151 protein-coding genes, 2 tRNA genes, 5 pseudogenes and 1 riboswitch are annotated in these 170,954 nt (G+C 60.2%); of the genes and pseudogenes, 61 read left to right on the forward strand and 97 right to left on the reverse strand.

All coding sequences use genetic code 11. The annotated features are described in order from the left end of the window. Positions 1-155 precede the first annotated feature (155 nt). Complete coding sequence (locus tag TRP66_RS16670) at positions 156-545, forward strand: hypothetical protein (protein ID WP_333404745.1); 390 nt, start codon at positions 156-158, stop codon at positions 543-545. Next, complete coding sequence (locus tag TRP66_RS16675; protein WP_333404747.1) at positions 529-717, forward strand: DUF1289 domain-containing protein; 189 nt, start codon at positions 529-531, stop codon at positions 715-717. Before TRP66_RS16670 ends, TRP66_RS16675 begins: the two co-directional genes overlap by 17 nt. 69 nt (positions 718-786) lie before the next feature. Here TRP66_RS16675 and mksF read toward each other — a convergent pair whose 3' ends face one another. Genes mksF through mksB form a run of 3 tightly spaced genes read right to left on the reverse strand, consistent with a single transcriptional unit; the run spans position 787 to position 5,595 of the window. Then, positions 787-3,621 carry an Mks condensin complex protein MksF gene (gene mksF, locus TRP66_RS16680; protein WP_333404749.1) on the reverse strand — a complete coding sequence of 945 codons (2,835 nt, stop codon included), beginning with the start codon at positions 3,619-3,621 and terminating at the stop codon, positions 787-789. Further along, positions 3,618-4,328, reverse strand: coding sequence for an Mks condensin complex protein MksE (mksE, locus tag TRP66_RS16685; RefSeq protein ID WP_333404752.1), 711 nt, complete (start codon positions 4,326-4,328; stop codon positions 3,618-3,620). Before mksE ends, mksF begins: the two co-directional genes overlap by 4 nt. After that, positions 4,318-5,595 carry an Mks condensin complex protein MksB gene (mksB, locus tag TRP66_RS16690; RefSeq protein WP_333404754.1) on the reverse strand — a complete coding sequence of 426 codons (1,278 nt, stop codon included), beginning with the start codon at positions 5,593-5,595 and terminating at the stop codon, positions 4,318-4,320. The genes mksE and mksB overlap by 11 nt, the downstream gene beginning before the upstream one ends. A 193-nt stretch (positions 5,596-5,788) precedes the next feature. Between mksB and TRP66_RS16695 the strand changes: the two genes are divergently transcribed. Beyond that, the gene (locus TRP66_RS16695; RefSeq protein ID WP_333404756.1) at positions 5,789-6,598 is read left to right on the forward strand and encodes an energy transducer TonB; all 810 of its coding nucleotides are present in this window, start codon (positions 5,789-5,791) and stop codon (positions 6,596-6,598) included. After that, positions 6,591-7,043, forward strand: coding sequence for a ribosomal protein S18-alanine N-acetyltransferase (gene rimI / locus TRP66_RS16700; protein WP_333404758.1), 453 nt, complete (start codon positions 6,591-6,593; stop codon positions 7,041-7,043). The genes TRP66_RS16695 and rimI overlap by 8 nt, the downstream gene beginning before the upstream one ends. A 14-nt stretch (positions 7,044-7,057) precedes the next feature. On the opposite strand, the gene TRP66_RS16705 is transcribed toward rimI, so the two are convergent. Then, complete coding sequence (locus TRP66_RS16705) at positions 7,058-7,468, reverse strand: serine kinase/phosphatase (RefSeq protein WP_333404761.1); 411 nt, start codon at positions 7,466-7,468, stop codon at positions 7,058-7,060. 162 nt (positions 7,469-7,630) lie between these two features. Here TRP66_RS16705 and can point away from each other — a divergent pair, with 162 nt between their 5' ends. Further along, positions 7,631-8,269 carry a carbonate dehydratase gene (gene can / locus TRP66_RS16710; RefSeq protein WP_333404763.1) on the forward strand — a complete coding sequence of 213 codons (639 nt, stop codon included), beginning with the start codon at positions 7,631-7,633 and terminating at the stop codon, positions 8,267-8,269. Positions 8,270-8,784: 515 nt separating this feature from the next. Here can and TRP66_RS23635 read toward each other — a convergent pair. The 8 genes and pseudogenes from TRP66_RS23635 to TRP66_RS16745 form a co-directional block, all read right to left on the reverse strand. Continuing rightward, on the reverse strand, positions 8,785-9,660 hold the full coding sequence (locus TRP66_RS23635) for a methyl-accepting chemotaxis protein (RefSeq protein WP_442965215.1): 876 nt from the start codon (positions 9,658-9,660) through the stop codon (positions 8,785-8,787). Then, positions 9,643-10,458, reverse strand: a pseudogene (locus tag TRP66_RS23640) (MCP four helix bundle domain-containing protein); the annotation flags it as partial. The gene TRP66_RS23635 and the pseudogene TRP66_RS23640, both read right to left, overlap by 18 nt. Positions 10,459-10,582: 124 nt before the next feature. Beyond that, a complete protein-coding gene (locus TRP66_RS16720) occupies positions 10,583-11,239 on the reverse strand; it encodes an HD domain-containing protein (protein WP_333404767.1) in 657 nt (218 codons plus the stop codon). A 50-nt stretch (positions 11,240-11,289) separates the two neighbouring features. Next, positions 11,290-13,311 (reverse strand): acyltransferase family protein, encoded by a 2,022-nt coding sequence (locus tag TRP66_RS16725; RefSeq protein WP_333404770.1) that lies wholly within the window; start codon positions 13,309-13,311, stop codon positions 11,290-11,292. 201 nt (positions 13,312-13,512) lie between these two features. Then, positions 13,513-14,400 (reverse strand): alpha/beta hydrolase, encoded by an 888-nt coding sequence (locus TRP66_RS16730; protein ID WP_333404772.1) that lies wholly within the window; start codon positions 14,398-14,400, stop codon positions 13,513-13,515. Between the two features lie 26 nt (positions 14,401-14,426). Then, positions 14,427-16,676 carry a TonB-dependent siderophore receptor gene (locus TRP66_RS16735; protein ID WP_333404774.1) on the reverse strand — a complete coding sequence of 750 codons (2,250 nt, stop codon included), beginning with the start codon at positions 16,674-16,676 and terminating at the stop codon, positions 14,427-14,429. Positions 16,677-16,774: 98 nt separating this feature from the next. After that, complete coding sequence (locus tag TRP66_RS16740) at positions 16,775-18,118, reverse strand: HAMP domain-containing sensor histidine kinase (protein ID WP_333404776.1); 1,344 nt, start codon at positions 18,116-18,118, stop codon at positions 16,775-16,777. After that, complete coding sequence (locus TRP66_RS16745; protein WP_333404778.1) at positions 18,118-18,852, reverse strand: response regulator transcription factor; 735 nt, start codon at positions 18,850-18,852, stop codon at positions 18,118-18,120. The genes TRP66_RS16740 and TRP66_RS16745 overlap by 1 nt, the downstream gene beginning before the upstream one ends. Positions 18,853-19,023: 171 nt before the next feature. On the opposite strand from TRP66_RS16745, the gene TRP66_RS16750 reads away from it, so the two are divergent. The 3 genes from TRP66_RS16750 to TRP66_RS16760 all read left to right on the forward strand — a co-directional run bounded on the left by TRP66_RS16750 (position 19,024) and on the right by TRP66_RS16760 (position 20,898). Then, on the forward strand, positions 19,024-19,935 hold the full coding sequence (locus TRP66_RS16750; protein ID WP_333404780.1) for a DUF4431 domain-containing protein: 912 nt from the start codon (positions 19,024-19,026) through the stop codon (positions 19,933-19,935). Between the two features lie 45 nt (positions 19,936-19,980). Then, complete coding sequence (locus TRP66_RS16755; protein ID WP_333404783.1) at positions 19,981-20,352, forward strand: zinc ribbon domain-containing protein YjdM; 372 nt, start codon at positions 19,981-19,983, stop codon at positions 20,350-20,352. A gap of 105 nt (positions 20,353-20,457) precedes the next feature. Beyond that, complete coding sequence (locus TRP66_RS16760) at positions 20,458-20,898, forward strand: thiol-disulfide oxidoreductase DCC family protein (protein ID WP_333404785.1); 441 nt, start codon at positions 20,458-20,460, stop codon at positions 20,896-20,898. Positions 20,899-21,150: 252 nt separating this feature from the next. Here the strand turns inward: TRP66_RS16760 and TRP66_RS16765 are convergent, their stop codons facing one another. Beyond that, on the reverse strand, positions 21,151-21,597 hold the full coding sequence (locus TRP66_RS16765) for a universal stress protein (RefSeq protein ID WP_333404787.1): 447 nt from the start codon (positions 21,595-21,597) through the stop codon (positions 21,151-21,153). Between the two features lie 342 nt (positions 21,598-21,939). Here TRP66_RS16765 and TRP66_RS16770 point away from each other — a divergent pair, with 342 nt between their 5' ends. Continuing rightward, positions 21,940-23,151, forward strand: coding sequence for a sugar transporter (locus TRP66_RS16770; RefSeq protein ID WP_333405039.1), 1,212 nt, complete (start codon positions 21,940-21,942; stop codon positions 23,149-23,151). A 51-nt stretch (positions 23,152-23,202) separates the two neighbouring features. Here the strand turns inward: TRP66_RS16770 and pcsA are convergent, their stop codons facing one another. Continuing rightward, positions 23,203-23,922: a phosphatidylcholine synthase gene (gene pcsA, locus TRP66_RS16775; RefSeq protein WP_333404788.1), complete on the reverse strand. Its 720-nt coding sequence runs from the start codon at positions 23,920-23,922 to the stop codon at positions 23,203-23,205. Positions 23,923-24,033: 111 nt separating this feature from the next. Beyond that, on the reverse strand, positions 24,034-26,034 hold the full coding sequence (locus tag TRP66_RS16780) for an alkaline phosphatase D family protein (protein ID WP_333405041.1): 2,001 nt from the start codon (positions 26,032-26,034) through the stop codon (positions 24,034-24,036). Between the two features lie 305 nt (positions 26,035-26,339). Here TRP66_RS16780 and TRP66_RS23645 point away from each other — a divergent pair. Next, positions 26,340-27,122 (forward strand): annotated as a pseudogene (locus tag TRP66_RS23645) (MCP four helix bundle domain-containing protein); the annotation flags it as partial. Further along, the gene (locus tag TRP66_RS23650) at positions 27,117-27,980 is read left to right on the forward strand and encodes a methyl-accepting chemotaxis protein (RefSeq protein ID WP_442965216.1); all 864 of its coding nucleotides are present in this window, start codon (positions 27,117-27,119) and stop codon (positions 27,978-27,980) included. The pseudogene TRP66_RS23645 and the gene TRP66_RS23650, both read left to right, overlap by 6 nt. A gap of 286 nt (positions 27,981-28,266) precedes the next feature. Here the strand turns inward: TRP66_RS23650 and TRP66_RS16790 are convergent, their stop codons facing one another. The 4 genes from TRP66_RS16790 to TRP66_RS16805 all read right to left on the reverse strand — a co-directional run bounded on the left by TRP66_RS16790 (position 28,267) and on the right by TRP66_RS16805 (position 32,832). Beyond that, positions 28,267-29,643, reverse strand: coding sequence for a c-type cytochrome (locus TRP66_RS16790; RefSeq protein WP_333404792.1), 1,377 nt, complete (start codon positions 29,641-29,643; stop codon positions 28,267-28,269). Positions 29,644-29,654: 11 nt separating this feature from the next. Continuing rightward, positions 29,655-31,424, reverse strand: coding sequence for a GMC family oxidoreductase (locus TRP66_RS16795; RefSeq protein WP_333404795.1), 1,770 nt, complete (start codon positions 31,422-31,424; stop codon positions 29,655-29,657). 34 nt (positions 31,425-31,458) lie between these two features. Continuing rightward, entirely contained in the window at positions 31,459-32,178 is a 720-nt protein-coding gene (locus TRP66_RS16800) for a gluconate 2-dehydrogenase subunit 3 family protein (RefSeq protein ID WP_333404797.1), read from the reverse strand. A gap of 577 nt (positions 32,179-32,755) precedes the next feature. Continuing rightward, a tRNA-Met gene (locus TRP66_RS16805) sits at positions 32,756-32,832 on the reverse strand. 378 nt (positions 32,833-33,210) lie between these two features. Here TRP66_RS16805 and TRP66_RS16810 point away from each other — a divergent pair. From TRP66_RS16810 to TRP66_RS16820, 3 genes are all read left to right on the forward strand, one after another. Continuing rightward, entirely contained in the window at positions 33,211-35,268 is a 2,058-nt protein-coding gene (locus tag TRP66_RS16810; protein ID WP_333404799.1) for a methyl-accepting chemotaxis protein, read from the forward strand. A 245-nt stretch (positions 35,269-35,513) separates the two neighbouring features. After that, complete coding sequence (locus TRP66_RS16815) at positions 35,514-36,521, forward strand: glycosyltransferase family 2 protein (protein ID WP_333404801.1); 1,008 nt, start codon at positions 35,514-35,516, stop codon at positions 36,519-36,521. 415 nt (positions 36,522-36,936) lie between these two features. Then, positions 36,937-38,988 (forward strand): glycosyltransferase family 2 protein, encoded by a 2,052-nt coding sequence (locus tag TRP66_RS16820; protein ID WP_333404803.1) that lies wholly within the window; start codon positions 36,937-36,939, stop codon positions 38,986-38,988. 1,311 nt (positions 38,989-40,299) lie between these two features. On the opposite strand, the gene TRP66_RS16825 is transcribed toward TRP66_RS16820, so the two are convergent. The 22 genes from TRP66_RS16825 to TRP66_RS16930 all read right to left on the reverse strand — a co-directional run bounded on the left by TRP66_RS16825 (position 40,300) and on the right by TRP66_RS16930 (position 66,996). Beyond that, positions 40,300-42,459 carry a glucosyltransferase domain-containing protein gene (locus tag TRP66_RS16825; RefSeq protein ID WP_333404805.1) on the reverse strand — a complete coding sequence of 720 codons (2,160 nt, stop codon included), beginning with the start codon at positions 42,457-42,459 and terminating at the stop codon, positions 40,300-40,302. 273 nt (positions 42,460-42,732) lie between these two features. Next, positions 42,733-43,134 (reverse strand): GtrA family protein, encoded by a 402-nt coding sequence (locus tag TRP66_RS16830; protein WP_333404807.1) that lies wholly within the window; start codon positions 43,132-43,134, stop codon positions 42,733-42,735. Positions 43,135-43,140: 6 nt separating this feature from the next. Next, a complete protein-coding gene (locus TRP66_RS16835) occupies positions 43,141-44,088 on the reverse strand; it encodes a WxcM-like domain-containing protein (RefSeq protein WP_333404809.1) in 948 nt (315 codons plus the stop codon). Continuing rightward, positions 44,075-45,025, reverse strand: a complete 951-nt coding sequence (locus TRP66_RS16840; RefSeq protein ID WP_333404811.1) for a glycosyltransferase family 2 protein — start codon at positions 45,023-45,025, stop codon at positions 44,075-44,077. The genes TRP66_RS16835 and TRP66_RS16840 overlap by 14 nt, the downstream gene beginning before the upstream one ends. After that, positions 45,022-46,125: a DegT/DnrJ/EryC1/StrS family aminotransferase gene (locus tag TRP66_RS16845; protein ID WP_333404813.1), complete on the reverse strand. Its 1,104-nt coding sequence runs from the start codon at positions 46,123-46,125 to the stop codon at positions 45,022-45,024. Before TRP66_RS16845 ends, TRP66_RS16840 begins: the two co-directional genes overlap by 4 nt. A gap of 14 nt (positions 46,126-46,139) precedes the next feature. Further along, a complete protein-coding gene (locus tag TRP66_RS16850; protein ID WP_333404815.1) occupies positions 46,140-48,017 on the reverse strand; it encodes a glycosyltransferase family 39 protein in 1,878 nt (625 codons plus the stop codon). A gap of 60 nt (positions 48,018-48,077) precedes the next feature. Next, a complete protein-coding gene (locus TRP66_RS16855) occupies positions 48,078-52,667 on the reverse strand; it encodes a glycosyltransferase (protein ID WP_333404817.1) in 4,590 nt (1,529 codons plus the stop codon). After that, positions 52,660-54,024, reverse strand: coding sequence for an ABC transporter ATP-binding protein (locus tag TRP66_RS16860; protein ID WP_333404819.1), 1,365 nt, complete (start codon positions 54,022-54,024; stop codon positions 52,660-52,662). The genes TRP66_RS16855 and TRP66_RS16860 overlap by 8 nt, the downstream gene beginning before the upstream one ends. After that, positions 54,014-54,841: an ABC transporter permease gene (locus tag TRP66_RS16865; protein WP_333404821.1), complete on the reverse strand. Its 828-nt coding sequence runs from the start codon at positions 54,839-54,841 to the stop codon at positions 54,014-54,016. The genes TRP66_RS16860 and TRP66_RS16865 overlap by 11 nt, the downstream gene beginning before the upstream one ends. Further along, positions 54,841-55,386 carry a dTDP-4-dehydrorhamnose 3,5-epimerase gene (gene rfbC, locus TRP66_RS16870; RefSeq protein WP_333404823.1) on the reverse strand — a complete coding sequence of 182 codons (546 nt, stop codon included), beginning with the start codon at positions 55,384-55,386 and terminating at the stop codon, positions 54,841-54,843. The genes TRP66_RS16865 and rfbC overlap by 1 nt, the downstream gene beginning before the upstream one ends. A gap of 412 nt (positions 55,387-55,798) precedes the next feature. Continuing rightward, positions 55,799-56,728 carry a glycosyltransferase gene (locus tag TRP66_RS16875; RefSeq protein WP_333405043.1) on the reverse strand — a complete coding sequence of 310 codons (930 nt, stop codon included), beginning with the start codon at positions 56,726-56,728 and terminating at the stop codon, positions 55,799-55,801. 13 nt (positions 56,729-56,741) lie between these two features. Continuing rightward, positions 56,742-57,632 carry a glucose-1-phosphate thymidylyltransferase RfbA gene (gene rfbA / locus TRP66_RS16880; protein WP_333404826.1) on the reverse strand — a complete coding sequence of 297 codons (891 nt, stop codon included), beginning with the start codon at positions 57,630-57,632 and terminating at the stop codon, positions 56,742-56,744. Next, on the reverse strand, positions 57,629-58,534 hold the full coding sequence (rfbD, locus tag TRP66_RS16885) for a dTDP-4-dehydrorhamnose reductase (RefSeq protein ID WP_333404828.1): 906 nt from the start codon (positions 58,532-58,534) through the stop codon (positions 57,629-57,631). The genes rfbA and rfbD overlap by 4 nt, the downstream gene beginning before the upstream one ends. Beyond that, complete coding sequence (gene rfbB, locus TRP66_RS16890) at positions 58,534-59,607, reverse strand: dTDP-glucose 4,6-dehydratase (RefSeq protein WP_333404830.1); 1,074 nt, start codon at positions 59,605-59,607, stop codon at positions 58,534-58,536. The genes rfbD and rfbB overlap by 1 nt, the downstream gene beginning before the upstream one ends. A 439-nt stretch (positions 59,608-60,046) precedes the next feature. Beyond that, positions 60,047-61,147 (reverse strand): redox-regulated ATPase YchF, encoded by a 1,101-nt coding sequence (gene ychF, locus TRP66_RS16895; RefSeq protein ID WP_333404832.1) that lies wholly within the window; start codon positions 61,145-61,147, stop codon positions 60,047-60,049. Between the two features lie 21 nt (positions 61,148-61,168). Then, positions 61,169-61,753, reverse strand: coding sequence for an aminoacyl-tRNA hydrolase (gene pth / locus TRP66_RS16900; RefSeq protein ID WP_333404834.1), 585 nt, complete (start codon positions 61,751-61,753; stop codon positions 61,169-61,171). A gap of 199 nt (positions 61,754-61,952) precedes the next feature. Next, complete coding sequence (locus TRP66_RS16905) at positions 61,953-62,558, reverse strand: 50S ribosomal protein L25/general stress protein Ctc (protein WP_333404836.1); 606 nt, start codon at positions 62,556-62,558, stop codon at positions 61,953-61,955. A 138-nt stretch (positions 62,559-62,696) separates the two neighbouring features. Next, entirely contained in the window at positions 62,697-63,638 is a 942-nt protein-coding gene (locus tag TRP66_RS16910) for a ribose-phosphate pyrophosphokinase (protein WP_333404839.1), read from the reverse strand. 45 nt (positions 63,639-63,683) lie between these two features. After that, positions 63,684-63,758, reverse strand: a tRNA-Gln gene (locus TRP66_RS16915). 37 nt (positions 63,759-63,795) lie between these two features. Further along, positions 63,796-64,644: a 4-(cytidine 5'-diphospho)-2-C-methyl-D-erythritol kinase gene (gene ispE / locus TRP66_RS16920; protein WP_333404841.1), complete on the reverse strand. Its 849-nt coding sequence runs from the start codon at positions 64,642-64,644 to the stop codon at positions 63,796-63,798. Between the two features lie 2 nt (positions 64,645-64,646). Further along, on the reverse strand, positions 64,647-65,264 hold the full coding sequence (gene lolB / locus TRP66_RS16925; protein ID WP_333404843.1) for a lipoprotein insertase outer membrane protein LolB: 618 nt from the start codon (positions 65,262-65,264) through the stop codon (positions 64,647-64,649). A 4-nt stretch (positions 65,265-65,268) separates the two neighbouring features. Then, entirely contained in the window at positions 65,269-66,996 is a 1,728-nt protein-coding gene (locus TRP66_RS16930) for a tetratricopeptide repeat protein (protein WP_333404845.1), read from the reverse strand. A 223-nt stretch (positions 66,997-67,219) separates the two neighbouring features. On the opposite strand from TRP66_RS16930, the gene hemA reads away from it, so the two are divergent. The 6 genes from hemA to TRP66_RS16960 all read left to right on the forward strand — a co-directional run bounded on the left by hemA (position 67,220) and on the right by TRP66_RS16960 (position 72,618). Further along, positions 67,220-68,497: a glutamyl-tRNA reductase gene (gene hemA, locus TRP66_RS16935; protein WP_333404847.1), complete on the forward strand. Its 1,278-nt coding sequence runs from the start codon at positions 67,220-67,222 to the stop codon at positions 68,495-68,497. Next, the gene (gene prfA / locus TRP66_RS16940) at positions 68,494-69,576 is read left to right on the forward strand and encodes a peptide chain release factor 1 (protein WP_333404849.1); all 1,083 of its coding nucleotides are present in this window, start codon (positions 68,494-68,496) and stop codon (positions 69,574-69,576) included. The genes hemA and prfA overlap by 4 nt, the downstream gene beginning before the upstream one ends. Beyond that, positions 69,577-70,410, forward strand: coding sequence for a peptide chain release factor N(5)-glutamine methyltransferase (gene prmC, locus TRP66_RS16945; RefSeq protein ID WP_333404851.1), 834 nt, complete (start codon positions 69,577-69,579; stop codon positions 70,408-70,410). Next, entirely contained in the window at positions 70,404-71,165 is a 762-nt protein-coding gene (locus TRP66_RS16950) for a molybdopterin-synthase adenylyltransferase MoeB (protein WP_333404853.1), read from the forward strand. The genes prmC and TRP66_RS16950 overlap by 7 nt, the downstream gene beginning before the upstream one ends. A 17-nt stretch (positions 71,166-71,182) precedes the next feature. Beyond that, a complete protein-coding gene (gene murI, locus TRP66_RS16955; protein ID WP_333405045.1) occupies positions 71,183-71,983 on the forward strand; it encodes a glutamate racemase in 801 nt (266 codons plus the stop codon). A 116-nt stretch (positions 71,984-72,099) separates the two neighbouring features. Then, positions 72,100-72,618, forward strand: coding sequence for an acyloxyacyl hydrolase (locus TRP66_RS16960; RefSeq protein ID WP_333404855.1), 519 nt, complete (start codon positions 72,100-72,102; stop codon positions 72,616-72,618). An 80-nt stretch (positions 72,619-72,698) separates the two neighbouring features. On the opposite strand, the gene TRP66_RS16965 is transcribed toward TRP66_RS16960, so the two are convergent. From TRP66_RS16965 to TRP66_RS16990, 6 genes are all read right to left on the reverse strand, one after another. Beyond that, complete coding sequence (locus tag TRP66_RS16965; protein WP_333405047.1) at positions 72,699-72,995, reverse strand: YkgJ family cysteine cluster protein; 297 nt, start codon at positions 72,993-72,995, stop codon at positions 72,699-72,701. 139 nt (positions 72,996-73,134) lie between these two features. Further along, positions 73,135-74,583, reverse strand: a complete 1,449-nt coding sequence (phrB, locus tag TRP66_RS16970; RefSeq protein WP_333404857.1) for a deoxyribodipyrimidine photo-lyase — start codon at positions 74,581-74,583, stop codon at positions 73,135-73,137. Between the two features lie 9 nt (positions 74,584-74,592). Continuing rightward, positions 74,593-75,516, reverse strand: coding sequence for a MerR family transcriptional regulator (locus tag TRP66_RS16975; protein WP_333404860.1), 924 nt, complete (start codon positions 75,514-75,516; stop codon positions 74,593-74,595). Between the two features lie 3 nt (positions 75,517-75,519). Further along, a complete protein-coding gene (locus TRP66_RS16980) occupies positions 75,520-76,476 on the reverse strand; it encodes a YbgA family protein (protein ID WP_333405049.1) in 957 nt (318 codons plus the stop codon). Between the two features lie 127 nt (positions 76,477-76,603). Beyond that, a complete protein-coding gene (locus TRP66_RS16985; protein ID WP_333404862.1) occupies positions 76,604-76,819 on the reverse strand; it encodes a TIGR02450 family Trp-rich protein in 216 nt (71 codons plus the stop codon). After that, the gene (locus tag TRP66_RS16990) at positions 76,816-77,802 is read right to left on the reverse strand and encodes an NAD(P)/FAD-dependent oxidoreductase (protein WP_333404864.1); all 987 of its coding nucleotides are present in this window, start codon (positions 77,800-77,802) and stop codon (positions 76,816-76,818) included. Before TRP66_RS16990 ends, TRP66_RS16985 begins: the two co-directional genes overlap by 4 nt. Before the next feature lie 295 nt (positions 77,803-78,097). Here TRP66_RS16990 and TRP66_RS16995 point away from each other — a divergent pair, with 295 nt between their 5' ends. Together TRP66_RS16995 and hemH are read left to right on the forward strand one after the other, a co-directional pair. After that, on the forward strand, positions 78,098-79,000 hold the full coding sequence (locus TRP66_RS16995) for a TIGR01777 family oxidoreductase (protein WP_333404866.1): 903 nt from the start codon (positions 78,098-78,100) through the stop codon (positions 78,998-79,000). Positions 79,001-79,027: 27 nt separating this feature from the next. Continuing rightward, positions 79,028-80,050, forward strand: a complete 1,023-nt coding sequence (gene hemH, locus TRP66_RS17000; RefSeq protein ID WP_333404868.1) for a ferrochelatase — start codon at positions 79,028-79,030, stop codon at positions 80,048-80,050. Between the two features lie 118 nt (positions 80,051-80,168). On the opposite strand, the gene TRP66_RS17005 is transcribed toward hemH, so the two are convergent. After that, complete coding sequence (locus TRP66_RS17005) at positions 80,169-81,446, reverse strand: uracil-xanthine permease family protein (protein WP_333404870.1); 1,278 nt, start codon at positions 81,444-81,446, stop codon at positions 80,169-80,171. Between the two features lie 4 nt (positions 81,447-81,450). Next, the gene (gene upp / locus TRP66_RS17010) at positions 81,451-82,089 is read right to left on the reverse strand and encodes a uracil phosphoribosyltransferase (protein WP_333404872.1); all 639 of its coding nucleotides are present in this window, start codon (positions 82,087-82,089) and stop codon (positions 81,451-81,453) included. Between the two features lie 212 nt (positions 82,090-82,301). On the opposite strand from upp, the gene TRP66_RS17015 reads away from it, so the two are divergent. The 3 genes from TRP66_RS17015 (at position 82,302) to TRP66_RS17025 (ending at position 83,781) form a co-directional block, all read left to right on the forward strand. Next, positions 82,302-82,859, forward strand: a complete 558-nt coding sequence (locus TRP66_RS17015; RefSeq protein WP_333404874.1) for a hypoxanthine-guanine phosphoribosyltransferase — start codon at positions 82,302-82,304, stop codon at positions 82,857-82,859. Between the two features lie 82 nt (positions 82,860-82,941). Beyond that, positions 82,942-83,427, forward strand: coding sequence for a hypothetical protein (locus TRP66_RS17020; protein WP_333404876.1), 486 nt, complete (start codon positions 82,942-82,944; stop codon positions 83,425-83,427). Between the two features lie 66 nt (positions 83,428-83,493). Next, positions 83,494-83,781, forward strand: a complete 288-nt coding sequence (locus TRP66_RS17025; protein ID WP_333404878.1) for a PA4642 family protein — start codon at positions 83,494-83,496, stop codon at positions 83,779-83,781. A gap of 200 nt (positions 83,782-83,981) precedes the next feature. Here the strand turns inward: TRP66_RS17025 and mqo are convergent, their stop codons facing one another. After that, a complete protein-coding gene (gene mqo / locus TRP66_RS17030; RefSeq protein ID WP_333404880.1) occupies positions 83,982-85,490 on the reverse strand; it encodes a malate dehydrogenase (quinone) in 1,509 nt (502 codons plus the stop codon). A 745-nt stretch (positions 85,491-86,235) separates the two neighbouring features. After that, on the reverse strand, positions 86,236-86,469 hold the full coding sequence (locus tag TRP66_RS17035) for a hypothetical protein (protein WP_333404882.1): 234 nt from the start codon (positions 86,467-86,469) through the stop codon (positions 86,236-86,238). A 180-nt stretch (positions 86,470-86,649) separates the two neighbouring features. Here TRP66_RS17035 and TRP66_RS17040 point away from each other — a divergent pair, with 180 nt between their 5' ends. Further along, positions 86,650-87,234, forward strand: coding sequence for a YajG family lipoprotein (locus tag TRP66_RS17040; protein WP_333404884.1), 585 nt, complete (start codon positions 86,650-86,652; stop codon positions 87,232-87,234). A gap of 61 nt (positions 87,235-87,295) precedes the next feature. Here the strand turns inward: TRP66_RS17040 and TRP66_RS17045 are convergent, their stop codons facing one another. Further along, on the reverse strand, positions 87,296-87,502 hold the full coding sequence (locus TRP66_RS17045) for a hypothetical protein (protein WP_333404886.1): 207 nt from the start codon (positions 87,500-87,502) through the stop codon (positions 87,296-87,298). Positions 87,503-87,741: 239 nt separating this feature from the next. Then, on the reverse strand, positions 87,742-88,905 hold the full coding sequence (locus TRP66_RS17050) for a 1-acyl-sn-glycerol-3-phosphate acyltransferase (RefSeq protein WP_333404888.1): 1,164 nt from the start codon (positions 88,903-88,905) through the stop codon (positions 87,742-87,744). 167 nt (positions 88,906-89,072) lie between these two features. Between TRP66_RS17050 and TRP66_RS17055 the strand changes: the two genes are divergently transcribed. From TRP66_RS17055 to TRP66_RS17070, 4 genes are all read left to right on the forward strand, one after another. After that, positions 89,073-89,255 carry a CPXCG motif-containing cysteine-rich protein gene (locus tag TRP66_RS17055; RefSeq protein WP_333404890.1) on the forward strand — a complete coding sequence of 61 codons (183 nt, stop codon included), beginning with the start codon at positions 89,073-89,075 and terminating at the stop codon, positions 89,253-89,255. Beyond that, the gene (locus TRP66_RS17060) at positions 89,255-89,515 is read left to right on the forward strand and encodes a putative signal transducing protein (protein ID WP_333405051.1); all 261 of its coding nucleotides are present in this window, start codon (positions 89,255-89,257) and stop codon (positions 89,513-89,515) included. The genes TRP66_RS17055 and TRP66_RS17060 overlap by 1 nt, the downstream gene beginning before the upstream one ends. 28 nt (positions 89,516-89,543) lie before the next feature. Further along, positions 89,544-90,173: an SOS response-associated peptidase gene (locus TRP66_RS17065; RefSeq protein ID WP_333404892.1), complete on the forward strand. Its 630-nt coding sequence runs from the start codon at positions 89,544-89,546 to the stop codon at positions 90,171-90,173. A gap of 180 nt (positions 90,174-90,353) precedes the next feature. After that, on the forward strand, positions 90,354-91,184 hold the full coding sequence (locus TRP66_RS17070) for a M48 family metallopeptidase (RefSeq protein ID WP_333404894.1): 831 nt from the start codon (positions 90,354-90,356) through the stop codon (positions 91,182-91,184). A gap of 51 nt (positions 91,185-91,235) precedes the next feature. On the opposite strand, the gene TRP66_RS17075 is transcribed toward TRP66_RS17070, so the two are convergent. From TRP66_RS17075 to TRP66_RS17085, 3 genes are all read right to left on the reverse strand, one after another. Then, the gene (locus tag TRP66_RS17075; RefSeq protein WP_333404896.1) at positions 91,236-91,820 is read right to left on the reverse strand and encodes a TMEM165/GDT1 family protein; all 585 of its coding nucleotides are present in this window, start codon (positions 91,818-91,820) and stop codon (positions 91,236-91,238) included. A 71-nt stretch (positions 91,821-91,891) separates the two neighbouring features. After that, positions 91,892-92,031: riboswitch (yybP-ykoY riboswitch) on the reverse strand. Positions 92,032-92,068: 37 nt separating this feature from the next. Next, positions 92,069-93,067 (reverse strand): methyltransferase, encoded by a 999-nt coding sequence (locus TRP66_RS17080; protein WP_333404898.1) that lies wholly within the window; start codon positions 93,065-93,067, stop codon positions 92,069-92,071. Between the two features lie 227 nt (positions 93,068-93,294). Beyond that, positions 93,295-94,260: a 2-hydroxyacid dehydrogenase gene (locus TRP66_RS17085; protein WP_333404901.1), complete on the reverse strand. Its 966-nt coding sequence runs from the start codon at positions 94,258-94,260 to the stop codon at positions 93,295-93,297. 175 nt (positions 94,261-94,435) lie between these two features. Between TRP66_RS17085 and TRP66_RS17090 the strand changes: the two genes are divergently transcribed. The 5 genes from TRP66_RS17090 to TRP66_RS17110 all read left to right on the forward strand — a co-directional run bounded on the left by TRP66_RS17090 (position 94,436) and on the right by TRP66_RS17110 (position 102,368). Continuing rightward, the gene (locus tag TRP66_RS17090) at positions 94,436-95,065 is read left to right on the forward strand and encodes a LysE family translocator (RefSeq protein ID WP_333404903.1); all 630 of its coding nucleotides are present in this window, start codon (positions 94,436-94,438) and stop codon (positions 95,063-95,065) included. A gap of 115 nt (positions 95,066-95,180) precedes the next feature. Beyond that, complete coding sequence (locus TRP66_RS17095; RefSeq protein ID WP_333404905.1) at positions 95,181-96,863, forward strand: fatty acid--CoA ligase; 1,683 nt, start codon at positions 95,181-95,183, stop codon at positions 96,861-96,863. A 409-nt stretch (positions 96,864-97,272) separates the two neighbouring features. Then, on the forward strand, positions 97,273-99,210 hold the full coding sequence (locus TRP66_RS17100) for a DUF1302 domain-containing protein (protein ID WP_333404907.1): 1,938 nt from the start codon (positions 97,273-97,275) through the stop codon (positions 99,208-99,210). A 27-nt stretch (positions 99,211-99,237) separates the two neighbouring features. Beyond that, on the forward strand, positions 99,238-100,602 hold the full coding sequence (locus tag TRP66_RS17105; protein WP_333404909.1) for a DUF1329 domain-containing protein: 1,365 nt from the start codon (positions 99,238-99,240) through the stop codon (positions 100,600-100,602). A 254-nt stretch (positions 100,603-100,856) separates the two neighbouring features. Continuing rightward, complete coding sequence (locus tag TRP66_RS17110) at positions 100,857-102,368, forward strand: helix-turn-helix transcriptional regulator (protein ID WP_333404911.1); 1,512 nt, start codon at positions 100,857-100,859, stop codon at positions 102,366-102,368. Positions 102,369-102,545: 177 nt separating this feature from the next. On the opposite strand, the gene TRP66_RS17115 is transcribed toward TRP66_RS17110, so the two are convergent. Next, positions 102,546-103,730, reverse strand: coding sequence for an HD-GYP domain-containing protein (locus TRP66_RS17115; RefSeq protein ID WP_333404913.1), 1,185 nt, complete (start codon positions 103,728-103,730; stop codon positions 102,546-102,548). A gap of 446 nt (positions 103,731-104,176) precedes the next feature. Here TRP66_RS17115 and TRP66_RS17120 point away from each other — a divergent pair, with 446 nt between their 5' ends. Further along, the gene (locus TRP66_RS17120; RefSeq protein ID WP_333404915.1) at positions 104,177-104,875 is read left to right on the forward strand and encodes an OmpA family protein; all 699 of its coding nucleotides are present in this window, start codon (positions 104,177-104,179) and stop codon (positions 104,873-104,875) included. A gap of 93 nt (positions 104,876-104,968) precedes the next feature. Here TRP66_RS17120 and TRP66_RS17125 read toward each other — a convergent pair whose 3' ends face one another. The 3 genes and pseudogenes from TRP66_RS17125 to TRP66_RS17135 form a co-directional block, all read right to left on the reverse strand. Further along, positions 104,969-105,862, reverse strand: a complete 894-nt coding sequence (locus TRP66_RS17125; protein WP_333404918.1) for an acyltransferase — start codon at positions 105,860-105,862, stop codon at positions 104,969-104,971. A gap of 66 nt (positions 105,863-105,928) precedes the next feature. Continuing rightward, on the reverse strand, positions 105,929-108,019 hold the full coding sequence (gene pta, locus TRP66_RS17130) for a phosphate acetyltransferase (protein ID WP_333404920.1): 2,091 nt from the start codon (positions 108,017-108,019) through the stop codon (positions 105,929-105,931). 53 nt (positions 108,020-108,072) lie between these two features. Continuing rightward, positions 108,073-108,421: pseudogene (locus tag TRP66_RS17135) on the reverse strand (DUF3565 domain-containing protein). On the opposite strand from TRP66_RS17135, the gene TRP66_RS17140 reads away from it, so the two are divergent. Beyond that, entirely contained in the window at positions 108,390-108,875 is a 486-nt protein-coding gene (locus TRP66_RS17140; RefSeq protein ID WP_333404922.1) for an FKBP-type peptidyl-prolyl cis-trans isomerase, read from the forward strand. The pseudogene TRP66_RS17135 and the gene TRP66_RS17140 sit on opposite strands and share 32 nt — an antisense overlap. Before the next feature lie 130 nt (positions 108,876-109,005). Further along, entirely contained in the window at positions 109,006-109,494 is a 489-nt protein-coding gene (locus TRP66_RS17145; protein WP_333404924.1) for a glutathione peroxidase, read from the forward strand. A 1-nt stretch (position 109,495) separates the two neighbouring features. On the opposite strand, the gene TRP66_RS17150 is transcribed toward TRP66_RS17145, so the two are convergent. The 3 genes from TRP66_RS17150 to cysZ form a co-directional block, all read right to left on the reverse strand. Next, a complete protein-coding gene (locus tag TRP66_RS17150; RefSeq protein WP_333404926.1) occupies positions 109,496-110,701 on the reverse strand; it encodes a glycosyltransferase family 4 protein in 1,206 nt (401 codons plus the stop codon). 79 nt (positions 110,702-110,780) lie between these two features. Continuing rightward, entirely contained in the window at positions 110,781-111,107 is a 327-nt protein-coding gene (locus TRP66_RS17155) for a hypothetical protein (protein WP_333404928.1), read from the reverse strand. A gap of 316 nt (positions 111,108-111,423) precedes the next feature. Next, on the reverse strand, positions 111,424-112,185 hold the full coding sequence (gene cysZ, locus TRP66_RS17160; protein ID WP_333404930.1) for a sulfate transporter CysZ: 762 nt from the start codon (positions 112,183-112,185) through the stop codon (positions 111,424-111,426). 409 nt (positions 112,186-112,594) lie between these two features. Between cysZ and trxB the strand changes: the two genes are divergently transcribed. Continuing rightward, a complete protein-coding gene (trxB, locus tag TRP66_RS17165) occupies positions 112,595-113,557 on the forward strand; it encodes a thioredoxin-disulfide reductase (protein WP_333404932.1) in 963 nt (320 codons plus the stop codon). 281 nt (positions 113,558-113,838) lie between these two features. Here the strand turns inward: trxB and TRP66_RS17170 are convergent, their stop codons facing one another. The 5 genes from TRP66_RS17170 to TRP66_RS17190 form a co-directional block, all read right to left on the reverse strand. Further along, positions 113,839-114,183 carry a HopJ type III effector protein gene (locus TRP66_RS17170; RefSeq protein ID WP_333404934.1) on the reverse strand — a complete coding sequence of 115 codons (345 nt, stop codon included), beginning with the start codon at positions 114,181-114,183 and terminating at the stop codon, positions 113,839-113,841. After that, positions 114,176-114,472 carry a DUF1244 domain-containing protein gene (locus tag TRP66_RS17175; RefSeq protein ID WP_333404936.1) on the reverse strand — a complete coding sequence of 99 codons (297 nt, stop codon included), beginning with the start codon at positions 114,470-114,472 and terminating at the stop codon, positions 114,176-114,178. Before TRP66_RS17175 ends, TRP66_RS17170 begins: the two co-directional genes overlap by 8 nt. A gap of 43 nt (positions 114,473-114,515) precedes the next feature. Next, complete coding sequence (gene folX, locus TRP66_RS17180) at positions 114,516-114,887, reverse strand: dihydroneopterin triphosphate 2'-epimerase (protein ID WP_333404938.1); 372 nt, start codon at positions 114,885-114,887, stop codon at positions 114,516-114,518. A 121-nt stretch (positions 114,888-115,008) separates the two neighbouring features. Next, positions 115,009-115,719 carry a dihydromonapterin reductase gene (gene folM / locus TRP66_RS17185; RefSeq protein ID WP_333404940.1) on the reverse strand — a complete coding sequence of 237 codons (711 nt, stop codon included), beginning with the start codon at positions 115,717-115,719 and terminating at the stop codon, positions 115,009-115,011. A 108-nt stretch (positions 115,720-115,827) separates the two neighbouring features. Further along, on the reverse strand, positions 115,828-116,400 hold the full coding sequence (locus TRP66_RS17190) for an antibiotic biosynthesis monooxygenase (RefSeq protein WP_333404942.1): 573 nt from the start codon (positions 116,398-116,400) through the stop codon (positions 115,828-115,830). Between the two features lie 215 nt (positions 116,401-116,615). On the opposite strand from TRP66_RS17190, the gene TRP66_RS17195 reads away from it, so the two are divergent. Further along, a complete protein-coding gene (locus TRP66_RS17195) occupies positions 116,616-117,578 on the forward strand; it encodes a MerR family transcriptional regulator (RefSeq protein ID WP_333404944.1) in 963 nt (320 codons plus the stop codon). Here the strand turns inward: TRP66_RS17195 and TRP66_RS17200 are convergent, their stop codons facing one another. Continuing rightward, positions 117,579-118,196, reverse strand: coding sequence for a hypothetical protein (locus TRP66_RS17200; protein WP_333404946.1), 618 nt, complete (start codon positions 118,194-118,196; stop codon positions 117,579-117,581). A gap of 69 nt (positions 118,197-118,265) precedes the next feature. Beyond that, complete coding sequence (locus TRP66_RS17205; RefSeq protein ID WP_333404948.1) at positions 118,266-118,712, reverse strand: PAS domain S-box protein; 447 nt, start codon at positions 118,710-118,712, stop codon at positions 118,266-118,268. A 90-nt stretch (positions 118,713-118,802) separates the two neighbouring features. Here TRP66_RS17205 and TRP66_RS17210 point away from each other — a divergent pair, with 90 nt between their 5' ends. Both TRP66_RS17210 and TRP66_RS17215 read left to right on the forward strand, forming a co-directional pair. Then, the gene (locus TRP66_RS17210) at positions 118,803-119,255 is read left to right on the forward strand and encodes a flavodoxin (RefSeq protein WP_333404950.1); all 453 of its coding nucleotides are present in this window, start codon (positions 118,803-118,805) and stop codon (positions 119,253-119,255) included. A 209-nt stretch (positions 119,256-119,464) separates the two neighbouring features. Next, positions 119,465-120,022 carry a hypothetical protein gene (locus tag TRP66_RS17215; RefSeq protein ID WP_333404952.1) on the forward strand — a complete coding sequence of 186 codons (558 nt, stop codon included), beginning with the start codon at positions 119,465-119,467 and terminating at the stop codon, positions 120,020-120,022. Positions 120,023-120,280: 258 nt separating this feature from the next. Here the strand turns inward: TRP66_RS17215 and TRP66_RS17220 are convergent, their stop codons facing one another. Continuing rightward, positions 120,281-121,084, reverse strand: a complete 804-nt coding sequence (locus tag TRP66_RS17220) for a SirB1 family protein (RefSeq protein WP_333404953.1) — start codon at positions 121,082-121,084, stop codon at positions 120,281-120,283. Between the two features lie 161 nt (positions 121,085-121,245). Between TRP66_RS17220 and TRP66_RS17225 the strand changes: the two genes are divergently transcribed. Continuing rightward, the gene (locus TRP66_RS17225) at positions 121,246-122,280 is read left to right on the forward strand and encodes a Glu/Leu/Phe/Val dehydrogenase family protein (protein ID WP_333404955.1); all 1,035 of its coding nucleotides are present in this window, start codon (positions 121,246-121,248) and stop codon (positions 122,278-122,280) included. A gap of 18 nt (positions 122,281-122,298) precedes the next feature. On the opposite strand, the gene TRP66_RS17230 is transcribed toward TRP66_RS17225, so the two are convergent. Continuing rightward, positions 122,299-122,559: a YebG family protein gene (locus tag TRP66_RS17230; protein WP_333404956.1), complete on the reverse strand. Its 261-nt coding sequence runs from the start codon at positions 122,557-122,559 to the stop codon at positions 122,299-122,301. Between the two features lie 272 nt (positions 122,560-122,831). Here TRP66_RS17230 and TRP66_RS17235 point away from each other — a divergent pair, with 272 nt between their 5' ends. Continuing rightward, on the forward strand, positions 122,832-123,320 hold the full coding sequence (locus tag TRP66_RS17235; RefSeq protein ID WP_333404958.1) for a phosphate-starvation-inducible protein PsiE: 489 nt from the start codon (positions 122,832-122,834) through the stop codon (positions 123,318-123,320). Between the two features lie 36 nt (positions 123,321-123,356). On the opposite strand, the gene TRP66_RS17240 is transcribed toward TRP66_RS17235, so the two are convergent. From TRP66_RS17240 to TRP66_RS17260, 5 genes are all read right to left on the reverse strand, one after another. Next, positions 123,357-123,686 carry a DUF3509 domain-containing protein gene (locus tag TRP66_RS17240; protein ID WP_333404960.1) on the reverse strand — a complete coding sequence of 110 codons (330 nt, stop codon included), beginning with the start codon at positions 123,684-123,686 and terminating at the stop codon, positions 123,357-123,359. 313 nt (positions 123,687-123,999) lie between these two features. After that, positions 124,000-124,425 (reverse strand): HPF/RaiA family ribosome-associated protein, encoded by a 426-nt coding sequence (locus tag TRP66_RS17245; protein ID WP_333404962.1) that lies wholly within the window; start codon positions 124,423-124,425, stop codon positions 124,000-124,002. 216 nt (positions 124,426-124,641) lie between these two features. Next, positions 124,642-126,984, reverse strand: a complete 2,343-nt coding sequence (gene fecA / locus TRP66_RS17250; protein ID WP_333404964.1) for a TonB-dependent Fe(3+) dicitrate receptor FecA — start codon at positions 126,982-126,984, stop codon at positions 124,642-124,644. Between the two features lie 160 nt (positions 126,985-127,144). Continuing rightward, positions 127,145-128,122, reverse strand: a complete 978-nt coding sequence (locus TRP66_RS17255; protein ID WP_442965214.1) for a FecR domain-containing protein — start codon at positions 128,120-128,122, stop codon at positions 127,145-127,147. Between the two features lie 2 nt (positions 128,123-128,124). Continuing rightward, positions 128,125-128,628, reverse strand: coding sequence for a sigma-70 family RNA polymerase sigma factor (locus TRP66_RS17260; RefSeq protein ID WP_333404966.1), 504 nt, complete (start codon positions 128,626-128,628; stop codon positions 128,125-128,127). 160 nt (positions 128,629-128,788) lie between these two features. Here TRP66_RS17260 and TRP66_RS17265 point away from each other — a divergent pair, with 160 nt between their 5' ends. The 3 genes from TRP66_RS17265 to TRP66_RS17275 are packed head-to-tail and all read left to right on the forward strand — an operon-like array spanning position 128,789 to position 131,039. Then, complete coding sequence (locus TRP66_RS17265) at positions 128,789-129,133, forward strand: DUF3649 domain-containing protein (protein WP_333404968.1); 345 nt, start codon at positions 128,789-128,791, stop codon at positions 129,131-129,133. Positions 129,134-129,153: 20 nt separating this feature from the next. Continuing rightward, on the forward strand, positions 129,154-130,707 hold the full coding sequence (locus TRP66_RS17270; RefSeq protein WP_333405055.1) for a PepSY-associated TM helix domain-containing protein: 1,554 nt from the start codon (positions 129,154-129,156) through the stop codon (positions 130,705-130,707). After that, the gene (locus TRP66_RS17275; RefSeq protein WP_333404970.1) at positions 130,707-131,039 is read left to right on the forward strand and encodes a DUF3325 domain-containing protein; all 333 of its coding nucleotides are present in this window, start codon (positions 130,707-130,709) and stop codon (positions 131,037-131,039) included. Before TRP66_RS17270 ends, TRP66_RS17275 begins: the two co-directional genes overlap by 1 nt. Here TRP66_RS17275 and TRP66_RS17280 read toward each other — a convergent pair. Next, positions 131,002-131,913 (reverse strand): AraC family transcriptional regulator, encoded by a 912-nt coding sequence (locus TRP66_RS17280; RefSeq protein WP_333404972.1) that lies wholly within the window; start codon positions 131,911-131,913, stop codon positions 131,002-131,004. The two genes, TRP66_RS17275 and TRP66_RS17280, sit on opposite strands and share 38 nt — an antisense overlap. 135 nt (positions 131,914-132,048) lie before the next feature. On the opposite strand from TRP66_RS17280, the gene TRP66_RS17285 reads away from it, so the two are divergent. After that, positions 132,049-132,948: a DMT family transporter gene (locus TRP66_RS17285; RefSeq protein WP_333404974.1), complete on the forward strand. Its 900-nt coding sequence runs from the start codon at positions 132,049-132,051 to the stop codon at positions 132,946-132,948. A 413-nt stretch (positions 132,949-133,361) separates the two neighbouring features. Here the strand turns inward: TRP66_RS17285 and TRP66_RS17290 are convergent, their stop codons facing one another. Both TRP66_RS17290 and TRP66_RS17295 read right to left on the reverse strand, forming a co-directional pair. Next, positions 133,362-134,336 (reverse strand): 2-hydroxyacid dehydrogenase, encoded by a 975-nt coding sequence (locus TRP66_RS17290; RefSeq protein WP_333404976.1) that lies wholly within the window; start codon positions 134,334-134,336, stop codon positions 133,362-133,364. A 92-nt stretch (positions 134,337-134,428) separates the two neighbouring features. Next, on the reverse strand, positions 134,429-135,370 hold the full coding sequence (locus TRP66_RS17295) for a LysR family transcriptional regulator (protein WP_333404978.1): 942 nt from the start codon (positions 135,368-135,370) through the stop codon (positions 134,429-134,431). Positions 135,371-135,554: 184 nt separating this feature from the next. Between TRP66_RS17295 and TRP66_RS17300 the strand changes: the two genes are divergently transcribed. The 4 genes from TRP66_RS17300 to TRP66_RS17315 are packed head-to-tail and all read left to right on the forward strand — an operon-like array spanning position 135,555 to position 140,306. Then, positions 135,555-137,057 (forward strand): efflux transporter outer membrane subunit, encoded by a 1,503-nt coding sequence (locus TRP66_RS17300; protein WP_333404980.1) that lies wholly within the window; start codon positions 135,555-135,557, stop codon positions 137,055-137,057. Beyond that, on the forward strand, positions 137,054-139,240 hold the full coding sequence (locus tag TRP66_RS17305; RefSeq protein ID WP_333404982.1) for an FUSC family protein: 2,187 nt from the start codon (positions 137,054-137,056) through the stop codon (positions 139,238-139,240). The genes TRP66_RS17300 and TRP66_RS17305 overlap by 4 nt, the downstream gene beginning before the upstream one ends. Further along, positions 139,230-139,430, forward strand: a complete 201-nt coding sequence (locus tag TRP66_RS17310) for a DUF1656 domain-containing protein (RefSeq protein WP_333404984.1) — start codon at positions 139,230-139,232, stop codon at positions 139,428-139,430. The genes TRP66_RS17305 and TRP66_RS17310 overlap by 11 nt, the downstream gene beginning before the upstream one ends. Positions 139,431-139,448: 18 nt before the next feature. Beyond that, a complete protein-coding gene (locus tag TRP66_RS17315) occupies positions 139,449-140,306 on the forward strand; it encodes an HlyD family secretion protein (protein WP_333404987.1) in 858 nt (285 codons plus the stop codon). A gap of 119 nt (positions 140,307-140,425) precedes the next feature. Here TRP66_RS17315 and TRP66_RS17320 read toward each other — a convergent pair whose 3' ends face one another. The 15 genes from TRP66_RS17320 to yaaA all read right to left on the reverse strand — a co-directional run bounded on the left by TRP66_RS17320 (position 140,426) and on the right by yaaA (position 159,952). Continuing rightward, a complete protein-coding gene (locus TRP66_RS17320) occupies positions 140,426-141,244 on the reverse strand; it encodes an SDR family oxidoreductase (protein WP_333404989.1) in 819 nt (272 codons plus the stop codon). A 17-nt stretch (positions 141,245-141,261) separates the two neighbouring features. Continuing rightward, on the reverse strand, positions 141,262-141,726 hold the full coding sequence (locus tag TRP66_RS17325; protein WP_333404991.1) for a multidrug transporter: 465 nt from the start codon (positions 141,724-141,726) through the stop codon (positions 141,262-141,264). Positions 141,727-141,933: 207 nt separating this feature from the next. Further along, positions 141,934-143,385 carry a mannose-1-phosphate guanylyltransferase/mannose-6-phosphate isomerase gene (locus tag TRP66_RS17330; RefSeq protein ID WP_333404993.1) on the reverse strand — a complete coding sequence of 484 codons (1,452 nt, stop codon included), beginning with the start codon at positions 143,383-143,385 and terminating at the stop codon, positions 141,934-141,936. Between the two features lie 114 nt (positions 143,386-143,499). Beyond that, on the reverse strand, positions 143,500-144,168 hold the full coding sequence (locus tag TRP66_RS17335; protein ID WP_333404995.1) for an alginate O-acetyltransferase AlgF: 669 nt from the start codon (positions 144,166-144,168) through the stop codon (positions 143,500-143,502). A 13-nt stretch (positions 144,169-144,181) separates the two neighbouring features. Next, on the reverse strand, positions 144,182-145,357 hold the full coding sequence (locus tag TRP66_RS17340; protein ID WP_333404997.1) for an alginate O-acetyltransferase: 1,176 nt from the start codon (positions 145,355-145,357) through the stop codon (positions 144,182-144,184). A 10-nt stretch (positions 145,358-145,367) separates the two neighbouring features. Beyond that, positions 145,368-146,918, reverse strand: coding sequence for an MBOAT family O-acyltransferase (locus tag TRP66_RS17345; RefSeq protein ID WP_333404999.1), 1,551 nt, complete (start codon positions 146,916-146,918; stop codon positions 145,368-145,370). 198 nt (positions 146,919-147,116) lie between these two features. After that, positions 147,117-148,250 (reverse strand): mannuronate-specific alginate lyase, encoded by a 1,134-nt coding sequence (locus TRP66_RS17350; protein WP_333405001.1) that lies wholly within the window; start codon positions 148,248-148,250, stop codon positions 147,117-147,119. An 8-nt stretch (positions 148,251-148,258) separates the two neighbouring features. Continuing rightward, positions 148,259-149,701, reverse strand: a complete 1,443-nt coding sequence (locus tag TRP66_RS17355; protein ID WP_333405003.1) for an alginate O-acetyltransferase AlgX-related protein — start codon at positions 149,699-149,701, stop codon at positions 148,259-148,261. 14 nt (positions 149,702-149,715) lie between these two features. Next, positions 149,716-151,317, reverse strand: a complete 1,602-nt coding sequence (gene algG / locus TRP66_RS17360) for a mannuronan 5-epimerase AlgG (protein ID WP_333405005.1) — start codon at positions 151,315-151,317, stop codon at positions 149,716-149,718. A 26-nt stretch (positions 151,318-151,343) separates the two neighbouring features. Next, complete coding sequence (locus tag TRP66_RS17365) at positions 151,344-152,837, reverse strand: alginate export family protein (RefSeq protein WP_333405007.1); 1,494 nt, start codon at positions 152,835-152,837, stop codon at positions 151,344-151,346. Further along, positions 152,834-154,246 carry an alginate biosynthesis TPR repeat lipoprotein AlgK gene (gene algK, locus TRP66_RS17370; RefSeq protein WP_333405009.1) on the reverse strand — a complete coding sequence of 471 codons (1,413 nt, stop codon included), beginning with the start codon at positions 154,244-154,246 and terminating at the stop codon, positions 152,834-152,836. The genes TRP66_RS17365 and algK overlap by 4 nt, the downstream gene beginning before the upstream one ends. Positions 154,247-154,248: 2 nt before the next feature. Beyond that, positions 154,249-155,421: an alginate biosynthesis protein Alg44 gene (locus tag TRP66_RS17375; protein WP_333405011.1), complete on the reverse strand. Its 1,173-nt coding sequence runs from the start codon at positions 155,419-155,421 to the stop codon at positions 154,249-154,251. A gap of 42 nt (positions 155,422-155,463) precedes the next feature. Further along, positions 155,464-156,945 carry a mannuronan synthase gene (alg8, locus tag TRP66_RS17380; RefSeq protein WP_333405013.1) on the reverse strand — a complete coding sequence of 494 codons (1,482 nt, stop codon included), beginning with the start codon at positions 156,943-156,945 and terminating at the stop codon, positions 155,464-155,466. A 102-nt stretch (positions 156,946-157,047) separates the two neighbouring features. Then, entirely contained in the window at positions 157,048-158,364 is a 1,317-nt protein-coding gene (locus TRP66_RS17385; protein ID WP_333405015.1) for a nucleotide sugar dehydrogenase, read from the reverse strand. An 805-nt stretch (positions 158,365-159,169) separates the two neighbouring features. Further along, the gene (gene yaaA, locus TRP66_RS17390) at positions 159,170-159,952 is read right to left on the reverse strand and encodes a peroxide stress protein YaaA (RefSeq protein ID WP_333405017.1); all 783 of its coding nucleotides are present in this window, start codon (positions 159,950-159,952) and stop codon (positions 159,170-159,172) included. A 167-nt stretch (positions 159,953-160,119) separates the two neighbouring features. Between yaaA and TRP66_RS17395 the strand changes: the two are divergent. The 5 genes and pseudogenes from TRP66_RS17395 to moaE all read left to right on the forward strand — a co-directional run. Then, positions 160,120-161,292: pseudogene (locus TRP66_RS17395) on the forward strand (polysaccharide deacetylase family protein); the annotation flags it as partial. A 501-nt stretch (positions 161,293-161,793) separates the two neighbouring features. Next, on the forward strand, positions 161,794-163,188 hold the full coding sequence (locus TRP66_RS17400; RefSeq protein WP_333405019.1) for a PhoH family protein: 1,395 nt from the start codon (positions 161,794-161,796) through the stop codon (positions 163,186-163,188). Positions 163,189-163,351: 163 nt separating this feature from the next. Continuing rightward, the gene (moaC, locus tag TRP66_RS17405; protein WP_333405021.1) at positions 163,352-163,837 is read left to right on the forward strand and encodes a cyclic pyranopterin monophosphate synthase MoaC; all 486 of its coding nucleotides are present in this window, start codon (positions 163,352-163,354) and stop codon (positions 163,835-163,837) included. Next, the gene (locus TRP66_RS17410) at positions 163,834-164,079 is read left to right on the forward strand and encodes a MoaD/ThiS family protein (RefSeq protein WP_333405023.1); all 246 of its coding nucleotides are present in this window, start codon (positions 163,834-163,836) and stop codon (positions 164,077-164,079) included. The genes moaC and TRP66_RS17410 overlap by 4 nt, the downstream gene beginning before the upstream one ends. Before the next feature lie 2 nt (positions 164,080-164,081). Continuing rightward, the gene (gene moaE, locus TRP66_RS17415) at positions 164,082-164,528 is read left to right on the forward strand and encodes a molybdopterin synthase catalytic subunit MoaE (protein ID WP_333405025.1); all 447 of its coding nucleotides are present in this window, start codon (positions 164,082-164,084) and stop codon (positions 164,526-164,528) included. A 90-nt stretch (positions 164,529-164,618) separates the two neighbouring features. Here moaE and rhlB read toward each other — a convergent pair. Further along, positions 164,619-165,929, reverse strand: a pseudogene (rhlB, locus tag TRP66_RS17420) (ATP-dependent RNA helicase RhlB); the annotation flags it as partial. 241 nt (positions 165,930-166,170) lie between these two features. Continuing rightward, positions 166,171-166,830, reverse strand: coding sequence for an alpha/beta hydrolase (locus tag TRP66_RS17425; RefSeq protein WP_333405029.1), 660 nt, complete (start codon positions 166,828-166,830; stop codon positions 166,171-166,173). A 478-nt stretch (positions 166,831-167,308) separates the two neighbouring features. Here TRP66_RS17425 and TRP66_RS17430 point away from each other — a divergent pair, with 478 nt between their 5' ends. The 4 genes from TRP66_RS17430 to TRP66_RS17445 all read left to right on the forward strand — a co-directional run. Continuing rightward, positions 167,309-168,337 carry an amino acid ABC transporter substrate-binding protein gene (locus TRP66_RS17430; RefSeq protein ID WP_333405031.1) on the forward strand — a complete coding sequence of 343 codons (1,029 nt, stop codon included), beginning with the start codon at positions 167,309-167,311 and terminating at the stop codon, positions 168,335-168,337. A 70-nt stretch (positions 168,338-168,407) separates the two neighbouring features. After that, the gene (locus TRP66_RS17435) at positions 168,408-169,589 is read left to right on the forward strand and encodes an amino acid ABC transporter permease (protein ID WP_333405033.1); all 1,182 of its coding nucleotides are present in this window, start codon (positions 168,408-168,410) and stop codon (positions 169,587-169,589) included. A gap of 10 nt (positions 169,590-169,599) precedes the next feature. Next, positions 169,600-170,697 (forward strand): amino acid ABC transporter permease, encoded by a 1,098-nt coding sequence (locus TRP66_RS17440; RefSeq protein WP_333405035.1) that lies wholly within the window; start codon positions 169,600-169,602, stop codon positions 170,695-170,697. Positions 170,698-170,707: 10 nt separating this feature from the next. Then, a partial coding sequence (locus TRP66_RS17445; RefSeq protein WP_333405037.1) for an ATP-binding cassette domain-containing protein occupies positions 170,708-170,954 on the forward strand: 247 nt, incomplete at its 3' end.

Raw genomic sequence — 170,954 nt, forward strand, 5'->3', positions numbered from 1 at the left:
CAGCAGTGAAACGATGCATCGCCGATGGTAGTGTGGGGTTTCCCCATGTGAGAGTAGGTCATCGTCAAGATTCATTCCGAAACCCCTGATTGCATAAGCAGTCAGGGGTTTTGTCTTTCTGGAATCTTCCACCCAACGCTCGGGAGTCGTTTTTGATGGCCTCATCGAAACGTAAGCATGCGAACATGGAGCGGGAACTGGCACGCTCGCTGACTACCGCATGCGAATTGGCGAAAAGCGAATTCCCAGGTTTCGAGTGGCTGACGCATCGCGTCGACTACGACCATTTCCCGCAAAGCCTTGTCGTCACCTGGGTATTTAATAAGGACGTCGAGATGCACCAAGCCAGTTCGAGCAAAGACCGCGCGAGAATTGCCGAACTCACCCAAACGGCGCTTGAGGACATAGGCATCTCTATCTCCAACATCGAGACTCACCTGGAGTTCGATTCCGAAGAGCGCTGCGCATCGGCCAACGGCGGTGACTGGGCGGCACGGCTTAACCTGCGGCAGCGATCAGGTGGCAAGCATGGCCAAAGACATTGAGAACCCCTGCGTCTCGCTCTGTCAGTTGAACAGTGAGATGTGCGTCAGCTGCGGTCGTACCCGCGAAGAGATCCGCAAGTGGCGGGGCATGAAACGGCCCGAGAAAATGGCCACCGTGCAAAAGGCCGCGACCCGCATGAAAGCCATCACCAAAAAGAAGAACAAAGGCTAGCGACACCGCAGAACGAGCTATAAAAAAGGCCGCATTCTCATGCGGCCTTCGTTCACGTCTCAACGAGGGTTATCCAGCAACGGCTTCCTCTTCGACCGCTTCAAGCTTCGGCTGCGCTTCATCGCGGCGCTGAATGTACTTCCAGTCCGCTTCGTCGATATAGATGCCGTTGGGCCCGCTGCCGCCTTCGAGGTCGATGGCAACGTGCGCTGAGACCTGCGGTTTAACACTCGCCAGGATCGGCACGAAGCCCAACTGCAAGCTGGTTTCCAGCAGAGCCGACTGGTTCTTCTCGTCGATGTCTGCTGCCTCGTCGAGGTAGTAGGGCAGGCGTACACGTCCAGCCAGATCGCGGTCCATCAGGTGCAACAACAGATACATGTTGGTAAGCGCCTTGATGGTCATGGTCGTGCCGTTGGATGCGGCCCCATCGATATCGGTGTGAATGATCGGCTGACCATTGACCTTGGTGATCTCGAAGGCCAGCTCGAACAAGTCCTTGAGGCCCAACTGGTTGTGGTTGGCTGCGACCAGACGCGCCAGGTACTCCTTGGCTTCCTCGTTCTTGTTGTCCTGCTCGGCGCTCTGGCTCAGGTCGAAGACCGACAGCGTCTCGCCTTCCTCGTACTGACCGGCACTGTGAATGATCTGATCGATATGCTTCAGCGCTTCCTTGTTGGGCGCCAGAACGATACGGAAACTGGCGAGGTTGGAGACCTGGCGCTTGTTGATCTCGCGGTTGAACAGCGCGAGCTGATGTTCGAGGCTGTCATAGTCGCTGCGGATGTTGCGCAGGGTACGCGCGATGTCGGTGACCGCCGCGCGCCGTGCCTTGCCAAGCGTCAGCGCTTCGTCGGTGCGATGCGCGTAAGCGTTGATCAACAGTTGCAGACGACGCTCCACGTCATCTTCGCTGTCGAACTTGGCAACGCCCTTGAGCCGTACCTGCGCATAGAGCGCGTCGATCTGCCCGTCGCTGCGCAGCAGCGCCTGCCAGCTGTCCTGGTAGTCATTGAGCAGCGGCAGCAGGTTTTCCATCGAGTCGTCGACCGGCTCCATGAACGGCGTACCGAATGGCATGTCTGCCGGCAGCAACTGACGACGGCGCAGCGCGTCATCCAGCGTTCGCTGTTTCGATTCCAGATCGCCGATCTGCCGCGCGACCAGTTGCAGCTTGGCCGACAGCTGCTGGACCCGCTCGGTGAACGCATCACTGGAGCGCTTCAGTTCATCCTGGGCGGCCTCCATTTGCGCAAGCTCCTCGAGCTTGCCTGACTCCTCGGCGCTCAGCGTCTGGCAACGACGGAAGTCTTCCAGCGCCTTCTGCGCATCCAGCACCTGCTGGTACAAGGCCTCGGTCTGGTTCTTGCCGGCCACGCGGTCGGCGGCCACGGCCTGTTGGGTCTTGAGCTGCTTGAGCTCTTTTTCCAGGCGTTCTTTCTGATCGCGCAATGCGGCCCGGTCGGCCAGCGCCTGCAAGGCAGGGGGTTCGATGCTCGACAGGTTGATCGACAGACCCGGCACCTGGAATTGCTCGCCCTTGAAACCGTCCAGAATCGCTTCCAGAGATTTGACCCAGGCGTCGCCATCGTCCAGCGCGATGCCTTGCTCGCCCAGCGGCAGGCTGAACAGTGCACCGTTGAACAGGCGCATGAGGCGCTCGACGTCCGGTTGGGAAAACTCTTCGCGTAACCGGGCGTAGCTGTTGTTATCGGCGTGATCCAGTTGCTGTTTCACCGATTTCAAACGCTTTTCCAGATCGCGCAAACGCTCATCGAGATCCTCGGCACTGAACTGACGCGACTGGGCCAGCGCACCGGCCAGTTCGTCGTGCGCATCCTTGGCGGCCAGTAACTGCTGTTCCAGCACCCGGACGTCGTCCACCAGCGCGAAGCGGTTCTTGAGCACCGACAGCTCGCCCAGCCAGCGCTGAACGCTGCTGATTTCCCGCTCCAGACGCATCAGCTCCTGAGTGCTGTTTCGCTGATCGTTCTGCAGGACGTCCTGTTGCGCCCGGTAATGTTCCGCCTGGATGACCAGCTCTTCCTTGCGTGCTCCGGAATAGTCGGACCAGGTGCCCAGCAGCGAGTCCAGCAGCGGCGACAACCGGTGCAGCTTGCCGCGCAGAATGTCGCGCTGCCTGACGCCGGCGGCCAATGCTTCGACCAGCGGGCCGGCCAGGACCAGCGAGTTGTAATCCTGCTCCATGCGGCGCACATCGCGGAAGGCTTCTTCACAGGCGGCAATGTAGTCGACGCTGCCGGAGCGCAGGCTGTGTTCGAACGCGTCGAGGAACAACTGCTTGAGCTTGGCGGCGGTAATCTCGCGCATGTGCAGCAGGTTGATGAACAGTGCGCGGAAGGTCTTGAGGCTCTGTTCACTGGTCGAACGCAGCGGGATGAGGGTCAGGTCGAGCGGAATCGAAGTGTGTCCGCCCACCAGCAACCGACGCAACTCATCGGGCTTGAGTTCATAGGCTTTCAGCCCATGGCTTTCCAGGTTGTTGAACAGCTCTTTCTGACGCAGACAGGTATCGTCTTTCTGATAATGCGCCAGGTCCAGTTCGCCCGCGTAGGCGAAGAACTGGTGGCCGAAACCGCCGCCGGGTCCGCGCCCGACCACGCCGATCACATGCGGACCGTGTGGCAGCGACACCTCGACCAGGATGTAACTGGTGTCGGAAGCGAAGTAGAAACGGCGCGACTGTTCGAGGCTGTACTTGCCGAAGCTCATGTCGGACATGCGGGCCAGGATCGGGAACTGCAATGCGTTGATCGACGCACTCTTGCCCAGGTTATTCGCGCCGTAGACCGACAACGGGTTTTCCAGCGGGAACAGCCCGAGGCTGTAGCCGGCGGTATTCAACAGCGCGAAGCGGCGAATGCCATAGCGTTCCTGGCTCATGCGTTCATCTCCTGTTCCTCGGCAACGGCGCGGGCCAGCGCCTGCTCTTCGGTTTCCTCGTCTGCCTGATCGAATTCATCCAGATCCAGAGGATCGTCGGTCTGCAACAGTTTCTCGTCGCTGTCATCGTCGATGAGGATCGGCGTGGGCAGCGGCAGGGCGCTGTGCAGACTGGCGGCCAGGTCCCGGTCCTGCTGGACCGACAGGCAGACGTCGAGAAAGCGGTGCATGGGCGGCAGGAAACGGTAGACGCCCACTTCCTCGCCGGCAAAGCCGAGCTGGGTCATGCGGCGCAGGATTTTCTCTTCCAGTTCATCCTGGGTCTGCACTTCGGCTTGCAGGAACAGGTCGCGGTATTTCTCCAGCATCGAGGGCAGTTCGTCCCGGCCCAGGCTGCCGCCGTCCAGTACGGCGATGGGATCACGGCCCTGATCGGCAAGGCGTTCGACCAGGATGAAGGTGAACAGCGCCAGACGCTGCGCGGTCTTGTTGACCTGCGCCGCCGCCAGTTCAGGCACGAAGTAATAGAAACCACGGGTATCGCACACCAGTTCGAAGCCCAGCGCCTTGAACAAGGTGCGGTACTGGTCCTGGAAGTTGGAAAGCTGAGCGTACAGCTCTGGATCGCGGCGGCTGATGTGGTAGCCCTTGAACAGCTCGCGGAAGATCGGCGCCAGCTGGGACATTTCGGATAGATCAAGATGCATGAACAGTGCTCTCGGAATGCTCTGGCTGCTCGTCGGAACCGGCGAGCAGCGCGAAGGAGCGCAGGCTGACGCGGTGCTCCCGGGTAAGGTATTCGCGTCGCTCCAGGCGATCGCGGGCAAAGCGCTTGTCCCGCGAGAGGCGCGAGAACCAGTACAACAATTCTTCCGTTTCGCCCTCGGGCTCCTGCTCCAGCAGCCAGAGCATCAGGTCCGGCATTGGCAGGGCCTGTTCGCAGCGCTCGAGCATTTCCTTGACCGTGCGCGGCGCGCGCGGCGGCTCGCCCTTGCGGGTGCTGCTGGCCTTGGGGAATTTCGCGGGTTTGGGTTCGAACCGGGCCAGCGCGTAGACGTAGGCTTCGACCTGGCTGGCATTGCCAAGGAACGTGCTCTGCGGGCGGGTGAACAAAGGCATTGCCGCCTGTGGCACAGCGTCGAGACCCTTGCGCCGGATCGCGGACAACGCCAGCGCGGCGCCGCGGGTAACGGCATTGTGGCGACGGGCTTCTTCACGCAGCGGCAGCAGCAGCTCGCGCGCATGACGCAAGGTGAGCTGAGCGCTGGTCTGCATCTCCAGAATCCGCGCATGGGTGCGCAGCAACATGTCGTCATCTACCAGATGCCCCAGCCGCTGCTGCTCGGTCAGCAGGCGCAACAGGACCTTTTCGACCTTGCGTACGCCCTGCTCAAAGGCACCGTCGGCGTTGACCAGCTGGATCATCGGCTCGACGTACTCATCCCAGGTCGCCAGCACTTCGGCGTAGCGCTGGCGCAGCGGAATCTGCCGGTCGCTGGTCTTGGCACGCTCGGCCACGGCGACCAGTGCCTGCTCGTCGTTGGCGAGTTTCTTGAGAACGTCGCGCACGCGCATGTCCAGCAGACGCAACTGACGCGCCAGATCGTTGGCATCACGAATGTCAAACGCGTCCTGGATATAGCCGGCCAGTCGCTCCAGGTGACGCAGATAGGCTTCGATCTCCAGGCACAGCCCGAGTCGATGCTCGCGGCGCAGATAGGAGAGGAAGTCGTGGATCTGGGCATTGAGTTCGAAACGGTTCGGACTCTTGGCGACCGGGACCAGAATGTCCAGGCGTATCCAGACGTCCAGCAAATGGGTGATGTCTTGCGGGGTGCTTTCCTGCTGCCGTGTCGCCAGTTGCTGACGCAACTCGCTCAGGCTCAGGGTGCCCTGGTCGAAGTGTTCGCACAAAGGCTCGAGTAACGCCCAGTGTTCGGCAAGGGCGCGCAGGACGCGCTTGGGTTCGATCATTGGATGGCCGGCTGTTGGCAAATGAAAGTCGGCGATTGTACTGCATCATCCCGGCAAGATTTCACCTCCCGGCGGCATCAGCGCACGAAAGCTTGTAACAGTCCGAGGCGGCCGGCACATGTCGGATCCTGGCTCGACGATTACCGGCCAAGCGCCTAGAATTGCGCGCTGAACTTATCCCCTGGTGGTTTCCTTGCTCAACGAGTCCCGTCGCCGCGCCTATCTGACTTCGATGCAAGTGGTCAGCTGGCTGCCGCGTACCGAACTGCCTTTCGCCGCGCCGTCGCGCCCGGAGCTGCTGGCGTGGTTGCCGACGCCGGTGGAACCACCGTCCGGCCCCGCGCCGGCCGCACAGGCGTCAGGCGAGCCGGTGGAGTCGAGCGTTGCCGTGGCGGCGCCCCCGGCGCGACCGGCCGAGCGTCCCCGAATCGAGGTGCCACGCCCTTCGTCCGCGGCGCGGACGCCGGCTCCGGTCGCGAGCGAAAGTGTCGAGCCTGCGCAGGTCAAACCTGTCGCTGTACCACCGCCGCGTTTCGCATTGCAGCTGCTGCGCGCCGGAGGCTGTCTGCTGTTGGTCGAGTTGTCCACTGGCCAGCCGTTCCAGAGTCGCGATCCTTCCTACCTGCTGCTCAAGGACATGCTGCGCGCCGCGGGCCTGCCGGACAGCCCGCAGATCATCGGCGAGCCGGTGCGCTGGCCCTTGCTGGTGCGCGGCAATCTGGATCAGGGGCCGGAAGCGGCGCGCGATTTCGTACAAGGCTTCATTGCCGCGCGCTTCGAGGAAGAACCCTGCAAATGCCTGTGGCTGATCGGACTGCCCGCGCTGCGTTTCGCCGCCGAGGCGGATGCCGAGGCCTATAACCAGGAAGTGCAGGTCGATGGGCTGGGCACGGCATGGGCCTTGCCAAGCCTGGAATTGTTGATGGACGAGCCGGAGCGCAAGGCCGGCGTCTGGCAAGCCATGCGTCGGCTGATGGCGCGCTGGAAACCCCATGATGAGTGAGTCAATCAGTTTTCGCCCGATGACCGAGGCGGACCTCGACGCTGTGCTGAAGATCGAATACGCAGCGTTCAGCCACCCCTGGACCCGCGGGATTTTTCTCGACGGGCTCAAATCCTATGAAATCTGGCTGATGTTCGAAGGCTCGCAACAGGTGGGCCACGGCGTCATTCAGGTCATCATCGACGAAGCGCATCTGCTCAATATCACCGTCAAGCCGGAAAGCCAGGGGCGCGGACTGGGCTACCGCCTGCTCGACCACCTCATGAAGCGCGCCTATCAACTCGACGCTCGCGAATGCTTCCTAGAGCTGCGCGACAGCAACCGCCCGGCCTACCGGCTGTACGAGAACTACGGCTTCAACGAGATCGGTCGACGCCGGGACTATTACCCGGCAGTGGGCGGGCGGGAAGACGCGGTCGTCATGGCCTGCACACTGCTGGAGTAGTCACCGGCTGTTGATCAGGGACGGTCCGGGCGGCCGTCCAGCGGATCGACGATCGCCATTTCTTCTTCATCCAGACCGTTACCGCCGCCGATGTCGTCTTCGTCGACGATGGTCACTTCCAGATCTGCCGGGCCGTCCTCGCCCTGTTCGTCGGGAGAGCGCGCGCCGTCTTCGCGAATCAGGGTTTCCGGCGACAGGTCATCGTCGGTCTGGTGATGATCGGCGGTGGACGCGCCAGTCAGCCCTGCTTCGGCTTCACGGGAGTCGGGCAACACATGCTCCAGTTCGTCCTCGGGCATCTCGTCGCCGATCCGGGCGGTGTCATCGTCATCGAAGCGCAGCTCGCGCATCGAACCCATGCGGTCTTCGTTGTCGTCGATGGGCTCGGGCTGCGGCGCATCGTACGGACGGCGTGAATCGTTCATGGCAAATCCTCGTTGAGTAGGGCCTGTAAGGTGGACCGGCCGCGACTTTGAAGATTCCGTGTTTCGTCATCCACTGGACAGGCAGCGCTGCTCGTCCGCCACGCGTGACTTGAACCGACGCGCGCCAGTCATACCTGAGCATCATTACCGAGGCGTCATAGCATGAACGATCTACAAGACCTGATCGATAACAACGAGCGTTGGGCCGCGGCGATCAAGCAGGAGGATCCCGAGTTCTTCGCCAAGCTGGCGCGCCAGCAGACCCCCGAATACCTCTGGATCGGTTGCTCGGACGCTCGCGTCCCCGCCAACGAAATCGTCGGCATGCTGCCGGGCGATCTGTTCGTGCATCGCAACGTAGCGAACGTCGTGCTCCACACCGACCTGAACTGCCTGTCGGTCATCCAGTACGCGGTGGACGTACTCAAGGTGAAACACATTCTGGTGACCGGGCATTACGGCTGCGGCGGCGTGCGTGCCTCGATGCAAGACCGCCAGTTGGGCCTGATCGACGGCTGGATTCGCTCGATCCGCGACCTGTACTACGAAAATCGCGCAGACCTGGCGAAATTGCCGACCGAGGAAGAGCGCGTCGATCGCCTGTGCGAGCTGAACGTCATCCAGCAGGTGGCGAACGTCGGTCACACCACCATCGTCCAGAACGCCTGGCATCGCGGCCAGAGCCTGTCGGTGCACGGCTGCATCTACGGCATCAAGGACGGTCGCTGGAAGAGTCTCGACGTGACCATCAGCGGCCTGGATCAACTGCCGCCGCAGTACCGGTTGCGTCCGCAGGATTGATTGGACTCGTAGGAGCCAGCTTGCTGGCGATTGGCAAGACCTGACACACCGCGCAGTCTGATCTTGCTGCCGCTGCGCGGCAGATCGCTGGCAAGCCAGCTCCTACACGGATGCGGCAGTTCAAGCAGATGTATCGCACCTACCCGGTAGGAGCCAGCTTGCTGGCGATTGGCAAGACCTGACACACCGCGCCGTCTGATCTTGCTGCCGCTGCGCGGCAGATCGCTGGCAAGCCAGCTCCTACACGGATGCGGCAGTTCAAGCAGATGTATCGCACCTACCCGGTGGGAGCCAGCTTGCTGGCGAATGGCGAGACCTGACACAACGCGCCTCTGGTCTTGCTGCCGCTGCGCGGCAGATCGCTGGCAAGCCAGCTCCCACACAGGTGTGACCTGCGCCGCTTGGCATGTCGTAGGAGCGGATTCATCCGCGAGGCGCCGTTATAGACGATGCATCAGTGGCGCCTGATGTGTTTTTTCGCGGATGAATCCGCTCCTACGGATCCGCGTTGATCTTTAGAGCACGAAGCGCTGCACCATGGTGTTCAGGTCGGTGGCCAGCATCGACAGGGCATTGCTTGCCACTGTCGTCTGTTGCGCACCTGAGGCGGTCTGGCTCGACAGGTCGCGAATGCTGCTCAGGTTGCGGTCCACTTCGCCGGCCACTTGCGCCTGTTGCTCGGCGGCGCTGGCGATCAGCAGGTTGCGGTCGTTGATGGTGTTGGTCGAGCTGATGATGACGGTCAGCGCCTCGCCGGTCGCCGCGGCCTGCTCCAGCGTCAGGTTGGCCTGGGTCGCCGTGTGACGCAGTGATTCGGCGGTTTCCTGGGTGCTCTGCTGCACGCCATTGATCAAGGTTTCGATCTCGGTTGTCGACGCGCTGGTGCGCTGCGCCAGTGAGCGTACTTCGTCGGCGACCACCGCGAATCCGCGACCGGCCTCACCGGCGCGCGCGGCCTCGATGGCAGCGTTGAGTGCCAGCAAATTGGTCTGGTTGGCGATGGAGCGGATCACGTCGAGAATGCTGCTGATGCTCTGGGTGCGTTCGGCCAGCCCCTCGGCCTGTTGCGACGAGTCCAGCACGTTGTCGGTCAGTTCCTTGATTGAACTGATGGTCGCCGACAGCCGGACCTGCCCCTGAGCAGCGGCCTGGGTCGAGGCCTGAGACTCGGTCACGGTATTGCTGGCGTTGCCCGCGACTTCCACCGCGGCCTGGCTCATCTGGTTCACGGCCACGGCGGCCTGCTCGATCTCATCGTTCTGCAATTGCAGGTTGACTGCGCTGGCTTCGGCGATGCTGCCCATTTCCTGGACTGACTGCGAGAGCTGGCTGGCGGCGGCGTAGATCTGGTCGATGGTGCTGTGCAGGTTGCCGCGCATGCGTCCCAGCATGATCAGCAGTTGCGCGGTCTCGTCCTTGCCCTGGGGTATTTCATGCTCGGAAAGGTCCCCGTCGGCGATGGTGCTGGCGATATGCAGGGCGTGGCGCACGGGGTGGATGATGCTCACGCTCAGGCGCCACGCGAGCAGCAGAGTCAGCGCCAGCGCGACGCCAATCGCGCTCAGGGCGATGATCCGTGTCCGCGTGTAGCTGGCGCTGGCCGCCTCGACGGCCGCAGCGGCGCTCTGGGTATTGAGTTCGCGCAACAACTGAACCTGCATGTCCATCAGATCGCCGTGCATGGACAGCATGGTGTTGGACAGCATGCGCGCTTCATCGAGCTTGCGCTGTTCGATCAGCGCGATCTCGTCCTGCAAGCCCGGCATGAATGCCTTGTAGGCATCCTGCAAGGCGAGGATCGAATCGCGCTCGGTGCCGTTGCCGACCCGCGCCAGGTAATCGGCGAAACCTTTCTCCACTTCGTTTCTGAGCTGCTCGACATTGATCTTGCTGTTGATCACCGCGCCGGGGTCATCGGCATTGGCGATCAAGCGGGTGGTCTCGCTGCGCAGCTTCACCAGCGCGATGGCGATAGCGTCGGCCATGGCAATGCTCGGCATCGCACCGCTTTCCACCGCCGCACCCTGATTGCGGAGGTCCTGCATCTGCAACAGGCTGAATACGCCCAGCGCGACCATCAGCAGCGCCGTAATGCCGAAACACAGCACCAGTCGCTGAGCGATCCTGAAGCGGCGCAGCACTGACGTCCTCGACCGGGGGCGCAAGAAGCGAGACAGGAATTTTTTCACGGTGCATGACCCTATAAACAAGCATCTTCGAAGACGCGTTTATAAGGCAGTCGTGTGATGTCTTTATGACATTGCGACGTGAGTCACGGTTTTTGCCGTCAACACAGCGTTCGGAGCATTCCGGTCAATCCGGTGCGCCGACTTCTTCCATCAGCTCGGCCAGAAAACGCTGCAAACGCTCATGCCGCATGCCTGCGATACGCGCGCCTGTGGCCGTCTGGAATCCCTCGGCCAGGTGCAGCAGCTTGGTATGGAAATGATCGACGGCGAAGCGCTTGTCATCGTAGGGCCGATGATCGGCGCCGGGGTCCTGAGGATCGTAGAGCGAACTGCCCATGCGCCCGGACACATAGAAAAGCCGCGCCACGCCGACCATGCCCAGCGCATCCAGACGGTCGGCATCCTGAAGAATCTTCGCTTCCAGAGACAGAGGAGCAATGTCCGCGGAAAAACTGTGCGCCTCGATCGCATGAGCGACCGAGGCGATGCGTTCTTCGTCCCAGCCCATTTCGTTGAGCAGTTCACCGGCCTTGGCCGCCGCGAGCCGGGATGCGCTGGCGCGGAACGGAGAGTTCTTCTCCACGGCGACGCAGTCATGCAACAGGGTGGCGGCCACCAGCACTTCGGCATCACCGCCTTCGCGGTCACGGATCGCACAGACATTGCGCCACACCCGCTGCAAATGCGAGATATCGTGCGAGCCGTCGATCTTTTCCGCATGGGTATGGGGAATCAGGCGGCGGGCCAAATCCTGAAAAGGGGCGAAACTGGCGTAGGTCATCGACGACCTCCTGAGCGACCGGGCACAGCGACACAGTGTAGACCGACAGGTCACTGGGCAAGCAACTCGCTGATGTGTCCGGCGAGCAGTCGTGCGCCGTTGTCGTTCAGGTGGTTGAAATCCTTGTACCAGGAATCGGCGTCGCCGATCAGGCACTGCTGGCGGCGGCAGAAGACGTCATCCAGAGTGACCAGTCGCGCATGGTTCAAGCGCCGCTCCTGCTCGAAGGTCTCGCGGCTGAAGCGTTGCAACTGATCGTGAAGGTCCATCGGTACCGAGAGAGTGCTTACCAAACGCATTTTTTCTTCCGGGGTGTCGGCGGCATCCCGCGCCAGTCGGTAATACAGGTTCTTGGGGTTGATGATTTGCTGCGGGACCTGGGCCACGATGAAGACCTCGGCGCCCAGCTCGCGGTAGGCCCGCACGGTTTCGTGCAGAGCCTTGCGAAATACCTTTCGCGACGCTTGTTTGCTGCGTTCCTGGCTGTCGCTCGTGACCAGAAAATAGTTGGTCTTTTCCCGCTCGTGATAGTTGCCGTCGGTGTACAGCGTCCAGCGCGCGACCAGCACGACCTTGCGGATGGCGTGCTGCTTCACGTATTCGAGCTGCCGGGCTGCCAGCGTCTCGCACACGCCTGGCGCATAATTGCCGTGGGCGACATCGACGCCGAGCAACGGCAGGCAGCCGCCCAGGCCAATATGCGCCAGCGTTTCACCCTGTTCCCGGGCTGCCGCGTCGAAGGTCGACAGTAGTGCTTCGGAATGACTGTCGCCAAACACCGCGACGCTTGGCGTCGCACCGGCGTTCGCCAGGCCGAACAGACAGAAGTCCACATTCCAGCCCGTGCCGTCGTGGCTCTGGTCGCACTGTTCGCGTACCTGGGGATCGGTGAATGCTTGATAGATTGCCGGGTCGACGTTGAAGCGCTGGGCGAATCCGTTGTGGCTGTATCCCGCCAGTCCCACTGCCATGAACATGACCGAAGCGGTCGCCGTGAAACCGAATACCTGGCGGCGCTCGAATCGATTTTTGTTGCGAAACGGCTGTTCGATGAAGCGCCAGCTCAGCCACGCCAGCGCCAGTGACGCCACCACCAGCCCCAGCATCACCGCCAGCGGCGGCTCCACCAGTGTGCTGTGCCGGGCGAAGGCGAACAGCGGTTGATGCCAGAGGTAGGCGCTGTAACTGATCATGCCGATTCCTACCATGACCCTGTTGCTCAGAGCGCGCCCGACCAGCGTCCGCGCGTCGGCGAAAAGGATGACGAGGGCGGCGCCCATGACCGGCAGCAGGGCATTGATTCCGGGAAACGGCGTGCTTTTGTCGAACCGCAGCACGGCGTAACCGATCAGTACCAGCCCCAGCAGGCTGGCGAGCTGACTGAGGCCATGATGGGGCTGCAGACTGCGCGGACGCCAGGAGAAATAGAACGCGATAAAAGACCCGACCAGCAGCTCCCAGGCACGGGCGTGCAGCAGATAGAAGGTGCTGGTGGCGTCTTCTCGGGCGCCCGTTTCAGCGATGACGAAACTGGCCGCCGCGGCCACGGCCAGGATCGCGACCAGGCGCTTGCGACCCAGCCCCCACGCCGCCATCAGAAAAAGCGGAAAGAACAGGTAGTACTGTTCTTCGACGGCCAACGTCCAGGTGTGCAACAGCGGTTTCAGGTCGGCACTGGCATCGAAGTAGCCGCTCTCCAGCCAGAACAGCAGGTTCGATGAAAAGAGCGGCACGGCCACCAGACTTTTCGCAAAGTACTTGAAGTCCTCCGGGTCCAGCAGCACCCAGGCCGCTGGCACGCACAGCGACATCATCGCGAACAGTGCGGGCAGGATGCGTCGCGCGCGTCGTTCGTAGAAAGTCACCAGCGAAAAGCGCCCGGCAAGCATTTCGGCGAGGATGATGGAGGTGATCAGGTAACCGGAGATCACGAAGAACACGTCGACGCCGACATAGCCGCCGGGAAACCAGTTCAGGCCGCAGTGATAAAGAATGACGGGAAGCACTGCGACCGCGCGCAGGCCATCGACTTCCGGGCGATAGCCCAGCGCCGGGTTATGAGAAGTACCCATGGTTCTGCTCTTGAGGTGACCGGGCATGAGCGGTTACTGCGGGCCGGAATGGCTACCGCCAACGCATGACGTTGAGGGGAAGGGCCGCGGCTGGACAGCGCGGCCGGGGATGCCTGATTTATGTAGATCAGTGCCGTTGCGCTGTCCAGCCTCCATGCTCGACGAGACGACGACCGTGAAGACCGGATATCGGGCAGCGCGTCAGGGCTGCCGATTCAGCCAGAGCAGCGTGTAGCGCAGTGAAGCGGCCAGCATCGGGCCATGATTGAGGTCCGGGAATACCCGGTAATAGGCGTCCAGATTTGTAACGCCTTGAAATGATTTGTACAGCGAACGAGACGCCTGATCGGCCGCCTGGGGCGCCAGCTTCATCCGGGGTGGCGCGGCGGGTTCCTGGCCGCCGCGCATCAGCAGCACGGTGGCTGGGTGACCGGCCAGACGTCGCGCCAGACCCTGGCGTTCATCGAGCACGGCGCCCTGTCCCCACCACAAGGAGGGGCTGGCCGCTGCAAAGGTCTGGAAGCTCTGCGGCCGGGTAAACAAGGCATGCAGCACCAGCAGACCGCCGTAGGAGTGACCCCACAGCGTCTGGCGCCGAGCGTCCAGCGGCACGTGCCCGGCAACGGCCGGTCTGATGCGCGTTTCCAGCACATCGAGGAACGCGTCGGCGCCCCCGCTCGGCAGACCGGTCAAAGGGTCTTGCTGGTCTGGCGCATGGCCGAGTCGCGGCGTGTAGTCCAGGGTACGGCCCGCGCGGTCGATACGGTCATGAGTCGGCGAACCGACCGCAACCAGCACCGGGGCCGCGCCTTGCGCCAACTGCTGCAACAAATCGGCGTTCAGCGCGCCCAGCGCGGCGTTGCCGTCGAGCAGCCAGGCCACCGGGAATCCCTGCTCAGGGGCAGGGCGGCGGGGCATTGCGATCCACAACCGGTAATGCCGCTGACCGTCGGCGGAGTCGACGTCCTGAGTCGTGAACCGGTAAGCCAGATCCTGGCGATGCAGGATACGATCGTCCATTGGCTGATCGGGCGCCGGACGGGCCTGGGCAACCGCGCTCGACAACAGCAAGGCGGCCACGACAGCCATCCGACCTTTTGCCCGCAAAGCTGCCATCAGAACGACGCCGTGAGGCTGGTGAACAGCGTACGGCCAGGCTCGTTGTAGGTGGCCGCCCCGGCGCCTTCGATGTTATTCACACCCTGGGCATTGCCCGCCCGCCACTGACGTTTGTCGAACAGGTTCTCCACGCCCGCGGTCAGGCTCAGGTTCTTGGTCAGTTCATAGGTGCCACTCAGGCCGGCCACCGCATAAGGCGCGACCTGATTGCGCGCCGAGCCGGTCACCCGGTCGCCGTGATAATCGTACTTCTTGGGCGTCTGCTTGCCATACCAGACCACGTTGAACTGCAACGACAGATCGTCGCGGGCCTGCCAGTCGAGCATCGAGTTGACCGTGTATTCCGGCGTGACCGACAGCACGTCTCCGGTTTCCTTGTTCTCCGAACGCAGCATCCAGGTGAAATTGTTGGTCCAGGTCAGGTCATCGGCCAGCGGCAGGGTCAGGTTGCCTTCCAGCCCTTCGACCACGGCCTTGGGCACGTTTTCCCAGGTGAAAATGGTCGCGTTCGCGGTGCTGCCGGTACCGCCCACCGCTGTGCCGACCGGGGTCATACCCGATTCGATCTTGTTCTTGTAGTCATTGCGGAAGTAGGTCAGTCCGGCAATCAGGCCATCGTTTTTGTACTCGATGCCCAGTTCCTTGTTGACGCTGGTTTCCGCTTCGAGGTTGGCATTGCCTTGCAGATAGCAACTGGTGGTCTGCCCATAGCAGCCCTGGCCGTTGCTATAGAGCAGGTAATCCTCGTCCAGTTGGTAAAGATTCGGCGCCTTGTAGGCGCGGGCGATACCGGCCTTGAGCGTGACGGTATCGGTCAGCTCATGGGACAGGTTCAGCGACGGGCTCCAGTTGAGCCCGACGATGTTGTGATCATCCAGCCGCAGGCCAGGTGTCACGGTGGTTCCCGGCAGCACCTGGATATTGTCCTCGATGAACAACGAAGCGATGCTTGCCGACATGCTACTGCTGCGGTCGGTGCTGGACAGGCCGGACACCGCGCCGCCGGCGGTGGTGGTCTGGGTGTTGGAGCTCGGATCGTCGAGTTTCTGTTCGACCCACTCGGTGCCCAGCGTCAGGGTCTGGTCGAATCCGAGGTGCAGCGGCAGATTGACTTCACCATGGGCCGTCAGATCCCGCAGCACCGAGGTGTTGAAATCGGTGCTGGAGAAAATTCCTTCGGTGCCGCCCGCCAGTCCTTCGCTGATGCGACTGTTACGGGTCTTTTCATACTGCACATAGGCCAGCGAGGTGCCCCAGTCCCAATCGCCACGATCGGTGACCGAATACGTCTCGCGAAACGTGCGATTGGTCTCGTGGCCAATGAGGTTTTTGACGGTGCTGTTGCTGTTGGTGTTCTGGGTGTCGCCCGAATAGATGTTGCCTTGGCGGCTGTAGCCGGCTTCGAAATCGAGGGTGTGTTGCGGAGACAGCTTCCAGCTCAGCAGACCGTTGACGTCTTTGTTGCGCACGCCCTCACGGCCGGCCGGCAAGGTGCCGACCTGATTGCCGGTGCGGGTCGATTCATGGCCGCTGTTGATGTCGGCATCGTCGGAGTCGGTTTTGGCAATGTTGCCGTAGACGCGGTAATGCAGGTTTTCGGTCAGTGGGCCGCTCAGGCTGAAGTTGGTACGCCGGGTGCCGCCTTCCTCGCTGTGCTCGGGGAACGAGGTGTAGACAGTGGCCGAACCATGGGTTTCGTCGGTCGGCTTCTTGGTGATGATGTTCACCACGCCACCTGCCGCGCCATTGCCATAGCGGGCCGCCGCCGGCCCGCGCAGGACTTCGATGCGTTCCACCAGCTCGGCGGGCACCCAGTTGCTGTCGCCACGGGTGTCGCGCTCGCCACGCCAGCCATAACGGACTGAATTGCGACTGCTGACCGGTTTGCTGTCCACCAGAATCAGGGTGTTTTCCGGTCCCATCCCACGAATGTCGATCTGCCGGTTGTTGCCGCGCTGACCACTGCTGGAGTTGCCGGTCAGGTTCACCCCCGGCATGGTGCGGATAATTTGCGACAGGTCATTGGCGGGCGGCCGCTTCTTGATGTCTTCGGCGGTGATAATGGACACGCCCGGCGCCTGCTTGACCTCTTCCTCGGCCGTCGCGACCACGTTCTGCGCTTCGAGCTCGATCGGCGCGGGCGCCGCTTTCGCTGCCGGCTCGGCGGCCAGAACCGTACAGGGCATCAAGTTGCAGGCGCTTAACAGGACAGCAAAAAAGGGCAGGGGCGGCAGGCGCAGATACATCGGGATCTCCTGGAACGGCGGGTCAGGCTACTGGCATCGAGCCTTTAGAGATCGCAGATGATAGTCAGATGCAAATGCGAGTAAAGCGCATTAACTTTCTAAACATTTGCGGCTCGCAGACGAATGTTCATCCGTAGGCCCTTGTCGCCCTGGGAAGCCCATAGCGCGCCGTTCTGCAGTTCGATGGCGCGGCGTGCGATGCTCAGGCCCAGGCCGAAACCTTTGCCGGGCGCGCCGTCCAGACGCAGGAAAGGTTCGAAGATCTTCTGACGCTCCGCTTCTGGCACACCGGAGCCTTGATCCTCAATGCACAGTTCCCAGCAGTCTCCCACTCGCACGCCCGACAGTCGCACGACGCCGTGTTCCGGCGAATGCCGGATCGCGTTGCGCAGCAGGTTTTCCAGTGCCTGCGCGAAGCTGTCCAGGTGTGCCAGCACCCGGCAGTCAGGACCGAGCTCGCAGGGCAGGCGTGACGCCGGCCAGCCGCTTTCGAAACCGGCATCGGCACTCAATGCCTCCCAGACCGACAGCACCACCACTTCCTCCATCGGCAACTGCGAGCGGGTGGCATCCAGCCAGGCCAGGTCCAGCGAATCGTCCACCAGCCGCTGCATATCGTCGACCTCGCGCGCCACGCGCTGTTGCAGATCAGGCTGCGATAGGCCGCTTTCGCTGGCGATGCGCAGGCGTGCCAGCGGCGTGCGGATTTCATGGGACAAGGTGCGTAGCAGCTGCCGTTGCTGCTTGAGGCTTTGCCGCAAGCGTTCGGCCATGTGCTCGAAAGCCAGCGCCAGCTCGCCCAGTTCGTCGCGACGCTGAGCCACCGAGCAGTCGATTGTGCTTTCAAGGTCATCGGCGCGCAGTGCGTTGGCGCGCTCACGCAGATCGGTGAGCGGCACGATAAGCTGGCGATAGACCAGCAGGCCCAGCGCGAACGCCAGCAAGGCCGGGACGATCCAGTGGGTGAACAGATGCGTCCAGGGCGTGAGCCCGGCGGGCAACAGCCGTTCAGGGAGCTGCATGACCAGACGCCCGCTGCCCGGATGCTCGGGGAAGGCGATGCTGACGTAAGGCAACTCGTCCTGCAGACGCCGGCTCATCGGCCAGTCCGGTTTGCGCATGAAGGTCAGGTGGGCGCTTTCATCTGCGCTCAGCGTGTGGGTGCCCAGACTCTGCAAATGCTCGCCGATCACTGCGACCCAGGTCTTTTCCTGGTGCTGCAAAGCCAGGCGCCAGCGCTCCACGTCTTCGGCACTGCCGGTCTGCCAGACCCGCTCGGCCTGACGGGCATAGTCAGCCAGTTTCTGTTGATCGGCCGGCGCCAGAAAGTAGGTGCTGCGCTCGACTTCCAGGCTCCAGCTCCAGATGGCCCACACCAGCAGCAGGCAGAAACCGACCTGGGTCAGGGCGAGCTTCCAGAGTAGCGAATGACGTCGGCGCATCAGTCCGCTGGCGCCCTGACCAGCACGTAACCCTGGTTGCGCACCGCCTGAATGGTCAGCTCGCGAAAGTTGATCGCTGTCAGCTTGCGTCGCAGGTTGCATACGTGCACATCCAGGCCACGGTCGAGCCGGGTGTAGCCACGATGCAGGACATGCTGATAGAGGAAAGCCTTGCTCAGCGGCTCGTCCGGATGTTCCAGCAAGGTCACCAGCAAGCGATATTCGGACTGGGTCAGGCCCGCGGCGCAGCCTTTGTAAGACACGTCCTGAGCGGCTGTGTCTCGTTGTAGCGAAACCGACGCCGACGTTTCCGGAGGCGGTGACTGCCGGTCAAGCCGTACCCGACGCAGCAAGGCATCCACCCGCGCGTCCAGTTCAGCGAGGCTGAATGGCTTGGGCAAATAATCGTCCGCCCCTTGGGTGAAACCACTGATCCGGTCCTGCTCCGCGCCTAGCGCGGACATCAGCATCACCGGCACGCCTTGCGCGCGGCGCAGGTTCGCCAGCACCTCGAGCCCGCTCATGCCGGGAAGCATGACGTCCAGCAGCACCAGATCGAAAGACTGCGCGCAGGCCATTTCCAGCCCGGCGCTGCCATGCCCGCTGGCGGACAGCGCAAAGCCGCGGCGCAGAAAATGCGCGCTCAGGTGCTCGCGCAAGTGCGGATCGTCTTCGATCAACAGTACGTGCGCGGGCGGCTGACAAGGATGAGTGTGCAGATGAGAGTTATTCACGGCTGCGAATAATGTCAGCTGCGTCTACGGGCGGCAATCGCCAATTGCGATGACCTTGAATTGTGCGGACTGTGATGCAGCTCCCGACCCGTGCCGATGCAGCTGACGGGCGGCAGGCTTTGCTCTAACCTCCCGGCCGCGTCGCTCCGACGTTTCCGGGATGTAGCACATATGGACTTCACTTTGCGTTTGCGTATTTTGTTCTGTCTGGTCTTCGGCGTGATGCCCCTGACTCAGGCACGGGCCGTGGAGCCGTGCCTGAGCTTCGAACCGGACGTGGTTTCCATTCAAGGCATGCTGGAGCGTCGCGTGTTTCCGGGTGTGCCCGGATTCGAAGACCTGACCACGGGTGACGAGCCTGAGGTCGGCTTTTATCTGGCGCTGGACTCGCCCTTGTGCATGGCTGGCAACGACGATGAAGAGGCGCTGAGCGTCGATGACGATGTGCGCCTGATCCAGTTGGTGCTCGATCAGCCGGGGTACGACGCGTTGCGTCCCTTGCTGGGTGAGACTGTGACGCTCAAGGGCAGCTTGTTCGGCGCGGTGTCCGGTCATCATCATACGGAAGTGCTGCTGCAGCAGGTTGAGAAGCTGGAAGGCGAGGCTTCGGAGCCGATTGACTGCGAAGTGCTCGACGAAAACATCCGGCTGGACAACGGCGGTTACCGTCCTTTGCTGCAAGGCACAATCATCGGGAGCCGCCGCGCTTACTTTCACGATGCGCCCCATGCCTCCTGCTCGGCGCAGAAAGCCTACGTCGTCGCCGGCGACACCGTGCAGGTATCGATGGGCACCGACAGTGCCTGGATCTACGGCACCTACACGGCGAAAAACGGCAAGCAATATGCGGGCTGGCTGGATCAGGCGCAGGTGGTGCTCAATTCCTGCCCGTCCTGCGAGCAACCCGCCGATACCCTCGACAGCGATGTGCGCGAATACCTTGATGTGGTGGAACTGTGCACCGCGACACCCGAATCGGAGGTCTGCAGGGATCTGGAAGTGATGTGGCACCCCTTGCGGGAGAAATACCGTAACAACCAGCCGGTGCTGAAGCTGCTGGGGGACACCTGGCCGCAGCAGTGAAACCCGGCCTCGCTCGCATCGAAAGCTAAAAGCCCTTTATAATTCATGGTCTTTAACCTTCGATGCGAGATTCCAGTGAGCTTACCGTCCTGCCCCAAATGCAATTCCGAGTACACCTACGAAGACGGCACCATGCTCGTTTGCCCGGAATGTGCTCATGAGTGGTCTGCCGCGGGCGAGGCCGCCGACGCTTCGGACGACGTGAAAGTGATCAAGGATTCCACCGGCAACGTGCTGCAGGACGGCGACAGTGTGACGGTGATCAAGGACCTGAAAGTCAAAGGATCCTCACTGGTGGTCAAGGTCGGAACCAAGGTCAAGAACATCCGCCTGGTGGACGGCGATCACGACATCGATTGCAAGATCGACGGGATCGGCGCCATGAAGCTCAAATCCGAGTTCGTGCGAAAGGTTTGATTCAAGCGCCTGACGCATTAGTCTGCACGCCTCGCGGTCCACCCCGGATCGCGGGGCGTTTGCGTTTCAGCGCATGCGGCGGACATCCAGTTCAGGAGCAACGTCATGCCAGCCAGCCCCGCGCCTTACCTGAAACCCGATGAATGTGTCGTGCTGTTCGACGGCGTCTGCAAGTTATGCAACGGCGTCGTGAAATTCCTGATCCGCCATGACCGGCATCGGCGGCTGCGTCTGGCCGCCGTACAGTCGCCGGAAGGCCAGGCACTGTTGAGGTGGGCCGGCCTGCCGCTCGACGAATTTCATACCATTGCATTGATCGTCAACGATCGGGTCTACCTGCGCTCGGACGCCTTTCTGTACATCATGCGGCTGCTGCCTTCGCCGTGGCCGTTGCTCGGTATCCTGCGCATCTTCCCACGCCCATTGCGGGACTGGGCCTACAACCGCATCGCGCTCAATCGCTATCGGTTGTTCGGGCGTTATGACCATTGCCTGCTGCCGCACGCGGATCACGAACGGCGCTTCCTCGGCGGTTCGCATTCGTAGGAGCGGATTTATCCGCGATCTGCCGCAAAGCGGCAGCAAACCGGACAGCGCGTTTTTTCAGATAGACCGCGTAATCGTTTTATCGCCAGCAAGCTGGCTCCCACGAACAGGTGTGCACGATTCGTAGGAGCGGATTTATCCGCGATCTGCCGCAAAGCGGCAGCAATGCCGGTTCATGCGGTGAATCAGGGAAACCGCGTCAGCGTTTATCGCGGATGAATCCGCTCCTACGGTCCTGCTGGGGCGGGCGGGCTAGCGCACTTCCACCAGCACCGGGCAGGGCGCCGCGTCCAGGATACGCTGACCCACCGAAGGATCTAGCAGGCGCCCCATGAACGACAGGTGTCGATGGCCGATCACGATAAGATCGCTTTCGATGCGGCGAGCCTCATCGCAAATCGCCTGCGCCGGGCTGTTGCCGCGCAGCGTGCTGGCCGAACACTGCATGCCCCGTTCGCGAAGCTGCCCTAAGGCGCGGTCGATCAGGACTTCGGCATGATGCTGCTCATTGGCCGCGGCGGGAAACTCCTGACGCGTCCCGGCCGTTTCGCAATCCTTCACGGCGTAGGCCGGGTCCACCACGCAGACCAGATGCAGACGGGCCGGCCCCGTACCTGAATCCGCCATGCGACGTGCGAGTTCCAGAACCTTGTCGCTTTGTTCATTGCCGTCGACGGCTACCAGAATGGTCGTGAACATATGACACCTCCTTGGACGACCAGTGTGCGGCGGTATTTGCGCGTCGGTAAATGCCGCGGTGCGCAACTATGTAGTGTGTCTCGCGCAATCGACGGGTGGTTATCCCACACGAGGCGTCACCGGCGTTGTGTTGTGGTCCAACAGCGCGAGACGTAGAATCCGCGGCATCCGGCTGTATTCCAATACTCACAAGAAAATCCACATCGCTCGCGACACTCGGTGCAAACCTTGAGTGGCGGTTTTCGCGTTGCCGTGTGGCTGCTTTGCATGCCTGATTTTGCTGTCCAGGTGCCACGTGCAGGAAGCGCGTGGTGAACGACCTTTCTTTGAGCGCTGCCCCTCCTGATGAATACGCCCCCCAATGAACATACCGGAAGCTGGCTAGGCGTGATCGCGCTGGCGCTGGCGGCCTTCATTTTCAATACCACCGAGTTCGTGCCGATTGGCCTTCTGACCAATATCGGTGCCAGTTTCGACATGACCACCGCGCAGGTAGGGCTGATGCTCACCATTTACGCCTGGGTCGTGTCGCTGATGTCGTTGCCGATGATGCTGATCACGCGCAACATCGAGCGGCGCAAGCTGCTGATGGGGGTTTTCGCCGTGTTCGTGGTCAGCCATGTAGTCTCGGCGGCCTCCAACAGCTTCGCCCTGTTGCTGGTCAGCCGGGTCGGCATTGCCTTTGCGCACGCGGTGTTCTGGTCGGTGACCGCCTCGCTGGCGGTGCGCATCGCCCCGCCGGGCAAACAGGTTCAGGCGCTGGGACTGCTGGCGACCGGCACTTCACTGGCCATGGTGCTGGGCATTCCCTTGGGCCGGATGCTGGGCGAGGCGCTGGGCTGGCGGACCACGTTCCTGAGCATCGCCGCGGTGGCGGCGGTCGTGGTGGTGCTGCTCAGCCGGGCATTGCCGGTGCTGCCAAGCCAGAACTCCGGCTCGCTGCAAAGTCTGCCAATGCTTTTCAAGCGTTCGCGCCTGATGGCGGTCTATCTGTTGACGGTCATCGTGGTGACCGCGCATTTCACCGCCTACAGCTACATCGAACCCTTCACGCAGAACGTCGCCGTGCTGAGCGGCGAAATGACCACATTCCTGCTGTTGCTGTTCGGCGGCGCGGGGGTGATCGGATCGGTGCTGTTCAGCCTGCTGAGCAGCCGCTTTCCCAATGGCATGCTGATCGGCGCCATTTCGGTGATCGCATTGTGTCTGCTGATGCTGCTGCCGCTTTCCGGCCATATCCAGGCGCTGGGTACGCTGACGGTCATCTGGGGCGTGGCGATCATGTGCTTCGGCCTGTTGCTGCAAGCGCGTGTACTGTCGCTGGCGCCGGATGCTACCGATGTCGCGATGGCGCTGTTCTCGGGCATCTTCAATATCGGGATTGGCGGCGGAGCACTGCTTGGCAGCGTGGTCAGCAGTCAGCTGGGGGTCGCCAACGTCGGCATCGTGGGCGGCTTGCTGGCGGCGGCGGGGCTGTCGCTGTGCTGCTTCAGCACCTGGTATTTCGGCAAGACCCCGGTGGTCATGCAGGCAGACGCGGACGCGAAGTCCTGATCGGGAGAAGGATGCGCCGGCCGGAAACGCATTCCGGCCGGGCGGGGTTGGTCAGGCCTTGAGCCGGCCGATCCATTCCAGCGACGTGCGCCAGATGCAGATGCCGAGAAAGTAGGCCGACATAGTCAGCCACAGGCCCATGACCACGGGACCGTTGTGTGGGTGATTGATGATCAGCAACGCACTGCTCAACAGCCATACGGTCGTCACGGCAATGTTGATCGGCATGAAGCGACGTACCCGAAACGGGTGCAGGAACTTCATGCGGGTCAGGGTCAGCAGGGCGAGAGCGATGATGGTGATGAAGGTCAGCCATGGCTCCGGCGACAGGATGTACAGACAGAGCGCGACCACATTCCAGGCCGCCGGAAAACCCTGGAAGTAATTGTCCTTGCTCTTCATGTCGACGTTGCAGAAGCAGAACAGCGACGACACCAGAATCACCGAAACGCTCAGCAGCAAGGTGTAGTCAGGAACCGGGATGTATCGATAGATGAACAGCGCCGGTATGAAGACATAGGTCAGGTAGTCGATCACCAGATCCAGCACCGAACCGTCGAAATGCGGCAGGACCGACGTGGTATTGACCTTGCGCGCCAGCGAGCCATCCAGACCGTCAACGATGAGCGCGGCGCCCAGCCACAGGAGGCAGGCCTTGGGCTCGTTGTTGAACAGCGCGATGGTGGCGAGAAACGCCAGGACGACGCCGGTGGCGGTAAAGCCATGCGCCCCCCAGGCGTTGAGTCTGGCTATGCGTTGGTTGGTTATCACGGGGCGCTCTCCACGGAAAAATACTGTCAGGGTTCAGAGGGTGCTTCAGACACCTTCCTGGCCGTAAACCCGACCGGTAACCACTATCGACCCGGTAACCGGCGAGAAGGTTCAGCGATGACTATCGCTGGTTTCCCGTTCATTTTCCATAAAACGGGGCTGCGCGTCGGTCCGCTCGTCTTGCGGCTGCTCGACCTCGACGAAACAGGTAGGCGGCGTGCCGTTGGCGTTGAGCTGATTGATCAGCACCGGCTGCCCGGTTTCATTGAGGAAAACCTGGCCGACGCCCGCCGAATTCCATAGCCGCTCGCCGGCCTTGCTGTGCTCGGGAATACGCGGCACGACTTTCATCAGGCGACGTTTGGTAAACCAGTTCAGCGGCGAGCGGGGAGAGTACAGCCAACGGTTGAGCCGGTCGAATGTATCCAGCAGCCTGCGGGGAAATTCGTTCTTGATGCCGCTGCTGGTGATCTGCCAGATGCGCGGCCCGCCGCTGCGGTGGCGGATCAGGATTTCGTAGACGAACGAATAATGCACGTCGCCCGAAAGGATCACGTAGTTACCCGGGGTCCGCGAGTGCCGGAAGATATTCAGGATCACCTGCGCCGCGCCCCGGTGCGCCATCCAGTTTTCCGCGTCCACCAGCAGAGGGTAGCCACACCAGCTGAATACCCGCTGGATGGCCTCGATCAACTTGACCCCGAAGACTGGCGCCGGAGAAACGATGATTGCGGACTTGTGGTCGAGCAATTCATGTTGCAGTTCGCTGAGCGCTTCCCAGTCCAGCAGGCCGGAGGGGTGATTGAAATTCGATTCGCTGCGCCAGCGCCGGGTACGAGTGTCGAGCACCACCAAGGCTGGCTCGCTTGGCAATACGTAATGCCATTGCTGGAACGCGAGCAGACGGGTGATCAACACATCCTGGCTCTCGGTCTGCCAGTCCTGTCCCGCGCATGCCGCCTCGGCACTCAGCTCCTGAGTCTGACGGACCAGTTCCGGAAACACATCCGGATTGTTGCCCCAGCCCTGACACAGCAGATAGGCGATCAAGGCATTACCGATGATGCGCCGTGAAAAAGGATGGTTGTAGGCGGTGTCCTCCCAGTTCGCCGACAGATTCCAGTCGTCGGTGATGTCGTGATCGTCGAAGATCATCATGCAGGGCAGGTGCGCCATGGCCCGTGCCACGCCGTTCAGGCCTTTCCGGAACGCCTCGACCTGCAGGTGCTCACGTTCCCAGCGCTCACGCTCGCCGGGTTCGAAGCGCGGCGGGGTTACCTCGATGAGAGCCCACGGTGTGGGCGACCAGACCAGCAGGTACATGGCCATCACTTCGGCGAAAGTGACCAGATGATTGTCCGCCGTGCTGCTGGTGAACACCGGCTTGCTGGCGCCGCCGAAAAAACGCTCGCGCAGCGTGTCGTTGCTTTTGAGGGCGGGCAGCAGGTCGGCGCGCTGATAGTAGCTGGCCGGGTGCTGGTACAGCTCGTCACTGTGACTGACCACCGCACCTTCCAGGGTTTCGCCGAACAGACCGAGACGTTGGATCAGCGCGTGAATCGCCCGCAACATGGGGCCGGCCACATCGTCGGCGTAAATCTGATCGCCGCTCATCATCAACAGAGCCGGACGATCCTTCGGCGCCTGTTGACCGGCCAGCAGGCGGTCAACGCACAGAAGACCCTCGGCCGAGCCGTGATGAGGCTTGCGGCAGGATCCGTGCAGCAATTGATCGATCCGGCTACGGACAACGAAATTGGGCAGGTCGTTACCGGCGTACAACAGATGCGGTGCCCACTGAGCGACTCCGCCGGATTCGCCGTCGATCAGCAGGTCATAGTCGATCAGCGTGTCATGGGGCAATGCTTCACCGAGACGCACATCGATCAAGTGCACGAACGCATGACGGCCCACGGCGACGACCTGACACTTCTCCGCGTCCAGAACGTAGTCCGTGAATCCCTGGCCTTGCGCACGCAACCGCAGCGTCAACCGCAATGGACGCGACCCCACCAGCCACATCACTACGCGCTCCGATTCCTGACGACGCAGCACAGGGCCGGCAAGCACAGCGGGAAGAGGGGACGACTGATCGGGAATGGACGCAGGTATCACGGCTCACAGGCTCTGGCTGACGAATAACCGCCGATGGTAGCCCAAGGACTGTGAAAAAATCCTGATCCAGTGCTCTGCAGGAGCCAGCGGGCGGCGATCCGTCTTGCTGGCGATCCAAGTTCAATCGCCAGCGAGCTGGCTCCTACAGGCGCACGTCAAGCTAGGAAAATATGTAACCAAACGCCGATGAACTGCCTACAGCCGTTGCCAGACAAGCCGATAGCAGGTTTGACGCCACTTGATTGCGCGTTTCCCTCCCGCACGTTTGCTCAGCCCTTTCGGCTGTTCCATAGGTAATTCGGATGAACTGGTTCTACAACGCCAAGCTTTCGACCAAGCTTTTCATTGCATTTGCGCTGTGCGCGCTCATTACGGTTGCGGTCGGTGTGATCGGCGGCCGGGGCGTCGAGGCGATATCCGCCAACATGAAGTCGGTTTTCGACAACAACCTGGTATCGATTTCCAAGACCAGCGTGGCTAAAAGCAATTTCATTTCTCAGAACCGCGATCTCTACCGTTACCTGTCAGCGGTGGCAGCCAATGCACCGCAGACGCTGAAAGACGAGATTCTTGCCAGCATGCGGGAAAACCGCGCTGCCACCGAGAAATCCTACAAGGAATATCGGGCTACTCCGCTGGCCGATGACGAGCGTGCTGCGGGTGATCAGATGGATCGCGACTGGCCGGCCTATCAGGCGCTGCTCGACCGGATCATGACGCTGATCAACGCAGGCGATATCCCGGGTGCCAGAGCACTCATCGCCAGTGACATGCACCAGAGCTATCGCCAAGTGATGGAAGAGTTCAACGTCATGGTGAAGTCCAACGCCCGCCAGGCCGAAGAGGCTTCCGTGGCAGCGACTGAGACCGAAGCTTCCGCTCGTCTCAACCTATACGTTGGCGTGGGCCTGGCATTCCTGGCCGCCTTTATCCTGGGCATGTTCATCAGCCGCGCCATCAGCCGTCCGATTGCCGAAGCCGTGGTCAGCGCTCAACGCGTCGCCAGCGGTGATCTGACTCAGCCTATCGTCAGTACGCGTCGCGACGAAGCGGGTCAATTGCTGTCGGCGCTGGGTGATATGCAGACCAGCCTGAAGAACACCATCCAGCAGATCGCCAGCGCAGCCGACCAACTGGCCTCGGCGGCGGAAGAGCTGAACGCCGTCACTGAAGAGAGCAGCCGGGGCCTGAATCGCCAGAACGATGAAATCCAGCAGGCCGCTACCGCAGTCACCGAAATGACCGCGGCCGTGGAAGAAGTGGCGCGCAATGCCATGTCCACATCCGATGCATCGAAGCTGACCAGCAACGAGGCCGCGACCGGCCGCGACCAGGCGCGCGAAGCCGTCAAGGCAATCAACACGGTTAGCGCCGAAATCAGCTCATCCACCACCATGGTCGAAGAACTGGCCGGTCAGGTTCGCGATATCGGCCAGGTGCTGGACGTGATTCGCGGTATTGCCGAACAGACCAACCTGCTGGCGCTCAACGCAGCCATCGAGGCAGCCCGCGCCGGTGAACAGGGTCGTGGTTTCGCCGTGGTCGCCGACGAAGTTCGCGCCTTGGCCGCCCGTACCCAGGCATCCACGGGCGAAATCGAGAACATGATCGGCACTGTGCAGAACAGCGCCGATCAGGCCGTGCGCGCCATGGGCAACAGCCGGACCCTGGCCAGCAACACCCAGTCGCTGGCCCAGGCCACCGGTCAGTCGCTGGAGCGTATCGCTCAGAGCATCGCGGAAATCAACGACCGCAACATGGTCATTGCCACCGCCTCCGAAGAGCAGTCCCACGTGGCCCGTGAAGTGGATCGCAACCTGATCAACATCCAGGACCTGTCGACCCAGACCGCCGCAGGCGCACACCAGACCAGCGCCTCTAGCCAGGAACTGTCGCGTCTGGCGGTGTCGTTCAACAGCCTGGTGGGCAAGTTCAGTATCTGATCTGGCAGTTAACAAAAAGGGCGGCCCTGTGCGAGCGGAGCCGCCCCATCGCCTGTAGGAGCGGATTCATCCGCGAAAAATGTATCAGACGCAGTCAATGTGTCGTCCTTCGTGAGCTTTCGCGGATAAATCCGCTCCTACGGAAATCGCGTGTTTACTCTCAGTGGGAGCCAGCTTGCTGGCGATGAGAATGACGCGGTCTGAGGGCGGAACAGTGCGCGATTGGACGTACGACGCTCACCCACAAAAAAGCCCGCACATGGCGGGCTTCTCTGTTTACGGTCGGTTACCGCTCGTTACTGGCTTCCAGCTTTTTCTCGGCCACAGGGTGGCCTTTTTCCAATGCTGAACGCACTTCCTTCACCTGCTTCTCGCTCACGGCAGAGGCCTTGTTCGACCAGCCCTGGCGCAGGAAGGACGCCAGCTCGGCAACCTCGCTGTCACTCAGGCGCTTGGCGAAACCTGGCATCGGCAGCACCGCGGGGGCACGCTCGGTGGACGGTGTCTGCGCGCCGGCGAGGATCACATGGATCAGCGCTGTCGGGTTTTCGGCGTTGATCACCGAAGCGCCGTCCAGACGCGGGAAGACCCGCGAAGCGCCTTCGCCTTTGACGAAGTGACAGGCGTTGCAGTTATCCAGGTACAGACGCTCGCCCAGGGTGAGGTCCTTGGCAGCGGTCAGCTTGGCCGCGGTGGCGTCGCTGCGCTGCGGCTCATGCTGGTAAACCGCTTTGCCGTCGGACGCCAGGGACTTCAGGTAGGCAGCCATGGCGTGCAGGTCCTCGTCGGACATGTGCGAGGTGCTGTTGGCGATGACGTCGGTCATCTCGCCGGCAACCGCAGCCTTGCCGTTACGGCCGGTACCCAAGTAGTCGACCAGCTCTTCCTGCGACCAGTGCTTCACGCCGCGCAGTGCCGGCACTGCCCAGTCGTTGAGCACAGCGCCAGTCAGGTAGTCGGCGTCTTTATCTTCGAGGCCTTTTTCCTGCATGGTCAGCGCGCGTGGTGTATGGCAGGAGCCGCAATGGCCCAGGCCTTGTACCAGATACGCACCACGGGCGATCTTCGCTTCGCTGTCGGACTTGGCGGCAGCGAGTGGAACGGCGACCGACTCAGGGCTTGGCGAGAACAACGTGCGCCAGTACGCCAGCGGCCAGCGGATCGACAGAGGCCACGGAATGTCGTTGGCCTTGTTCGCCTGCTTGACCGGCTCGACGCCCTTCATGAAGTAGGCATACAGCGCCTGGGTGTCTTCGTCGGTCACGCGGGCGTAGGACGGGAAGGGCATCGCCGGATACAGCGCGCTGCCATCATGGCCGACGCCACGGCGGACCGCGCGCTCGAAGTCGCCGTACGTCCAGTCGCCAATACCGGTTTCCTTGTCAGGCGTGATGTTGGTGGCATAGATGGTGCCGATCGGCGAGGCGATACCGTGACCGCCCGCGAAAGGTTTGCCATCGTGGCTGGTGTGGCAGGCCACGCAGTCGCCGGCGCGTGCCAGGTATTCGCCTTTCTTGATGAGTTCAGGCGTCACTTCCTGAGTCATCTGCGCCGAGGCATCGCCCGAGCGGTTCAAAAAGACGCTGACCAGCCAGCCCAGCAGCGCGATCACCACCGCGGCAACGATCAGTCCCAGCAACAAAGAGCGGGATTTGGATTTCATGGTCTCGCTCCTTATGCCTGAACCAGCGGGCCAGGGTTTTTCAGGTACTGATCCTTGATGGCCTGGGCCGAGAACAGCGTGAGGGCGCCAATGAGCGCGGTCGGGTTCGCCTGGAAGTTCTGCGGGAAGGCGTTGCCGCCTGGAACGAAGACGTTATGCACGTCCCAGCTCTGCAGGTAGCGGTTGAGCGCGCTGGTCTTGGGCGAATCGCCCATGATTGCGCCGCCCACGTTGTGCGTCGAAACGTACTTGGTGATATCCCAGTGCGAATCCATGCCCAGGAAGCTTTCGCTGTAGCTGTCCGGGTTCAGTTCCTTGGTGATGTCCAGCACGATCTTGCGCAGGTACTGCTGCAGCTTGAGTTCGTTCTGTTTCCAGTCGAAGGTGATGCGCAGCAGCGGCAGGCCCCACGGGTCCTTGTAGGTCGGGTCCAGGTCCACGTAGTGACCGCGATACGACATGCAGCCGGTGGAGATGCTGACCTTCATCGAATGGCCGTACCAGTCCTGCATGCCGTCTTTCCAGCCCTGACCCCAGGCCGGAGTGCCGGCGGGCAGCGAGGTGCCGATCGGCGTACCGGTGGCTTGCGAACTGTGGATCTTGGCGCCGCCGATGAAGCCCAGGGAAGGACCGTCGAAGTTGCCGGGCGAGACGTCGTTGAACATCTGGCCAGTGGCGCCGGCGGTAGCGAACGGGTTGAACTCCTTGTCCTTGAAGAACAGGGTCGAACCGCCGTTGCTGAGGAACGCGTAGTTGCGGCCCACGGTGCCCGTCTCGGTGATCGGATCGTAGGGCTTGCCGATACCGGACAGCAGCATCAGGCGCACGTTGACGAACTGGAAACCTGCAAGCACGACGATGCCGGCCGGCTGGAACACGATATTGCCGTCCTGGTCGGCGTAGGTTACGCCACGCGCGGTCTTGCCGTCCTGATGCAGTTCGACTTTAAGCACGTTGGCGTTGCACTTGTAATCGAAGTTCTTCATGCGCTTGAGCGAATCCATCACCGCGGTCTGCGGCGAAGCCTTCGAGTAGTTCAGGCATGGGTACTTGCTGCAATAGCCGCAGTAGTTGCACGGCGCGATCTGGTTGCCGTACGGGTTGGTCCAGGCACGTGACACGTTTGCCGAAGGGTTCGGGAACGGGTGGTAGCCCAGCTTGCGCGCGGCGTCGGCGAACATCTTGTTGTTCAGCGTGTCTTCCAGTGCGGGCAGCGGGTACGGGTTCGAGCGCCGGCCTTCGAACGGGTCACCGCCTTCCATGATCTTGCCGTTCAGGTTGCCGGTGTTGCCGGACAGGCCACAGATCTTGTCGAACTTGTCCAGGTACGGTTCGATCTCGTCCCAGGTGAAGGGGTAGTCGCCGATGCGCATGTCGTCCTGCAGAATGCCGGGCTTGTAGGCCTGGTCCGCATACGTCTTGAGCTTGATGTCGGTTTCGGTCGGCCGGATCAGTACGCCGGTCCAGTGCAGACCCGAACCGCCCACGCCGGTGCCGGGCACGAACGCGCCCCACTTGCGGGTCGGCAATGCGACGCTTTTTTCGTTGTGGCGAACGGTCAGTGCGCCGTCTTTCGGGGTGACCATGATCTTGTTGCGCACGCCATAAGCGTACTGATCGGCTGGCTTGGGATACGTAAAGTCGGCGTTGGAGCGATCTTCACCGCGTTCCAGGGCACGTACTTTCAGGCCTGCCTGAGCCAGCTCGATGCTCATCAGAGAGCCGGCCCAACCCAGGCCGACGACGACGACATCTACTTCGTCATTGGTAATGTTTGCCATAAAAAACCTTTGCTGAATGCTTGGCGAATAGGGATCAGCCGCGATCGCCGCTGAGACTGACGGGCCCGAGCGGGTACTTGACGTTGTGCTGTGTCACCCATTCCAGGTAGCTGGCGCGCGCACCCGGGAAACCGATGGCGATCCAGGCCTTCATGCCCTTGTTGCCACCGTAGATCGGGTCGGAGAGATAGCCCTGCTGGGCATGAGCCAGCATTTCGCCAAAGAACAGCTTGGACTTGAGGATGTCTTCGCCGTAAGCCTTGAAGTTCACTTCGCCGGACTGCAGCTTCTTCAGCACACTGTCCTGGGTCGCCGCGTCGAGCTGGGCAAAGCTCTTGCCATGCTGCTCCTGACACCAGGCGTCAGCCGCCTTGATGCCATTGCGGTAAATCTGCTGAGGGGTGTACGGAATCTGATAGCCCAGATCAGGCGATGCATCGATCTGGAAGGGGCCTTCGAGGTAGATTTCGCTGCCCAGATCGCTTGCCAGTTGCTGGTCTACGAATACCGGAACGTTGGTTTCCAGTGCGCCAGGACCACGGCCGCCGGCCGGAATCATGCGATCGCATGCCGCCATGACGAATGCCCATTCGGCAGGGGTGAAGAAGGTCGGACGGTACTCTTCAAGCTTGGGAGCCACCATTTCAGCGGCTTCAGCGGCGCTCAGGCCTTTGACGGCGACGCCTATCGCAGGCAACGCGATCAGCGAGGAAAGCAGAAACTTCCTTCGTGACGTAGGTTTATTCAACAGCATGTACGGCCCCTATGACTGCTCACAAGAAAAACCCCGGGGCGATGCAAGAAGCCTGTAACGCTGTGCGAACCTTGAGCAACGTAAATAGCGGGCAGCCGAAAGCACCCTGGCTTGAGGGGCGTGTGCGGCGGCTTGTCAGGTTCCAGAGTTTTTCGAAGAACGCGGGCGGGAGTCTTCCAACCGGCTACCGCGTTCGAGCGCTTTGCGCTATCCGGAACAGGGCTGGCAGACCTCGAGGACTGCTCTAATTGTGGTCGTTTGCAAAAGGCGGCTGAAGAACAGCATTCGTCAGCACAGCATTGAGGTGCGGTACTTGAGTACCGTCTGCTCATCACGGGGCTTTGATGCTAACAGGTTTGAAAATAGTGCGACAAATTATTTCTTTGTGACTGTCAACGCGATCGGTTGTCGCAGGCGGGAAGGTGCGGGTGTGGCTTTTTCGCGGGACGCAGATTCCGGTATTCCGGAAGAGATCATCATAAAGGAGGGCAAAAGTTCGAACGCCAAAAACAAGAAAGCCCGCACGAGGCGGGCTTCTTGATCGCTACGAGACACCATGCATCTCGTAGCAGGTACTTGGTGGCTACACAGGGACTTGAACCCCGGACCCCAGCATTATGAATGCTATGCTCTAACCAACTGAGCTATGTAGCCAAGTGGCGCGCATTATTCGTGGATAACGGCAGAGTGTCAAGCATTGTTCTGAAAAATATTTGCGTGTGATCAATTGGTTAGCTCGGAAGGCCGGTTTCCCGGCATTCGACCGTGACGAAAAGCCCGACTCGTGTTTCCTCCGGTGACGATTTTGCCGGCGTGCGTATTGGCAGTCCTCCCGGGCGCCAGCTTCCCTCATCGCTGGCATTCTCTCTGCGTCGGGCTTCTGGCGCCATATCCTGCACGATTTTCGGTGGTGACCGTACTAAAGGTCCGGTTTTTGCTTTGTCAGAAGTAGGAATGGCAATTTGCCTTCAGCTTTTGGATCTAGCGTCGTTTGCATCAGGTGGTCCTGTGCAGCGTTTTACAGGGGAAATCATGAACAGTCTTTTGTCGCCGGGTATGCGCCTGATGGGGCGCTTTCAGTTCGCCCGCAAGTTCCAGATGCTGTTTCTGCTGTTCATGTTGCCTTTACTCGGCAGTATCTGGGTCATCGCCGAAGACTACCGCGACAAGCTGGCGGTCATTTCGGGCGAGCGCTCGGGTACTCGTCAGCTTCGGGCGCTGGATGACCTGGACACTCAATTGTCGATGCAGCGGGACCTTGCCGCGCGCTGGAAGGCGGCCGATATCCTGCGTGAGCCGACCCCCGAAGCGCGCGCGGCTATTGCATTGGTCGATGCGGGCAGCCCCAGAATCGTGCAGGCAGTCGAACAACTTGGCACCGTATTGGCGCACGAAGGCGCCAGCCGGGATGCGATGGCCCGTTATGATGTCGTAAAAGCTTCGACCGGCGGCATGGATACAGCGTCGCTGAGAACCGTTGGCTGGTGGCCGGATGGTTATGACCGGTTCACCCGGGCATTGAGCGAAGTCCAGGCGCTGCGCGAGCAGATCGGCATGGACAGCGGCCTGATGCTCGATCCAAGGCTTGAAACCTACTTGCTCATGCAGCTTGCCACCCAGCAGATCCCTGATCTGGTCGAGCGCATCGGCCGGATGGCCAGCATCGGGCAGACATCCGTGGTATCCGGACAGTTCAGCCTGCAAAGCCGCTTGCAGATGCGCGACTTGCGCAGTCGCATCGACGACGCCCGTGAGCAGATGCACAAGGCAGGGGCGCTGTTGATCTCCCGGCTTCCGCCCGAACTCGCGGGATGGGCCGACCATTACCAGACGACCCTGACCACGCTTGACGCTGAACTCAAGGTGCTCGACGACGGTGTCTTCGGCGGGACCATCAAACTCCAGCCCAGCGCCTTCGAGCGCAGTATCGATACCATGCTTGGGGCGATGGCGGAGCTGCGCAAGCAGTCGCTGACTTCGCTGGACGATCGTCTGGACTACTACCGACAAAAGGCGACTGTGGCATTCATTCCCCTGGCTGCTGCATTTACCGTACTTTTACTGGCCGCGCTCTATCTGTTCGCCTGTCTGCAGGCGTCGATCCGTCGTAGCGCGAGCGGGATCACCACGCTGGCCGAATCGCTCAGAGACGGCAATCTGTGTGTCGAGGTATCGGTTCAGGGACGCGACGAGCTGGCGTCCATCAGCAAGGCGCTCAACGTGGCGGTCGTGCAACTGCGGGCGAGTCTGCTGGGAGTCAATCAGGAAACGCGGCGGGTCGGGGAGGCCGTAGACACGCTCAGCGCTCAGTCCAGCGGCACGCTCAATGAAGTGGAAGACCAGCAACAGCAGATCAGCCAGATCGCGGCCGCGGCGACCGAGCTGGCTGCTACATCCCAGGGTGTGGCGAAAAGCTGTGAGGAGGCTTCGGATAGCGCGCGTCAGACCCGTCAGATCGCCGAAGAAAGCAGCCGTGACAGCCAGCGGACGACCCACAGCATTCAACAGCTCAATCGGCGCTTGACCGACACCGCCGCTGCGTTGAGTCGCGTCAGCGAGCAAGGGCAACAGATCCAGTCGGTGGTGGATGCCATCCGTGGTATTGCCGAGCAGACCAACCTGCTGGCCCTCAACGCTGCCATCGAGGCCGCGCGAGCCGGCGAGCAGGGCCGCGGTTTCGCCGTGGTCGCCGACGAGGTGCGCAGTCTTTCGCAACGCACCCAGGCCTCCACCGCGCAGATCGCTGGCACGGTCGACAGCCTGCGCTCGACCGTGACCCAGGCCGTGGACCTGATGGAAGCCGCCTGCGGACAAGCCATCACAGACGCGCAGTCTGTTACCGGCCTGGGCGCGCGCCTGGGTGAAATCGCGTCGGCCGTGCAGGGCGTGACCGATACCCTGGCGCAGATCTCGACGGCAGTCGAGGAACAAGCCGCGACCGCCGACGAAGTCAGCGGCAGTATCCAGCAGGTAGATCAGGCAGCAGGGCGCCTGCTCGAAGGTGCGCGCGCGGTTAACCGGGCAGCGGATACCTTGAGTGAGGGGAGTCGGGCGCTGAATGACAATACGGCGCGGTTCAGGTTGGGGTGAGGCATCGCCGAAGATTTTGGCACGATGGGCTAATCTTAAAGCGGCCCGCGCTGATTATGGCGTCCGCTAGCACGTACTTGCGCCCCCACTTTTTAGTTTGCTTTATAACTACGTAGGAAAGTTCCGTTAGATTTGTAGGTAGTAGGAATAATTTTTCCAAGTAGCTGAATTTGCGTCACATCTACTGACGGACGAGTGGGTAACGGGTAGACTCGCAAACTTTGCGCCTAAAGGCATCGTCAGGAATGCGGCAAACAGTCAAGGGTATCATCAGGGGGGCGGGCACGAGCTTAGAGCCATGCCCTATCGGCATCACGGGTTCCCATAGCGTTACCGGGCGTGTAGCCATTTTGATGTGTACGTTCAATGGCGCCGCCTATCTGAAGGAGCAGCTGGAATCATTTGCGGCACAGACCTTTTCTGACTGGGTCCTTTACGTCTCTGATGATGCATCCACCGATGACACCTGTCGTATTTTGAGCGAATACCAGGCGCGCTGGGGCGCTGAGCGCCTGGTTATCCTCAAGGGGCCTTGCCAAGGATTTGCGAGCAATTTCATTTCGCTCGTTCAACGCCGCGACATAATCGGAGATTACTTTGCGTTCAGTGATCAAGATGATGTGTGGTTCAGCGACAAGCTGGCGCGCAGCCTTTCCTGTCTTTCCAGAGTCGGCGAAACCACACCCGCCCTGTACTGTGCAAGAACCTGTCTGGTAGATGCAGACAATAATATTATCGGCAAGTCGCCTCTGTTCGCCAGACCACCATCGTTTCAGAATGCCCTTGTCCAGAGCCTTGCCGGCGCCAACACAATGCTTATTAACCGAGCTGCACGGGACCTGCTGCTTGAACTGCCTGACGATTCCCCAATCGTCGCGCATGACTGGCTGACATATCTTCTAGTGACAGGGTGTGGTGGAGAGGTCATATATGACGCGCAGCCTGGTCTGTACTACAGGCAGCACGGGGGAAACCTGATTGGAGCCAACGCTACGTTTATGGATCGGCTTGCGCGCTTGCGCGGAATGTTGTCAGGCAGATTCATAAAGTGGAATGACGCTAATCTTCAGGTTCTGTTCGGGATGATAACCAGGCTATCGGAATCAAATAAAAGAGTGCTGGGGGAGTTTGCTGGCGGCCGGCAAGCTCGGTTGTTTAAACGTCTATCTGCTTTACGCCGCGCTGGCGTGTATCGGCAAACTCTGCAAGGGAATCTGAGTTTGTGGTTGGCAATTCTCTTAGGCCGCTTATAAGTTCTTACGGCCCTCTCAGCAAAATACCACGCGAGCTTGATTCATTCGAGCAACGAGTGGTGACGATCATCGGCAGACGACATCTGGACAAGGTCTATACGCTAAAGTAGATCCGAGATGCGCTGAGCCTTGATCTGGCGTCACCTTTCTGCCAAGACTGGATGAGTGCTGCCCGATGGGGTTCTGTCTGCTTTGAGCAAGTCGATTCCTGCACGGTAAGCGCTGATCGGGCTGAGGTGAGCCAGTAGCGCCAGGGCGGTTTGGCCTGCAAGCTATGAAAACGCCATCATATCACCCAACCTTCATACACATTTGGTGTAATATGCCGGCGCTGATTGGATGCGGGTAGCCGTTTTGCTGGGTTGCAAAGGGGCTAGCCGATAAGGAATTCGTTTCATTAAGAGGTCACCGAGTCATGCTTAAGCGTCTCCGCCACGAGAGCTCTCTTCAGAAAAAGCAATCCGCTGCAGCGTTAGAGGCATTGCAGCAGGAGTTAACCAGAAGAGAAGCGGCTCACAGGCAGGCCTTGATCGAGCGTGATACGCATATTCATAACTTGAATCTCACCATCAGAGAGCTTCAAGGCTCAACCAGCTGGAAAGTAACGTCGCCAATCAGAAAACTGGTCAGTGCCATCAGGCGTACGCTGGGTGGACAACATGCTCAACAGGACCTGGTTGCCGATGCACCAGGCCATGAACGGATCGCCGCTCCTGTGATGGCAGTCAATGACGCCATGGCCGTAGCTGAAGAGCCGCACTCGTACGCTCAGTGGGTCGAGCAGTTCGACACCGTGACGGACATTGATCGTCTCTGCATGTATGAAGAAATCGGCGCTTGGGAGCAGAAGCCGCTCTTGTCGATAATAATGCCCGTCTACAATCCTCCAATTGATATGCTTAAAGAAGCGATCGAAAGCATCCGACACCAGGTGTATTTCAATTGGGAACTGTGTATCGCAGACGATGCGTCTACCGATCATAGAGTCAAACTTTTTCTTGATCAGAGTGCGAAGTCGGATCATAGAATCAAAGTGTGCTATCGCGAAGAAAACGGACATATATGCAAAGCGACCAATTCGGCGCTTGATATGGCAACCGGAGAGTTTATTGTACTGATGGATAATGACGACATTATTCCAGAGCATGCTCTTTTCTGGGTTGCGAAGACTGTCAACCAGAATCCGGATGTGGCAGTGATGTATTCGGATGAGGACAAGATCGACGAGCAGGGAGCAAGATCTGCGCCTTACTTCAAAACTGACTGGAATCCTTACCTGTTCCGCTCACACAACATGATCAGCCACCTGGGCGTTTATCGTAGAGCGCTGGTTGAGAAGGTCGGCAGGTTTAGAACAGGTTTTGAGGGATCTCAGGACTATGACCTTGCGTTGCGTTGCGTTGAGCAGGTCGAAGCGAGTCAGATCAAACATATTCCGCGCGTTCTCTACCACTGGCGCATCCACGCTGGCAGCACAGCGATGTCCGGCGACGAGAAGCCGTATGCACAGCACGCCGGGCAAAGGGCTTTGGACGAACATCTCAAGCGGTCCGGGATAGCGGGACACGCTGAGTTGCTGGACTTTGGGATGTATAGGGTTCACTACGACCTGCCTGTGGCGAAGCCGCTGGTCAGCCTTATCATTCCGACCCGGAACGCGTACGAACTCGTCAAGCAATGTATCGAAAGTATCCGCCAGAAAACCACTTACCCCAACTATGAGATCATCCTGGTCGACAACGGATCAGACGACCCCCAGTCACTTCAATATTTTGAATTCCTGTCCAGACTGGACAACGTCAGCGTGATCCGTGATGAGGGTGAGTTCAACTACTCTGCCATCAACAACAACGCTGTCGAGCATGCAAAAGGCGAGCTGATCGGCCTGATCAACAATGATATCGAGGTCATCAATCCCGATTGGCTTGATGAAATGGTGTCACTGGCACTGCAGCCAAATGCTGGCGCGATCGGTGCCAGGCTTTGGTACCCCGACGACAGACTGCAGCACGGTGGCGTGATCATGGGGCCGCTGACCTTGGCCGGACATGCTCACAAGATGCTGCCCCGAGGGCATCACGGATATTTTGGAAGGGCGTCCTTGATACAAGGGATGGCGGCTGTCACCGCCGCGTGCCTGATCGTCAAGAAATCGATCTTCGAAGAGGTGGGTGGTCTGAACGCAAAAGAACTTAAAATTGCGTTCAACGATGTGGATCTGTGTCTGAAGATAATGGCCGCAGGGTACGAGAATATCTGGACGCCCAATGCGGATTTGTATCACCACGAGTCCGCAACACGGGGTTTTGAGGACACACCCGAAAAGATCAAGCGCTTCATCAGCGAAGTCGAATATATGCAGAGCAAGTGGAAGAAAATCATCGCTAATGATCCCTTCTACAACCCGAATCTGACGATTCTGGCGGAAGACTTTAGTGTCGCCTTTCCACCCCGTATCGCCAGCTAGTAAAAAGATCTGATTTATAGAAAATGAGGTGGCGCGTAAAGTTGATCTGATATCTTGTCCTGCGTCATGCGATGTCGGTGTGAGAATATCCCGCGCTACCTCTTTCTTTGTCATCTATTATCAGAAGTGCGATCCGGATACCAAATATATTGCTGGGCCTCTCATCGTGAACAATTTAAAACCTCCGTTCGGATTTCCGGCTTTACGACTAATGTAATCGCCGTCGTACGCCTTTTTCTTTTTTGCTATTTGCTATTTGCTATTTGCTTCGCCATAGGGTGTAGAGATTTGGCAAGTTATCGGTAAAAATCGCTAGAATTCCAGCGAAAAAACGGACCACATTAGCCGACTTGAAGCAGGGGCAGGGTTGACGTGGCGTCTGTTACCGTCGTAGGGCAGCTGCCTGGTCACAGGCTGACTCCTGCATCCTCGGCTGAGGCTAAGGTATCCGCATATTTGCGGCGCACACCTTAGCCTCTAAGTAAATAGCCAGAAACTTGGGCTCCAGTGGATCAAAGTTTTGGCCCCATAATGGTTGCCAGATGACTGTTGATACCCCACACCGCGCCTACTACGGTCGCCTGGATATATATAGTATCTAGAAAGTTCTTGCCGCAAAACGCTTGAGATCGGCCATAGCTTCCGGATCAATAGCTATGTACAAAGCTCATCTCGCTACAGCACGAATCAACATGCGTCCCAGGAACATGTGGCCTGCCAAGCTGACCGGCGGACTGAAGTGGCGCTTCTGTATTGGTGTGAAACGTTACCACCATGCCCCTCGAATGAATCTCCGCAGTCCGAAACCGTGCGCGCTAACTCTGTAACCGCGCTGGCGCTAGTCGTGACTATGTTTAGTCTGACGAGGCCATATTGTGCTTGTATGCTCATCAGTCGTTACGGCAGTTGCGGGAACGTTTTGAGGCGCAATACTAGCTGAGCCCGTACGACTCAGGAATCAAGTCAAAATGCAAAGGGATTAACGCGTTGCTACTCGATAATTTTGGTAAGGCACAAATGCCGCCAGAGCTACCGCTCTCGCGAATGTCACTGCGCTGCCGCGGGAATAAAAGTTTAACGGCATGGTCGTTCTGCGTAAACGAACGAGAAATATAATGTGGATTTACTGGGTATTGCCGCCTATTGGCTCGTAGAAAATCTAACGGCTTGCTATGGTCACTGCTGTCCACTCTATCAGCGAATCTGCCCATTGATGTTAGACTTTTCTAAGCTCTAAGCACTGTTGGGCAGATGTGACGCCGACAAATTTAGGTGCGCTTCATTTACATATCAGCAAAACGAAGCAGCAGATCAGGGCTGGTACGTTGCATGAACCGGATCTGGCTCCTTGCTAAGCCTAACAAGATAGCGTTCACCAACTTTTTTTACAGACCCAGCAGCTGGCCAGATAGGCATTTCTTTGAAGTTAGGTGTTAGAGCTATTCGTTCATCGGCAGATGGCGTAGATATATTTTCATAGCCCATTATCCTCATGAAGATGCTCATGCGTTCAATGTTACCATTGTCCCATGAGAAGAAAGAACCTTGCATTGTCGAAGACCAGCCATCCGCGTACAGATTGTTAACTGGCTTTTTACCATATATGTCTACCTCTACAGGAGTTGTCCGGTCAAAAGTGTCATCGAGCTCCCCTATCCGCCGGTAGATGTCGGCAGCGAGCATTCTATCGTGTGCTTGAGTGATGGTCGACGAAGCAATATATTGCGAGTTGGCACTAAGGAGCTGGATCTCATAAGCTGCTATCACTAGGCCAAAAATTAATACCGCGAGCGGGCGTTTGTAAGAGGCCGTAAGCAGGCATGCTAGCCAACTTACGTAAGCTACTCCAAGCATAGTGCGTAGTGGCAAGGGCAGGCCGCCCGATGCGAAATTGAGGCCGAAGGGGGTTATTAGTACCCCAGCCCATAAAGTAAGAAGGAGTACGCTTTTGCCTAGTTGTTTTGATGCCAGGCTAAGTGTAGCTATTATCATAATGAAATATGAAAGGCCGATGCTAGCGCCATAGCGCGTTGCGTTGCCGGTATATATGAGTTGCATCTCGGCTATCACCCCTGACAGTACTTCGGAGGGGCTGTTTAGCAGCGCATTAATATTTATAAAGTTTCCTAGGTATCCACTGTCGGCGGCGAGAGTTATCTGCGCTATTTTGTTTAGTGCGCTGTATAAGACAAAAGAAGCAATAACTAGAGCGAAGTTCTTAAAGAGGATTGCTAGTGTGCTCTTTGCAAGAGTGATGCTGTTTTGTTCAGAACGCTGCAGCTTTACGATGAGTGCCCCGCATACTAGGCTTGCATAGAGCAGTAACAGAGACTGATAAGCGCCAATGGCGCAAGCAAGCAAAATGCATATCAGAAAATTTTTAAGAATAGCATTCCTGAGCGAGTGGGAGAAAAGGTTATTTTTGAAGCTAAGATATATGCTGGAGCTTACAAATAGCGCGCCAAAAGCTAACGCAGGAATATTCGAATAAAACTCCGATATAAACCACCACGTTGGATAGGCGCAGAATATAGGATAAAGTAAATAACTCTTCCAGTCAGGTCTGCGGTCGTGCGCACGAAGAATTAGCGCATAAGAGAGCGCAAGAGATATAACCAGAAATATATAGGGAGCAAAAGGAATCGCCGACTGAGGAAACAGAAATTTCTCAACAAGGTAGACGAACCAGCGCCCTTGAGATACCCAAGCTGCAGGGTCTCGACGTACGGCAGCCATTTCATCATCAATAGACAGCGAGAGACTGGAAATGAAGTAGATGTACAGCAGTGAGCCGATCGCTGTTAGCACAGCGATTTCTTTGAAACTGAAGCTGTCGTTTCGTAGTGCGGATAAAATGTGGTGTATCCCTGCATCTGCATCCGCGAACTTTTTAAAAATAGGCTCTCTGAAAAAGAATGAGATTATAAAGAAGAGGGCTAAAATGAACCCTATAAAGGCACTGACGATGATTCTTTGTTTTCGTAGCCCGTCGAAGTCAAGCGATACGTTAATTTGAGGGTCGTTAGCAGCGGCGTCGGTGACAATGAGCGTTGCGTTATGTATTCGTTCGAACCGGGCAATTTGGTGCGCAGGGGTTAGAGTTAGACGATCTATTTCCAGCCGCTGGCCAAGTATGGATATATACGCATCCTTAAGTTCGATAGTACCTGCGCCGTATAATGGGTCCCATCTAAGATATGCATAGGAGCCTCTTAAGGGAAATGTGAGTTCGTTCGCTCCTGGACTGATGTGCTGCCAGGCGCTATTTTTTTGCTCGTAAGCGGGCGTCTCTCCAAAGAAGAGTTGCGACTCTCCTGAAGCTTTAGAGCTGACGTCAAGTACGAGCGACGCCCTGCTAATTGGTAAGTAAAAGCACAAGAGGCTGAAAATCAAACCTATAATTAGAAATGCACCGGTCCAAGCCGATAAAGAGTATGCCTTTGATGGGTTTTTATAGTGGGGTATGGTCACGTGCTGAGCCTGTAAATGCATCGGTGAGAGTCATGCGGCCGAATATCGTCAGTTAAATCCAAGCTTCTCAGTCTGATATGGTCGACGTTACTAAGCTTGATCTTAAATCTTTGAGCCACGCTGTGAATGTGATGGGTTCAAAGCGCGTTCAACATTCTTTAGGGAAGCACGCCTCAGGCAGGACTACGAATCTTCTAGTGGAGCAAATTCGGTTAAGCTCAAAGTATATTAGGCTGGACAAGTTTGAAGTCGGAGAAACGCTGTGTGTCAAGGTCATTTATGCAAAGCCCTATTTGAAAATGCCAGTTTTGAAAGCGCGAAGGTTATCGGAAGCGTTATCGCTATTGCCACTAGCGGAGCGATCTGGGGACTGAGGTTCAATTTATCAATCCAGATCCATATAAGAAATAGCCCTACGCAATATTGAGCTCCATAAATAACCGGAAGAGACAGTACGGACTTGATTCCTTTATGGCTTTTGAATACAAAGTACCTGTTCAGAAGGTACGCTAATAAAATTCCAAAGACATAGGATATGGTATAACTCAATTTGTAGTCTAATACTAATATCAGTAGCAGATATATTCCATATGTCAGGCCGGTATTGAACCCGCCTGACAGCAGGAATCGGGCAATATCCTGTTTAAGTGTTCTAGATATGACCGAAAATTTCATGCGAGCTTAGTCTGTCTCTTTAATCAAGGATTTGAACTCGTCATAGTTTCGAATGTAGTCTTGAGCGTCGTAATAGTGAGAGGCAAAGACTAGCAACACAGCGTCTGATGAGTAGCGATACTGGATGCCCCATGTCATAGGAGGCAGATGTACGCCGAGGTTGGGCTTGTCCAGAACGAACTCTTCGCGGTTCCTCCCGTCGTCTGCTACGACATGCACCGAACCTTTTACCGCGACCAGGAACTGATGGCAGAGACGATGCGCATGCTCGCCTCGCGTTTCGGCTGTGGGTACGTCATAGACGAGGAAGTAACGCTCGCATTTGAAAGGAACAGAGCGCTCGAATTCACCGGCCGACAGGCTGCCACGGATGTCCGTCACTTCGTTCATCGTGTGCAGCGTGACGTTCTTGACGGACGTTGGTATCACGCCGGGCGCGGTCTGCTGTCCGGACTCGGCAGTTCCTGCAACAGGTTTGGCATCAACGTAACCGATAATCTTTGCAGGGTTGCCCACTACGATCGCATTGGGCGGAACAGAGCGGGTTACCACTGCCCCAGCACCCACCATCGCATTGATGCCGATAGTGATCCCAGGCAGGATCGTGCAGTTCGCGCCCAAGGAGGCGCCTTTGCGAATGATCGTGCGTGCAAAGGTTTGCGGATATACCTTGCTGCGAGGGAACAGGTCGTTAGTGAAGGTTGCGTTCGGTCCGATGAAAACATCGTCTTCAATGGTGATGCCATCCCAGACCTGTACGCCGCATTTCAGCGTTACACGGTCACCAATGACGACATCATTTTCGATAAAAACGTTGTCGCAGACATTGCACTCGGTGCCCAGGCGCGCGCCAGGCAATACATGTGCAAAGGCCCAGACCCTCGAATCCTTACCAATGTTCTCAGACTCGCATAGGGCGTGGCTATGAACAAAGAAATCCTTACCGCTGCTCATTTTTTTCTCCAAACCCTTCTACCCGCATTGGGATCGCCAAGGGTCGATTCTTAGTGTTTTCATAAGTGCGCCACGCATAGGAACCAACGATCCCCAAGCCCAAAAGATTCAGGGACCCGAGGAAAGTGATGGTCAGCATGATCATCGCATAGCCGGGTACGTCGATCATCCCCTCGATCTTGGCGACCAAGGTAAACACACCGAAGATCGCCGCCAATACCGATCCGAACGCCCCCACACGGGTCAGGAGCCGGATCGGCATGTCTGTGAACGAGAACACGCTGTCCATCAGATAATTGATCTTCTTGCGAAGGGTCCACGCAGAGGTTCCATGCACGCGCTCCTGACGCGTATAGGTAACTATCTCGCGACGGTAACCCATCCAGAAAATCTGGGCGATCAGAGAACTGTGCCGCTCCTCAAGCGTCAGCAGCGTATCGCGAAAGGCTTTGTTGCAGGCGAACATGTCCACACCGCCCGGAGGAAGCTCCGGTATCACGTATCGACGGTAAAAGCCCCAGAAGAGTCTGGAAGCAGTGCGCGTCGCCCATGGGTCTCGACGCGCCTCGCGCACGCCGACAACCACGTCGGCGTTACCGCGGGTCAAAACCCTGTTCATTTCGAGGACCAGCTCAGGCGGTTCCTGCAGATCCGCAGCCATGACGGCGAACCGATCACCGGTTCCGTGCTGGAGGCCTGTACGAATCGCCATGAACGAACCGAAGTTTCGCGACAGCAAAATCAGCTTTGAGCGGAATGTCTGGAGAGGCAGCTGTTCCCTGAGTACTTCGTAACAGCGGTCAGGACTGCCGTCTACCACGAACACCACTTCAAGAGCACTTTCCAGCTCTGTGTCCAGAGCGGTGACCGCCTTTAGCAGGTCTGGAAGATTACTTTCGTTGCGATAGACAGGAATGACCAACGTCAGCAAAGTCATATCTCCTCGGAAAAATAGGCCGTGACAGCGGCAATGACGCGATCCACCTCATCATCGCCCAGACCCGGGAAGCAAGGCAGCGATATGACGGTTTCGCATGCTTGTTCAGTGACTGCCAGGGTTAATGCTGAGGCTTGAGGGTAGCCAGGCTGCTTATGGTCAGCGATAGGGTAGTGGATATCAGTGCTGACTGCCCGGTTCTTGAGCGCGGCGGCAAACGCTGCCCTGTCTTTGACGCGTACCACATAAAGATGGGCTACGTAATCTTCTGCCACGGAGCATGGCAATTGCATGTCAAAGCCGGCAAAAGCCGCACTGTAACGCTGAGCGATTGAACGACGTTGTTCATTCCAGCTATCAAGCAAGGGCAATTTGATACGGAGAATCGCCGCCTGCATTTCGTCCAGGCGGCTGTTACGGCCACCAGGTACAGCGATGCGGTACTTCTGATCCCATCCGTATTGTCGCAATTGGCGGATACGCGCGGCTAAAGCATCGTCATTAGTGACTACTGCTCCGCCATCACCCAGAGCGCCAAGATTCTTCGTTGGGTAAAAGCTGAAACAGGCGATCGTTCCGAAGCTGCCAGCTTGTTTGCCATTGCGACGCGCACCATGGGACTGGGCGCAGTCTTCAAGAACCGGAATGCCTGCAGAGGAGGCGACTTTAACGATTTCCTCGATGTTCGCCAGCTGGCCGTATAGGTGCGTGACGATAACTACCGAAGGCTTCGATTCGGCTATTACTGCTGCCAGCGATTTTGGGCAGAGCGTCAGTGTATCCGGATCGACTTCCGCATACACCGGGTCTGCGCCGACTGCATGAATGGCGGTGCTCCCGTAGAAACCAGCATTGGCAACCGCCACGACACGACTGGCCACCCCGACACCCAGCCCCTTGAGCGCCAACTCAAGCGCATCCGAGCCATTCGCAACGCTCACGCAGTTGGACACGCCTACATAAGCGGCAAATTCCTCTTCGAACGCCTTGACTTCGCTCCCCAGAACGTACCAGTGGCTGTCCAGGACTGCCTTCAAAGGCGACAGGAAGTCTAGACCGGCATTGGCTTTGACGGCCGAAAAAAGCGGGATGTTTTCCATTGAGATACCCATGATCAGTGAGCCGAATGCCCGATGGATTCACATACATCAGGCATTGCGAAAATTTTAAAGGTCGAGCTGACGGCATACAGTTTCAGACTGCATTCTTCAGACGTAGCGGCGAGAGGGATAGTACCATTGAAGCCGGTACGGAGCGCTGGGCTGAATCCAACGGCTTTGGCAACATCCGGCCGGCTTACGTCCACAGCAACTGCTCCGGCAATCTTTCCTGCCTCTATGGCAATCACATACGAAGGAGCACCGTTCGATTGATCTATGTATGTCCATCCGCGCAAAAGCAGGCCGTCGGCAGTTATAGCGAGCGCATCGTAATATCCGATGACCGATGCCTGCCCCGAAGGCACGCTTAACATAAGTTTATCGTTGACGAACTGCAGTCGCTCCACGAGATGTTTGGCGTCTATCGTTCTCGGAATAAGCTCGCGTGCTGCATCGCTTGCCAGGACAGCACTGGCAACAGGGCGGCCGATGGCCGATTTCTGAATGTTGGCGGGAGAGAGCGTGTTTAGAGACCAGGCCAACAGGTTCGTCCAAGCCATCCAGCAGGCAACGATGGTCAGCAACACGATATGAAGTTTCGCAGTTTTCGGAGTGCAAGCAGTGAGGATAGCGCTTTTGTAGCGGACCTGATAGGTAAGCGCAATAGCTGCAAGAATCATCATGAACGGAATCGTGACGAAGAGGTAGCGACCTTGCGGCTGTGGCAATGATTTTTGAGAGGCTATCAGGCTTAATATTATGATGGACGGGAACAGACCGAGCGTCATTAGCAACGGCAGCAGGTTACGTAGCAAAAAGTCGCTGGTGTTCTGGTAGAAATAGCTGCGCACCGTGTTGCCTATGGCGCCGAGTGTAAAAGCTATCAGAATTATTGCCGCGCCTATGTAATAAGGTGCCGGAATATAAACGTTCATCCACCCAGTAACCGAGAAGTAGCTATGTAGCGCCACACTTAGCCAAGGCTGAATGGTTTCTATATTGAAGAAATGCTCGGGGCACGCAAAATAACAAGTACCGAAATTGATAGCCGGATTGGCTTTGTGTATTGCTACGAAAGCCATTTGACCAGAAATACCAGATATTTCTCCAAATTTTAGGTAGGTAATTATCAGCATTGGTGCGCAGATAATCATACAGGCAATCAACATCGTGGGGGTTAGAGCTGCCAGATTCCTGTTGCGGATCCAGTAATGCGCTAACAGCATCACGAGAATGAAAACCACGGCAGGCAACATGTACAACTTGGCCATGAATAGAAGGCCTAACGACGCACCCAGATGCATGGCGGTAATTTTATTTGAATTTTTCAGAAAGCCGAAGAGCGTGCTCAAGCTCAGGGCGATGCTCATGAGGCCATATGCATCACTGTTGAAGTAGGAGAATACGAACGAGACTTGAGGGATGAGGGATATGATGGCTGCCGTCAGAGCGGCTGCCTGTTTCGGTAGGCCTGCGTGTATTCCGATACGAAACAAGGCGCAGACAAACACTGCCCCCATCAGCCAATTGCAGCTTCGTGCGGCAAGATAGCCAAATTCGGTTGGCATTATCCAACCGAATCCATATGAAGTGCCGAGTGCAGCGAGTACGTGTGGAAATGGCAGTCCGTGATACCAGAAGTCACCCGGATGCCATGTGTAGCCCGAAATGCTTCCGGTGAACGCGTGTACAGGTTCCGCGACGTCGGGCAATGAGTGGTAGGTTTTCAGATACTCCAGCAGAAAAAAATGGGTCGACTCATCAGGGGCTCCGTGAAACACGATGCCTACTGACCAGAACGCTACAATCAGAAAGTACGCGACCCCTAGTACGGCTTGATACCGCCCTATAGTCCAACCCGTCTCCATATCTTCGGGTTTACGCTCAGACACGAATACGCCCTCGACCATTAATGTGTGCGGCAGTGAAAGCCATTGAATGGATGGGGGGGCTCATATCTTGCTCCTTGATGGCCAAGCCAGGCTGAAATCTTCTCGGTCCAGGGTTAGATTTGGACTATATGCGTAATCGTCCAGAATATTCGGCCACCGCGACTTCATATACTGGATTTCCTCTGCGAAACGGGCCTGTTTTTCTGCTGTGTCCTCGACACCGCGAGTTGCCGATTCGTGATGGTACAACTCTGCATAAGGTGTCCAGACGTTCACATAACCGGCTTCCTGAACTTTAAGGCAAAAGTCTACGTCATTGAATGCGATCTTGAGATGATTTTCGTTGAGGCCGTCAACTTCCTCGAAGACCGATTTCTTGACGATCAGGCAGGCTGCCGTGACCGCCGAGAATTCCTGGATCAGCTCTCCCCTGCAAAAGTACCCTGGTGCGCCTTTGGGAAGGTATTTATGGGAATGCCCGGCGACGCCGCCTAATCCGACGATGATGCCGCCGTGCTGCAGACGGTCGTCTGGATACCACAGCCTGGCACCCACGGCGCCTACCTGCGGTTGCAGTGCGATAGAGACCATCTCATCCAGCCAGCCCGGGCTGATCACCTCGATATCGTTATTGATCAGACCGATCAACTCACCCTGGGCCATCTGAACGGCGCGGTTGTTGAGCGCTGAGTAGTTGAACGGCCCGTCGTCGCGAAGCACGCGAATCCGTTCTTCCTGGTTCAGTAGGGCAAAATACTCCAGCGAATCAGGATCGTCAGAGCCGTTGTCGATCAGAATGATTTCGTAGTGCGGGTAAGTAGTCAGGTTCCTGATACTGTCTACGCATTGCTTGACCAAACCATGGGCGTTCCGCGTCGGTATGACTAGGCTGACCAAGGGCAGGACGTTTGGCAGAGTATATCGGACCCTGTACATGCCCAGCGGTAACAGCTCGGCGGTGCCGATACCACCTTTGCGTTGCAGATGATCGTCTAGCGCTCTTACGCCTGCCAGAGCGGCATAGGGCTTTTCATCGCCTCCTAACGCGGTACTACCAGCATGTATGCGCCAGTGATAGAGCACGTGGGGAATATGTACGATCTGGCGGCGATCCAGTGCGTCAGCGCAGCGCAGTGCTAGGTCATAATCCTGTGCGCCCTCATACCCTTCCCTGAACTGGCCCACCTGCTCAACAAGGGTTCGCCGGTACGCAGCAAGATGGCAAATCACATTCTGGGATCTGAACAGAAACTCGTTCCAGTCCGGTTTGAAGTAGGGAGCGCTGCGCACCCCATTGATATCGACTTTGTCTTCGTCTGAGTAGATCAAGCCCGCGTCCGGGTTCTCACGAATGGCTCTCGCGACGCAATAAAGCGCGTGACTGGCAAGCAGATCATCGTTGTCCATTAACGCAATGTACTGACCCTGGGCCAGCGCCAGGGCGGAATTGCTCGCCTGCACAATGTGACCGTTTGACTCGCGGAAAACCACTTTCACCCGGTTTTCCTGGACTGTCAGGTCTCGCAGATAATTTTTGACTTCCGGGTCGCTGGAAGCGTCATCCGCTATACACAATTCCCAATGTGGATAAAGCTGAGCCCGAACGCTTTCAACGGCTTCCATCAGCAGATCTATAGGAGGATTGTAAACGGGCATGATGACCGATATAAGCGGCGCGTCATCCCACGACGCTACGTCGTTTTTGATTCCCTCAATACGAGCGTCGTCGAGGGTGTCGTAATTCTTGATCCATAGGCCATAGTCATGGCGATCCGGAACCTCAGGCGTTCCAGCGGGCATGTTATGAACCCATCGAGCTTGCGCAATGACCCCTGAGATACCCTGAGATCGCCAGACTTCCAGAGCCTTCCTTGTTGTGCTGACAACGCCACCCCCGCGTCGAATTATGCTGCGCAATGACGCTGCGATTCGTTTTGCTCGATATGCGGCTCTCGCGAGGCGTCTAAGCGGGGCGGTAATCTTCCAGCTGTAAGATGACTGCAGGGCACTGAGACCGAGGTTCAGCTCGTCGATCTGCGTGTCTTTGTGGGCTAGATTACGATGCTCGCGATCTTGCGAATACAGCCTTTCCACCTGCAGCTCGGCGATCTCCTGCCGGTGCCTTTCCCTGAGTTCCAGATTTTCCGCTTCAATATCTGCCAAGGCCGTACGATGTCGTTCTTGCTGTGCCAGGTATTCGGACCTGAGTTCGGTGAGCGCCATCCGATGATTTTCTAAAACGATCGAATGTTCGGCCTGAATGGCCGCGAGCTCAGAACTATGGCGGTCTTCGACGTCCATCAGATCACGGCGGTCATTCTCTTTGATTGCCTGCGTTTCGGCTTGAAGCTCTGCGAGCGTTCTCCGATGACTTTCATGCGCAGATCGGTTTGTAGCTTCCAGTTCTGCGATCGCAAGACGGTGGCTCTCGAGTGCCGCTTCGTTGGCCATTTTTATTGCTTGAAGGGCTTGCAGGCCGTTCGAGCCCGCGTCAGAGGTAGACTCCAGAGCAAGCTTGAGTTCTTCTTCCTGTCGATGCAGCCTTTCGGCGACGTCGCTTTCTGATAACAAGGTGAACGATATCTGTACCTTGAATGACTGGCTATTGGCCAAAGAGCGAATATCAAGAGGAAGAACGAAATGAGGATCCTCGTTCAGCGCCATGTATAAAGTGCCACCGGCGCCGCTGCAGAATGCAGTCGTTCCGGCGGGGGCCAACGGTGCTTCGGATCGGGCATCCCAAGCCCATACCGCAGTATTATCGATGTGGATTTTTATCGTCTCGACCGAAAACGATTGTCGAGTGTTTGTCGGGTCGAATCTCAGTGCACCACACTTCGCTGTCGCAGGAACCGAAAATATAAGCGTCTGATGGCCGTCATGCACCTGCTGACTTTTGGTACGCTGCTCTGAGAAAGCCCCGTCTGCATCGCCATAATAAAGAGTCGCAAGTTTTGGCTCTTCGTCCGTCATTGAACCGAGCTTTGGAATAGTTGCTTCAGGCGACCAGTCAACAAAGGTAATGGCTGGCCGCCCTGTAACCTTCTCCTGGAACGTTGCTTCGATGACCGCGTAGCGGTTCAGCTCCTCTTCGGTTACGACAAGCCCAGCGCTCTGCATAAGCTGGATGATAAAATCGCGCCGACAGATCATGGTGCCAGTCGCATAAAACGGTGACGCGCTTGCGATGAGCAACAATAGCGCCCGCGTGAGCAAATGTCCGAGCTCAATGCCTCCCACCATCTCCCACTCGATATCTATGAGGTTCGGTTTCCCTTGCTCGTCGATCACGATGTTATGAGGGACTGCGTCAATATAATGGGCCGGTAGCAGAGCTTCGATCCGGTCGAGAACTGCAGAATGTCCTTCTAAAGCTAGTAAATAGCTCAAATGACTCAGGTAGTTTGAAAGAAATGGCGTAAATGTTTCGACATTCCAGTCTCGGGTCGTGGAGGCTTCCAGGAAAGCCGAACTAAAAAGCGTGCCCTTGGCGTATCCATGTGATTCGGGGAGGATGAATCGGAAACCGCTCTCGTCAGTTTTTGCACCCGAGCCTCCCCCAATCCGCTGGTACTGAACTTCTATCCCGGCAGCAGTCTGGACAAATATCGACGCTTTGCAAAATGCGGCGGTTCGGCTCGTACTATAGTGGTAGCCTAACACGTCCTTCGGGACGACCTCTTCTCGCGTGCGTGACGCAACGACAAGAAATGAGTTGGCCAGATGCATGCCCAGATCGTTGTCGATAACTACGGGCCAAGCCTTTTCAAGATTGAAGGTTGTATTGGCCGGCAGTTGAGGGTCTTTTCGCGTGTTCTGAGAGGCCAGGGCGGCCGCATCGAAGTCGGGAGAAGTGAAGCCGCTTTCGGTGATAAGCGAATTTGGTATTTTGTAATCGGGATACGGTGATAGGAAGCTTGATGAAGCAAATCCTGCGCGACTTACCAGTGCTTCAAGCTCTCGCTTTCCAAAAGTCTTTGGCTGGCGATCTACATAACGACCTTCGATGCCGTACATGGATATGCCCAGATGATCTTCAGGGGCGCCTGCAAAGTACTTGAGACCGAGCTGGTTTTCGATGGCAATAAAAAGCCGGCCGTCAGGTTTAAGTAAGCCCAAGATCCGCTTCAGCATGCCGTATGCCGGATCAGCATCGGCGCTAAACATGCTTGCATACTCTAGCACCCCGATCAGGGTGACGACGTCAAACTGGTGCTCAGTTTCGAAATCATCAAATCTTTCCGCCAGAACGGTGACATTGGCCAGGTCACGGGTTCTGCTTGCGGCGATCGCCGCACGGCGCGGGCTTCCTTCCAAGGACAGTACATTGGCCCCGACTTCGCCCAAGTACCGGCTGATCGCTCCGCATCCTGCGCCAATTTCCAGAACACTTTTACCGTCAAGCAAATTCTCAAATGGTCGGAAGATGTTACCGCGGCTCGACGACAGGTGGTACAACTTGGGCCAATCAGTACAGTACTGAGTGAGCTCGCTGGAAAAGACTGAAACATCACCTGCGTCGCGGACGATCCTCGCCAGCTCGTTTTCAGACGCGTCTCCGTCGCTGTATGCGATACCTTCATAGTCGGCGCGGACCCAGACCCCTGAGGTTGTATCGTAAATATATCCGCACTTATCCAGTTCAAACATCAACGGTTACCGGTTCAATGTCTATAGAGGCGCCGAGGTCGATCAGGCCGAGCAATTTTGGCGTCGGCTCTACAACAAAGTGTATTGAGTCATAACGCCGATCGTGGGGCACGATGTCCTCTCCCTGGCGAGAGGCGATTCCGATAGAGATGAAGTAATCCCCGGTCGCCAGTGCGTTTTTAAATGTCAGGCAAGCTTTCGCTCTGGAACCCGGAGAGCCGACCGAGCCGGTTTCGCTGCATCCGAGCATGTAGGAGTTAGTGCCATAAACCGTCACGCCCTCCTTGGTTTTGATAGTAAATCCGATGATTGGGTTGACAACCATTTGATGGAACGTCATCGCCACCTGGAGAGTGACCAGTTCCCCGGATTCCATACTTGGAGGATACTCGCGACCCGATGCCGTCATATGAAAATCAAGAAGGGCTGCAGCTCCATCCCCCCAGCGATATTCGTGAGGATTGTAACCGGGGCGTTCAGCGTAAGTGTCCACGTCGAAGCGCAGCACTTCTTGGTCAGGCACTGAAGGTAGACCCTCGACGCGTTCGGCTTCTGCGAGGTCAAGACTTTTTTCAGTAACAGGGCTTTTGTCTCTTCCGAACAGCAGGTCGGTATAGCGGTTGATCACTGGCCGTGACTCACCAATCATCTCGATTTTACTTTTTTCGAGAAGGAGGGCGCGGGTGCAGTGGGTTACCACCTGTTCGCTGGAGTGGGTCACCAACAGGATGCTGGTACCATTTTCCTTCAAATGCCTAAGGCGCTCGAAACACTTTGCCTGAAATCGAGCGTCACCGACCGAGAGCGCTTCATCTACCACGAGGATTTCAGGATCGACTTGAGCTTGTACAGCAAACGCCAGGCGCACAGCCATACCGCTGGAATATGCCTTTACCGGCTGGTCGAGAAACTCGCCAATATCGGCAAACCCAGCAATCGCGTCGAATCGCTCGTCCACCTCGTCGCGACTCAGTCCTAACACTGCGGCGTTCAGGTACACGTTCTCACGGCCAGTAAATTCCGGGTTAAAGCCTGATCCGAGCTCAAGCAACGCGGCAACACGACCACGCGTTTCGATCTGGCCCAGCGTCGGACTAAGAGTGCCGCAAATAATCTGGAGCAGCGTGGACTTGCCTGATCCGTTGCGCCCGACGATGCCGACAGTTTCTCCTTTGTTGACATCGAAACTGATGTCACGCAGCGCCCAGAACTCTTTCCCATAGGTTGTTTGATCTTGTCCCGACCAGCGCTGGAGGCGCGGCACGATTGCCTGCTTGAGACGATCGCGTGGCTTGTCATAGGTGTAGAAGCACTTCGAGACGTTCTTGACGCTGATAACAGGTTGGTCAGATGACATCAGCGAATCCCTTACGCGTCTTTTGGAAGAACCAGAAACCCATTACAGCCATGACGAGGCTGATTAGCAGCGCTACTCCCCAATCCGACCAGTCAGGCATGCCGCCAAACAGCAGCACATTACGGCTTTCTTCGATGATGTAAGTCAAAGGGTTCAGCTGTAACCAAGGGCGATACGCTTCAGGGAGCGCAGCCATGGGGTAGAGAACGGGAGAGAGGAACAGAAGAACAGTGGTCAGGACTGTGATGACCTGACCCACGTCTCGCAGGTACACCCCCAATGAGGCGAGTAACCAGCAGACCCCCAGGGTTCCAAGGATGAGCGGCAGCAAGACCAGCGGAAAGAGCAAAGAGGTCCAGTAAAGCGTGTTCAGGATCAATAGCTGCGCCGCGACAAGCACCAATAGACTCACGCAGCTGTGAAACAACGCTGATCCAAGCGTAATGACCGGAAGAATTTCCAGCGGGAAAACGACCTTCTTTACGTAGTTGCTATTGGCCATTACTAGGGAGGGTGCCCGATTGGCGCATTCGGCAAAGAGGCCATGCACGATCATTCCGACGAATAGCAAAATGGCAAAGCCGCCTTTGCCAGTGTCCACACCTACCCATCGCGCGCTGAAAATTTCCGAGAACACGAACGTATAAACCGCAAGCATCAAAACCGGGTTAAAGAAAGACCAGGTCAAGCCCATCACAGAGCCACGGTAGCGCCCGATGACTTCACGCTTCGTCATCTGTGCAATGAGTGACCGGTTCGTCCATAGGCTGGATGCCAGCGTTACGGGACCAGCAGATGGCGTTGAGTGAGGATTCACTAAGCAAACACCTCTGCATTTTCAAAAGTCACCGCTTTCTGATCTTTACCAGACAGTGTCGGCTCGTCGTCTATCGGCCAGTCAATACCGATAGTCGGGTCGTTCCATGCCAGGCTCCGCTCATGCTCGGGCGCCCAGTAATCGGTAGTCTTGTAAAGAAACTCAGCGCTCTCCGACAGCACGATAAAGCCATGAGCGAAGCCTTCGGGGATCCAGAGCTGCTTCTTGTTTTCAGCAGTGAGGTGAACACCGACCCATTTACCGAAGGTCGACGAACTCTTTCGCAGATCGACCGCCACATCGAACACCTCTCCCTGGGTCACTCTGACGAGCTTTCCCTGAGCCTGCTGGATCTGATAATGCAAACCTCGCAGGACGCCTCGTACCGAGCGAGAGTGGTTATCCTGGACAAAGCGCACCGAGTGGCCGACTGCCTCCTCGAATATCCGCTCATTGAAGCTCTCGAAAAAGAATCCGCGATCATCGCCGAATACCTTAGGTTCGAACACGATGACGTCCGGGATGGCGAGGCGTGTAGCATTCATATGTACGTATCTCCGAAATGCTGATCCAGGTGGCCATATCTGACCTAAACCCGCACAGGCCTTTCCCCATGGTGAGGCCTGCTTATGTAACCGGCGGCTTTCGCCAAAATGCTTCGGGATCGCTGATCCGTCTCTTGTAAAAGAGCGGAACGCGCCGCAAAGGCTGCAGCTCGATTCTCCGACCAAAAAATCTGACTCAAGCAGGGCCGGGGTTCTGCGCAAGTAACCGTTTTACGTCTCTAACAGCTTGCTGTGTAACGACTTCATGTGAGACAGGCAAAAGCCGCACAGTAACATAAGCCGCCTCTCAGTAACATTGAGCACCTTGTAGGAAAGTACTGATATTAGAGGGTCGGACCTTTGGATTCTTTGCTACGACAAAACGCAGAGGGAGGGATTCAACCGCCAGCGATTATTTTGGTCTGGAAATGCTGGCAAGGAGGCATGCCATGACAAACAAAACCTTGTCCCGTCTTCTTCGTCGGCACGCCTTCGCTTTGAAGATCAGCTTGAGGAAAAGCAGGCGGGTTGACTGGCCAGGCTTTCGTGGCAGCAGGTGATTCCCGTCCGTCAGTTGGCTGATCAGTAGCACCTGAGCGGGCCACCAACCGTTGGTTATCGTCCTCAGGCGTGCAGTAAACGACGCGATTCCAGTGTTAGCCCCCACCTGATTGTCCGCGTGCTGCCGGTACTCCATCGTAGCGGTTGGATCGATGAACCATCGGAAACCGTGATTCCGTGCGAACGCGTAGCAGTACCAGTCATGAAGAGTGACCTGCTGTGCATGATCCCAGTGGTTGAGCAGCGACGCTTTGAACGCATCCGCCAAGCGGCGGTTGAGCACATAAGTACAGCCTGGACCCGCCGCCTCGAAGAGATGATCGCAACGAACCTGAGGCTGGGCCTTGTCGAGCTCAAGCCGCTTGCCGTTGGGCCAGAACGCTGTGACGTTGCTGGAATACGCATCGAAATCATCCGTCTTCAATCTTGCAACGGCGAGCTCAAGCTTGTCCCGGTGCCAGACGTCATCCTGATCAGAAAAGGCCACGTAATCGAAGACGGAGTAATCGACATCCCGGACCAGCCTGAAGAAATTACGTGCAGCACCGCCAAAGCGACCTGACGGCGGCAGCAGCGTGACATTTGCATGCCGCTCTGCGTAAGACTCACAGAAGGCTTCCGTCCAATCGGACGATGTATCTACACTAATGAACACACTGACATCGACATTCGTCTGCGTCAGTATGGAGTCGAGCTGTTCCTCTATCCACAAGACGCCGTTGAAGGCCGCCAACAATACGGCGACCCTTGGTAGCCCACACGGTTGACAGCCAGACGGCATGATCTCGCTCAAATCAGAACGAACCGAGGTCGAGCAGCTTCTGCAGATACTGGCCGTAGCCGGTCTTTTTCAGTTTCTCTGCTTGCGCACCCAATTGCTCAGGAGTGATCCACCCATTGGTGTAGGCAATTTCTTCAAGGCAGGCGACTTTCCAGCCCTGGCGCTGCTCGATGGTATGCACGAAATGGCTCGCTTCCAGCAGCGACTCGTGAGTACCGGTGTCCAGCCAGGCAAAACCGCGCCCCAGCATTTCCACGCTCAGGCTCTGCTTTTCCAGGTAAACGCGGTTGACGTCGGTGATTTCCAGTTCGCCACGCGCGGACGGCTTGATGTTCTTCGCAATCTCGACGACCTGGTTGTCGTAGAAATACAGGCCCGTCACGGCATAGCTCGACTTGGGCTTGGCCGGTTTTTCCTCGATGCTCAGCGCGCGGCCGGCTTCATCGAACTCCACCACGCCGAAGCGCTCCGGATCGGAAACGTGATAGCCGAACACTGTTGCACCGTTGGTCTGCTGACTGGCGGAGCGCAGATTCTCGGAGAAGTGCTGGCCGTAGAAGATGTTATCGCCCAGGATCAGACAGCAAGGATCGTTGCCGATGAACTCTTCACCAATGATGAACGCCTGCGCCAGCCCATCAGGGCTTGGCTGCTCGGCGTAGCTCAGTTCGATGCCGTACTGGCTGCCGTCACCCAGCAGTTTCTGGAAGCTTGGCAGATCGTCAGGGGTGGAGATGATCAGGATTTCCCGCATGCCCGCGAGCATGAGTACCGAAAGCGGGTAGAAAATCATCGGTTTGTCGTAGATCGGCAGCATCTGTTTGGAAACGCCGAGGGTCAACGGGTGCAGACGAGTGCCTGAGCCGCCGGCCAGAATGATGCCTTTACGATTGATCGTAGTCATTTGTTCAGTACTTCCATGAGCATGCGGGTTACACCACTTCGCCAGTCCGGCAAGTGCAAAGAAAAAGTCTGGCGCAGTTTGTCTGTATTCAAGCGCGAATTCAGTGGTCGCTGAGCCGGAGTCGGGTATTGCGTTGTGGGGATAGCATTGATCGTTTCCACTGCTAACAGTTCACCTTGCTCGCGTGCAAAGTCGATCACGAATTGCGCGTATTCATGCCAGGAAACTTCCCCGGCCGGCGCCAGATGGTAAATGCCACATGATTCGGGGCGAGCCAGTGTCTGCTGAAGCGCCGCGGTCGCGATATCGGCCAGCAGTTCGGCGCCGGTCGGGGCGCCGATCTGGTCGGCAATGACATTCAGCGTCGTGCGGTCTTTGGCCAGACGCAGCATGGTCTTGGCAAAATTGTTGCCGCGTGCCGCGTAGACCCAGCTGGTGCGCAGGATCAGATGCTTGCAGCCGGACGCGACGATGAGCTGCTCGCCTTCCAGCTTGGTCGCGCCGTACCAGTTGACTGGGGAAACCTCATCGGTCTCCTTCCAGGCACGGGTTCCCGTACCGGCGAACACGTAGTCCGTCGAGTAGTGGACCAGCAGGGCATCCAGTTGCAGGGCTTCTTCTGCCAGGACCTGGCTGGCGAGCGCGTTGACTGTGCGGGCCAGCTCACGGTCTGTCTCTGCCTTGTCGACCGCGGTGTAGGCCGCGGCATTGACGATGACCTGAGGCTGAATGCGGCGGATCGTGTCTCTCAGCCCCTCCAGATCGGACAGGTCGCCGTGAACCGGGCCGTAGGGCGATGCCACCTGATGGCGATCCAGCGCAACCACCTCACCGAGCACGGCGAGCGAGCGTTGCAGTTCCCAGCCGACCTGGCCGTTCTTGCCCAGCAGAAGAATTTTCATTACTTACCGTCGCGCGTTGTGTAGTTCTTGTCGATCCATTGCTGGTAGCTACCGCTCTTCACGTGCGCGACCCACTCAGGATTGCTCAGATACCATTCGACAGTCTTGCGGATACCGGACTCGAAGCTCTCTTTCGGCACCCAGCCCAGCTCGCGCTGGATCTTGCTGGCGTCGATCGCGTAACGCAGGTCGTGGCCGGGACGGTCCTGTACGTACGTGATCAGGTCGGCGTGTGGGCGATGGGCCGAATCCGGACGCAGTTCGTCGAGCAGCGCGCATACTGTATGCACGACTTCGATGTTCTGCTTCTCGTTGTGACCGCCAATGTTGTAAGTCTCGCCGATCTCGCCCTCGGTCACGACCTTGTACAGCGCGCGGGCGTGGTCTTCGACGTACAGCCAGTCGCGAACCTGGTCGCCTTTGCCGTAGATAGGGAGCGGCTTGCCTTCCAGTGCGTTGAGGATGATCAACGGGATCAGCTTCTCGGGGAAGTGGCACGGGCCATAGTTGTTCGAGCAGTTGGTCACCAGCGTAGGCAGGCCGTATGTCCGACTCCAGGCGCGAACCAGGTGGTCCGAGCTGGCCTTGCTGGCCGAGTAGGGCGAGCTTGGCTGATAAGGCGTCGTCTCGGTGAACAGGTCTTCCGGGCCTTCGAGATCGCCGTACACTTCGTCGGTTGAAATGTGATGGAAACGGAACGCGGCCTTGCGCGATTCGTCCAGCTGATTCCAGTAACCGCGCGCGGCCTCGAGCAGCGTGTAGGTCCCGATGATGTTGGTCTGAATGAACTCGGACGGCCCACTGATAGAGCGATCGACATGGGACTCGGCTGCCAGATGCATGACCGCATCGGGCTGATGCTCGGCAAAGACGCGATCGATGGCCGCGCGATCGCAGATGTCGACGTGAGCAAACGCATAGCGCTCGCTCTGATCCACCGACTGCAGCGACTCCAGGTTGCCCGCGTAAGTCAGTTTGTCGACGTTGATGACCGCATCATCAGTATTGGAAATGATGTGACGGATCACCGCTGAGCCGATGAAGCCGGCACCACCTGTTACTAAGATCTTCAAAAGAGTATTCCCTGGCTTATGACAAGGCTCGGCCTGGCCCGTTGAAGCAATGGCTGCCCATTACCACGTGTGATTGCCCGTGCAGAACATGCGCCTGCATGACCTGCCGAACGTCGGCGGTCAGGTCGATATTTTACATAGAAGAGCGGCCGTGCCCATTATTAATTACATGTTGCGGTGCGCCCGCGAAACGCTGCTTGAGTGCACCGGCTACAGACAAAACAATGTTATTCGCAGTTCAACCGCGAGAGCCGTTGGTAGAAACTTTTAGTCATAGGCGTTATTACAGAACGGCAACATGGTGCGCCATCTGGACTCCTCGGCAACTCCCGGCCGCCAACTGCTACGTGGTTTTTTACAAGGCGCATGAAAAAGCCCCTGCATCGCTGTCGATGCAGGGGCTTCTGGTCAGGCCCGGGCGTGGCGCCCACGCAAGTTGTCAGACGTTAAACCGGAAGTGCAACACATCACCATCCTTGACCACGTAGTCCTTGCCTTCCAGACGCCACTTACCGGCTTCCTTGGCTCCGGCTTCGCCCTTGTACTGGATGAAGTCGTCATACGAAACGCACTCGGCGCGGATGAAGCCTTTTTCAAAGTCGGTGTGGATCACGCCCGCTGCCTGGGGAGCGGTAGCGCCGACGCGTACAGTCCAAGCGCGTACTTCTTCGACACCCGCAGTGAAGTAGGTCTGCAACTGAAGCATTTCGTAACCGGCACGGATCACGCGGTTCAGGCCGGGTTCTTCGAGACCCAGGGCTTCGAGGAACATGTCTTTTTCCTCGCCGTCATCCAGCTCGGCGATTTCTGCTTCGATCTTGTTGCACACCGGGACCAGCATCGCGCCTTCTTCTTCAGCGATGGCGCGCACGACGTCCAGGAACGGGTTGTTCTCGAAACCGTCTTCGGCGACGTTGGCGATGTACATGACCGGCTTGGTAGTCAGCAGGTGGAAGCCGCGAATGACCGCTTTTTCCTCGGCGCTCATGTTCTTCATCAGGCTGCGCGCAGGCTTGCCTTCGGTGAAGTGGGCGATGAGTTGCTCCAGCAGGCCTTTCTGGACGACTGCGTCCTTGTCGCCACCCTTGGCGTTGCGGGCGACTTTCTGCAACTGCTTCTCGCAGCTGTCGAGGTCGGCGAAGATCAGTTCCAGGTCGATGATCTCGATGTCGCGCTTGGGGTCGACGCTGTTGGAAACGTGGATCACATTCTCGTCTTCGAAGCAGCGGACAACGTGCGCGATGGCATCGGTCTCGCGGATGTTGGCCAGGAACTTGTTGCCCAGGCCTTCGCCTTTCGACGCGCCGGCTACCAGTCCGGCGATATCCACGAATTCCATGGTCGTCGGCAGGATGCGCTTGGGGTTCACGATGGCCGCCAGCGCCGCCAGGCGAGGGTCGGGCATGGCCACGATGCCGCTATTGGGCTCGATGGTGCAGAAGGGAAAGTTCTCTGCCGCGATCCCGGACTTGGTCAGGGCATTGAACAGGGTGGACTTGCCGACGTTGGGCAGGCCGACGATGCCGCAGTTGAATCCCATGGTGTATCCCCTCGAGTGGTGTCAGGCCTTCTGGCTGTGCAGGTTTTTCATCGCACGGTTCCATTCACCGGCGAAGATCTCCGGCAGCACGCCGAGGGCAAAATCGATACTGGCATCCAGCTTTTCCTGTTCCGCACGTGGCGCTCGACCCAGGACAAAACCGGATACCTTGCTGGCATCGCCCGGGTGGCCGATGCCAAGCCGCAAGCGATGAAAGGTGTTCTGGTTACCCAGCTGCGCAATGATGTCGCGCAGCCCGTTGTGACCGCCATGCCCGCCGCCGACCTTGAGTTTGGCGACGCCGGGAGGCAGATCGAGTTCGTCGTGAGCCACCAGGATTGCATCGACCGGAATGCGATAGAAACCGGCGAGCGCCGCCACGGCCTGGCCGCTGCGGTTCATGTAGGTGGTGGGAATCAGCAGACGAACGTCCTGACCCTGGTGCGAGAAACGCCCGGTCAGGCCGAAGAATTTGCGCTCGGGAACGAGGTTGACTCGTTGCGCCGCAGCAATACGCTCAACGAAAAGGGCCCCTGCGTTATGCCGGGTCTGTTCGTACTCTGCGCCTGGATTTCCCAGGCCAACGATCAGTTGAATGGCGGTCACGACAGGGGCCCTTCTCTGGAGTTGTGGATAACACCGCTTGCGACAGCGGCAAAACTGAACGAAAACTGCTCATTTACCATGACGTAAACGTCGCGATCCCGCCCGCTTTGCCTGCCAGGTCTGTACGAAAACTGGTTTCTCGCACAGAACCTGAGGCTCGCGATGTTTCCTGAGCAACTCCGACTCTACCAAGTAATGATTACTCGGCAGCGCCTTCTTCTTTGGTGTCTTCTGCTACAACGCGTGGAGCGTGGACGTTGGCGATTGCCAGGTCGGTGCCGTGCGCCAGTGCAACGAACTCAACGCCTTTAGGCGCCTTGAGGTCGGACAGGTGAACGTTGGAACCGATTTCCAGAGCGCCCAGATCGACTTCGATGAACTCAGGCAGATCTTTCGGCAGGCAGGAAACTTCCAGCTCGGTAACGGTGTGGGAGATTTCGCCGCCTTTCTTGACCGGAGCTTCTTCGTTCAGGAAGTGAACCGGAACGATTGCAGTCAGCTTCTGACCGGCAACGACGCGGACGAAGTCAGCGTGCATCACGTGGCCTTTGGCTGGGTGACGCTGCAGAGCCTTGATCAGGACGTTCTGCTTCTGGCCACCAACGTTCAGCTCGATGACGTGGCTGAAAGCTGCTTCGTTTTCCAGCAGCTTGGCGATTTCCTTGGCCAGCATGCTGATGGACTCAGGGGCTTTGTCGCCACCGTAGACAACAGCAGGAACCAGGCTTGCGATACGACGCAGGCGGCGGCTCGCACCTTTCCCCAGGTCGGAACGCTGTTCGGCATTCAGAGTAAATTCATTCATGTTGTTTCTCCAAAATATCCACATCCACCTGGCGTTTGCGACCAGCGCCAGAGCGGTATGGGCAAAAAAGCCCCGCCAAGACCGAATGTCAGGGCGGGGCGCTTTTCGTCGACGGGATGCAGGCTTCGGGTCAGACCCTTAGCGGAACATCGCGCTGATCGATTCTTCGTTGCTGATACGGCGAACCGCTTCTGCAACTACCGGCGCGATATCCAGTTGACGGATACGGCTACAGGCTTGTGCTGCGGCGGACAGCGGGATGGTGTTGGTCACCACCAGCTCGTCCAGCACGGAATTTTCAATGTTCTCGATCGCCCGACCGGACAGAACAGGGTGCGTGCAGTAGGCAAATACCTTGGCTGCGCCGTGTTCTTTCAGGGCCTTGGCCGCGTGGCACAGGGTGCCGGCGGTATCGACCATGTCGTCGACCAGAATACAGGTACGTCCTTCGACGTCGCCGATGATATGCATCACTTCGGAGTGATTGGCTTTCTCGCGGCGTTTGTCGATGATCCCGAGATCGACGCCCAGGGATTTGGCAACGGCACGTGCACGCACAACGCCGCCAATGTCCGGGGAAACGATCATCAGGTTTTCGAAGCGCTGATCTTCGATATCGTCCACCAGAACAGGGGAGCCGTAGATGTTATCTACAGGGATATCGAAGAAACCTTGAATCTGGTCAGCATGCAGGTCAACCGTGAGTACACGGTCGATGCCGACCACGGTCAGCATGTCCGCAACGACTTTCGCGCTGATGGCGACACGTGCGGAACGCGGACGGCGGTCCTGGCGGGCATAACCAAAGTAAGGAATTACAGCGGTAATCCGGGACGCTGAGGAACGGCGAAAGGCATCAGCCAGTACGACGAGTTCCATCAGGTTATCGTTGGTCGGAGCGCAGGTAGGCTGAATCAGAAAGACGTCTTTACCGCGGACGTTTTCGTTAATCTCAGTGCTGATTTCACCGTCGGAGAATTTACCGACAGAGACATCACCCAGTGGGATATGCAGCTGACGTACCACACGCCGAGCCAGATCGGGGTTAGCATTCCCCGTAAAGACCATCATCTTGGACACGCGCAGTACCTAGAGGCTGTGAGTAACCTGGATGAGTATAGAAAATGGCAGGGGCGGCTGGATTCGAACCAACGCATGGCAGGATCAAAACCTGCTGCCTTACCGCTTGGCGACGCCCCTGTAGTGATCAATCCGAGTGCCTGGCACTCGTTTCCTGTTACAGAATTTGCAGCTTGCGATGCAACATCGAAACGTTGCTTCCTTTTGCTACGAACCCTGTAAGGGTCTCTGTAAGAAGGGCCGAGACTTTAACAGCTTCAGCTTCGTTTGGGAAGGCCCCAAACACACAACTTCCAGTTCCGGTTAATTTTGCTTCGGTAAATTTACCTAGCAAATTCAAAGCGTTACGTACATCTGGGTAACGCCTCTCTACAACCGCTCTACAGTCGTTTCGACTGTTTCCCTTGGGAACGGGGCGCACTTTAATGGGAGGAGAGTCGCGTGTCAACAACGGATCTGAAAAAATTTCTGCTGTACTTACAGATACTTGCGGGACGAGTACCAGATACCAGGGTTCTTCGGGGTAAACCGGGGTCAGGATTTCGCCCACGCCTTCCGCGAATGCAGCCCGGCCACGCACGAAAACCGGGACATCGGCGCCCAGCGTGAGGCCCAGCGTCGCCAGGCGATCCTCGTTCCAGTCGAGCTTCCACAAATGGTTCAGGGCAACGAGCGTGGTCGCGGCATCCGAACTGCCGCCGCCGATTCCGCCGCCCATGGGCAGACGTTTTTCCAGCCAGATGTCCATGCCGAGCCTGCAACCGGATTTCTGTTGCAAGGCGCGGGCGGCTTTCACGATCAGGTTGCTGTCGTGAGGGACGCCCGGAACATCGGTTTGCAGGCGAATCTCGCCGTCCTCGCGAACGGCGAAGCTCAACTCGTCGCCGTAATCGAGAAACTGAAAGATCGTCTGCAGCTCGTGATAGCCATCGGGGCGGCGCCCGAGAATATGCAGCATCAGGTTGAGCTTGGCCGGGGCGGGCAGCGTCAGGCGGGGCGCAGTCATGTTCATTGCCCCAGCTTGCGGGGCTGCCAGTCCTTGATGACCAGCGTGACATCGAGATCCTGGCCATGCAATTTCACCCGCTCGGGCAACCAGTAGCCGTTCTGTTCGACATAGCTCAGGTATTTCACTTCCCAGCCGTCCTGTTCGAGACTCGCCAGACGGCTGTCGCCGTCCAGCGTGACGCGACTCTTGCTGTCGGGCGCGGGCAGCCCACGAACCCACCAGACCAGATGTGACACGGGAAGCTTCCAGCCAAGCTGTTCTTCAAGCAGGGTTTCCGGAGTCGCCGCTTCATAGCGACCCTGATTGGCGACTTCCAGCGAGACACCGCCGGGGCGGCCGGTCAGACGCGCGGCGCCGCGGCCCAGCGGACCGGACAGGCGAATATCGTAGTAGTCCTGCCGCTGGAGCCAGAACAGTGTGCCGCTGCCCGAGTCCTTCGGCGCGCGGATACCGACCTTGCCGTTGATCTGCCAGCCGTCGAGGGCGGTCAGCTCCTGTTTGTGTTCGCGCCATTGCGCGGGATCACCCTGTCCCTGGACGGCTTCGCGAGAGGTGAGGCCCGCGCAACCGGCGAGCAAGGCGATGAAACTGAATACAACTGCGTGGCGCAAAAACATAACGTCAAAGAGTCTCTGATCCGGTCAAGCGCCGCAATGTGCTGCGCAGAATAGGGCTGTCGGGTTGTTGTTCCAGGGCCTGGCCCCAGATTTTTCGTGCTTCGCTCTGCTTGCCCTGGGCCCACAATACTTCGCCCAGGTGAGCGGCGACTTCGTGATCGGGAAAGCGCTCCAGAGCCTTGCGCAACAGGCGTTCGGCCTCAGCGAGATTGCCCATGCGGTAATTGACCCAACCAAGGCTGTCGAGCACGGCCGGATCGTCGGGATTCAATCGGTGGGCTTTCTCGATCAGCGCCTTGGCTTCCGCATAGCGCGTGGTCCGGTCGGAAAGGGTGTAGCCCAGCGCGTTCAGGGCCATGGCGTTTTCCGGCTCGCGCTTGATAATGCTGCGCAAGTCCTTCTCCATCTGCGCCAGATCATCGCGTTTTTCGGCAAGCATGGCCCGGGTATAGAGCAGGTTGACGTCGTCCGGATACTGCTTGAGTGCCTGATTGAGCACCTGCCAGCCACGGTCCGGCTGGTTGTTGCCGGACAGCGTCTCAGCCTCGATCAAGTAGAGCTGTACGGCGTATTCCGGCTGCTCGTCGCGGGCTTCGGACAGTCGCTTGGCCGCTTCGGCCCAGTTGCCGTTGCTGATCAAAATATCGCTCTGGCGCAATTGCGCGGGCAGGAAATCCGGTCCGGGCCCGACCTGAGCGTACTCGGCCAACGCGCTTTGCGGGTCGCCGCGCTCTTCCTGGATGCGACCCAGGTTCAGGTGCGCCGAATCCACATGGGCGCCACGGGCGACAAGTTCCTCCAGATAGCCTGCGGCCTCGTCCCAGGCCTTCGCTTCGAGGCAGACAAGAGCAAGGGAAAAGCGCAACTCGTCGTCATCCGGATATTGCTGCAGCAGACTGGCGAACTGCACCTTGGCATCGTCCATGCGGTTCTGCTCCACCAGCATGCGGGCATAGGTCAGGCGCAGGCGTTTGTCTTCGGGGTACTTGCGGATACTCTTTTCCAGAATCGGCAGGGCCTCATCGCCCCGGTCCATGCTTGCCAGCAGGCGGGTGTGTAGCAGGATGGGCGCGATCTCGCCTTCCTTGGGCGGATTGTCCTCCAGCAGGCGCAAGGCTTGTTCGGAGTCACCGTTCTGTTGCAGCAACAGCGCCTTGCCGAAGATCAACTGACCGTTGTTGGGATATTTGCCCAGCAACCGGTCGAAGCTCTGCAGTAACCCATTGCGCGTGTCGGTGTCGGTTTCGGCGGCGGACAGCGCAAGAAAATCGAAGTGAGTGTCGCCTTGGCCCTGGAGCACGCGCTCCATGTATTGCATGGAGTCGTCGTAACGCCCCGAGCGCGCCAGCTGGATCGCGGCGGCGCGTTGCGCTTCGAGATTAGTCGAGTCGTTTCTGGCCCAGATCAGCGAAGTGTCCAGCGCGGCCTGATCGGCACCCAGGTATTCGGCAATACGGTAGGCACGTTCGGAAACCGCCGGGTCCTGTGTCGTGATCGCCTGACTGACGTAATTGTCCAGGGCGATGTCGAAACGATTACGCTGCCCGGCCAGCTCGGCGCTCAGCAGGCTGACCAGCGTTTCCTGGGTGAACGAGCCGTACACCACGGGCTTGGCTTCGGTCGCGGGCGGCGGGTCCGGTTGAACAGGCGTGACAGCCGAGGGTTCGGAAGTCATCGACTGGCAGCCGCCGAGAACAGCGAGGGCGAGGAACAGCGCGGAGGATCTAGTCATATATAAGAGGGGCGGCTTACCTGCGGTGGGAGCATCATGACACAAGGCCGGGGTCAAACCCACAGCCGACGAAAAATCTGACAGCAAGGCGGCAAAGGCTGGTTCTGGGGCCTTGCGCGGCCGGCCATTGCGCGATTCTATTGGGACAATAAAGCGCGGTGGTTGTTCTGAGCCTATCGAAGTAGGACAATTACCGGCTTCACGTCACCACCTGCGACCCTGAATGGCCTTCCTTGCACTTGGTATTAACCATAAGACTGCCTCGGTAGACGTGCGCGAGCGCGTGGCCTTTACGCCAGAACAGCTGGTTGAGGCGCTGCAGCAGCTCTGCCACCTCACCCACAGCCGCGAAGCCGCGATTCTCTCGACGTGCAACCGTAGCGAGCTTTATCTCGAACACGACCACCCCGCCGCCGAGAACGTGCTCCGCTGGCTGGCCGATTATCATCATCTGAGCCTCGAAGAGCTGCGCGCCAGCGCCTATATCCATGAAGACGACGCGGCAGTTCGTCACATGATGCGTGTGGCCTCCGGTCTCGACTCCCTGGTGCTGGGCGAGCCGCAGATTCTCGGTCAGATGAAATCGGCCTATGCCGTCGCGCGCGAAGCCGGAACGGTCGGCCCGCTGTTGGGGCGTCTGTTTCAGGCCACTTTCAGCGCCGCCAAGCAGGTCAGAACCGATACCGCGATCGGCGAGAACCCGGTGTCGGTCGCGTTCGCCGCGGTCAGCCTGGCGAAACAGATCTTCAGCGACCTGCAACGCAGCCAGGCCTTGCTGATCGGCGCCGGTGAAACCATCACGCTGGTAGCCCGGCATCTGCATGACCTGGGCGTCAAACGTATCGTGGTCGCCAACCGCACGCTGGAACGCGCCAATACCCTGGCCGCGGAGTTCGGCGCGCATGCGGTGCTGCTTTCGGACATTCCGGCAGAGCTGGTCAACAGCGACATCGTGATCAGCTCCACGGCGAGCCAGTTGCCGATCCTGGGCAAGGGCGCGGTGGAAAGCGCGCTGAAATTGCGCAAGCACAAGCCGATTTTCATGGTCGACATCGCCGTCCCGCGCGACATCGAGCCGGAAGTCGGCGAGCTGGACGACGTATACCTCTATAGCGTCGATGACCTGCACGAAGTCGTCGCCGAGAACCTCAAGAGCCGGCAAGGCGCTGCGCTCGCGGCCGAAGAACTGGTCAATGCCGGCGCCGACGAATTCATGTCGCGGTTGCGCGAGCTGGCGGCAGTCGATGTACTTCGCGCCTATCGTCAACAAAGCGAGCGGCTGCGAGACGAAGAGCTGCAGAAAGCCCAGCGCGCGCTCGCCAACGGCGGCAATGCCGAGGACGTTCTGGTCCAGTTGGCGCGTGGCCTGACCAACAAGCTGTTGCACGCGCCCAGCGTCCAGCTCAAGAAGCTGTCTGCCGAGGGCCGCGTCGATGCGCTGGCCATGGCCCAGGAACTATTCGCCCTCGGTGAGGGCTCGACGGATAAAAGCCCGCAATGAAAGCTTCGCTGCTCAATAAGCTGGATGTACTCAGCGACCGTTTCGAGGAACTGACCGCGCTGCTCGGCGACGCGGAAGTGATCAGTGACCAGACAAAATTCCGTGCCTACTCGCGTGAATACGCCGAGGTCGAGCCGGTGATCCAGCTCTATCAGCAGCGCGTCAAAGTGCTTGCCGACCTGGAAGGCGCTCAGGCGCTGCTCAAGGACAGCGATCCGGACATGCGCGAGATGGCGGTCGAGGAAGTGCGCGAGGGCAAACAGCAACTCGCCGACCTGGAAGAGCAGTTGCAGCGCATGCTGTTGCCCAAGGACCCCAACGACGGGCGCAACGTATTCCTGGAAATTCGCGCAGGCACCGGCGGCGACGAGGCGGCGATTTTCTCCGGCGACCTGTTTCGCATGTATTCGCGCTATGCCGAAAGGCGCGGCTGGCGGGTCGAGATCCTGTCCGAAAGCGAAGGCGAGCATGGCGGCTATAAAGAAGTCATCGCCCGCGTCGAAGGCGAGAACGTCTATGGCAAGCTGAAGTTCGAGTCCGGGGCGCATCGCGTGCAGCGGGTGCCGGAAACCGAATCCCAGGGGCGCATTCACACCTCGGCGTGCACCGTGGCGGTCTTGCCGGAACCGGACGAGCAGCAGGCCATCGAGATCAACCCCGCCGACCTGCGCGTCGATACCTACCGGGCGTCGGGCGCAGGCGGTCAGCACGTCAACAAGACCGACTCGGCGATTCGCATCACGCACTTGCCCACCGGCATCGTCGTGGAGTGTCAGGAAGAACGTTCGCAGCACAAGAACCGGGCGCGGGCGATGTCCTGGCTGTCCGCCAAACTGAATGACCAGCAGACCAGCGCGGCGGCCAACGCCATCGCGTCGGAGCGCAAGCTGCTGGTGGGTTCGGGCGACCGCTCCGAGCGGATACGTACCTACAACTTTCCACAGGGTCGCGTGACCGATCATCGTGTCAACCTGACTCTGTACTCTCTGGATGAAGTCATGGCCGGTGGCGTCGATGCGGTGATAGAACCGCTGCTTGCCGAATACCAGGCGGATCAACTCGCGGCACTGGGTGACTGAATGACGATTATCGCCAGCCTGTTAAGAAGCGCTGAACTGCCTGACTCACCGACCGCGCGGCTCGATGCCGAGCTGTTGCTGGCCGCCGCGCTGCGCAAGCCGCGCAGTTTTCTGCACACCTGGCCGGAGCGCATTGTCGACACGGAGGCCGCGCTCAAGTTTGCCGAGTATCTGGACAGGCGCCGCGCGGGTGAGCCGGTTGCGTATATCCTGGGCCAGCAGGGTTTCTGGAAGCTGGATCTGGAGGTGGCGCCCCATACGCTGATCCCGCGACCGGAAACCGAGATGCTGGTGGAAGCCGCGCTCGAGCTGGCGCCGACGTTCGCGCCGGTGGAGGTGCTCGATCTGGGTACGGGAACCGGCGCGATTGCCCTGGCGCTCGCCAACGAGCGTCAGCAATGGAAAGTCACCGCTGTTGACCGCGTAGACGAAGCAGTCGCCCTGGCCGAACGCAACCGCCTGCGGCTGCATCTGAACAACGCTGAAGTGCTGAGCAGTCACTGGTTCGACGCGCTGTCAGGCCGGCGCTTCGACCTGATTGTCAGCAATCCCCCCTATATCGCCGACGCCGACCCGCATCTCAGTGCCGGCGACGTACGCTTCGAACCAAGCAGTGCGCTGACATCCGGCAGCGACGGCCTGGACGATCTGCGTACGATCATCGCCCAGGCGCCTACGCATCTGAAAGAGGGCGGCTGGCTGTTGCTCGAACACGGTTACGACCAGGGCGCCGCGGTACGCGATCTGTTGACCGGGCACGGCTTCGAGCGCATTCAGACCCGGCGGGATCTCGGCGAACACGAACGCATTACATTCGGCTGCCTGCCATGCTGACCGATCAGGAATTGCTGCGTTACAGCCGGCAGATCCTGTTGCAGCACTTTGATGTCGAGGGGCAACTGCGGCTGCGCAAGAGTCGCGCGCTGATCGTCGGGCTCGGCGGTCTTGGCTCCCCGGTCGCGTTGTATCTGGCCGCGGCGGGCGTCGGCGAGCTGCATCTTGCCGATTTCGACAGTGTCGATCTGACCAATCTGCAACGCCAGATCCTTCATGACACGTCGAGCGTCGGACTGACCAAGGTCGACTCGGCCATGACGCGTCTTGCGGCAATCAACCCGAGCGTCAAACCGGTCGCTCACCGCCATGCCATGGACGCCGACTCGCTGGACGCCGCGGTCCGCGCCGTGGACGTGGTGCTGGATTGTTCGGATAACTTCCTGACCCGCGAGCAAGTCAATGCCGTCTGCGTGGCCGCCGGGGTGCCTCTGGTAAGCGGCGCGGCCATTCGCCTGGATGGACAACTGTCGGTGTTCGACCCGCGTCGTGCCGACAGCCCGTGCTATCACTGCCTGTACGGGCACGGCAGCGAAACCGAACTGACCTGCAGCGAAGCGGGCGTACTGGGGCCGCTGGTAGGTCTGGTGGGCAGCATGCAGGCTCTTGAAGCGCTCAAACTGCTGGCGGGTTTTGGCGAACCGCTGGTGGGCCGCTTGCTGTTGATCGATGCATTGACCAGTCGCTTTCGGGAACTGAAAGTCAAACGCGACCCAGCCTGCGCGGTGTGCGGCGCGGCGCAGAGGCAGGGCTGATCGTGTCCGGCGTGCAGATGAGTTTCGGCGTGGACGCGCCCATAGGCGTGTTCGATTCCGGCGTAGGCGGCCTGACGGTACTGCGCGAGATCAATGAGCTGTTGCCCAACGAGTCACTGCTGTTTCTAGGCGACTGCGGGCATATTCCCTACGGGGAGAAAACACCGGAATTCATTGCCAGGCGCTGCCTGACGATTGCCGATTTCTTTCGGGAGCAGGGCGCCAAGGCGCTAGTGGTTGCCTGCAATACTGCCACCGCGGCGGGTGTGGCGCAGATTCGCGACCGGTATCCGGACTGGCCGGTGGTCGGCATGGAGCCTGCTGTGAAGCCGGCAGCCTGCGCGACACGCAGCGGCGTGGTGGGCGTGCTGGCAACGACGGGTACGCTGCAGAGCGCGCGGTTCGCGGCGTTGCTCGACCGCTTCGCGGCGGATGTGCGGGTCGTCACGCAACCTTGCCCGGGTCTTGTCGAGCTGATCGAGACCGGCGATCTGCTCAGTCCGGCCATTCGTCAATTGCTGTGGAGTTATGTAGAGCCGTTGCTTGACGAGGGCTGCGACACCATCATCCTTGGCTGCACTCACTATCCGTTTCTCAAACCGCTGTTGAAACAGATGATCCCTGACTCGATCAGTCTGATCGACACAGGCGCCGCAGTAGCACGGCAGTTGCAACGACTGCTGGGTGATCGGCAGGCGCTGGCATCGGGCCCCGCCCGTGAAACCCTGTTCTGGACCAGTGACGATCCAGTGAAGTTCGGAAAAATCCTACCTTGTCTTTGGAAAAAGACTGACAGTGTGCGAAGCTTCAGTTTGTAAAAAAAACGTGAAAAAAGACATTTGTAGCTGAACTTAACGGCTTGTACAGATTTCTATACCGCGTCTGGTGGTTTCCAACACTTCTAACAACTGCTCTATAGAACAGGACGTTTCTCATGAAGAGACTCTTTTGCATGGCTGTGCTCTCGGCATTGTTCGCCGGGCAAAGCACCTTGGCGCAAGCCGATGGCGTCGAATTTTCGGTAGGTCACACCGGTGAATCCACCATGGCTTATCGCCTGGGTGTGCAGTTCGACTGGGACAAGAGCTGGCTGCAAAGCGACATCGGTCGTCTGACCGGCTACTGGGACGCTGCCTACACCTTCTGGGATGGCAAGGACTACTCCGATAACCACAGCCTGTCGTTCTCGCCTGTATTCGTTTACGAGTTCGGCAATGGCAACGTGAAGCCTTACATCGAAGCAGGGGTCGGTGTGTCGGTGTTCTCCAACACTTACGTTGAAAGCCGCGAATTCGGTTCGGCCTTCAACTTCGAAGACCGCATCGGTCTGGGTCTGCGCTTCGCCGGCGGTCATGAAGTCGGCATTCGTGCCACTCACTACTCCAACGCCGGCATCAAGCAACCGAACGACGGCGTCGAGTCCTACGCCTTGCACTACAAAATGCCGTTCTGATTTGCGAGTTATCGCCAGCAAGCTGGCTCCTACGCGGATTCCCGTAGGAGCCAGCTTGCTGGCGATAAAAATATGTCCCGTCACAAATAAGCCGTCGCAATACCCTTTCTTTCGTTCAGGCACTCTTCAGCCCCTGCTTCGAACTCCCGGCAGATCAACGGCCGGTTCTCATAGATGGTGCAGAGCATGGTGTCGCGGTCCAGCGCGGCGCACCAGCCATCGTCCAGCCGCAACATGACTTCCCCACCCCATTCATCGACGTCGATATACCGCGAGGGCACGCCCGTGTCGGTGATGAGCATCACCTCCAGCTGACAGCAGCAGGCGGCACATGTCGAGCAGGTCACCGGCTCGCCTGGCAATTGGGTATGTTCGATGAGTGCGGCTTTCAGTGGGTACTCCCGCGCAGCAGTGGCGCTCGATCAGTCGTCGCATAGTCAATGTGATCGGCATGGTACGCAGTTGGCCGATGGCGCGTACAAGGCGATTGGCTCGCCCCGATAAGCGGAAGGCCTGTCAATCATGCTCCGCAGATAACGCGGACTGTCGGCGGGGCAGGGCTTTGAACGCGGCCAGCGCCCGTGCGCGGCTGGACCCCAGATTAACGATAGGCGCGGGGTAATCGGCGGCAGCGAACAGACCACCGGCAGCGGCGGGATTATGCACCTGCTTTTTGTCCAGGCCGGCTAGTTCAGGCAACCAGTGCTTGATGAACACCCCTTGCGGGTCGAATTTCTCGGACTGGGCAATCGGGTTGAAGATCCGGAAATAAGGCGCCGAATCCGTACCCGTGGATGAGCTCCATTGCCATCCACCATTGTTGGCCGCCAGATCGCCGTCGATGAGGTGACGCATGAAGAACCGCTCACCTTCCTGCCAGTTGATCAGCAGGTTCTTGGTGAGAAACATGGCCACGACCATGCGCAGGCGATTGTGCATCCAGCCGGTTTCCAGCATCTGACGCATGGCCGCGTCGATGATGGGCAGACCGGTGCGGGCCTGTTGCCACGCCGCCAGATCATCCGGAGCGTCGCGCCATTGCAACGCTTCGGTCTCGGGGCGAAACGCACGGTTGCGCGAAACACGCGGGAAGCCTACCAGCGTGTGCTTGTAGAATTCGCGCCAGAGCAATTCGTTGATCCAGGTGACGGCACCGATGTCGCCCGTCTCGAACTCGCCATGATTGCTCATCAGCGCGGCATGCAGGCATTGACGAGGCGATATCGCGCCTGCCGCCAGATAAGCTGACAACTGACTGGTCCCCGGCTTGGCGGGAAAGTCCCGCTCGCTCAAGTAATAGCTGATCTGCCCGTCGGCGAAAGTCTCCAGACGCTTGCGGGCTTCGTGTTCGCCGGCCGGCCAGAGCTTGCGCAAAGCGTCGGAAGGAGGCGTGAAGCCGTCCACCTGACGCGGGATCTCATCGCTGCGGATCGCCAGCGGGCTCTGTGGCTTCGGCGCGGGAAGCGGGCCGGGCATGGGAGTGTGCAGGCGGTTGTAACAGACTTTGCGGAACTGGCTGTAGACCTGAAAGTAGTTGCCGGTCCGGGTCAGAATGCTGCCGGGGGCGAACAACAGTTGGTCAAGGTGACTGTGGAAGTGCACGCCCGCGTCCTGAAGCGCACGCTCGACCGCCCGATCGCGGCTGCTTTCATTCGCGCCATATTCTTCGTTGGCGTGTACGGCCTCGATCTGATGTTCGGCACAGAGCGCCGTGAGCACCTTCGGTGCTTCGTCCCACAGGTCGGCGTGACGAATCAGCAATGGTACATTGAGTTTCTTCAAATCCTTTTCCAGCTCGACCAGCGTGCGCAGCCAGAAATCCACCTTACAGGCCGCATCGTCGTGGCGCTGCCACTGGCCCGGGCTGATCAGGTACACGGCCAGCGCCGGACCGCGCTCCATGGCAGCGGCCAGCGCCGTGTTGTCATGCACGCGCAGGTCGGTGCGCAACCAGAACAATTGCATAAAAGGTCCTTAGATGAGGCCGAGACGGCTCAGCTCGCTCTGGGTATCGAGCGGATCATGGGCGAGTGTGAGGTTGGAAGACGGTCCTGAGCCTGCCTGCAATTCAGCTTCGTGAATCCGCACGGCGGGGCCGCTCAGTACGACGGGGCACGACACGGCGGCGACCAGCCTGGGCAACGGCGTCAGGCTGAGGGAATGGCTGGAGTACAGCACGATGCCTCGCGGTTTCAGGATGTCACCGGCCATCGCCAGCTCCTCCACGGGCAACGGCCAGTCGAATACCTCGACCGGACAATCGGCGCTGCTGACCAGCCAGGCCGTAAGCCACAAGTGAGGTTCGAAAGGCAGATCGGACTGGTTGATCAGCACCAGCGGCGGGCCGTTGAGCTGCCGATTGTTGTGGTAGATCCGCGCGCCCAGCTTGCTGCGCAGCCAGGAGTAGAAGAAGGTGCGCTCCAGTCGTGCGCCGAAGCGGCCTTGCCAGCGCTGTTCAAGCTCGGCCAGCAGGGGCGACATGAGTTGCGCGCAGAGCGTACGCGGCGGATACAGCGACATGGCCTGATTGAAGACATCGTCGACCTTGCGTTCGGCCAACTGACCGATGGCTGTCTGCAGCCTGTTCCGCAGCGCGCTCCAGTCATCGTCCAGACTGTCGGTTTCAGGCTGTTCGCTGTCGATCAGGCTCTTGATGCGACTGACCGACACGCCCCGGTTCAGCCAGGTCAGGATCGTCATGACTCGCTGGACGTGTTCCTGGGAATACAGCCGGTGGCCCTTCGCGGTGCGATGCGGGACGATCAGGCCATAACGCCGCTCCCAGGCACGCAGAGTAACGGCGTTGACGCCGGTCTGGCGCGCCACTTCGCGAATCGGCAACCAGTCGCCGGACGACTGCGCGTCGCTGTCCAGGGTGGGTTGATCAGGCAGGTTCATGGTTCAGATCGCATTGCGCAGGCTCAGGTTTTCCGGGTGCGGCTGCATGTAAACCTGCAATGCCACATACGGATCGGGATGCTGGCGGAAGTGGTGCTTGAGCAGGGTGAGCGGCACGATCAGCGGCACGATGCCCTGATGGTACTGGCCGATCACCTCCTGTATCTCGCGCTTGTCGTCGGCGGTGATGGTCTGCTTCAGATAGCCACTGAGGTGCTGCAATACATTGGTATGCGTCCTGCGGGTCGCGCACTTTTTCAATGCCGCCATTAGCTGGCTGAAATAGCGCGGCGCTACCTCGTTCGGATCGCTTCGTCCCATGCTGCCCAACAAGTTGCCCAGCACCTTGTATTGCACCGGGTTATTGGCCATCAGCTGGTACTTGTAGCGCGAGTGAAATTCGGTCAGCGAGCGCCGGGACACGCCGCCGCGCAGCAGTTCCTGCCAGGCCGCGTAGGCGAACACCCGGGTGATGAAGTTTTCACGCAACACGGCGTCGTTCAGGCGCCCGTCTTCTTCGACCGGCAGGTTTGGATGCTGTTCGCAGAAAGCTCTGGCGTAGATACCGCGTCCGCCGGCGTCGAATGGCGCGCCGTTGTCGCGATAGACCTTGACCCGCTCCAGGCCGCACGAGGGGGATTTCTGCATGAAGATGTAGCCGCAGATATCATCGACCTCAGCCGCCATGCGCGCTCCGTAGCCGGCCAGCGCATCGGTGACATTCAGGTCGCGGTTGACGGTGCCCACTGCCTGCGGAGCGTCAGGGTCGCCCACCAGCCTGATGGGCTCCCGGGGAATACCCATGCCGATGGCAACTTCGGGACACAAGGGTACAAACTCGAAATACTCGTTCAACGCTCGGGTGCACAGGTGCGATTCCTTGTGCCCGCCGTTGTAGCGAACTTCAGCGCCCAGCAGGCAAGCGCTGATTCCCAGTTTAGGTTTCACAGTAGTGGGCAAGGACATCATGAACCTCTCGAACGTCTTGTACAGCAGACACACGCTGTACAACCGGGGTTCATCATAAATTCATGCTTGTACAAGCACAAACGATTTGTACAAGAGTCAGGGAGGCCAGCGGACGGTATTATTTCCAGCCCATTCGCCAGGCGTCGGCGTCACGCAGGGCTTGCCAGGGAAGACGCGTGCTGCGGCGGGTCAGCACGGCCTGCAATTCGATTTCCTGTACGACGCCTTCTTCGTCTTCGAACAGTTCGGTCACCATGAAGTGCTTTTCCCGGTTCACCGGGGCTGCCGCCGTCCATTTCGACAGCAGCAGCTTGCGCGGATTGATCGTGTTCATCGGGAGTGCTCGAGCAGGCGACGCGCGGCTTCCTGGCCGCTGAGCCATGCCCCTTCGACCCGGCCGGAAAGACACCAGTCGCCGCAGGCATAGATGCCCAGCGCCGGGTCGGACAAGGCGCCCCATTCATGGGCCGCGGCAGGGCGGGCGTACAACCAGCGGTGGGCGAGAGTGAAGTCGGGTTCGGGCATGGCGCAGTCGATCAGTTCGGCAAACGCACCGTGCAGGTGATCCACGATCTGCTCTTTGGGCAGATCCAGATGTTGCCGGCTCCAGGCGCTGGTGGCGTGCAGAATCCAGGTGTCGTGGGAATCGCCGCGGCCGGGTTTGCTGCGGTTGCGCGCCAGCCAGTCGAGCGGGCTGTCCTGTACGAAACAGCCTTGCATCGGGGTTTGCAGCGGGGCGCGAAACGCCAGTGCCACGGCCCAGGTCGGGTCCATTTTCACGCTGGCTGCAACGCTCGCCAGCTTGGGCGCCGCCGCCAGCAGTGGCGTTGCCTGAGGCGCGGGTGTGGCGACCACGACATGGCTGAAGGGGCCGTGGGTTTCGCCATCGGTGTCCAGCAGGCTCCAGTGATGTTCGCCGCGGAACACCTCGGTGATACGGCATGCAAAGGAAACCGGCATGTCGCCGAGCATGGTCCGGGTGATGGCGCTCATGCCCGGCTGGCCGACCCAGCGGCTTTGCTCGTCAGGGGAAGGGCTGAGTCGTCCGCCATGGAAGTTGTAGAGCGACGGCGCCCATTCGGCGACGCAGCCCAGGGCCTGCCATTGATTGACGGCCGCCATGAAGCGGCGGTCTCGGGCGGTGAAGTATTGCGCGCCCAGGTCCAGCGAGCCGACCTCGGTGCGTTTACTGGCCATGCGACCGCCGCTGCCATGGCTCTTGTCGAAAAGATGTACATGGAGCCCGGCCGCGCGTAGAGCCTGGGCCGCCGAGAGTCCGGCGATGCCGGTACCGATGATTGCGATAGGTACAGTCATGGGGGGCCTCTTTACCTTGTCTGCACAGACTACGCCGTCGTTAAAACCTGTACAATCCTGTTTTTTGGTATAAGTTGCACAGGTTCTCGATTTCGCTGTTAAGAACGCTACCGCGTTCGCATACGGTCGGTCTGTTGCTCTTCGACGATGGGGCTGACTGGTCGAACGGGTAGTCAGCCGTCAGTTCGTTCAGGTTTGGCCTATGGTTCAGCAAACAGTTTCGTCGTTTGCAAAAGCACAACCTGTGAAAAATAGACTACTCGACAGTCACGAACGCCACGCGAGGTAAGCTGCCATGCACATATTGCTGACCGGCGGTACTGGTCTGATAGGACGAGCGCTCTGTGAGTCATGGTCCGGACAGGGGCACCAATTGACCGTCTGGAGCCGTCGTCCCGGCGAAGTCGCCCGATTGTGCGGCGCTTCTGTGCGGGCCATCGGACAGCTGGATGAGCTGGGCGAGCAGCCGGTCGATGCGATTGTCAATCTGGCGGGCGCGCCCATCGCCGATCGCCCCTGGACCCGCAAGCGCCGCTTGCAGCTCTGGGAAAGCCGCATCGGTCTGACCGAGCAGTTGCTCACATGGCTCAAAGGCCGTACACAACGTCCGCGAGTGCTGATTTCCGGGTCGGCTACCGGCTGGTATGGCGACAGCGGCGAGCGTGAACTGGACGAAGATTCCGCGCCCGCCAGAGAGGATTTCGCCAGCCAGTTGTGCATTGCCTGGGAAGAAACCGCGCAGCGCGCCGAAGCCCTCGGTCTGCGGGTAGTCATCGTGCGCACCGGCCTTGTGTTGTCCGATCGGGGTGGCTTGCTGCAACGCCTGATCACGCCTTTCCGGATGGGGCTGGGAGGCCCGATCGGCAACGGCCGGCAATGGATGCCGTGGGTGCATGTGCAAGATCAAATCGGGGCGATTGATTTCTTGTTGAATCAATCCGACGCCAGCGGTCCATATAATGTCTGCGCGCCAGCACCGGTACGCAACCGTGATTTCGCCAAGGCCCTCGCAGCAGTCCTGCATCGGCCGGCGTTCATGCCAATGCCTGCGCTGGCGCTGAAAATCCTCCTGGGAGAATTATCGATCCTGTTACTGGGCGGTCAGCGGGCAACGCCTGCCCGGTTGCGGGAAGCCGGATTCGAATTCCGTTTCAACGATCTGCAGGCCGCGCTGGATGACCTGCTGGGTCGCCATTAGAAGCTATTGAAATAGGATGTGTGTTGCATGACCGATCATGCGCTGTTGCTGGTCAATCTGGGTTCGCCCGCCTCAACTGAAGTCGCCGATGTGCGTCGCTACCTCAACCAGTTCCTGATGGATCCTTACGTCATCGACCTGCCGTGGCCCGTGCGACGGTTGCTGGTCTCGCTGATTCTGATCAAGCGACCCGAGCAGTCGGCCCACGCCTACGCGTCCATCTGGTGGGATGAAGGCTCGCCGCTTGTGGTACTGAGCAAGCGCCTGCAGGAGGCGATGAAAAAGGAATGGACGCACGGACCGGTCGAGCTGGCCATGCGCTACGGCGAGCCGTCGCTGGAAACCGTGCTGACCCGCCTGGCGAGCCAGGGCATCCGCAAGGTGACGCTGGCGCCGCTGTACCCGCAGTTTGCCGACAGCACCGTCACTACGGTCATCGAGGAGGCCAAGCGTGTGGTGAAAAGCCACTCGCTGGGCATCAAGTTCTCGGTGTTGCAGCCCTTCTACGACCAGCCGGAATACCTCGATGCGCTGGTCGAAAATGTCCGGCCGCACCTGCAACAGTCCTACGATCACCTGTTGCTCAGTTTCCACGGCTTGCCTGAGCGCCATCTGCACAAACTCGATCCGACCGGCAAACATTGCTTCAAGGAAGACTGCTGCATGCAGGCGCCGCCAGAAGTGCTTGCCACCTGCTACCGAGCGCAGTGCCTGCAATCGGCGGCGGCCTTCGCCAGGCTCATGGGCATTCCGGACGGCAAATGGTCGGTGTCCTTCCAGTCCCGTCTGGGACGTGCGAAGTGGATCGAACCCTACACCGAAGCGCGTCTCGACGAACTGGCCGCCCAAGGTGTGAAAAAGCTGCTGGTGATGTGCCCGGCGTTCGTCGCCGACTGTATCGAGACGCTTGAAGAGATCGGCGACCGGGGCGCCGAGCAATTCAAGGAAGCGGGGGGAGAGGAGCTGGTGCTGATTCCATGCCTGAACGATGACCCGAACTGGGCCAGGGCATTGAACCGGCTGTGCGAGCGCGCGCCGGTGATGTTGTAGGAAATCGTGCATGGCCCTGTAGGAGCGGATTCATCCGCGATAAATGGCGCAGACGGAACAGATTTATCGTCTGATCGTTTGCTTCGCGGATAAATCCGCTCCTACAGGCGTGCGCCCGTTACGGCAACTGATCATCCATGTGCTTGTTCTTCCAGCTGTCGTTGCCCGGCAACAGCAGGTTCAAGGCGATGGCGGTCACGGCGCACAGGGCGATGCCCTTGAGGCCGAAGTCGTCCGGGCCGTCGCCGGTGCCGATCAGCACGCCGCCGATGCCGAACACCAGAGTGACCGAAACGATCACCAGGTTGCGGGCTTCGCCCAGATCGATCTTGTGGCGGATCAGGGTGTTCATGCCCACCGCCGCGATGGACCCGAACAGCAGGCAGAGAATCCCGCCCATCACCGGCACCGGGATGCTTTGCAGCAGCGCGCCGAACTTGCCGATGAACGCCAGGGCAATCGCGAAAATCGCCGCCCAGGTCATGATCTTCGGGTTGTAGTTCTTGGTCAGCATGACCGCGCCGGTCACTTCCGCGTAAGTCGTGTTGGGCGGCCCGCCAAACAGACCAGCCGCCGTGGTCGCGATGCCGTCACCGAACAGAGTGCGATGCAGGCCCGGCTTCTTCAGATAGTCCCGACCGGTCACGCTGCCCACGGCGATCACACCGCCGATGTGCTCGATGGCCGGAGCCAGGGCCACCGGCACGATGAACAGAATCGCCTGCCAGTTGAACTCCGGCGCGGTGAAGTGCGGCAGTGCCAGCCAAGGTGCGGTCGCGATCTTCGCGGTATCGACTACGCCAAAGTAGAACGACAGCGCGAAGCCGACCAGCACGCCGGAAATGATCGGCACCAGGCGGAAAATGCCCTTGCCGAACACGGCCACGATCAGTGTGGTCAGCAGCGCCGGCATGGAGATCATCATCGCGGTCTGATAATGAATCAGCTCCGTGCCGTCGCCGGCCTTGCCCATTGCCATGTTGGCGGCAATCGGTGCCATCGCCAGACCGATAGAGATGATCACCGGGCCGATCACCACGGGTGGCAGCAGACGGTCGATGAAACCGGTGCCCTTGATCTTCACCGCCAGGCCCAGGAAGGTGTAGACGAAGCCGGCCGCCATCACGCCGCCCATGGTCGCGGCCAGACCGAACTGGCCCTTGGCGAGGATGATCGGCGTGATGAAGGCGAAGCTGGAGGCCAGAAACACCGGCACCTGACGTCCCGTCACCAACTGGAACAGCAAGGTGCCCAGGCCCGCGGTGAACAGCGCAACGTTGGGGTCGAGTCCGGTGATCAGCGGCATCAACACCAGCGCGCCAAAAGCCACGAACAGCATCTGCGCACCGGATAACACGGTGCGCCAAAGTGGATCATTGAACTCGTGCTGCGTCATCGCGTTACGCGTCCTTCTGCTTGGTGCCGAAGATCTTGTCACCGGCATCGCCCAGGCCCGGGATGATATAGCCGTGCTCGTTCAAACGCTCGTCGACCGAAGCGGTGTAGATCATCACGTCCGGGTGAGCTTTCTCGACGGTCTCGATGCCTTCGGGCGCCGCGACCAGCACCATGGCGCGGATTTCCTTGCAGCCGGCCTTCTTGAGCAGGTCGATGGTGGCGACCATGGAGCTGCCGGTCGCCAGCATCGGGTCGACGATCATCGCCAGGCGCTCGTCGATCTCGGGCACCAGTTTTTCCAGGTAAGTGTGCGCCTGCAGTGTTTCTTCGTTGCGGGCAACGCCGACGGCGCTGACCTTGGCGCCGGGAATCAGGCTGAGCACGCCGTCCAGCATGCCGATGCCGGCACGCAGGATCGGTACGATGGTGATCTTCTTGCCGGCGATCTTCTCGACCGGCACAGGACCGGCCCAGCCCTCGATTTCATAGGTTTCCAGAGCGAGGTCCGCGGTGGCTTCATAAGTAAGCAATGCACCGACTTCCTGGGCCAGCTCACGGAAATTCTTGGTGCTGATATCGGCGCGGCGCATCAGGCCGAGCTTGTGGCGGATCAGCGGATGACGGATTTCACGAATGGGCATAGGGGAAAGGCTCCAGCGGGGGCAAAAAAACGGCCTAGATTAATCTATTCAGCAGTTACTGTCTTACCGCGCGTGCAGTATTGTCTTACGGATCGCACAGACTTCATTTTCAGGAGGTCATGCGCAACGTTAGTCCAGAATCGCTTGCCCTGATTCGTCGGGATGCGTACCTTTGCCCGCTTTTCTTACAACTGCCCCATCTGGAGAGCGTCATGTCCGCTGATCTCGAGCATATCCGTCTAGTCATGAGCGAGGCTGATTGCCTGTATACGGAGGCTGAAGTCGACGCTGCCATCGCCCGTGTCGGCGAGCAGATCAATGCTGAGCTGGCGGACCGCAACCCGGTGGTCTTCTGCGTGATGAACGGCGGCCTGATCTTTTCCGGCAAACTGCTTACGCATCTGAAGTTCCCGCTGGAAGCGTCCTACCTGCACGCGACCCGTTACCGCAATGAAACATCGGGTGGCGATCTGTTCTGGAAAGCCAAGCCGGAAGTGTCGTTCATCGACCGCGACGTGCTGATCATCGATGACATCCTCGACGAAGGGCATACCCTCAGCGCGATCGTCGACTTCTGCAAGCATGCCGGCGCGCGTGCCGTGCACACCGCCGTGCTGATCGACAAGGATCACGACCGCAAGGCGCGTCCTGATCTCAAGGCCGACTTCGTGGGCTTGCCGTGCGTGGATCGCTACATCTTCGGGTTCGGCATGGATTACAAGGGATACTGGCGCAACGCTGCTGGGATCTACGCCGTCAAGGGTATGTAAGTACTTTCTGAGAGGCGGGCGCTTGACGCGCCAGCCTCGACCGGCTGTAGTGCGCGTCGATGGATTCTCAGAGACGTTACCCATGAAGCGATTTCCTGCCGGCGTCCTGACGCTTGCACTCCTGCTGCCAGCGGCCGGTCTCCTGGCCGAACCCATGCACGGCCAGTACCTGCCCCCCGACGATCTGAACCTGCGAGAAGGCGTGCCGGAGCAACAGCAGTTGCTGCGGGTGACCGAGTATTCGGTAGTGGCCGGCAATCAGCGCCAGTCCAGCCAGCAGCCCATTCCGGTGACATCACCTTTGTCGCTGCGTCTCAAGGGCAAGTCGCTCAACAAGGGCGCGACCATTTCCCAGGTCGTCGTGCATTTTGATTCCGGCGAGAGCAAAAGTCTGAAGAAGCCGAACTACGACGATGCTTCCCGTACCCTGACTCTGTATTACCCCCTCGCGCAGTACCGGATACTGATGGACCTGCTGCGCAACGAGAAGGTGTATTGCCAGTTCCTCAGTTATGCCAACGGTCATGTCTGGGCGGATCTGCACACCACGGCTTCGCGGGCGCGTTGAGTCTCGCGCACGGCGAGGGGTACACTGCCGGCCCGTGAAAATGTCCGCGACACGTTGGAGTCTGGAATGCGTAAAGACAAGAAGCAGGTGATTGGCGATGAGATCAGCGACGAGCAGGTCAAGAGTTTTCTCGGTTTCGAACCCTGTGACGCCACCTCGCCATCACTGCACAAACTGATCAAGGCCTACCGCGGGCTGCGTATCGACGATTTCGAGCGGTTTCTGACCTTCTTCAAGGAAGCCGGCTACGACCTGAACGGCCAGGATGAACACGGCAACGACTTCATCGCCCTGATCAAGGATCAGCGCAATGCCGAGGAGTACATCGAGCTGGTCGAAAAAGCGCGGGGCTGATCCGTTCCGCATCGCCAGCAAGGCGGAACGCCGCCCCGGTGGCTCCTACCTGTAGTAGCCAGCTTGCTGGCGATGAAGGCAACGCGGTGCATCAACCAGACCGCGTTAACCCCGGTCGCGAGCAAGCTCCCTCCCACAGGGTCCGAATATGAAAAAACCCGTGGCTCACGCTCACGGGTTTTTCATGACCACATCTGCCGTCAGGCGATGCTCTGCTCCTGACGAATTCCTTCGGTCAGCCCAAGGCCTTCATCGTTCTGCGCGCTGATGCGTTGATACAACTGCGCATCGCTCGCCAACGCCTGTTCCCGAGCCGGGAAGATTTCATTGAGCTTGGCGGCCCATTCCGTGCGGGCTTTTTCCGGGAAGCAGCGTTCGATCAGTTCCAGCATGATCGAGACCGTTACCGAAGCGCCCGGCGATGCACCCAGCAGGGCGGCCAGCGAACCGTCCTTGGCCGACACCAGCTCGGTGCCGAATTGCAGCACGCCGCCTTTCTTCGCATCCTTCTTGATGATCTGCACCCGCTGACCGGCCACTTCCAGACGCCAGTCTTCGGCGCGCGCCTGTGGGTAGAAACGGCGCAGCGATTCCAGGCGCTGGTCCATCGACTGCATCACTTCGCTGATCAGATACTTGGTCAGGTCCATGTTGTCGCGAGCGACCGCCAGCATCGGCTTGATGTTGGCCGCGCGCACCGACAGCGGCAGGTCAAGGAGCGAGCCGTGCTTGAGGAACTTGGTGGTGAAGCCGGCATAAGGTCCGAACAGCAATGATTTCTTGCCGTCGACTACACGGGTGTCGAGGTGCGGAACCGACATGGGCGGCGACCCGACTGCGGCCTGGCTGTACACCTTGGCCTGGTGATGCTTGACCACCTCGGGGTTGTCACAGCGCAGCCACTGGCCGCTCACCGGGAAGCCGCCGAAGCCCTTGCTTTCCTCGATGCCGGACAATTGCAGCAGCGGCAGGGCGGCTCCGCCGGCGCCGAGGAAGACGAATCTGGCGTCGATCTTGCGGGTGCTGCCGCTGTTGACGTCCTTGACCGTGACCGTCCAGCCGTCGCCCTTGCGGGACAGGTCGGTCACGCGCTTGCAGTACTTGACCTGGGCATCCGGCGAACTTGCCAGATGCGTGAGCAACTGGTTGGTCAGGGCGCCGAAGTTGACGTCCGTACCGTTGAGCATGCGGGTTGCGGCGATTTTCTCGTCGGCTGCACGGCCCGGCATCATCAGCGGCATCCACTCGGCCAGCTTGGCCTTGTCCTCGGTGTATTCCATCGAGGCGAAAGCGTGATGCTTGCTCATGGCTTCGAAACGGGTCTTGAGGAAGGAAATGCCGCTGTCGCCCTGAACGAAGCTCAGGTGAGGGACAGGGTTGATGAAGGATCTTGCCGAACCGAACGTACCCTTGCGCGCCAGGTACGCCCAGAACTGCCTGGACACTTCGAACTGGGTGTTGATGTGTACGGCTTTCTTGATGTCGACGGAACCGTCGGCAGCCGGCGGCGTGTAGTTCAGTTCGCAAAGCCCGGCATGGCCGGTACCCGCGTTGTTCCAGGGGTTGGAACTCTCGGCGGCTCCGGAATCCATGAGCTCAACGACTTCCAGCTTGAGGCCGGGGTCGAGCTCCTTGAGCAGCACGGCCAGGGTGGCACTCATGATGCCCGCTCCTACCAGTACCACGTCGACTGTTTCGTTATGCGCCATTAACGCGTCTCCAAAATCTGCAGCACCAAATTGACGGCACGGGATCCTGAGGCTGGATGCCGGGGCAGCGGGGTATTGAGCATGGTTGAGCCCCCTCTGCCACGGCCAGGATTGCCTGTCCGATTCTTCGCAATTTTTCGCATCTTAAAGCGCAGGTCCCGGTCAGGCTTGGTGAGGTGTCCATCAAGGTTACATGAACTCATGTTCAAGCCCGCTCGGCCATTCGACCATGGTCAGGGCGCGATCTTCGAGGACGAGTGTCCTGCGATGACCAGGCCGGTCCAGGATCTCAGGCTCCGGTAATGGAGGCGCAGTCGCGGTCAGTCCTGTTCAAGGGGGCCGGTTGAGACGCTAATGGTGCTCTTACAAACGCGTACGTATTCATTTGCTCGCCACACTCTTGTGAAGTAGTGAAACCCGTTTTTCACGTCCTTATGGAAACGTGAACCAAACCTCGAATAGGGGGCTGCGCAAACAGCTCCGACAAGCCGGATGCATACTGAGTGAGGCGTTGACACTGGCGAAAGGTTCGATACGAATCGAGCCGTTTCTGACCGTCCATCCAGCACATCGGTACGCGATCGACCTGTGTGGGCGGCTCTCTGTGGGCGATATATGAAGGTGCCGGTGCGGTGACTGGCGATGCTGCGGGCCCGATCAGGAGACGTCCTTATAATCGGGGGGAGATTATAGCGATGAAACGACGGAAATTGATCGCATTAAATGACTTTTATTCGGCGTCCGGTCAGGCAGTGAGCAACGGCTGTGTCCGTGAGCGCGAGGGCTGGCGGCTGATCCGGGCGCTGGCCGGCAGCGGCTGGTCGAGCCAGGCGAGCCTCTGTTCGGTGACTTCCACCCAGTCGCTTCCGGCTGGCCGCTCGGCGCAATGTTTCAGGGCGCGGCAGATGCCGGACTGATCGACGCGGGCAAAGTGACGCAGGTGTGGACGGGTGGTGAACAGCGACCAGAAAAGGTTCATGGCGCGACTCCTGGCAAAGGTGCCTGATGAGTGATGGGAGTCATGGTGCCGTTCCCTCGTGACATGGTTGTGACATCGAACCATTGCACATGACCGCCAGTCCCATTTTCAGCTAGTGAGGCGGCACTGCGCGCCGCTATACTTCGGCACATTCAGTGCCTGGCCCATGGAGAAATGAGCATGCTGCGTCGCGTTTTGTTCGGTTTGCTGGCTGTAACCAGTCTGACTTTGCTGGGCTGTGCCCATAGCCCACAACAGTTGAGCCCCCAACCCAAGCTCAATGCGCAACTGGCGCCGGTCGGTCACGGCCAGCCTGTCGTGGTTCGCGTCGTGGATGGCCGGCCTGGGCCGACCCTGGGTACCCGCGGCGGCATGTATCCGGAAACCAGTTCGATCAGCGTCAGCAGCAACGATATCGTGCCCAAGCTTCAGGCCCAGGCCGAAGCCGCGGTGCGTCTGCTGGGCTTCACACCGACTACCAGTGGCGGCAATGCTCCGCAGTTGACCGTGACCCTGGCCGATCTGAAGTATCAGTCGCCCAAGGAAGGCCTGTACGTGACCGAGGCGACCATCAGCTCGACGTTCCGCGCCGATGTTCGCAATAACGGCCGTAACTACAGCGGTCGCTACGCCGCTTCGCTGGACCAGCGTTTCGGCATGGCGCCCAACCAGGAAACCAACACCAAACTGGTCGGCGATGTATTGAGCGACGCGCTGACCCGCGTGTTCCAGGACGCCACCATTGGCGCGACCCTGGCTCAGTAACGCCCCGGCAAAAGAAAGCCCGGCACCTTGTACAAGGGCCGGGCTTTTTCACGCCCTGAATTCAGGCGGCCTGCTGATAGAACTCCAGAAAGCTCAAACCTGTGTCGTGGTCCAGGTCCGGCCAATCGTGATGCGCGTGTCCGCCGAGAGCGCAGTACACCAGCCAGTGACGGTCCTGAACGTTGAACGCCAGACTGTCGATCAGCTCCTGCTGTTCATCGCTTTGCGCGACCAGATACAGGCGATCCTGATTTTTTGCATGCAGCATGTGAAGCTCCGGAAAAGGGAGGTCGTCCTTTGGGGAGCCATACAATGCCGAGTCTGGATTACCGTCTAATGACACCCGCTATCGCCGGGTAGGAGCCAGCTTGCTGGCGATAAGGGACGACGCATTACATCCGTCACACCGCATTATCCCAAGTCGCGAGCAAGACGGATCGCCGCCCGCTCCCTCCCACAGGATTACGCTGTGGGAGCCAGCTTGCTGGCGATAAGGCAAACCCGATTTCAGAGCGGCAAACCCGCCTTCACGCGGTACTGATTACGCACCGGCGTCGCATATTGCTGCACCAGATAAGGCCGATGCTCAACGGGAACCGACTCCAGGCGACGATTCCATTCTTCCTGGGCCTGCGCCAGCTCGTCGGCAGGGAACAGCTCGGCGGCCTTGGGCACATCGAGGGCAGGGTCGGCATCGCTCCACTGTGCATATGCCAGGTAATGAACGGGGAACAGCCGATAACCTGCCAGTATCTGGCGATCCAGTTCCGCGGCCAGTTGCTTGGTGTCTTCATGCAGCTCGGTGACCGGCGGCGCGAAGTTCACATGCACGCGGCCCTTGTAGCCGGTGATGCCCAGCGCGATGCTCACGTCATCTTCGCCCGGCGTCTTTACGTAGCTGCCTGCGGTGGCGCGGATGAACAGCTCGCGGGCCTTGGCCTGATCGCAAGGGTCGTACTCGTAGCTGATGGACACCGGGATCACATTGAGCGAGCGGATGACCTCGCCAAACGGCTCGTCCTTGCGACTCATGTGGAACATCTTGAGGATCGCCGACTCGGTGCGGTCGTCGCCGTCCTTGGCCCGGCCTTCGGCTTGGGCGATCCAGATCGATGCGCCATCTTGGGTGATGGAGTGATTGATGTAAGCCGACAGCAGCTGATACGCCGCCATCTTTTCGCGTCGACCGGCGATCGAGCGGTGCACGATGAAACTCTTGTTCAGGCGCATCAGATCGCTGACGAACGGCTTCTGCAGCAGGTTGTCGCCGATGGCGATGCGCGGCGTCGGCAGACCGGCGTGATAGACCGCGTAGTTGACGAACGCCGGGTCCATCACGATATCCCGGTGATTGGCGAGAAACAGATAGGCCGTGCCGGACTTCAACTGCTCGACGCCGGTATAGGTCACGCCATCGGTGGCGCGCTCGATGGTGTGGTCGACGTAGTACTCGACTTTGTCCTGCAGGCTGGCGACCGAATCGATGCCGGCAAACTCTCGGCGCAGCTTGCGAGCCAGAGTAGGTTGCAGGAACCAGCCGAACGTGCTCGCCAGCCGGGGAAAGCGGAACCGGGTCAGGATGGCGAGGAAGGCTTTGTCGCTCAGCAGACGCGCCAGTACGGCGGGGACTTCTGCGTCGTTGTACGGTCGGATGGCATCGAATTCGCCCATCATGCTCTCTTGTTTGAATCGAATAGGGTAAAAGAAGGTGGCACCTGGCCAAACAGCCTTCGGGACAATGGGCGCAATTATACGCACAACTGCTGCGCGGGGCCGCGGTACAGCAACTATCCCTATAAGAAACGGCCATACCAGAAGCCACAACGCAGGAAACGACCATGCAGGAATTACAGAGCTACGACTGTCCATACTGTGGTGAACCGGTAGAGGCGGTGCTGGATCTGTCGGGCGGGGATCAGCAATACATAGAAGATTGTCCGGTCTGCTGTCGGCCAATCGTCTTCGACCTTCGGACTGACGGGCAGGACTGGAGTCTGGACGTGCGCAGCGAGAACGAATGATGCAACGGATATACGAGCCTGAAAACCTGATGGAAGGCGAGCTGCTCCAGGCGATGCTCGCCAGCGAGGGCATTGATGCGCACCTTACGGGCCGCGATCTGCTGGGCGGCATGGGCGAGCTGCCGGGGTTGGGTTTGCTGGCGATCGTGGTGGCGCAGGATCAGGTCGAGCGGGCGCGGGCGCTGATCAGCGCGTACAATGCCGCTTTGCCGTTGTCCGGCGACGAACCGGACAGTATCCCCGACGTACTGGTGTGCTGAGCACCTGCCAAAGAGCGCTGCTACCCTCATGTGTGGACGTTATGCCCTGTTCCGATGGACGCCCGCCTTCGCGGCCTTGCCCGGCTTTCCGGCCGACCAGCAGGCGCAGTGGAACATCTCGCCGGCCGATAGGGTGCTGATGATGCGCGCCGCCAAGCAAGAGGGCGAACTGGAGCTGGCACGCGCTCGCTGGGGCCTGACGCCTGCCTGGCTGACCGACCTGACCCGCACTCCGGCGCACGCCCGCGCCGAGACGCTGGCCGACCAGCCGATGTTTCGCGAAGCTTTCCGTCAACGCCGCTGCCTGCTGCCCGCCAATGGTTTCTATGAGTGGCGGGGCGGCGTGCGCAAGCGACCGTTCTGGCTGACGCCCGGCGAGGGCTCGGCGCTATTCTTCGCCGCCGTATGGGAGGCTTACCCCGTGCAGGGCCACGACTGGCTGAGCGTCGCGGTAGTGACTCAGGCGGCCGCCAATCAGCGCCGGCCGCTGATTCTCGATGCCCAGGGCCAGAAGGACTGGCTCACAGCCGATACGCCATTGCCCAGACTCCATGCGCTGCTCGCCGGACCGCAGATGACGCTGCGTGAGCGCCCGCTGGCCAATCTGGTCAACGACCCGAAATTGAACGCGCCGGAGTGTCTGACTCCGCTGTCTTGAACCACGGCTTGCACGGCCTGCGGCCCGGCTGTTTAATCCTCTCGATACACGTCCGACACAACCTCGATACACGGCCGGGAACCATCCACCGGATCGGCGGACCAATGTGGCGATCCACCGGCCGGGCGCAGAGTGGCTGCGCGAGTCCGGGTCATCGCTTCGTCAACAAGGAGAATCATCATGCGTCAGTCATTTGCCCGGTGTGCTTCAAGCTGTGCGTTAGGCGCGGCGTTACTGCTCGGCGGGTGCCAGGCGGTCAATACCACCTCGGGTGATTCGGTTGGCGTCGAGCGCAAGCAGTACATGTTCAGCATGCTCTCCACCGATGAAGTCAACAAAATGTACGCCCAGTCGTACCAGCAGACTGTGGGCGAGGCGAGCACCCAGGGCGTGCTCGATACCACCAGCACCAATGCCAAGCGCGTTCATGCCATCGCCGACCGCCTGATCGCCCAGGCACCCAAACTGCGTCCTGATGCCGCGCAATGGGACTGGGAAGTCAATCTGATCAAGAGCGACGACCTCAACGCCAACTGCGGCCCGGGCGGCAAGATCATTTTCTATACCGGCCTGATCGACACATTGAAACTGACCGATGACGAGATCGCGGCGGTCATGGGCCATGAGATCGCCCATGCCCTGCGCGAGCATGGTCGCGAAGCGATGTCCAAGGCGTACGGCGTGCAGATGGCGCGTCAGGGCGCAGGTGCGTTGCTGGGGCTGGGCCAGGACAGCCTGGCGCTGGCCGACACCGTCGTGAACTACAGCCTGACGCTGCCTAACAGCCGCAGCAACGAAAACGAAGCGGACCTCCTGGGCCTGGAACTGGCCGCTCGCGCCGGCTACAACCCGAACGCCGCGATCACCTTGTGGCAGAAGATGACTCAGAACGCCGGCGCTTCCCAGCCTGAATTCATGAGCACCCACCCGGCCTCGTCCAATCGCATCGCCGCGTTGCAGGCGGCCATTCCCAAGGTCATGCCGCTTTATCAGCAGGCGCCGAAGTCCTGAGGTGATTGGCGGGATATGTCCGCGAAGCAGGCTTCGCGGACAATTTCCGGATCAGACCCAGCCACTGACCTGCATCGCCTTGTAAACGGCCACCAGTGCCAGCACGAAGAACGCACTGGCCGCCAGACGCCGGATCAGGGTGAGCGGCAGTTTCTCTGCGGCGAAGTTGCCGGCCAGCACGACGGGTACGTTGGCGATCAACATGCCCACGGTCGTACCGATGATCACCAGCCACAGGTAGGAATACTGCGCCGCCAGCATGACGGTCGCGATTTGCGTCTTGTCGCCGATTTCGGCGATGAAGAAGGTGATCAGCGTGGTCATGAACGGGCCGAATTTGCGGGCCGTGCTGGCCTCGTCCTCGTCCATCTTGTCGGGCACCAGCGTCCACAATGCGGTGGCGGTGAAGCTGGCGGCCAGGATCCAGTGCAGGACTGCGTCAGAGAAGAAGTTGCTGAACCATGCACCTACAGCACCTGCCGCTGCGTGGTTGGCCAGGGTGGCGGCGACGATGCCGGCAATGATCGGCCAGGGTTTGCGAAAGCGTGCAGCGAGGATGAGCGCGAGCAATTGGGTCTTGTCGCCGATTTCAGCGAGGGCCACGACTGCGGTAGGGATTAACAGTGATTCCAGCATCAGGTTTCCTGAAGGGGCGGGGTCGACACGGCTATGACACGTACGACCTCCCCGCCCCGGGTAAGGTGTGCGTGTCATAGGTCTTGTCAAACCACCGATCCGTCTGATGCGGATTCCGGGTCGCGCGCACCATGGTCTGAGGACCAAGTATGTTGATGCGCGCCAGACGAGCAGGGCGCTCGTGGGAGACTACTCCCCTAGGACGGAGCGGATTCTGCCTTCGCGCACTCCATTCGGCAAGCGCTTATTCAAGCGCGCCTGGCGCTGTAGATGCGGAAGCCATCGCCCTGAGCCCGAATTTCGCAGGGGCCGACGTGCTCCTCGATCAACGGCTGGTAGCGCAGGAAACTGTTAGCAACCAGACGAAGTTCTCCTCCAGATCGAAGGTGTTGGCTGGCTTTTCTCAGCAACGTTTCCGAGGCGACGTAATTGGTGTGAACGCCGGTGTGGAACGGCGGGTTGCTCAGAATCGTCGTCAGGCCTACGGGCGCGGCGTCGATGCCGTCTCCGGTCAGAACCTGCGCCTGGAGTCCGTTCGCCGCCAGGGTCAGTCGCGAACTGGCAGCGGCAAAGGCGTCGACATCCAGCAGCGTCACCTCGTTTGCCGAGTAGCGACGTTTCACCGCGGCGCCGAGGACGCCAGCACCGCAACCGAAGTCCAGCAGATGCCCTTGGGGCAGCATGTCGAGGTGGTCCAGCAACAAGGCGGTGCCCCGGTCCAGACGGCCATGGCTGAAAACGCCGGGCAGGCTGACAACGGTTAACGGGCCGTCCTCCAGTTCGATCTGATAAGGCTTGGCGAGACTTTCCAGCGCCACCGCCTGGGGCGGGGTCTCAACCGTGACCTGCCAGAGCTGGCAGTGTCTGGCGCTGTCGAGCTTGCGGGCACGCCCGAAGGGGCTCAGCTGCCTGGCGGCTGCTTCGATCCCGCCGCGTTTTTCACCGACCAGAAACAGCTCACGCCCGGCCAGGCGCGAGGCGAGGGCATTGAGCAGGTAGTCGGTGAGGTCGCGGGCCTTGGGTAGAAACAGAACGGCGGCTTCGAAATCCTCGGCGGGTGCTTCCACGCCGAAATGGATACGCCCGGGAAAGCGAGCATCGAGCGCCGCATGGTCGCCCGCATGCCAGCACCAGCCGCGGGCATCGGGCAGTTTGCCCGGCAGATCGTCCGCCGGCAGCCCGGCCAGCAGCACCGATCCTTCGAACAACTCCGCCTGACGGAGTAACACTTCACTGCGCGGGTCCATGGGCGGGCTCCTGAAAAAACGCGCAGTTTAACACCGATGCGCCGTCTTACCCTGTAGGAGCCGCCACGTCGGGCTCGGCGGCGTTTGCACGATCGACGCATTACGCTGTAGGAGCGGCTTCAGCCGCGAAACAATCGATCAGACGATAAACATTTTGCGCCTGTGCAATCAATCGCGGCTAAAGCCCGCTCCTACAGGATCGTGTGAGACCGGGAACGCGCCGGGTTTCAACTCACCACCCGCACCGGCGCGCCGGCGAAGAACGCTTGGGCATTCTCGGCAACCTGGGCGACGATCCGCTGGCGTGCTTCCTGGGCGCCCCATGCGCTGTGCGGAGTGACGATCAGGCGCGGGATGTCGCCGGCCAGCAGCGGATTGCCGTTGACCGGCGGCTCGACGCTCAGTACATCCGACGCAGCGCCGCCCAGATGCCCGTTGCGCAAGGCGTCGGCCAGTGCCTGCTCGTCGATCAGTCCGCCTCGCGCGGTATTGACGATGAACGCATGGGGCTTGAGCAGGCTCAGCTCGTGGGCGCCGAGCATGTTGCGGGTATGCTCGTTGAGTGGGCAGTGCAGGGTCAGCGCGTCGACCTGCGGCAACAGCTCTTGCAGGGCGATTCGGTCTGGACGCTCCGGGCGGCCGGGGATCTGGCCCAGCAACACGCGCATGCCGAAGGCCTCGGCAAGTCTTGCCACCGCGCTCCCCAGCTCGCCATGGCCGAGTATGCCAAGCGTCTTGCCTTCCAGCTCCACGATGGGGAAATCCAGCAGGCAGAACTGTGACGATTTCTGCCACAGCCCTTGCTGCACGGCTTTCTGGTAATCGGGCAAACGAGTCGCCAGCGCCAGCAGCAACAGCAGCGTGTGCTGAGCGACCGACGGCGTGCCGTAGCCCTGGCAGTTGCAGACCGTGACGCCATGTTCGCGGGCCGAAACCAGGTCGACATTGTTGGTGCCCGTGGCCGTCACCAATACCAGTTTCAGGTCGGGGCAGGATGCAAATGTGTGGGCATCAATCGCGACCTTGTTGGTGATGGCTACCTGTGCACCGTTGAGCCGTGGCGCAACCTGATCCGGCGCGGTGCTGGTATGCAGCTGCAGGTCGGTGAAGCATTCGTGCAGCACGCCGAGATCCAGATCACCCAGATCCAGCGAGGTATGGTCGAGGAAGACTGCTCTGCCGGTATTGCTCATAGCTGTACCTTTTGTGCGGAGGGTGGGAAGAGTAAGGTATCCAGCCTATCAGAGGGCGTTACAAAATGGCTGCGCTCGGCAATACGGCGTTGAAATCGGTCTTGCCTTGCCTTTGTTCGCCTATTTTGTAAACACCCTCCAAGAGCCGTGGCTCGTCAACATTCAAGGAGTAGCGATGTACTGGGCGGAATTTCTCACCGTGGCTTTGATCCATCTGCTGGCCGTCGCGAGCCCCGGACCGGACTTCGCCGTGGTGGTGCGCGAAAGCGTGACCCACGGGCGCAAGGCCGGCACCTGGGCAGCGCTAGGCGTCGGGTCGGCGATCTTCGTGCACGTAGGCTATTCGCTGCTGGGCATCGGCATCATCGTGTCGCAGTCCATCGTGCTGTTCAACGCGCTGAAATGGGCCGCTGCGGCTTATCTGCTGTACATCGGCTACAAGGCCTTGCGCGCGCAGCCAGCCAAGGCTTCGGACGAACCGCTCAAGGTCGGCGTGGCCGAGCGCAGCGCCAAGGGTGCCTATGTCAGCGGTTTCGTGACCAACGGCCTGAACCCCAAGGCGACTCTGTTCTTCCTGTCGCTGTTCACCGTGGTCATCAACCCGCACACGCCACTGCTGGTGCAGGGCGGCTACGGGGTCTATCTGGCGGTGGCGACCGCGGTCTGGTTCTGCATGGTGGCGCGACTGTTCAGTCAGGAGCGGGTTCGTGCCGGGTTCGCGCGCATGGGCCACTGGTTCGATCGGGCCATGGGCGGCGTACTGGTCGCGCTGGGTCTCAAGCTGGCCTTTACCGAGGTGCGTTGAGACGCCGTTTGCAGACACGTTCGTCAGCTGATCGGCTGTTCGGTCGTTCCGACTGGCGAGGGTGGGTTCCAGCGTCCATATTTCGAACTTCGCATGGACTTCGAAAGGAACTCATATGTTGCAGACTCGCGTTCTGGCGCCCGCCGATGGCGCTTACCAGTACCCACTGCTGATCAAACGGCTGCTGATGTCCGGCAGCCGTTATGAGAAAACGCGCGAAATCGTCTATCGCGATTCTGTCCGCTACACCTACCCGACCCTCAATGAACGGGTGCGCCGTCTGGCCAATGCCTTGACCAGCGCGGGGGTCAAGGCGGGCGATACCGTGGCCGTCATGGACTGGGACAGCCACCGTTATCTGGAATGCATGTTTGCCATCCCCATGATTGGCGCGGTCATTCACACCGTCAACGTGCGTCTGTCGCCCGAGCAGATCGTCTACACCATGAACCATGCCGACGACCGGGTCGTGCTGGTCAACAGCGAGTTCCTCGGCCTCTACCAGGCCATCCAGGGGCACCTGACCACGGTCGAAAAAACCATCCTGCTCACCGACCTGCCGGACAAGAACGCAGATCTGCCCGACCTGCTGGGCGAATATGAAGATCTGCTGGCAGCGGCCAGCCCCGACTACGAATTCGAGGATTTCGACGAGAACTCGGTGGCGACCACCTTCTACACCACCGGCACCACGGGCAATCCCAAGGGCGTGTATTTCACCCACCGGCAGCTGGTGCTGCACACCCTGGGCGTGGCGACCATCATGGGCAGCATCGACAGCGTCCGGCTGCTGGGCACCGACGACGTCTATATGCCCATCACGCCGATGTTCCATGTGCATGCCTGGGGCGTGCCCTATGCCGCGACCATGCTCGGTCTCAAACAGGTCTATCCCGGCCGTTACGACCCTGAGTTGCTGGTGCAATTGTGGCGCACGGAAAAGGTGACTTTTTCTCACTGCGTGCCGACCATCATGCAAATGCTGCTCAATGCCAAGGCTGCCCAGGACACGGACTTTGGCGGCTGGAAGATCATCATCGGTGGCAGCTCGCTGAACCGCAGCCTGTACGACGCCGCCAAGGCCAAGGGCATCCAGTTGACCGCCGCCTACGGCATGTCCGAAACCGGGCCGCTGATTTCCGTGGCGCACCTGAATGAAGAACTGCTGGCCGGAACCGAAGAGCAGCAGATCGACTACCGGATCAAGGCGGGGGTGCCGGGCATGCTGGTCGACGCCGCGATCGTCGATGAGAACGGCAACTTCCTGCCGGCGGACGGCCAGACCCAGGGCGAACTGGTGCTGCGCGCACCCTGGCTGACCCAGAGCTACTACCGCGAGCCGCAGAAGGGCGCCGAGCTGTGGGCCGATGGCTGGCTGCATACCGGAGACGTCGCGACTCTGGACGACATGGGCTTCATCGACATTCGCGACCGGATCAAGGACGTCATCAAGACCGGCGGCGAATGGATCTCGTCCCTGGAGCTCGAAGATTTGTGCAGTCGTCACCCGGCGGTTCGCGAGGTGGCGGTGGTGGGCGTGGCCGATGCCCAGTGGGGGGAGCGACCTTTTGCGCTGCTGGTGGTGCGCGACGGCCACAGCATCGATGCACAGGCGCTCAAGCATCACCTGAGCCCGTTCGTCGAACAGGGCCATATCAACAAGTGGGCGATCCCCAACCAGATCGCATTGGTCAGCGAGATCCCCAAGACCAGCGTCGGCAAGCTCGACAAGAAGCGCATGCGTCAGGACATTGTCGAGTGGCAGAACAGCGACAGCGCCTGCATTTCGAGGCTTTAGGTGTCTGCCGGGCCGCTACCTGCCCCGTTATCGCCAGCCAGCTGGCTCCTACAGACAGTGCTGGCCGTAGGAGCCAGCTGGCTGGCGATCCGTCCTGCTGGCGAACGTGTTTCAACGGCGGCTTGCCAAATTCTGAAATTCCGCCATCCTGCGGTGCGCTCCGCCGCCCCCTCGGAAACCGGCGGGCCAGAGGCCTCTGATGCAAATCACACTTTAGAGTGATCAAGTGCGCAGGCTCGCTGGATATAGTCGGCACAGGGAATGAGCAAGCGCCTGAACACCCGGCCTGTGTCCTGGTCTATTCGGACTGCCCGAACGAGCCGTATCCGTCAGTTTTCCGATTTCGATGGCTGGTCCGCTTTTTGAAGTTCCCACTGCCATAACAATAAAAGCACACGGAGTAGCGTCGATGACTACAACAAACCCCTTCTGGCGCCGGGCGAGACTTCCCTTGGCGGTGAGTCTGGCCTCTTCGCTGGCCAGCCCGGCCTTCGCTATCACGTTCAACATCGGCGAAATCGAAGGCAGTTTCGATTCTTCGCTTTCGGTGGGCGCCAGCTGGTCGACCGAGAGCCCCAACAAGAACCTGATCGGCGCGAACAACGGCGGGAGAGGCCTGTCGCAGACATCCGACGATGGTCACCTCAATTTCAAGCGCGGCGAGACCTTTTCCAAGATCTTCAAGGGCATTCACGACCTCGAACTAAAGTACGGCGACACCGGCGTCTTTCTGCGCGGCAAGTACTGGTATGACTTCGAGCTCAAGGACGAAGGCCGCGAGTTCAAGGACATCAGCGACTCCAACCGCAAGGAGGGCGCCAGGTCTTCGGGGTTCCAGCTGCTCGACGCCTTCGTTTACCACAACTACGCCATTGCCGATCAGCCGGGCGCGGTGCGCTTCGGCAAACAGGTCATCAGCTGGGGCGAGAGCACCTTCATCGGCGGCGGCATCAACAGCGTCAACCCCATCGATGTCTCCGCTTTCCGCCGGCCTGGCTCGGAAATCAAGGAAGGCTTGATTCCGGTCAACATGTTCTATCTGCAACAGAGCTTGACCGACAATCTGTCGGCCGAAGGTTTCTATCAGCTGGAATGGGACCAGACGGTTGTCGACAACTGCGGCACCTTCTTCTCCCAGCCCGACGTGATCGCCGATGGCTGCGACAACAACCTGGCCGTGCTGCGCAGCCGCAGCGGACTGAACAGCTCATTGACGGCTGCCGGCCTGCCTGCGGCGGCTCGTGGCGCCATCTTCAATTCGCTGACCCAACAGGGCGTCGCCTTCGGCAATCCGGACGAGGGCGCCATCGTTCGACGCGGTCCGGACCGCGATGCCCGCGACGGCGGCCAGTTCGGCTTTGCACTGCGCTACAACTATGAGCCGCTGGACACCGAATTCGGCGCCTACATGATGAATTACCACAGCCGCGCGCCGATCTTCAGCGGTCGCGGCGGTTCAGCGGCCTCGTTCAGCGCGTCGGGGCTGGTCGGTTCGCTGGTGCGCAACGGCATCCCGCTGTCGGTCGCGACCGGCCTGGCGCCGACCCTGCTGCCGCTGGTGGTCGCCGGCAACTCCAGCTACTACGTCGAATATCCGGAAGATATCCGCCTGTACGGCCTGAGCTTCTCCACTACGCTGCCCACCGGGACCGCATGGAGCGGGGAGATCAGTTATCGCCCCAACGCACCGGTGCAGGTCAACACCACCGACATCCTGTACTCGGGTATTTCTCCGCTCAACCCCAACGTGTCGCTGCTGGCGGGACGGCCCGAGACCGACCAGCCGGGCTATCGCCGCAAGGAAATCACCCAGCTGCAGACGACGCTGACTCACTTTTTCGACCAGGTCATGGGCGCCGACCGCCTGACCGTGGTGGGCGAGGTGGGCTGGACTCACGTGGGCGGGCTGGAAAGCACCTCGGAAATCCGTTACGGCCGGGATCCTGTCTACGGCCCCGGCCCGCTTCCCGGCGGTCAGTGCGCGACCCTCAACGCCGGAACGCTGACCGGCGCGGCGCAGAACAACCTCAGCCGCTATTGCGAGAACGATGGCTTCACCACCTCCAACTCCTGGGGCTACCGCGCCCGGGCCATCTGGGACTACAACAACATCTTTGCCGGTGTGAACCTGCGGCCGAGCGTTGCCTGGTCCCATGACGTCAAGGGCTATTCGCCGGGTCCCGGCGGCAACTTCGAGGAAGGCCGCAAGGCGGTCAGTCTGGGGCTGGATGCCGAGTACCAGAACACCTATACCGCGAGCCTGTCCTACACCAACTTCTTCGATGGCAAGTACACCACGGTCGACGATCGGGATTTCGTGGCGCTCAGTTTCGGCATGAACTTCTAAGAGCACGGTATCGGGATGACTATGAAAATGAGAATAAAAAAAGGTCTTGTGTACGCCGGCATGTTGAGTGCTTCGTTGCTGGCGAGCGGTGTGATGGCGGCCGTGTCCGAATCGGAGGCGGCGAAACTGGGCACGACGCTGACGCCCATGGGCGCGGAGAAAGCTGGTAACGCGGCTAACACCATTCCGGCCTGGACGCCGATGCCGACAAATGCCGGCGCAGTCGATGCCAAGGGCTTTCTGGCCAATCCCTATGCCAGCGAAAAGCCGCTGTTCACCATCACGGCGGCGAACGTGGAGCAGTACAAGGATAAGCTGGCGCCTGGTCAGTACGCCCTGTTCAAGCGTTATCCGGAAAGCTATCGCATTCCGGTCTACCCGACCCATCGCGGTGCAACCGTGCCGGATGCCGTATTCAGCGCAATCCGCAAGAACGCGACCAGCACCCGGCTGGTCGGTAACGGCAGCGGACTGGAAAACTTCGACACGGCTATCCCGTTCCCGATTCCGGCCAATGGGATGGAAGTGATCTGGAACCACATCACCCGTTATCGCGGCGGCAGCGTGCGCCGTTTCGTCACCCAGGCCACGCCGCAGGCCAATGGTTCGTACAACCTGGTGTATTTCAGCGATCAGTTCGTGTTCCGTGACCGGATGAAGGATTTCAACCCCAGCAATCCCGGCAACATCCTGTTCTATTTCAAACAGGAAGTGACAGCGCCGGCGCGTCTGGCGGGTGGCGTTCTACTGGTCCACGAAACCCTCGACCAGGTCAAGGAACCTCGCTCGGCCTGGCTGTACAACGCCGGCCAGCGTCGGGTACGTCGCGCGCCGCAGGTTTCCTATGACGGGCCGGGCACCGCGGCGGATGGGCTGCGCACCTCCGACAACCTCGACATGTACAACGGCGCGCCGGACCGCTACGACTGGAAACTGATCGGCAAGCAGGAGATGTACATTGCCTCCAATAGTCACAAGCTCGACGATCCGAAGCTCAAGTACGCCGATGTCGTCAAGGCCGGCCATATCAATCAGGACCTGACCCGATACGAGCTGCGCCGTGTCTGGCACGTCACCGCGACGCTCAAGGAAGGGCAACGCCACATTTATGCCAAGCGCGATTTCTTCTTTGATGAAGATACCTGGCAGGCGGCGGTGATCGATCACTACGACGGTCGCGGGCAACTGTGGCGCGTGGCCGAGGCTCATGCCCAGAACTACTACGACAAGCAGGTGCCCTGGTATGCCGTCGAGACGCTCTACGACCTGCAATCGGGGCGTTATGTGGCGCTGGGCATGAAGAACGAGGAGAAGAGCGCCTACCAGTTCGGCTTCACGGCCAGCACCAGCGAGTTCTCGCCCAATGCGCTGCGGCAGGAGGGTGTGCGCTGACCGCACCACGTAGGAGCGCGCTTGCCCGCGATGGCCGCTACTCGGTCTAAACGGCTTGAACCGAGTAACGCCGGTCGCGGGCAAGCGCGCTCCTACGAAATACGCTCCCCCATCGGTCAATGACGCACCATTCGTGCGGCCAATTGTAGGAATTTTGTTACAGACTGACCGCGCATCGCCTTCATAAGCGCGTGATTCCCCGCTAGGCTCTGGACAGCCGTTACGCCGAATAATGACTCCAAGACGAGCCGGCCATGACAGATCTGTCCCGAATGCAGGGATTTGCAGACAGCGCGACCCGCGCGCTGGAAGGGCGATACTTCCGACCACCACTGCCTGATGGGCATGTGTCGCGTCCGCGTTTGTGCGAACGCCTCGCAGCCGGGCTCTCGTCGCGCCTGCTGCTGGTGTGCGCGCCGGCCGGGTTTGGCAAAAGCTCGCTGGCCGTGGAGTTCTGTCAGCAGTTGCCTGCGGCCTGGCGCAGTCTGTGGCTGGGGCTGGGCCCGCGAGACCGCGATCCCGGCAGATTCCTCGAGCGACTGCTCGGTGGACTGCAGCAATACTTTCCGCAGTTGAACAGTCAGGCCATGGGCTTGCTGAAAAAGCGCCAGACCAGCGACGGTTTTGCCTGCGACGAGTGGCTGGACGGGCTGCTCGACGAGCTCGCCATGCACCTGATGCTGAGCCGGCCGCTTTTGCTGGTCATCGATGACTATCATTTGGCCCAAGGGCCGGTCGTCGACCGATGTCTGCAGATGCTGCTCGATCATTCACCGGCAGGGCTGGTGGTGCTGGTCACCAGTCGACGGCGTCCGGACTGGCATCTGGCGCGCCTGCGCCTGGCGCGGCAACTGGTGGAAATCAACGAGCAGGACCTGCGCCTGACCGATGCGGAGTCATTCGCACTTCTCGACCTTCATACCGCGGCCATGCCTGGCGATGCGCTGAGCGATATCGTCCGCCGCAGCGAAGGCTGGGTCGCCGGTTTGCGCTTCTGGTCGCTGGCGCTCGGCGGCGCCCGGGGCGGAGCGCCGGTGCTTCATGACGGCGAAGAGCTGATACGCGATTACCTGCTTGAAGAAGTCCTCGATTCCCTGCCATCGTCCGTCCAGGCGTTTCTCTATGACACCGCCTGCCTGGAACGTTTTTGCAGCGAGTTGTGCAATGCCGCGCGGGAGACCTCCGATAGCGCCGAGATGCTTGGCTATCTGCTCGCCCACCAGGTGTTTCTGGTGGCATTGGACAAGGACGGTCGCTGGTTCCGCTATCACCATCTGTTCTTGGATCTGCTGCGAAGCCGTAGCCCCGGGCCGGCGCGGGTCGCTCGTCTGCACCTCAACGCCGGCCAATGGTTCAGCCGACAGGGCGAGTCGATCGGCGACAACGCTGCGGGGCTCTTTCACCGCAGCCTGCGAGCCGCCGCGCAAGGCATCCTGTCGCCTTTCGAGACGCTGCTCGAACACCATCCAGACTGGTGTCGCGAGCAATTGCGGGAACTGGCGCCCTGTCCGGTTCGAGACCTGCTGTTGGAGCGGTTACCGCTGCCGGCTACCTCCCCGACGACGCTGGGCAACGACACGCTGAGCGCGCGGGAACTGGGCGTACTGCGACTCATCGCCCAGGGCTGTTCGAACCAGGAAATCAGCGAGCAACTGTTCATCTCGCTGCACACCGTCAAGTCCCACGCCAGTCACATCAACAGCAAGCTGGGCGTCGAGCGGCGCACCCAGGCCGTGGCGAAGGCCAAGACGTTAGGGTTGCTGTAGGGGCGGGGAGGGGGAGGCCGCGTTCGGTCGCGGAACGCGATTCCTGTGGGAGGAACCTTGGTCGCGACGGGGTCGACGGGATTCAGCAGGCTGGTCCAATCGCCAGCAAGCTGGCTCCCACGGTGCATTGCAGCAAGACGGATCGCCGCCCGCTGGCTCCTACGGCAGAACGATGCGTTATCGCGCATCGCCATTCGGATCGCACCAGAGTCGATCCACGTCGCTCAATCCCCAGTCTTCCGGCAGCTCGATGCCGACGATCGAATCCTGTTCGGCCTCGCTGGCCAGATTCACTACAGAGGGCGGGAAGCGCCTGCCGGTGCGGGCGGACATGAAGACTTTTACCTTGGGCGACAGCAGATTCTGATCATGCTGCTCGACCACCACCGCAAGTCGGCCACTGTCCAGGCGCACCAGCGCGCCGACCGGATAGATGCCCACGGTCTTGACGAAGCTTTGAAAAACCACGGGGTCGAAATGCCCTTTCCACGATGCCATCTCCCGGATCGATTGAGCCGCGCCCCAACCTTTCTTGTAGGGACGGTCCGAAGTTATCGCGTCGTAGACATCACAGACTGCGCCCATCCTGGCGAAAAGGCTGATCTGCTCGCCGACCAGGCCATGGGGATAACCACTGCCGTCCACTTTTTCGTGATGGTGCAGGCAGACGTCGCGCACGATGGCGTTGACTGGCAGGCTGGCATCGAGAATTTTCAGCCCGGCTTCCGGGTGATACTTCATAGCCTCGAATTCTTGAGGCGTCAGGCGCCCGGGTTTGTTGAGGATTTCCGGATCGATCATCATCTTGCCGACGTCATGCATCAGCCCGGCCACACCGGCCTCCCGAACCTGCTCCTCGGGCATCCCTAGGCGGCGTGCCAGCGCGACCATCAAGGCGCATACCGCCACCGAATGCATATAGGTGTATTCGTCCGACGTCCTGAGGCGCGACAGGCTGATGAGTGCATGGGGGTGACGCTGTATGGAGTTGGTAATCTCCTCCACCAGCAGGTCAACGTCCTCGACTTTCATCGAACGTCCCATTCGAGCGTCGCTGAACATGCTCATGACGGCACCCTTGGCCCGTCCACAGATCTCCTGGGCGCGCTGCACCTCTTTTTGCAGGCTCGACGGAGCGACCTCTTCCGCGCTATCGGGTGCCGCAGGCGCCGGCGCCTTGCCACGACGAATGTCGATCCAGACTTCCTGAGTATCGGACTGCTGGATACGTCTGAGCACCTCGGGATCGCATAGCACGGCTTCCACCTGATCGATCCAGAATGGATCGTCGAGGGCGGGCCGGCAGAACGTGTGGATATGCATCCCCAGCGTCAGTTCGGAAACCAGAATTTTCTTGAGCATTACCCATCCCTGACGACTCATTACAAGGAATGAACGTAAGCGTAGCCATGAATCCGACCTCTGAACTCCGTTCAACGTTCGGTTGAGTGACGATCCGATATGATCCTTTCGCACAGGGGGCGACACCCTCATACGACCCGATGGTCTGAATGATTCCGAAGTGCCAGTATACGGGGCGAATCTGCAAAAAATCACGACTATTTTGCATGCCTGAAAACGCCCTTTATGACATTTGTTTTTTGAATCAATAGGTTGGAAGCTGGCTTATAAATTCTGAAAACTTCCGCAACGATTGAGTCGCAGCCGGCCTTCGATTCAGCGTGCAACGCTCGCCCTCGAACGGATGGCGTCATCACCGCTTGTAGGGTGGCACGGCCGCCAAGGAATTATTGTGCGCCATCACGCTCTAACCGGGTCATTAGCGTCCGCAAAATCAGGAGTAATTCATGTTGACCTCGCGCCGTATGATTCTGGCTGCCACTGCTGTAGCCATGCTGTCGGGATGTGCATCCAACAACCCGTATGACAATCAGGGACAAGGCCAGACGGGAGTGAGCAAGACGGCCAAATATGGCGGTCTGGGCGCTCTGGCGGGCGCGGTGGCCGGTGCGGCCATCGATCACAACAACCGTGGCAAGGGCGCATTGATCGGTGCGGCAGTGGTCGGCGCGGCCTCGGCCGGTTACGGTTACTACGCGGACAAGCAAGAGGCCGCGCTGCGCGCCAGCATGGCCAATACCGGGGTGGAAGTGCAGCGTCAGGGCGACCAGATCAAGCTGATCATGCCGGGCAACATTACCTTCGCGACCGACTCTTCGGCCATCGCCAGCAGTTTCTACACGCCTCTCAATAACCTGGCCGGCTCGCTGCGTCAGTACAACCAGAACAACATTGAAATCGTGGGCTACACCGATAGCACTGGCAGCCGTCAGCACAACATGGACCTGTCGTTGCAGCGCGCCCAGAGTGTTGCCACCTACCTGACGTCCCAGGGCGTAGACCAGACCCACCTCTCCGTGCGTGGCGCGGGCCCCGACCAGCCGGTCGCTAGCAACGCCGACGTCAACGGCCGCGCCCAGAACCGTCGCGTCGAGGTCAACCTCAAGCCGATTCCGGGTCAGCAGTACGATCAGTATCAGCAATAAATGTTTATCGCCAGCAAGCTGGCTCCTACAGATTTAATGCGCCTGTAGGAGCCAGCGGGCGGCGATCCGTCTTGCTGGCGATCATCCAATAACCTACCGGCCCTGTTTCATCTTTTCCAGCAACTCGTCTTTCTCTTCCCACAGCGTATTGATCCACAGCTGGAACGCCAGCTTGTAGTCCTGATCCTGATCGTAGTTCTTTCCGATGAACTGCTTCGGAATCGGTACTTCCTCGAAATGCGCGATGACCTCACGCACATTGCCGCATAGCAGATCCCAGAACCCTGGTCGCCCGGCAGGGTAGTGGATGGTCACGTTGACGATCGACTGCAACTGATCGCCCATCGCATCCAGCACGAAGGCGATGCCGCCTGCCTTGGGTTTGAGCAGATGGCGATAGGGCGAACTCTGCGCGGCGTGCTTGGCCGGCGTGAACCGCGTGCCTTCAGCGAAGTTGAAGATACCGACCGGGTTATGGCGAAAACGCGCGCAGGTGCGACGGGTGGTTTCCAGATCCTTGCCCTGTTTCTCCGGATGTTTCGCCAGGTATGCCTTGGAATACCGCTTCATGAAGGGAAAGCCCAGCGCCCACCAGGCCAGACCGATGACCGGCACCCAGATCAACTCTTGCTTGAGAAAGAACTTCAGGGGCCGGATACGCCGGTTCAGGACGTACTGCAGCACCATGATGTCGACCCAGCTCTGATGATTGCTGGTGACCAGATAGGAATGACGGTAATCGAGCCCTTCCAGGCCGCTGAGCTGCCAGCGCGCACGGCCCAGCAGGCGGATCCATGCGTTGTTGTTGGCGATCCATGTTTCGTGAATATGGCTCATCAGCCAGTCGGTGAAGCGTTGCGCCGCCTTGAACGGCAGGCACACTTTGAAAAACGTCACTACAAACAACACCGAGCAGCAGGCGACGGTATTGAGCGCCAACAGCAGCGAGGCGATGACGCCGCGCAATGGGGCAGGCAGGTACTGCATGAATGACCAGACTCCAGGAGTAATGTCAGGATGCCGCGGATTCGATGCGTGGCGTCCGTATGTCTATCAGGAAAGTGTGGCCGCTTGAATGGCCGTCAACGCAATGGTGTAGACAATGTCGTCCACCTGAGCACCACGGGGCAGATCGTTGACCGGCTTGCGCAACCCTTGAAGCATAGGGCCGAGACTCACGCAGTCGGCGCTGCGCTGGACGGCCTTGTACGTCGTGTTGCCGGTATTGAGGTCCGGAAACACGAAAACGTTGGCGCGCCCGGCGACCTGACTGTCCGGTGCCAGTTGCCTGGCGACGTTCTCGTTGGCCGCGGCATCGTACTGCAAGGGGCCGTCGATCAGCAGGTCCCGCTGGGTCTCGCGAGCCAGCAGGGTGGCTTCGCGGACTTTCTCCACTTCCTCCCCGCTCGCCGAATTGCCGCTTGAGTAACTGATCATCGCGACCCGGGGCGCAATGCCGAAGGCCACCGCTGAGCCTGCGCTCTGTAGCGCGATTTCCGCCAGGTCGCCGGCGCTCGGATGAGGGTTCATGATGCAGTCGCCGTAGACCAGCACCTGCTCGGGAAACAGCATGAAAAACACCGACGACACCAGCGAGCAGCCTGGCGCGGTCTTGATCAGTTGCAGGGCGGGGCGGATGGTGTTCGCCGTCGAATGAACCAGGCCCGATACCAGACCGTCGACCTCGTCGAGCGCCAGCATCATGGTGCCGATCACCACAGGGTCTTCCAGTTGCTGCTCGGCCATCGGCTCGTTCAGCCCCTTGTTCCTGCGCAGTTCGGTCATCGGCGTCACATAACGTCCGCGCACCAGGTCTGGATCGATGATCTCAAGGTCCGGCGGCAACTCGATGCCCTGGGCCCTGGCCGTGGCATGCACGTCCTCGGGTCGGCCCAGCAGAACGCAACGGGCGATGCCACGAGCCTGGCAGGTCGCGGCGGCCTGGATGATCAGCGGCTCGTTGCCCTCGGGCAGGACGATCCGCTTGTTGGCGCTTTGCGCTCGTTGAATCAATTGATAGCGGAACACCGCCGGCGACAGGCGCAGCTCGCGTGGCGTGCCGCAGCGCTGGTGCAGCCAGGCGGCGTCCAGATGCCCGGCGACGAAATCGGTGATGATCTCGGCGCGCTCGCGGTCGTCGACGGGAATTTCCTTGTTCAGCTGGTTGAGCTGGTTGGCGGTGTCGTATGAGCCGGTGCTGACCGACAACACCGGCAGGCCCGCCTGCAACGCGCCGCGGCACAATTCCATGATGCGCGGGTCGGGCACCGTGTCGCTGGTCAGCAGCAGGCCGGCCAGGGGCACGCCGTTCATGGCGGCCAGACTCACGGCCAGAATGATGTCGTCGCGGTCGCCGGGGGTTACCACCAGCACGCCGGGCTTGAGCAACGGCACAGTATTGAGCACGGTGCGCGCGCAGATGATGATGCGCGACATGCGTCGCTGATCGTAATCGCCCGCATTGAGCACCTGGGCGCCCAGCAATTCGGCGACGTCCCGGGTGCGCGGCGCGTTGAGCTCGGCCTGGTAGGGAATGCAGCCCAACAGCCGGAAATCGCCGCTGCGCAGCAGCGGGGAGTGCTCCTTCAAACGTGCCGCGAAACTTTCCATGCTCTCATCGGTGCGCACCTTGTTGAGGATGACGCCCAACACCTTGGGGTCTTTCGGGCCGCCGAACAGTTGGGCCTGCAATTCGACCCGCCCAGACAGCTCGGTGAGCACTTCGTTTTCCGGCGCCGATACCAGAATCACCTCGGCATCCAGGCTCTTGGCCAGATGCAGGTTGACCCGCGCGGCATAGCTGGCGCTGCGGGTCGGCACCATGCCTTCGACGATCAGTACGTCCTTGCCGATCGCCGCCTGCTGATAGAGCGTAATGATTTCTTCGAGCAGTTCATCCAGCTGGCCGTCGCCCAGCATGCGTTCGACATGGGCCAGCCCCAGCGGCTTGGGGGGCTTGAGGCCATGGGTGCGAGCCACCAGCTCCGTCGAACGTTCGGGGCCGAGGTCGCCCGGATGCGGCTGGGCGATGGGCTTGAAGAAACCGACTTTCAGACCCGCGCGTTCCAGGGTCCGCACCAGCCCCAGGCTGATGGAGGTCAGCCCGACGCCGAAATCGGTCGGAGCGATGAAAAAGGTTTGCATACTGGTTTCTCGATTGGGCAGTGCAAGGGTCGACCGGAACAGCAGGGCGCCCTCTAGCGCGACGCCTCGGTGCCAAGACTATCGTTATCCGCCGCGTTCGCACACCAGCCACAGTGAAAGCCGCTGCCGACTTTTTGCTGGCGCTGGTCGGGATCGAGCACCCAGAGGCGCGACTGCCAGGGCGGCTGATGGCGCAAGTGCTGGGTGTGGCCGCAGGAGAGCAGTGCGATCCAGTGGCCGTCCTCATCCTGGCGGAAGCCGATCAGAACTGAATTTTCCATACGGGCCGTCTGTCATAGTTGCGGTCGCTTTCGAGCGACTGCTTGGTTAAACTTGGTCGTTCTCAATTCCAAAGCAAAGGTCCTGCCCCATGCCGATCGCCGCCAACAAGGCTGTCTCCATTGACTATACCCTGACCAACGACGCTGGTGAGGTCATCGACAGCTCTACCGGCGGCGCGCCGCTGGTGTATCTGCAAGGTGCCGGCAACATCATCCCGGGCCTTGAAAAAGCACTGGAAGGCAAAGACGTCGGCGACGAGCTGAATGTCTCCATCGAGCCGGAAGACGCCTATGGCGAATACTCCGCCGAACTGGTCAGCACCCTGAGCCGCAGCATGTTCGAGGGTGTCGACGAGCTGGAAGTCGGCATGCAGTTCCACGCCTCCGGTCCCGACGGCAGCATGCAGATCGTGACCATCCGCGATCTGGACGGCGACGATGTCACCGTCGATGGCAACCATCCGCTGGCCGGCCAGCGTCTGAACTTCCAGGTCAAGGTCGTGAACGTTCGTGACGCCAGCGCAGAAGAAGTCGCTCATGGTCATATCCATGGCGAAGGTGGTCATCACCACTGATTTGTCCTGCTAAGCTCAGGTCGCTGACAGGGCGCTCTGGCTGGCCCGCGATGAGACTGTCATCGCGAGGTCCGTCACGGCGCCTTTTCTGACTCTGGCTTCCGGGATTCGAGTTGCAAGGGGGTGTTCCATGAGTGCTTTTCACGACATCACATTGAAGACGCTGGACGGGCAGGATCTGCCGCTGGCGCCGTTCAAGAGCAAAGTAGTACTGGTTGTGAACGTCGCGTCCAAATGCGGGCTTACCCCGCAGTACGCAGCGCTTGAAAACCTCTACGAACAATACAAGGACCGAGGCCTGAGCATCCTCGGATTGCCGTGCAACCAGTTCGCGGGTCAGGAGCCGGGGTCGGAGCACGAGATCCAGTCATTCTGCCAGCTCAACTACGGCGTGACCTTCCCGATGGGCGAGAAGCTGGAAGTCAACGGCGCGCACCGGCATCCTCTGTACCGTCTGCTTGCGGGAGAGGGCGCGGAGTTTCCCGGCGACATCACCTGGAACTTCGAGAAATTCCTGGTGGGCAGGAACGGCGCTGTCATTGCGCGTTTTTCTCCACGCACGGCTCCCGACGACCCCGCGGTCATCCAGGCCATCGAAAAGGCCCTGAATCAGCCCTGATTCATTCCTGCGGCGCCGACGGACCGGGTCGGATCTGCGCCGGCGCTGCGGCGGCATACACCTCCGGGGTCGGGCAGGCATTGAGCAACTGGCGTTCGAACTGCTCGACGATCGCCGGCCAGCCCTGACGACTGGCATGCTGACGCGCGTTGAGCCTGACCCGACGCAGCGTCTCGCTGTCTTCCAGCAGCCAGCGCGCGGCGTCGATGAAGGCGTCTTCGTCGCCCGGCATTGCCAGCGCGCCGTTGTGGCCATGGCGGATATGCTGGCCTGCGGCCGCTTCGTCATACGCCACCACACCCAGCCCGGACGCCAGCGCTTCGAGCACCACGTTGCCGAAGGTTTCCGTCAGGCTCGGAAACAGGAAGACGTCCCCGGAGGCGTAATGCGTGGCGAGTTCTTCTCCACGCCGGGCGCCACAGAAGATCGCGTGCGGCATCTGTCGTTGCATCGCCTCTCGTTGCGGCCCGTCGCCCACGATGATCAATTTCAGATTGAGGTGCGGATAGCCCGCCTGCAACGCTTCGAAACTGGTTTGCAACAGCGGCAGGTTCTTCTCCTGAGCCAGCCGTCCCACGTGCAATACCGCAATGTCCTCGGCGCCAAGCCCCCAGCTGTCACGTAGCGCCTGTGAACGTCTGGCCGGGTGAAACTGCTGACTGTCGACACCCCGGGACAGCAGTTCGATCCGCTCGAAACCGCGCCGCTCCAGCTCGATTTTCTGACTCGCGCTCGGTACCAGCGTCACCGTGGACCGATTGTGAAACCAGCGCAGGTAATGCGTCACCAGACGGGTGATGAAGCCCATCCCATATTGCTGCGTGTACTGCGGGAAGTTGGTGTGAAAGCCACTGATCACGGCAATGCCCAGACGCCTGGCGGCACGCAACGCCGACAGCCCCAGCGGGCCCTCGGTGGCGATGTACAGCACATCCGGGCGCTTGCGCTGCCAGCGCCGTAGAAGCTTGTGCATCGACACCTCACCCCATTGCAATCCGGGATAACCGGGAATGGGCCAGCCACGACACAACAGCAAATCATCCGCCGTCCCTCCGCCCACCTCACGCCCCTGACGCGGCCGCACCAGCTCCACACGATGTCCGCGCAGACGCAGCCCCTCGCACAGCCGGCCCAGTGTGTTGGCAACGCCGTTGATCTCGGGAGAGAAAGTTTCGGTGATGAGAGTGACATTCAGAAATTGGCTCATGACCGCAGTCTGCGCGCCAGGCGTTGCGGTCATGTGGCAGCGGGGTGATGGATTTGTGACGGGCATAGATTGCCTTGGGCTACTTATTCAGTCCCGGCTGGGTAAGTACACGCTCCAGAGATCCTCGTGATCGTTCAAGAGCAGCAGGCTGTGGCGTGAAATCTTCTTTTTCGACCTCAGAACGGCGCTGCTCCAGTGGCATGTTTTCCATGAAGATCATCGAACGGGCATTGCGCACCTGAGAACTCAATGTTGCGGAGGCAGGGGTGATGAGCGTGGTCTGTGTGGGTTTAGTGACATTCTTGAATATCTGCGCGAAAGGGGCAGCTTCGGCAGATGGGGTCGCCGGTGAAGCCTTGCGGGTCAAGCGGGGCAGGGCCGATGCAGAAGTGGCATTGATTTCCATACAAATGTTGCTCCTGTTGTTTTCAGGTACAAGAGCAAACTGGATGCCGCATTTGAATAAAACTGTTCGGTCCTACAGGAATCAGCAAGTAGATGCTGTGTTAAATAATTTGGTCCTACAGCAACTTCCTACATATCATCCAATTACATGGTCGGCAGGTTTTTGCCAAACTTGGCAATCATTTGCCAGTGCGCTGCAGACGGGTAGGAGCCAGCTTGCTGGCGATAAGCGATAACGCGGGTTGTCTGATGCCCGCGTTATCGTTCATCGCCAGCAAGACGGATCGCCGCCCGCTGGCTCCTACAGGTGGGCTGGATCACGCGGACGCGCGCTGCATGGCCAGCGCGTCGGTACCGCGCTCTCTGACCCAGAACAGGGTCGCGCCCGCCACGGCTGCCGGCATCATGAGCAGGTTGACGCCGGGGATCAGCAGCGCGGCATAGACGATCCCGCCGAAGCTGAGGCTGCGCAGGCGCTTGCTCTTGAGCCAGGCGAGCATTTCGTTCCAGCCCAGTTTGTGGTTATCGGCCGGGTAATCGATGTACTGGATCGCCATCATCCAGACGCCGAACAGCAACCACAGCGGCGCGGCAATCAGGTTGACTACCGGAATGAAAGACAGGATGAACAGCCCCAGCATGCGCGGCAGCATGTAGCCAAGCTTGCGGGCTTCGCGGGCAAAGGTTCGCGGCACCATTGCGACCAGTTCCGTCCAGCTGAAGGGCGGTGATTCATCCACGCCGCGAATCACGGCTTCGACTTTCTCTGACAGGAAGCCGTTGAAGGGTGCGGCGATGATGTTGGCAATCATGGTGAACGTGAAAAACACGATCAGCACTACCAGGGCCACGAACAGCGGCCAAAGGATGTAACTCAGGAAACTCAGCCACTCGGGCAGGGTCGGCATGAAGGTGTCGACCCAGAGTTCGAACTGATGAACCGCCAGCCAGATCAGGCCGCAGAACAGAATCAGGTTAATACTCAGCGGCAGCAGAACGAACAGACGCAGCCCCGGGCTCAGGACCAGTTTCAAGCCTTCTTGCAGATATTGCGGGCCGGACAGGGCGGGCACTGGCATAGCGACCTCCGATAAGGGGAAACGCCCGACCTTACCGGCTTTGTCGAACGCGCGGAAGAGCGAGCCAGACGCCTGACTCTGCGGCATTGATGCATCCTGATCTCCGGCGACCGATAATCGACGTCCGGCCATCTAGCGCGGATCGCATAGAGATGCCCTATAAGGTGGATTGTGAATCGATATTTCCTTAATCTCTGCCGCCTGAGTAGCCTTTGCGGCAATCCATGAACAGGTGGTCCCTGTGAAGCAATGCCTTCTGGCATTCGCGGCAGGCCAGGACCCAGCGCAGCGGCAACGCCAGATGCGTCAGAACTTTCAGGATTGCCGGGCTGTATCGCGCTTCCCCAAGCGTCTCGGCGATCCTTTTTTTTCCAGCCCGGAGCGAAAGCCCGGTCCATAGGAGTGTGTCATGTCCGACGTACGTCATTCCCGAGTGATCATTCTCGGCTCCGGTCCTGCCGGCTACAGTGCAGCGGTCTATGCCGCGCGCGCCAACCTCAAGCCCCTGCTGATCACAGGCATGCAGGCCGGCGGCCAGTTGACCACCACCACTGAAGTCGACAACTGGCCCGGCGATCCCCATGGCCTGACCGGCCCGGGACTGATGGAGCGGATGCGTGAACACGCCGAGCGCTTCGAAACCGAAATCGTTTTCGACCATATCAACTCGGTCGATCTGGCCGGCAAACCGTTCAGCCTGAAGGGCGACAGCGGTACTTACACCTGCGATGCGCTGATCATCGCGACCGGCGCCAGCGCCCGTTATCTCGGCTTGCCTTCCGAAGAAGCATTCATGGGCAAGGGCGTGTCGGCCTGCGCGACTTGCGACGGCTTCTTCTACCGTAACCGCGAAGTGGCGGTTGTCGGTGGCGGCAACACGGCTGTGGAAGAGGCGCTGTACCTGGCGAACATCGCCAGCAAGGTCACTCTGATCCACCGCCGCGAGACCTTCCGCGCCGAGAAGATCCTCATCGACAAACTGCATGAGCGGGTGGCCGAAGGCAAGATCGAACTCAAGCTCAACGCCACGCTGGACGAAGTGCTGGGCGACAACATGGGCGTGACCGGTGCGCGTCTGAAGAACAACGACGGCACCTTCAGCGAGCTGAAAGTGGATGGCGTGTTCATTGCGATCGGCCACACCCCGAACACCTCGCTGTTTGAAGGCCAGCTGGCGCTGAAGGACGGCTACATGGTCGTGCAGGGCGGTCGCGAAGGCAACGCCACCGCGACCAGCGTCGAAGGCGTGTTTGCTGCCGGTGACGTGGCTGACCACGTTTATCGTCAGGCCATCACCTCTGCGGGTGCCGGTTGCATGGCGGCCCTGGACGTCGAGCGCTACTTGGACGGCCTGGCCAACGCCTCGTTCTGATTGCGTTTCGCGCAATAAAAAAACCGGCTCTTGAGCCGGTTTTTTTATTGCGGACAATTTGCCGAACTTGTAGGAGCGGATTCATCCGCGAAAAAATGCATCAGACGCAGCCGGTGCGTCGGTCGTTATGGCCCTTCGCGGATAAATCCGCTCCTACAGATTCTGCGCGTAAATAGGCCCGTAGGAGCGGATTCATCCGCGAAAATTGCATCAGACGCAGCCGATGTGCCGATCGTTGCGGCCCCTTCGCGGATAAATCCGCTCCCACAGGTACAGGGGGATTATTCGCCTGCGCGCTTGAGCGGCTGCTCGTCGAACTTCACGCCGGCCAGGCCGTGGGCGATCAGCGCGCGGATATTGGCGTGGTCGCTGCCCTCGGGCGTGGCTTGCACCGAGCGGTAGTGTTCGCCGAACGCCAGCAAGGCTTCCTTGTCAGTCAGTCCTTCCAGCAAGGCCAGCCCCAGGGTCTTGCACGATCCCTCGTTCTGGCCCGCCGCATTGTGCACGTCGCCGTTTGTGAAGGCCCGAGGCGTGTAGGCGTAGCCCTCCTCGATGAAAGCCAGGGTGTCGGCGAAAGCGTGCTCGCCGCTGCGCAGGCTGACGCGCAGGGTATTCAGATCAGTCATGCTGGGGTTCCTTGGCAAACGCGGCTTGTTGCTCGGCGCTGGCTTCTTTCTGGTACAGGGATTTCCATTCGGCATACGGCATGCCGTAGACCGCTTCGCGGGCGTCATCCAGGCTGATGTCGATCTGCTTTTCGTCCGCGGCCGCCTTGTACCATTTGGACAGGCAGTTGCGGCAGAAGCCGGAAAGGTTCATCAGGTCGATGTTCTGGACATCCTTGCGGCTGTCCAGGTGGGCGACCAGCCGGCGAAAGGCGGCGGCTTCGAGTTCGAGGCGTTCTTGCTCGGTCATGGGAGGCTCTGTTCAGGCGGATAGTGCGGCCATGATAAGAGGTTCAGCGGTGACCCGCGAGCGTGATCGAAACCGACTCGGCGAAACGCAGCGCATGCGGCTTGTCCACCTCCACTTCGGCGTAGCTGACGGCCTGATGGCTCATGACCAGGTCGAGGACCTCCTGAGTCAGGCGTTCGAGCAGGGCGAACCGGTTGCCTTCCACATGCTGGATGACGGCCTTGGTGATGGTGCGATAGTTCAGCGCGTGCTCGATATCGTTATCACGCACGGCGTCGTGGGCCGGGTAAAGAATGGTCAGGTTGATCAGCACGTCCTGCTTGTTGACGATTTCGTCTTCATTGATGCCGATGAAAGTACGCAGGCGCAGGTCCTTGACGCGTATGCGTGCGGTTCCCGGTTCAAGTCTTGCCATGTGAGTGCTCCGTCCGATCAGTTGCGTTGATTCCCGGTGTGGCATGGCCGACTCGTGGAACGCGCCAAGCATAGCGGAGCAAGGCGGGCAAGAGTACTTGTGCCGCAAAAGATGCAGGAGGTTACTTCAGGTGCCGCCCTCCGTTGAGGGTCAACGTGGTGCCGGTCACGTAAGGATTATCCAGCAGATAGCGCAGGCTCTGGTAGAACACCGCCGGGCCCGGCTCGATCCCCAAAGCCGACTTGGCCAGGGTCTTGTCGCGATACTCGGCATCGTCCTGGGGCTGGAACATCAGCATGGCCGGCGCGATCCCGTTGACTTTGATATGCGGAGCGAACCGGGCGGCGAAGGACAGTGTGAGGCTGTCGAGTCCGGCCTTGCTCGCGCAATAAGCCAGATGCTTGCTGCTGCCTTTGCGCGTCACGTCGTCACTGACATGCACGATGTCGGCGGTTTCGCTGACGCGCAGCAGGTCGGCGCAGCGCAGATTGATCAGGTACGGCGCCAGCATGTGTACGCTGAACATCCGCGTGAAATCCTCGGCTTCGGTTCCCGGCGCCTCAGCCAGCCATTCCGATGCGTTGTGGACGATGGCACGCAAGCGGTCCGTATGGTTTCGCAGCGTGTCGATAAAGGCCTGAATGCCGGCTTCGGTGGCAAAGTCGCCCTGGATCGCCACAGCGCCAGCCTGCCTCAATGCATCCACCGCCGGACGTTCGGTGCGGTAGCTGACGATGACCGGCTGACCCTCGGCCAACAGGCGTTGCGCGCAATACAGACCGACACGCTGACCGGCGCCGGTAATCAGAATGGGGGCGGTGGAGACGGTCATCGGCAACTCGTGGGGCTGGCGGGAAAAGGGCAGCGCAGGCATTGCGCCACGCTGCCCCGGAACTTAAACCAGCGCGGCGGGTTGCACAACCGCGCAGATCGAGCCGTATCAGCGCGACGATGCCGGCTCGGACCGTCGGCGCGACGGCTTGGCGGGCGAGCTCTGCAGCCAGGGCGCGAGCAGGCGCGTGGACAACGGAATGAACAGGTAGACCATCAAAGGCGTCAGCACCAGGGTGCTGATCATGATCCGCGGCAGCAGCTCCAGGTGATTGAGCAACGGGCCTAGCAAAAAGTTGAAGATCAGTGACACCGGAAAGAACGCCAGCCAGATCGCGGTGGCCTGCTTCCAGCGGGGCGGACGTTGATCGGCCGCGCCGAACCAGCCGTCTATGCCGCTGACCCGGTGCTCGGAAGGTTGGGCGAAAAGATCGCTGCCACGCACCAACCAGGAGCGTCGCGACGCGGAATGCTCCCACGCGTGCATGGTTTGCTCGTCGGCGAACCGGAAAATGATCTGGAATTCATCGCCGCCGGGCGGTGGCGCGAGTACCCCGGAACCCAGGTAACCGGGAAAGTCGGTAGCCAGTTGTTCGCCCTCATGTAGCCAGGCGAGCATTTCCTGATAACGGCCGCGGGCCACGCGGCGGGCAACCATCAAGGTAACGGGTGAGGTAGACATTGTGTATCTCCGAAAGACCGCGAGCTCCAGGGTAAGGAGTTCGCATGGCGCGGCGCCGGGGTGGTGGGGCCGCGTCAGTTAAAGCAAGCAAGGATTATTCCTGAATACCGAGTCAAGACACAGTCACTTGACGCACGGTTCGTCGGCTTTGTCTTTGTGACATCTGATAACTGGACAGTACAATGTCCATCTTGACTCAGAAGTGACAGCCGCCCATGACTGAATACGCGCAAGACCCGATTCTGGGCGCCCAACTGATTTCATCTGTCAGCCAGAAAGAGCTTTTCCCGATCAGAGAAGTGGCACGGATCACTGGCATCAACCCGGTCACTCTCCGGGCGTGGGAGCGCCGCTACGGGCTTATCCAGCCCACGCGAACCGACAGCGGCCATCGTCTGTACTCTCAGGAACACATCGATGCCGTTCGCAGCATTCTGAGCTGGATCGAGCGCGGCGTTCCAGTCAGCAAGGTCGGCCAGATTCTGGCCCGCGCCAGTGTTTCGCAGGATCAACCTTCGAACCTGGAAAGCCCTGTCGCCCGGGAAGACTGGGCACAGTGGCAGGCCCAGATGCGGCGGGCCGTTGGCGCGTTCGACGAGCGCCGACTCGAACAGGTCTACGGGCAGATATTTTCCAGCTATACGCTGGCCGTAGTCTTCGAAGAAATCCTGATGCCGGTATGGCGCGAGTTACTGGTACGTCAGGATGAATTCGGCGTCACCAGCGAGTGGTTGTTTCTGGATGCTTTTCTGCGCGCCCGGACGTTGCAGCGTCTGCAGCTGGCAAGCGATGCCGGCAGTGAGCGCGTACTGCTTGCCGGAATACCCGGTCAGTGCCGCGAACTGGAACTCTGGGTGGCGGGTCTGTCGATGGGCAGCGCCGATGTGGGTGTCCAGGTTCTGGCTCTGGGGCAACCGCTGGAGGAGTTGACGCTGGTCTGCGACAGGGTCCAGCCGCAGGCGCTGGTGCTGTATTCCAATTATCCACCGACTCCGGACATGCCGCGCCGCCTGACCCGGCTGGCCCTGGCGCTTGACTGCCCGGTGCTGCTCGCGGGGGAAGCGTCGCATCTGATCGAGAGCGGCCTCAACGGTACGCCTGTAGCGTGCCTGGGTAGCGACGGCCGGTCGATGCAACGTTTGCTGCAACAGTTTCTGCTCGGGCGAATGGATACCTGATCAGGCTTCCGATTCACGATGCAGCGCGGGATGCATGCGTTGATGCTGCTGCAGGATGTACTGACGCAGCCGCTCGGCGTCATCCTTGTTGTGCTGGCTGAGGCGATAGGCGCCCAGGCCTTTTTCGGTCAATCGTTCCAGCCGGCCGCGCATGGAGATCGGTGCCGTGCCCGCCGGATTGAACCACGCGGAAAAGTGCTTGGGAAACTTGCCCGGCTTGCGCAGCTCCAGCAGTACGCCCTTGAAGGAGATCTCGTGCGCCCAGAGCGCGGTCAGCGACCCCTTCTCGGTTTCGAGCGGGATGGGTTCCGGCAGGACCAGGCGCCAAGGCCTGATTTGCGGACCTTCCTCATAAATGCTGGGGGCGCCGAGCTCAAGATGCAGGGCGTGAAACTCGTCCTCGACCAGATGCAGCGGAAAATTCATCTGCTGATTCTTGAACTGCGCGTGAATCGTGACCTGTTCGTGAGCCGCCAGGCGGGTCAGCAGATCCTGTACCTGAACACCGCCGTTCACCAGCATGCTGCGCGTACTGTCGCGTACGTTCAGCCTGGGGTTGTGCTGCATGCTCTGGATGAAATCCAGTTCAGCCTGTGTCAGCAGAGAATCGGGGTACATGAGGTCACTCAAGCGAGTCGGCGGGTGAGGACAATGACCGCATAAAAGTGGTCCGGTTCCGTCGGAATATCATTTGCTCAACTCGGCGATCGTCGCCCGGGCTGCGGCCAGCTCGGCTTCCAGTTCGCGGATGCGCTCCTCATTGCGCACCTGAGCGGTCACGTCCTTCTGAATACCAATGTAGTACATCAGCTTGCTGGCTTCGTTGCGCACCGGAGTGATCGACAACTCATTCCAGAAAAGGCTGCCATCCTTGCGGTAGTTGCGCAGCACCTGTCGGCTGTGCGCGCCTTCGGCGATCGCCTGGCGGATGTCCTTCAGCGCGGTCTGTTCACGATCCTTGCCTTGCAGAAAACGACAGTCGCGATACAGGATATCTTCATTGGCATAGCCGGTCAGCCGGGAAAACGCAGCGTTGGCGTAGATCAGAATGTTGTCGTCGCCTTCCTGCTCAGCGACCACGATTCCATCGCTCGAAGCGTCTACCACAAGCTGCAACAGCTTTGCGTTGATCATCTGCCCAGCGGCCCCTGAAAAAAATGCGAAGTGTGCATTCTAGCCTATAGGGCATACTGTCGCGCTGTTTAAAACTGCCAAGGGGTTGTCATGAAAGTCGCCATCATTTGCGGTTCGGTCTACGGCGCGGCCGAGGAAGTCTCCCGTCACGTTGCAGCCCTCCTGCGCGCGGCAGGGCATGAGGTTCTGTTCAATTCCCGCCTTGCACTGGATGGACTGCTGGCGTTCGAGCCGCAAGCCCTGTTAGGCGTGACGTCCACCACCGGCATGGGCGAGCTGCCCGACAACATCATGCCGTTGTACTCCGAACTGCGTGACCGACTGCCGAGTGCCTTGCGTGGATTGCCGGGCGGGGTGATCGCCTTGGGCGACGCGGCTTACGGGGACACTTTTTGCGGTGGCGGCGAGCAGCTGCGCGAGCTGTTCGCCGAACTGGGTGTTCAGGAGGTGCAAGACATGCTGCGTCTGGACGGCAGTGAAAGCGTGACACCTGAAACCGATGCCGAGCCCTGGGTCGCCGAGTTCATCAAGGCGCTGGGTTGAACGGACCGATTCTGGACGTTCTCTGCCGGTTGAGCATCAAGGTCAGGCGTGCCGGCAGAAACGACGCCTGGTTCAGTCAGTTAATCGTGGGAATGATGTAAGCCCAATGTAGGAGTGTTCTGGATTTTCCCTGCGGTGGCCGCCGGCTATAAAACCGGCCGTGCTGGTTCCGATAGCACCTTTGAATCAGTCAAAGTCAGGGACAGAACATGCCGAAACTCATATGGGGCGATTTGCCGCCTACGCGCATCAAGATGACCGCCAAGCTGGTCGAGCCGCAAAAGCCCACTGTTCACGCGTCGCAGATACTGAGCGAAATCGGCGAAAACGCCATCGCCCTCAACTCCGTCGAGATGGAAAAGCGGCGCATGAAACCGCTGTTCCATGGCTTCAATCCCGAGCAGATCAGTCCCAAGGAACTGGGACGGGCCGGGGCGCTGCTGTTCAAGAGCGGTTTCATCGACAACCTCACCGCACAGCTGATGAGCAGCGCCGGAGAAGAGTTCGACAAGGAAGGCAATGTGGTAGACGCGGAAAAGAAACTGAACGCACTCGAATTCTTCGCCGGACGAATCGCCCGCATCCAGGAAAAGACTTTGATGGGTGATCCCTATGCGAAAGCACTGCTGCCGGATTATATCCGGACCGTGCACGTCATCCAGAATCTCTTCACCTTCGTCAATTCCGGCGACAGTCCTGAAATGCTGAAGATGATCAAGCAGGAAAACGAAGGGAAGATCCGTAGAGGCCGCCCGATGCGCGAGTAATGGGCGTAGGCATAAAAAAAGCCGCTGCAATCGCAGCGGCCGAATGAAGACGCGAATCCAGGAGCGTGAAATCAACGTCACTGAATCGATCAGGGTTAACAACGATTCAGAGCCTGAATTCTAGAAGCCGGGTGGCACTCGAAACATCCCGTTGAAAGATAATCTCTATTGCCCCGTTGGTAACAATAGTCAATACAGATCGAGCGGGTTGCCGCCATGGGACATTAGTCGGACGCGCAGCCGCGATCGGCAAGCGTTTCAATGCACGCTGGCCGGCGCCGGCAGCTCACCGAGTCGCTCGCTCAACTGCAAACGCTGAACCGGATCGTCGCTCAGCAACAGCGCGCGCTCCAGATCGAAACGCTCGGCCTGCGGGCATGACAGCGTGTGGTACAAGTCAGCCCGGGCAACGTGATCGTTGCTCGTCGCTTCGCCCAGTTCGATGATGCGGTTGGCATCCTTCAAGGCCGAAATCAGGTCGTTGTTGAGCCTGTGCAGATGCCTGAGATTACGAGACATGCGTTGCAGCATGCCGGTGGGCGTCGCGCTCAACAGATGTTCGGCATGCAGCGCCATGGCGGGGCCGTACTGACGCACCAGCAGTTCATGGCAGTCCTTGGGATAAAGCCTGCGCCCGCCGCAAGGGTCCAGCAGGTGATCGGCGCCGGGCACGCGCAGCAGAAAATGTCCGGGAAAGTTCACGCCTTCCAGGGCAAACCCCATGCGCCTGGCCAGCTCCATCGCAATCAGAGCGATCCCCAATGGCTGACCACGGCGTCGTTGTACGATGTGGTGAAGCAGCGCCGATTCGGGCTTGGGCGGGTTCCAGTCATCCTGCTGAAAGCCGAGCGCGTTGAGATGGCGGAGCATCAATTGCGCCAGCTCGTGTGTCGGAGAGGCGGGAAGCGCCTTATGCAGCTCTCGCCGGAGACGATCCATCTCGTCCATCACCGACACCGGCGCGAAGTCAGGATCATGTTCCGCGCAGATGCACAACGCGGCCTCGAACACTGACGCGGGTGTGCGTTTCAGATACTCCTGATACTGGCTGGATCGGGTCATCGATGCCTCCGCATGGCTTCGACTGGTGCATGAGCGTGACCTATCTGGTTTTAGCCCTGACTGTCGATTTCGTCTAGCAAAGCACGCAAACGCCTGAGCGGTCAGGCGGTTTTCGAGGCAGCTCCTATACTCCGGCTGACAAGAACTACGGGAGCACCATCATGTTCGCTCTCATGCAAGGTTCACGCGCCGAATCGCTGCATCTGGTCTGCGATTCGGAAACCGGTTTGAAAGCCGTCGTCGCCATCCATAGCACTCGCATGGGGCCGGCTTTGGGGGGATGTCGTTTTCTGGCCTATCCGGACGAAGACAGTGCAGTGGAAGACGCTCTGCAACTGGCCAGAAACATGAGCTACAAGGCCGTGCTGGCGGGGCTGTCGCTTGGCGGCGGCAAGGCCGTGATCATGCGCCCCGCACAAATCCGGGACCGCCCCGCGCTGTTCGAGGCATTCGGCCGTTTCGTCGAAACCCTGGCAGGCCGCTATATCACGGCGGTCGACAGCGGCACTTCGAGCGAAGACATGGACAGCATCGCGCTGCACACGCGCAACGTGACCAGCACCAGCGAAGAAGGCGATCCGTCGCTGTTCACGGCAATGGGTGTATTCGCGGGTATCCGTACCACGGCGCTGGCGCGACTGGGCAGCGATAATCTCGAAGGTTTGCGGGTGGCGATCCAGGGCCTGGGCCATGTGGGGCTTCCCCTGGCGGAGCGGCTGCATGCGGCAGGCGCCGATCTGCTGGTCAGCGATCTCGACAGCGCCAAGGTGCAACACGCCATGGACGCTTTCGGGGCACACCCCATTGCCTGCGAGGCGCTGTTGAGCACGCCCTGCGATATCCTCGCGCCTTGCGCGCTGGGCCGAGTGCTGAACGGGCAGAGCGTGCCGCAGCTACGTTGCGCAGCGGTCGCCGGTGCCGCCAACAACCAGTTGAGCAGCCTGCAGATCGCTGACCAGCTGGAAGGCCGCGGCATCCTGTATGCCCCGGATTACGTCATCAACTCGGGAGGGTTGATCAACGTCGCCCTGCGCCATTGCGGAGAAGACCTGACCACGGTCACCGCCCATCTGTCCCGTATAGGCCAGCGATTGACCGAAGTCTATGCCCATTCGCAGGCGGAAAACCGTTCTCCGGCCCGGGTCGCCGATGCGCTCGCCGAACGCTTGCTGCACGCGGATCAGGCAGAGCGTTGACAGCGCAGACCAGCGGAATCACTCGGCAGCGTCGGTCAGCAACTCGTTCAGGGCGTCCGGTTGATTCTTGAACGCCCGGGCGAAGACGTCACGGTTCTTGGCCATGTAGATGCCGGCCTCTTCGACTTGCGCTTCGCTCAGCGACGGCACTGCCTTGTTCAACACGGTTGCAAGCAACTCGGCGAGTTCCAGCATCTTGTCATGACGATCAGCTTCGGCTTTATCCATGAACAGGCGCTCCAGATCTCGGCTGCTGCGGTATACCACTTCGACGGCCATTCACCACCTCACATCCCTTAACGATAATTTCGCGGTAACTGTATTTATATACAGTGCTTAGCATAAGCCATCGACGCCCGAATGCCTAGTGGCAATGCTGGGCCTTTTTCGATGCAGTCGTCTGCAGCGCGGGCTTGCGACAACCTGTCGCGCACTCAACCATAGCCGATGGTCCCGTTTCTGCTTTACAAAGCATGCGCGCGAAGCGCCACGATCGTTCGGCATCGGCCGTGACGAGGTGTCAGAAGTTCAGAGGCTTGAGGGTCAAGGTCATGGGAAACAAATGGGCGGAAAAGATGCGCCAGCGGGTGCATTCGCAGGCCGAGTCGCTGGGCAACCTTTGTGTGGAGAGTTTCCACTTTCTGGCGCTGTTCGCCATCGGCGCCATTACGGCCTGGGCGTCAGTGGTCGCGTTTCTGGGAATGGTAGAGAAAGGCAATGTCACGGTCGATGACATTCTGCTGCTGTTCATCTATCTCGAACTGGGGGCGATGACGGGGATCTACTTCAAGACCAATCACATGCCGGTGCGCTTCCTGATCTATGTCGCGATCACCGCGCTGACCCGGCTGCTGATTTCGGACGTCTCGCACCACAACGCGCCGGACATGGGCATCATCTATCTATGCGGTGGGATTCTGCTGCTGGCGGTGGCGATCCTGGTGGTGCGCTATGCGTCGTTCAAGTATCCGTCGGCCAAGATTCCCGATCCGTCCAGCAACGTCAAAGGCGCTGTGACTGAGGAGAAGGGCGAGGTATGAACGGGTGAAAGCGGCGCTGCGTTGTAAGCGCCGCTTTCAGATCCCGACCGCCAGGTTGGAGCGACCCTGCATCCAGTCACGGGATGGGGCGGGCAGGGATTTGGGCGAGACCTTGTCGGTCATGGCGGCCAGGACCTTGATGGCGCTGTCGCCTTGCTCGATGGCGATCCCGAACTGGATGCTTTCGATCAGGCGTTTGAGCTTTTTCGGATCATTGCGCTGAGCCGCGCTGATCAGGCGCTTGGCGACGATGCCGCTGTCGTTGGACAAGGTCAGCATGATGCTGCCGTCCAGACCCTGAATGCTCAGGTTGACGCGGTACTCGGGGTGAAACGTGTCCGTGATCATTTGAAAAGGGTTGTCCATTTCATTCACCTGCTCAATGGTTCTGCATAAGTGGACCGGGCTTGACTTCCTTTAGTTCTGAACCGCTCATCGGCGGTGGGCTCGGGTCAGCCAGGTCTACTCCAGACAGCCAGCGTCCTCTTGCATCGCTTGAGTCATTGCATGGTTCGGGCCAGCCTTGCTTTGCTCGTTTTTGTCCAACAATCGCCGCAGGCGACGGGGTCGCGTCCGACTTGAAGTGATCCTTTCTGGTGCACAACGCCCGAAGCAGAAGCGGGCGGACACAAAAAAAGGCGACTCCTTTCGGAATCGCCTTCGGGCCGTCGGCGTGTCGTTACGCCAGTCGACCGGCCTCTTTGGCTTGCTCTTTCTCCAGGAATTCCTCTTCGAGCAACGCGTCCGCGCTCTCGGTAATCGCATCGTCGTCGATCCGGGCTGGCGCCGCGCGCTTGTCGCGCAGCTTGCCGATCAGGTGCTCCAGCGCGTGGTCGAGCTTGACGGCGGCGCCGTCCACGGCCTGGTTGAGGGTGTCGGCCTTGTGGGAAACGGAAATTGGTTGATGACCTTTCGGACGGGCTTCCATCTGGCACTTGATATCGTCGGGGCCCGACTTGTCGCCGTTTTCGTCGCGAATATGCACTTCCACGCGGGTCAGGTATTCATCGTAATGCTCGAGCGCGGTTTCAACGGTTGCACGAACCCACTCTTCCAGTCGAACGCTGCTTTCAATGTGATTGTTGCTATTGACCTGGATTTGCATAGTTGATCCTTTTTGGGATAGCTCGCCTGATATCCGGCTGGGGTAAGCCGGGTTTCGCTTGTGCTCGCTTACAGTGTTGGCGGCTAGCGTTGGACAATTCAACCCCCGATATGTAAGAAATATTTCGCACGCTATCGGCTGCAACTATTGGCCTGCGGCGGAGTCTCGCCATTTTTCTGATGGGCGATGGCCCCGCTTGAACGGTGTTGCGCTACGTCAGAACGCGACCGACGTCTGCACATACAGCGTGCGCGGTTCGCCCGCGTATTTGCCTTTGTTGTTGTCGTCGAACGAGCGGGTGTAGTACTCACGGTTGAGCAGGTTCTTGATGCCGACCGCGACGTTGAGATCGGACATGCGCGGGCCGAAGTCGTAGGCGGCACGTGTGCTGAACAGCATGTAGCCCGGAATCTTTCCGGTGCTGCCGTCGGCGCTTTCCGCACGGGTATTGGCGTTGTCGGCGAACTGGTCGCTCTGGAACGAGCTGTCCAGGTTCAGCTTCCACGGGCCGTCGGTCCAGGTCACGCCGGCGGTGCCTTTGTGCCGGGACGAGAAGGGCACGCGGTTGCCTTTGTTCGCCCCGTCTTCGCGGATGGTGGCGTCCACGAAGGCGTAACTGGCGTAGACGTCGAAGCCCGCCAGCGCCGGACTCAGGCCGTCCAGCGCATAGCTGACGCTGGTCTCGATGCCTTGATGGCGGGTCTCGCCACGGGCGATCACGGTGTCGTTGGTCTGGTTGCTCTCATACTGGTTATCGAAGTTGATCAGAAAGGCGCCGATTTCCGCCTTCAAACGTCCGTCGTCGTAACGTGTACCCAGCTCCCAGGTCCGTGCTTTCTCGGGCTTGACCTGCCCGCCGCTGACCCGGTTGGGCATCTGGCTGTACTGCACGCTGCCGAACGAGCCTTCGGTGTTGGCGTAGAGATTCCAGGTGTCGGTCAGGTGGTAAAGCACGTTCAGGGCCGGCAGCGCGGTGTGGTAGTCGCCCTGGTATCTGACGTTCGTCAGGTTGTTGTTCTGCGCGGTATCGATGCCTTCGTAGCGGACGCCGGGTGTGATGGTCCATTTGCCGATATCGATGCGATCATCGATGTAGAACGCGTTGGCTTCCGTCGCCCCACGGGTGTCGCGGTCGTTGCGGCTGGCGGTCGTGGGCAGGTCGCCGGTCACCGGCTCGCGGAAGCGCAATTCATGTCCTGCTTCGTTGACATAGCGATAGCCGACACCGACCTCGTGCCAGGTTTCACCCAGGGCAAAGCCTTGCGAGAAGCGGGTCTCCACACCGCGTACCCAGTATTCCCGAGGCGACAGCGACACGAAGCTGCCCTGATCCAGATAGCCGCTGCGCAGGGTCTTGGTGAAAAAGGTGTTGGCGGTGAAGACGCGGGCGTCCTGCTCGTAGCGATAGCCCAGATTGACCAGGGTGCGACGTCCCCAGAACTTGTCTTTCAGGCGCGTGGACTGATAACGGTCCGCGTCGTACGCGGCCACGCTCAGGCCACCCGGCATCTGCGCCTCACCCTCATAGTACTGGGCCATTGCATTGAGGCTGTTGGCGTCGTCGATCTGGTATTTGCCCTTGAGGATCAGGTCGTCGATCTGCGTGTCGCTGTGCTCGCGCCAGTCTCCGCCACGCACGCCGGAATACAGAATCGCGCCACCCAGACCGTTATCGGCCGTGCCGCCGGCCAACAGGTTGCCGGTGGTCTTGAAGCCGTCGTGGCTCGAAGAAGGACTGGTCTGAGTCTGAATGCCGCCCTTGAGCGTCGGTTCATCGGGGATGGCGCGGGTCACGAAGTTGACGATGCCACCCACGTTCTGCGGCCCGTAGCGGACCGCGCCGCCGCCACGCACTACATCCACGGCATCCATGTTGCCCATGCTAACGGGCGCGAACGACAACTGCGGCTGACCGTAGGGCGCGAAGGGTACCGGAATGCCGTCCATCAGTACCGTGGAGCGCGACGCCAGACGCGGATTCAGGCCGCGGATGCCAAAGTTCAGCGCCATGTCGTGGCTGCCGGTGCCATTGTTTTCCGGAGCGTTGACGCCCGGAATGCGATTCAGCACTTCCCGGGCCGAGGTGGCGCCAACGCGCTCGAACTCTTCACGGCGGATCACGTCCCGTGCGCCGGGGTGTTCGAAGACGTCGGTCTGTTGCGCATCGCCCAGCCAGTCGCCGACGACGGTGGAAGCGCCCAGTTCGATCGGGCCGCTCGCCGCGGTGCTAACCGGCTCCAGGGTAAAACTGTTGCTGCCATCGGCGCGAGCCTGCAAGCCAGTGCCGTCCAGCAGCGCGTCCAGGCCTTGTTCGACGCTGTACTGTCCGTCCAGTCCACGGCTTTTCAGGCCATCGGTAACGTGGGAGCCGTAGGAAATCAGCACGCCCGACTCCCGGCCGAACTGAGTCAGGGCCGCTTCCAGTTCGCTGGAGGCGATGTGATAAACCTGGGGGGCAGCCTGCGCCGCCGGCAAGCCAGCGAGACAGAGCCCCGCGCCGAATGTCAGATGACGCAGGGCGCGAACCAGCGGAGAAAGTGGAGTGGGGCAGGCTGACATGCGTAAGTCCTTTGGCCGGGAATTGAAATGCTTTCCCTGTCTGTCACGCGAGATGTCGAAAACGGCTCATTTATTTTCGAAGCTGCATGACTGTGGGAGGGAGCTTGCTCGCGACGAACCCAGCGCGGATCTCCACCTGATCGCAAGCCTGCGTCGGCCCCTACACCGAACCCGTGCGTGCCTGGACACTCACCCAATACCGCGTGAAGCGCTGCACTTTTACCGGCAAGGCCCGCTCCAGCATGTCGAGGATGCGTTCGCTGTCAGCCAGCGGATAACTGCCGGAAATCAACAGCTCGGCGACGTCGGCGTCGCATTGCAAGCGTCCTCGGCGATAGCGGCCCAGTTCGTCGAGAAAGTCCGCCAGCCGCATGCGCGAGGCGACCAGCATGCCGTCCGCCCAGGCGCCGCTGCCTGCATCCAGCGCAGCGATGCCGCCCCAGTCTTTGCGGTCGAACGCGACTTGCTGACTGGCCCGCAGCAGCAGGCCTGATCCTTTCCGGTCGTGGGGAGAGAGTCGCAGGCTGCCACTGAACACCGCCAGCTGCGTGCGGCCCTCACGTTGACGCAGGTTGAAACGGCTGGCGCCGGGCTCGGCCTGAATCAGACCCTCGGCGGTCGTGAGCCGCAGCGGCCGGAGATCGTCGGCCGCGGTAACGAGGATTTCCCCTCGCAACAGCCGGATCAACCGCTGTCCGGCATCGAAACGCACGTCCACGGCGCTCGCGGTATTGAGATGCAGCCCGCTGCCATCGTCCAGCGCCCAGCGGCGTCGCTCTCCGACGCCGCTGTCGAAGTCGGCGAACAACGGCTGCAGGTCAACATGCTCGCGCAGACTCCAGCCGGCCACCGAACCCATGCCCAGCAGCAGCAACAGTTTGAGCGCCTGTCGACGACTCGACCGCGGGGCGTTCAGCGCCGCATGGGCCAGAGGCGAGGACAGACCGCTCAAACGCTGATTGACGCGCTGGATCTGCGCCCAGGCGCGCTGGTGTTCGGCATTGCCGTTGAGCCATTGCTGCCAGGCCACCTGACGTTGCCCTTGCAACGGGCCTTCCTGGATTTCCAGCAGCCAGTCGACGGCCTGTCTGGCGACAGCCTGGGAAACGTCGGTCTTGTTGAGCGATTCGCCGGTCATGTTCAGATATCGAAATAGCAGCGCAGGGCCGCCTTGTTCAGGTGCCGTTTGACGGTGGCGATGGAAATCCCCAGTTGCTCGCCGATGGCGGCGTAGGTCAGGCCATCGACCTGGCACATCAGAAAGGCTCGCTTGACCACTGGCGGAAGGCCGTCCAGACGCTGGTCCAGTTCCACCAGCGTTTCCAGGATGATGGCGCGCTCTTCCTCGCTCGGCGCGTACTCCAGCGGCATTTCCGCCAGCGCCTGAAAGTAGGCGCGTTCCAGATCCTGGCGCCGGAAGTGATTGCACAGCACGCGCCAGGCAACGGTGGCGAGAAAGGCGCGTGGCTCATTGAGCACAGGCGTATCGCGCGCCAGCAGCACTTTGATGAAGGTGTCCTGCGCCAGGTCCGCCGCGCTGTGCGGACAGCCGAGTCTTCGCCGCAACCAGCCGGTCAGCCACAGATTGTGGGCACGATACAGGTCGTCGACGACGGGATTGCGGACGGAATCGGCGATGGGCATCACGTAGAACGATCCACGAAGACTCGAAGGGCGCAGATTCTGGCAGAGTCTTTTGCGTATGAGAATATTTATCATTAATATTGCGCGGTGTTTCGCGGTTTTCGGGAAACGCCTGACGCCTCTCTGCAAGATCGCTCACCTGAACGGTAAAGGCTTATCGATGGACGCCACTTCCGCATCCGACTCTCCGGTCGACAAGCGCCGCAGCAGACCCAAGGCCAAGGGGCCGACGGTCGCCTATCGTCTCGCGGTCGCATCCCGCGCCATCGCTGCGATCTTCGCCGGGTATCTGTTGGCCTCGCTGGCTAGCGTCTGCCTGGCCCACTGGTTGCCGCTGGCGCGCGCCGAAGCGGTGGTCATGTCGATGATGCTGTCGTTTCTGGTCTACCTGGGCGCTGTGCTCTGGTGTTTTGCCTGCCGTTCGGCCTGGCGCGCCTGGGCGGGTCTGTCGATTCCGTGCGCGGTGCTGGGCGCGCTCTGGTGCTGTGAGCGGTGGCTGTCATGAAAGAGGGTTTCCGCCAGGCGATGGCCTGGCTGCACACCTGGATCGGACTGTTGTTCGGCTGGCTGTTGTTCGCGATCTTCCTGACCGGCACGCTTTCCTACTTCAAGAACGAAATCACCCAATGGATGCAGCCGGAGATTCCGGTGCACGCTGTCGATGGCCCGGCCAGCATCCGGGTGGCTCAGGAATACCTGCAACGCAACGCTGCCGGCGCCTCGCGCTGGTTCGTGTCCATGCCGGACGAGCGGACTCCCGCGCTGTCGGTCGGCTGGCTGCCCGCCGGTAAACCAGGCGAGCGGGGCAGTTTCAAGCGTGCGCTGCTAGATCCGCTGACCGGTCAGGAAGTCCAGGCGCGCGACACGCGGGGCGGCGAATTCTTCTTCCGGTTCCACTTCCAGCTGCAGATGCCGCATCCGTGGGGGCGCTGGCTGGCGTCGGCGGCAGCGATGGTGATGTTGATCACGCTGATCACCGGCATCATCGTGCACAAGAAGATCTTCAAGGAGTTCTTCACCTTTCGCCCGCGCAAGGGCCAGCGTTCCTGGCTGGACGGGCACAATGCGGTGGGCGTGCTGGCCCTGCCGTTCCATCTGATGATCACCTACAGCAGCCTGGTGATCTTCATGTACATGGTGATGCCGGCCAGCATTCTCTCCACCTACGGCAACGCGCAGGCGTTCTACAACGAAGTCTTTCCGTCGGGCCGGATCGTGAAGGCCGAGGGCACGCCGGCGCCGCTGCCCCCGCTCGCTCCACTGTTCAAGATTGCCGACCAACGCTGGAAAGGGGATCGGGTGGGTCGGGTATTCATCAACAATCCCGGGGACGTCACCGCCTCGATCACCTTGTCCAGGGACGATCGCGGCAGCATCGTGCCGGACCGTGGCGGCGCGCTGACCTTCAACGGTGCTACCGGCGAGCTGGACAGCGAAGTCCCGCCCCGGCCATTGCCCATGCTGATTGCCAGTGCGATGTACGGCCTGCACGTCGGGCATTTCGCCGGCCCGACGCTGCGCTGGCTGTACTTCGTGTTCGGTATCGCCGGCACGGCCATGATCGGCACCGGTCTGGTCATGTGGCTGGGCAAGCGTCAGCTCAAGCATGCCAAGAGCGGCGTGCTGCCGTTCGAGTTGCGACTGGTGGAGGTCCTCAACATCGCCAGCATGGCCGGTCTGATGCTGGCGGTCGGTGCGTTTTTCTGGGCCAACAGGCTGTTGCCGGTCGGCATGGCCGGGCGCGCCGTCTGGGAGATCAACGTGTTTTTCGCCGTCTGGGGGCTGACACTCGTGCATGCGCTGTTGCGCACCGGCCGCCAGGGCTGGCGTGAGCAACTGGGGCTGGGCGCGCTGCTGTTCATCGGCGTGCCGCTGCTCGATGTACTGACTGGCAACGCCCGGTATCTGCTGAACGCCATCACTCAGGGACACTGGGCGCTGCCGGCGTTCGACCTGACCGCGCTTGGCGCCGGCCTGTTCCTCGGCTGGGCGGCCATGAAATTCAAGCTGGTGAAGTCCGACAAGCCGCTGCGAGCGACCCGGGTGGCTGCCGCGCCCGGTCCAGGGGAGCCGGGCTGATGCTGTTGGCTGCGATGTGGTGCTACGCGGGCTTCACGGCGCTGTGCTTGTCGATGGCTCGTCATTACGCCGATCTGATGGGTGGGAGGCTGGCACTGGGACACGGGCGCAGGCTCAAGGTCGGTGGCTGGCTGTTGCTGGTGTTGTCCAGTTGGGCAGCGGTGAGCGCCGACGGCTGGGGGTTCGGCCTTGTACAATGGTTCGCGGTGTTGATGGCCAGCGTCCTGCTGCTGGTATTTCTGATGCCTTTTCGCCCGCGCTGGGTCGTATTGCTGGGGCTTGCCTGCGTAGCGCTCAGTCCGCTGGCGCTCTGGAGGCTGCTGGCGGCCTGACGTCGTTCAGCGCCAGACGGTAGGCACCCGGTGTGGCCTGCATGACCTGGCGGAAACGATTGCTGAAATGGCTGGCACTGCTGAAGCCGCAGGCCAGCGCGATGTCGCCGAAGGCGTGATCGGTCGAGCGCAATAATAGCCGCGCCCGTTCCATGCGACGTGCCAGCAGATACTGATGAGGCGGCACGCCGAAGCTGGTTTTGAACATCCGCGCGAAGTGGTACTCCGAGAGCGCGCAAAGTCCGGCCAGTTGTCCCAGGCTCAAGGGCTCGGCGAGATGGGTTTCGATGTAATCCACCAGTCGCCGACGCTGATGCGCGGCCAGTCCCCCTTTGAGATGCAGACCGTCGCGCTTGCCTGCCTGAGCGAGCAATGCGTGGCTGAGCATTTCGTGCGCCAGGCTGCTGGCCAGCAAACGTTCCGCCGGTTCGTTCCAGTCCATGCCGATCAGCTGCCGGAAGCGTTCGGCCTGTCGCGCATCTTCCAGAAAGGTGTTTTCGCGCAGCTGCATTTCCCTGGGTTCACGATCCAGCAGCGTCACGCAGCCCAGCGCGAACTGTTCCGGACTGAAGTACAAATGCGCCAGACGAATCTCGCCATTGATGACCCAGGCCGACTCGTGACCGGCCGGCAAGATGCACAGTTTGCCCGGCGCGCCTTTCTGAGCCGGACGGTCGCGGCGAAAGGTGCCGGTGCCATCGGCGATGTAGCACGACAGCGTATGGTGGGTCGGCGCGCGGTATTCGCGGGCGTCATGACGATTGTTCCACAGCGCCGCCATCAGCCCGTCGCCCAGCGCCGCGCTCTGTTCGAGGCAAGCGTGGGGCGAGTTGCTCAGCGACTGGAAAACCTGAATCGATTCGATGTGCGACATGACGTTCTCTCCGGAACCTGCATCCTACGCGTCGCACGGCCGCTTGCCAGCAGGGGGCGGGAGAAATGCGCAAGATTATGCAAACGGCCCGATCGGCTCGCAGCGCAGACTGCTGGCCTGAACAGGAGCCGCATCATGAACCTTTCGCTTTACCTGCTGACCGTGCTGATCTGGGGCACCACATGGATCGCCTTGAAACTGCAACTGGGCGAAGTCGCGATACCCGTGTCGATCTTCTACCGATTCGCCCTGGCGGCGCTGGTGCTGTTTGCCATTCTGCTGATCGGCCGGCGCTTGCAGGCGGTCAACCGGCGCGGCCAGTTGATATGTTTCGCGCAAGGGGTCTGTCTGTTCTGCGTCAACTTCATCTGTTTCTACACTGCCAGCCGCTGGATTCCGAGCGGGCTGATCGCCGTGGTGTTTTCCACCGCGACGCTGTGGAACGCGCTGAACGCACGGGTGTTCTTCGGTCAGCGGGTGGCCAGCAATGTGCTGGCCGGCGGCGCGCTGGGTCTGTCGGGGCTGGGTTGTCTGTTCTGGCCGGAGCTGTCCGGACACGAAGCCAGCCACGAGACGCTGCTCGGACTGGGCCTGGCGCTGTTGGGAACGCTCTGTTTCTCGGCGGGCAACATGCTGTCGAGCCTGCAACAGAAAGCCGGGTTGCGTCCGCTGACCACCAACGCCTGGGGCATGTTCTACGGCGCGTCGATCCTGGGGCTGTACTGCGTGCTCAGTGGCACGCCGTTCAGCTTCGACTGGAGTTCTCGATACGTCGGCTCGCTGCTGTACCTGGTGGTGCCGGGTTCGGTCATCGCCTTCACCGCCTACCTGACGCTGGTCGGTCGCATGGGGCCGGAACGCGCCGCGTACTGCACGGTGCTGTTCCCGGTGGTGGCGCTGAACATCTCGGCCTGGGTCGAAGGCTATCAATGGACCCCGGCGGCGCTGCTGGGGCTGGGACTGGTCATGGCGGGGAACGTGCTGGTGTTCAGAAAGCCCAGGACAGCACCCGCGCAGGCAGCGCGTCTGGCCTGATCGGCGGGGCGGAATGTACCGGCGCTTCGCGGCTAAAGCCGCTCCTACAGGGTTTACGATTCGTAGGAGGGGCTTTAGCCGCGATCTGCCGCGAAGCGGCAGCAAACCGGACGGCGCGGTTTTTCAGATACACCGCGTATCGTTCATCGCCAGCAAGCTGGCTCCCACAGCACCTGTAGGAGTGAGCTTGCTCGCGATCTGCCGCGAAGCGGCAGCAAACGGACAGCGCGTTTTTTCAGATACACCGCGTATCGTTCATCGCCAGCAACCTGGCTCCCACGGCACCTGTAGGAGTGAGCTTGCTCGCGATCTGCCGCGAAGCGGCAGCAAACCGGACGGCGCGGTTTTTGAGATATACCGCGTAAACGCTTTATCGCCAGCAAGCTGGCTCCTACGGTCCCTGCAGCGGGTTTTCAGCCTTTCCACACCTGCGGGTTCACCAGGTCTCGCGGTCTGTCGCCCAGCAGCGCGGCGCGCAGGTTGTCGAAGGCGCGCTCGGCCATGGCTTCACGGGTTTCCGAGGTCGCCGATCCGATGTGGGGCAGGGTGAGGGCGTTCTTGAGCTGGAACAGCGGCGATTCGCTCAGCGGCTCTTTCTCGTAGACGTCCAGGCCCGCGCCGCGAATGGTGCCGTTCTGCAAGGCTTCGATCAGCGCCGGCTCGTCGACGATCGGACCGCGGGCGATGTTCACCAGGATCGCGCTGGGCTTCATCAACGACAGCTCGCGACGGCCGATCAGGTGCCGGGTCTTCTCGCTGAGCGGCACCACGAGGCAGACGAAATCCGCTTCGGCCAGCAATTGATCGAGGCTGCGGAACTGCGCGCCCAGTTCTTTTTCCAGTTCAGGCTTGTGGCTGTTGCCGCTGTACAGAATCGGCATGTTGAACCCCAGGCGGCCGCGTCGGGCGATGGCCGCGCCGATGTTGCCCATGCCCACGATTCCCAGCGTCTTGCCATGCACGTCGGTGCCGAAATGCGGCGCCTCGACACTGCGCTTCCACTCACCAGCCTTGGTCCAGGCGTCCAGCTCCGCGACCCGGCGGGCGCTGCTCATGATCAGCGAGAAGCCCAGGTCGGCGGTGCTTTCGGTCAGCACATCAGGGGTATTGGTGAGCATGATGCCGCGCTCGCTCAGATAGCCGACGTCGTAATTGTCGTAGCCCACGGAAATGCTGGAAACCACTTCCAGATTCTTCGCGCCGTCTAGCTGTTCGGCGCCCAGCTTGCGGCCGGAGCCGATCAGGCCGTGGGCCTGGGGCAGGGCCTCGTTGAACTGCGCGTTGATATCTCCGCGCTTGGGGTCCGGGACGACGACATTGAAATCCTGTGACAGACGTTCGGCCATCTCAGGGGACACACGGCTGAAGGCGAGTACGGTTTTTTTCATTGGGCAGTCACTCTCGAGCGGTTGATGAGTAGCACGCTATCATTCCTGCCCGGTGTTTGGCAGCCGAATTTCAATAGTTGTACGACGACACGTCAGATCTTCAGCACATGAAGGTGCAGATCGGCTTCGTCCGCCGCGAGGATTTCCGGCAGCGAGCCGCGCAGGTATTCCACCCAGGTCTTGATCTTGGCATCCAGGTACTGGCGGGACGGGTAGATAGCGTACAGGTTCAGTTCCTGCGACCGATACTCGGGCAGGACTCGCACCAGTGTGCCGTTGCGCAGGCCGTCGATAGCCGAGTAGATCGGCAGGATGCCGACACCCATGCCGCTGGAGATCGCGGTCTGCATGGCGTCCGCGGAATTGACCAGCAGTGGCGAGCTGGTGATGGTGACCATTTCCGGGCCTTCGGGCCCGTCGAACGCCCATTTCTCCAGAGGGAACACCGGGCTTACCAATCGCAGGCAGGCATGATTGAGCAACTCGGCGGGCTTTTGCGGCATGCCGAAGGTTTTCACGTACTCGGGCGAGGCACAGACGATGCTGTAGGTGATGCCCAGTCGCTGGGACACGAAGCCCGAATCCGGCAGCTCGCTGGCCAGCACGATGGAGACGTCATAACCCTCTTCGAGCAGGTCCGGTACCCGGTTGGTCATGGTCAGGTCGAAGGATACGTCCGGATGATTGCGCCGGTAACGGGCAATGGCATCGATTACGTAATGCTGGGCAACGCCGGGCATCGAGTGCACTTTGAGCTGGCCGGCGGGGCGAGCATGAGCGTCACTGGCTTCGGCTTCAGCTTCCTCGACCGCCGTCAGGATCTGCTCGCATCGCAACAGGTAACGCTTGCCGGCCTCGGTCAGGGCGATGCGGCGCGTGGTGCGGTTGAGGAGGCGGGTTTGCAAGTGGGCTTCAAGGTTCGAGACGGCGCGCGAGACGTTGGCGGTGGTGGTATCGAGTTGTGCGGCGGCTGCGGTGAAGCTGCCCGCTTGCGCCACGCAACTGAAGGCGCGCATGTTTTGCAGGGTGTCCATGGATATTTCTCTAGGGAGATATCAAATTGTGACATGAAGTTACTGATCCATGTCAGTCTACCCGTCGGATTATCACCGATCCTGTAATAAAGAATCACATTTATCCCCGCTTATCGCCGTGCAGGCCGCCCCCTAGAATCGCGCCATCCAAAGGTGCTCCATCTCCATTCGGGAACTTGCAGCTGTGCCGCGTCGCATCATCGCAGGGATCAGATCCCTCAGTGTTCTGGCTTTATCGTTTGTCATCAGCGGCTGTATCGGAACCCACGGAATTCAACCTCAAGGCAGCACATTGCCCGCGGACAGTCTGGCCGTGGACGAGGCCATCGCGCGCGCTGACGGGGATGCGGGCTGGCCGTCCGGTCAATGGTGGCGTGCCTACGCCGACCCTCAACTGGATCGTCTGATCGCGCTCGCCCTGCAAGGCAGCCCGAGTCTGGCCATTGCAGCGGCCCGTGTTCGCCAAGCGAAATCCCTGGCCGGCCTGGCCGAGTCGGCCGAGTCTGTTCAGGTCCAGGGAAGTGCCAGCCTGATGCGCCATGACTGGCCAACCGATCAATTCTACGGTCCGGGCGCGCTCGCCAATAGTCACACCTGGGACAACAATGCGGCCCTCGGCCTGAGCTACCCGCTGGATTTCTGGGATCAGGATCGTAACGCCACTGAACGCGCGCTTGACAGGGCGCATGCCAGCGCGGCCCAAGAACGGCAGGCGCAGCTGGAATTGCAGGAAAACATCGTCCGCGCTTATATCCAGCTGTCACTCGACTACGCGCAACGCGATATCGCCCAGGCCACGCTTGCTCAACAGACGCAACTGCTGGAGCTGGCCGAACGGCGCCTGAAAGGCGGCCTGGGAACGCACCTGGAGGTCAGTCAGGCCCAGAGTCTGTTGCCGGAAACCCATCGGCAGATTGATGCACTCGACGAGGCCATTGCGCTGGGTCGCAACCAGCTGGCGGCGCTCGCCGGCAAAGGGCCGGGCGAAGCCGTCGCGGCGCAGCGACCGACATTGTCACTGGAGGCTAAAATCGGCCTGCCTTCGAGATTGCCTGCGCAACTGCTGGGGCAACGGCCCGATGTAGTTGCCAGCCGCTGGGAAGTCGCCGCGCAGGCTCGCGGCATCGACGTCGCCCATGCCGGTTTCTATCCCAACGTTGACCTGACCGGCAGCCTGGGCTACATGGCCACCGGTGGCGGCATGCTGGAATTTCTCACCGGCAAGAAGCTGACCTACAAAGTCGGGCCGGCCATCAGCCTGCCGATTTTCGATGGCGGTCGGCTGCGCGCTGAACTGGGCGAGGCTTCGGCGGGCTATGACCTGGCGGTCGCGCAGTACAACCAGACGCTGGTCATGGCCCTCAAGAATGTTTCTGACCAGTTGATCCGTCGCGAGTCGATTGAAAAACAGCAGCAATTCGCGGCGCAGTCTGTCGCCGCAGCGCAGAAGACCTATGACATCGCGATGGTCGCTTATCGTCGTGGCCTGACCGATTACCTCAACGTGCTCAATGCCCAGACCCTGCTGTTTCGCCAGCAGCAGGTTCAGCAGCAGGTCGAAGCCGTGCGCCTGAGCGTCTACGCAGGTCTGGTCGTGGCGCTCGGCGGCGGCCTGGCGGCGGGCGACGACACGCCCGCGCCTGCGCAGATGCAGGCACCGAAAACCCCGGCGGTGCTGGACCGATGATGTCCGTCGTTCAACGCTTCATTGCCTTGCCCTGGCGACGTGAGTTCAACGGTTGGGCGCGCAGCGACGGCGTCACCTGGATCTATATCTTCAAGGTCCTGGTGGCGGCGTTCCTGACTTACTGGCTGGCGCTGCGCCTGGAGTTGCCGCAACCGCATACCGCGGTCATCACCGTGTTCATCGTGATGCAGCCGCAGAGCGGGCATGTGTTCGCCAAGAGCTTCTATCGCCTGCTCGGCACCCTGGCCGGGTCGGTGATGATGGTGACGCTCATGGCGCTGTTCGCACAGAACTCCGTGCCTTTTCTAGGCTGTCTCGCGCTATGGGTAGGCTTGTGTTCGGCCGGCGCTGCACGTTATCGCAACTTTCGCGCCTACGGCTTCGTGCTGGCCGGCTACACTGCGGCCATGACCGGTCTGCCGGCGCTCGCCCATCCGGAAGGCTCGTTCATGGCGGCGGTCTGGCGAGTGCTGGAGATTGCCCTGGGCATCATTTGCTCCACGGCCGTCACCGCGGCGATCCTGCCGCAGAGTTCGTCCGCCTCGATGCGCAATGCCCTATATCAGCGTTTTGGCGTGTTCGCCCGATTCGTCGTCGACGGACTGAATGGGCGTCATGATCAGACCGCGTTCGAAACCGGCAACGTGCGCTTCGTGGCCGAGGCCATCGGTCTGGAAGGGCTGCGCAGCGTCACGGTCTTCGAAGACCCACACATGCGCCGGCGCAACGGCCGCCTGAACCGCCTCAACAGCGAGTTCATGGCGATCACCACGCGCTTCAACGCGCTGCATCAGCTCCTCGACCGGCTGCGTGCCGAACGGGCCGACGCGTTGATCGAACGTATCGCACCGGGTATCGACGCTATCACCGAGCTGCTGGAAGCCTTCGCCGACCGCGCACTGACCGACCGGGACGCGCTGGCGCTGGTGAACCGGCTCGAAGCATTCAGGGCCGGCTTTCCGGCGACCGTGCGCAGCGCCCGGACCGAACTGGAGCGCAGCGGCCCCAGCGAGGCACAACTGCTGGACTTCCACACCGCCTATGAATTGCTCTACCGCTTCGTCGGCGATCTGCTCAGTTATGCGGAAACCCATGCCTCGCTTGCCGAGCACAACCATGTCCGGGAGATGTGGCGAGAATCTTTCGTGCCCCGTACCCACTGGCTGACCGCGCTGGCCGCCGGGGTTCGAGCGAGCTGCGTGGTCGGTCTGATGAGTGCTTACTGGGTGCTGACGGCCTGGCCCAGCGGCGCGACCATGACCCTGGCGTCCGCCGCGACGGTGGCACTGTCATCGACCACGCACAACCCGCGACGCCTTTCCTTTCAGATGGCATGCGGCACCTTGCTGGGCGCCATCGCCGGCTTCGTCGAAACCTTTTTTCTCTTTCCGCAAATCGACGGCTTTCCGCTGCTGTGCCTGCTGCTGACGCCGGTGTTCATGGTCGGCGCCTTTCTCGGCTCGCGCCCGCAGTGGTCGGGGTACGGACTGGGGCTGCTGATCTTTTTCAGCATCGGTTCGGTACCGGACAACCTGACGGTCTATAACCCGTATACCTTCATCAATGATTACATCGCCATGGTCATCGGCATGCTGCTGTGCGCGGCGGCCGGAGCGATCATTCTGCCGCCCAACAGCCGCTGGATGTGGCAGCGCATGGAAGACGAGCTGCGTCGTCAGGTGGTCTTCGCCATCAGCGCGCCGTTGAAGCGCCTGGGTTCCAGTTTCGAAAGTCAGACCCGCGACCTCATGCATCAGGCGTATGGCCTGGCGGTGGGTAAACCCTTGGTGCAGCGCCAGTTGCTGCGGTGGATGTTCGTGGTGCTGGAAATCGGTCACGCGGTGATCGAGCTGCGCAAGGAGCAGGCGGTGCTGCCAGTGCACCCCAGTTATGCGGAATACCGCTCGTGGCGCATTTCGATCCGGGTCATGGGGCGTGCGCTGATACGTCTGTTCATCCAGCCCGATGCCAGCAACCTGGAACGCTGCCTGAACGCCGTCGACAACGCCATCGAGCGTGTTCAGCGCACCGACGAACCCTTCGCTTCGCACTTCGACACCTCGGTACTGAGACGCGTGAAAAGTTACCTGCACTTCATCCGCAGTTCGCTGCTGGACCCGCAATCACCGCTGGCGGCCTGCGCCCCCGAGCGTTTTTCGAAAGGAGGCGCCGATGCCGCGTGAAATCGCTTTCCACGGCCTGTACATGCCCAGCATGACGCTGATGTTCCTGGTTGCCGGCGTACTGGCGTGGGCACTGGACCGACTGCTGTCAGGGCTGGACCTGTATCGCTTCTTCTGGCATCCGGCGCTGCTGCGTCTGAGCCTGTTCGTCTGTCTGTTCGGCGCGCTGGCGCTGCCCCTCTATCGTTGACCCGGTTCGAGACCCTCGATGAAGAAGCTGTTCAGTTTCATAGCCACCCTGTTGGTCCTGGCCGTCGCCATCTTGATCGGCAGGGCCTTGTGGGTGCACTACATGGATACGCCCTGGACCCGTGACGGGCGGGTGCGCGCCGATATCGTCAACGTCGCTGCGGACGTGTCGGGCACTGTCGTGGATGTGCCGGTGCGGGATAACCAGCGAGTGAAGAGGGGCGATCTGCTGATGCAGATCGATCCGGAGCACTATCAACTGGCGGTCAAGCAGGCCCAGGCGCTGGTAGCGTCGCGCAAGGCCACCTGGGAGATGCGCAAGCTCAACGCCCGGCGCCGCGCTGACATGGACGAACTGGTCATTTCGGCGGAAAACCGGGACGACGCCAGCAACATCGCTTCATCGGCGCTGGCCGACTACCAGCTCGCCCAGGCGCAACTGCAAGCAGCCGAGCTGAAACTGGCGCGCACTCGTGTGCTGGCGTCGGTCGACGGCTATGTCACCAACCTCAATGTGCACCGTGGCGACTACGCGAGGATCGGCGAGGCGAAAATGGCGGTGGTCGACATGAACTCCTTCTGGGTCTACGGCTTTTTCGAAGAGACCAAACTGCCCCACGTGCACGTCGGCGACGCGGCGCAGATGCAGCTGATGAGCGGCGAGGTGCTGACCGGTCAGGTCGAAAGCATCGCTCGCGGCATCTACGACCGCGACAACCCCGAGAGCCGCGAACTGGTCGCCGACGTCAACCCGACCTTCAACTGGGTACGCCTGGCCCAACGCGTGCCGGTCCGCATCCACCTCGACCCGGTACCCGACGGCGTGCTGCTGGCGGCGGGGATTACCTGCACCGTGATCGTCCAGCCGGCAGATTGATCGCCAGCCAAATCGCGTTGTTTTCGTCGCGAGCAAGCTCCCTCCCACAAAGCGCGCACGACCCGTGGGAGGGAGCTTGCTCGCGACAGGTACGATGTGGTCTGTGCGAGCGATGCAGGTCACAACGACGCATTCAACCCGAACCGCTTGCTCAGCCCCTTGTCCAACAACCCCTTGGGCAACCACCTTGCCAAGAACGGCATAATCCGCGAACCATTGCCCAGGCGCAGCAGGCGAGGCGGGTTGGCCTGTTGCGCAGCCTTCAACAGATCGCGGGCGAAATCGCTGGCCGGCGTCGGCTTGTCCTGGGAGGCCCTGGCCCGCGCACGAATGCCTTCCCGTACCGGCCACCAGGGGCTTTGCTCGCTGATCAGATGTTCGGCCTGTTGAGTCGCATGTTTCGCGAAGCTCGACGCAATGGCGCCCGGCTGGACTTCCATCAGCTGGATGCCAAAGGGCGCCAGCTCCAGACGCAGCGCATCGCTCAAGGCATGAACAGCGGCCTTGGAGGCGCAATAGGCACCCGCGAACGGCGTGACCAAAACGCCCGACACGCTGCCGATATTGATCACCAGCCCCTTGTTGCGACGCAGCGACGGAAACAGCGCGCGGGTGACGCCGACGATCGAAAACACATTGGTTTCGAACTGACGCTGCATCGCCTCGACGCCGCCATCGAGCAACGGCCCCATCGCGCCGTAACCCGCGTTGTTGATGAGCACGTCCAGGCCGCCATGTTCCAGCGCGGCGGCCAGTTGTTCGAGGGCGTCGGCGTCGTTCACATCCAGCTGAACCGCGATGAAGCCGGCCGCGCTCAGGTCTGCCACGTCTTCGGCGCGGCGAGCCGTGGCCCAGACTTCATAACCGGTGGCTTTGAACGCATCGGCCAGGGCGCGGCCGATGCCGCTGGAACATCCGGTGATAAGCGCGATGGGCATGGGAAAAGTCCTTGGAGTCAGTCGGAAAAATTGCCTTGCAAATGTTCGGCACGGAATTCCAGCGTCTCCGGGCGGTAGCCGCTGCGCAGCGCGGGCAGGGGAATGCAGTCCTGCCATTGCGCCTGCGCCTGGAGGGCGCCGGGTCCGCGATAGCGAGCGGAAGTGTAGGTGTTGTCGGCCAGATTCACCGTGTCGCCCGGCGCATAGGCCGCGATTCGCCAACGCAGGTCGTGCAGTGGCACCGAATTGGTATTGGTGATCTGCACCCGCAACGGCCGATCGGCCGGGCATTGTTGCGGCGCATGGCTCAAGACGATATCGAGCCGCTCCAGTTGACGCGCTTCACGGCTGTCCTGCCAGACCACCACGGCCGCGACGATACCCAGGCCGACAACCGCCGCCAGCGACACCGGCAAGGCTTTGGCCGGATAGCGCAGCAGCAGAATCAGCCAGGTCAGGATAAGCAGCACGCCGATGATCATGAGTTGCTTCCCGTCGAAAAGAGCGACCATCGTACCGAAAAGGCAGGGCGGCTTGCCAACGACCCTGCCTTTCTGAGCATTGTCGAAAGGGTCGGGTGTCCATCATGAGGCTGCAAATAAAAAACCTCGCCCCCTTTTTGCGGATGGGGTACGCAAAAAGGGGGCGAGGTTGCCTTGCTGCTGTCGCGGGTGGAGTCAGACCGGCGATCAGCGTGCGATGGTTTGCGTCTTCACGCCCACGTCCACGTTGTCGGAACGGCCGTAGATATCTTCGAAACGCTCGATATCGTCTTCGCCCAGGTAGCTGCCGGACTGCACTTCGATGATTTCCAGCGGGATCTTGCCTGGGTTCTTCAGACGGTGCACCGAGGCGATCGGGATGTAGGTCGACTGGTTTTCAGTCAGCAGGAACACGTTCTCGTCGCAGGTGACCTGGGCTGTGCCGGATACCACGATCCAGTGTTCGGCGCGGTGGTGATGCATTTGCAGCGACAGGCAGGCGCCCGGCTTGACCGAAATGCGCTTGACCTGGAAGCGGCCACCCATGTCGACCGAGTCGTAGGAACCCCATGGACGATAGACTTCAAGGTGGTTCTGGGTTTCAGTACGGCCTTGCTCGTTGAGCGTGTTGACCATCTGCTTGACGCCCTGAACCTTGTCCTTGTGGGCGATCATCATGGCGTCCTTGGTTTCGACCACAACGATGTTGTCCAGACCGATCACCGACACCAGCTTGCCGTTGCCGTGGATCATGCAGTTGCGGCTGTCCTGAACGACCACGTCGCCCTTGGTGACGTTGCCGTTGGCGTCCTTCTCGTGGACGTCCCACAGCGACGACCAGCAGCCGACATCGCTCCAGCCGGCCGACAGCGGCACGACGCAGGCGCGCTGGGTCTTTTCCATCACCGCGTAGTCGATGGAGTTGTCCGGGCACTGAGCGAAGGTGGCGGCGTCGATTTCGATGGCATCGCCATCTTCAACGCTGCGTTCCAGGGTCAGCATGCAGGTGTCGTAGATGTCCGGATCGTGTTTTTTCAGCTCTTCCAGGAAGCGGCTGGCACGGAACAGGAACATGCCGCTGTTCCAGAAGTAGCCACCGGCCTCGACGAATTCCGCAGCGCGAACTTCATCGGGTTTTTCGACGAATTGCGACACGCGGCTGACGCCTTCGGGCAGCAGTGCGTCGGCGGTGGATTTGATGTAGCCATAACCGGTTTCCGGCTTGCTGGCCGGAACGCCGAACAGCACCATCTCGCCGCGCTCGGCGGCCACGGTCGCCAGGGCGAGGGCACGTTGCAGGGCTTTCTGGTCTTCGATCACGTGGTCGGCCGGCATGACCAGCATCAGACCGTCATTGCCGTCGTTGACCAGTTTCATGGCGGTCAGGGCCACGGCCGGCGCAGTGTTGCGACCGAACGGCTCCATCAGGATCGCCTGGGTTTCCAGCTTGAGCGCCGCCAGCTGTTCGCTGACGATGAAGCGGTGTTCCTTGTTGCAGACCACGATCGGCTGCTGCATGCCCTCAAAGACCAGACGTTCGAGGGTCTGCTGGAAGAGGGTGTGTTCGCCGGTCAGTGCCAGGAACTGTTTAGGGAATTGTTTGCGGGAAAGCGGCCAGAGTCGCGAGCCGCTACCGCCTGACAGGATTACTGGGATCATTGCATTTCTCCGATAGCGTTCAATAAGGGCTGTACGTCGTTCTGTCGTTTCTTTCTCTTTCTTGTCCTGCATCGGCCGGCCCGTGGCGACTGCCCGGGCCGGCCGATTCAATCCTTAGCGCGTCTCGACCGGTGGCTTGACCCACACTGGCGACAGGCTGCTGCCGCTGCCGGTGACATAGAGCACCGCGGCTTCACCGCGCTCCAGCGCGACCGGCTTGACGTCGGTGACCTTCTTGTCGCCGTCGAACAGCGCCAGGCTCACCTTGACCGGGTTGATTTCACGCTCGCCGGTGCCTTTGGCGGCCACGGCCTTGACCACGTCGGTCTTGCCGTCGGCGGTCTTCAGGGTCAGCGATTTGTCGGTCAGGTTCTGTACGCGAACCAGAGACTTCTGCTTGTTGCGGAACGGCGGCTCTTCCACCAGTTGCGGCTTGCCGCCGGCGTGGTTGACGAGGGTGTAGTAGTGATCGCCCGCCAGTTTCACCGGCACGCTCTGGCTGCCCAGCTTGGCGGTGTAGTCGCCCTGAGGCATGAAGCTGAAGGCGGTGCTGCCCAGCGGGGCGACTTCGTTCATGTTGGTGTTGCCGACGCTGGCGCTGATTTCCGCGTTCGAGGCGTTGTATACACGCACGAAGGTGGAGCCTTTCGGCGCGGTCGGGCCGTACAGCGCCGAATCGCCGGCGAAGGCTTGCAGGGACATCAGGCCCAGGCCGGCAGCCATGGCGCAGGTTTTGAACAGGCGGTTTTTAGCCAGACGATTTGGAGTTTTCTGTAAGGTCATGACGGCAGTCCTCTCAGTTTTGCGCCCGATTGGGCGACTCGGATTGTTTGGCGTTCAGTGCCAGGTTTTCTTGGGTATCACGCGACTTCTTCAGCTCTGCGATCCACTGGGGATCGAACTCACCGAGGTCGTTGTGAGCGGGCAGATAACGTTCAGGGAATTCCCAGATCACTACTTGTGGCGCGGAGTTCTTGAACGCATCGGTTTGCAGGTACTTGAGCATCGGCAGGATCGGGCCATGGCCGTCTTCGGCGTAATTGACCACGTCACTGCGCAGTGCCTGTTTCAGCGCACCGACGAAGTTCCAGTTGGGGTTGGCGCTGTAGCTGGTGCCCACCAGGCCGACCGCCACTTCGCTGTCGGCGAACAACGCGTCGTCGCCGGCCGCTGCGCTTTCGGCCAGATCGGTGCTGCGTTTCTGCAGTTCGTCAGGCTTGGGCAGCAGGTTGCTGAACAGCGGGTCCAGCGGCAGGAAGTTGGTCAGGTCGCCCTTGTACGCTTCAGTGCTCACCGGCTGGGTCACGAACTGCTCGGGCTCGCCTTGCAGCGGCGCCTTGTCAGCGATGGTCAGGCTCAGTTGCTGTGCGGCAACCTCGGCGCCCATCGGCGTCCAGTGGGTGTCGGTGCGCAGGAACACCTGACCTTTCTGCTTGGCCGCTTGCAGCGGCGCGAGCAGGTCAGGCGCGACGATCCCGGCCTTGGCAACCTCGGCGTGGAATTGCTGGTACAGGTCCACGTGCAGGCTGGCCGGCTGGTTGTCGCCGATGTGCTCGGGATACAAGCGGGTCTTGGCGGGAACGATCGCCAGCACCAGCTTGCTGCCCTTGGCTTCGATGGCATCGCGAACGCCACGGATCAGCGCCAGGTTGTCGGCTTCGTTCTGCTCGGCGTTGACCACAGCATCGAACTCTTCATCCGTGAACAGCCACTGATCCTTGCCCAGTACCACGCCGGGACGGCCTTCGTTGAACAGTTTGTAGTCCAGCGCTGCCCAGAGGTTGGTGCCCAGGCGCTTGATCGGGAACTCGTCGTCGTAATGCGTTTCCGCCGCCTTGGTCCACTTGCCGTCGAGCACGGTGGTCTCGGCCGAGGTGGAGAAGTTGGCGAAGCTGCGCAGCGACCAGATCCCCAGCACCAGCAACAGGCCCATGAAGAGCGCGATGTAGAGGATTCGTAATGAACGGGTCATGTCAGTCTCCTCAGAACTGGAAGTAGAGGAACGGCGAGAAGCTCTGCGCCGAAAGTTTCAGGATCGAGGCCACGAACAGCAGCAGAATTAGCGCGCGCATCGCATAGCGCGGCCAGTCGGCGGTCCAGTAGGCGGGCTGCACCTGCGCCTCGGCGCCCACGGTGTAGCCAGGCAGATGCAGGCTGCCGGGGTTGTCGCCGGGGACTGCCTTGATGGTGCCGGGCTGAGCGGTCGCCGGACCGTCGGCCTTGGCGTTCTTGCCGTCATCGCGGTTCTGGTAGAAGTCGCGCAGACCGAAGAAAGCCAGGGTGGCGTAGGCCACTACCAGCGTCGCAACCTGCAGGCCGGTGAGGCTGGCGCGGTTGAGTTCCGACAGCTGCCAGTCGCCGAAGCTGAACATCGCGCCGTACATGCGGGTAGCCACATGCATGTTTTCAGCGCGGAAGATGACCCAGCCGATGACCACCAGCAGGAAGGTCAGCGCCCAACGGATCGGGTTGAAGTGATAAGGCTTGGTGTTGATGCCCAGCGCTTTCTCGATCGCCAGCCACATGCCGTGCCAGGCACCCCAGATGATGTAGGTGACGTTGGCGCCGTGCCACAGGCCGCCCAGCAGCATGGTCAGGAACAGGTTGCGATAGGTCGCGAACTTGCTGCCACGGTTGCCGCCCAGGGTGATGTACAGGTAGTCACGCAGCCAAGTGGAGAGGCTGATGTGCCAGCGACGCCAGAACTCGGTGATCGACTGGCTGATGTAGGGCTGCTTGAAGTTTTCCATGAAGCGGAAACCCATCATCAGACCCAGGCCGATCGCCATGTCGCTGTAGCCGGAGAAGTCGAAGTACAGCTGCGCGGTGTACGCCAGCGCTCCCAGCCAGGCATCGCCGGTGGTCGGGTTCTGCAGCGCGAAGCAGTGATCGGCAACCACCGCCAGGGTATCGGCGATGAACACTTTCTTGATGAAGCCCTGCATGAAGCGCGTGCAGCCTTCGGAGAACTTGTCCAGCGTGTGGGTGCGGTTGTTGAACTGGTCGGCCAGGTCACGGAAACGCAGCACGGGACCCGCGATCAGGTGCGGGAAGATCGCTACGAACGCCGCGAAGTCGATCAGGTTGCGGGTCGCCGGGGTGTCGCCGCGGTACACGTCGATGATGTAGCTGATGGACTCGAACACATAGAACGAGATACCGATCGGCAACAGCACGTGGGTCAGGATGAACGGCTCCAGGCCCATGGATGTCATCATCGCGTTGATGCTGTCCACACCGAAGTTGGCGTACTTGAAGTAGCCCAGGATGCACAGGTCGACCGCCACGCCTAGCAGCAGCCAGCGCTGCGCGGGTTTGGTCCTGACGCCGGCGGCACCGATCTTGAGACCGATCCAGTAGTTCCAGACGGTCACGCCGATGAACAGCGCCAGGAAGTCCACACGCCACCAGGCGTAGAAGATGTAACTGGCGATCAGCAACAGCAAGTTGCGATAGCGTTGTCCGCTCAAGTAGTACAAGCCGAGAAAGATCGGCAGGAACAAGAACAGGAACACGTTGGATGAGAAAACCATCCTTATCTCTCCGTAGGTCCAGCATCCAAGGGCTCAAAGCCCCCCCAAACCCCCCGTGAACATCCGGGGGGATAAATCCAATCAGCCAGTTCCTGTAGGAGCGGCTTTAGCCGCGAAGAAGTCGGCACATCCACAACAGCTGCGGTGGCCAGAACATCGTTTCGCGGATAAATCCGCTCCTACGGGGAACGCGGTTTATCAAGAACCGTGCTTGTCGCCCTTTTCATGCTCCGGGTCGTAGACACGGGTCAGGTCACCACCCAGGCGGAATGTCTTGAACGGCTGCTTTTCATGCTTCTGTTCCAGGACATCCGGGCTGCACGCGTAAAGCGAGCAGTAGGGTTCGAGCCAGGCGTATTTCGGATCTTTCTTCAGATCTTCCATGTCCTGTTTCTGCCCGCCGCGTTTCGCGAACTCGTCAGGATCCTCGACGCCCGCCAGCACACGGTCGGCCAGGCGCTTGAGCGCGGCGTTGTTTTCCTGACGCAGATCCACGCCATTGGCCTGGGCGAAACTGGCGATCATCGCCAGGGGCGGCAGGGCATAGTTGTGGTACGCGAGGGCGCGCTGACGACGCTTGATTTCGTTGGGCAGGAAGCCGTCCTTGTCCACCTGATTGGCGGCGACCTTGAATTCCTTCACCGCCCAGTCGAACAGGTCACGGCGATCGGTCGCGACGGCCGTGGCCATCACCGACCAGGCTGCCCAGTACGAATGGTTGTTCACTTTTTCCAGCGGCAGATTGCTCCAGTCGCTGACCACTTGATCACCCAGCTTGCTGAACCAGCTCTCTATGACCTGGGCTTCCTGCTGACGGTTCGCCAGAGGACGCGAGTCCGAGAACTTCAGGCGCAGATAGGCCGAGGCCATGCTGCCCAGCGCCCACTTGCGCATGGATTTGCCGGTGTGGTTGAACTCGGTGGACTCCAGCGCATCGGCCCTGGCCCAGGTGGTCAGCATGTTCAGTGCGCAGTCGAGCTGCTCCTGACGACCGTCGCGCATGTACTGCATGACCACTTTGCTGATGCCGCGCTCAAGGGTGGTGATGTCCTTGGTTGCGTCGCGAAACGCCTTTTCCGATTCTTCGTTGAGTGTGGCGCGAGCCTTGTCCGAACCTTCGTACTTGCTGCGAAACACCAGCTTGTCGGTATACGGCTTGGGGATGGCTTCGCACTTGAAGTCATGGTCGCCGGTCTTCATCTTTTCGATCGGCGCGTCATAACCTTTCGGTGGAATCAGGGGCGCGGCCGCGGATGCGCCTGCCGACCAGGCCATCGAGGACAGGATCGCCATCGACAGCAGGGCAGGGCGGATCAGTTTAGGAGTCTGCATCGGTCACCTCATAGTCCGGCTTGAGCGGTATGTTGAGTAGCGCGCGGGAGCACGTTGCGCTTGCATACTTTGGCTTCGACTTTCTGTGGTTCGGTGCCGGCTTCCGGTCCCTGGATTTCCAGCGCCAGCAATTGCTGGTCGGCCCAGTCTTCATCGGTACGCAACTGGAAGGCGAAGCGCCCGTCGGTGTCGGCGGTGTTGGGCTTCTCGATCTTCAGGTCTTCGTGACGGCCGTTCATGTACCAGAGGCGCGCCTGAAGGGTTTTCACCGAGGTGTCGGCGAAACGGATGTCGATCTGGTTGTCACCGTTGCGAATATCCTTGATGCCGTTCCGGCCGTTGACCAGCACTTCGTTGTTGCCAGACTTCAGGGTGGTGCTGGCGCTCAGGACCGCCGGCTTGCCTTCGCAGCCGTTGCCATCGAGCAGGGCCATCATTTGGCGATAAATGGTTTCCTGGTCCAGGCGGTACAGCGGCGAGAACTCCCAGATCAGGATCTTCGGCGGACGCTGCTGGAAGTCTTCGCTGCCCAGGTACTGGATCATCGAACCTTCCAGGCCACCGCCCGGGAAGGCGACGTTCATGACATCGGCGCTCAGGTACTCCTGAAGGAAGCCGCCGAAGTTGTAGTTCTTGCCGCTGTGGCTGGTACCCACCAGGGTGATTTCCGGGTTGCCGGAATCACCGAACAGATCGCCGTCGGCTGCTTCACCCTTGGGCTCGGTGCTGAACTGATCCATGTACTGGATGGCATAACTGGTGCCGCACAGCTGGCCGGCCATGTTGTGCAGGGTGCCGGTCTTGCCCATGCGCCCGGAGATCTTGCTTTCGAACTCGCGCTTGGGAATGTCGGCGTAGCCCGGGATCTTCTTCACGGTTTCGGCCACGATCTTCGCCGTGCGCTGAGCGCCGTAAGGGGTCCAGTGCTGGTCACCGCGGAAGTAGAAATCGTGCGCCTGCTGTTCGTTGGTCAGCGGCGACAGGTCCGGCACCCAGTAGCCCATCTTGCTGAACCGGCCGAGCATGGCCTGATAGTTCTTCAGCGCCGTGTCGTAGTTGAACGCGTTGCGTTCGGCCGGCAGCAGTTTGTTGCGATCCACCAGGCCGCGGGTTGGCTGGTAGACCACCACCAACTCCACGCCCTTGCGCTTGAAGGCGTCGTGCAGCTGCTGCATGCGGCGGTAACCGGCCGGTGTGGTGTCGAACTCGGTGCGCAGGTCTTCCTTGGTACGGAACAGCCAGTCACCCTCGGCCTGCACCAGCGTGGTGAAGTTCTGCTGATAGCGGGTGGTGTAGTTGCGCGCGTCATGTGCCGCCGGGCACAGGCTGCAGCACGGCTCGGCGGTGAAGGTTGGAGCCTGCGAATCGTCGGCACGCGCCGCGCCGGCGGCTGCCATGAGCGCGGCGGTCAGGCCCGAGAGGCTCAACAATTTGATCAGGTGTGCGTGCATAGAAATACCTTTTCTCATTTCCGCAGCTCGTTCTGGCTTTCGACGGGGTCGATCAATACGGCTTTTTGCTGGCGGACCAGCAGGTCGAGGATTTCATCCTGGCGATCGCCCAGTACGCCGTTGAAGCTGATGCCCGACGTTTTTGTCGGCGATAGCATGGCAACGCGATACAGCTCGACGCTGAGCGGCGAATCGATGGACAGCGGACCCGAACCGTTGCTGGTCAGCTCGCCGCCGACCACGATCAATGACACCTGGGCATCGAACGGGTCGAGCTGGATGTCGCGGTCGGTATCGGTCAGGTCCTTGATGTGGCCGTAGACGCCCATCAGGCCGTTGCCGACGGCGACGTTTTCGTAGAGCTTGATATTCACGCTGTTACGCACGCGGATACCGTGGCGCTGGTTGGCAATGACGCGATTGCCCCACAGCAGGTTGTTGGCGCTCTCGTACAAGGTGATGCCGTCGGTGTGGTTCTGGTAGATCTCGTTGTAGGCGACGATGTTGTTGACGCTGTTACGGTCCAGCACCACGCCGGACAACTTGTTGTTGTGGCTCTTGTTGCGAAAGATGAAGCTGTTGTCGACCTCGCGGGAAATGATGATCCCGTGCTTCTTCTTGGTGCCGTACACATCGTTCTCGGCAATGATCAGACCGTGGGAACGGTCGTGCGGGTCGATGCCGTAGACGATGTTGTCGCGGTAGGTGTTGCCCTTGACCACGAAGTCGCGGGTTTCGTAGCAGTAGAAGCCGTACCAGAAATCCGAGAACTCAGAGTCGATGATCCAGCCGGTCGGCTCGGGGCGCTTGAGCACCTTGGCGGTGTTGGGCGTGTACTGAGAAATACTGATGCCGTACGACTTGCTCTGGTCGTAGCCCATGCTCGCCATCTTGCTGTTGGCGATCCAGGTTTCCGAGCCGCCCCAGGTCAGGATGAACGGGCGGAATTCATCGGGCTTGCGGAAGGTCGCCAGGCTGTTGCGCGACTCGCTCCAGGCATCAACGCGCGTGTGAGTGATCAGCATCTTGCCTTCGCTGACCAGAAACGAGCCCTTTTCCTGCGACAGGCGCAGCTCCTTAGTGCGCTTGTCGATCTCGAAGATGCCGGTTTCCTTGACCAGGATCGGCAGCCGCGCGACGAACACACCTGGCGAAACCTCTTCCAGATACTGCTTGGGCACTTTCTTCGCGATGTCCTGCAGGCTCGCGTAGCCGTCGGAGATCATGATGGCCTGCGGGATGCCACGCTGACGCGCGACCCACTCGGCCATCTTGTTGTCGCCACCGATGAATTCCTTCAGGCCGGTTTCTTCCATCATCCGCGCAACCACGACTTTGCCCGGCTTGCTGCGCTCGATCTTTTTCAGCGCAGCTTCGGCGGTGTAGCCGCTCAGGTCGGGAAGGACGGGCTTTTCCATGTGCAGCGGTTCGACGGGCGCGCTGCTGACGGTATAGCTCTTGGCCTGTTGCAGTTCCTTGACCACGCCGTTCGCCGGATCGACCGCCACCGGGGCGTTGGCCAACGCGGCGGTGCTGACCAGCAGGGTGCTGCCCAGGACTGCGCTTGCGAGCAGGGACAGCGTGCGCGGACGCGTATGGCTTGTATGACTGTTCATCTTTCGCACTCCTTGGGCGGTTCGCATCAGAAGCGCCAGATGACGTCGACGATGGCGCGGTGCATGTAGCTGTCCACGTCACCGCGGTAGGCATCGCCAGGCTTGAACACGCCCGCGCGCAGACGGATCAGCGCCGAGGGTTCATCGAACGACTGGCTCACCGAGGCCGGCAGCAGGCCGCCCTTGAAGTACTTGGTGACCACCAGATCCATCTCCTGACCCAGGTCCTTGCGGCCGTCGTTCTCCAACGGCAGCGAAGAGAAAGTGCCGACCGGATCTTCGAGCGACGGGTTGATGCCGGCGTTGCCGATACGCGCATCGCCATCGACACGACGGAACTTGTGGTAGATCAGCGAGGCGTCGTATTCGTCGTTCATCTGCCAGGACGCGAACAGCGAGCCGCTTTCCACGTTGGCCATCTCGGCCTGGAACGCCTCACCGAAGCGGTGAACCCGCGAGCGGGTGCCGGTCCAGTTGGAGCGGTTGCTTTCCAGACCGTTCTGGACGTAATCCTTGCTGGCGCGGGAGTAGGCGGCGCCCACTTGCCACTGCGGGTCGAGGCGGAAACGCACGCCCAGATCGGTGGCCCAGCCATTCAGACTCCGGCTGGTCTTGTCGCCAGCGATGTAGCGCTCGCTGGTCGGGTCGTAGCTGACGCCCAGCTCGTCACGATCGCCGGTCAGCCAGGTCAGGCTGCCCCAGTAATTGATGTCGTGGGTGTTGCGGCGGTTGTAGGCGTCGCTGTCCACCTGCAGACCGACCCAGGTCAGGTCGCCATTGGCGGTCTTGTCCAGATCGTCCAGCACTTCGCCGTTGTGCTTGAGCTTGCCGTCGTCCTGGCTGTGGTGCAGGCGGATACCGGCCCAGTGGCCTGGTGTCCATTGATAGCTGGCCGAGCCGAACAGATGCAGACGGTCTTCATCCTCCGCGGACAGCTCGGTCAGGTCGGTGCGGTATTCGCTGAAGCGCTCTGCCGCGCCGAGTTCGGCACGCAGCAAGGTGGTGTCGAAGGTCCAGTTGATCGCTTCGATGTTCACGTCGTGCCACTGACCGTCGTCGTTGCGCAGGCGCTGGCGACCGACCTTGAGGATTTCGCCGGGATACGGAGTGAAACCGCTGTAACCGATCCAGAATTCACGCAAAGCCAGGTAGCTCTTGTCGACTTCGCGCTCGCTGGCGTTGCCGCGGGAAACCTGAGTGCCGCTTTCACCATCGCTGTTGGTGATGTTCTGTTCCAGCGGGTCGGTCTGGATGGTGTCGGTGGCGGTGACCACCTGACCCATCGCGTAACCGCTCCAGTTGCCGCGTTCGCCATACACCCACGGACGCAGGTCCAGACCGATGCCGTTCACGTCGCCGCCCGAGCGGGTGCCCAGGTCACGGTCGTCTTCGGCCTGCGCGGTAATCTTCACTTCCAGACCGAAGTTCTGTTCTTCGGTCAAGGCGGCCAGCGTCGGGCAGGCCCAGAGCAGCGAGAAGCCCAGGCCCATGCCGGCGGCCATCAAGGGGTTCAACTTCATAGTGCTTCCTCACCGTCTTTTTCTTCTTGTAGGGACTGCATCACCAACGCGTTCTGATTGGCGGTAGCTCCCCGGACTTTTTGCTCGCGGGCCAGCAGGTCCTTGGCGACGGCGAGTTTTTCAGGCGGCAGTTGTGCGTTGAGGGTTTGCGCAAGCTCGACGGCCTGCGGGGTTTCGTTGGCAAGCGCCAGCTGGCTGAAGACCCAGGCGTTGACCGGGTCGGGCTTGGTGCCCTTGCCCTGGGAGAACAGCTGAGCCATGGCGAAGTCGGCGCTGTTCTGGCCGCCGCGAGCGGCGATCAGCAGCTCGTCCACCGCCTTTTGCGGATAGACCTGGCCGAGGTAGCCGCGACGGTAGATCTGGCCCAGGTAGTAGTGGGCGGAAATCTCGGTCGGCGCGGCGCGCTTGAGATGCTCCTCGGCTTTCTTGGCGTCCGGGATGACCCACTTGCCTTCGTAGTAGAGCTTGCCCAGCAGCAGCTCGGCGCGGGGTTGATCCGCGGCGCGGCCGTTGTCCAGGTACTCCATCATCTTGTCGACGTCGCCCAGTTCCGGGAAGTCGTAGAGCAGCTTGGCCAGTGTGACCCATGAAACCGGATAGCCGGGCGCGATGCCTTCGAGCAGTTGCTGGGCGGTCTTCGGATCGGGTGTACCGATCTGCGCGTCGCCGAGCACCCGCGCGACGCTGTCGACACGCTGGGCGTTGACGCGACCCGACGCATGCGCGCTCTTGAGCTGTTCGATCAGAGCAGCCTGCTGTTCGGTCTGGCCGCGCTTCTGATAGACCGTGGCCAGCTCGACGTAACAGATGTCGGTGGACGTCAGCGCCTGCTTGCAGATGCTTTCCACCTGATCCAGATGCTGGTCGTAAGTACCCTGAGTGTGGTACAGCAGCACCTGGGCCAGACCTGCTTCCGGGTAGCCTTGCGCGCGCCACTGATCGATCTTCTGCTGCGCGTTCACTTCAGGGAAGCTGTGCGGGTATTGCAGATACAGCATCGCCAGCGGCACCAGGGTCCCGGACTCGCCGTTGGCGAAGGCCTGCTTGAGCAGCGCCTCCGCTTCATGGCGCTCGGCGTCGGTGGCGTCTGGCTTGGCGGCCAGCAGACGACCCAGGCGCGACTGCGCGCGTGGCGAGGTCTTGGCAGCTTCGCGATAGGTCGCTTCCGCTTCCTTGAGTTCAGCGGGATTGCCGGTCGCGACTTTGATGTCGGCCAGGCCGACCTGTGCATCGCTGTAGCCCAGATCCGCCAATTGCCGATAATTCTGCTCGGCCAATGCAGTGTCGCCGTTTTTCAGCGCTTCATTGGCCAGGCGTTGATCGGGCAGGCCGGCACAGCCGCTCAGGCCGATCGCGACAGCGAGGCTCAGTAGCGTGGGGGTCGACAGGCGTCGTAGTGGGCTGGTCATGATTACAGACCCGCGGCCGTGGCTTTGTCGATCAGCCAGTTCATGGACGGGCCACGATCGCTGACGACTTCGACCGGACGGCCGGCCAGGGCGCTGCTCAGGCTTTCGTCAGGCTTGATCTGAACGCGGATGTCGGTCGCCAGATCGGTTTCGCTCAGGTTGCTGCTGCTGACGATTTCGCCGGTGCGGGTACGGTCTTCGCCGGCGACCTGGAAGCTGACGCGGGTGCCTGGCTTGACGTCGTTGAACTGGCGATAGGTGAAGCGGGCTTCGACGGTAGCCGGAGCGTTGCGTGGAACCAGCTGGAACACGACCTGGCCCTTGGAAGCGAACTGACCGTCCGCAACCAGTTGACGAGCGACAACGCAGTCGCACGGGCTGGTCATGGTGCCGCTCATCTGCTTGCCATACAGTTCTTCGATCTTGGCCGGTTGCAGGTCTTCACCGGTCAGGCTGCCCTTGAGCATTTCCAGCATGCTGGTGTTGAAGGAGGCCAGCGGCGCGCCCTTGGCGGCTTCGCCGTTTACCTGCACCAGGCTCTGCACGGTGCCTTCACGAGGCATGGTTACATCCATGCTCGGCACCGACACCAGGCCGGCCGAAGCGTGGCTGACGAAATACAGGCCGTAGACGGTCTTGAAGATGAAACCGAACGCGGCCAGACCGACCAGGAAGATCCCCAGGCTGAACGCCACCGCGCGAATACGGCCAGCGGTGCTCATGCCGCCGTCGCTGCCCTTGGTCTTGCGCGCCTTGGTGAAATTGTCGCGCTGCAAGGTCGCGAGCACTTCGCCCAGGGTGACGATGTCACCGGACAGGTGCGAGGTGATCAGGTGGCGCAGGGTGGCGATGTCCTGGGCGTCCAGATTCTGGAACTGGCAGCCGATGCGACCGGTGCTCGTGTCGATGGAGCGGATCTGCAGTTCCACGTCCATCGCCAGGCCAAGGTTGTCGATCAGGAACTGCAGGCGGCCCTTGGTCACCTCGCCGACTTTCAGGCGGCGATAGTCGGGAGCGACGAAGCTCAGGCCGCCGGCCGACAGGTCTTCGATCCGCACCAGCGGCGCGTCCGGCTCATCCAGCAGGCGCAGCTTGGCCGGGATCTTGACCCGTGCGTGCTGACGCTGAGCTTCGGATTCATGGACGACGTTCACGTTCTTCACGGCTGTATTCATGGCTATATTTCCTGTTTGATTCGATTTAATCCGTTGGCCCGGTCAAACCATCGTCAGCAGCACTGCGACGAAGATGGTGCCAGCCGAGAAAGTCATGGTCCGGGACGACCAGGTATTGAACCAGCCTTGAAAACTGGCCAGATCGCGGCTGAGTTTGGTGTCCTGGCGCGTCCAGGACTGGCGGTCGAGACGGAAGAACACGTAGATCTTCATCAGGGCGCCGACGATCTGGTTGTAATAGAGGATCACCGGGTAGGCAGGCCCGATCCTGTGTCCCGAGCAGGACAGCAACAGCGTCAGGATCAGACGGGTCATGCCGATCCACAGCAGGTACATCAGGATGAATGCGCCGCCGTATTTGAAGCTGGCGATGATGGCGACGGTCAGGCCCAGGATCGATGTCCACATCGATACGCGCTGGTCGAACAGCACGATGCTGGTGAACACACCGAGGCGGCGAATGCCCAGACCCAGCGCGCGGGAGTTCTGGCGCAGGTTGTTGCCGTACCAGCGGTACATCAGCTTGCGGCTGGCCTTGAAGAAGCTCTTCTCGGGCGGGTGCTCCACGGTGTTGATCGCCGCATCAGGCACGTAGAAGGTGTCGTAGCCCAGGCGCATCAGGCTGAACCAGCTGGACTTGTCGTCGCCGGTCAGGAAGCGGAAGGTGCCCAGGCGCCAGTGTTTGAGCGAATCGCTCTCCACGTCGGCGATGAACTCAGGGTCGGTGACCACGGTGGCGCGGAACACTGACATCCGGCCGGTCATGGTCAACACGCGCTTGGACAGGGCCATCGAGCACATGTTGATGTGGCGCTGGGCGAAACGCAGCTTGTGCCATTCGCTCATGATGTAGCCGCCGCGTACTTCGCAGAACTCGTTGGTGGTCAGGCCGCCGACGTTGTCGAACAGGTGGAACCACGGCACGGTCTTGCGCACCACGCCCTCGTTGAGCACGGTGTCGCCGTCGATCACCGCGACCACTGCGCGGTCGTCTGGCAGGTGGCGGGAGATGGCGCGGAAGCCGTAGGCCAGGCCATCGCGCTTGCCGGTGCCCGGGATTCGCACGAAGTCGAGGGTGACGCGGTCCGGCGGGTTCATGCGTGCCCAGAGGCTCTTGACCAGCAACTCATCGGACATTTCCACCAGCGAGCAGACCACGGTGGTCGGCAGGCCGCAATCGATCGCTTCGCGAATCACCGAGCTGTACACCTGAGCGGTGGTCAGCGCTTCGATACGAAAGCTGGTGACCATCAGGAACACGTGCGAAGGGTTCGCGGCGTCGCCCAGCTTGCGAACCTTGCGGCGCAGGCGAGGGTAAACGATGTACAGAAAGATCATCCCGCGCACGAAGTGCGTGATGCCCATCGAATAGCGCCAGATACCCACGGCGCCAATCAGGAAAATGAAGTTCTTCGACTGAGAGTCGAAGATACTGGTGGGCAGCAAAGAGGCCAGGCCCATCAACAGAGTCAGATAAAACAGCCATCCGGCGGCCTCTAGAAGGCCGTGCTTTAGCCTTTGCATAGATCGGTATCCCAAGGTCAGTTGCAAGCCTCAAGCCCCAAGCCTCAGGCAAATGCCTGGGGCCTGTGGCCTGATGCTTGGCGCTTGTGGCTTGCGGCTGATTTACCAGCAGATCCCTTCGGCCTGGCCGCTTTCGCCGGTGGTCTTGGACATGAAGCCCACCAGGTCGACAACGTGCTTGCCCGCCGGGGTCTGGTCGGCCAGAGCGCGGAAACGCTCGTCGCGGTTACCCAGGATGATGACGTCGGAGTTGTTGATGACCGCGTCGAAGTCGGAATTCAGCAGCGAGGAAACGTGCGGAATCTTCGATTCGATGTAGTCCTTGTTCGCGCCGTGAACGCGAGCGTATTCGACGTTGGCATCGTAGATGCTCAGGTCGAAACCCTTGCCGATCAGCATTTCGGCCAGCTCGACCAGCGGGCTTTCACGCAGGTCGTCGGTACCGGCCTTGAAGCTCAGACCCAGCAGGGCGACCTTGCGGGTGTCGTGCGCGGCGACGATGTCGAACGCGTTCTGTACCTGGGACACGTTGCTGCGCATCAGGGAGTTGAGCAGTGGCGCTTCCACGTCCAGGCTGCCTGCGCGGTAGGTCAGAGCACGCACGTCTTTTGGCAGGCATGAGCCGCCGAAAGCGAAACCAGGGCGCATGTAGTACTGGGACAGGTTCAGTTGCTTGTCCTGGCAGACCACTTCCATGACTTCACGACCGTCCACGCCGCAGGCCTTGGCGATGTTGCCGATTTCGTTGGCGAAGGTCACCTTGGTGGCGTGCCATACGTTGCAGGTGTACTTGATCATCTCGGCAACGGCGATGTCCTTGCGGATGATCGGCGCGTCCAGTTCTTCGTACAGCGATTGCAGAACGTCGCCGGACGCCTTGTCGAATTCGCCGATCACGGTCATCGGTGGATGATCGTAGTCTTTGATCGCGGTGCTTTCGCGCAGGAACTCAGGGTTCACGGCGACGCCGAAGTCGACGCCGGCTTTCTTGCCCGAGCAGTCTTCCAGGATCGGGATTACCACGTTGGCGACGGTGCCCGGCAGTACGGTGCTGCGCACGACGATGGTGTGGCGCGAAGTCTTGTCACGCAGCACGTAACCGATTTCGCGGCATACGCCTTCAATGAAATCGAGTTCCAGGTCGCCGTTCTTCTTGCTTGGAGTGCCGACGCAGATCATCGAAACGTCAGTGGCGCGAATGGCTTCGGAGAAGTCGGTGGTGCCGCGCAGTTTGCCGTTGCGAATACCCTGAGCCAGCAGTTCTTCCAGGCCTGGCTCGACGATAGGCGACTTGCCGTTATTGATAAGGTCGATCTTTGTGCTGGAGATATCTACACCAACGACATCGTGACCACGTGCAGAAAGGCAACCGGCGCAGACTGCACCGACATAACCCAAACCAAAGATGCTGATACGCATCGTACTCTCCTCGATTTCACGCCAAAGTTGGCTGGATATAAATTTTTGCCAGCAGATATCACACGTCAGTGACTGCGGGCTTATAAAGTCCACATAACTAACGCAGGCATATTTAATAAGTGAGTGCGCAATAAGAGAGGCGAACTCAAAGGCACTGAGTGCAAGCGGCAAGTCACCATTCCCTGCTGGGAAAGGCCCTGCTCTTTCGGATGTGGTTGACCCACTCCTTTAGGGCGATACCTGAACGCCGGGCATGAAGACGCAGGGGCTAGAGCCTTGCATGTTCAGCTCGTGTCCTCTTCGATACACCGTTCCGGGGCTTGGCCTGGCTACCTTATTCAACGGAATGTCGTAAGTTTCACTCGGTACCTACAGCCTTGATCGAATGATCAAACTACGCGTGGGTAACTTCCCTTTAACCCGTCCCCTTGTAAGTGATCTCTTACAAGGTTGCCGAGAATTGTTACGGGATGTAGGAGCGTAAGCGTTGGTGTTTAGTTCCGGGCCGTTCGTCCTGATTTTGAGATTCAGTCGTATCAGGACGGTTACAGGCCATAGTTGCAGGATGATGGCATTGCAGCTTCTAATGCTTGATTTTCGGGGGGTTGCGGCTCTTGTATACGAAAGTGCCACTACTCGGCACAGGTGCATCATTGATCGCAAAAATATTTGTTATTTTTTCGAGAAAATTGACGGCGCTGGAAAGAGGACAATTTTTCGACGTTTATCTGGCGTCATGTTTATGGCATTCGTGCAGTTTTGCACGAAAAAAAGCGCGGTTTCGGGTACCCGCGCTTGAGGGTGTTTACTGCTGTTCGGGGGTATCGCGCAAAAAGACCAGCTTTGTTGCGGTCGACTGTTCGGCACTGTAGCGGTAACCCTGAGCATCGAATGCCTTGAGCTGTTCGGGATTTTCGATGCGTTCGGAAATCACGAAGCGGCTCATCATGCCCCGGGCTTTCTTGGCGTAGAAACTGATGATCTTGTACTGGCCGTTTTTCAGGTCCTTGAACTCGGTATCGATCACCTGAGCATTGAGCGCGGAGCGTTTGACCGCCGAGAAGTATTCGGTCGACGCCAGGTTCAGCAGCAGATCGTCGCCCTGATCGGCAAGCGCCTGATTCAGCCATTCGCTGATACGGGTTCCCCAGAATGCATACAGATCCTTGCCGCGGGCATTGGGCAGGCGGGTGCCCATTTCCAGGCGGTAGGGCTGCATCAGGTCCAGAGGGCGCAACAGGCCATAGAGACCGGACAGCATGCGCAGATGATCCTGGGCGTAGTCCAGTTGGGCCTCGCTCAGGGTTTCGGCATCCAGGCCGGTATAAACGTCGCCCTTGAACGCGAGCACGGCCTGTTTGGCGTTATCCAGGGTAAACGCCGGGGTCCAGCTGCCGAAGCGCGCGGCATTGAGACCGGCCAGCTTGTCGGACAGATGCATCAGCTCGCTGATTTGCGCAGGCGTCAGCTCACGAAGCTGGGCGATCAACTCCTGGGAGTGGTCCAGATATTGCGGCTGGGTGTAGCGCGCGGTGGTCGGCGGCGTCTCGAAATCGAGGGTCTTTGCCGGAGAAATCACCATCAGCATAAGTCGTCTCCTTTAATGAGCGAGCGATTCTAGGGGCTGACGGCGTGCGACTCCAGCTATGGCGGCGATAGACCCGTCTCGAACGCAGGACCTGATTCGCAGATCGGCTATAGTGCGGGCCGACGTGATGTGGCGTGCTGGACAGAAAAAAGGAGAGGGTAGTGGGGTTGCGGATTGTTCTTGCAGTGTGCGCGGGTTTGTTGGCGGTAAACGTACAGGCGGCGCCGCCGGCCATCGCCACGCTCGATCGCAGCGTGTGGCCCGAGCGTCTGGAAACGCCGGCGCTGTTCGATGTGGCTTCCCGCGCGGAAATCCTGGCGTTCGCCCACGCCCTGTCGCTCAGTGAGAAACTCGATGAAGAGGGGCTGAAGCGCCGTCTGGGCCTGCGCTACGTCAATCTCTCTTCGCTGAACGTGATCCGCCAGCGCCTGTGGCGTCGCTTGCTGGAAAATTATCAGAGCGCGCAGAAGAGCTGCGGCGAGGACGCCAACTTCTGTGTCCTCGTCGAGGACATGGACCAGTTGCGCCAGCGCGCCGAGGAGTACACGGTCTCCGGCGAATCCTTCTATGCCGGATGGGCCCAACCGAGTGCGATCTTTCACGAACGCTATCTCAACGAGCTGCTCTACCTGGCCGCCCTGTTCCCCCAGACCAGCAGCGAGATTGAGCGCTATAACTCCGATGAAATGAGCGGCGACGAGATGCCCGATCGCACCTTCAAGCTCAACTTCGAGGGCGGGCCGAGCCCCGCGAACGGTGGCACCGACTGGCTGGCAGACTTCATGCGCCAGCAGAAAATGACCGCCACCTTCTTCGTCCTGGGCAAGAACCTGCAGGAGCGGCTGCAAGGCGCCGCGCCCGGCAGTGTGCAGGCGCTGTACCGCCAGCAATGCGTCGGCCTCCAGGGCTGGGAACATCGTTCGCACAGCCAGTGGGTCGGCTGGCAGGACTCGGTGCAGCGCACCTTGAGCCTGGTCGAGGGGGCACTGCCGGACAATTACGTTCCCTTATTCCGCCCACCCTATGGCCACCGCCGCGCCGACAGCGGCGAGTTCTTCCGGGCGCAAAATCTGCGAGTGTCGCTGTGGAACATCGACGCCAAGGATGACAATCCTCGCCTGACCGCTGAGCAGGTCAGCGACCGGGTGGTCACCCTCATGCTGCTTTGGCGGCGCGGCACGGTGGTCTTTCATGACACGGTCAACAAGGCGCAGTCGGCGTTGCCGTTGCTGCTCGCCAATACCTGGCAAAGCGAACTGGTCTGGGACGATTGTCGCAATCTCTACGAAGAACCGGCGCCTGAACCTGTCGCTGAGCCCGAGCCCGAGCCCGAAGTCGAAGCACCGACCGAGCCCGCCGAAGAAGCTGTCGACCCGGCCGAGCCTGTCGAATCGTCGCCCGCAAGCCCACCCGCGCCCGAGCCTGAATCCGCGCCGCAGCCAGCTCCCGGCAGTGAAGAAGTGACCGAGCCAGTATCCGAAGAAGAGAGCCGGCGAGTGCCGGTGGAGAGCTCGGGGCAAGTGCCCGAGGAATGAAGAACCGCCGTTTCGCTTGCAAAAAGACGGCGGCTGACTCCGGACTGTAAACGCGCTGCGAACGTCCGCCAAGCGCTATTCGTCAACCTGTGAAATAAACTTCAAAAAACTGTCAAAGAGCTTTTTCCTGTCATCCCTTTTGCTGTATTACGAAGACAGACCGCCGAAACCTGCAACACAGGTGGCGTCATTCAAGACCCACCTTGAGCAACATCTTCCCTGCCTGAAGGGAAGACCCCGGCGGCCTTTCCGTGGCGCAGCGTGTAGCGGTTCTGCGTCACCTGGCTTCTGAAAAGGTGAGCGAGTATGGATGATCACGGACGCACCCCTTCCACCAACCAGCCTATCCTTTACGTGCTCGATACCAACGTATTGATCCATGATCCAAACGCACTGCTGAATTTCGAAGAACACCGCGTCGCCATTCCCATGACCGTTCTGGAGGAACTGGACAAACTCAAGGACGGCAAACATACCGTCGCCGCCGAATGCCGTCAGGCCATCCGGCTGATCGACAAGACGCTGGGCGAAGCGTCACCCGAGGAAGTCGAGAAGGGCGTACCGATAGACCGCGGCACCGGCGTGCTCAAGGGGTTTCTGTCGATCCTGATGAGCAAGCGCGAGGAACCCAAAAGCCTGCTGCCCGAACACCTGAACGACAACATCATCATCAACCAACTGATCGATCTGCATGAGCGCAACAAGGACCTGCGCGTCGTGCTGGTGACCAAAGACATCAACATGCGCCTCAAGGCCCGCGCCTGCGGGATCGCCGCCGAGGACTACAGCACTGACCAACTGGTCGACGACGTTTCGTTGCTGTCGCGTGGCTACCATGAGGTGCCCGGTTCGTTCTGGGATCGGGTCAGCAAGGTCGAGACCCGTCAGGACCGCGGCCGGACCTGGCACCGGGTCCAGCTTTCGGAAATGTTGCCGGCCGTGCATATGAACGAGTTCATCATTGACGAGCAGGGTTTCGTCGGCTGGATCAAAGGCGTGCGCAACGATGAACTACTGATTCTGGACATGCATCAGGAGCCTTTGCTGCATCAGGAAGCCTGGGGCCTCAAGCCACGCGACATCTACCAGGGCCTGGCGCTGTTCGCGCTGCTCGACCCGGACATTCATCTGGTCAACCTGTCGGGCGCGGCAGGCTCGGGCAAGACCATTCTGGCGTTGGCAGCGGCCATCGAGCAGACCATGGTCACCAAGCGTTACCGGCGCATCATCGCCACCCGCAGCGTACAGGGGCTGGATCAGGAAATCGGCTTTCTGCCGGGTACCGAAGCCGAGAAGATGGAGCCCTGGCTGGGGGCGATCACCGACAACCTCGAAGCCTTGCACATGGATGATGAAAACACGCATGGCAGCGTCGATTACATCCTCAGCAAAGTGCCGTTGCAGTTCAAATCCCTCAACTACATCCGGGGCCGCAGCTTCCAGCAGAGTCTGATCCTGATCGACGAATGCCAGAACCTGACGCCGCACCAGATCAAAACCATCATCACCCGCGCCGGCGCGGGCTCCAAAGTGGTCTGCCTGGGTAACCTGGCGCAGATCGACACCCCTTACCTGTCGGCCACCAGTTCCGGCCTGACCTACCTGACGGAGCGTTTCAAGGACTTCCCCAACGGCGTGCACATCACCCTGCAAGGCGTGCCGCGTTCCATCCTGGCTGAATATGCGGAGAGTCATCTCTAACCAATGCCTTCGCGGATAAATCCGCTCCTACGGTTTTGTAGGAGCGCATTTATCCGCGAAGCGCCGGCACATCCGACAAAGATGTGTCGGCCTTACCACCGCCTTCGCGGACAAGTCCGCTCCTACGGGTTTACAATCCCCGCTCCTGTCCAGGAGTCATCCCGTGCTTACACATCTCGATTCTCAAGGTCGCGCCAATATGGTCGACGTCACCGATAAAGCCGTGACGTCCCGAGAGGCTGTGGCCCAGGCGCGGGTGCGCATGTTGCCCGCGACGCTGCAAATGATCGTCAGTGGTGGTCATCCCAAGGGCGATGTATTCGCCGTAGCGCGAATTGCCGGCATCCAGGCGGCGAAGAAAACCAGCGATCTGATTCCGCTGTGTCATCCGCTGATGCTGACCAGCGTGAAGGTCGAGCTCAGTGCCGAAGGTGAGGACGCCGTCCTGATCTTGGCACGTTGCAAGCTTGCCGGGCAGACGGGCGTGGAGATGGAAGCGCTGACTGCCGCCAGTGTCGCCGCGCTGACCATCTACGACATGTGCAAGGCCGTGGATCGCGGCATGGTCATCGAGTCTGTGCAGTTGCTGGAAAAACTCGGCGGCAAGAGTGGTCACTTCGTCGCCCAGCCCGTGGAGTCGGCACGATGAGCGTGCAGGTTCAGTATTTCGCCCGTTACCGGGAAGCCCTCGGGCTGGACGGCGAGCGTGTCGAGGGCTCGTTTCCTACACTCGATGCGTTGCGTCAGCACTTGTTGCAGCGTGGCGAGCAATGGCAGGTGCTGGCTGAGCAGAGCCTGATGTGCGCGCGCAATCAGGAACTGTGTTCGCTGGATGAACTCCTGGAAGACGGCGATGAGGTCGCCTTCTTCCCGACCGTGACCGGAGGTTGACCATGGCTGTTCGCGTCCAGGCCGAGGCCTTCAACCCTGGCGACGAGGTCAACGCCCTGCACGCTGCCAACGTGGGCATCGGCGCGGTGGTGAGCTTTGTGGGGTATGTCCGGGACTTCAACGATGGACGGGAAGTGTCGGGGATGTTTCTGGAGCATTATCCGGGGATGACCGAAAAAGCCTTGCAGAAGATCGTGGCCGAAGCCGAACAACGCTGGCCTTTGCTACGCCTGGAAGTCCTGCACCGGGTCGGTGCGCTGGAACCGGGCGAGCCGATCGTATTCGTCGGCGTAGCCAGCGCGCATCGTCAGGCGTCGTTCGAAGCCTGCGATTTCGTCATGGATTACCTCAAGACCCGCGCCCCGTTCTGGAAGCGCGAAAATACGTCCGAAGGCCCGCGTTGGGTCGAAGGTCGCGAGAGCGATCATGCGGCGGCGAAGCGTTGGTAGAGCAAGTGAACCGAACCGCCATCGTTATCGCCATCGCCAGCAAGCTGGCTCCTACAAGCGTAGGAGCCAGCTTGCTGGCGATGCTGACGCCTACTGGGTACGCTTACGCTCCACCGCCCGCAACAACTCGGTCGGCGGCATTTCGCAGCTGATCTTGCGGCCGAGTTTTTCTTCGATGGCCGGTAACTGGTAGGAATCGTCCTCGCCGGCGAAGCTGATCGACACGCCCTCGGCGCCAGCGCGGCCGGTCCGGCCGATGCGGTGCACGTAATCGTCCGGCACTTCGGGCAGCGTGAAATTGATCACATGGCTGATGCCGTCGATATGGATGCCGCGGCCCGCTACGTCGGTGGCGACCAGCACCCGGATCTTGCCCTCGCGAAAGCCTTCCAGGGTCTTGATGCGCTTGTGCTGCGGCACGTCGCCCGAGAGCTGCGCGGCATTCACGCCGTCGCGCACCAGGCGCTCTTCGATCCGGCGCACTTCGTCCTTGCGGTTGGCAAAGACCATCACTCGCTCCCAGCCGTTGTCGTTCACCAGGTTGTACAGCAGCTTGTACTTGTCCGCCGCCGCGACGGCGTAGACATGCTGCTCGACATTGGCGTTGGCGACGGTCTCGGCCTCGATCTCGACGATCGCCGGGTCCGTGGTCCACTGCTTGGCGAGGTTCATCACGTCATCGGTGAAGGTCGCGGAGAACAGCAGCGTCTGGCGCTCGCCCTTGTGCGGCGTCTGGCGAATGATCTGACGCACCTGCGGGATGAAGCCCATGTCCAGCATGCGGTCGGCTTCGTCCAGCACCATGACTTCGACCATATCCAGGTGCACTTCGCCGCGCTGGTTGAAGTCCAGCAGACGGCCCGGGGTGGCGACCAGGATGTCGCAGTGACGGGCTTCGAGCTGCTTGAGCTGCTTGTCGAAGTCCATGCCGCCGACGAAGGTCATGACGTTCAGATCGGTGTATTTGGTCAGCGCCTCAGCGTCTTTGGCGATCTGTACCACCAGCTCGCGGGTCGGCGCGATGATTAATGCACGCGGCTCGCCCATGTAACGTTCCCGCGGCGGAGGCGTCTGGGTCAGCTGGGTGATGATGGAAATCAGGAACGCGGCGGTCTTGCCGGTGCCGGTCTGGGCGCGACCGATGGCGTCTTTGCCCTTGAGGGTATAACCCAGCACTCCGGCCTGGATCGGCGTGCAGTAGGGAAAGCCCAGGTCGTGGATGGCGTGCATCAGCTCGGGCGCAAGGTCGAAATCGTGGAAGCGGGTTTTGCCTTCCATCGGCTCGACGACAAAATCCTCGATCTTCCACGGTGCGACCACAGGCTTGGCGGGGCGCTCCCGACGGGGTCGTTCGACTTTGGGTTTCTCGGTACGCGGCGCTGGGGCCGGGGCGGGTTCAGGCGTTTGCGAATCGGCAGGCCGCGCGACTTTCGCGACCGATTCCGGCGCGGCCGCGATCGGTGCGGCGGGGGCGGGGACTGCCTGGCTCGGCGCGGGCTGCCCAGCCTCGCTTTTACCGAACATCTTTTTAAGTGCTTTAAGCACGGTCATCTCGTCAATTGGTTAAGGAATGTACGCCGAGCAGTGTAAAGCAAGAACCGTGCGCGGCGTAGTGCCGAGCGCCGAAGCGCGCCACGGCGCGTTACCGCAGGCGCTCGGAAAGCCAGGCCCTGATGTCGGCGATTTCCTGCGGTAACACTTGGTGTCCCATTGGGTATTCCTGCCAATGCGCGGTGACACCGACCTGCTTGAGGTGCTCGTAGGCTGCGCGCCCCATGGCCGCGTGAACCACTTCGTCGTTGTAGCCGTGCAGGCAGTACGCCGGGATGCGTTGCTGGCTGGCGGACAGCACCATCTGCTTGTTGAAGGTGGGCGCGTAGGTCGAGAGCGCCAGCACACCGCCCAACGGACCTTCCCAACGCAGATAAGCGGTGTGCAGCACCACCGCTCCGCCTTGCGAGAAGCCCGCCAGGAATATTCTCGCCGGATCGATGCCGCTGTCGCGCTGCTGTTCGATGAGGCGCAGCACCTGTTGCGCCGACGCTTCCATCTGTTCGTGGTCGATGGCCCGCGCCGAGGCGCTCATGGTCTTGATGTCGTACCAGCTCGGCATCTGGTACCCGTTATTGATCGTTACCGCCTGGGTCGGCGCCTGTGGCAGTACGAAGCGCGTGGAACGTAGCGATTCCTGCAGCGCTTCGGCGACCGGGAGAAAGTCGTAACGGTCCGCGCCCAGGCCGTGCAGCCAGATGACGCAGGCATCGACGGCGTCGACGGGTTCGAGAATCAGCGGATCGGTCATGGGTGCTCCAAAGTTGTGCGATAGGCGCTTTTTTAGCGCATTAATACGGTGCGTGCCTTGTTCAAATCTGAACGAAGATGTCGCAAGGCTGCAAGTTTAGCTCTTGTGCTCCGGCTAGTTCGACATTGCCACCATGGTGGTACGGGCTTTGCTATGAATCGACTGGAGTCTAAGCGCGCACCTCGACCGGTAACACTATCAGGCTACACCGGTAATGGTCGAAAAGCGGCACGGGAGTCCAGGCGTCAGGGATTCGCGGCACGATTCACCGCATACCGTTTCGGTCTGTGGAAATCATCGGGCTTTGATTCAGGGTTCTGCAATGCGGATGAACGTTCACGACGGGTTAACCCGCGCTTCATCCGCCAGGCTCGACGACGCATTGACCCAAAAACAAGCCAGCACGGGTCGACGATGCCTCACAAGGGTGCGGCGTGATCAAGGTTCGCAAACAACAAAGAGCAATCTGGAGGTTTGAATGAAGATGTTGAAATCTACCCTGGCCGTAGTCACAGCCGTCGCAGCGCTCGGTGTCGCCGGGGCTGCCAACGCAGGTGCTACCCTCGACGCCGTTCAGAAGAAAGGCTTTGTCCAGTGCGGCGTCAGCGACGGCCTGCCAGGGTTCTCCGTTCCGGATGCCAGCGGCAAGATCACCGGTATCGACGCCGACGTGTGCCGCGCCATTGCCGCCGCCGTTTTCGGTGACGCCAACAAGGTGAAGTTCAGCCAGCTCAACGCCAAGGAGCGTTTCACCGCTCTGCAATCGGGTGAAGTCGACGTGCTGTCGCGCAACACCACCTGGACCAGCTCTCGCGACGCAGGCATGGGCCTGGTGTTCGCCGGCGTGACCTACTACGACGGCATCGGCTTTCTGGTGAACAACAAGCTGGGCGTCAAGAGCGCCAAGGAACTGGACGGCGCGACCGTGTGCATCCAGGCCGGTACCACCACTGAGCTGAACGTGTCCGACTACTTCCGCTCCAACGGCATGAAGTACACCCCGATCACCTTCGACACCTCCGACGAAAGCGCCAAGTCGCTGGAAGGCGGCCGTTGCGACGTGCTGACGTCCGACCAGTCGCAGCTGTACGCACAGCGCAGCAAGCTGGCCAAGCCTGAAGACTACGTCGTTCTGCCGGAAGTGATCTCCAAGGAACCACTGGGCCCGGTCGTGCGTAAAGGCGACGAAGAGTGGTTCTCCATCGTCAAGTGGACCCTGTTCGCCATGCTCAACGCGGAAGAGGCCAAGGTCACTTCCAAGAACGTCGAAGCCGAAGCCAAATCGACCAAGAACCCTGATGTGGCCCGTATGCTCGGCGCCGATGGCGCTTACGGCGCTGATCTGAAACTGCCGAAGGACTGGGTCGTACAGATCGTCAAGCAGGTCGGCAACTACGGTGAAATGTTCGAACGCAACCTGGGCGAGTCGACCCCGCTGAAAATCAAGCGTGGTCAGAACGCACTGTGGAACGCAGGCGGCATCCAGTACGCACCACCTATTCGCTGATTGACCCGACGCCCGACAGCCCTGACCGGCTGTCGGGCGTCGTTCTGTTTCATTTTCCCTGGGGCACTTCATGGAAAAGCAAATCGTCGCACCCAAGCAAGCGCTCTCGTTGAGCGATCCGAAAGTGCGCGCGTGGTTATTTCAGATCATTACCGTCGTGGCAGTGGTCTCCGTCGGCTGGTTCATGTTCGACAATGTACAGACCAACCTTGAACACCGGGGCATCACCTCGGGCTTCGGTTTTCTCGAACGCAGTGCCGGATTCGGTATTGCTCAGCACCTGATCGATTACACCGAATCGGACAGCTATGCGCGGGTGTTCGTCATCGGCCTGCTCAATACGCTGCTGGTATCGTTCATCGGCATCATCCTGGCCACCATTCTGGGCTTTATCATCGGTGTCGCGCGTCTCTCGCCCAACTGGATGATCAACAAGCTGGCAACGGTCTATGTGGAAGTCTTCCGCAACATTCCGCCGTTGCTGCAGATCCTGTTCTGGTACACCGCCGTGTTCCTCACCCTGCCGGGTCCGCGTCAGGCGCATGGCTTCTTCGATATGTTCTTCGTCAGCAGCCGTGGCCTGAACATGCCGAGCGCGGTGCCGGCCGAAGGCGCCTGGCCGTTCGTGATCAGTATCGTGCTTGCCATTGTGGCTGTCGTGCTGATGGTCCGCTGGGCCAACAAGCGTTTCGAGGCGACCGGCGAGCCATTCCACAAGTTCTGGGTCGGCCTTGCCCTGCTGCTGGTCATTCCAGGCCTGTGCATGCTGGTGTTCGGCGCGCCCGTGCACTGGGAAATGCCTGAACTGCGCGGCTTCAACTTCGTTGGCGGCTGGGTACTGATTCCCGAGCTGGTCTCGCTGACCCTGGCCTTGACGGTCTACACCGCGGCGTTCATCGCCGAAATCGTGCGTTCGGGCATCAAGTCGGTCAGCCACGGCCAGACCGAAGCGGCGCGCTCCCTGGGCCTGCGCCCTGGTCCGACGCTGCGCAAAGTGATCATCCCGCAGGCGCTGCGAGTGATCATCCCGCCGCTGACCAGCCAGTACCTGAACCTGGTGAAAAACTCTTCGCTGGCGGCCGCCATCGGCTATCCGGAGATGGTGTCGCTGTTCGCCGGCACGGTGCTCAACCAGACAGGTCAGGCGATCGAAGTCATCGCCATCACCATGAGCGTCTACCTGGCGATCAGTATCAGCATTTCCATGCTGATGAACTGGTACAACAAGCGCATTGCGCTGATCGAGCGGTGAGGACACGCGCATGACAACCCATACTTTCAAACCCGACATGCCGCCGCCGAACAAAGTGTTCGGCCCGGTGGCCTGGATGCGACAGAACCTGTTCTCCAGCTGGATCAACACACTGCTGACACTGGTGTCGCTGTACCTGGTGTACCTGATCGTGCCGCCGATCATCAGCTGGGCACTGCTCGACGCCAACTGGATCGGCAGCACCCGCGCCGACTGCACCAAGGAAGGCGCCTGCTGGGTGTTCATCCAGCAGCGTTTCGGCCAGTTCATGTACGGCTATTTCCCCAATGAGCTGCGCTGGCGGGTCGACCTGACGGCACTGCTGGCGATCGTCGGCGCCGCGCCGCTGTTCATCTCCGGGTTTCCGCGCAAGGCGTTCTATGCGATCGGCTTCCTGGTGATCTATCCGATCGTCGCTTTCTACCTGCTGCACGGCGGCGCGTTCGGTCTGACCACCGTGCCCACCAGCCAGTGGGGCGGTCTGATGCTGACCCTGGTGATCGCCACCGTGGGCATCGCCGGCGCTCTGCCGCTGGGCATTCTGCTTGCGCTGGGTCGTCGCTCCAGCATGCCGGCGGTGCGCGTGGTCTGCGTGACCTTCATCGAGTTCTGGCGCGGCGTGCCGTTGATCACGGTGCTGTTCATGTCGTCGGTGATGCTGCCGCTGTTCATGCCCGAAGGGATGAACTTCGACAAGCTGCTGCGCGCCCTGATCGGCGTGATCCTGTTCCAGTCGGCGTATATCGCCGAGGTGGTGCGGGGCGGTATGCAGGCGATTCCCAAGGGGCAGTACGAAGCGGCCGCCGCGATGGGCCTGGGTTACTGGCGCGCCATGGGCCTGGTCATTCTGCCGCAGGCCTTGAAGCTGGTGATCCCCGGCATCGTCAACACCTTTATCGCCCTGTTCAAGGACACCAGTCTGGTGATCATCATCGGTCTGTTCGACCTGCTCAACAGCGTCAAGCAAGCCACCGCCGACCCTTCGTGGCTGGGCATGGCGACCGAAGGCTACGTATTCGCGGCCCTGGTGTTCTGGATTTTCTGTTTCGGCATGTCCCGCTACTCCATGCATCTGGAGCGCAAGCTGGACACAGGCCACAAGCGTTAGGAGTTTTGTGATGAGTGAAGCTATCAGTAAGCCCCTGGGCGCAGAAGGCATGATCCGCATGGAGGGCGTCCACAAGTGGTACGGCCAGTTCCACGTGCTCAAGGACATCAACCTGAACGTACGCCAGGGTGAGCGTATCGTGCTGTGCGGTCCGTCCGGCTCGGGCAAGTCGACCACCATTCGCTGCCTGAACCGTCTGGAAGAACACCAGCAGGGCCGGATCATCGTCGACGGCACCGAACTGACCTCCGACCTGC

Source organism: Pseudomonas sp. JDS28PS106 (genome assembly GCF_036706555.1).
In the GTDB taxonomy this organism is placed as follows: domain Bacteria; phylum Pseudomonadota; class Gammaproteobacteria; order Pseudomonadales; family Pseudomonadaceae; genus Aquipseudomonas.

Bases quoted from the DNA above. Each gene is read 5' to 3' on its own strand.
- TRP66_RS16855 (WP_333404817.1), bottom strand. From the start codon at position 52,667: ATGTTTGAACTGGATAAGTGCGGATATATTTACGATACAACCTCAGGG.
- TRP66_RS17015 (WP_333404874.1), top strand. From the start codon at position 82,302: ATGTCCGCTGATCTCGAGCATATCCGTCTAGTCATGAGCGAGGCTGAT.
- yaaA (WP_333405017.1), bottom strand. From the start codon at position 159,952: ATGCTGATGGTGATTTCTCCGGCAAAGACCCTCGATTTCGAGACGCCG.
- TRP66_RS23650 (WP_442965216.1), top strand. From the start codon at position 27,117: ATGCAGACCAGCCTGAAGAACACCATCCAGCAGATCGCCAGCGCAGCC.
- TRP66_RS16670 (WP_333404745.1), top strand. From the start codon at position 156: ATGGCCTCATCGAAACGTAAGCATGCGAACATGGAGCGGGAACTGGCA.
- TRP66_RS16840 (WP_333404811.1), bottom strand. From the start codon at position 45,025: ATGACTTTGCTGACGTTGGTCATTCCTGTCTATCGCAACGAAAGTAAT.
- TRP66_RS17340 (WP_333404997.1), bottom strand. From the start codon at position 145,357: ATGACCCGTTCATTACGAATCCTCTACATCGCGCTCTTCATGGGCCTG.
- TRP66_RS17195 (WP_333404944.1), top strand. From the start codon at position 116,616: ATGACTGAATACGCGCAAGACCCGATTCTGGGCGCCCAACTGATTTCA.
- mksF (WP_333404749.1), bottom strand. From the start codon at position 3,621: ATGAGCCAGGAACGCTATGGCATTCGCCGCTTCGCGCTGTTGAATACC.
- TRP66_RS17260 (WP_333404966.1), bottom strand. From the start codon at position 128,628: ATGCCCATCGCCGATTCCGTCCGCAATCCCGTCGTCGACGACCTGTAT.
- TRP66_RS17315 (WP_333404987.1), top strand. From the start codon at position 139,449: ATGAAGAAGCTGTTCAGTTTCATAGCCACCCTGTTGGTCCTGGCCGTC.
- mksE (WP_333404752.1), bottom strand. From the start codon at position 4,328: ATGCATCTTGATCTATCCGAAATGTCCCAGCTGGCGCCGATCTTCCGC.
- cysZ (WP_333404930.1), bottom strand. From the start codon at position 112,185: ATGCCAGTGCCCGCCCTGTCCGGCCCGCAATATCTGCAAGAAGGCTTG.
- TRP66_RS16960 (WP_333404855.1), top strand. From the start codon at position 72,100: ATGAAGAGACTCTTTTGCATGGCTGTGCTCTCGGCATTGTTCGCCGGG.
- trxB (WP_333404932.1), top strand. From the start codon at position 112,595: ATGTCCGACGTACGTCATTCCCGAGTGATCATTCTCGGCTCCGGTCCT.
- TRP66_RS17285 (WP_333404974.1), top strand. From the start codon at position 132,049: ATGAACCTTTCGCTTTACCTGCTGACCGTGCTGATCTGGGGCACCACA.
- fecA (WP_333404964.1), bottom strand. From the start codon at position 126,984: ATGTCAGCCTGCCCCACTCCACTTTCTCCGCTGGTTCGCGCCCTGCGT.
- TRP66_RS16820 (WP_333404803.1), top strand. From the start codon at position 36,937: ATGCTTAAGCGTCTCCGCCACGAGAGCTCTCTTCAGAAAAAGCAATCC.
- TRP66_RS16760 (WP_333404785.1), top strand. From the start codon at position 20,458: ATGCCAGCCAGCCCCGCGCCTTACCTGAAACCCGATGAATGTGTCGTG.
- TRP66_RS16750 (WP_333404780.1), top strand. From the start codon at position 19,024: ATGGACTTCACTTTGCGTTTGCGTATTTTGTTCTGTCTGGTCTTCGGC.
- TRP66_RS17120 (WP_333404915.1), top strand. From the start codon at position 104,177: ATGTTGACCTCGCGCCGTATGATTCTGGCTGCCACTGCTGTAGCCATG.
- TRP66_RS17305 (WP_333404982.1), top strand. From the start codon at position 137,054: ATGATGTCCGTCGTTCAACGCTTCATTGCCTTGCCCTGGCGACGTGAG.
- TRP66_RS16990 (WP_333404864.1), bottom strand. From the start codon at position 77,802: ATGACTGTACCTATCGCAATCATCGGTACCGGCATCGCCGGACTCTCG.
- TRP66_RS16975 (WP_333404860.1), bottom strand. From the start codon at position 75,516: ATGAACCTGCCTGATCAACCCACCCTGGACAGCGACGCGCAGTCGTCC.
- TRP66_RS17245 (WP_333404962.1), bottom strand. From the start codon at position 124,425: ATGCAAATCCAGGTCAATAGCAACAATCACATTGAAAGCAGCGTTCGA.
- TRP66_RS16730 (WP_333404772.1), bottom strand. From the start codon at position 14,400: ATGGCTGTCGTGGCCGCCTTGCTGTTGTCGAGCGCGGTTGCCCAGGCC.
- TRP66_RS17070 (WP_333404894.1), top strand. From the start codon at position 90,354: ATGCGTCAGTCATTTGCCCGGTGTGCTTCAAGCTGTGCGTTAGGCGCG.
- TRP66_RS17220 (WP_333404953.1), bottom strand. From the start codon at position 121,084: ATGACCCGATCCAGCCAGTATCAGGAGTATCTGAAACGCACACCCGCG.
- alg8 (WP_333405013.1), bottom strand. From the start codon at position 156,945: ATGCAAAGGCTAAAGCACGGCCTTCTAGAGGCCGCCGGATGGCTGTTT.
- TRP66_RS17080 (WP_333404898.1), bottom strand. From the start codon at position 93,067: ATGGACCCGCGCAGTGAAGTGTTACTCCGTCAGGCGGAGTTGTTCGAA.
- hemH (WP_333404868.1), top strand. From the start codon at position 79,028: ATGACCGATCATGCGCTGTTGCTGGTCAATCTGGGTTCGCCCGCCTCA.
- TRP66_RS17255 (WP_442965214.1), bottom strand. From the start codon at position 128,122: ATGACCGGCGAATCGCTCAACAAGACCGACGTTTCCCAGGCTGTCGCC.
- TRP66_RS16835 (WP_333404809.1), bottom strand. From the start codon at position 44,088: ATGAGCAGCGGTAAGGATTTCTTTGTTCATAGCCACGCCCTATGCGAG.
- TRP66_RS17275 (WP_333404970.1), top strand. From the start codon at position 130,707: ATGCTGTTGGCTGCGATGTGGTGCTACGCGGGCTTCACGGCGCTGTGC.
- TRP66_RS17045 (WP_333404886.1), bottom strand. From the start codon at position 87,502: ATGCTGCATGCAAAAAATCAGGATCGCCTGTATCTGGTCGCGCAAAGC.
- TRP66_RS17225 (WP_333404955.1), top strand. From the start codon at position 121,246: ATGTTCGCTCTCATGCAAGGTTCACGCGCCGAATCGCTGCATCTGGTC.
- TRP66_RS17200 (WP_333404946.1), bottom strand. From the start codon at position 118,196: ATGTACCCCGATTCTCTGCTGACACAGGCTGAACTGGATTTCATCCAG.
- TRP66_RS16800 (WP_333404797.1), bottom strand. From the start codon at position 32,178: ATGCTGTTGAATAAACCTACGTCACGAAGGAAGTTTCTGCTTTCCTCG.
- TRP66_RS17110 (WP_333404911.1), top strand. From the start codon at position 100,857: ATGACAGATCTGTCCCGAATGCAGGGATTTGCAGACAGCGCGACCCGC.
- TRP66_RS17440 (WP_333405035.1), top strand. From the start codon at position 169,600: ATGACAACCCATACTTTCAAACCCGACATGCCGCCGCCGAACAAAGTG.
- TRP66_RS17435 (WP_333405033.1), top strand. From the start codon at position 168,408: ATGGAAAAGCAAATCGTCGCACCCAAGCAAGCGCTCTCGTTGAGCGAT.
- TRP66_RS17105 (WP_333404909.1), top strand. From the start codon at position 99,238: ATGAGAATAAAAAAAGGTCTTGTGTACGCCGGCATGTTGAGTGCTTCG.
- TRP66_RS17020 (WP_333404876.1), top strand. From the start codon at position 82,942: ATGAAGCGATTTCCTGCCGGCGTCCTGACGCTTGCACTCCTGCTGCCA.
- rfbA (WP_333404826.1), bottom strand. From the start codon at position 57,632: ATGACTACGATCAATCGTAAAGGCATCATTCTGGCCGGCGGCTCAGGC.
- pta (WP_333404920.1), bottom strand. From the start codon at position 108,019: ATGCAAACCTTTTTCATCGCTCCGACCGATTTCGGCGTCGGGCTGACC.
- TRP66_RS17095 (WP_333404905.1), top strand. From the start codon at position 95,181: ATGTTGCAGACTCGCGTTCTGGCGCCCGCCGATGGCGCTTACCAGTAC.
- TRP66_RS17425 (WP_333405029.1), bottom strand. From the start codon at position 166,830: ATGACCGATCCGCTGATTCTCGAACCCGTCGACGCCGTCGATGCCTGC.
- TRP66_RS17060 (WP_333405051.1), top strand. From the start codon at position 89,255: ATGCAACGGATATACGAGCCTGAAAACCTGATGGAAGGCGAGCTGCTC.
- TRP66_RS16795 (WP_333404795.1), bottom strand. From the start codon at position 31,424: ATGGCAAACATTACCAATGACGAAGTAGATGTCGTCGTCGTCGGCCTG.
- TRP66_RS17400 (WP_333405019.1), top strand. From the start codon at position 161,794: ATGGATGATCACGGACGCACCCCTTCCACCAACCAGCCTATCCTTTAC.
- TRP66_RS17430 (WP_333405031.1), top strand. From the start codon at position 167,309: ATGAAGATGTTGAAATCTACCCTGGCCGTAGTCACAGCCGTCGCAGCG.
- prfA (WP_333404849.1), top strand. From the start codon at position 68,494: ATGAAAGCTTCGCTGCTCAATAAGCTGGATGTACTCAGCGACCGTTTC.
- hemA (WP_333404847.1), top strand. From the start codon at position 67,220: ATGGCCTTCCTTGCACTTGGTATTAACCATAAGACTGCCTCGGTAGAC.
- TRP66_RS16765 (WP_333404787.1), bottom strand. From the start codon at position 21,597: ATGTTCACGACCATTCTGGTAGCCGTCGACGGCAATGAACAAAGCGAC.
- phrB (WP_333404857.1), bottom strand. From the start codon at position 74,583: ATGCAATTGTTCTGGTTGCGCACCGACCTGCGCGTGCATGACAACACG.
- TRP66_RS17005 (WP_333404870.1), bottom strand. From the start codon at position 81,446: ATGACGCAGCACGAGTTCAATGATCCACTTTGGCGCACCGTGTTATCC.
- TRP66_RS17295 (WP_333404978.1), bottom strand. From the start codon at position 135,370: ATGGACACCCTGCAAAACATGCGCGCCTTCAGTTGCGTGGCGCAAGCG.
- TRP66_RS17310 (WP_333404984.1), top strand. From the start codon at position 139,230: ATGCCGCGTGAAATCGCTTTCCACGGCCTGTACATGCCCAGCATGACG.
- moaE (WP_333405025.1), top strand. From the start codon at position 164,082: ATGGCTGTTCGCGTCCAGGCCGAGGCCTTCAACCCTGGCGACGAGGTC.
- TRP66_RS17335 (WP_333404995.1), bottom strand. From the start codon at position 144,168: ATGACCTTACAGAAAACTCCAAATCGTCTGGCTAAAAACCGCCTGTTC.
- TRP66_RS16735 (WP_333404774.1), bottom strand. From the start codon at position 16,676: ATGTATCTGCGCCTGCCGCCCCTGCCCTTTTTTGCTGTCCTGTTAAGC.
- folM (WP_333404940.1), bottom strand. From the start codon at position 115,719: ATGACCGTCTCCACCGCCCCCATTCTGATTACCGGCGCCGGTCAGCGT.
- TRP66_RS17090 (WP_333404903.1), top strand. From the start codon at position 94,436: ATGTACTGGGCGGAATTTCTCACCGTGGCTTTGATCCATCTGCTGGCC.
- TRP66_RS16810 (WP_333404799.1), top strand. From the start codon at position 33,211: ATGAACAGTCTTTTGTCGCCGGGTATGCGCCTGATGGGGCGCTTTCAG.
- TRP66_RS17145 (WP_333404924.1), top strand. From the start codon at position 109,006: ATGAGTGCTTTTCACGACATCACATTGAAGACGCTGGACGGGCAGGAT.
- TRP66_RS17375 (WP_333405011.1), bottom strand. From the start codon at position 155,421: ATGAATACAGCCGTGAAGAACGTGAACGTCGTCCATGAATCCGAAGCT.
- algG (WP_333405005.1), bottom strand. From the start codon at position 151,317: ATGAACAGTCATACAAGCCATACGCGTCCGCGCACGCTGTCCCTGCTC.
- TRP66_RS17345 (WP_333404999.1), bottom strand. From the start codon at position 146,918: ATGGTTTTCTCATCCAACGTGTTCCTGTTCTTGTTCCTGCCGATCTTT.
- TRP66_RS23635 (WP_442965215.1), bottom strand. From the start codon at position 9,660: ATGCTGGGACGCATGCGCGGCAACCTGCACAGCACCATCGACCAGATC.
- TRP66_RS16705 (WP_333404761.1), bottom strand. From the start codon at position 7,468: ATGAACGATTCACGCCGTCCGTACGATGCGCCGCAGCCCGAGCCCATC.
- TRP66_RS16930 (WP_333404845.1), bottom strand. From the start codon at position 66,996: ATGACTAGATCCTCCGCGCTGTTCCTCGCCCTCGCTGTTCTCGGCGGC.
- TRP66_RS16815 (WP_333404801.1), top strand. From the start codon at position 35,514: ATGCGGCAAACAGTCAAGGGTATCATCAGGGGGGCGGGCACGAGCTTA.
- TRP66_RS17320 (WP_333404989.1), bottom strand. From the start codon at position 141,244: ATGCCCATCGCGCTTATCACCGGATGTTCCAGCGGCATCGGCCGCGCC.
- TRP66_RS17385 (WP_333405015.1), bottom strand. From the start codon at position 158,364: ATGCGTATCAGCATCTTTGGTTTGGGTTATGTCGGTGCAGTCTGCGCC.
- TRP66_RS16725 (WP_333404770.1), bottom strand. From the start codon at position 13,311: ATGGGTACTTCTCATAACCCGGCGCTGGGCTATCGCCCGGAAGTCGAT.
- TRP66_RS16875 (WP_333405043.1), bottom strand. From the start codon at position 56,728: ATGCCGTCTGGCTGTCAACCGTGTGGGCTACCAAGGGTCGCCGTATTG.
- TRP66_RS16995 (WP_333404866.1), top strand. From the start codon at position 78,098: ATGCACATATTGCTGACCGGCGGTACTGGTCTGATAGGACGAGCGCTC.
- TRP66_RS17125 (WP_333404918.1), bottom strand. From the start codon at position 105,862: ATGCAGTACCTGCCTGCCCCATTGCGCGGCGTCATCGCCTCGCTGCTG.
- murI (WP_333405045.1), top strand. From the start codon at position 71,183: ATGAGTTTCGGCGTGGACGCGCCCATAGGCGTGTTCGATTCCGGCGTA.
- ispE (WP_333404841.1), bottom strand. From the start codon at position 64,644: ATGACTGCGCCCCGCCTGACGCTGCCCGCCCCGGCCAAGCTCAACCTG.
- lolB (WP_333404843.1), bottom strand. From the start codon at position 65,264: ATGTTTTTGCGCCACGCAGTTGTATTCAGTTTCATCGCCTTGCTCGCC.
- TRP66_RS17325 (WP_333404991.1), bottom strand. From the start codon at position 141,726: ATGATCATCGGCGTGCTGCTTATCCTGACCTGGCTGATTCTGCTGCTG.
- ychF (WP_333404832.1), bottom strand. From the start codon at position 61,147: ATGGGATTCAACTGCGGCATCGTCGGCCTGCCCAACGTCGGCAAGTCC.
- TRP66_RS17290 (WP_333404976.1), bottom strand. From the start codon at position 134,336: ATGAAAAAAACCGTACTCGCCTTCAGCCGTGTGTCCCCTGAGATGGCC.
- upp (WP_333404872.1), bottom strand. From the start codon at position 82,089: ATGCCCATTCGTGAAATCCGTCATCCGCTGATCCGCCACAAGCTCGGC.
- TRP66_RS16755 (WP_333404783.1), top strand. From the start codon at position 19,981: ATGGTCTTTAACCTTCGATGCGAGATTCCAGTGAGCTTACCGTCCTGC.
- TRP66_RS17280 (WP_333404972.1), bottom strand. From the start codon at position 131,913: ATGTCGCACATCGAATCGATTCAGGTTTTCCAGTCGCTGAGCAACTCG.
- TRP66_RS17175 (WP_333404936.1), bottom strand. From the start codon at position 114,472: ATGACCGAGCAAGAACGCCTCGAACTCGAAGCCGCCGCCTTTCGCCGG.
- TRP66_RS17155 (WP_333404928.1), bottom strand. From the start codon at position 111,107: ATGGAAATCAATGCCACTTCTGCATCGGCCCTGCCCCGCTTGACCCGC.
- TRP66_RS17085 (WP_333404901.1), bottom strand. From the start codon at position 94,260: ATGAGCAATACCGGCAGAGCAGTCTTCCTCGACCATACCTCGCTGGAT.
- TRP66_RS16740 (WP_333404776.1), bottom strand. From the start codon at position 18,118: ATGCGCCGACGTCATTCGCTACTCTGGAAGCTCGCCCTGACCCAGGTC.
- TRP66_RS17075 (WP_333404896.1), bottom strand. From the start codon at position 91,820: ATGCTGGAATCACTGTTAATCCCTACCGCAGTCGTGGCCCTCGCTGAA.
- TRP66_RS16950 (WP_333404853.1), top strand. From the start codon at position 70,404: ATGCTGACCGATCAGGAATTGCTGCGTTACAGCCGGCAGATCCTGTTG.
- TRP66_RS17215 (WP_333404952.1), top strand. From the start codon at position 119,465: ATGCCGAAACTCATATGGGGCGATTTGCCGCCTACGCGCATCAAGATG.
- TRP66_RS17115 (WP_333404913.1), bottom strand. From the start codon at position 103,730: ATGCTCAAGAAAATTCTGGTTTCCGAACTGACGCTGGGGATGCATATC.
- folX (WP_333404938.1), bottom strand. From the start codon at position 114,887: ATGGCAAGACTTGAACCGGGAACCGCACGCATACGCGTCAAGGACCTG.
- TRP66_RS16845 (WP_333404813.1), bottom strand. From the start codon at position 46,125: ATGGAAAACATCCCGCTTTTTTCGGCCGTCAAAGCCAATGCCGGTCTA.
- TRP66_RS17040 (WP_333404884.1), top strand. From the start codon at position 86,650: ATGCTGCGTCGCGTTTTGTTCGGTTTGCTGGCTGTAACCAGTCTGACT.
- algK (WP_333405009.1), bottom strand. From the start codon at position 154,246: ATGACCAGCCCACTACGACGCCTGTCGACCCCCACGCTACTGAGCCTC.
- TRP66_RS17240 (WP_333404960.1), bottom strand. From the start codon at position 123,686: ATGGACAACCCTTTTCAAATGATCACGGACACGTTTCACCCCGAGTAC.
- TRP66_RS17050 (WP_333404888.1), bottom strand. From the start codon at position 88,905: ATGGGCGAATTCGATGCCATCCGACCGTACAACGACGCAGAAGTCCCC.
- TRP66_RS17025 (WP_333404878.1), top strand. From the start codon at position 83,494: ATGCGTAAAGACAAGAAGCAGGTGATTGGCGATGAGATCAGCGACGAG.
- TRP66_RS17190 (WP_333404942.1), bottom strand. From the start codon at position 116,400: ATGTCTACCTCACCCGTTACCTTGATGGTTGCCCGCCGCGTGGCCCGC.
- TRP66_RS17170 (WP_333404934.1), bottom strand. From the start codon at position 114,183: ATGACTGATCTGAATACCCTGCGCGTCAGCCTGCGCAGCGGCGAGCAC.
- rfbD (WP_333404828.1), bottom strand. From the start codon at position 58,534: ATGAAAATTCTTCTGCTGGGCAAGAACGGCCAGGTCGGCTGGGAACTG.
- TRP66_RS17035 (WP_333404882.1), bottom strand. From the start codon at position 86,469: ATGAACCTTTTCTGGTCGCTGTTCACCACCCGTCCACACCTGCGTCAC.
- TRP66_RS17150 (WP_333404926.1), bottom strand. From the start codon at position 110,701: ATGAGCCAATTTCTGAATGTCACTCTCATCACCGAAACTTTCTCTCCC.
- TRP66_RS17365 (WP_333405007.1), bottom strand. From the start codon at position 152,837: ATGAAGTTGAACCCCTTGATGGCCGCCGGCATGGGCCTGGGCTTCTCG.
- TRP66_RS17410 (WP_333405023.1), top strand. From the start codon at position 163,834: ATGAGCGTGCAGGTTCAGTATTTCGCCCGTTACCGGGAAGCCCTCGGG.
- can (WP_333404763.1), top strand. From the start codon at position 7,631: ATGAACGATCTACAAGACCTGATCGATAACAACGAGCGTTGGGCCGCG.
- TRP66_RS16675 (WP_333404747.1), top strand. From the start codon at position 529: ATGGCCAAAGACATTGAGAACCCCTGCGTCTCGCTCTGTCAGTTGAAC.
- mksB (WP_333404754.1), bottom strand. From the start codon at position 5,595: ATGATCGAACCCAAGCGCGTCCTGCGCGCCCTTGCCGAACACTGGGCG.
- TRP66_RS16790 (WP_333404792.1), bottom strand. From the start codon at position 29,643: ATGAAATCCAAATCCCGCTCTTTGTTGCTGGGACTGATCGTTGCCGCG.
- prmC (WP_333404851.1), top strand. From the start codon at position 69,577: ATGACGATTATCGCCAGCCTGTTAAGAAGCGCTGAACTGCCTGACTCA.
- TRP66_RS17140 (WP_333404922.1), top strand. From the start codon at position 108,390: ATGCCGATCGCCGCCAACAAGGCTGTCTCCATTGACTATACCCTGACC.
- TRP66_RS17330 (WP_333404993.1), bottom strand. From the start codon at position 143,385: ATGATCCCAGTAATCCTGTCAGGCGGTAGCGGCTCGCGACTCTGGCCG.
- TRP66_RS17100 (WP_333404907.1), top strand. From the start codon at position 97,273: ATGACTACAACAAACCCCTTCTGGCGCCGGGCGAGACTTCCCTTGGCG.
- TRP66_RS16985 (WP_333404862.1), bottom strand. From the start codon at position 76,819: ATGAACACGATCAATCCGCGCAAGCTGCTGCTGTCGAAATGGACGGCG.
- TRP66_RS17355 (WP_333405003.1), bottom strand. From the start codon at position 149,701: ATGCACGCACACCTGATCAAATTGTTGAGCCTCTCGGGCCTGACCGCC.
- TRP66_RS17265 (WP_333404968.1), top strand. From the start codon at position 128,789: ATGGACGCCACTTCCGCATCCGACTCTCCGGTCGACAAGCGCCGCAGC.
- rimI (WP_333404758.1), top strand. From the start codon at position 6,591: ATGAGTGAGTCAATCAGTTTTCGCCCGATGACCGAGGCGGACCTCGAC.
- TRP66_RS16905 (WP_333404836.1), bottom strand. From the start codon at position 62,558: ATGAATGAATTTACTCTGAATGCCGAACAGCGTTCCGACCTGGGGAAA.
- mqo (WP_333404880.1), bottom strand. From the start codon at position 85,490: ATGGCGCATAACGAAACAGTCGACGTGGTACTGGTAGGAGCGGGCATC.
- TRP66_RS17065 (WP_333404892.1), top strand. From the start codon at position 89,544: ATGTGTGGACGTTATGCCCTGTTCCGATGGACGCCCGCCTTCGCGGCC.
- TRP66_RS16860 (WP_333404819.1), bottom strand. From the start codon at position 54,024: ATGTCATCTGACCAACCTGTTATCAGCGTCAAGAACGTCTCGAAGTGC.
- TRP66_RS17270 (WP_333405055.1), top strand. From the start codon at position 129,154: ATGGCCTGGCTGCACACCTGGATCGGACTGTTGTTCGGCTGGCTGTTG.
- TRP66_RS16830 (WP_333404807.1), bottom strand. From the start codon at position 43,134: ATGAAATTTTCGGTCATATCTAGAACACTTAAACAGGATATTGCCCGA.
- rfbC (WP_333404823.1), bottom strand. From the start codon at position 55,386: ATGAATGCTACACGCCTCGCCATCCCGGACGTCATCGTGTTCGAACCT.
- TRP66_RS17230 (WP_333404956.1), bottom strand. From the start codon at position 122,559: ATGGCCGTCGAAGTGGTATACCGCAGCAGCCGAGATCTGGAGCGCCTG.
- TRP66_RS17055 (WP_333404890.1), top strand. From the start codon at position 89,073: ATGCAGGAATTACAGAGCTACGACTGTCCATACTGTGGTGAACCGGTA.
- TRP66_RS17235 (WP_333404958.1), top strand. From the start codon at position 122,832: ATGGGAAACAAATGGGCGGAAAAGATGCGCCAGCGGGTGCATTCGCAG.
- TRP66_RS16720 (WP_333404767.1), bottom strand. From the start codon at position 11,239: ATGACCTACGCCAGTTTCGCCCCTTTTCAGGATTTGGCCCGCCGCCTG.
- TRP66_RS17210 (WP_333404950.1), top strand. From the start codon at position 118,803: ATGAAAGTCGCCATCATTTGCGGTTCGGTCTACGGCGCGGCCGAGGAA.
- TRP66_RS17205 (WP_333404948.1), bottom strand. From the start codon at position 118,712: ATGATCAACGCAAAGCTGTTGCAGCTTGTGGTAGACGCTTCGAGCGAT.
- TRP66_RS17350 (WP_333405001.1), bottom strand. From the start codon at position 148,250: ATGCAGACTCCTAAACTGATCCGCCCTGCCCTGCTGTCGATGGCGATC.